This window comes from Streptomyces sp. NPDC051315 (assembly GCF_044455165.1).
Classification (GTDB): Bacteria; Actinomycetota; Actinomycetes; order Streptomycetales; family Streptomycetaceae; genus Streptomyces.
Genome location: NZ_JBITEN010000004.1, coordinates 55,035 through 284,735 on the forward strand (window position 1 = coordinate 55,035; position 229,701 = coordinate 284,735).

A 229,701-nucleotide genomic window follows, 5' to 3' on the forward strand; every position below is an offset into this window, starting at 1 on the left:
CCCGCCGACGGCGAGGTCCTCGCCTTCGAGGAGCAGATCGGCTCCCACGGCGGCCTCGGCGGCGCCCAGTCCAAGCCGTTCCTGCTGTCCCCGCTCGCCCTGTCCGCGCCCGTCGCCGACGGGGAGGACCTGACCGGCGCCGAGCACGTCCACCGCGTCCTGCGCCGCTGGCTGCGCGAGTCCGACGGGCCCCAGGTGCCGCTGGAGACGGCGTCGGAGGAGCGCGCCGCCTGAAAACCGGCTGCGCCGACGGATCCGTACGCCCACACTGTCCGTACCGGTCCCGCGCCCTCGTCGCGGTGCCCCGGCGCCGCGGCGACCGCGCGCGCCCTCTCCACCCCGCATCCCGCAAGGAGCCGCCGCGTTGCAGGCAGCCGTCACGGTCACCCCCGCCCGCATCCCCGAACTGCTGCTCGGTCTCGCCACCGTGCGGCCGGTGTTCCTCTGGGGCGCCCCCGGCATCGGAAAGTCCTCCCTGGTGCGGGACTTCGCAGAGTCCCTGGGCCTGGAGTGCGTGAGCCTGCTCGGCACCCAGCTCGCGCCCGAGGACCTCATCGGCGTGCCGCAGATCCGTGACGGGCGGTCGGTGTTCTGCCCGCCGGAGGCGATCGCCCGCGACGAGCCGTACTGCCTGTTCCTGGACGAGCTCAACGCGGCCACCCCGGACGTGCAGAAGGCGTTCTACTCGCTGATCCTCGACCGCCGGATCGGGAACTACGAGCTGCCCAAGGGCTCGATCGTCATCGGCGCAGGCAACCGCGCCACCGACAACGCCCTCGCCCGCCCCGTCGCCTCCGCGCTCGTCAACCGCCTCACCCACGTCCACCTGGAGGCCTCCGCCAAGGACTGGCTCACCTGGGCCGCCGCACACGGCATCCACCCGTGGGTCCTGGACCACGTCACCGACCGCCCCGACCACCTGTGGTCCAAGCCGCCCAAGACCGAGGAGCCGTTCTCCACGCCCCGCTCCTGGCACATGCTCTCCGACGCCCTGCACTCCTTCGGCCGTGACCTCGACGAGGACACCCTGAAGGTCCTCGCGCACGGCACGCTCACCCCCGCGCACGCCACCGCCTTCTGCGGCTACGTCAAGATCGTCCGCAGCCGGTACGGCATCGAGGCCGTCCTCAAGGGCGACGCGCCCTGGCCGCACCGCGTCGAGGACCGCGACCTGCTGTACTACCTCGCCGAGTCTTTCCGCGGCCGCCTCGTCAAGGAACTCCCCGCCGTCAAGGAGCACATGTCGGCCAACGGCCGGCAGACCGCCTACCGCGCCAAGTCGCTGCTCGTGCAGCTCGCCGAGATCTCCGTCGAGGTCGCCCAGACCGTCATCGCCTCCGACGCCGACGGCAACCCCGTCCTGCCCGCCTGGTTCCTGGTCGAGGCCGCCCGCGACATGCCCCGGCTGGTGGAGGCGCGACGGTGAGCCGTGGCCGCGGCAAGAAGAAGCGGGACCTGGCCGGGGAGGCGTTCGCGGAGGGCATGCGCCTGGTGCGCGCCAACCCGGCGCTGGCCGCCGTCGACTTCGACGTCTGCCGGCACGAGGACTGCACCCTCGCGCCCCGGGACGGCCTCCTCACCGTCCACTCCGACGGCACGGTGCACGCCCACCCGGACCGCCTCGCCGAGCCGGCCCGCTGGGCCTGGTCGCTCGCCCACGCAGCCCTCCACCTCGGCTTCGGGCACGTCCCGGCGGCCAAGGGCGACCGGGTCCAGCCCGACCGGTTCGACCTCGCCGCGCGCTGCACGGTCGTCAACCGGTTCCTGCTGACCTTCCCCGTCGGCCGCGCCCCGGACGAGCTGCCGCGGACCTACCCCGACGGCGACGAGGAGCAGCTCGCCGACCGCTGGCGGCGCACCGGCATCCCTCCCGTCCACGAGCACTGCGGCACGGCGGGGACCCAGCCCGACCAGGTGCTCGTCCCGTGGCACGGCTGGTACGCCACCCAGGCCCCGGACTGGCAGCTCGCCTTCGCCACCGCGCTCACCCGGACCGTGTCCGCCGCGATGGACATGGCGGGCGGCCGCCGCGACTCCCTCGACGGCGAGGCCCCCGACCGGCGCCCCTGGCAGAACGCGCTGAGCTGGTTCATCTCCTCGTATCCGCTGCTGGGCGGCATCGCGGCCGGCATCACCCTCGTCGCCGACGCCGAACTCGCCCGCGCGCACGGCATCCAGATCGCCGCCGTGAACGCGGAGGCGGGCGAGATCTACGTCAATCCGCTGCGGACGTTCGAGGACGAGGAGTGGCGCTTCATCCTCGCCCACGAGATGCTGCACGCCGCCCTGCGCCACGGCGACCGCTGCGGCACCCGCGACCCCTATCTCTTCAACGTCGCCTGCGACTACGTCATCAACGGCTGGCTGCGCGAGATGCAGGTCGGCACCATGCCCGAAGGGCTGCTGTACGACGCGGAGCTGACGGGCCTGTCCGGCGAGGAGGTCTACGACCGCATCGCGGGCGACCTGCGCCGGATGCGCCGCCTGTCCACCCCGCGCGGCAAGGGCACCGGCGACGTCCTCGGCGCCCCCCTCGGCCCGCCCGGCGACCACGTCGACCTCGACGGCTTCTACCGGCGCGGCCTCGCCCAGGGCCTGGACCTGCACCAGCGGCAGGAACGCGGCTTCCTCCCCGGCGGCCTCGTCGAGGAGATCCGCGCCCTCAGCCACCCACCCCTGCCGTGGGACGCCCGGCTCGCCCGCTGGTTCGACGAGTTCGTGCCCCGCCCGGAGCCGGTCCGGTCGTACGCCCGGCCCGCCCGCCGCCAGGCCTCCACGCCCGACATCCCGCGCGCGGGCCGCCTCTTCCCGCCCGAGGAGGTCGCCCGCTGCACCTTCGGCGTCGTCCTGGACACCTCCGGCTCCATGGACCGCACCCTCCTCGGCAAGGCACTCGGCGCGATCGCCTCCTACGCCGAGGCCCGCGACGTACCGGCCGCCCGGGTCGTCTTCTGCGACGCGGCCCCGCACGACGCGGGCTACCTCCCCGTCACCGAGATCGCCGGCCGGGTCCGCGTCCACGGGCGCGGCGGCACGGTCCTGCAGCCCGGTGTCGACCTGCTGCACCGCGCCGACGACTTCCCGCCCGGCGCGCCGGTCCTCGTCATCACCGACGGCTGGTGCGACACCCTGCGGATACGGCGCGAGCACGCGTACCTGATCCCGCAGGGCAGCCGGCTGCCGTTCACGCCGCGCGGGCCGGTCTTCCGGGTGCGATGAGGGCCCGGCGCCGCGGGCGACAGCGCCGACGCGCCCGGCGTCGTTGCCCCGTCCGCTGGGTACGGCGGGGTCCGGTGTGATCGGATGGGGCACAGGCACCCGGAAACGGGACCGCCCCCGCCGTATCAGCCAGTACTTGGAAAGGAATCGTCGTGGCCACCACGCGCTCCGCACACACCGTCTGGGAAGGCAACCTGCTCGAGGGCAACGGCGTCGTCAGCTTCGACTCCTCCGGTGCCATCGACCAGCAGCCCGTGACGTGGGCCTCCCGCTCCCAGGAGGCGAACGGCAGGACCAGCCCGGAGGAGCTGATCGCGGCCGCCCACTCCAGCTGCTTCTCGATGGCCTTCTCGCACGCCCTCGCCGGTGCCGGCACCCCGCCCACCAAACTCGTCGCCTCGGCCGACGTCACCTTCCAGCCGGGTGAGGGCATCACCGGCATCCACCTGACCGTGGAGGGCACCGTGCCCGGCCTCGACCACGACGCGTTCGTGGCCGCCGCCGAGGAGGCCAAGGCCAACTGCCCGGTCAGCCAGGCCCTGAAGGCCGTACCGATCACGCTGTCGGCGAAGCTCGCCTGAGCCGACACCCCACCACCCGCCGGGGGTGCGGGCCGTCCACCACGGACGGCTCGCACCCCCGTTCGGTTCGGGGCGGCCGGGCCGGGTATAACGGGCTGCGGTCCGGGCGACCGGACAGGCCGGGTGACGTCCCGGCGGCGGACAGGGACGACGACGGTGCCGCAAGCGGCCGGACACCGGACAGGGAGGTGAGCCCATGGGGCCGTACCCCGCCGTCTCCGCCCACCGCGGCGGCTCCGAACGACGCGGCGCCGCCACCCGCGAGGCGTACGAGGACGCACTCGCCTCCGGCGCCGAGTACGCCGAGTTCGACATCCGGCGGACCGCAGACGGCGTGCTCGTCGTCCACCACGACGCGCGCGCCTGCCGCACCGGACCACCGCTGTCCCGGATCGGCTACGCCGAGCTGTGCGCCCGCGCCGGATACGCCGTCCCGGTCGTCGAGGACGTCATGGCGCTGGTCGCCGGGAAGCTGGTCGGGCACCTCGACCTGAAGGAGACCGGCTACGAGCGCGAGCTGATCGACCGTGCGGTGGCGCTGCTCGGCCGGGACGGGTTCGTCGCGACCACCCTGGAGGACCGTTCCGTCGCCGCGATCACCCGGTCCTTCCCCGGGGTGCGGACCGCCCTGTCGCTGGGCCGCGACCGCGCCGAGATCGCGGCGGGCCGGCTGGTGGGGACCCGGGCGAGTGAGCTGTTCCCGCTACGGCGCCTGCGGGCCTGCGGCGCGCACGGCGTCGCCGTGCACCGGCGGCTGGCGCGCGCCGGCGTGCTGCGGGGGGCGGTCCGGCACCACCTGTTCACCATGGTGTGGACGGTCAACGACGACGCGGGGCTGCGCGCCTTCCTCGCCGACCGGCGCGTGGACGTGGTGATCACCGACCGGCCCCGGCGGGCGGTGGAGCTGCGCGGGGAGCCGCATCGAAAGCGTCCGGCGGGGCACCTGTCCTCCTGACCGGCGGAACCGTCCGCCGGGTGCCCGGCAGGGCTCACGGCCCTCCTCGGAGGGCGCGCGCACCCGAGAGCGCGCGGGGCGCACGGCCCACGACCGCGGGGGCGGCGCACGCCCCCATTGACAGAAGCCCGCTCAAGTTTTGTGCTGGAAGTCCGGAAGCGCGGGGCTCCCTGGCGGAAGGGGACAGCGATGGGACGCTCGGTCGGGATCGATCTCGGCACCACGAACTCGGTGGTGGCCGTCCTGGAGGGCGGCGAGCCCACGGTCATCGCCAACGCGGAGGGGGCCAGGACCACCCCGTCGGTCGTGGCCTTCGCCAAGAACGGCGAGGTGCTCGTCGGCGAGGTCGCCAAGCGGCAGGCCGTCACCAACGTCGACCGCACCGCACGCTCGGTCAAGCGCCACATGGGTGACGCGCACTGGCGCTTCCCCGAGCACGGCGATGTGGACGGCACCCGCTACCGCGCCCAGGAGCTGTCCGCCAGGGTCCTGCAGAAGCTGAAGCGGGACGCCGAGTCCTACCTCGGAGAGGACGTCACGGACGCGGTGATCACCGTGCCCGCCTACTTCGACGACGCCCAGCGGCAGGCCACCAAGGAGGCCGGGGAGATCGCCGGCCTGAAGGTGCTGCGGATCATCAACGAGCCCACCGCGGCCGCCCTCGCCTACGGCCTCGACCGCGGTGAGGAGCAGACCGTCCTCGTCTTCGACCTCGGCGGCGGCACCTTCGACGTGTCGCTGCTGGAGATCGGCGACGGCGTCATCGAGGTCAAGGCCACCAACGGCGACACCCACCTCGGCGGCGACGACTGGGACCAGCGGATCGTCGAACACCTGGTGAAGACGTTCAAGGGCCAGTACGGCATCGACCTGAGCAACGACAGGATGGCGCTGCAACGGCTGCGCGAAGGCGCCGAGAAGGCGAAGATCGAACTGTCCAGCTCGACCGAGACGACGATCAACCTCCCCTACATCACCGCCTCCGCCGAAGGCCCCCTGCACCTCGACGAGAAACTGACGCGCGCCCAGTTCCAGGAGCTGACGGCCGACCTGCTCGACCGCTGCAAGACGCCCTTCCACCAGGCCGTCAAGGACGCCAACATCAAACTCTCCGTGATCGACCACGTCATCCTCGTCGGCGGCTCGACCCGGATGCCCGCGGTGACGGACCTGGTGCGGGAGCTGACCGGCAAGGACCCGCACAAGGGCGTCAACCCCGACGAGGTGGTGGCCGTCGGCGCCGCCCTGCAGGCGGGTGTCCTCCGCGGCGACGTCAAGGACGTCCTGCTCCTCGACGTCACCCCGCTGTCCCTGGGCATCGAGACCAAGGGCGGCATCATGACGAAGCTCATCGAACGGAACACCACGATCCCCACCCGCCGTTCGGAGATCTTCACCACGGCCACCGACAACCAGCCCTCGGTCGGCATCCAGGTCTACCAGGGCGAACGTGAGATCGCCGCCTACAACAAGAAGCTCGGCGTCTTCGACCTCACCGGCCTTCCGCCGGCCCCGCGCGGCGTCCCGCAGATCGAGGTGGCCTTCGACATCGACGCCAACGGCATCATGCACGTCTCCGCCAAGGACCTGGCGACCGGCCGCGAACAGAAGATGACGGTGACCGGCGGCTCCGCCCTCCCCAAGGACGACATCGACCGCATGATGCGCGAGGCCGAGCAGTACGCGGAGGAGGACCGCACACGCCGGGAGGCCGCCGAGACCCGCAACCAGGCCGAACAACTCGTCTACCAGACCGAGAAGTTCCTCCGCGACGACGCGGGCGAGGGCGCGCGCGTGCCGGCCGACGTCAAGGGCGAGGTCGAGGCGGCGATCGCGGAACTGAAGACGCTCCTGGAGCAGAACGCCGACACCGGCGCCCTGCGGGCCGGCGTCGACAAACTCGCCACCGTCAGCCAGCGCATGGGTCAGGCCATGTACGCACAGGCCCAGCAGCAGACCCCGCCGGGGTCCGACGCGGCGGGCGGCGGCGCGGGTGGCGGTTCGGCCCGGAAGCAGGACGACGAGACGGTCGTCGACGCCGAGATCGTCGACGACGACCAGGACCAGGCCAAGGGCGCCTAGGCCGCTCCGGCGGGGCGGTCACCGGGTCGTCAGGGGCGCGCGTCGGTGCCTGCGGCCGGCACTGTGGCGCACACCGCGTTCAGGACCGCCGCATACGGCGTACCGCAGCCGGTGAGCCGCGCGCGGAGCCGCTCCAGGCCGTGGCGGTGATCGGTGAGCGGGCCGGTGTCGCCGGTGCGGGCCGCGAACTCCAGCACGGCCGGCAGGAAGTCGGGCGGCTCCTCACCGGTGACCTCCAGCCCGTACCGCCGGTAGAGGTCGCGGAAGCGGGCCGGGGGCGTGCCGGGCCGCCGGGGGTCCGTGTCCCGCCACCGGCTCAGGTACAGGCTGTGCCGGTTCTCCCCGTCGAAGACCCGCAGATAGTGAGCGGCCAGCTCCCGGGGCGGCGTCACGGCCGCGTGATCGGTGAACTCCCGCAGCTGCGGGGCGGCCTCGCGCAGCAGCGGTAGCCGGGCGTGGAAGTCGTCGTCCGGGTGGGTCAGGCAGAGCGCGGCCGCCTGGTACAGCACGGCGTCGGTGGGCATCAGACCTCCCTCGCGTCACCGGCGCCGACGCTGGTGACGACGCCGACAGCTGTGCCGGTGCCGGTGTCGGAGCCGGTTCCGGCGGACTCGGCGAGGTGCGCCGTGCCGGGCTCGGTGGGCGGTGTCCGTGGTGCGGTCACGTGCGCTCCCTTGCTCACCCCCGTGTCTCGAACCTAGGGGCGGGCGCGGGAGCGCACCCGTTCACAGCGCCCGTACGGGTCACCCCGCGCCGACGGGTCAGGGTTTGCGCGCGACCCCCGCGTACACCGGCACGATCCCCTCCGCCTGCAGCGCCACGTCCTGCGGCTCCGGCCGCCAGCCGGAGACCGGGATCACACCCGGGCCCAGCAGCTCCAGCCCCTCGAAGAAGCGGGAGAACTCCGCCAGCGAGCGCGGGTGGAACGGGGTGCCGCTCTGCCGGAAGTGGTGCGCCGCCTTCTCGATGGCCTCGGGGTTCAGGTCGGGGGTGACCTGCGACAGGATCAGGTGGCTGCCCGGCGCGAGCGCGGACACGTACCGCTTCAGCAGGCCGTACACGTCGTCGCCGGCCGGGTCCTCGCCCAGGTAGTGGGTGAGCGCCACCAGCGACAGGGCGACCGGCCGGTCGAGGTCCAGGGAGTCGGCCGCCCGGTCCAGCAGGCCGTCGACGTCACGGACGTCGGCGTGCACGTAGTGCGTGGAGCCCTCGGGCGAGCCGTGCAGCAGCGCCTCCGCGTGCCGCAGCACGATCGGGTCGTTGTCCGCGTACACGACCTTCGACTCCGGGGCGACGGTCTGCGCGACCTGGTGCAGGTTCGGCTCGGTGGGGATCCCGGTGCCGATGTCCAGGAACTGGCGCGTCCCGGCCTCGGCGACGGTGCGCACGGCCCGCTGCATGAACCGGCGGTTGGCGCGCGCTCCGCGCAGCACCGTGCCGTCCACGGCGAGGATCCGGCGGGCCAGCTCCTCGTCCACGGGGTAGTTGTCCTTGCCGCCCAGCCACCAGTCGTACACGCGGGCCGGATGAGGCCTGCTGGTGTCGATGCGGACGGATGCTGCGGACTCGGATCCGGTCATGCGGGTCTTCTCCCAGGGGTCGTGACGGCTGAGGCGGTGCGGTGACGGCTGGACTGGAGCGGTGTGGTGGGCTGGACCCAAGCGGTGGACCGGAGCGGTGCGGTGGCGGCCTGGGGCTGGTGTGTGGGGCGGGGCGCGGGGGTGACGCGGGATCCGGCGCGGCGGGGTCCGCTCAGCCGGCCCCGCGGATGTCCCGCAGGATCTCCCTCGTGCGCTGCGCCGACGCGGCGTGGGTCGTCATGTGGTCGAGGACCTCCAGATGCGCGGAGACCTCCTGGCGCGAGTCGAGGTACAGGGCGCCGGACAGGTACTCGGTGACGACCATGTCGGGCAGCTCGGGCTCACCGAACCGGAACAGGGAGAACGGCGCGTACGTCCCCGGGTGCGGACCGGTCGCGAACTCGGCGACCTGCAGGGTGATCCGGTCGCGGCCGGCGAGCTCCAGGAGACGGTCGAGCTGTTCGTACATCACCGTGGCGTCGACGCTGACGGGGCGGCGCAGCACCGTCTCGTCCATCACCACCCACAGGTGCGGCGGGTTCGGGCCGTCCAGCAGCCGCTGCCGGGCCATGCGCAGCGACACATGCCCCTCGATCGCCTCGGGGCTCGTCTGCCCGACCGTCCCGGCCTCCAGCACGGCCCGCGCGTACGCCTCGGTCTGCAACAGCCCCGGCACGAAGTGCGGTTCGTAGGAGCGGATCAGCCGCGCCGCGCCCTCCAGGCTCACGTACAGGCTGAACCACTCCGGCAGCACGTCGTGGAACCGCTGCCACCAGCCCGGCCGGTTCGCGTCCTCGGCGAGCGCGACGAACGCCGCGGTCTCCTCCTCGGATACCCCGTAGGTCTCCAGCAGCACCTGCACGTACGGGATCTTCAGCGCGACCTCGGCCGTCTCCATGCGCCGTACGGTCGCCGGGGCCACGCGCAGCGCGCGGGCCGCCTCCTCACGGCCGAGGCCGGCCGCCTCACGCAGGTCCTGCAACCGCCTGCCGAGTACCACCTGGCCCACCGTGGGCGCGGGCCGCCGCTCACTCACGCCACGTCTCCCCTGCGTGTCGAGGCACGCGGGTCAGTGTGTCATGTCCCGGCCCTGCTCTCACAGGGGCGACGGTGAGGTGATCGCCACGCGGGAGCACCGGGCGGGAGCCGCGACGGACCGGATCGGGCCCGCGGTGGGGACGAGACGGGACGAGACGGGAGGGGACGGAGGGCAGGGGAGGGGACGGGAAGAGACGGGAGGGGACGAGAGGAGACCGGGGGAGGGTGGGGCGCCGGTCAGGACGGCGGGTCGGGCATTACCTCATGGGTAATCGACCGGATCGGGCGCGGACGGGATCGTGGAGGCGGCGGGTTCCGGGCCGGCGCACTCCGGTCCGGGACCCGCCACCCCAGGCCGCGTCCCGACCTCCTCGGACCGGGCGCCTTCCTCGCGGTGTACGCCGCCGGCGTGGGCCCGCTCGCCTCCCGCGCCCGTCCGGCCGCGCTGCCCTGGACGGCCCGCCGCGACTGACGGGACTCGGACTGACGGCCCGCCGCGTCCGACGGAACCGCCGAGACTGACGGCCCACCGCGACTGAGGACCGACGGACCGCCGGACCGCTGCGACTGACGGCCCGCCGGACCGACGGCCGGCCCGCAGCGACCGACCCCACCTCGTTGACCTGACGTCACGTCAGCCACTGAGGGAGTGCAGGTACTTGACCGTCGCCGGGTCGGCCGGGAGCAGCGTCTCGATGGCCAGCTCGGCGACGGTCACGTCCATCGGCGTGTTGAACGTGGAGATCGACGAGATGAACGACAGCGTCCGCCCCTCGTGCTCGATCTGCATCGGCAGCGCGAAGTACGGCACGGGCTCCGCCGGTTCGGCCGCGGGCGCGTTCTCCGGCACCGGATAGGCGGCGACCTCGTCGTACAGCTCGCGCAGCGGAGTGGAGCGGTACAGGGCGATCTGCCGTTCCATCTGGGCGAGCAGGTGCCCCCGCCACTCCGGCAGGTTGCGGATCCGCGGCGCGAGGCCCTGCGGGTGGAGCGTCAGACGCATCGCGTTCACCGGCGGACCCAGCAGGAACTCCGGGACGCCGTCCAGCAGCATCATGATCCCGCGGTTGGCCGCCATGACGTCGTACATCGCGTCCACGACCAGCGCGGGGTACGGTTCGTACCCCTGGATCAGGCGCTCCATGCCCGCCCGCAGCGCGTCCAGCGCCGGGTCGTCCAGCGGGGTCTCGCGGTAGTGGGGAGCGTAACCGGCCGCCAGCAGCAGGGCGTTGCGCTCACGTACGGGGACCTCGAGGTGCTCGGCGAGCCGCAGCACCATCTCCTCGCTGGGCCGGGAGCGGCCGGTCTCGATGAAGCTGATGTGCCGGGCCGAGGAGTCCGCGCGCAGGGCCAGCTCCAGCTGGCTCACCCGCCGCCGTTCCCGCCATGCCCGCAGCAACGGGCCGACGCCCTGGGCGGAGGGGGCGGCGGGGGAGGAGGCGCGGGTGCCGGTCGCGACAGTCGTCATGCTGTCGACCGTAGCCTAGGAGCGGCGCGTGGCACGAGGACGGCTCCGTGGCGGTGCCGGCCCGGCCGGCGTGGCGCGCCGGCCGGCCGGGGACGCTCCGACCAGGGCCGCCTCGCCTCTCCTGTGGCAGTCTGGACGGGTACGCGACACCCAGGAGAGGAGCCGGTCCATGGCCGTCGAACCGCTGTCGCAGAAGGAGATCGAGGACCGGCTCGCCGAGCTGCCCGGCTGGTCCCTCGACGCCGGCCGCCTCACCCGTTCCTACCGGCTCGCCTCCCACTTCGCCGCGACCGCCCTGGTCGTCCATGTCGCACAGGTCCAGGAGGAGCTGAACCACCACTCCGACCTCACCCTCGGCCACCACACGGTGTCCCTCGCCGTGCGCACCCACAGCGCGGGCGGCGCCGTCACCGAACGCGACTTCGAGCTGGCCCGCCGGGTGGAGGACCTGGCCCCGGGCCACGGGGCACACTGACCCACGCGACGCACGGACCGGACGGACGGAAACGGGGGGACGCGCGTGCTGGACTACGACAAGGAAGCCGAACGCTACGACGCCTCACGCGGCGGCGAGCCACGCGCGGCCGCCGCCGCGGAGGCCGTCCTGGGGCTGATCCCCGGCCGGGCCCGCAGCCTGCTCGACGTCGCCTGCGGCACGGGCATCGTCACCCGCAGGCTCGCGGCCGGACGCGAGGGACTCCGGGTGACCGGCGTCGACCTGGCGTCCGCGATGGCCCGCCAGGCCGCCCTACGCCTGCCCGGTGCCATCGTCAGGGCCGACACCCGGCAACTGCCCTTCCCGGCGGGCCGGTTCGACGCCGTCAGCAGCGTGTGGCTGCTGCACCTCGCGGAGAGCGACGCGGACGTGCGGGGGATCGTCGCCGAGTGCGCCCGGGTCCTGCGGCCCGGCGGCGTCTACGTCACCACGGTCGACAAGGCCGCCGCGCACAACGTCGGCAGCGACATCGACGCCGTGCTCGCCTCCCGCCCTCCCCGGGCCGCCCGCGACGAGGCGGCGCTCGTGGAGTCGTACGCCGCCGCGTGCGGCCTCGTCCCCGCCGGACAGGCCCGCTTCCCCGGCCGGGGACAGGGCCGCAGTCCGCGCCGCACGATCGCCGACCTGCGGCGCGGCTGGTTCGTCACCCTGCCGCCGGGCGAGCCGCTCGCCGAGCGGTTCGCCGAACGGCTGGCCCGGCTGCCCGACCAGGACCGGCCCCGCCCCGACCCCTGGTTCACGCTCCGCGCGTTCCGGAAACCCGGGGTGCCGTCCGGGGACGCGTGAACCGCATCGTCCAGTTGGTCACCCAGGTGTCCCCGCCGTCCACCGAGAACGCCTGCTCCCAGCGGGCCGAGGACTGCGACACCTGCGACCACACGAAACGCACCCGCACGTCCTTGCCGTCATGGGTGTCGTCACCGTGGAACTCGCCCCGGCCGCCCACGAACGCGCCGGTGACGGGCGGGAACAACCGTCCCGTCGAGCTGGAGGACCAGTGCAGCGACCACTGGCCGGTCGACGGGTCGAACAGCCGCAGCGTCAGCCCCTTCGAGCCGAGGCGGGGGAGGTCGATCTCGTCGAGGTTCGCCGCGCCGTCGAACAGCGGCCGGCAGTGACTCGTACTCGTGAACTCCGGCTCCCAGGGGCTGTCCGGGTCGAGGAAGCCGGCCCGGCGACGGTGCGTGACGTGCCAGTCGCCGTGCAGGAAGTCGAAGTCGTGCGCGGTGCTCACGGGCGGTCTCCGGTGGTTCCTTCGGGCAGGGAATCGGTCACGTAGGCGTCCAGGTCGGGCACCCGCGGTGCGAGCAGGTGCCGCACCCACGCGTCCCGCTCGTGCAGGAGCGGCGGCAGCTCCCAGACGCAGCCGATCCACGGCTTGTCGTACGTGACGAAGTGGGCCGGGTCGCGGTCCGGGCAGCCCAGCGCCGGCTGGCCCGCCGCGGCGCCCCGGAAGTGCAGGACGTTGTCCCACACCCAGCTGTACGCGTTCAGGTAGGCGCCGTCGTCGCCGCCGCGGTGGAGCACCACGAACGTGGCCGGCGGGGTCCCGTCCGGCTCCGGCAGCAGCTCCGGCAGGATCGCGTACGCCGCCTTCTCCACCTCGGGCGCGATCCCGGCCGGGTCGGCGGTGACGTGGTAGCGCTTGATCCGCCGTCCCGCCACCTCGATCGGCGGCGGCACGGTCAGCAGTTTCTCCGAAAAGGCCATGACGCGACGCTAGGGCCGCTTCCCTGACATCCTGTGTCAGTGAAGTCCAGCCGACTGGTGTCGATCCTGCTGCTGCTCCAGACCCGGGGCCGGATGACCGCCGCTCAGCTCGCCGAGGAGCTGCAGGTGTCGGTGCGGACGGTGTACCGGGACGTGGAGGCGCTCGGCGCGGCGGGCGTCCCGCTCTACGGCGACGCGGGGCACGCGGGTGGCTACCGGCTCCTGGACGGCTACCGCACCCGGCTCACCGGCCTCACCGCCGACGAGGCCGAGGCCCTCTTCCTGGCGGGGGTCCCCGGCCCGGCCGCCCAACTGGGGCTCGGGCCGGTGCTGGCCGCCGCCCAGCTGAAGGTGCGGGCCGCCCTGCCGGCCGCGCTGCGGGCACACACCGACCGGATCAGCGGGCGCTTCCATCTGGACGCGCCGGGCTGGTACGCGGAGGTGGAGGAGGCGCCGTATCTGCCGACGGTCGCCGACGCGGTGTGGAACAACCGTGTGCTGAACGCCGTCTACCGTCGTTGGCGTACACCCACCGACGTGGAACGCCGACTCGAGCCGTACGGGCTCGTCCTCAAGGCCGGCCGCTGGTACGTCGTCGCCGGACCGGGCCCCCGCACCTTCCGCGTCGACCAGATCCTCCGCCTCACCCCCACCGGCGAGGGGTTCGACCGCCCGGCGGACTTCGACCTGGCCGCCTACTGGAGGGCGTACCAGCGCGACTTCCACGCGCGGCTGTACCGGGCTCAGGCGGTGGTACGGCTGGCGCCCGGCGTGACCCTCCCCAGGGCGACCAGGACCGACGCCGACACGTACGCGGACGCAGACGTGAACGCGGACGCAGACGTGAACGCCGACGGGGGCGCGGACGCGAACGCCGGCGGGGGCGCGGACGAGCACGGCTGGACGACGGTGACGGTCCCCATCGAGTCGATCGAACACGCCCACGCGGAGTTCCTGCGGCTCGGCGCGGACATCGAGGTGCTCGGCCCGCCGGAACTGCGGGCCCGCATCGCGCGGACCGCGGCCGAACTGGCGGACCGGTACGGCCCCGCCCCCGGCAACCTTCCCTCGCCGGGCGGCGACTGACGGGGTGCAACCCGTCCGTCCTCCCGGGAGGTACGTCTCGTGCAGCACCCGCACCCGCAGACACACCCGCATCCGCCCACGCACCGCAGACGCCGCAGGACCGCTCTCCTGGCCGCGGCGGCCGCCGTGTCCGCGCTGGTCGGGGCCGGTCTCACCACGCTCTCCACGGACACCGCCGCGGCGGCCACCGCCCGCCAGGTCGAGAAACTCGACCGGGGTGTCGTCAGCGTGCATACCGACAGCGGCAACCTGGTCAGCTGGCGCTGGCTCGGCACCGACCCGGGCGACGTCTCCTTCAACGTCTACCGGGCCGGTACGAAGGTCAACTCCACCCCGATCACCGGCAGCACGAACTTCTTCCACTCCGGCGCCCCCGCCCAGGCCGACTACACGGTCCGCGCGATCGTCGGCGGCGTCGAACAGGCCGACTCCGTCCACGCGGTCCAACTCCGCACCGGCTACAAGGACGTGCCCATCAGCCCACCGGCCGGCGGCACCACCCCCGACGGCGTGGCGTACACCTACGAGGCGAACGACGCCTCCGTCGGCGACCTCGACGGCGACGGCGCCCTGGACTTCGTCCTCAAGTGGCAGCCCACCAACGCCAAGGACAACTCGCAGTCCGGCTACACCGGCAACACGATCGTCGACGGCGTCAAGCTCGACGGCACCCGCCTGTGGCGCGTCGACCTGGGCCGCAACATCCGATCCGGCGCCCACTACACGCAGTTCCAGGTGTACGACTACGACGGCGACGGCAAGGCCGAGGTCGCCATGAAGACCTCCGACGGCACGGTCGACGGCACGGGCGCCGTGATCGGCAGTTCCTCCGCCGACCACCGCAACTCCAGCGGCTACGTCCTGTCCGGACCCGAGTACCTGACCATGTTCAACGGCCAGACCGGCAAGGCGATGCAGAGCGTCGACTACGTCCCGGCCCGCGGCACGGTCTCGTCGTGGGGCGACTCCTACGGAAACCGCGTCGACCGCTTCCTCGCGGGCACGGCCTACCTCGACGGCTCCCGCCCGTCGCTGATCATGGCGCGCGGCTACTACACCCGTACGGTGATCGCCGCCTGGGACTGGCGGAACGGGACCTTCACCCGCCGCTGGACCTTCGACACCAGCTCCTCCAGCAACGCGGGCAAGGGCTACGACGGCCAGGGCAACCACAGCCTGTCGATCGCGGACGTCGACGCCGACGGCAAGGACGAGATCGTGTACGGCGCGATGACCGTCGACGACAACGGCAACGGCCTGTGGACGACCAGGCTCGGCCACGGCGACGCGGGACACGTCGGGGACCTCAACCCGTCCCGCGCGGGCCTGGAGTACTTCAAGGTGTCCGAGGACTCCAGCAAGCCCGGCTCCTGGATGGCGGACGCCCGCACGGGCCAGGTCCTGTGGCAGACGGCGTCCGGCGCCGACAACGGCCGGGGCGTCGCCGCCGACGTCTACGCCGGCAGCGCGGGCGCCGAGGCCTGGTCCGCCGCCGACACCACCCTGCGCTCCGCGACCGGCGCCTCCCTGGGCCGGGAGCCGTCCAGCGTCAACTTCCTGTCCTGGTGGGACGCCGACCCCGTCCGTGAACTCCTCGACGGCACCCGCATCGACAAGTACGGCACCTCCGGTGACACCCGCCTGCTGACCGCCTCCGGCGTCCACTCCAACAACGGCACCAAGGCCACCCCGTCCCTGTCCGGTGACATCCTCGGCGACTGGCGCGAGGAGGTCGTCTGGCCGACGACGAACAACACGGCCCTGCGCGTCTACTCCACGCCGGTCGAGACGAGCACGAGGATCACCACCTTGCTGCACGACACGATGTACCGCACGGCCCTCGCGTGGCAGAACACCGCGTACAACCAGCCCCCGCACCCCAGCTTCTTCCTCGGCAACGGCATGCCGACGGCCCCCCGGCCGACGGTGTACACGCCGTGACCCGCGCGGACCCCGGCCGGGCCTGACAGAAGGAGGCGGCCTCCCGTTCCGAAGGGAGGCCGCCTCTTCCGTCACGCGCCCGCGGGCGTCAGGTCACCGTGCAGGTCCGGTCACCCAGCCTGAACGCCGTCGGTTTCGTGTTCGTGCCCGACCAACTGCCCGTGAAGCCGAAGCTCACCGCGGAGCCGGCCGCCACGTTGGCGTTCCAGCCGACGTTCTTCGCCGTCACCGCCGTACCCGACTGGGTGTGCTCGGCGTTCCAGGCCTGCGAGATCGTCTGGCCGTTCGGGAAGGTCCAGCCGAGGCTCCAGCCGGACCAGGCGCCGGTCCCCGTGTTGGCCAGCTTCACGTCCGCCTGGAAGCCGCCCGACCACTGGTTGGTGATCGTGTACGTCACCGCGCAGGCGCCCGTCGGGGTCGGTGCCGGATCCGTACCGCCGCCCCCGCCGTCGCCCCCGCCGGTGTCGGAGGTGTCGCCGTAGATCACGCCGCGGCCGTTGGTCGCGATGTAGACCCGGCCGTAGACCCTCGGGTCGCCCGTGATGGCCGCACCCGTCCAGCCCCACTGGTGGGCGTCGTCGTTGACGCGGGTCCAGGTCGCGCCCTTGTCCGTGGACCGGAAGATGCCGCGGACACCGGCGATCTTCGCGCTGGTGTAGAGCGTCTGGTACGAGGCGCCCGACGCCGCCTTGCCGAAGCCGATCGTGTCGGCCTCCTGCACGTTCGACAGCTTGGTGAACGTCGCGCCGCCGTCCGTCGAGTGCCACAGACCGTACGCCCCGTCGCTCGCCCCGCCCGCCAGCCACACGTCACCCCTGACGCCCGGCAACGCCTTGAAGCGCACGCTGTCACCGCTGGGCAGACCGGTCGCCGCGGACGCCGTGAACGTCGCGCCGCCGTCCGAACTGACGTAGAACCTGCCCGACTTGAAGCCGTAGAACGTCCTCGGGTCCACCCGGTCGGACTCCACGATCGCGCCGGCCGGGATACCGCTGGACGGCGCCCACGACGAGCCGAAACCGGTGGCGTAGTGCACTCCCGTGCCCGCCGGGCTCCACACGAAGCGGCTGCCGTCCGCGGCCGCGGCCACCGTGCCACCGCCGCTGACACCCGAGGGGTCGCTCCCCGCGAACCAGTTCGCGCCGTTGTCCGTCGAGAACGCCACATGCGGACCGGAGTCCAGGTTGCCGACCCGCACCACGGTGTTCGGCTGGGTCTCGGCGTAGTCCAGGCTGGTCGTCGACGTGAAGTTCGGCGAGGTGAACATCATCGACGGGACCTTCGTCAGATCCGTGTGCCGGAACCCGCCGATGTCACCGAGCGCGCTCAGCAGCGGCGCACCCGACGGGGGAGAGGCGAGGTCGTTGACGGCCGTCTCCTCCAGGCCCTGCACCATCGGCCTGATCGTGAACGGGGTGTCGGCGTCCCAGTTCGTGAGGTTCTCCGTGCCGTAGATCGTCGCGCCCGTCCCGTACATCATCCGGTCGGAGTCGAACGGGTCGATCTCCAGCGCCTCCGTCATCCAGCCCAGCTTCGGTGTCTGCTCGGGCGGCGACGGGTTCGCGCCCCAGGTCAGCCACGGCGACGACGACACGTCCATCGTGTACCGGTTCGCGCGGTTGGGATACGACGTGTAGTCCCACGCCTTCGTCCACGTGCCACCGCTGTCCGTGGAACGGAAGATCTGGGTGTCCGGCCACCAGGAACTGTACGCGGTGGCCATCACGGTCCCCGGCTTCTGCCGGTCGACCGTCAGTCCGCTGAAGCCGTAGTACGTGTCGGCCTCCGCCACGGGGCTGATGTCCGTCCAGGTGCCGGTCGCCGTCGCGTACCGCCACAGCCGGCCCTTGCCGCCGTCGTACGGGCCGCCCTTGTCGCTGTAGGCGAGGTACAGATGGCCGTTGACGGTGTCCAGTACGCCCTTGTGCGCCAGGTGTCCCGTCGGCTGCCCGGCCAGCCGCGACCAGGTCGCGCCCGCGTCCGTCGAGCGGTACACCGCGTTGTCCTGGTCCGCGACGCCGACGTAGATCGTCCTCGTCGCGCTGCCCGACGTGCCCGTCGACTCGTCGAAGGTGACCCAGACGATGCCCTGGTTGTCGGAGGCGTAGCCGCTCGTGTCGCTCGGATCCTGGACGTAGGTGCCGACGTTGGGGAAGTTCGTCACCTGCGACCAGGTCACCCCGGAGTCCGTCGACCGCCACAGGCCCTTCCCGCTGGGCGCGCCCAGGTACAGCACGCTGTTGCGGTTCGGGTCCACCGCCAGCCGCTCGCCCATGCCCCGGCCCGGCATGTTGCCGCCCAGTTTGAATGGCAGGTCCGTCTTCTGCCAGCTCGCCCCCCGGTCCGAGGAACGCAGCACGGCACCGTTGCCCGGGTCCCAGCTGTTGGTGTACGTCCCGACGGCCGCGAACACCTTGTCCGGGTCGACCGGGTCGGAGGCCAGGCTCACCACACCGGTGTGCCCCCAGTTCGCCCAGCCGACCGAGTCCAGCAGCGGCGTCCAGGTCTTGGTGGTCTGCTGCCAGCGGTAGGCACCGCCGATGTCGGTGCGCGCGTAGGCGAGGTTCTTCTCCTTGCGGTTGAAGACGATCCCGGGAACGAAGCCGCCGCCGTCGATCCGGGCGTTCTTCCAGGTGTACGACTCTGCCGCCGCCGTCGTCTGCGGGCCGGCGCCGGCCGCCAGTACGGGCGGGGTGCCCGCGAGCAGTCCGGCGGCCAGCGCCAGGACGGCCGTGAGGATGCGGGTTCTTCGCACGGTGGGGGTCCTTCCTCGCGAAGCCATGGGGAGGGATGTGCGGGGGGACGGGCACAGGACGCGTGGGGGGTGCGCGACGACCGGGCGGTCCCCTGTGCGGGTGGGGACCGCCCGGCGCGGTACGCGGAGCCTTAGCGGGGGCTTATTCGAGGAGCTCCGCGTACGAGCCCATGGCCAGGGCGATGTCCGCCTGGGCCCAGAACCGGTGGTACGTGAAGGACGGCGCGGCCCCGCCCGCGAGGTAGGCCTCGATCTTCGACCAGGCCGGGTCGTCCTCGTAGAAGGAACGGATCGACTCGAACGTCGACGACGAGTTGATCGCGTCGCCGTTCGGCATGGTGCCGGTCCAGCCGCTCGGGACGTAGAGCGCGTCGTCGAAACGGTTGTAGTCGGCGCGGGTCTCCGGGACGGCGATGCCCAGGCTGTCCTGGTGGTGGCTCCACATGCCGTCGAGGAGCGCCTTGGCCGTGGTCGCGGCCGCGGTGTCACCGGAGCGGTCGGCGTAGTACGTCAGGGTCTTGGCGTACGCGGCCGCCACACCGACGTCGTTGGTGTAGTCGGCGACGGTGACGTGAAGTCCCGTGTTGGCGCCGGGGCTCGACGGGTTCCAGGTGTCGGGCTGGCCCGACCACTGGAGCGTCGAGGGGAACCGGAAGGTGCCGTCCGGGTTGATGGTGGTGTGGGACAGCGCCCAGTCCACCCACTTGTCGAGGACGGCCTTCGCGGACGCGTTCCCCGTCTGCTGGTAGTACTCGGCCACCCTCTCCATCGACCACGCCTGGAAGCCGAACCACTGGTTGGACGGCGGGTCGTGGTAGACGGGCTGCTGGTCGTAGTACATGCCGTAGAACGTCGACTTCCCGGCTGGCGGGGTCGCGTAGCGGCCCGCCCAGCTGTTGGTCGCACCGCCCGCGATGGCGCCCTCGCTGGACTGCAGCCAGCGGTAGAACTCCACCTGCCGCTCGAGGGACTTGGCCCAGTCCGCCTGGCCGGTCGCCGACTTCGGCTTCAGCGGGGCGTAGTTGCTGAGCGCGTACGCGGCCAGGGGGTTCTGGTAGCCGCCGTGCGCGTGGCTGGAGCCGATGCGCCAGGCCCAGCCGGCGCTGGTGTCGGTGGCACCGCCCCAGGCGTAGTACCAGGAGAGCAGGTAGTGCGAGGAGTCCTTGCCGGTGCCCGCCGGGCAGGCGGAGGGACCGACGCAGTTGCCGACCTTCTTGAAGTACTTGTCGAACATGGCGTAGCGCAGGTAGTCGCCCATCTTCGCGGCCTTGCCGACCGTGGCGGAGACGTCGCCGCCCTTGCCCTGCTGCTTGGCCCAGATGTCCGCCCAGTACGCGGCCTGCACGGCCCGCGCGTCGGCGTCCGGCGCGTTGGTGAACTTCCACTGCTTGGCGTAGGAGGCGTCACCGGTGAACAGGTCCAGGTACCCGTTCCTGCCGCCGTACTTGAAGGCGTCGCAGGTCGGCTGCGGTACCGTCTCCCACACCGACTCCTGCGCGCCGCGCTGGAAGGTGTTGATGTACGACGGGCCGGTGTCCGACGGGCCGGCCTCGCACTTGCCGGGCGAGTTGCCGAAGCCGTAGACGTTGTCGACGTCCTGGAGCCAGTGCATGCCGTAGACGTCGTCCGTACCGTACGCGGTCTTCAGCTCACCGGCGATCGGGTCCGGTCCCACCGGCACCGCGGCGTCCAGCTTCGCCGGGTACTCGTTGGGCGTGTCCAGCTCCGGCGCGTACGTCGCCGGCTTGGACGCGTTGTAGAAGGAGTTCGTCGGCTGGTCGGCGTGGGTGGGGATCATGTACTTCTCCATGATCTCCCAGGCGCCGTTGAACTTGGTCCAGTCGCCCGTGACCTTGCCGTACATGGCCTGCAGCCAGAGAAGGTAGCTGTAGGCCTCCGACGTGGTCTCGTGGCCGTGGTCCGGGGCCTCGACGATCAGCGTCTCCACCGAGTGGTAGGGGATGCCCTCGGGGGAGAAGTAGCCGTTCGCCGGGTTGGTGATCTTGCCGTAGAGCTCCAGGAAGCGGGCGTCGTACTCCTTCGACGCGGCGATCTGGGTGACGGTGACGGAGGCCTTCGCGTGGCCGGTGGCCGTCGACTCGAAGGTGGCCGCGCCGGTGCCCGTGGCGTTGCCCGTGACGGTCACCTTCTGCGCGGTGCTCCAGTTCGACGGGGTGAAGGTGAGGGACGCGCCGCCGGTCACCGTCAGGCCCGTGTTCCCACTGGCGCGGGCGGTGGTGACGGTCACGTTGGCGGACGGCTGGGTCGACAGCTTCACCTCGTACGTGCCCGTCTTGCCCTGCTGCACGGCGAGCTGGTTGGTCGACACCACCACGGCCGGTCCCGAGGCGACCGTGATGCCGACCGGCGTGGACGACGCGGACGCGCCCAGGCTGTCGTACGCCTTCGCCACCAGGGAATGACTGCCCGCGGTCAGCCCGGAGGCCGACAGCGTGTAGGGGGCGCTGGTGTCCGTGCCGAGCAGGGTCGTGTCGTCGTAGAACTCGACCTTGGTGATGGTCGCGCTGTCGGCGGCCGCGGCACTCGCCGCGAGCGGCACCGCGTCTCCCTGCGTGTAGACGGCTCCTGGCACCGGGCTGGTCAGCACGGTGACGGGGGGCTGATGGGCGCCGACGCAGGGGGTGCCGTTGACGGAAAAGCCCGTGGGGGCCGCGTTGGCGCCGCTGTAGGTGAACTGCGCTCCCGTGCCGACCGCCGCGCCCGCGGCGATCGTCCCGTTGTAGGAGGCGTTTTTCACGGTGATCTGCTGACCGGACTGCGACCAGCTGCCGTTCCAGCCGTTCGTCAGCTTCTGGTTGCCCGCGTAGGAGTACGTCAGGGTCCAGCCGCTGATCGGGTCCGTACCGCGGTTGGTGAGGGTGAGGTCCGCGGTGAAGCCGGAGCCCCAGTCGTTGGTCTTGTAGTCGACACTGCACTGGAGCGCGGCCGCCTGGGCCGACGTCGTGCTCGTGCTCAGCAAGGCCACGGGGAGGGCGAGGGCCGCCACGACGGCGGTCCACAGCCGCCGCGCCGCGCGGCGTCTGCGTGAGGGATCCATGGTGCTGGTTCCTCCTTGCGGCTCGGAGATGTGGGGAGGAGCAACAAGCCTTGAACCAGTGGGAGCGCTCCCATAGTGAGGATGGGGGTGAGGGCGGTCAAGGTGCTTGAAGAGTCGAAAAGATTCGACGGCAGATGTTGAGGCAAAGTCAGTGACTCCCCTGTTCTTTGCCGACGCTTGGCGCTAGCTTCGTTGACACCAGTGGGAGCGATTCCATCAGTCGGCGCGTCCGTCTCGACGTGCCCGAGCTGCAAGGAGTCGCTCATGCGACACCCCCCGCACTCAGTACTTCCAGCGTCGCCGGCACGGTCGCCCTCGGGGCGGGCGCGGCCCTGCCCCTCGTGACGGCGCAAGGGAGCCACGTCCGCCCGCACGGTGAGGTCACACCGGGCTGGAACGCCACGTCGTCCCCCGTCCCGCACGACCGTTACCGCGGTGAACGAGAGTCACGACGGCGTCCACGGCACCGGCGCGAGCGTCAGCGCCGGGTTCCTCGCCACCCGGGCGGGGAGCAACGCCGTACCGACGACGTTCGAGCTCGACGGCACGACCTGCGACAGTGGCTGACCCCCAGGCCGACCGGCCCGGCGGGCCGTCCCGCCGCCCGGCACGGGCACGACGTCAACTCCCGCGCCGACGCGAGCCGCCGGAACTCCACGCTCGCCCCGGTCGCCGCCCAGCTCCCCTCTCCGACCACGCCGGGACCCCCACGGCGTACGACATCGGGCTGCGCGACCACCTGCGCGCCCTGAACGGATGTCCCCCACCGACCGGCACCGGCACCGACCGGCGCCCGCACCGACCGACACCCGTACACCAGAAGGAAAGCGCACCGACCGACACCCGCAGACGAGAAGGAAACCCGCACTCATGAGCCGTAGCAGAACAGCGATACTCGCCGCGCTGGCGCTGGTCGCCGGTGCCTCCGGGACGGCGCTCGCGGTCGTCCCCGGCGACGCCGGCATCGCCGCCGTGCCCTGCACCGTCGACTACAAGGTGCAGAACGACTGGGGCAGCGGCTTCACCGCCAACGTCACCGTCACCAACAACTCGGCCGCCAAGTCCAGCTGGGCGGTGAAGTGGACGTACGCCGGGAACCAGAAGGTCACCAGCGGCTGGAACGCGAAGGTCACCCAGTCCGGTACGGCCGTCACCGCGGCCAACGAGGGCTACAACGGGGCACTGGCGACCGGCGGTTCGGTCAGCTTCGGGTTCCAGGGCACCTACAGCGGCACCAACGCCGTCCCGGCCACGTTCACCCTCGACGGCGTGACCTGCAACGTCGACAGCGGCGGCCCCACCACCCCGGGCCCGACCGACCCCGGCACCCCCGGCAGCAGGGTCGACAACCCGTACGCCGGCGCCAAGGTGTACGTGAACCCCGAGTGGTCGGCGAAGGCCGCCGCCGAACCGGGTGGCAGCCGCATCTCCAACCAGCCCACCGGTGTCTGGCTGGACCGCATCGCCGCGATCAACGGCGTCAACGGCGGTATGGGCCTGCGCGCCCACCTCGACGAGGCGCTGCGCCAGAAGGGCTCCGGCGAACTCGTCGTCCAGCTGGTCATCTACAACCTGCCGGGACGAGACTGCTCGGCCCTCGCCTCCAACGGCGAGCTCGGCCCGACGGAGATCGACAAGTACAAGACGCAGTACATCGACCCGATCGCCGCGATCCTCGCCGACTCCAAGTACGCCGGGCTGCGGATCGTCACCACGATCGAGATCGACTCGCTGCCCAACCTCGTCACCAACACCGGCAGCCGGCCCACGGCCACCCCGCAGTGCGACGTGATGAAGGCCAACGGCAACTACCAGAAGGGCGTCGGCTACGCGCTGAACAAGCTCGGTGACGTGCCTAACGTCTACAACTACATCGACGCCGGGCACCACGGCTGGATCGGCTGGGACGACAACTTCGCCCCCTCCGCCAACCTGATGAAGGAGGCGGCCACCACCGAGGGCGCCACCGTCAACGACGTCCACGGTTTCATCACCAACACGGCCAACTACAGCGCCCTGAAGGAGAACAACTTCACCGTCAACGACTCGGTGGCCGGCAAGTCGGTCCGCGAGTCGAAGTGGGTGGACTGGAACCGCTACGTCGACGAGCTCTCCTTCGCCCAGGGCTTCCGCAACCAGCTGGTGACGGCGGGCTTCAACTCGGGCATCGGCATGCTGATCGACACCTCCCGCAACGGCTGGGGCGGCACCGCCCGGCCCGCCGGCCCGGGCGCCACGACCACCGTCGACACCTACGTCGACGGCGGCCGCTACGACCGCCGTATCCACATCGGCAACTGGTGCAACCAGTCCGGCGCGGGCCTCGGCGAGCGTCCGCAGGCGTCCCCGGCGGCCGGGATCGACGCGTACGTGTGGATGAAGCCGCCGGGTGAGTCCGACGGCGCCAGCAAGGAGATCGCGAACGACGAGGGCAAGGGCTTCGACCGGATGTGCGACCCGACGTACACCGGCAACCCGCGCAACGGCAACAACCTGTCGGGCGCCCTCCCCGACGCCCCGCTGTCCGGGCACTGGTTCTCCGCCCAGTTCCAGCAGCTGATGCGGAACGCCTACCCGCCGCTGTCCTGACCGGGTGAGACGCGGGCGGAGTTCCCACCGGGCACGTCCCGGTGGGAACTCCGCCCGCACCGCTTCCGGTGACGGCCGGGAGGGAGTGCGTGTCGGGGTGCGCGTTCCGCACCTCGTTTTTGCCGCATCGGCAACAGCGGTGGCCCCGGTCCGGTGCGTCGGCGCACCCTGTCGGCATCCCGGACGAGAGGCTGACCACCATGGCGCACCAGCAGCACGCACACCACGGCCACCAGGCCGGGGCTCACGGCCACCAGGCCGGGGCCCACGGCCGACAGAGCCACGGCCACGGACATGGCCACAGCCACGGCACCGACATCGACTGGGCCGAGATGGCCCCGCACCTGGAGGCCCAGGCCGAGCTGTTCACCCCCCTGTACGAGCGGGCCCTGTCCTGGCTGGGCAAGGAGGTGACCGAGCCGGGCCTGATCGTCGACGCGGGCAGCGGCCCGGGCGTCGTCTCCTGCCTGTTCGCCGAGGCGTTCCCCGGCGCCCGCGTCCTGGCCGTCGACGGCTCCGAACCGCTCCTGGAACGGGCCCGTGCCCGGGCCGCCCGCCTCGGGTACGGCGACCGCTTCGGCACGCTCGCCGGCGAACTGCCCGACATCCTCGATCAGTTGGACTACCCGGCCGACCTGCTGTGGGCAGGCCGCAGCCTGCACCACCTCGGCGACCAGCGGGCCGCGCTCGCCGCGTTCGGCGAGCGGCTGGCGCCCGGCGGCACGCTGGCGATCATGGAGGGCGGTCTGCCGCCCCGGTTCCTGCCGCGCGACCTGGGGCTCGGCCGCCCGGGCCTCGACGCGCGGCTCGACGCGCTGGAGGCCGAGTGGTTCGCCCGGATGCGGGCCGACCTGCCCGGATCCGTCCACGAGACCGAGGACTGGCCGGCGCTGCTGAACGCCGCCGGTCTGCGGCACACCCGCACCCGCAGCTTCCTGCTCGACCTGCCGGCCCCCGTCTCCGACCGGGCCCGCGCGTACGTCACCGCCTCCCTCTCCCGGCTGCGGGACGTGTTCGGCGACGCCCTCGACGCCGACGACCGCGCCGTGCTGGACCGGCTGCTCGACCCGCAGGACCCGGCGGGCGTGCAGCGCAGGCCGGACGTGTTCGTCCTGGCGGCCCACACCGTGCACACGGCCGTCAAGCCGGCCTAGGGTCCCCGGCCCGGCCTGTCCGGGCTTGACTTGGAGAGCGCTTCAAGTGGTGGACTCCGTGCCGTTCACGCAACGCGATGGGGGTACACCATGAGCAACTCTCCGGCCGCATCCGACGCATCCGAGGCACCCGCCGTGTCGGATGCGGCCCCGGCGCCGGTCGCACTGATCACCGGCGGCGGCAGCGGCATCGGCGCCGCCGTCGCACGGCGGCTGCTGGACGCCGGGTACCGGGTCACCGTCACCGGGCGCGGAGAGGAGCGGCTGCGCGCCTTCGCCGCGGAGCTCGGTGAGCCGGAGGAACTGTTGACGGTCGTCGGCAGTACGGCGGACTACGGCTGCGTACAGTCGGCGGTCGACCGTACGCTCCGGGCCCACGGTCGACTGGACGCCGTCGTCGCCAACGCCGGCACCGCCACCCACGACTCCGTGGCCGAGGGCGATCCGACCGGCTGGACCGACATGGTCCTGACGAACGTGCTGGGTCCCGCCTTCCTCATCCGCGCCTCCGTCGACGCCCTCAGGCGGACCCGGGGACGGATCGTGCTCGTCGGCAGCGTCGCCGGTTTCGTGCCCACGCCGGGCAACGTCTACGGGGCGACGAAGTGGGCGGTGACCGGGCTCGCGGAGAACACCCGCCGTCAGGTCACCGAGTGGGGCGTCGGGGTGACCCTGGTCGCGCCGGGCCGCGTCGAGACCCCGTTCTGGGACGGTTACGGCAGCCTGCCGCCCGGGCACCTGCTGACCGCCGACCAGATCGCCGACTCGGTGGTGTGGGCGATCCGGCAGCCCGAGGGCGTCGACGTCAACACGGTCGTCGTACGGCCCATCGGGCAGCCCAACTGACGCGTCGGGGGCGCCCCCGGACCGGGAGCGCCCCCGACGGGGAGCGGACGCTCAGCCCAGGTCGAACTCGGCCGGGTCCGGACCGATGCGCCGGTCCTCGTTCAGCGCGCTGATCGCGGCCAGGTCCTCGGTGTCCAGGCTGAAGTCGAACACCTCGATGTTCTCCTTGATCCGGGACGGCGTCACGGACTTCGGGATGACGACGTTGCCGAGCTGGAGGTGCCAGCGCAGCACGACCTGGGCCGGGGTGCGATCGTGCTTGCGGGCGATGGCGACGATCGCCGGAACCTCCAGCAGACCCTTGCCCTGGCCCAGCGGGGACCAGGCCTCGGTGGCGATGCCCTGCTCCGCGTGGAACTCCCGCGAGGCCTGCTGCTGCAGGTGCGGGTGGAGCTCGATCTGGTTGACCGCCGGGATGACCGACGTCTCGCCGATCAGCCGCTCCAGGTGCTCCGGGAGGAAGTTGGAGACGCCGATGGCGCGCGTACGACCGTCCGCGAGGAGCTTCTCGAACGCCTTGTAGGTGTCGACGTACGTGTCCCGGGCGGGCAGTGGCCAGTGGATGAGGTACAGGTCGACGTAGTCCAGGCCCAGCTTCTCGAGCGAGGTGTCGAACGCGCGCAGCGTCGAGTCGTACCCCTGGTCGCTGTTCCAGAGCTTGGTGGTGACGAAGATGTCCTCGCGGGGCACGCCGGCGGAGGCGATGGCCTTGCCGGTGCCCTCTTCGTTGCCGTAGATCGCCGCTGTGTCGATGCTGCGGTACCCGGCCTCCAGCGCGGTGGTGACCGCCTGCTCCGCCTCGTCGTCCGGCACCTGCCAGACGCCGAAGCCCAGCTGGGGCATCTCGACGCCGTTGTTGAGGGTGATCGGGGGAACCTTGCTGCTCACGAGCTCTTGATCCTTCGGTTGTCCGTCAAGTGTTCCTGCCATCGTCAACGATCACGAGGCGCAATGCATTCCTGACCCCCGCATTCCCAGCCGACGATCGTGTCACTCCTCAGGACGGCCCCCGCCCGCGGACTCGGTGACCTCACGTGCGGTACAGCGCGTCGACCTCGTCGGCGTAGGCGTTCTCGATGGCCCTGCGTTTCAGCTTCAGCGACGGGGTGAGCAGGCCGTGCTCCTCGGTGAAGGGCTGGGCGAGGATACGGAAGGTGCGGATCGACTCCGCCTGCGACACCAGCGTGTTCGCGGCGACCACGGCCCGGCGCACCTCCGCCTCCAGATCGGGATCGCGCACCAGTTCGGCCGGGGTCAGCCGCGGTTTCCGGCGCATCTGCAGCCAGTGGTCGACCGCCTCCTGGTCGAGGGTGACCAGCGCGGCGACGAACGGCCGGTCGTTGCCGACCACGATGCACTGGTTCACCAGCGGGTGGTCCCGCACGCGTTCCTCCAGCAGACCGGGCGAAACGCTCTTGCCGCCGGACGTGACGAGGATCTCCTTCTTGCGGCCGGTGATGGTGAGGTAGCCGTCCTCGTCGAGGGAGCCGAGGTCACCGGTGGCCAGCCAGCCGTCGTGCAGTGTCTCGTCGGTGGCCTTGGGGTTGTTGAGGTAGCCCTGGAAGACGTTGTCGCCGCGCAGCCAGATCTCGCCGTCGTCCGCGATGTGCACGGTCATGCCCGGGATGGCCTGGCCCACGGTGCCGTAGCGGGTGCGGCCGGGAGGGTTCGCGGTCGCGGCCGCCGTCGACTCCGTCAGGCCGTAGCCCTCGTAGATCTGCACCCCGGCGCCGGCGAAGAACAGGCCGAGCCTGCGGTCCATCGCGGAGCCTCCGGACATGGCGTGCCGCACCCGGCCGCCCATCGCGGCGCGCACCTTGGAGTAGACGAGCTTGTCGAACAGCTGGTGCTGCATGCGCAGTCCCGCCGAGGGACCGGGCCCGGTGCCCCAGGCCTTGGCCTCCACCGCCTCCGCGTAGTTCACGGCCACCTCGACGGCCTTCTCGAACGGCCCCGCCCTGCCCTCCCGCTCGGCCTTGCGGCGGGCGGCGTTGAAGACCTTCTCGAAGATGTACGGCACGGCCAGGAAGAACGTCGGCCGGAACGCGGCCAGGTCGGGCAGCAGGGCGGCCGCCTGCAGCTGGGGCTGGTGGCCGAAGCGGACCCTGCCGCGGATCGCGGCGATCTGCACCATCCGCCCGAAGACGTGCGCGAGCGGCAGGAACAGCAGCGTCGCCGCCTCGTCGCCCTTCTGGGAGTGGAAGACCGGTTCCCAGCGCTCGATGACGGTGTCCGCCTCGAACATGAAGTTGCCGTGCGAGATGAGGCAGCCCTTGGGCCGGCCGGTCGTACCGGAGGTGTAGATGATCGTGGCGACCGAGTCGGGCGTGACGGCCTCCCGGTGTCGGTGCACCACGTCGTCCTCGATGGAGGCGCCCGCGTCGTACAGCTCCTGCACGCACCCGGCGTCCAGCTGCCACAGACGCCGCAGCCGCGGGAGGCGGTCGATGACGGTGGCGATCGTCATCGCGTGGTCCTCGTGCTCCACGACGGCGGCCGTGACCTCCGCGTCGTACAGCATCCAGCAGCACTGTTCGGCCGAGGAGGTCGGGTAGACGGGCACCACCTGGGCGCCGATGGTCCACAGGGCGAAGTCGAAGAGGGTCCACTCGTAGCGGGTGCGGGACATGATCGCGACGCGGTCACCGAAGCGGACGCCCTGGGCGAGCAGGCCCTTGGCGAGGGCGAGGACCTCGTCGCGGAACTCGGCGGCCGTCACGTCCCGCCACTCGCCCTGCTCGTCCTTGCGCCCGAGGGCGACGTACCGGGGGTCGTCCCGGGCGTGCTGGAAGACGACGTCGGCCAGCCCGCCCACCGGCGGTGCCAACGCCAACGGAGGGTTGGTGAACTCGCGCAAACCCCGCACCCCGCTTCTCGTGGCCCCACAGCGCCGTGAAAGCTACCCCACGCCCGGACGGGGCGGGAGGGGGCCGGAAAGCGAGCGATGCTCTCGTCCGGGCTGGTCAGGGACGCAAAATGCGCGCACATGCGGAAGGGTCGGACAGGAAACTGACGGATGAGTAAGTTTCGGTGCCGTAATCTCCACCGAATCTGCGCGCTCCGCTCACGCGGCGCGGCCCCGCCCGCCCGGCCGGAGCTCCGGGCACCCGGGCGCCCCCCCGCGCGGGCGTCACGTTCCCCGATGCGGCGGGCCGGCCGCACGTCCGCGGCCTCCCTACGGACAGCGCCGCCGCCGCGCATTCCGTTACGGCGCCCCGTCACCTGTCGCCACCCATCAGGGCCCCCGCGCCGTACGGTCCGCAGCCCGCGTCCGGTACCGCCCGGCAGCGCGGTATCGCGGCCGCCGTCGCGGCGGTGCGGCGGCGCGGGGGCCGGCGGACCGACGTCGCGGCGGCGGGGCCGGCGGATCGGCTCACATGGCGGCGGCCGGGCCGTCGGGCCCGGCCGACGCGGTGGGGCGTGGGCGTGTCCCGCGGCGGTGCAGCCGGTCGCCTCCCGCCAGGATCGCCGCGGCCAGCGCGTCCGCCGCGCCCTGGGCGGACGTGCGGCGCCGGCCGTGCACGAGGACGAAGTCCACCCGGCCCAGCTCCGGCAGGCCCCACCGGTCGGGGACACGGACCAGACCGGGCGGGATCAGCCCGCGCGAGTGCGCCATCACGCCCAGGCCGGCCCGGGCCGCCGCGACCAGCCCGCTGAGGCTGCCGCTCGTGCACACGATCCGCCACGCCCGCCCCTGCCGCTCCAGCGCCTCCATGGCGAGGGCCCGGGTGATGCCGGGCGGCGGGTAGACGATGAGCGGGACCGGGCGCTCGGGGTCGGGGCGCAGCCGTTCCGCGCCGATCCACACCAGCTCGTCGTGCCAGACCAGCTCACCGCGTGGATCCTCCGGACGCCGCTTGGCCAGCACCAGGTCCAGCTTTCCGGACGCGAGCTGCTCGTGCAGTGTCCCGGACAGCTCCACCGTCAGCTCGAGATCGACCTCGGGGTGGTCGTGGCGGAAGCCCTCCAGGATCTCCGGCAGCCGGGTCAGCACGAAGTCCTCCGAGGCGCCGAACCGCAGCCGGCCGCGCAGCCGGGTGCCCGTGAAGAACGCCGCCGCCTGCTCATGGACCTCCAGGATGCGGCGCGCGAACCCGAGCATCGCCTCGCCGTCCTCCGTCAGCTCCACCGAGTGCGTGTCCCGGGAGAACAGCGTCCGCCCGGCCGCGTCCTCCAGACGCCGTACGTGCTGACTGACCGTGGACTGCCGCAGCCCGAGCCGCCGGGCGGCCTGGGTGAAACTGAGCGTCTGGGCCACCGCCAGGAAAGTGCGCAGGTGGGAGGGGTCGTACATACCGGCCACCGTACCCGGTTATCGCGGCCTGTGATGACAGTCAGAGCAGTATGACGGATTCCCGATCACGGGGACGAGGGGGACGATGGAGGGGGGCCCTGCGGGCCCGCGCACCGTGAACGAGACCGAGCGCACCCGAGCAGGTGACGCACCCGAAGAGCAAGTGGAGCACCGTGAAACGCCTGCGTTGGCCCGGCCGGCTGCCGATCGACCCCTACATCCTGCTGCTGCTCGGGACGGTGGGCCTCGCGGCACTCCTCCCGGCGCGCGGCGACGCCGCCGACGTGGCCTCCGGCGCCTCCACCGCCGCGATCGCCTTCCTCTTCTTCCTCTACGGCGCCCGCCTGTCCACCCGTGAGGCGCTGGACGGACTGAAGCACTGGCGGCTGCACGTCACCGTCCTCGCCTGCACCTTCGTGATCTTCCCGCTGCTCGGGCTGGCCGCCCGGGGCCTCGTCCCGGTGTTCCTCACCGAGCCGCTCTACCAGGGACTTCTGTTCCTCACCCTCGTCCCCTCCACCATCCAGTCCTCGATCACCTTCACCTCGATGGCCCGCGGCAACGTGCCCGCCGCCATCTGCGCCGGCTCCTTCTCCTCCCTCGTCGGCATCGTCGTCACCCCGCTGCTCGCGGCCACCCTCCTGGGCAGCACCGGCGGCGGGTTCTCCGCGGACTCCCTGGTCGAGATCGTGCTGCAGCTGCTCGTGCCGTTCGTCGCCGGGCAACTGCTGCGCCGCTGGATCGGCGGCTTCGTCACCCGCCACAAGAAGGCCCTCGGCTACGTCGACCGGGGCTCGATCCTCCTCGTCGTCTACACCGCGTTCAGCGAGGGCATGGTCCAGGGCATCTGGCACCAGGTCAGCCCCGCCCGGCTCGCCGGACTGCTGGTCGTGGAGGCCGTGCTGCTCGCCGTGATGCTCGCGCTGACCTGGTACGGAGCCAAGGCGCTGCGCTTCGACCGGGAGGACCGGATCGCCATCCAGTTCGCCGGCTCCAAGAAGTCCCTGGCCGCCGGCCTGCCGATGGCGAGCGTCCTGTTCGGCGCGCACGCCTCCCTGGCGGTGCTGCCGCTGATGCTCTTCCACCAGATGCAGCTCATGGTGTGCGCGGTCATCGCCAAGCGCCGCTCGCGCGACCCGCAAGCGGAGCCCGCCACCACGCCGGGGTCCGCCGCAGCGTCCCGAACCGCGGTCGACACGGGGCCCCGGTCGCGCTGAGCCCGGCGGCGCGGGGCCCGCCGGCCTCCGCCGAACGCGGCCGGTTCACGAAATGGTCGAGCCGGATTTCCGGTACGGACGGCTGGCGGGGGATAACGTTCCGTCATGACCGCACCCCTCGCGCTGGACCCGGCGCGCACCGCACTCGTCCTCATCGATCTGATGGACCGCATCGTCGCGCTGCCCCTGGAGCCCCGCAAGGGCGCCGAAGTGCTGACTGCCGCCGAGGAGCTGGCAGCCGCGTTCCGCGCGGCCGGGGCCCTCGTCGTGCTCGTCCGCGTCGAACGGCCCGGCGTCGCCGAGCAGCCGCCCGGCAGCGGTCTGGCCGACGGGCTGGCGCGCGACGGCGACGTCGAGATCGTCAAGCGGACCATCGGCGCTTTCCAAGGGACGGGCCTGGACGACCGCCTGCGCCGACACGGCGTGACCACCCTGGTGTTCGGCGGCATCGCCACCAACCTCGGCGTCGAGTCCACCGCCCGCGCCGCCGGGGACCTCGGCTACGACCTCGTCTTCGTCGAGGACGCGATGGCCGCGCTCACCGGCGCCGAGCACGAGGCGTCGGTGCGGCTCGACTTCCCCCGGCTGGGCACGGTCGTGCGGACCGACGAGGTGCGGTTCGTGGCAGGGCGAGCGGAGGGCTGAGACGGGGCCCCTGCGGCGCAGGGGGCGCTCCCCGCCGGTCGGGGCCCCGCCGCCGTGCCGCGGGCAGCCGCCTCAGCCCCGGGCGGTCGCGGTCCGCAGGGCGATGCGGTCCTCACCCGCGTACACGTTCATGGAACTGCCCCGCAAAAAGCCCACCAGGGTCAGTCCGGTCTCCGCGGCCAGGTCCACCGCCAGCGACGAGGGCGCCGAGACGGCCGCGAGCACCGGGATGCCCGCCATCACGGCCTTCTGCGCCAGCTCGAACGAGGCCCGGCCCGACACCAGCAGAATCGAGCGGGACAGGGGCAGCTCCCCGTTCTGCAGGGCCCGCCCGACCAGCTTGTCGACCGCGTTGTGCCGGCCGACGTCCTCCCGGACGTCCAGCAGTTCGCCGTCCTCGGAGAACAGGGCCGCCGCGTGCAGGCCCCCGGTCCGGTCGAAGACCCGCTGGGCCGCCCGCAGCCGGTCGGGGAGATCCGCGAGCAGCTCCGGTTCGACCCGCACCGGGGGAGTGTCGGCGATGGGCCAGCGGGCCGTCGTACGGACCGCGTCCAGGCTCGCCTTGCCGCACAGGCCGCAGGAGGACGTGGTGTAGACGTTCCGCTCGAGGGTGATGTCGGGGATCGTGACGCCGGGGGCGGTCTTCACGTCGACCACGTTGTAGGTGTTCGATCCGTCCGCTGTCGCCCCGGCGCAGTAGACGATGTTCAGCAGATCGGATGCGGCGGCCAGTACCCCCTCGCTGACCAGGAAGCCGGCGGCCAGCGCGAAGTCGTCACCGGGCGTGCGCATGGTGATGGCGAGCGGTCTGCCGTTGAGCCGGATCTCCAGCGGCTCCTCGGCCACGAGCGTGTCCGGCCGGCTGGAGACGACCCCGTCGCGTATGCGGAGCACCTTGCGTCGTTCGGTGACTCGTCCCATGTCGTGATCAGCCCCGGTTCTGTACGTGCTGGTAGCCGAAGCGGCCCTTGATGCAGAGGTTGCCGTGGGTCACCGGGTTGTCGTGCGGCGAGGTGACCTTCACGATCTCATTGTCCTGCACGTGGAGCGTGAGGGCGCAGCCCACACCGCAGTACGCGCACACCGTCGTCGTCCGTGTCTGCGCCGACTCGTCCCACGTGCCCGCCGCCCGCCGGTCGAACTCCGACCTGAACGACAGCGCCCCCGTCGGACACACCTCGATGCAGTTGCCGCAGTAGACGCACGCCGAGTCGGTCAGCGGGGCGTCGTGCTCGACGGCGATCCGGGCGTCGAAACCGCGTCCCACCACGGAGATCGCGAAGGTGTTCTGCCACTGGTCGCCACAGGCGTCGACGCACTTGTAGCACAGGACGCACTTGTCGTAGTCGCGGACGTACAGGTCGTTGTCGAGCCTGGGCCGCTCGTTCAGGCGGGCCGCGTCGGGGCCGAAGCGGTCCGGCTTCGCCTCGTACTCCTTGAGCCATTCCGCAACCAATGGTGTCGTGGAGAGATCGACCGAGGACGCCAGAAGCTCGAGGACGATCTTGCGGCTGTGCCGGACGCGTTCGGTGTCGGTACGCACCTCCATGCCGGGTTCCGCCCGGCGGGAGCAGGCCGGTACGAGTGTGCGTGAGCCCTCGACCTCCACGACGCAGACACGGCAGGCGTTCTTCGGGGTGAGCGTGTCCCCGTGGCACAGCGTCGGCACGTCCTTGCCCGCCGCCCGGCACGCGTCGAGTACGGTCGAGCCCTCCGGCGCGCGGACCGGCTCGCCGTCGAGGGTGAACTCCAGCAGCCGACGGGGGATTCCCAGCGGTGTCACGGTCATTCGTACGCCCCCAAGCGGTCGATGGCGGATTCCACGGCGTTCCACGCGGTCTGCCCCAGACCGCAGATCGAGGCGTCCCGCATCGCCCGCCCGACCTCCCTGAGCAGGGCGATGTCGTCGGCGGCGGCCGCGCCCGTCCGGTCCGTGATCCGGCGCAGCGCCTCCTCCTGGCGGACGGTTCCGACCCGGCACGGCACGCACTGGCCGCACGACTCGTCACGGAAGAACTCGGCGATGCGCAGCAGGAGCCGAGGCAGCGGAACGGTGTCGTCGAAGGCCATCACGACCCCCGAGCCGAGCGTCGTGCCGGCCGCCCGCGTGCCCTCGAAGGTGAGGGGGATGTCCGTCTCGTCGGGCCGTACGAAGCCACCGGCCGCCCCGCCGAGCAGCACCGCGCGCAGCCGGCCGCGCACCCCGGCCCGGGCGAGGAGCTCGCCCAGCGTCGTCCCGAACGGCAGCTCGTAGACACCGGGCCGCTCCACGCTGCCCGACACGCAGAACAGCTTCGGACCGGTGGACCCGCCCGTGCCGACCGCCGCGTACGCCGGCGCCCCCATGGTCAGGATCGGCAGCACGTTGACCAGCGTCTCCACGTTGTTCTCGACCGTCGGCCTGCCGAACAGGCCCTTCTCCACCGGGAACGGCGGCTTCGAGCGGGGCTCGCCCCGGTAGCCCTCGATGGAGTTGAACAGGGCCGTCTCCTCGCCGCAGATGTAGGCGCCCGCGCCCCGGCGGATCTCGATGTCGAAGGAGTAGCCCTGGCCGAGGATGTCGTCGCCGAGCAGACCACGGGCCCGCGCCCGGTCGACGGCGTGGTGCATGCGGTGCAGGGCCCGCGGGTACTCGCCGCGCAGATACAGGTAGCCCCGGTGCGCGCCGACCGCGTACGCGGCGATCGTCATCGCCTCGACCAGGGCGTACGGGTCGCCCTCCATCAGCACGCGGTCCTTGAAGGTGCCCGGCTCGGACTCGTCGGCGTTGCACACCAGATAGTGCGGACGGTCGGGCTGGGACGCCGTGGCCTGCCACTTGCGGCCGGTGGGGAAGGCGGCGCCGCCGCGCCCGAGCAGCCCGGAGTCGGTGACCTCGCGGATGACACCGGCGGGACCGAGCGCGAAGGCGCGGCGCAGCGCGGTGTAGCCGCCGTGGGCCCGGTAGTCGTCGAGGGACGCCGGGTCCACGACACCGACGCGGCGCAACAGGACGAGGCCGTCGTCGCCGGCCTGCGGGACCGCCGACACCGCGGGCGGTTCCTCCGGCGCGGAGTCCGGCGCGGTCGCGGCGAGCACGGCCTCGCGTACGGTCGCCGGCGCCGACACCGCCGTACGCACCGGGTCGCCCGCCCTGATCGCGAGGGCGGCCGGGGCGCGTTCGCACAGGCCCAGGCAGGGGCCGCGCTCGACGTGGACGCCGGGGCCGAGGCCGGCCTCGACGCCGGCGCACAGCTCCTGCGCGCCGGCGGCCGCGCACGCGAGGTCCGTGCACACGTGCAGGACGGTCGACGGGCGGGGCCTGACGGAGAACATCGCGTAGAAGGTGGCGACCCCGTAGGCCTCCGCCGGCGGCACGGTCAGGCGGCGGCACAGGTAGTCGAGGGCGCCCTCACTGATCCAGCCGACCCGGTCGTTGACGGCGTGCAGTCCCGGCAGCAGCAGGTCGCGCCGGTCTCGGGCCTCCCGTCCGCCACGCGCCCACCGCAGGTCCGCGTCGGTGCGGTCGGCGCCCTCCCAGGCGGACTGCGGGGGACCGAGCAGGGCGTCGACGGCCGCCCGTTCGTCGTCCGTCGGTTTGCTGTCGCCGAAGTGCAGGTCCACGACGTCACCTCACGTAGGTCGGGGCCGGGAGCTTCTCGATCCGGATCGCCGACGCCTTGAACTCCGCCGTCCCCGCGATCGGGCAGTTCGCCTCGATCGTCAGCTGGTTGGTGTCCACCTCGTCGGGAAAGTGCATGGTCATGAAGGCGAGCCCGGGCCGCAGCGCGGTGTCGACCCACACCGGGGCCACCACCGATCCGCGCCGGGACGTCACCCGCACCTCCTCGCCGACCGCCACTCCGTAGCGTTCGGCGTCCTCCGGACACAGCTCGATGTACTCGCCGCGCCGCAGCGGGGAGGCGTAACCGCCGCTCTGCACACCGGTGTTGTAGGAGTCGAGCCGCCGGCCGGTGGTCAGCCGGATCGGGTACTCCTCGTCCGTCAGGTCGACCGGCGGGTCGTGCTGCACGAGCCCGAACGGTGCCCGCCGGCCACGTCGTCCGGGGTCCGTCTCCCACAGTCGGCCGTGCAGGTAGGTGGTTTCGAGCCGGTCGGTGCTCGGGCACGGCCACTGGATGCCCTGGTGCTCCTCCAGGCGCCCGTACGTCATCCCGTAGTGGTCCGGCGACACCGACCGCAGCTCGTTCCAGACGGTCTCGGCGTCGGCGTACTTCCAGTCGTGGCCGAGACGGGCCGCGAGGTCGCACAGGATGTCGATGTCCTCGCGGGCCTCACCGGGCGGCGTCACCGCCCGGCGCACGCGCTGGACGCGCCGCTCACTGTTGGTGGTGGTGCCCTCGGTCTCCGCCCAGCCGGCGGTCGCGGGCAGCACGACGTCCGCCAACCGGGCCGTCTTCGTGAGGAAGATGTCCTGGACGACGAGGAAGTCCAGGGCCTTCAGGCGCCGTACGGCCTGCTCGCTGTCGGCCTCGGACTGCGCCGGGTTCTCCCCGATGCAGTAGACGGCCTTCAGCGTGCCGTCCTCCATCGCCTCGAACATCTCCGTGAGGTTCAGCCCGTAGTGAGGCTGGATCACGGTGTCCCAGGCCGACTCGAACTTCAGCCGTACGTCCGGGTCGAGGATGTCCTGGAAGCCGGGCAGGCGGTTGGGGATGGCGCCCATGTCGCCGCCGCCCTGGACGTTGTTCTGGCCGCGCAGGGGCTGCAGCCCCGAACCGTAACGGCCGACGTGCCCGGTGAGCAGGGAGAGGTTGATCAGCGCGCGGACGTTGTCGGTGCCGTTGTGGTGCTCGGTGATGCCGAGGGTCCAGCACAGCTGGGCGCGCTCGGCGCGGGCGTAGGCGTGTGCCAACTCCCTTATGGCCCGCGCCGGTACACCGGTCACCTTCTCGGCGAGCGACAGCGTCCACGGCTCGACGAGTGCCCGGTACTCCTCGAAGCCCGTGGTCGCCCGCTCGATGAACGTCTGGTTGGCGAGGCCCGCGTGGATGATCTCGCGGCCGATCGCGTGGGCCATCGGGATGTCGGTGCCGACGTTGAGGCCGAGCCAGCCCTCCGCCCACTCGGCGGTGGAGGTCCGCCGCGGGTCGACCGCGTACAGCCGACCCCCGTTCCGGATCCCCTTGAGCACGTGCTGGAAGAAGATCGGATGCGCGAAGCGGGCGTTGGACCCCCACATCACGATGACGTCCGTGTGCTCGATCTCCTCGTACGACGACGTCCCCCCGCCGGAGCCGAAGGCGGCCGACAGGCCGGCGACGCTGGGGGCGTGACAGGTGCGGTTGCAGGAGTCGACGTTGTTGGTGCCCATGACGACCCGGGCGAACTTCTGCGCCACGTAGTTCATCTCGTTCGTGGCGCGGGCGCAGGAGAACATGCCGAACGCGCCGCGCGCGGCGGCCAGGCCGCGCGCCGCGCGGTCCAGCGCCTCGTCCCAGCTCGCCTGCCGGAACGGCTCGTCGCGGGAGTCACGGACGAGCGGGTGGGTGAGCCGGGTGTAGGTCTTCGGCCCGCGTTTCCTCGTGCTCTTCATGCGGCGCTCCTCAGCGCGAGCAGGTCCGAGATGGCGTGCACGGTGCGCAGGGTGGGCACCTCCACGCCGGTGATCTCCGCCAGCTCGACGACCGCCGCGAGGAGGACGTCGAGTTCGAGCGGTTTTCCGCGCTCCAGGTCCTGGAGCGTGGAGGTGCGGTGGTCACCGACCCGCTCGGCGCCCGCGAGCCGGCGTTCGATGGAGACGCCCACCTCGCAGCCGAGGGCCTCGGCGACCGTGAGCGTCTCGCGCATCATCGTCTCGATGACCTGGCGGGTGCCGCCGTGCAGGCACATCTGCCGCATGGTGGCGCGGGCCAGCGCGCTGATCGGGTTGAAGGAGATGTTGCCGAGCAGCTTGAGCCAGATGTCGTTGCGCAGGTCGGGCTCCACCGGGCACTTCAGCCCGCCCGCCTTCATGGCCTCGCCGAACGCCAGACAGCGCGCCGAGACACTGCGGTCGGGCTCGCCGATCGAGAACCGGGTGCCTTCCAGGTGCCGTACGACTCCCGGCCCTTCGAGTTCCGTGGCCGCGTAGACGACACAGCCGACGGCCCGTTCGGGCGCGAGCACCGCACTGACCGCGCCGCCGGAGTCCACGCTCTCCACGCGGTGGCCGTCGTAGGGGCCGCCGTGCCGGTGGAAGTACCACCAGGGAATGCCGTTCTGGGCGGCGATCACCGCCGTGGTCCCGTGCAGAAGGGGCTCGATGAGCGGCCCGCACGCCGCGTACGAGTGGGCCTTCAGACCGAGGAAGACGTAGTCGACCGGGCCGATCTCGGCCGGGTCGTCGGTGGCGTGCGCGCGGGCGGTGAAGTCGCCGCGCGGACTGAGCACCCGCACCCCGTGCCGCCTCATGGCCGCGAGATGCGGTCCACGGGCGACGAGGTGCACGTCGGCGCCGGCGCGGTGGAGGGCGGCACCGACGTAGGCGCCGATCGCACCGGCGCCGAGGACTGCGACTTTCATGGTGAGGGAGCTCCGTTCGGTCGAGGGTACCGAGGAACTGCCGAACACTGTCGACTGAATATTGTCTACAGTATGGGTGTTGGGGCGACAAGGGGTCGCGCAGGACCCGGCGCAGCACCCCGCGTGGAACCACGTCGCCGATCCATGTCGGCCGCAGGACCGCCTAGCCGGGCCACGTCTGCCGCCGATCCGCCTCGCCGGGCCATGTCTGCCGTCGCCCGGGCCTTCCCCCTCCACCGCCCCGCGGATCACGCTCCACCGCCCCGCGGATCACGCTCCACCGCCTCCGCGGGGCCCCGCGTACTCCGCCGGCGGCACGATCGCCTGGGCGTCCGCTCCCTCACCCACCCACAGCCCGATCAGCAACGCGGCGGTCGCCTCCAGCAGGGCCGCCCGGTCGAGACCTCCGCCGTCGAACGGTGCGCAGCCGAGGTCGCGCACCAGGCGGCGTACGGTCTCCAGGGCCGCTGCGTCGTCACCGCAGAGCGGGACCGCCAGGGGGCGGCCGTCGAAGACGGGCGGGGTCAGACGCCACACGCTCTCGTGACAGAGGTTGAACGCCTTGACCACGCGCGCGCCGGGGGCGGCCGTGGCGATGCGTTCGGCGGCCGAAGGCCCGCCCCGCGTCTGGAGAACGAAGCCCGGCGCGACCGGGTTGGTGCAGTCGACCAGCGTCCGCCCCTCCAGGGCGCCGGCGAGCCCCGACGTCACGCTGACCGCCGCCGCGAACGGAACCGCCAGCAGCACCGCGTCCGTGCCGTGCCCGGCCGCCTCCCGCGCACTCCCCGCCCGGGCGCCGATACGTTCGGCGAGGGCGGCCGCACGGCCCGGGTCCCGTCCGCCCACCAGGACGTCGTGGCCGGCCCGCGCCCACTGCCCGCCCAAGGCGTCCGCCATGTTCCCGGCGCCGACGATCCCGATCCTCATCCCGATGCCCATCGTGTCCGCTCCCCGTGTGGTGGTCCTGTCCTCGGATACGGCACGACCTTAGGGAGCCGTTCGGGCACCATTCGGTAAGTGACCGCCGACCAGAGCCTTCTCGCCGACTGCCGCGCCCGGCTCGCCTTCGACCTGCTGGCCAACACGTGGAACGCCGTGGTGATCTGGGCCCTGCGCGACGGTCCGGAGCGCCCGGGCCGGCTGCGCGAGCGGATCGGAGGGATCAGTCCCAAGGTGCTGACCGAGACCCTGAGCCGGTTGCGCTTCAACGGGCTGGTGGAGCGCCGCGCCCACCCGGGGGCACCACCCCGCGTCGAGTACGGACTCACCGAGCTGGGGCGGAGTCTGCTGCCGCCGATCGAGGCGTTCGGAGCGTGGGCGTTCCGGCACGGTGACGAGGTCATGGCGGCCCAGGAGCGGGCGGAGTCGACCGACCACCGCCGGCCGTGACGGGGTGACCGCGGCGATCCCCCACGGTTCGCGGTCCTCGGCGACCACGTCCCAGCGCTCCGGCCGGGAGCGGTGCCCGGGCTTCGCCGGCGGCGCGCCGGTCCTCGTCAGGGCGTCCGGGGGAGCGGGCGTCCGTCCCCCGGAATGCCCAGCCCCGGTCGTGGCCACGCTTCGCAAACCGGCCGGTCCGACCGTTCGCCGCAGCCCGCATACCGCTCATCGCATACCGTCGACCGCCGCCTTCTCAACGCCCGTGTTCCTGCCTACCGTTCGGGACTCATGAGTCCCCCTGTCGCGCCCCCCGGCTGGAGTCGCTGGCTCGTCCCCCCGGCCGCCCTCTCGGTCCATCTCTCCATCGGGCAGGCCTACGCCTGGTCCGTCTTCAAACCGCCGCTCGAGTCCGCCCTCGGCCTCAGCGGCACGCAGAGCGCGCTGCCCTTCCAGCTCGCCATCGTCATGCTGGGCCTGTCCGCCGCGTTCGGCGGCACCCTCGTCGAGCGCAACGGGCCGCGTTGGGCGATGACCGTCGCCCTGGTCTGTTTCTCGTCCGGCTTCCTGATCTCCGCCCTCGGCGCCGCCACCGAGCGGTACTGGCTGATCGTCCTCGGCTACGGCTTCGTCGGCGGCATCGGCCTCGGCATCGGATACATCTCGCCCGTGTCCACCCTGATCAAGTGGTTCCCGGACCGGCCCGGCATGGCCACCGGCATCGCCATCATGGGCTTCGGCGGCGGCGCGCTCATCGCCTCCCCCTGGTCGGCGCGGATGCTGGAGTCGTTCGGTGCCGACCACTCCGGGATCGCCCTCACGTTCCTCGTCCACGGGATCTCGTACGCGGTCTTCATGACGCTGGGTGTCCTCCTGGTGCGGGTGCCGCGGGCCGCCGAGCCGGTCGCCGGCGGCGGGCCGAGCGCCGTGCGGGGGGTGCAGGTCTCGGCCCGCAGCGCGGTGCGCACCCCGCAGTTCTGGTGCCTGTGGGTCGTGCTCTGCATGAACGTCACCGCCGGCATCGGCATCCTGGAGAAGGCCGCCCCGATGATCACCGACTTCTTCTCCGACACCTCGACCCCCGTGTCCGTCACGGCGGCGGCGGGCTTCGTCGCCCTGCTGTCGGCGGCCAACATGGCGGGCCGCATCGGCTGGTCGTCGACCTCCGACCTGATCGGACGCAAGAACGTCTACCGCGTCTACCTGGGCGTCGGTGCCGTGATGTACGCGCTGATCGCCCTGGCCGGGGACTCCTCCACCCCCCTGTTCATCCTGTGCGCGCTGGTCATCCTGTCCTTCTACGGCGGCGGCTTCGCGACGATCCCCGCCTACCTCAAGGACCTGTTCGGGACCTACCAGGTCGGCGCGATCCACGGGCGGCTGCTCACCGCCTGGTCCACGGCGGGCGTCCTCGGACCGCTGATCGTGAACTGGATCGCCGACCGGCAGGAGGAGGCCGGCAGGCACGGCTCGTCCCTCTACACCCTCTCCCTGTTCATCATGATCGGCCTGCTCGCCGTCGGCTTCGTCGCCAACGAACTCGTCCGCCCCGTCCACACCCGCCACCACCACGTCCCCGTCCCGGAGGAGGCCGCCGATGCCGCACGACCCCAACCCCAGCAGCCCGAGTCCGCCTGACCGGCGGCCGCTCATCGCCTTCGCCTGGCTGTGGGTGGGAGCCCCGCTCGCGTACGGCCTCTACGAGCTCGTACGGAAGGCGACGCAGTTGTTCACCGGGTAGCCGGGGCGGCGGACGCGCGGCGTTTCGTCACCCGTCCGGGGGTGGACAGCGCGGGGGCCCGGGTTTTCGAGCTCCGAACAAAAGGGGCGCCCGGCTCGCGACGCCTGACGCGCACGCTCGCCGCGTTGCCGGAAGGCCCTGGTGGCTCCGCTACAAGGATCTTCCGGCGCCTTGCGATCGCACGCACCTGACGCCGCGAGCTGACCGGACTCCCCTTTTGTTCATACCACCCGCAGCTACCGGCCCTCGGATCACGGGCCGTGCGCTGGAGGCGCCGTGCGGCGCGGCGCTGCTGGTGCGGGGCTGTCGACCGACGCCCGCTGTGGTGCATCGCCGGCTGAGGCGCTGATCCCGGGCTCCGGGCCCTCACCCTCGGCTGTCTCGCCGGACTGCTCCGCCGTCGCTGTCGCTGTCCAGGCGGCGCAGTACAACAGCAGCCTGGCCATGAAGTTGATCCACAACACAACGGCGACCGGCACGGCGAACGCGCCGTACATGCTCTTCCCTGCGACACCCTGCAGATAGCCGGTCAGCAACCACTTGAGCAGTTCGAAGCCGACCGCACCGATCAGGCCGGCCACCACGACCGCGCGCCGGCCGGGATGCACCCGCGCCAGCCGGGTAAGCAGGTAGACCAGCAGCAAGAAATCGACGAGCAGGGCGATGGCCAGACCCGCGAAGAACAGCAGCGCCCGTCCCACCCCGCCCTCGATGCCGACCTTGTCGGCGGCCCAGCCAACCGCAATGTTCGCGAACACCGAACTGCCGATCGCGACGAGCCCGACCACGCCGAGACCGACCAGTACCCCGGTGTCCTTGATCTTCAGCAGGATTGGATTCCCCGGATCCTGCTCCTTCTCCCACACCGCGCGCAGACACCCGCGCAGGGCGCCGACCCAGTTGATCCCGATCACGAGCAGCAACACGCCCGCGATGAGCCCGACGGCTCCGGCGTTCGCGACGAGACCGTCCAGGTCCAGCAGGTCCGAAAGGCCCGGCGCCTGGTCGGCGATCTTGTCCTGGAGTCTCCCGAGCTGCTCCTCGCTCAGCAGCTTGGCACCGATCGCCGCGCCTACAGTGATCAGCGGAAAGAGCGCGACGAAACTCGTGAAGGTGATCGCGGCGGCGAGCCGCGCCCAGTGGACCGTGACCAGCCGCTCGAACGCCCGCCACACGTGCGTACGCCTCAGCCGTGCGACGCCAGGCAGCCTCGTCAGCCATTCCATGAAGAACACCCGCTCCCAGCGTACTCACGGCGAGAGCAGAGGGCATCCAGCAGCGAAGCCCCATCACATTCTGTAGCGAGGACGGCGGGGCGGGTGCGCTGCGCGTGAAGATGAGTGCGCATCCGGGGGTGAGGAATGCTTCGTGGATGTCGGCGCGTATCTCACAGCGGATCCGCAGGCGGTGGAACCAGCGCAGGTGGGCGCGCTCCACGACCCAGCGTTGGGTGCCCAGGCCGGAGCCGTGCTCGGTGCCGCGGCGGGCGATCAGTGGCTTCACGCCGAGGTCCCAGACGAGGCGGCGGTACGTGTCGTGGTCGTAGCCACGGTCGCCCAGCACCACGTCCGGGCGGCACCGGGGCCGGCCACGCTTGCCGCGCACGGGCGGCACCGCCTGGAGGAGTGGGATCAGCTGGGTGACTCGTTGCGGTTGCCGCCGGTCAGCGTCGCGGCAAGCGGGATGGCGGTGGCGTCGGTGATCAGGTGATGTGCGCTGCCCGTCCTGCCCGTCCTGCCCGCTCAACGGGGCTTCGTCCGGTCTTGGAGCCCCCTTCAACGCGCGGATAGGGAGCCGTCGACGGCCGCCCGGGAGAAGTCCAGGGCGTTCGCGCTGCGGAGCTCGGCGAGGAGGACCTCGTGCAGCCGGGGCCACACCCGGCCTCGGTCCACCCGGCCAAGCGGCGCCAGCACGTCATGCCCGATCCGAAGCCGAGCTCCTGCGGCAGGTGTTCCCAGGCGATCCCGGTGCGCAGCAGGATGCCCTGGAACACCAGCCGGTCCGGATGCCGCTTGCGTCCCGGATGCCGGGTCCGAGGCTCAACGTTGGGCAACAGCGGCTCGACCACCGCCCACAACTCGTCATCGACTTCCCACGGCTTCGGCCGAGCCACCCCACACCCCCAGATCACCAGTCCCGCAGTGATCCCCCCCGCAGATCATTTCGTCAGGAGTTCTTAGAGGGAAGCCGACAACCCCGGCGACCGATTCCTGTCGCTTCACGCGCCCTCGTACCCGTGAGTCACTGAACAGACTGGTGCATCCCGCTACCCACAAGGCACCGAGGGGATCACCCAATGAACGGCTCGCGCATCGTCGCCGTCGGCCATTACCAGCCCGCCAAGGTACTCACCAACGAGGACCTGGCGGGTGTGGTCGACACCAGCGACGAGTGGATCAGGAGCCGGGTGGGCATCCGCACGCGTCACATCGCCGGCCCCGACGAGCCCGTGGACGAACTGGCCGCGCACGCCGCCGCCAAGGCACTCGCGACGGCCGGGCTCACCCCCGCCGACATCGACCTGGTGCTGGTCGCGACCTCCACGGCCGTCGACCGCTCGCCCAACATGGCCGCCCGGGTCGCCGCCCGCCTCGGCATACCGCGGCCGGCCGCGATGGACGTCAACGTCGTGTGCGCCGGATTCACCCACGCCCTGGCCACCGCCGACCACACCGTGCGGGCCGGCGCCGCGAGCCGGGCACTGGTCATCGGGGCCGACAAGATGTCCGAGGTCACCGACTGGAGCGACCGCACCACCTGCGTCCTCGTCGGCGACGGAGCCGGCGCCGCCGTGGTCGAGACGAGCCCCGCCGGTGCCGAACCCGGCATCGCGCCCGTGCTGTGGGGATCCGTGCCCGAGATGGGGCACGCGGTGCGCATCGAGGGGCAGCCGGCCCGGTTCGCGCAGGAGGGGCAGAGCGTCTACCGCTGGGCCACCACCCAACTCCCGCCGCTCGCGCGACAGGCCTGCGAGCGGGCCGGACTCGCCCCCGCGGACCTCGCCGCCGTCGTCCTGCACCAGGCGAACCTGCGCATCATCGAACCCCTCGCGGAGAAGATCGGCGCCGTCAACGCCGTCGTCGCGCGTGATGTCATCGCGTCGGGGAACACGTCCGCGGCCAGCATCCCGCTCGCCTTCTCCAAGCTGGTGGAACAAGGCGCGATCTCCACCGGCGATCCGGTGCTGCTGTTCGGCTTCGGCGGCAACCTCTCGTACGCGGGGCAGGTCGTACGCTGCCCGTGAGGGGCGAGTGCGGTGCCCGTGAGGGAGTCGGCGCGCTGCCGGTGAGAGGCGAGCGGGGTGGCCGTGAGGAGGCCAGCGCGGTGGCAGTGAGGGGCCGAGTGCGGTGGACGGGCGGTCGGTGTGACGCGGTCCACTGCGCCCGGGACTGGCTACAGTGAGCCGTAGACTGTAGACGAAAGACAATCGATACTGGCTTTCCGGCTGCAGGCGCCCGGCCGCTGCCCAGGAGGGGGACGACCGATGTTGTCGACAGGACTGCCGCAGGGTGCGGTGCCCAAGCTCGAACGCCCCGGCCCGCTGCGCGAGCGCGTCTACGAGGCGCTGCTCGAACTCATCACCACCCGCGCGCTCCAGCCCGGCCAGCACCTCGTCGAGAGCGAACTCGCCGGCCACCTCGGCGTCTCCCGCCAGCCGGTGCGCGAGGCGCTGCAACGGCTGAACACCGAGGGCTGGGTCGACCTGCGGCCCGCCCAGGGCGCGTTCGTGCACGAGCCCACCGAGGAGGAGGCAGACCAACTCCTCACCGTCCGCACCCTGTTGGAGGCCGAGGCCGCCCGGCTCGCCGCCGCCCACGCGGACCAGGCCGGCGTCGAGGCCCTGAACGCCCTGCTGGCGCAGGGCATGCAGGCCGTCGCCTCCGACGACGTCGACGCCGCGGTCGCCCTCAACGCCCGCTTCCACGCCAAGATCATGGAGATCGCGGGCAACGCGGTCCTCGCCGAACTGGCGGCGCAGGTCGACCGCCGCGTGCGCTGGTACTACACGCCGGTCGCGCGACAGCGCGGACACCAGTCCTGGATCGAACACCGGGACCTCATCGCCGCGATCGTGGAAGGCGACGAGCAGCGCGCCACGCAGCTCATGCGTGAGCACACGGAGCACACGCGCCGCTCGTACCACGCGCGTCAGGGGGCGTAACGCCGCTCGGGTGTTCCTCCGAGGCGGCCGTCGCCAGGCGGAGGGTGGACCGCGGCTGTGTGCGGCCGCCGGTACACGTGCCACCCGGCCTTTCGCGCGTACCACGGGTTCCGCTGCCGACCGCCGTGGCTCCGGGCATCGGGGGCAGAGTTCGCATGCCGTCCGCCGTGGCCCCTGCGCGCGTCCGGGATGCGAGCTCCGGCACCCGGACCCGGCGCCCCCTCCCCACATCCCGCACCCGACCTCCGGCACCAGGCCCCCGGTCGCCCCGCGCCGGGGGCACGTCTTTGTCCTGTGAGTGGAGAAAGTTCACAGCAATTCGCGCATGACTTCTTCCCCGCCCCGGCATCCACTGCTACGTTCCCCTCGAAAGCCCGACAGCAGGCGGCCGATCGAGGCGGGGAGGGGTTCGTGAGACGCATGACGGCACGACCCGCGAACGCGCATCAGGCCCGGCTGCTCAAGCTGCTGCGTGACGGGGGCCCCAACTCCCGTGCCCAGTTGGGCGACCAGGTCGACCTGTCGCGGTCCAAGCTGGCCGTGGAGGTGGACCGGCTGCTGGAGACGGGGCTGGTGGTGGCCGACGGACTCGCCGCCTCACGCGGCGGCCGACGCTCCCACAACATCCGGCTCAACCCCCAACTGCGTTTCCTCGGCGTCGACATCGGCGCGACGTCGGTCGACGTCGCGGTCACCAACGCCGAACTGGAGACGCTCGGACACCTCAACCAGCCCCTCGACGTGCGCGAGGGACCGGTCGCGGTCTTCGAGCAAGTCCTGTCCATGGCGGCGAAGCTGAAGGCGACGGGACTCGCCGAGGGCTTCGACGGCGCCGGCATCGGCGTCCCCGGCCCGGTCCGCTTCCCCGAGGGCGTACCGGTCGCGCCGCCGATCATGCCGGGCTGGGACGGCTTCCCCGTGCGGGAGGCACTCAGCCAGGAACTCGGCTGCCCCGTCATGGTCGACAACGACGTGAACCTCATGGCGATGGGGGAGCAGCACGCGGGCGTCGCCCGCACCGTCGCCGACTTCCTCTGCGTCAAGATCGGCACCGGCATCGGCTGCGGCATCGTCGTCGGCGGCCAGGTCTACCGCGGGACGACCGGCAGCGCCGGTGACATCGGGCACATCCAGGCCGTACCCGACGGACGCCCGTGCGCCTGCGGCAACCGCGGGTGTCTGGAAGCCCACTTCAGCGGCGCGGCCCTGGCCCGTGACGCGGTGGAGGCGGCCCAGCAGGGCCTCTCTGCGGAGCTCGCGGCGCGGCTGGAGACGAACGGCGGCCTCACCGCCGCCGACGTCGCCGCCGCGGCCGCCGCGGGCGACGCCACCTCCCTCGACCTGATCCGCGAGGGCGGCACCCGCGTCGGCCAGGTCATCGCCGGACTCGTCTCGTTCTTCAACCCCGGCCTGGTGGTGATCGGCGGCGGGGTGACCGGCCTCGGCCACACCCTGCTCGCCGCCATCCGCACCCAGGTCTACCGCCAGTCACTTCCCCTGGCGACCGGCAACCTGCCCATCGTGCTCGGGGAGCTGGGCCCCACCGCCGGCGTGATCGGCGCGGCCCGCCTGATCAGCGACCATCTGTTCTCACCCGCGTGACGCCGCTCTCGTAGACCATCGAGCCCCGCACGCCCACCCGTACAGCGCCCTGCCCTGCCCTGCCCCGAGAACGCTCACCCACCCCGCGTTCCGCCCTGATCCGGCCCGCACGTCCGCCGAGGGGAACCCACATGGCACCAGAACCACCGCTGCTCAGCATGTCCGGCATCACCAAGTCGTTCCCCGGAGTCCGGGCCCTGGACGGCGTCGACCTCGACGTCCAGGCCGGCGAAGTGCACTGCCTGCTCGGCCAGAACGGCGCCGGGAAATCGACCCTCATCAAGGTCCTGGCCGGCGCCCACCAGCCCGACGGCGGCACGATCCGCTGGCGCGGCGAACCCGTCACCCTGCGTTCGCCGATCGCCGCCATGCGTCTCGGCATCGCCACCATCTACCAGGAACTCGACCTGGTGGAACACCTGTCGGTGGCCGAGAACGTCCACCTCGGCCACGAACCCACGGCCGCCGGCTTCGTCGTACGGGGAAGGGCCGCTCGCGCGTCGACAGCGGCTCTGCTGCGCCGACTCGGTCATCCGGAGATCGATCCCGCCCGGCTGGTCGGCGGGTTGTCGGCGGCGCAGCAGCAGATCGTCTCCATGGCGCGGGCGCTCTCGCACGACGTCCGGCTGATCGTGATGGACGAGCCGTCCGCCGCCCTCGACCCCGACGAGGTCGACAATCTCTTCCGCATCGTCGGCGACCTCACCGCCGACGGGGTCGCCGTCGTCCACATCTCCCACCGTCTGGAGGAGATCCGCCGCATCGGGGACCGGGTGACCGTGCTCAAGGACGGCCGGGCGGTGGCCGGCGGACTGCCCGCCAAGACGACACCGACCCGTGAGGTGGTCGCGCTGATGACGGGACGCAACGTCGAGTACGTCTTCCCCGAACGGCCGGCGCGGGAGGCGGCGGCCACCGGGACACCGCTGCTGGAGGTGCGGGGCCTCGCCCGCCACGGTGAGTTCGAGCCGCTCGACCTGACTCTGCGGCCGGGGGAGATCGTCGGCCTCGCGGGACTGGTCGGCTCGGGACGCTCCGAGATCCTGGAGACGATCTACGGCGCCCGCAAGCCGACGGCCGGTCAGATCCTGGTCGACGGTCGACCGCTGAAGGCCGGCAGCGTACGGGCGGCCGTCCGCGCCGGACTCGGCCTCGCCCCCGAGGAACGCAAGGCCCAGGCACTGCTGATGCTGGAGTCCGTCACCCGCAACGTCTCCGTCTCCTCCCTCTCCCGCTTCTCCCGCGCCGGCTGGATCGACCGCGGCGCCGAACGCGGCGCGGCCCGCGCCGCCACCCGTGAACTGTCGCTGCGGCCCGACAACCCCTCCGTGCCGGTGCGCACCCTGTCCGGCGGCAACCAGCAGAAGGCCGTCCTGGCCCGCTGGCTGCTGCGCGGCTGCCGCGTCCTGCTGCTCGACGAGCCCACCCGCGGTGTCGACGTCGGCGCCCGCGCCGAACTGTACGCCGTCGTGCGCCGACTGGCGGCCGAAGGCATCGCCGTGCTGCTGGTGTCCAGCGAGGTTCCCGAGGTGCTCGGGCTCGCCGACCGAGTCCTGGTGCTCCGCGAGGGCCGCGTCGTCCACACCGCGCCCGCCCGTGAGCTCGACGAACACCGCGTACTCGACCTCGTCATGGAAGGAAGCCCGGCGTCATGACGCAGCCCGTCTCCCCGCCGCGGGACAGCACCGACAAGGTGCCCCAGGTCCACCTCCCCGCCTGGCGCGGCCTCGTCGCCCGCGCCGACGTCCGCACCCTCTCCCTCCTCGGCGTGCTGGCCGCGCTGATCGTCATCGGCGGCATCACCAGGCCCGACGAGTTCCTGGACACCCGCAACCTCCAACTCGTCCTCACGCAGGGCTCGGTGATCGGTGTCGTCACCGTCGGCATGACCTTCGTCATCACCTCCGGCGGCATCGACCTGTCCGTCGGCGCGATCGTCGCGCTCGCCTCCGTGTGGGCGACCACCGTCGCCACCCAGGAATACGGTTTCGGCGGCATCCTCTTCACCGCCGTCCTCGTCGGCCTGGGCTGCGGCCTGGTCAACGGCCTGCTCATCGCGTACGGCGGGATGGTCCCGTTCATCGCGACCCTCGCCATGTTCGCCTCGGCCCGCGGACTCGCGCTGCAGATCACCGACGGCAAGACGCAGATCGTCACCGTCGAGGGCATCCTCGACCTCGGCGAGCGCGACGCGTACGTGCTCGGCGTGCCGCCCCTCGTGATGGTCTTCGCAGTCGTGACGATCATCGGCTGGCTGCTGCTGAACCGCACCACCTTCGGCCGGCGCACGGTCGCCGTCGGCGGCAACGCGGAGGCCGCCCGGCTCGCCGGCATCGACGTACGCCGGCAGCGGCTCTACCTCTACCTGCTGTCCGGACTGTGCTGCGGCATCGCCGCCTTCCTGCTGATCATCCTGTCCGGGTCGGGCCAGAACACCAACGGCAACCTCTACGAACTCGACGCCATCGCGGCCGCGATCATCGGCGGCACCCTGCTCAGCGGGGGCCGCGGCACCATCACCGGGTCCGTGCTCGGCGTACTGATCTTCACCACGATCACCAACATCTTCGCCCTGAACAACCTGCAGAGCGACGTCCAGCAGATCGCCAAGGGCGCGATCATCGTCGCCGCCGTGCTGGTCCAGCGCCGTACCGCGAGCACGACCTGAGGAAAGGGTTCACCGCCATGCCAGAGCCGACGTCTTATCCGAGCCGCTTCGCCAGCCGCAGAGGACTGCTCCTCGGGACCGCCGCCGTCTCGGCCGGTGCCCTCCTCACGGGTTGCACCAGCAACGACCCGAAGGACGAGGAGCCGGCCGCGAACGACCGGCCGGCCGCCGCCGACAAGCCCGGCAAGCAGGTCACCATCGGCTTCGCCGGACCCCAGGCCGACCACGGCTGGCTCAACGCCATCAACGACAACGCCAAGAACCGCGCGAAGAACTACTCCGACGTGACCCTGGAAATCACCGAGGGCTCGAACGACACCGCCCAGCAGATCGGCCAGATCGAGACCCTCATCAACAAGAAGGTCGACGTCCTCGTCGTGCTGCCCGCCGACGGCAAGGCACTCACCCAGGTCGGCCTGCAGGCGATGCGGGCCGGCATCCCGGTCATCAACCTCGACCGCATCTTCAACTCGCCTCAGGCGTACCGCTGTTGGGTCGGCGGCGACAACTACGGCATGGGTCTCAACGCCGGCCACTACATCGGCGAGAAACTCAAGGGGAAGTCCGACGCCCGCGTCATCGAACTGGCCGGCCTGGACAACCTGGAGCTCACCAAGCAACGCACCCAGGGCTTCGACGACGCCCTGAAGAACTACCCCAACATCAAGAAGGTGGCCCGTCAGGCCGCCGAGTTCACGGTCGAGTCCGGGCAGGCCAAGATGGCCCAGCTCCTCCAGGCGCAACCGAAGTTCGACGCGCTGTGGAACCACGACGACGACCAGGGCGTGGGCGCGCTGCGCGCCGTGGAGCAGGCGGGCCGGGACGACTTCCTGATGGTCGGCGGGGCCGGTGCCCTCTCCGCCTTCCAGGCGATCAAGCAGGACAACGGCGTCCTGAAGGCGACCGTCCTCTACCCGCCCACGATGGCCGCCTCCGCCATCGACCTCGCCCGAGCCCTCGGCCAGGGCAAGGGCGTCGGCGGACTCGCCGAATACGAGATCCCCGCGTCGATCACCCTCTACTCGGCGGTCGTCGACAAGGAGAACGTCGACCAGTACATGTCCACCGGCTTCCGGTGAGGCGGGCGGTCCGCCCGGGGGCGAGGGCCCTGCGGGGCGGCTTCCGGGTGCCGGGCGGGCGGGAGCGTTCCGGTCGGTGCGGACCGGGGCGGGCGCCGGCCGGGGGCAGCGGCTGCCGAGGGAGGTTGTCCGCCCCCGGCGGGGCGAGCGCACCCGGCTCCGGCGGCCCGCCCGACGGGCGCCCGCCCGGCCACGGCCGGGCCGCGCCGGCGAGCATCCGCAGCCGCTCGCCGCGCGGAGGCCGCCGGCCGTCCGCGAGGCACGGGGCACACAGCGGGGAGGGCACGGTGCCGTTCGGCTGGGTGCAGGCCGATGACTTCGGTTGTGGGTCCGTGCCGTCCGGCCGGGGGCAGGCCACCGGCTTCGGCCGCGGGTCCGTCCCGTCCCGCCGGGTGCACGCCGACGGCCCCGGGCCCGTCCCACCCAGCCGTCCGGCGCCACGCCCAGACCGCCGCCTTCACCTGAGGCGTCTTGCCCGGACCGTCGCCTTCACCTGAGGCGTCTCGCCCGAACCGCCCGCGCCACCCACCGCGCAGGCCCCACCCCCCACCGCGCCACGACGACGAGGAGGACACCTGCATGGAACAGCCGCAGCAGTCAGCGGGACCGGAGGCCGGCAAGCCACCGCTGCGCGTCGGCATGGTCGGCTACGCCTTCATGGGCGCGGCCCACTCCCAGGGCTGGCGCACCGCGGGCCGCGTCTTCGACCTGCCCCGCCGCCCCGTCCTCGCCGCCCTCTGCGGCCGTGACGCGGCCGCCGTGCGCGCGGCCGCCGACCGGCACGGCTGGGCGGCCACCGAGACCGACTGGCGGGCGCTGGTCGAACGGGACGACGTCGACCTCGTCGACATCTGCACACCCGGCGACAGCCACGCCGAGATCGCCCTCGCCGCGCTCGCGGCCGGCAAGCACGTCCTGTGCGAGAAGCCCCTCGCGAACACCGTCGAGGAGGCCGAGACCATGTCCCGCGCCGCCGAGGCCGCCTACGCGGAGGGCCGGTTGGCGATGGTCGGCTTCAACTACCGCCGGGTGCCCGCCACCGCCCTGGCCCGGTCGATGGTCGCCGAGGGCCGTCTCGGCACCCTGCGGCACGTGCGGGTGACGTACCTCCAGGACTGGCTGACGGATACGGACTTTCCGCTGACCTGGCGACTGCGTCGCGAGTCGGCCGGTTCCGGCGCGCTCGGCGACCTGGGCGCCCACATCGTCGACCTCGCACAGCACCTCGCGGGGGAGCGGCTCGCCGGCGTCTCCGCGCTCACCGAGACGTTCGTACGGCAGCGGCCGCTGCCCGGCGGGGCGACCAGCGGCCTCGCCGCGGGAGCCGGCGCCGGCACCGGCACGGTCACCGTCGACGACGCCGCCCTGTTCACCGGACGCTTCCCCTCCGGCGCCCTCGCCTCCTTCGAGGCGACCCGCTACGCCACCGGCCGCAAGAACGCCCTGCGCCTCGAACTCAACGGCGAGCGCGGCTCCCTGGCCTTCGACCTGGAGCGCCTCAACGAACTGTGGTTCCACGACGCCACCGAACCCGCCGCCCACGCCGGCTTCCGCCGCATCCTCGTCACCGAGCCCGACCACCCCTACCTGGACGCCTGGTGGCCGCCCGGTCACGGCCTCGGCTACGAGCACACCTTCGTCCACCAGGCCCGCGACCTCGTCCACGCCATCGCCGCCGGCCGCCGGCCCGAGCCCTCCTTCGCCGACGGGCTCCAGGTGCAGCGCGTCCTCGCCGCGGTGGAGGAGAGCGCCGAGAAGAACTCCGTCTACACCCCGATCGCCGACTGAGGAGGGCCCGCACCATGCCGCGCAGCTTCACACTCTTCACCGGCCAGTGGGCCGACCTGCCCCTGGAGGAGGTCTGCCGCCTCGCCCGCGACTTCGGCTACGACGGCCTCGAACTCGCCTGCTGGGGAGACCACTTCGAGGTCGACAAGGCCCTCGCCGACCCCGCCTACGTCAAGTCCCGCCACCAGCTCCTGGACAAGTACGGCCTGAAGTGCTGGGCCGTCTCCAACCACCTGGTGGGGCAGGCCGTCTGCGACGCCATCATCGACGAACGCCACCGGTCCATCCTGCCCGACCGCATCTGGGGCGACGGCGAACCGGAAGGCGTCCGCCGACGCGCCGCGGCCGAGATCGCCGACACCGCGCGCGCCGCGGCCGCCTTCGGCGTCGACACCGTCGTCGGCTTCACCGGCTCCGCCATCTGGCACCTGGTGGCGATGTTCCCGCCCGCCCCCGAGACGATGATCGAGCGCGGGTACACGGACTTCGCCGAGCGCTGGAACCCGATCCTCGACGTCTTCGACGCGGAGGGCGTGCGGTTCGCGCACGAGGTCCACCCCAGTGAGATCGCCTACGACTACTGGACGACCGTGCGCACCTTGGACGCGGTCGACCGCCGACCGGCTTTCGGCCTGAACTTCGACCCCAGCCACTTCGTCTGGCAGGACCTCGACCCGGTCGGCTTCCTCTGGGACTTCCGTGACCGCGTCTACCACGTGGACTGCAAGGAGGCCCGCAAACGCCTCGACGGCCGCAACGGCCGCCTCGGCTCCCACCTGCCCTGGGGCGACCCGCGCCGCGGCTGGGACTTCGTGTCCGCGGGCCACGGCGACGTCCCCTGGGAGGACGTCTTCCGCATGCTGCGTTCCATCGGCTACCAGGGCCCCGTCTCCGTGGAGTGGGAGGACGCCGGCATGGACCGGCTCCAGGGCGCCCCCGAAGCCCTCACCCGCCTCAAGGCCTACGACTTCGAGCCGCCGTCGGCCTCCTTCGACGCGGCGTTCGGCAACTGAGCACCACAGGACCTCTCCCCTCTCCCCTCGGCACTCCGGGATGACGGCGCATCCCGGCGTAAGCACCCGCCCGTACAACCGGCCCCATCCTGGAGGCACCCGTGCACGGGAACGACCCCACCGCCCGCACCGGCAGACACCTCACCCCCGGACGACGCCCCTCGCTGCGCAGAGCGATCGCCTTGCTGAGCGGAGCCCTGCTGGCCGGCGCGTCCCTCACCCTCACCGCACCCCAGGCCGGCGCAGCCGTCGCCGGCCAGGCGCCCGCGGCGGCCGCCGCCGCGGAGGACTTCCAGCAGGTCACCCTCGCGAAGGGCGAGGCCGAGGTCGGCGAGCCGATGTCGCTCGCCGTCCTCCCCGACCGCTCGGTCCTGCACACCTCCCGCGACGGCGAACTCCGCATCACCGACGCCGCCGGCAACACCCGCCTGGCGGGCCGGCTCGACGTCTACTCGCACGACGAGGAAGGCCTCCAGGGCATCGGTGTGGACCCGCAGTTCACCACCAACCGCTTCATCTACCTGTACTACGCGCCGCCGTTGAACACCCCCGCGGGCGACGCCCCGGAGACCGGAACGGCCGCCGACTTCGCACCCTTCGACGGTGTCAACCGCCTCTCCCGGTTCGTCCTGAGGGCCGACGGGACACTGGACACCGCGAGCGAGACCAAGATCCTCGACGTCCCCGCCTCCCGTGGCCTGTGCTGCCACGTCGGCGGCGACATCGACTTCGACGCGGCGGGCAACCTGTACCTGTCGACCGGTGACGACACCAACCCCTTCCAGTCGGACGGCTTCACGCCCATCGACGAACGGCCGAACCGCAACCCCGCCTTCGACGCCCGGCGCTCCTCCGGCAACACCAACGACCTGCGGGGCAAGATCCTGCGCATCAAGGTCAACGCCGACGGCTCGTACTCCATCCCCGACGGCAACCTCTTCGCACCCGGCACCGACAGGACGCGGCCCGAGATCTACGCGATGGGTTTCCGCAACCCGTTCCGCTTCAGCGTCGACCAGGAGACCGGAATCCTGTACGTCGGCGACTACGGCCCCGACGCCGGTGCCGCCGACCCGGCCCGCGGACCGGCCGGACAGGTCGAGTTCGCCCGGGTCACCGGGCCCGGCAACTTCGGGTGGCCGTTCTGCACGGGCGACAACGACCCGTATGTCGCATACGACTTCGCGACGGGTGTGTCCGGCGCGCCCTTCGACTGCGGCGCCCCGAAGAACACCTCACCGCACAACACCGGACTCACCGACCTGCCCCCGGCCCAGCCCGCCTGGATCCCGTACGACGGCGCCTCCCTGCCCGAGTTCGGTGACGGCTCCGAGTCCCCGATGGGCGGCCCGGTCTACCACTACGACCCCGCGCTCGACTCACCGGTGAAGTTCCCCGAGGCCTTCGACGGGGACTTCTTCGCCGGGGAGTTCGGCCGCCGCTGGATCAAGCGGATCACCAGCGACGCCGACGGCACGGTGCGGACGATCAGCGACGTACCGTGGACCGGCACCCAGATCATGGACATGGCCTTCGGCCCCGACGGCGCCCTCTACGTCCTCGACTACGGCGTCTCCTGGTTCGGTGGCGACGAGCACTCCGCCCTGTACCGCATCGAGAACGCCACCGACGGCCACTCGCCGGTCGCCCAGGCCGCGGCCGACCGCACCTCCGGCCAGGCGCCTCTGCGGGTGCGCTTCTCCTCCGCGGGCACGACCGACCAGGACGGCGACACCCTCACCTACCGCTGGGACTTCGGCGACGGCGCCACGTCCACCGCGGCGAACCCCACCCACCGCTACAAGAAGAACGGCACCTACACGGCGACCGTGACCGCGCAGGACCCGGGCGGCCGCACCGGCAGCGCGAGCGTGCAGATCGTGGTCGGCAACACCGCCCCCAAGGTGACGCTCGAACTCCCCAGGGACGGCCAGATGTTCGCCTTCGGCGACGCGATCCCGTTCAGGGTGCGCGTCACCGACCCCGAGGACCGGACCGTCGACTGCGCCAGGGTCAAGGTCACCTTCATCCTCGGCCACGACAGCCACGGCCACCCCGTGACCTCCGCGAACGGCTGCACCGGCACCATCCGGACCAGCGCCGACGGCGGCCACGACGACGACGCCAACATATTCGGCGTGTTCGACGCCGAGTACACCGACGGCGGAGGCGGCGGCCAGGCCGCGCTCACCTCCCACGACCAGAACCTCCTCCAGCCCCGCCACCGCCAGGCCGAGCACTTCGGTGACTCCTCCGGCGTCACCGTGACCCCGCGCGCGTCCGCGCACGGCGGCCGGACCGTCGGTGAGATCACCCACGGCGACTGGATCTCCTTCACGCCGTACGTCCTCGCCGATGCCGGGAAGATCACCGCGCGCGTCTCGTCAGCGGGCGCCGGCGGCACCCTCGAGGTCCGCGCCGGCTCACCGACGGGAACGCTGCTCGGCAAGGCGACCGTGCCGGTGACCGGAGGCTGGGACACCTTCCAGGACGTCGACGCGGGCCTCTCCCGCACCCCCAGGGGCACCACCACCCTCTACCTCGTCTTCAAGGGCAGCGGTTCCGGCGCCCTGTACGAAGTCGACGACTTCACCTTCACGACAGGCTGAGAGGAGGCTCTCGTGCGCTCAACCGGTCGACTGACCACAGCGGTCGTCGGAGCCGCCCTGCTGCTGGGCTGCCTCTCGGGGCCCGCCGCCTCGCAGTCCACGCCCACCGCGGACAAGCGGGTGCTGGTCTTCTCGAAGACGGCAGGCTTCCGGCACGACTCGATCCCCGACGGCATCGCGGCAGTGAGACAACTCGGCGCAACCAGCGGCTTCACGGTCGACGCCACGGAGGACGCGGGCGCGTTCACCCCGTCCAACCTGCGGCGCTACGACGCGGTCGTGTTCCTCTCGACGACCGGAGACGTCCTCGGCGACACCCAGCAGCGGGCCTTCGAGGACTACATCCGGCGCGGCGGAGGATACGTCGGCGTCCACGCGGCCGCCGACACCGAGTACGACTGGCCCTTCTACGGCGGCCTCGCCGGCGCCTACTTCCGGTCGCACCCGGCGATCCAGCCCGCGACGGTCGTCGTCGAGGACCGCGCCCACCCGGCGACCTCGGCGCTGGCGAGAACCTGGCAACGCACCGACGAGTGGTACGACTACCGCTCCAACCCCCGCGAGCGGGCCCACGTCCTCGCCTCCCTCGACGAGTCCTCGTACACCGGCGGAACCATGGACGGCGACCACCCGATCGCCTGGTGCCAGAACTACCGGGGCGGCCGCGCCTTCTACACCGGCGGCGGGCACACGAAGGAGTCGTACGCGGATCCCGTGTTCCGCGCACACCTGGTCGGCGGGATCCTGTACGCAGTCGGCGAGGTGCGGGCCGACTGCCGGCCGGAGGCCGGATACCGTCCACTCTTCGACGGCACCTCGCTGGAGGGCTGGAGACAGGCCGGTCCCGGGTCCTTCACCCTGGACGACGACGGCACCCTCACGTCCTCGGGAGGGATGGGCCTGCTCTGGTACGCCGCGTCGGGTTTCTCCTCGTATTCGGTGAAACTCGACTGGAGGATGTCCGGGGCCTCCGGTGACGACAACTCCGGGGTGTTCGTCGGTTTCCCGCCCTCCGACGACCCGTGGTCGGCGGTGCACCACGGCTACGAGGTCCAGATCGACGCCACCGACGTGCCCGAGAGGACGACCGGGTCCGTCTACGGCTTCCGGTCCGCCGACCTGAGGAAGCGCGACCGCGCGCTGAATCCGCCGGGGGAGTGGAACACGTACGAGATCCGGGTGGAGGGCGAACGCCTCCGCGTCTGGCTCAACGGTGTGAAGATCAACGACTTCACCAACACCGATCCGGTCCGGAGCCTGCGCGACGGACACCTCGGCCTGCAGAACCACGGAGCCGACGACCAGGTGTCCTTCCGCGACGTCCGGATCAAGGAACTGCCCGCCCGGGGCGACTGAACGGCGGCGGGCGGAGGACGCCGGACCTCCGCCCGCCGTCACCACGCCTCACCACCCCTCTCCGGCTCTCCCCGGTCCTTCCGGCTTTCGCGGTCCTTCCCCGCCGAGGTTCCCGCACGACAAGGAGGCTGCCCATGTCCGAGCCCCGCTCGCTCCCCCCTCGCGTCGGCGTCTGGCTGATCGGGGCCCGTGGCTCCGTCGCCACCACCGTCGTGGCGGGCTGCGCCGCCCTGACCGCGGGCCTGCACCCGCCGACCGGCCTGGTCACCGAGACCGCGGCGTTCGCCGGCAGTGGCCTGCCCGCCCTGCCGTCCCTGGTGTTCGGCGGCCACGACACGCTCGACTGCCCCCTGCCCAAACGTGCCGAGCAGCTCGCCGCCGGCGGGGTCCTCCCACCCGGTCTGCCCTCCGCCGTCGCGGCCGAACTCACCGCCGCCGACCGGGAGATCCGACCGGGCGGCCCCCTCCCCGGCGACACCCGCGACGACGATCAGCTGATCGGCGCCTTCACCAAGGACCTGCGCGACTTCGTACGACGCAACGGACTGGCCCGCGCGGTCGTGGTGAACGTCGCCTCCACGGAACCCGCGCCGCCGGGCCCCGCCCTCCCACCGAGCTCGCTGTACGCGGCGGCCGCCCTGCGGGCCGGCTGCCCCTACGTCAACTTCACCCCCTCCGCGGGCCTGCACCATCCCGCCCTCGCCCCGCTCGCCGCGTCGAGCGGTGTGCCGTACGCCGGCCGTGACGGCAAGACCGGCCAGACCCTCCTGCGTTCCGTCCTCGGCCCGATGTTCACCCAGCGGGCGCTCACCGTGCGGGCCTGGTCCGGCACCAACCTCCTGGGCGGTGGCGACGGGGCGGCCCTGGCCGACCCGGCGGCCGCGGCGGCCAAGAACGCCGGCAAGGAACGCGTCCTCGCCGACACCTTGGGCGCCACTCCCGAGGGCCAGGTCCACATCGACGACGTGCCCGCCCTCGGCGACTGGAAGACGGCCTGGGACCACATCGCCTTCGACGGTTTTCTCGGCACCCGCATGATCCTGCAGACCATCTGGCAGGGCTGCGACTCGGCCCTGGCGGCCCCGCTCGTCCTCGACCTGGTCCGTCTCCTCGCCCGCGCCCACGAGCGGGGCCTGACCGGCCCCCGCCCGGAACTCGCCTTCTTCTTCAAGGACCCCGTCGGCGACGCGCCGTCGTCCCTGGCGGAGCAGTACGCGGAACTGGAGCGGTTCGCCCGCCGGTTGAGCGGCGGAGCGCAGGGGTGAGCGGGGGAGAGGCGGTACGTCGGGCCGGCGGTCCGGACTCCGTCCGGACCGGGCCGTCCACCGGGCCGTCCACCGGGCCGTCCACCGGGCCACGCACCGCGCCGTCGCCGCCGCCCGACGGAGCCGAGCCCCCCGACGTGGGGCGCCGCCCCGGCACCCCTCCGCCCGGAGCCCGCGCAACCCGCGCCCACCACCTGCGCGCCTGGGCCGAACTCCTGCGCCTCCCCGCCCTCTGCACAGTCCCCGGAGACGCCCTCGCCGGCGCGGCCGCCCTGACCGCCCGCCCCAACCGCCGCACCCTGCTCGCCATCGCTTCCTCCCTCTGCCTGTACGAGGCCGGCATGGCCCTCAACGACTGGGCGGACCGCACGGAGGACGCCGCCGAACGCCCCCACCGCCCGCTCCCGTCCGGCCGCGTCCGGCCCACCGCCGCCTTCACCGCGGCCTGTGCCTTCACCGCCGCCGGGCTCGCCCTGGCCACCCGGGCGGGCCGCCCGGCCCTGGCGGTCGCCGCGCCTCTGGCCGCCACCGTCTGGTCGTACGACCTGGCGCTGAAGCACACACCCCTGGGCCCGGCGGCCATGGCCGCCGCCCGCGGCCTGGACCTCCTCCTGGGTGCCGCGGCCACCGACGGCCGCATCCGCCCGGCCCTCCCCTCGGCGGCACTGCTGAGCAGCCACACCCTCGCCGTCACGGCGGTCTCCCGCCACGAGACCCGCGACGGCACACCGGTGGCCCCCCTGGCGGCCCTGGCCACGACAGGCGCGCTGACGTGGCTGCTGACCCGCCGGCCACGTCACCGACCGCCCTACAGCCGGCCACCGCATGGGCTGCCACCGCAACAGGGGTCACCGGGCCGCCCAGACACCCACCTGCCGGCGCTGCTGACCACGGCACTCGCCACCACCTACGCCACGACCACCGTCCGCCCCTACCTCCACGCCGCCCTCAACCCGTCACCCCCTCTCACCCAGCGAGCCGTCGGCGCCGGCATCCGCGCCACGATCCCCCTCCAGGCCGCCCTCACCGCCCGGTCCACGGCCACCGCCTCCGCGCTGCTCACGGCCGCGCTGGCCCCACTGGCCCGGACACTCGCGAGGCGGGTGAGCGTCACATGAGGCCGCGGCTCCCCGAAGCCGGCGCCACCCCCCGCGCCCCGCGTTTCGGGTACGGCACCAACGGCCTCGCCGACCTCCGCCTCGACGACGCCCTCTCCCTGCTGGCCGACCTCGGCTACGACGGTGTCGGGCTGACCCTCGACCACATGCACCTCGACCCACTCGCACCGGACCTGGCCGCGCGTACCCGGCGTGTCGCGCACCGACTGGACGCGCTGGGGCTGGAGGTCACCGTGGAGACCGGCGCCCGCTACGTCCTCGATCCGCGTCGCAAGCACGGTCCCTCCCTCCTGGACGCGGACCCCGAGGACCGGGCCCGCCGGGTCGACCTGCTGATCCGCGCGGTGCGGGTGGCCGGCGACCTCGGTGCGCACGCCGTGCACTGCTTCAGCGGAACCCTCCCGCCCGGCACGGACCCGGACACCGCCTGGCAGCGCCTCGCCGCATCCCTCACCCCCGTCCTCGACGCCGCCGCCACCGCGGGCATCCCTCTCGCCGTCGAGCCGGAACCGGGCCACCTCCTCGCCACCCTCGCCGACTTCCACCACCTGCGTCTCCTCCTCGGTGACCCGCAGCCCCTCGGCCTCACCCTCGACATCGGCCACTGCCAGTGCCTCGAACCGCTCCCTCCCGCCGACTGCGTCCGTGCCGCAGCTCCCTGGCTGCGCCACGTCCAGATCGAGGACATGCGCCGCGGCGTCCACGAACACCTGCCGTTCGGAGACGGCGAGATCGACTTCCCGCCCGTCCTCGCCGCCCTGTCCGCCACCGGCTACCAGGGCCTGACGGTCGTCGAACTGCCCCGCCACTCCCACGCGGGACCTCACCACGCCGGCCTCTCCCTGCCGTTCCTCCGCCGCGCGGCGGCGACCGCACCACCCGGCGAGCCCTCCGCCACCCCAGAAGGGAGCACCCCATGACCCGCCCCCACGCCACGGCGGCGACCCCCGCCACGGCAGCCCAGGACACCACCCCCACCCCGCCACCGCCCGGCACCCCGCGCACCCGCCTCGAGACCGACCTCCCGCCCGCCGCCCGCACCTGGTTGCGCCAGGCGCTCGAGGAGGCCGCCGCACACCCCGGCATCCACGGCCCCCTCTCGGTGTGGGAGCTTCGCCTGGCCGAGGCCGGCCGCCGCTGCGGGAGCCGGTACGCCGATGCCGCCCGGGTGCTCATCCTCGACGCCGCCCGCGCCGACCCCGCGGCGCTCACCCGGGTGTACTTCCAGGGCACCGCCGACGAACGGCGCGCCGTCCTGAAGGCCCTGCCCCACCTCGTGCCCGGCCCGGACGCCCTGCCGCTCGTCGAGGACGCCCTGCGCACCAACGACACCCGGCTCCTCGCCGCCGCCGTCGGCCCCTACGCCGCCCGTCACCTCGACGCCCACGCCTGGCGCCACGCCGTCCTGAAGTGCCTCTTCATCGGTGTGCCCGTCGAGGAGGTGGCGGGCCTCGGGGACCGCGCCCGCGGTGACGCGGAACTCGCCCGCATGCTCGGCGACTACGCCGCCGAACGCACCGCCGCGGGCCGTCCCGTCCCCCCGGACCTGCACCGCGTCCTGGCCCTGACCGGCTCCCCCCACGCCAAGGAGTCCTGATGCGCATCCTCGACCCCCACATCCACATGACCTCCAGGACCACCGACGACTACGCGGCCCTGTACGAGGCCGGTGTCCGTGCCGTCGTCGAGCCCTCCTTCTGGCTCGGCCAGCCCCGCACGTCGCCCGCCACCTTCCTCGACTACTTCGACTCCCTCCTCGGCTGGGAACCCTTCCGTGCCGCCCAGTACGGCATCGCCCACCACTGCACCCTCGCCCTGAACCCCAAGGAGGCGAACGATCCTCGCTGCGTCCCGGTCCTGGACGAACTGCCCCGGTATCTCGTGAAGGACCGGGTCGTGGCCGTCGGTGAGATCGGCTACGACTCGATGACCCCCGCCGAGGACACCGCGTTCGCCGCCCAGCTGCAGCTGGCCGCGGAGCACGGGCTGCCCGCGCTCGTGCACACCCCGCACCGGGACAAGCTCGCCGGCCTGCGCCGCACCCTGGACGTCGTCCGGGAGTCGGCCCTGCCCGAGGAACGCGTCCTGGTCGACCACCTCAACGAGACCACGGTGAAGGAGGCCTGGGACAGCGGGTGCTGGCTGGGCTTCTCCCTGTATCCGGACACCAAGATGGACGAGCGCCGGATGGTCGGCATCCTGCGCGCCTACGGCCCGGAGCGGATCCTCGTGAACTCCGCCGCCGACTGGGGCAGGAGCGACCCCCTCACCACCCGCCGCGTCGGCGACCTGATGCTGGCGGAGGGCTTCACCGAGGACGACGTGGACCGTGTCCTGTGGCGCAACCCGGTCGCCTTCTACGGTCTCAGCGGCCGGCTGAACCTCGAGGTCACGGCGGCGCCCGGGACCACCCATGAGGGCAACTCCGTGCTGCGTGGCGGGGAGTGACCGATGCGTTTCCGCCACCCCGACGGAACGACCGTCCACCTCGCCTACTGCACCAATGTGCACCCCGCCGAGACCCTCGGCGGGGTCCTCGCCCAACTCCGCGACCACTGCGAACCCGTCCGGCGCCGACTGGGCCGCGACCGGCTCGGCATCGGGCTGTGGCTCGCCAGGGACGCCGCCCGCGCCCTCGACACCGACCCGTCCGCGCTGCGTGACCTGCGCACCGAACTCGACCGGCGCGGCCTCGAGGTGGTCACCCTCAACGGCTTCCCCTACGAGGGTTTCGGCGCCGAGCAGGTCAAGTACCGCGTGTACCGGCCGGACTGGGCCGACCGCGAACGCCTCGACCACACCACGGCACTCGCCCGTGTCCTCGCCGGACTCCTCCCCGACGACGTCACCGACGGGACCATCTCCACCCTCCCCCTCGGCTGGCGCACCACCTGGAACGCCGCACGCGCGGACACCGCCCACCGCGCCCTGCTCACCCTCGCCGAGCGGCTGGACGCGCTCGCGGACCTCACCGGCCGTTCGATCCGCGTCGGCCTGGAGCCGGAGCCGGGCTGCATCGTCGAGACCACCGGCGACGCCCTCGCCCCGCTCACCGCCGTCGGCCACCACCGCATCGGTGTCTGTGTCGACACCTGCCACCTCGCCACCTCCTTCGAGGACCCGCACACCGCCCTGGACGCGCTCACCGAGGCCCGCGTCCCCGTCGTCAAATCCCAGCTGTCGGCCGCCCTGCACGCCGAACACCCCCGTCTCCCCGCCGTCCGCGCGGCCCTCGCCGCCTTCGACGAACCCCGTTTCCTGCACCAGACCCGCACCGTCACCGCCACCGGCCCGCACGGCACCGACGACCTGGGCGAGGCCCTGACCGGCCACGCCCTGCCCGACACCGCGCCCTGGCGGTGCCACTTCCACGTCCCGCTGCACGCGGCCCCCGCCGCGCCCCTCACCTCCACGCTCGCCGTACTGAAAGCCACGCTGACCCGCCTCGTCGGCGGCCCGCGCCCGCTCACCCGCCACCTCGAAGTCGAGACCTACACCTGGCAGGCCCTGCCTCCCGCACTGCGGCCCCGGGGCCGCGGCCGGCTCGCCGACGGCATCGCCGCCGAACTGGCACTCGCCCGCGACCTGCTGACCGACCTCGGACTCAAGGAGCTGCCATGACCCCTCCCCGGCCCGAGACCACGGCGCCACCGGCCGGCCGCGGGGCCCCGGACCGTCCCGTCCCCCTGCTCGTCGTCGACGTGGTCGGCCTCACCCCCCGTCTCCTCGACCACATGCCGCACCTCGGGGCGCTCGCCCGGGCCGGCTCCCGGGCGCCGCTCGGCACGGTCCTGCCCGCCGTCACCTGCGCCGCCCAGTCGACCTTCCTCACCGGCACCCTCCCCTCCGAGCACGGCATCGTCGGCAACGGCTGGTACTTCCGTGAGCTCGGCGACGTCCTGCTGTGGCGGCAGCACAACGCCCTCGTGGCCGGGGACAAGCTGTGGGACGCCGCCCGCCGGGCGTACCCGGGCTACACGGTCGCCAACATCTGCTGGTGGTACGCCATGGGCGCCGACACCGACGTCACCGTCACCCCCCGTCCCGTCTACTACGCCGACGGCCGCAAGGAGCCCGACTGCTACACCCGGCCCCCGGCACTGCACGACGAACTCACCGAGCTGTTCGGCACGTTCCCGCTCTTCCACTTCTGGGGCCCGGGCGCGGACCTGGTCTCCAGCCGCTGGATCATCGACGCGACCCGCCACATCCTGCGCACCCGTCACCCCGACCTGGCCCTGTGCTACCTCCCCCACCTGGACTACGACCTCCAGCGCTTCGGCCCTGACGACCCGCGCTCCCTACGGGCGGCCGCCGACCTGGACGCGGTCCTGGCACCGCTTCTGGACGACGCCCGCGCCGAGGGCCGTACGGTCGTCGTGCTGTCCGAGTACGGCATCACCCGGGTGAACCGGCCCGTCGACATCAACCGCGCCCTGCGTCACGCCGGCCTCCTGGAGGTGCACACGCAGGACGGAATGGAGTACCTCGACCCGATGGCGTCCCGTGCCTTCGCGGTCGCCGACCACCAGATCGCCCACGTCTACGTGCGCCGCCCCGAGGACCTGGCCGCCACCCGCGCCGCGCTCGCCGCCCTGCCCGGTGTCGAGCAACTCCTCGACGACGAGGGCAAGAAGGCGCACCACCTCGACCATCCGCGCTCCGGCGAACTCGTCGCCGTGGCGGAGCCGGACGCCTGGTTCACGTACTACTACTGGCTCGACGACGCCCGCGCGCCCGACTTCGCCCGGCTGGTCGAGATCCACCGCAAACCCGGCTACGACCCGGTCGAGCTGTTCATGGATCCGCTCGACCCGTATGTGAAGGTCAAGGCGGTCACGGCCCTGGCCCGCAAGAAGCTCGGCATGCGCTACCGCATGGCGGTCGTGCCCCTGGATGCGTCAGCTCTTCGCGGCAGCCACGGCCGCCTTCCCACGAGCGACGACGACGGTCCACTCCTCATCTGCTCCACCCCCCGCTGCGTCGGTGACCGTGTCGCGGCCACCGACGTGAAACCACTCCTGCTCCACCTGGCCGGCCTGTCCTGACGGACCCGGCCGCGCCGCCCCTTCGGGCTGGCCGTACTGCCCGAACTGGCCGGCCTGTCCTGACTGGTCACAAGTGAAGCACTCACCACTGACAACGCCCTCCGACCCCGAGGAGTTCCAGGCATGAGCCGCATCTCCCAGCCCGACCCCGAACTCACCCACCGCCTCAGCAGACGAGGCATGCTCGGCGTGGCCGCCGGCGCCACCGCCGCCGCCCTGCTGGGCGCCGCGTCTCCCGCCACCGCGGCCGGCGCACCCATCACCGCACCCGCCAGCACCGGCCGTGGCCGTCCCGTCCTGCCCCCCGGCCGGCTCGGCATCCAGCTGTACAGCCTGCGCGACAAGGTCTCCACCCTCGGCTTCGCCCCCGTCTTCGCCGAGTTGGAGAGGTACGGCTACGACGAGGTCGAGTTCGCCGGATACGGTCAGGGCTCCGCGGGCCCGATCACCCTCGCCCAGTTGAAACGGCTGGCCCGCGACCACGGCCTGACCCCCATCGGCAGTCACGTCGGTTACCACTCCGACGACCCGAACGCGTACACCTTCGCCCAGAACCTCACCAAGGTCCTCGACGACGCCCAGGCCCTCGGCCTGAAGCACATCGGCACCGCCGCCGGCCCGTTCCGCTACGGCTCCACCGTCGACGCGTGGAAGCGTGCCGCCGAGGACTTCAACACCTACGGCGCGGCGGCCAGAGCACGCGGCATGAAGTTTTACCAGCACAACCACTCCGAGGAGTTCTCCTTCGCCTCCGACAACCCCAGGGTCCGCCTCTACGACGTGCTGCTCGCCGAGACCGACCCCGACCTGGTGTTCCTGGAGATGGACATCTTCTGGGCGTACGTGGGCCAGTTCCGCTTCTCCAAGCGGCCCGACGGGACGCCCGCGCCGTTCGAGCCGCTGGACTACGTGCTCAGGCAGCCGCACCGCTACCCGCTTTTCCACGTGAAGGACGGGGTCAGCGACCCGGCGAACCAGTTCGGCTACCGCATGGTCGACGTCGGCGACGGGGACATCGACTACCAGCGGTTCATCTCCGCCGTGACCCGGCTGCGCGGGCACCGCATGGCCCACCACTGGCAGGCCGAGCACGACAACCCGGCCGAGTCGTTCACGTTCGCGCGGCGGTCGAGTGAGCACCTGCACTCGCTGCGCGAGAAGTGCTGAGCACACACGCGCGTGAGGCGGCCCTCCCGGTACCAGGACCCGGGAGGGCCGCCTCATGAAGGGGTGACAGCGGTGTCATCCGGCCGACTGCGGCCGGGCGGCCGAGGCCCCGCCCCTGTCGTGCCCCGGCAGCGGCGCGATCCCCGCCGCCACCCTCGACACCCCGTCGGCCAGGGCGCGCGCCGTCGGCGGGTCGCGTGGACCGGGCCGGCGCCCCCGTCGCCACACCGAAGCCGAGGAGGGCGAGCCACACGGTGCCCAGGTGCGACCGGCAGGGACGCCTCGCGGCGTCGGGCTGTGCCGACGAGTTGCTCGGTGCGACGGGCTCAGCCGTCATGTCACGCCGTCTCCTCGCCGAGCGGCTGCGGGTTGGGTACGACACGCCGGGCCGTCGGCCTGCCCGGTGCCTTGAGGAAGAGGGCCAGTACCGCGGAGGCCAGCCCGATGCAGCCCGCTATGACGAACGCGCCCTCGTAGTCCCACGCGCCGACCACGACCGCGCCCATGCCGGAGCCCACCAGACCCGAGATCAGCTTCGAGCTGTAGACCATGCCGTAGTTGGAGGCGTTGTTGTTCTCGCCGAAGTAGTCCGCCGTCATGGCCGCGAACAGCGGGAAGATCGCGCCACCGCCGAAGCCGGACACCATGGAGCAGAACAGGAAGAACGGCATGCTGCCCATCTGTCCGGAGACCAGCACCCCGAACTGGGCGGTGCCCAGTACCAGACACACGATGATCAAGGTGTTGCGGCGGCCGAACTTGTCGGAGATCCAGCCGATCACCCCGCGCCCGGTGCCGTTGACGATCGCCTTCAGTGACATCGCCGTGGCGACGATCCCGCCCGCGAAGCCCATGTCCTTGCCGAACGGCACCTGGAAGGCGATGCCGAAGATGTTGATGCCGGCCGTGCACAGCAGACAGAACCACATCATCCACAGGACGGGGGTACGGGCGGCCTCCTTCGGGGTGTACTGCTTCACCGCCGGCGGGTTCTTCTCCAGCGCCCGGCGGATCTTGGGGTCGTCGGTCTGCCTGAGCGGGTCGACGTGCGCGGGCCACCAGTTCTTCGGCGGGTCCTTGAAGAACCAGCCGGCGAAGGCGACGACGGCGCAGCAGACCAGGCCGACCATCACCAGGACACCCTGGTAGTTGCTCAGGTCCATGTACGAGGTGAACAGGAACACGAAGGGCACCGAGCCGTAGGCGAAGCCGCCGTTGACCATGCCGGTCTTGCCGCCCTTGCGCTCCGGATACCACTTGCCGACCATGTTCACGCAGGTCGCGTAGACGAGGCCGGCGCCGATGCCGCTGAACATGCCGAAGCCGATGTAGGCCACGATCACGTGCGGCGCGAACGCCAGCGAGAGGTACCCGCAGATCGTGCCCAGCGCGCCGAGCATCATCGCGTACCGAGCGGGGAGCTTTCCGCTCTCCCGCAGCTGCCCGGCGGGGAAGGCGACGGCGGCCTGGAAGAAGACCCAGACGCCCATCAGCCAGAAGATGTGCCCGCTGTCCCACAGGTGGGCCTCGTGCAGGGTGTCCTCGGCCGACGTGAACGCGTACTCCGAGGAGCTGATGCCCAGCATGCCCATCCACGGGAAGAGCACCATGGTCCAGCGTGGCCGCCCCATGATGTCCCGGTCGGTCTCGCCGGTCCGGTACACGCGGCCGTTGCGGTCCGTCACCTCCCTGTAGGGGAGGGACGTCGAGAAGTCGGTGGTTGTCATGTGTGTCGCACCCCTTGCGTCGAAAGTTCTGGCCAGCGCCCCCTGTCCAATGCCTTTCGTGTGCGCACGGGTCCCGGGGCCGGCCGACGCGCACCGCCGGCCGGCCCCGTTCCGGGTCACCTCATGAACCGCCCCCCAACAAGCCCGCCGCGCGCGCCCAGCGGTACTTGGCGCCGAGTACGGCCACCGGCCTCTCGGTCGTGTACGGGTACGCGACGACACCCCGCTCGTAGAGGTACTGGCAGGCCTCCTCGACCTCCACGTCCCCCGCGAGCGACGCGACCACGGGCTTCTCGACGCCGCGCTCGCGGAACTCGGCCACCACGCGCGCGGTGAGCTCCGCGAAGACCATCGGAGGAGTGACGATGGTGTGCCAGTAGCCGAGGACCAGCGCGTGGATCCGCGGGTCCTCCAGACCGAGCCGGATCGTCGCCTCGTACGTCGACGGCGGCTCGCCCCCGGTGATGTCGACCGGGTTGCCCGCCGCCCCGAACGGCGGGATGAACTCCCGGAACGCCGCGTCGAGGTCCGGCGGGATCTCCATCAGCGTCAGCCCGTTGTCGGTCACCGCGTCCGACAGCAGCACCCCGCTGCCGCCCGCACCCGTGATGATCACGACGTTGTCGCCCCGGGGGGTGGGAAGCACCGGCAACGCGCGCGCGTACTCCAGCATGTCGTGCAGCCCGGGCGCCCGGATGACGCCGGCCTGGCGCAGGATGTCGTCGTACACGGCGTCGTCGCCCGCCAGCGCCCCGGTGTGCGAACCGGCGGCCTTGGCACCCGCGGCCGTACGCCCCGCCTTCAGCACGACGACGGGCTTCTTCGGTACGGTCTCGCGCGCCGCCTCGACGAAGGCGCGCCCGTCCTTGAGGTCCTCCAGGTGCATCGCGATGCACCGGGTGTTGGGGTCCTCGCCGAACCAGGTCAGCAGGTCGTCCTCGTCCAGGTCCGACTTGTTGCCGAGCCCCACGATCGCCGACACGCCCGTCCTCGTGGTCCGTGCGAAGCCCAGGATGGCCATCCCGATGCCACCGGACTGCGAGGTCAGCGCCACCGAGCCCTTGACGTCGTACGGCGTGCAGAACGTGGCGCACAGGTCCTGCCAGGTGGAGTAGTAGCCGTAGATGTTCGGCCCGAGCAGCCGGACGCCGTGCCGCTCGGCGATCTCCACGATCTCCGCCTGGAGTTCGTGCTCGCCGGTCTCCGCGAAGCCCGACGGGATGAGGACGGCGTTGGGGATCTTCTTGCGTCCCACCTCCTCCAGGGCCGAGGCCACGAACTTGGCGGGGATCGCGAAGACCGCCACATCCACCTCACCGGGAACGTCGGTGACACTCTTGTACGCCTTGCGGCCCAGAATGTCATCGGCGCGGGGGTTCACCGGATGGATGTCCCCGGCGAAGCCGCCGTCGACGAGGTTGCGCATCACCGAGTTGCCGATCTTGCCCTGCTCGTTGGAGGCACCGATCACGGCGACGGACGCCGGCTGCATCAGACGGCGCATCGAGGTGAGGATCTCCGCGCGCGTGTAGCGCCTGCGTCGCTTCACGGGCGTGTCGGACAGGATGACGCGGATGTCCGCGGCGACCGCGCCCCGCGCAGTGGCGATGACCGGGTTGAGGTCGACTTCGGCGATCTCCGGGAAGTCCGCGACCAGTTGGGACACCCGCCGGATCTGCTCGGCGACCGCCCACCGGTCCACGCCCTCCTGCCCGCGCACCCCGCGCAGGATCTCCGCCGACCGGATCGAGTCCAGCATGGACAGCGCCTCGTCGGCGTCCACGGGCGCCAGCCGGAAGGTGACGTCCTTGAGCACCTCCACCAGCACCCCGCCCAGCCCGAACGCCACCACCTTCCCGAAGGTCGGGTCGGTGACCGCGCCGACGATGACCTCCTGTCCCTTCGGCAGCAACTCCTGGATCTGCACGCCCTCGACGCGCGCCGCCGCGTCGTAGGCGCGCGCGTTGCCGACGATCGTGTGGAAGGCCGCCCGTACGTCCGCCGCACCCTCCACGTCGACGATCACCCCGCCCGCGTCGGTCTTGTGCAGGATGTCCGGCGAGACGATCTTCATCACGACGGGTCCGCCGAAACGTGCCGCGTACGCCACGGCCTCCTCGACGTCCCGCGCCAGCTCCTCACCCGGTACGGCGATCCCGTACGCGTCGGCGACCACCTTGCCCTCGGGCGCGGTCAGCGCCGTCCGCCCCTCGGCCCGCACGGCGTCGAGCAGCGCGCGCACCCGCAGTATCCGGTCCTCGGCCATCACGTCAGATCACCCCGTTCGACTTGAGCAGGCGCAGCTCCTCGTCCCCGAGGCCGAGTTCGCCGACGTAGACCTCTGCGTTGTGCTCGCCCAGCAGCGGTGACCCGGTGACCTCGACGGGGGAGTCGGAGAGCTTGAGCGGGCTGCCGACGGTCACGAACTCGCCGCGCTCCGGGTGCGGCACGCGCACCACCATCTGGTTGGCGATCAGCGACTCGTCCTCGATGATCTCCCTGGTGGACAGGATCGGCCCGCACGGGATGTTGTGGGCGTTGAGCCGCTCCAGCACCTCCCACTTGGGCAGGGTGGAGGACCACTCCTCGATCAGCTGGAACATCTTGTTCAGCTTGGGCAGACGGGCCTCCGGGGTCGCCCACTCGGGGTCGTCGGCCAGCTCGGGCCGGCCGATGAGCTCGCTGACCGGCCGCCAGCCGACGGGCTGCACGATGACGTACACGTAGTCGTTGGGGCCGCCCGGCGCGCACTTGACCGCCCAGCCGGGCTGGCCGCCGCCGGACGCGTTCCCGGACCGGGGAACCTCGTCGCCGAAGTCGTCGTTGGGATATTCGGCGAGCGGGCCGTGTGCCAGGCGCTGCTGGTCGCGCAGCTTCACCCGGCAGAGGTTGAGCACGGCGTGCTGCATGGCCACGTTGACCCGCTGACCGCGCCCGGTGGTCTCGCGCTGGAACAGCGCCGCGAGAATCCCCGCCACGGCGTGGACGCCCGTGCCCGAGTCCCCGATCTGGGCCCCCGTCGCCAGCGGCGGTCCGTCCTCGAAACCGGTGGTCGACATCGACCCGCCCATGGCCTGCGCGACGACCTCGTACGCCTTGAAGTTGGTGTACGGGCCGTCCCCGAACCCCTTGATGGAGGCGTACACGATCCGCGGATTGATCTCCTGGATGCGGTCCCAGGTGAAGCCCATCCGGTCGACCGCGCCCGGACCGAAGTTCTCGACCATGACGTCGGAGCGCCGGATCAGCTCGGTGAGGATCTCCTTGCCGCGCCCGGTCTTGGTGTTCAGGGTGATGCTCCGCTTGTTGCAGTTGAGCATCGTGAAGTAGAGGGAGTCGACGTCGGGGAGGTCACGCAGCTGCTTGCGCGTGATGTCACCGGACGGCGCCTCCAGCTTGACGACGTCCGCCCCGAGCCAGGCGAGCAGTTGGGTCGCCGACGGCCCGGACTGGACGTGCGTCATGTCCAGCACGCGGATGCCTTCGAGAGCCTTGGTCATGACAAGCGCTCCTCACTTGTACATGGTCTGGTTCATGGTTCCGGGGGCGTACGCGTCGGGGTCGACCCAGACGTTGATCAGCGAGGGCTTGCCGGACTCGCGGGCGCGCCGCAGCGCGGGGCCGATGTCGGCGGGGTCGCGCACCTCCTCGCCGTGACCGCCCAGCATCTGCGCGAACTTGTCGTACTGGACGTCCCCGAGGGTGTTGCCGACCCGCTCGCGCTCCTTGCCGTACTTGGCGGCCTGGCCGTAGCGGATCTGGTTCATGGAGGAGTTGTTGCCGACGATGCCGACGAAGGGGAGGTCGTAACGGACGAGCGTCTCGAAGTCCCAGCCGGTCAGGGAGAACGCGCCGTCGCCGAAGAGGGCGACGACCTCCTTGTCGGGGCGGGCCTGCTTGGCCGCGAGCACGAACGGGACGCCGACGCCGAGGGTGCCCAGCGGGCCCGGGTCCATCCAGTGGCCCGGCGACTTGGGCTGCACGACCTGCCCGGAGAAGGTGACGATGTCGCCGCCGTCGCCGATGTAGATCGAGTCCTCGGTGAGGAAGTCGTTGATCTCACTGACCAGGCGGTAGGGGTGGATGGGTGAGGCGTCCGACCGCAGGTGCGGCAGGCGCTTGTCCAGCGCGCCCTGTTCGGCGGCGCGCAGTTCGTCGAGCCACTCCTTGCGCCTGGACGCCCCGCCGTCGAGGCGCCCGGAGGCCGCCTCGGTCACCGACTTCAGCACCAGGCCGGCGTCGCCGACGATGCCGAGGTCGATGTCGCGGTTCTTGCCGACGGTGCGGTAGTCGAGGTCGATCTGGACGACGGTCGCGTCGGGCGACAGCCGCTTGCCGTAGCCCATGCGGAAGTCGAAGGGCGTGCCGACGATGACGATGACGTCGGCGTTGGTGAAGGCGTAGCGGCGGGAGAGCTGGAAGTGGTGCGGGTCGCCCGGGGGCAGGGTGCCGCGGCCGGCGCCGTTCATGTAGGCGGGGATGTTCAGCGTGCGGACCAGCTCGACAGCTGCCTCGGTACCGCGGGTCGTCCACACCTGGCTGCCCAGGAGGATCGCGGGTTTCTCGGCGTGCACGAGGAGATCGGCGAGCCTCTCGACCGCCTCGGGGTCGCCGGCCGAGCGGGTCGAGGCGCGGTAGGCGCCGGACCGGGGCACGCGCGCCTTCGCCGCCGGCACCTTGGCGTCGAGGACGTCGCGCGGGATCTCCAGGAAGGACGGCCCGGGCGCGCCGTGGTAGCACTCGCGGAACGCCATGGACACCATGTCCGCCGCGCGCGCCGTGTCCGGCACGGTCGCCGAGAACTTGGTGATCGGCGCCATCATGTCGACGTGCGGCAGGTCCTGCAGGGACCCCATCTTGTGCTGGGTGAGCGCCCCCTGGCCGCCGATCAGCAGCATCGGGGACTCCGCGCGGAAGGCGTTGGCGACACCGGTGACGGCGTCGGTGGTGCCGGGGCCGGCCGTGACGACCGCGCAGCCGGGCTTGCCGGTGATGCGCGCGTAGCCGTCGGCGGCGTGGGCGGCGACCTGCTCGTGGCGGACGTCGACGACTTCTATGCCCTCGTCGACGCAACCGTCGTAGATGTCGATGATGTGGCCGCCGCAGAGGGTGTAGATGCGGTCGACTCCCTCGGCCTTCAGCGCCTTGGCAACGAGATGACCACCGGAAATCACGTCCTGGGTGTCGTCGGGCATGGCGAAGTCCTGTCCCTTCGTAGGGGGTTGGAAGGCTTTCGCGGTACATTGCATACAGTCGACGAATACTGTATGAATCTCGTTATCCCGCATCCGGTGGGTGGTGTCCAGGGGGCGTGCGGCACTTTCAGTCATCGGAGTTCGGCCTCGCGATGACTTCGCAGACGGGAGCCGAGATGGACCTGTACGAACACCAGGCAAGGGAACTCTTCGAGGAACACGGCATCTTGGTGCCGAGGGCCGAGGTGACCGACTCGCCCAAGGAGGCGCGGGAGATCGCCCGTCGGCTCGGTGGCCGCGTCGTCGTCAAGGCGCAGGTCAAGACGGGTGGCCGCGGCAAGGCGGGCGGCGTCAAGCTCGCCGCCGACCCGGCCGCGGCCGAACTGACCGCACGCCAGATCCTCGGTATGGACATCAAGGGGCACACGGTCGGCACGGTGATGGTGGCCCAGCCCGTCGACATCGACAGCGAGTTCTACGTCTCCTACGTCCTGGACCGAGCGGCCGGCCGTTTCCTCGCGATCGCCTCCGCCGAGGGCGGCATGGACATCGAGGAGGTCGCCACCGGCCGACCGGATGCCGTCGCCCGCGTACCCATCTCCCCGGCCGAGGGCGTCACGTCGGCGAAGGCGGCCGAGATCGCCGCAGCCGCCGGCCTGCCGCCGCAGACCGTCGACACCCTGGTACGGCTCTGGCAGGTCCTGGTCCGCGAGGACGCCCTCCTCGTCGAGGTCAACCCGCTCGTCCGTACCCGGCAGGGGCACCTGGTCGCCCTCGACGGCAAGGTCACCCTCGACGACAACGCCTCCTTCCGGCAGGCGCGCTGGGGCGACGCCGCCACCGAGGACGGCGACCCGTTGGAGGCGGCGGCCGCGGCCAAGGGCCTTCACTACGTCAGGCTGGATGGCGAGGTCGGCGTCATCGGCAACGGCGCCGGCCTCGTCATGTCCACCCTCGACGTGGTCGCGGCCTGCGGAGCGCGCCCCGCCAACTTCCTCGACATCGGCGGGGGAGCCTCGGCCCAGATCATGGCCGACGGCCTGTCCGTCATCCTGTCCGACCCCGCCGTGAGGTCGGTCCTCGTCAACGTCTTCGGCGGCATCACCGCCTGCGACGCGGTCGCCGAGGGCATCGTGCGCGCCCTGGACACCGTACGGCTGACCAAGCCGCTCGTCGTCCGCCTCGACGGCAACAACGCGGCCCGCGGACGCGCGATCCTCGACCAGCACCGCCATCCGCTCGTCGAGCAGGCCACCACCATGGACGGCGCCGCCCGCCGTGCCGCCCGACTCGCCACCGCAGCCTGAGGAGACCGGACGCCATGGCCATTCACCTCACCAAGGAGAGCAAGGTCCTCGTCCAGGGCATGACCGGCGGCGAGGGCATGAAGCACACCCGGCGCATGCTCGCGGCCGGCACGAACGTCGTCGGCGGCGTCAACCCGCGCAAGGCGGGCCGCACCGTCGACTTCGACGACCGGGCCGTCCCGGTCTTCGGGTCGGTCGCCGACGGTATGCGGTCGACCGGCGCCGATGTCACCGTCGTCTTCGTCCCGCCCGCCTTCGCCAAGGCGGCCGTCACCGAGGCCGCCGACGCCGGCATCGGCCTGGCCGTCGTCATCACCGAGGGCATCCCCGTCCACGACTCCGTCGCCTTCACCGCGTACGCCACGGCATGCGGCACGCGCGTCGTCGGACCCAACTGCCCCGGCCTGATCAGCCCCGGCCAGTCCAACGCCGGGATCATCCCGGCCGACATCACCAAACCCGGCCGTATCGGCCTGGTCTCCAAGTCGGGGACCCTGACGTACCAGCTCATGTACGAGCTGCGGGACGTCGGCTTCTCGACCTGCGTCGGCATCGGCGGCGACCCGGTCGTGGGCACCACCCACATCGACTGCCTGGCCGCCTTCGAGGACGACCCCGACACCGACCTCGTCGTCCTCATCGGCGAGATCGGCGGCGACGCGGAGGAACGGGCCGCGGCCTACGTCCGCGACCACCTCACCAAGCCGGTCGTCGGTTACATCGCCGGCTTCACCGCGCCCGAGGGCAGGACCATGGGGCACGCGGGGGCGATCGTGTCCGGTTCCTCGGGGACCGCGCAGGCCAAGAAGGAGGCGCTGGAGGCGGCCGGGGTGCGGGTGGGGAGCACACCGACCGAGACGGCGCGGCTCGTGCTGGACCTGCTCGGAAGCGGGGCGTGAGGTCCGCACCGCCATGGTGCCCCCACCGGTGGGGGCACCGGTGGGGGCACGCGCTCTTCGCCGGTGCTCCCTACCCACACCAAGGGATGCCAGGCCGCCCCGGTCGCCCCGGCGGCCCGGGGAGCCCGGCCCGACCGCCTCGGCAACACTGCCCAGCCGATCCCGCACCCGTGCCCGGCCGAGCCCGCCGCATCCTTGCCCGACCGTTCCCGCAGCCTGCCCAAACTCCCGGAGCCGGAGCCGGAGCCGGAGCCGGAGCCAGAGCCGGAGCCACAGGGCCAGGGCGAGAGCGACAGGACCATGGCCGGAGCAGCCACACGGCCGCAGTCAGAGAACCACCACCACGACCACCGCCGCCGCCCGGCAACCGCGGCAGCCCCGTCCGACCGGACCCTCACAGCCATGTCCGACCGGCCCCTCACAGCATGACCTTGCAGCCATGACCGACCGCCCCCGACCGTGCACCGAGAGCGGAGCAACCCGATGGCCACCACCCTCACCCTCAAATCAGGCACCTCCTGGTCCGACGCCTGGCGCCGCTGTCTCGCCGCCGCACCCGAGGCCTTCCGTGACGACCGGGTCCTCAACCTCTGGAACGGCGCCTGGCACGCGGACGGCCGGGCCCTGCCCGCCACCAGCCCGGTCGACGGCAGCCCCGTCGCCGGCCCGCCCCGCCTGGACCGGGCCACCGCCCACCAGGCGGTCCGCGCCTCGCTCGACCAGCACCGCGCCTGGCGGCACGTCCCGCTGGACGAACGCCGCGCCCGCGTGGCGGCCACCCTCGACGCCCTCGCCGCACACCGCGAACTCCTCGCACTGCTGCTCGTCTGGGAGATCGGCAAGCCCTGGCGGTCGGCGCAGGCCGACGTCGACCGGGCCGTGGACGGCGTGCGCTGGTACGTCGACGGCATCGAGGAGATGGCCGCCGGGCGGTCCCCGCTGGACGGCCCGGTGTCCAACATCGCGAGCTGGAACTACCCGATGAGCGTGCTCGTTCACGCGGTACTGGTCCAGGCCCTCGCGGGCAACGCGGTCATCGCCAAGGCCCCGACCGACGGCGGCGTCGCCTGTCTGACCCTGGCCTGCGCGCTGGCCGCACGCGAGGGCGTCCCGGTCACCCTCGTCAGCGGCAGCGGGGGCGAGCTGTCGGAAGTGCTGGTGCGGGCGCCCGAGATCGGCTGCGTCTCCTTCGTCGGCGGCCGCGACACCGGAGCCGCGGTGGCCACGGCCGTCGCCGACCTCGGCAAACGGCACATCCTCGAACAGGAAGGACTCAACACCTGGGGCATCTGGCACTACTCCGACTGGGACACGCTCACGGCGGTCGTTCCCAAGCTCTTCGACTACGGCAAGCAGCGCTGCACGGCGTACCCGCGCTTCGTCGTCCAGCGTGAGCTGTTCGACGCGTTCCTCGCGGCGTACCTCCCGGCGGTGCGCACACTGACCGTCGGACACCCGCTCGCCGTCGAAAAGCGCGACGACCCCTACCCGCGGCTCGACTTCGGGCCGGTCATCAACGCGGCCAAGGCCAAGGAACTGCACGACCAGGTCGCCGAGGCCGTCGACCGGGGCGCCGTCCCGCTGTACCGGGGGAGCCTCGCGGACGCCCGCTTCCTGCCCGGCCAGGACACCTCGGCGTACGTCCAGCCGGTCACGCTGCTCAACCCGCCGCCGTCCTCCCCGCTGTACCACGCGGAACCGTTCGGCCCGGTCGACACCATCGTCCTCGTCGACACGGAGGCGGAGCTGCTCGCCGCCATGAACGCCTCCAACGGCGCGCTCGTCGCCACGCTCTCCACGGACGACCGCACCACCTACGACCGGCTGGCCCCCCAGATCCGCGCCTTCAAGGTCGGCCACGGCGCGCCCCGCTCCCGCGGTGACCGCGACGAGCTCTTCGGCGGCTTCGGCGCGTCGTGGCGCGGAGCGTTCGTCGGCGGCGAGCTGCTGGTACGGGCGGTCACCCGGGGACCGGCGGGGGAGAGGCTGCCGGGGAACTTCCGGGAATACCAGCTCATGCCCTGACCTTCCCGGGCCGGGGGCGCCGACAGAGGCGGCGCCCCGGCCCGCGTCCGGTGCGGCGCAAGGCCGGGGACGCCGCCCGCGCAGGAGCCGCACGCACATCAGTGGACGCCCCCGCGTGTCCTCTTGAACCAAGTGGCCCGCGGCCCGGTGACAGTGACCGTTCGGTCACTCGCCGTCGTCCGCCGTCGTCCGCCGTCGACCGGCCCGAAACCGCCCGTCGGCCGGCCCCGGCCGGCGGCCCGGCCAGCGGATACGCAGGTGAAAGGCACTCCGAAAGCTTGGTATTGTTGTCCATGTCGCCGCGGGGAACACCCCGCACAGCGGCAGACACCTGGTCCGGGTGGCGGAATGGCAGACGCGCTAGCTTGAGGTGCTAGTGCCCTTTATCGGGCGTGGGGGTTCAAGTCCCCCCTCGGACACTTATCACTCTCCGTGGCGAGCGGATGTCGCTCGGTGAGTGACCACGGCAGTCACACGACCCGTATCCGGGATTCCCGGATACGGGTTTTGTCGTTTCATTACCTCTCGTTTCCCTTCGGTTTCCGGAAAAGGTTCCGTACATCTCTATTACCTCCCCAATGGGGCGGAAGCGCGTTTATCGGTTGTCCCGGAGGCGGGCTGTCGCCCCGCTGTCGGCCTTCTGTCTGATGGGTCGTCAATGCCCGTCATAGGCCCCTATGTTGGCTGTCGGTGAGTGCATCGTGTGGTGATACGATCACCGCGCTTGTAGAGCGGGCGGATGGGTGCAAGACGACATCTCCGACTACGGGGACAGTCCGGGCGGTCACCCCGGTGCGGGCGGTCCGCCGGTCCACCCGCATTGACGGGAATTCAGCAACTGGCCGTCAGTCGCCTGAAGAGAGTCTTATGACTGATTACATACAGAACCCGGTACTCTGGGCTCTCCTCGTCGCCGTACTCGTCGCAGTCGCCACCATTGTTCGTCAGCGCAGGGCGACGCGGACGTTAAGGCAGGAGTTCGCAGATCTCCGGGATCGGCACGCCGAGCTGGAGAACGGGTACGCGAAATCCGTCGAGGCAGCTCAGGAAAGAGCCGAAGAGGCAACGAAAACGGTCCTCAAATCCGCCATGCGGACGCTTCAGGGCCTTGCCGCGGAGCAGCAGTTGATTGTCTCCCGGCTGCAGAACAAATACGGCGAGTCGGTCATCCTCCAGGATCTGCTGGAGATCGACCACACGAACTCCCAGTTCGGCCGCCGTGCCCAGTCCATCGCCGTGCTCTGCGACGGCTGGCTGGGTCGCCAGCGCGACGTGGCCTCGGTGTACGACGTGGTCCGCAGCGCGCAGGGAAGGATCCGCCATTTCCGGCGGGTGGAAATTCTCTCGCAGGTCGACTTCGGCATCACGAGCCGCGCCGTCGAACCGGTGGCGCTGGCTCTCGCGGAACTCCTCGACAACGCCACGAGCTATTCGAGCCCGGACACCGTCGTCGAAATCAACATTCGCACCGTGCCCAAGGGTATTTGCATCGTCGTCGACGACGCCGGTGTCGGTATGAACGACGAAGAGCGGGCCCGCGCGGAGAAACTTCTCTCCAGCGAACGCGTCTCCGGTGTCTCCGGACTCGGTAACCCCCCGCAGTTCGGCTTCGCGGTGATCGGCGTGCTCGCCGAACGCTTCGGCTTCGAGGTGTCCGTCGACTCGACGTCGCCCTACGGCGGTGTGCGGGCGGTCCTCCTCCTCCCGCACGACCTGCTCACCAGCGCGCCCGAACAGAAGGAGCCGGCCCCGGTCGTTCCCGCTGCCGCCACCCCCGCCCGCGGCGGCCCGGAACCCGCCCCGGTCCCGAGCACCACCACCGCCGACGGGCTGCCCAAGCGGCGCCGGAAGCGGCCGATGGCCATCGTGCCGGGCAGCGCGTCGAACGCCCCCGCCTCCGCCCGCTCGGGCGCGGAGCGGGCGTCGATCATGGGCGCCTTCCAGCGCGGCACCCAGTCCGGCCGGGCCACGCACACGGACCCCGCGGAACAGTCGAGCAGCACACGTGGCGCAAGCAGTGAAGGGCATGAGGTCTCGTGAACGACGATCTGTCATGGATGCTGGACAGCGCCCTGGAGATTCCCGGGGCCCTGCACGCCGTCCTGATCTCCGCCGACGGCCTGTTGATGGCCCGGACGCAGGACTTCGACAAGGACGACGCCGACCGCGTGGCCGCGGCGATGAGCGGCGTGCAGTCGCTCAGCCGCTCCCTCGCCTTCTTCTGCGAGGACGCGCAGCAGCGGTGGCGGCAGACGCTGGTCGAGTTCGACGGGGGCTGGGTCTTCCTGATATCCGCGGGTGAGGGCGCCTACCTCGGCGTGTCCGCCTCCCCGGACGTCGACATGGCGGACATCACCTTCCGGATGCAGCAGCTCGTCGGCCAGCTCGGCAAGGCCCTGACGACGCCGCCGCGCGAGAACCTCGGCGCACGGTCATGACCGGTTTCGACGAACTGGAGCCGCAGACACCGGAATTAGTGCGTCCGTACGTCATCACCAAAGGGCGCGGACTGCCCGACGAGGAGCAGCTCTCCCTCATCACGCTGGTCACGGCCGCCGCGGACCAACAGCAGCGGCCCACCCGGCTGTCCCCGGAGGAACAGAGCCTGCTCGACCTGTGCTCCGCCGGCTACCTCTCGGTCGCCGAGATCGCGGGGCACACCCAACTGCCCCTCGGCGTGGTGAAGATCCTCCTCGCCGCCCTCACCGAGGGCGGCTACCTCATCACCCGCCCACCCGTACAGCGGGCCCCGCTCGCCGACCGGGAGATCCTGGAGGAGGTGCTGAATGGTCTCAGGGCCAAGTTTGGATGAGCAGGCGTACGTCCGCGGCGGTGCGACGCAGACGGCCGTGAAGATCCTCGTCGTCGGTCACTTCGCGGTCGGCAAGACCACGTTCATCGGGGCGATCTCCGAGATCGAACCGCTGACCACCGAAGAGACGATGACGCGGGCCGCCGAGTCCATCGACGACCTCAAGGGCGTCCAGGGCAAGACCACCACCACGGTCGCCATGGACTTCGGCCGCCTGACCATCAGCGACCGCGTCGTGCTCTACCTGTTCGGAACGCCGGGCCAGCAGCGCTTCGTGCAGATGTGGGAGGACATGGCCCGCGGCGCGCTCGGCGCCCTGGTGCTCGTCGACCCCGAGCGACTCGCGGACTCCTTCGCCGTGATCGACCTGATCGAGCAGTACGGACTCGACTACGCCATCGCCGTCAACCACTTCGACGGCACCCCCCTGCGGGACGAGAGAGCCCTGCGCGAGGCGCTGGACCTGCTCGACGACACCCCCGTCGTCACCTGCGACGCGCGGGACGAGCAGTCGTCGGCCGAAGCGCTCATCACCCTCGTCCGCCACCTGCAGGACCGTGCCCACTAGGAGCAGACATGGACCACCCCACCGCTCCCGTGCCCCCGCCCGGGTGCCCGGCGCACAACTCCGGCGGCCGAGTGCCGCTGTACGGGCCGGAGTTCGCGGCCGACCCGCAGGCGTACTACACCTACATGCGCCACTACGGGCCGACCGCGCCCGTCGAACTCGCCCCCGGAGTCGAGGCGACCCTCGTCACCGACTACGCCACCGCGCTCCAGCTCCTTCAGGACTCCGGCTCGTTCCGCAAGGACGCGCGCCGCTGGCGCCACTTCAACGAGGGCAAGATCGCCCCCGACAGCCCGGTCGCACCCGTGCTGGCCTACCGCCCCAACTGCATGTTCAGCGACGGCGCCGAGCACCTGAGGCTGCGTCAGGCCGTCACCGACAGCATGGCCCGCGTCGACTCGAGCAAGCTGAGCCGGAGCACCGAACAGGTCTCCGACTACCTCATCTCCCAGTTCGGTTCCCGCGGTTCGGCCGACCTGCTCGGCGACTACGCCAAGCAGCTGCCGCTGTTCGTGTTCAACGAGCTCTTCGGCTGCCCCGCCGACATCGGCGACCGCGTCGTGTACGGCATCACCGGCATGTTCGACGGCGTCAACGCCGAGCGCGCGATGGGGGTGCTGTTCGGGGCCGTCGGCGAACTGGTGGCGCTCAAGCGGTCCCGGCCCGGCGAGGACGTCACCTCCTGGCTGATGCAGCACCAGTCCGCCCTCACCGACGAGGAGATGGTCCACCAGCTCGCCCTGCTGCTGGTGGGGGGCAACGAACCGCTGCGCAACCTCATCGGCAACACCCTGCACCGGCTCCTCACCCATGACGCGTACGCCCACCAGGGCGGTCTGATCGACGAGGCGATCGACGACACGTTGTGGGAGAACCCGCCCATGCAGAACCTCGCACCGCACTACCCGGCCTCCGACATGGAGTTCGCCGGGCAGCAGTTCCAGGCGGGCGACCTGGTGCTGGTCAGCTTCGCGGCCGCCAACACCGGTCCGGCGCTGACGGCCGCACGCCAGGCGGGCAGCAACCGCGCGCATCTCGCGTGGAGCGCGGGCCCGCACGCCTGCCCGTCCAAGGAGCCGGCCCGGCAGATCACGGTGACCGCCATCGAGAACCTGCTCAACAAGCTCCCCGACGTCGAACTGGCGGTACCGGAGGACAGCCTGACCTGGCGCCCCGGCCCCTTCAACCGGGGTCTCGCCGCCCTGCCCGCCCGTTTCACCCCCGTCACGACCGGGCGCCGGCCCGCCGCCCAGGCCCGCGCCGAGGAGTCCGCCCGTCCCGAGCCCGGCCAGCAGGCGGGGCGCAAGTCCGAACGCAGTGGCGTGTGGAGCCAGTTCCTCAACTGGCTGACGAGGTGATTCACACAACATCCGCCGACTTCCCACCGTTGTATGAAGTTTCAACCTCGGGGGTAGTGAGCCCTGCGGTAATCCGTGTTGCTCACGAGCCGAAGGAAGTGCCGTGGACCACATATCCACCGACCCGGACCTCATACAACAGCCCGTCGTCCTGAGCCTCCCGATACCCGCCTTCGCAGGCGGGTATCTTCTTGCCCGCTCCGGCCCGCGGCGGGAGGGCCGGTGACCGCCCGCCGGCCGGGCTCCGCGACGCCTCCCGGTCCCGACACCGTGGGCGGTCGTACGGCGCGCCAGTTGCTGCGGCTGTGCGAGGTCGCGGGCCTGGACACCGCGGACTCCGAGGCCTACGCGCTCACCCTGACCGAGATGCTGGGAGGGGTCGCCGAGCGGCCGCTGGACCTGCCGCCCGCCTGGCCGACGTTCCTCTCCGACGACCACACGCCGGTGGAGTTCTCGCTGGCCTTCGTGCCGGGCGGGGCGCCGACCCTGCGGGTGCTGCTGGAACCGGGGTGCGGCGCGGGCGGTCTGGCGCGCAACGGGCGCACCGGCCTGCGCGCCGTCCGGAAGGCGGCGCGGCGCTGGGGTGTCGCGACGGACCGGCTCGACGAGCTGGAGGACCTGTTCTTCCCGCCCTCGCCCAAGGGCCCGCTGGCGCTGTGGTGCGCGCTGGAACTCAGACCCGGCGGCGTGCCCAGGGTCAAGGTGTACCTGAACCCGGCGGCCTCCGGGCAGAATCGTGCCGCCGGAACCGTGGCCGAGGCGCTGCACCGGCTCGGCCACCGGGAGGCGTTCGCCGCGCTGCCGCCGGGCGACCGACACCTGTTCTTCGCCCTGGACCTGGGCGACTGGCAGGAACCCAGGGTGAAGGTCTACCTCGCGCACCACGACCTGTCGGCGGCGCAGGCGGGTGCCCTGTCCCGCATGGCGGGCGGGGCCCCACCCGCTCAGACCGAGGCCTTCTTCCGGATCGCGACCGGCGACGAGGCCCGAGGCCCGGACGACGCCGGACCGGTCCGCCGGCCCGTCCAGTCCTGCCACGCCTTCACCGAGACGGCGACCGGCCTGCCCAGCGGCTTCACCCTCTACGTCCCGGTCCGCGACCACGTCCGGCACGACGGTGAGGCCCTGGCCCGCGCCACGGCCCTGCTCGGACACCACGGCCTCGACCCCACCCCGCTGGTGCGGGCGCTGGACGCCGTCACCTCGCGCCGGCCCGAGGAGGGCGTGGGGCTCATCGCCTACCTGGCGCTCGCCCACCAGCAGGGTCGTCCGCCCCGAGTGACGACGTACATCTCCTCGGAGTCGTACGAGGTCCGCCCGCCCGTCGGCCTGGTGCCCGCCGAGGCCGCGACCGCGGGGTAACGGCGGGACAGCGGGACCTGTGCGGGGGGAGCCGTACGCCGATGTCGCCGAACCGCTCCCCTCGATCCACGGCGACGCCCCGCCGCACGCGCGCCCGGACCGGACCGTCCGGCCGGCGGCGCGACCGAGGGGCCGGCCACGGAGGGAGACCCCCCGCGTGTGCCGACCCCATGAGGACTCGCGCCGTGCCTCTGACGCCTGCTCAGTCCCCTTGCAGTTCCTGCAGATACGGCGCCACGTTCACCTGGATCGAGGCGCTCTCCGCCTGGCCGTACTGGCCCGCGATGCCGCTCAGGTACGTGGCGATCTCCTTGCGCATGACCTCGGGCTCCGGCAGCACCGACCGGCCGGTGACGATCCGGGCGATCCAGCGGGACTGCGCCTCCACGAGCCGGGTGATGGAGCCGTGCGGGCGCACCAGGCCGACGAAGTACAGGCCGGGGTGGCCAGGCGCGACGACCCGCTTGTACAGCTCGACGGAGCCCCGCGGTCCGATCGGGCAGTCCGGGGGCAGGAACGGGAAGGCCATGCGGTACCCGGTGCAGTAGACGATCGCGTCGGCCCGCGCTGACGAGCCGTCGGTGAAGACCACACGAGGGCCGTCGAGGAAGTCGATGGCGGGCTTCGGGGTGACCCCGCCGTGGCGGATGCGGCTGAGGATGTCGTCCGAGATGGTCACGGCCGAGGCGAAGATCGGGTGGTCCGGCTCGGGCAGTCCGTAGTCCGAGAGCTTGCCGCGGGCGACGAGCAGGGCCTGTTCGATGAAACGGCGTTGTTCGTCCAGGGACATGGCCGTCCACCACGGCGCCTCGGCGACCTCGTCGAGCGGCATGCCGAAGAGCTGCTTGGGCAGGACGTGCAGCCCCCGGCGCACGGACAGCAGGGTCTGCGCGGCGTACCGGGAGAGGTCCGCGGCGATGTCCACGGCGGAGGCGCCGAGCCCCACGACGACGACGTCCTGTCCGGTGTGGTCACTGCCGTCGCGGTAGTCGATGGCGTGCAGAATCGTTCCTGTGAACGTGTCGTGACCGGCGGGCGGCGTCGGCAGGGACGGCTCGGTGTTGTGCCCCGAGGCCACGATCACCTGGGCGAAACTCCGTGAGGTCCGCCCGCCGCGGGCGTCCACGGCGACGACCGTCCAGGAACCGTCGTCCTCCCGCCGCACCGATTCGACGGTCGTCTCGAGTTCGATGTGGTCCAGCACGTCGGCCCACTCGGCGAACGAGCGCAGGTAGGAGGCGACCTGGCTGTGCCGGGGGTAGACGGGGTACGAGGCAGGCATCGGGTGGTCGGCGTAACCGGTGAGTTGCTTCGTGGTGTTGAGGTGGAGCGACAGGTAGCCCGGCCCGCGCTCGCCGGCCTGCGGCCGACGCCAGATCCCGCCGACGTCGGACGCCTTCTCGAGGCAGACGAAGTCGACTCCCGCCGCCTTGAGGGCGTGCGCCGCCGCCAGTCCCGACAGGCCTGCACCGATCAGGCACACACTCACGGATTCCCCCACAGGAAAGACACGACTCTTGCGCACACGCGCAATGCCTGCCCATCCGGCACTCTCCTCACGCCAGCGACGAAGATCACAGAAGTCGCTCTTGTGCCGGGCAGCGGCCCGGTGTCCCTAGGGGTGCGCGGACGCCCACAACCCCCGGACATGCCCCAGGTGCCGGGTCATGACCTCCTGTACGGCCCGCTCGTCACGGGCCAGCAGGGCGTCCAGGAGTTCCAGGTGCTCCTCGGCGGAGGCCAGCAGACGGCCGGAGGCCGAGAGGGCGGTCAGACCGTAGAGGCGGGCGCGGCCGCGCAGGTCGCGGACCACCTCGACGAGGTGGGCGTTGCCGGCGAGGGCGAGCAGTCCGAGGTGGAAGCGGGTGTCGGCCTCGACGTAGGCGATGAGATCGCCCGCCACCGCCGCGGTGACGATCTCGCGGGCCGCGGGGCGCAGCGCCTCCAGTGACACCGGGTCGGCGGTCGTCGCCAGGGCGACCACCGTCGGGATCTCGATGAGCGCGCGGACCTGGGTGTACTCGTCGAGCTGCCGGTCGGAGACCTCGGTGACCCGGAACCCCTTGTTGGGGACCGCGTCGACCAGGCCCTCCTTCGCGAGATCCAGCATCGCCTCCCGCACCGGGGTCGCCGAGACGCCGAAGCGGGCGGCCAGGGTGGGCGCCGAGTACACCTCGCCCGGCCGCAGTTCACCCGCGATCAGCGCGGCCCGCAGCGCGTCGGCGACCCGTTCGCGGTAGCTGTTGCGGCGGCCGCCGAGCACGGGCAGAGCGGGTGCGGGCACGGCCGCGGCGGTCGAGGAGCTGCTGCGGGGGGCGGCCATGGAGGGTCTCCTTGGTGGGCGCTGTGCCATGTCACGTGTCATCAGTATCCACGGCTGTCTGCCATGGCCCGGCCCGGGAGCGGACGCGCGGACTCTGTATGCGATACGCGGCATGTCGTCGACCCGGGAACGGGGTCACAGCACGAATCCGGCCGGGAACGGGTCCGTCGGGTCCAGCAGGTACTGGGCCGTGCCGGTGATCCAGGCCCGGCCGGTGAAGCTGGGCAGGACCGCGGGTACGCCGGCGACATCCGTCGTGCCGAGCAGCCGGCCGGTGAAACGGGTGCCGATGAACGACTCGTTCACGAACTCGGTGTGCAGGGGCAGTTCACCCCGCGCGTGCAGTTGCGCCATGCGCGCGCTCGTCCCCGTACCGCAGGGGGAGCGGTCGAACCAGCCGGGGTGGATGACCATCGCGTGCCGGGAGTGGCGGGCGGTGGAACCGGGCGCGTACAGGTGGACGTGATGGCAGCCCCGGATGGACGGGTCCTCGGGATGGACGGGCTCCCCCTCGGCGTTGACGGCCGCCATCAGCGACAGCCCGGCCCGCAGGATGTCGTCCTTGCGAGCACGGTCGAAGGGCAGCCCGAACCGCTCCAGCGGCAGGACGGCGTAGAAGTTCCCGCCGTAGGCGAGGTCGTACGTCACCGTCCGGCCGTCGGGCAGGGTGATCGCGCGGTCCAGGGCGACCGCGAACGACGGGACGTTGTGCAGGGTCACCGCGGTGGCCGCGCCGTCGCGCACCGCCACCCGCGCGACCACCACGCCCGCCGGGGTGTCCAGGCGGATGGTCGTGACGGGTTCGACGACCTCGACCATGCCGGTCTCCACGAGCACCGTCGCCACGCCGATCGTGCCGTGCCCGCACATCGGCAGATAGCCGGAGACCTCGATGTAGACGACGCCCCAGTCGCAGTCCGGACGGGTGGGCGGCTGAAGGATCGCGCCGCTCATCGCGGAGTGGCCGCGCGGCTCGTTCATCAGCAACTGCCGGATGCCGTCCCGGTGGTCACGCAGGTGCAGCCGCCGCTCGTTCATGGTCGCGCCGGGGATGGTGCCGATCCCGCCGGTGATCACGCGGGTGGGCATGCCCTCGGTGTGCGAGTCGACGGCGTGCAGGACGAGTGTGCTGCGCATGGCTTCCCTTTCCCGCCGGTGGCGATGTGCGCGGCCGGCGTCACGCGAGGCCCGCGGCGAGCGCCTTCTCGGTGGCCGCGCGGACGGCCGCCTCCTGCTCCGGCAACAGCGGTACGCGCGGCGGCCGGCAGCGTCCGCCGTGCCGGCCGACGACGTCCATCGACAGTTTGATGGCCTGGACGAACTCCACCCGCGAGTCCCAGCGCAGCAGCGGGTGCAGCTGACGGTACAGGGGCAGCGCGGTGGTGAGGTCCCCGGCGACGGTGGCACGGTACAGCTCCACCGACGCCCGGGGCAGCGCGTTCGGGTAGCCGGCCACCCAGCCCTTCGCGCCGGCCACCGCCAGCTCCAGCAGGACGTCGTCGGCGCCGACCAGCAGGTCGAGGTCCGGGGCGAGTTCGGCGATCCGGTAGGCGCGGCGGACGTCACCGGAGAACTCCTTGACACCCTGCACGAGACCCTCGCCGTGCAGCAGGGCGAGCAGTTCGGGCACGAGGTCGACCTTGGTGTCGACCGGGTTGTTGTACGCCACGACCGGCAGCCCCGCCTGCGCGACCTCCGCGTAGTGCGCCACGACCGCGCGCTCGTCGGCGCGGTAGGCGTTGGGCGGCAGCAGCATCACCGCCCCGCATCCCGCCTCCCGCGCCTGCTCGGCCCAGCGGCGCGCCTCCGCCGCACCGTACGCGGCGACTCCGGGCATGACCCGCTCCCCGCCGATCGCGGCCACCGCGGTCTCGACGACCTTGGCGCGCTCCTCGGGCGTGAGCACCTGGTACTCGCCGAGCGAACCGTTGGGCACGACGCCGTCGCAGCCGTTCGCCACCAGCCAGGCGCAGTGCTCGGCGTAGCGGTCGTGGTCGACGCGGAGATCGTCGTCGAGGGGGAGGGCGGTGGCGACGAGGACGCCGTGCCAGGGGCGGGGATGGGGAGCGGTCATGGGGAGAGCCTCTCTTCCGGGGGTGGCGGGTGATCGAGGTGGTAGGTGATCGAGGTGGCGCGGGCGGTCCAGGTGGCGGGCGGTCGAGATGGGCGGTCCAGGTGGCGGGCGAATCCAGGTGGTGGGCGGCGTGGCGGGCCGTCCAGGTGGTGGGCCGTGCGGGAGGCGGGTCACCCTGGAGCAGGGTCACCCGGGGGCGTGTCGGTCATCGAGGTGGTGCCCTGCGGGGGGCGTCGGACAGAGGGGGTGGCACAGCGAGGGGCACACAGGGGTGGCGTGTGACATATCACTGGGGCTGCGGCGGCGGCTCGCCATGACATCGCCCTGGGTCGGGCGCCGCGGCCAGCACGCCCAGGGGCACGGGGCGGGCCAACAGCCGCCGTGCCGGGATGAGAGCGCACCCGGCGACCCCCGCGACACCGGGCTCGCACATCCGGCCCTGGCACCAGCCCATGCCCGCCCGGGTCAGCAGTTTCACGGTGCGCAGATCGCCCGCGCCCAGGCCGCCGACGGCCTCCCGGACGGCACCGGCGGTGACCTCCTCGCACCGGCACACGACCGTCGCGTCGGTCACCCGCTCGGCCCACCGCACAGGTGCCGCGTACACGCCGTCGAGTTCGGCGGAGAACGCCCGCAGCCGGGCACGGGACCGCGCGGCCGCGGCCCAGGTGCGCGGGTCGGGTGCGGTACCGCTCAGGCGGGCCGCGGCGGACCGTCCGGCGATGTGGCCCTCGGCCAGCGACAGGCCCGCGCCTCCGACCCCGGTGGTCTCGCCCGCGGCCCATACGCCGGGGACGTCGGTGCGCTGTTCGTCGTCGACGCGCACGCCGGGCCCGTCGAGGCGGCAGCCGAGCCCTTCGGCGAGATCGGTGTGCGGCAGCAGGCCGTGGCCGACGGCGAGGGCGTCGCAGGCCAGCCGCCGTTCGGTACCGGCCACCGCTCGGCCCTCGGTGTCGAGTGCGGCGACGGTCACCGACTCCAGACGCTCCCGGCCGTGGGCCTCCACGACCGCGTGACGCGCCATCACCCGCGTGCGGGAGAGCAGGAGCCGGGTGGCGTAGCCCGCGGCCTCGACGAGCTTGGCGGGTTCCGCGATCAAGGCGCGGGCACGGCGTACGGAGTCCCCCGGTCCTCCCGGCCGGCCCACGACGGCCCGCGGGTCGGCCGACTCGACGAGTGCCGTGACGCGGGCGCCCGCCGCCGCGAGTCCGGTGGCGACGGGCAGGAGCAGGGGACCCGTACCGGCCACGACGGCCGTGCGGCCCGGCAGGGCGAGGCCGCCCTTCAGCATGGCCTGCGCGCCGCCTGCGGTGACCACGCCCGGCAGGGTCCACCCGGGAAACGGCAGGACCCTCTCGTACCCGCCGGTCGCCAGGAGCACCCCGTCGGCGCGGACCGTCACGCCCCTCTCCTGCTCCGGGCCGAGCAGCGCGTGCACCGTGAACCCGGCCGGCTCGCGCTCCACGCACCACACATGGTGGTCGCTCAGGTGCGTGACGCGTCCGGCGGCGAGGTGGGCGTCCAGGCCTTCGCCCAGCCGCTGCCACGTACGCCACTGGTGGTGGAGGGCCTGGGGGCGCCGGGCACCGAGGCGGTGGGCGGGCCGGCGGTAGAACTGTCCTCCCGGCTCCGCGGCGGAGTCGACCACGACGACGTGAACGCCCCGCGCGGCGGCCGCCAGCGTGGCGGCGAGCCCCGCCGGACCGGCCCCGACCACCGCGAGCACCGGCCGCTCAGTCGTCATGGCCCGTTCCCTCCTGCGTACGGACGTCCGTGCCCGGCACGGCCGGGACCAGGCAGGCCCGCTGGTTGGGGCGGCCGTCGACGGTCACCAGGCAGTCGAAGCACACGCCGATCCCGCAGAACACACCGCGGGGCCGGCCGTCGTTGCGCGTGGTCCGCCAGGAGGTGACGCCCGCCGACCAGAGCGCGGCGGCGACCGTCTGGCCGGGCAGCGCCTCGATCTCCCGGCCGTCGAACGTGACGGCGAACGGGGGGCCGGGGCGGGCCCGGACCAGCTTCAGGGGGTTCACGGCGCGGCCTCCTCGGGGAAGCGGTCGGGGCGCAACGGCGCGAGGTCCAGGTCGGGGGTCTTCCCGGTCAGCGTCTGCGCGATCAGGTGCCCGGTGCCGGTCGCGAGACCGATGCCCGCGCCCTCGTGGCCGCAGGCGTGGAACAGGCCGGGCACCCGCGGGTCCGGGCCGACGGCTGGCAGGTGGTCCGGCAGGTAGGGGCGGAAGCCGAGGTAGGCCCGCACGGCCCGGACGTGCGCCAGGAACGGGAAGAGCCGGGTCGCCCCCGCCGCCAGCTCGCGGACCACCGGCAGGGAGAACGACCGGTCGAAGCCGACCCGTTCACGGCTCGCGCCGATCAGCACGGGCCCGGCCGCGGTCCCCTCGACGACCGGTGAGGTCTGCAGGGCGGCCGAGTCGCTGGCGACGTCGGCCACGTAGTCGGCCGCGTACACCTTGTGCCGCACGCGGCGCGGCAGCGGCTCGGTGACCAGGACGAAGCCGCGGCGGGGCAGGACGGGCAGGGTGACCCCGGCGAGCGCGGCGACCTCACCGCCCCAGGTGCCGGCCGCGTTCACCACGGCCGGCGCGAGGACGTCACCGCGGTCGGTGCGTACGCCGCGCACGGCACCGTCGGTCCCGCGCAGTACGCCGGTCACCGTGCGGCCGGTCGCCAGGCGCGCCCCGGACGCCCGCAGCAGGTGGGCGGCGGCCAGAGTGGGCATGACCTGGGCGTCCTGGGGATACAGGACGCCGCCCGCGAGGTCCGGCGCCGCATACGGTTCGGCGTCGCGCAGCCGGTCGGCGGCCACGTCGCACGTCTCCACCCCGGCCGCGCGCTGTCCCGCCGCCCGCGCGGTCAGGGCGGCCAGCGCCTCGGGCGTGCCGGCGACGACGAGGCCGCCCTTCGCCTCGTACTCGACCGCCCCGCCCAGCTCTCGCGCCAGCGCGCTCCACAACCGGGCGGACAGCAGGGCCAGTTCGAGTTCGGGGCCGGGCTCCTTGTCGGAGACGAGGAGGTTGCCCTCGCCCGCGCCCGTCGTGCCGCCGGCCACCGGCCCGCGGTCCACCACGACGACGTCCAGCCCGGCACGCGCCGCGTACAGCGCGCAGGCGGCACCCACCATGCCGGCGCCGACGACCACGACGTCACAGCTCGGTCGGTTGGTCACGCCAGTAATATGTCACATGGTGCTGGGGGAGGGAACAGGCCGAACGGCGGCGGCCGTTCGGCGGTTCAGCCCAGCCGCCCCGGCGAGGCCGTCGGGGTCCGCCCGGCCAGCACGTCCTTCAGCCGCTGGGTGCCTTGCTGCACGGCGGTCACGGTGCTGTCGTGGTCGGCTCCGGCGAGCCCGCCGTTGGTGACCGTGATCGCGTCGGTGCCGACGCGTACGGCGGCCACGTCCAGGGTGAGAGTCACCGGGGCGCCGTCCGTGGTGCCCTTCACCGTCACCGTCAGGCCCTGCCGGACGTCGCCCTCCTCGGGCAGTGAGGCCTCGACGACCTGCACGGTCCGCTGTCCGCCGCTGCCGCCGGTCACGGTGAACTGGTCACACGTCTCGGGCAGCGACTCCAGCCAGTCCAGCGACTTGTCCAGGTCGGCCCGCTCGTAGGCGGCGACCTGGTAGAGCAGCCGGGACTGGCCCTCCTGGAACCCGGTGAGCGCCGACGCCCCGGACGGGCGGCCCAGCAGGGTGTCGTCGTAGAGCGCGTCGAGCAGGCGCTGGCAGTCGGCGGCCCCGGTCTTGCCGGTGAGGAACGCGGCCGCGTCCACCTGCCCGATGAGCAGCGAGTCCTGCCAGGTCTCCGCGTTCTTCACCTGCGTCCAGTCGTCCTCCAGGTCCGCCTCCGTGATCAGCGCGGTCCGCGCGCGGTCCTCGGTCAGAGCCGGGGAGGCCGACGGGGAGGTCGGCGGGGTGACGGTCTGCCGGGCGAGCGGCCGTTCGGCGAAGAGCCGTTGGCCGAGCGGCTGCTGGGCGGCGGAGGCGGCGGCCGTGTCCGCGTCGGTCGCCGTACCGCCCTCCCCGCCGGAACAGGCTTGCGTGGCCAGCAGCGCCCCGGTGGCCAGCGCGGCGGCCAGGACACGGGCGGAGCGGACGGCATGGAGCGGGCGAGCCGCGGGGGGCGTGCTGGACGTACGGCCAGCGGTGGGCGTACGGGCAGCGGTGGGCGTACGGGGAGTGCTCGCCGTACCGGGCTCACGGGCCGCACGAGCCGTACGGGCCGTGCATGACCGGCGAGCCGTACGAGCAGCGGGTGCCTGGCGGGACGGGCGCGAGGTGGTCACGGATGCCTCCTGAAGGCGAGAGTGTTCCCCGGCGCGTGCGTGCCCCGGGCGGTTGCCCCCCTGCCCCTCCACCGCACCACCCGCCCGGGTGCGTGACCAGTGCACTGAGCCGGACGAGTGAACCCGCCGACGGACCGGCGATGGCCCGGAAGCCCGCCGCGGCCTCGAAAATGCGAGGTGACCGGGCCGGTCGCCGAGGCATCATGACGGTCCCGCCGCCCGCCCGCGGCGTCGGCAGATCACCACGGATCACCACCGGGGGCACCTGTGACCGTCCAGAACGTCCTGCTGTCCGGGATCGTCGGCTCGACCGCCTACGGGCTCGCGCACGAGGGGTCCGACGTGGACCGCCTCGGCCTGTTCGCGGCCCCCACCGAGGCGCTGCACGGCCTGCACCCGCCGAAGGAGTCCCACGTCAGTACGGCCCCCGACCGCACCCTGCACGAGGCCGCGAAGTGGTGCCGGCTCGCCCTCGGCGGCAACCCCACCGTGACGGAACTCGTCTGGCTCCCCGAGGACCTGTACGAGACACGGACCCCCCTGGGCGACGAGCTCGTCGGCATCCGTACGACGTTCCTCAGTGCCCGCCGGGTCCGTGACGCCTACCTCGGCTACGCCACCCAGCAGTTCAGAAAACTGCACAGCCGTGGCGACGGCTCCTTCTCCGCGGACACCCGCAAACGCACGGCCAAACACGCCCGTCACCTCAAACGGCTGTGCCGGCAGGGCTACGAGCTGTACACGACGGGCCGGTTGACCATCCGGGTCGAGGACCCGGAGAGCTACCACCGGTTCGGCGAGCAGGTGGCCGCGGACGCCGACGCCGCGCTGCCGCTGCTGCGCCGGTTCGAGGCGGCGTTCGAGGAGGCACGCAGTGTCCTGCCCGAACAGCCCGACGAGCGGGCCGCCGACGCGTGGCTGCGGCGGGTGCGCCGGCACTTCTACGGGGCGCGGGACGCCGAGGAGACGGCGGGCGCACTCGCCTGACCGCGGGAGCGGGGCGTGCCCGCCTGTTCCGCGGGGCGGGGCCCTCTCGCCTGTTCCGCAGGGGCCGGCGCCCGAAAAACCCCGTGCGGTGCCCGCCCTTTCCTCCCTACACTCACCACACGTCCTGCGCCGCCCACGACACGGGGGCAGCGCGTCACCGAGCCGAACGAGAGGAGCCCGCCATGCGTGACCACACTGCTGTCGCCGCTCCCCGTTCCCGCTACGAGGTGATCCTCGTGTCCTCGTCCGTCCGGTGTCCGCTGCGCGGCCGACACCGGATGACCTGACGAGCCCTCAGCGCCTCGGAACTCCGGGAACTCGAAACTCCGGGAACGCACTCCGGGAACTTGAAACTCCGTCAATCCGGAACCAAGACCCCCGGAACTCCGGAACTCCGGAACTCCGGAACTCCCAGAACCCCGGACGCCTCCTTCGGCGGTCCCCCGCGGCCATGACCTGTCCCGCCGTGAGGGAACCGTCGATGCGTCAACACCGCTCGTCGGAATCGCGCTGCCCGTTCTCGGAAACACCCTGAAAGGCCAAGGGCCGTGCGCAACAACCTCGACCGTCACCTCGCCGCCGTGCGCAACCTGGGCATCCTCGCCCACGTCGACGCGGGCAAGACCACCGTCACGGAGCGGATCCTGTATGCCACCGGGACCACGCACAAGCGCGGCGAGGTCCACGACGGGACGACCGTCACCGACTTCGACCCCCAGGAGCGCGACCGGGGCATCACCATCTTCGCCGCGGCCGTCAGCTGTACCTGGGACGGTCACCGCGTCAACCTGATCGACACCCCCGGTCACGTCGACTTCGCCGACGAGGTGGAGCGTTCCCTGCGGGTGCTCGACGGGGCGATCGCCGTCTTCGACGCCGTCGCGGGCGTGGAGCCGCAGAGCGAATCGGTGTGGCGGCAGGCCGACCGGCACGGCGTGCCGAGGATCGCGTTCGTCAACAAGATGGACCGGGCGGGCGCCGACCTCGACACGGCCGTGGCGTCGATCCGCGACCGGCTCCACCCGGCCCCGCTGGTGGTCCAGTTGCCCATCGGTGTGGAGGACGCCTTCACCGGCGTCGTCGACCTGCTGCGCATGCGGGCGCTGACCTGGGACGACGGAGACGGAACGGTCGCCGACGGGCCCGTGCCGGAGGAACTGCGGGACGAGGTGTTGCGCCGGCGCCGACTGCTGGAGGAGGCGGTGGCGGAACGCCATCCGGCCGCGCTGGAGGAGTTCTGCGACCGGGAGACGCTGTCGGCGGAGACCCTCACCACCGCCCTGCGCGACCTGACCCGCACCGGCGACGGTGTGGTCGTGCTGTGCGGCTCGGCCTACCGCAACCGTGGCATCGAGCCACTGCTCGACGCGGTGGTGGGCTGTCTGCCCTCGCCCCTGGACGTGCCGGCCGTACGCGGTGTGCCGGCGACGGTGTCCGGTGGGCAGGGGGCATCCGGTACGCGCCGTGCCGCCGGGGAAGAACGCCCCGCCGACCCCACCGCCCCCTTCGCCGCCCTCGCGTTCAAGGTCGGCGCCACCCCGACCGGCCGGCTCACCTACCTGAGGGTGTACTCCGGAACGATCGAGAAGGGAGACACGGTGTGGGACGCGACCGCGGGGCGTACCGAGCGGATCGGGCGGATCCTGCGCGTCCAGGCCGACCGGCACGCGCCGTTGGAGCGGGCGGTCGCCGGGGACATCGTGGCCGTGGTGGGGCTGAAGTCGGCCCGTGCGGGCTCGACCCTGTGCGCGCCGGACGCCCCGCTCGTCCTCGAGCCGCCCGGTGTCGCCGACCCGGTCGTCTCGGTGGCGGTCGAACCGCGCCGTGGTGCCGACGCCGAACGGCTGGTCTCCGCACTCGCCCGGCTGGCCGAGGAGGACCCGTCGCTGACGGTCCGCACCGACCCCGAGACCGGGCAGACGGTGCTGTCGGGCATGGGCGAACTGCACCTGGAGGTCGCGGTGGAGAAGATCCGCCGCGGCCTCGGGCTGGAGGTCAACGTGGGGCGGCCGCGTGTCACCTACCGTGAGACGGTCGGCCGTGGGGTGTCCGGACTGGTCTTCCGGCACGTCAAACAGGACGGTGGGGCCGGGCAGTTCGCACATGTCGTGCTCGACGTGGAGCCGTTGGAGGACGGGTTCGACTTCCGGTCGGCCGTCGTCGGCGGGCGGGTACCGCAGGAGTACGTCCGCGCCGTCGAGGCGGGCTGCCGGGACGCCCTCGCCGAGGGTCCTCTCGGCGGGCACACGGTCACCGGGCTGCGCGTCACCCTGACCGACGGGGCGACGCATGTGAAGGACTCCTCCGAGACGGCGTTCCGGACGGCGGGCCGGCTGGGGCTGCGGGAGGCCCTGCGCCGCTGCGCGATGGTGCTGCTGGAGCCGATCGTCGAGGTCACGGTCACCGTGCCCGAGGACGCCGTCGGCGGGGTCCTCGGTGACCTCGCCGCCCGGCGTGGCCGGGTCACCGGATCGGTGGTGCGCGGCGGCGCGGCGGTGGTGACCGCCACCGTGCCGTTGGCGGAGCTGTTCGGCTACGCCACCCGGCTGCGCAGCCGCTCCCAGGGCCGGGGCACGTTCACCGCCCGGCCCACGGGGTACGCGCCGGCGCCGACGGCGGTGACGACGCCGTAGCCGCCGACCCGGTGAGGCGTCCTCGCCGGCTCGCACCGCGAACGCATGGCGTCCGCGGTGCGAGCCGGCGGCGCGACCGCCGCCGCGACCGCCCGGCACGGCCCTGTTCTCCCGAAGCTGCCACGAAGTGACAGGTAGCTCTCCGTAGCGGATCTGAGTCTGCTTGTCAGGGTTTTGGATCTTCTGGGCTGATCGAGCGCCGTGCTCAGCGAGGTTGGTCCGGTCATGACGACCGGAAGGAGCCTGGGGTGCGGCAGGAGTGGGAGCCGGAGGACCGGACCGGGTCCCAGGAGGTGTCCATGCTCGCCCTGCACCTGCTTCGGTCGGAACCGAGCGCCACCCTCGCCCGCCCCGATGCGTTTCGGGTGGTGCCGTCCGGGTGGTCAGTTGTCGTGTTCGGGGGCGGGCATGTCGCCTCCCGTGGCCCGTCGTTCAGTCCGGTGTCTCGCCCGAGTCTGCGGGCTGGGAGTCGTTAGCCGACGCGGACCGCTCGATGCCGTCGTCGGTCACGGCCCAGCTGGCCAGCAGGTTCAGGGCGTCCTGCGAGGGCGAGTGGGGCTCGGCGATGTAGGTGAGGAGGAACTGGCTGGGCCCGTCAGGGAGCGGGAAGGTTTCGAAGGGCAGGTCGAGGTCGCCGACGACCGGGTGGTGGAGGAGCTTCACGCCGGTGGTGTGCATCCGGACGTTGTGGGCCGCCCAGCGGCGACGGAATTCCGCGCTGCGGGTGGACAACTCGCCGATCAGGTCCGTCAGCCGTCGGTCGTAGAGATCGCGGCCGGCCTCGGCACGCAGCATGGCGACCGTGTCGTTGGCGACTTCGTCCCAGTGGCGGAAGAACTCGGTCGCGTGCGGGCTGAGAAAGACAAAACGGGCATTGTTCGGCGGCCGTACCGGGTCGGCGTAGACGGGGGAGAACAGGGCGCGCCCGAGGCGGTTGGCGGCCAGGATGTCCCCGCGTCCGCTGAGGATGAACGCGGGTGTGCCTCTCATCGAGTCGAGGACGCGCTGCACCGTGGGCCGGACACGCTTCTGGGCCGGGCGGCGGCGTGGCGGACGGGTCGTGCCGGCGCCACGCAGGAGGTCGAGCAGGTGGACGCGTTCGGCCTCGTCGAGCTGCAGGGCTTGTGCGATGCCCTCGATGACGCTGTCGGAGACGCCGGTGGCATTGCCGCGCTCCAGCCGGGTGTAGTACTCGCTGGAGATGCCCGCGAGGAGGGCCACCTCCTCGCGGCGCAGCCCGGTGACCCGTCGGCGCTCTCCGCCGTACACGGGCAGCCCAGCCTGCTCGGGGGTGACCCTGGCCCGCCGCGTGCCCAGGAATTCCCGGATCTCCGCACGGAAATCATCACGGATGTCGCGGCTTGTGCCGTTGGGGTCGTTTCTGCCTGCCATGCGCTTCACTCTACGAGCGCATCCGCCGGGTTGGGGGTCCCTGTCAGTGACCCCCTCATCAGGGACTCCCACCCTCGCGTGACAGCCGGTTCTGTTGGTGGTGCACCGCCCACGGCGGTGTGAACCGTCCGGACAGACGGCGCTCGTGCCGTCGGTCCCAGCCCCCTCTGTGGCGCCGTCTGCGCTGCATGCATCACCCCCGCACACCGCGGGTGCCGGAGCACGGCGCCTGAAAGGAGATCCTCCATGAGCAAGGTCATTCTCGTCACCGGTGCCGGACGCGGTCTGGGCACGGACATCGCCCGCGAGGCCCTCGCCGTCGGCCACCAGGTCGTCGCCACCGGCCGCCGCCCCGAAGAGGTCGAGAAGACCCTGGGCGGGCCGCAGGACAATCTGCTGGTCACCAGGCTCGATGTCACCAGCCTGGAGGACGCCGAGGCCGCCGCGCAGGCAGCTGTCGACCGCTTCGGCCGCATCGACGTCCTGATCAACAACGCCGGGAACCTCTTCACCGGCTACTTCGAGGAGATCTCGCCCGTGCAGATGCGCAAGCAGTTCGAGACCAACCTCTTCGGCCCGATGAACGTCACCCGCGCCGTCCTGCCGATCATGCGCGGGCAGCGCGCTGGCCACGTCATCACCATCACCTCGACCGCCGGGCTGGTCGGTATGGAGTTCACCTCCGCCTACGCCGCCTCCAAGTTCGCGGAAGAGGGCTGGATGGAGTCTCTGCGCTACGACGTCGAGCCGTACAACATCCAGACCACGATCGTGGAGCCCGGCTACTTCCGCACCGAACTACTCGTGGACGGCTCCACCACCTGGCCCGAGCTGTCCATCGATGACTACGCCCCGCGCACCGCACCCCGGATCGAGGGCATGAAGGGCATGAACGGCAAGCAGCCCGGCGACCCCGCCAAGCTCGCCCGCGCCCTGCTCACCATCGCCCAGCAGGAGAAGCCGCTGCTGCGTTTCGTCGCCGGTGCGGACGCCATCGAGGCCGCCGAGGCCAAGGCCAAGGAGCTCCTCGCCCAGGCCGAGGCATCCCGCGAACTGGGCGGCGCCCTGGCCTACGACGACGCCCACGCCTGAGCACCACGCCCCGCACCCCGGCCAGGACGGAGCAGTGCGCCGGGTGCGCGTTTCGACAGCACGGAGAGAGTCAACATGCCCCTCAAAGGCGAGTACGAGCCGAGCAAGGCGCAGTTTGCACGGGACCAGGTGGAGCTGTACGAGAGCTCCGGCGGTACGCAGGGAACGACGCTGAGTGTCCTGGTCGCACGGGAGGAAGACGAGAGGCTCCGGGACCTGCCCGTCGTCATCCTGACCACCCTGGGCGCGAAGAGCGGCAAAATCCGCAAGATCCCGGTCATGCGGGTGGAGAACGAGGGCGTCTACGCCGTGGTCGCCTCCATGGCAGGAGCCCCCAAACATCCGGTCTGGTACCACAACGCGGTGGCCGACCCTCGGGTCGAGCTTCAGGACGGCCCGGTGCGTCAGGACATGCTGGCCCGCGAGGTGACCGGGGACGAGAAGGCCCTGTGGTGGGCCCGAGCCGTCGAAGCGTTCCCCGACTACGCCGAGTACCAGAAGAACACGGACCGTGAGATCCCCGTCCTCGTTCTGGAGCCGGCGGCCCACGAGCACTGACCCGGCGCAGCCGGTTCAGCCCGCGGATCCGCCGCGGCCTGGCCCTGGCAACACCAGGGTCGGACCACCCCACCTGACAGCGGCCAGCTCCAATCCCCCACGGTCGGCCGCCCGGCCGCCGGGACACATCACGGACGACCGCGGCATCGATGTCCTCGGCAGTCTGACCGGTGACGACACCCACACCTAAGCACCATGCCCGGCCGAGGCGGCCGCCGGATGCACCTACGGCGCTGACCCGCCACCCGGGCAACGGCGCCCGCGCCGGCAGCGCGCGGATCACCCCAGCACGGTTTGCCAACGGGCGGCGCCCCCTACTCACGACCACCGACCGGCCTGACGGCCGTCACGACAAGGAGTACCTGATGAAGCACGTATCACTGGGCGGGATCGATGTCTCCCGCATCGGCCTGGGAGCCATGACCATGGCCGGCACCTACACCACGGGCGGAGGGCTCGACGACGCCGAGTCGATCCGCACCATCCACCGGGCCCTGGACCTCGGGGTCACCCACATCGACACCGCCGAGATCTACGGCCCCTTCCACAGCGAGGAAATCGTCGGCAAGGCCATCAAGGGCCGCCGCGACGACGTCGTCGTGGCGACGAAGTTCGGCCTCGTCTCCCACGCCGGCGACGGCCCCGGCGTCGTCGACAGCAGCGCCGGCAACGTGAAAACCGCGGTCGAAGGCTCGCTCAAGCGGCTCGGCACCGACCACATCGACCTCTACTACCAGCACCGCGTCGACCCGAACACGCCCATCGAGGAGACCGTCGGCGCGCTGGCCGAGCTGGTCACCGAAGGCAAGGTGCGCCACATCGGCCTCTCGGAAGCCGGTCCCGAGACGATCCGCCGGGCGCACGCCGTGCATCCCGTGTCGGCGCTGCAGACCGAATACTCCCTCTGGACCCGCGACGTCGAGGCCGAAATCCTGCCGCTGCTGCGCGAGCTCGGCATCGGGTTCGTGCCCTACTCGCCGCTCGGGCACGGCCTGCTGACCGGGCGGATCCGCACCGTCGACGACTTCGCCGACGACGACTGGCGCAAGACCAACCCGCGCTTCATCGGCGAGAACTTCCAGCGCAACCTGCGCATCGTCGACGAAGTACAGGCCATCGGAGCCGAGATCGGCGCCACCCCGGCCCAGACCGCGCTGGCCTGGCTGCTGACCCGCGGCGACGACATCGCCCCCATCCCCGGAACCCGCCGAGTCGCACGCGTCGAAGAGAACACCGCCGCCGACGGCATCGAACTCAGCGCCGCTCAGCTGGACCGCCTGAACAACCTCACACCGGCCGCGGGCGAACGCCACAACGAGGCGAACATGGCCACCATCGACCGGTGATCCGGGCTCGACACCGCGGCCCGCAAGAGCAAGCACGGCGGCCGGCCCCCGGTCATCACCGACGACACGTTCCACACCGTGCTCCTGCGCCGCGCAGGCGGCGGGTCCGTCGAGCAGATCCAGCCCGACCTGATCATCCCCACCGGCAAGCGCAAGGGACAGAACCCCTCGGTGGCCGGCATCTACCGGGCGCTCGCCGAGCACGCCAAGCGCGAGGCGTACCCCGAAGCCGTCGAGCAGGCTCACGCTGACTTCGCCGCCCTCACCGGCCCCGAAGTTCCTGAACCTCGCACGGAAACCGCGGCCCTGATGACACGCTGAGTGACTTGTCACTTCGTGGCAGCTTCGGGAGAACAGGGCCGGCACAGGAAGCCGTCGCCTCGGATACGACCCCCGAGACCGCCGGCACAGGAAGCAGTCGTCCCGGAGACGCCCCCCGAGAGTGACGGTGTCACCGAGACGACCTCGGAACGTGACAGCGCCACCGGGACGACCCCGGGCAGCGGCGGTGTCGCGGAGCCGGCGTCGGGAGTGACGGCGTCAGGGACGGGGGCGGCCGATCCCTGCGCACCGTCCGAGCCGCGGCCGCGGGCGCCGTCGTGATGTCACTCGCCCTGGCCGTGACGGCCTGGGGCGGCGGTTCGCCGACGGACGGCGGGCACCGGCCCCGGCCCGAGGCCGGTGCCGCCCCGTCCGTGCGGGACGTGCCCCGTCCGTGCGGGACGCGCCCGGTCAGTGCCCGTGGGACTCCGGACGCCACACCCGGAAGCCGCTGATCCGGAAGTGGCTCCAGGTGGTCCGGAAGGCGAAGTGCCCGGCCGTGTACGGCTGCGGGTCCCGGTGGTCGAAGACCAGGCGGCCGTTGTTCCACCAGCGCACGGTGGAGCCGTCGGAGACGATCCGAACGTGGTTCGGCTCGTTGGGGACGAGCAGCGGCTCGGTGTAGTCGTACACCAGCGGGCGCACGCCCGCCTCGCCGACGTACCGGCGCAGCCGGGTGGTGGTGTTGGTGTTGGCGCCGTAGCCGACGTAGTACGTCCGCAGGTGGTCGTACTCGGCCAGGGCGCCGCCGCGGCTGGTGGCGAAGAGGTCATGGGGCGAGCGGGTGTCGGTGGCGTTCCAGAAGTTGTTGAGGTCCGAGACGCGGTCGTTGGCACCGCCCTCGGCGACCGGCGTGGCGGTGTACTCCAGGACGTACGGCCCTTCCAGGCGCTGCCTGAACCAGACGGTCGCCCCGCTCGGCACGTCGATCTCCAGGATGCCGCGGGAGGCGGTGACGGTGCCGCCGTCCTGGAGTTCGACGGCCCATCGGCGCAGTCCGTGGCGGAAGTCGTCGCGGGCGATCAGACGTGCGCGGCCGCGGTGGGCGGGGGACGCCTGCGCGGCGCCGACCGGGGCGAGGGCGGCCAGGGCGGCGCCCGCCGCGAGGGCTGCGAAGGCTCTACGCGTGGTGGTCACGGGACACGGCTCCTCCGGGTGTGGTGAGGGTGGGCCTGGGGACACGGCGGGTCTCCGTGCCGAGGTAGTAGTCGGTGTAGGTGGACTGGAGGTAGCCGCGCACGGTCCAGCCGAGGCGGTAGGCCGGGTTGTGCGCGAGGGTGTAGAGGCGGGTCGAGGTGGGCTCGGTGGTGGTGTACAGGCGCAGGGCCGTGTGGTCGGTGGTCTCGGCGAGGATCTCCTCGCGCCAGTCGCCGATCAGGTCCCCGTGGAACGGGGTCGCGTTGCGGGCGCCGGAGACGACACCGGACGGGTCGAAGACCGTGGTGCCGGTCGCGGTCGCCGGGTCCCACTTGTCGACGTGCGTGAAGTCGAGGAGTTCGGCGGCCTTGTCGCCGTCCCACCAGATGCGGAAGTTGACGCTGGGGGTGGTCGTGGCGACCCTCCCGTCGCGGACGTTGAACACGCCGGCGCCGGGCCGGGTGACGTCGGCGGTGGAGGTCCAGTACTCGTAGCCGGGGTGCCCGGGGTCGATGTCGGCGGCGTTGCCGCGGCCGACGTCCAGGTCGGCGTCGCTCACCGGGTTCGCCGGGTGCGCGCCGGTCGCGAGCCGCTCGCCGGTGGCGGCGTCGTAGTAGTACCAGGGGAAGTTCGACACGATGCCCAGTTCGGACTGCTGGATGGCGAAGCCCTCCAGGCCGGGGCGGGCGGGGTCGAGGTCGGCGATGTCGAAGCGGTCGCCGTGTCCGGCGCCGGCAACGACGTAGCGCAGGGTGCCGTCGTCGTCGACGACGTAGTTGCCGTCGGCGATCTCGTCCCGGCCGTCGCCGTCGAGGTCGACGGTGCGGATCTGGTGGAAGCTGGTCGCGCCGCTGTCGGCGGGCACCACGTACTTCCAGCGGCGGGTGAGGCCGGTGCCGTCGAAGTCCCAGGTCTGGAAGAGGACGCGGAACGCGCCGCGCCTGGCGCCGACGCGGGTGACCAGCTTGGTGACCAGGCTGGGGTGTTCGCCGTCGAGGTAGGCGATGCCGAAGTGGCCGCCGGAGGGGCCGTCGGCGGTGAAGTCGTCGGGCACCGGCTGCCGGGTGCGTTCGGCACCGGTCGCCCCGTCGACGACGGAGACGAACTGGTCGGCGGGCGACGGGGCGTCGACCTGGGAGCCGTCGGCGAAGGTGGTGCCGTCGGCGGTGTGCAGCAGCACCTCGGCGCGGCCGTCGCCGTCGAGGTCGTACACGGTGACGTTGTCGTCGTTGCGGTAGCCGCCGATGGCCGTCGAACCGCTGACGGCGGCGGGCGCCGGGTCGTTGGCGCCGTTGCCCGGCGCCTGGGCGAGCGAGCCCGGCCCGAGGTCGACGCGCCACAGCCGTTCACCGGTGAGCGTGTACGCCTCCAGCAGGTCGGTGCCGGAGCGGTCGGTGGACAGCCGGCTGACGACCAGTTCGTACCGTCCGTCGCCGTCGAGGTCGCCCGGCCAGGCGTGCTGGACGGTGTAGCCGTCGGCGGCCGCGAGCGGGATCTCGGCGTGGCCGTCGGGGAGTTCGAGCGCGGCGCGGCCCGCCCGGCGCTCCTGGCCGTCGACGACGGCCCGGACGGTGTAGGTGCCCTCGCCCCGGGTGTCGTCCTGGTAGGTCGTCGAGCGGGTGACCGGCGTGCGGTTCAGCCGGCGTCCGTTCTTGTACACGTTGAAGGCGATGTCGTCGCCCTCGCGGGCGTACTCCGTGCCGAGCAGCCGCCAGCTGAGGAAGGTCCCCTTGCCGGAGGGGACGGCGACCAGGCCCCGGTCGAGGTCCTCCACCACCCGGCGGGGCGTCGCCGCCGCGGTTGCGGCATCGGCGGCGGGCGCGGCGAGCAGGCCCGCCAGCAGGGCGGCGGCGACGGTCGCGCCGGTTCTTCGGTGGTGCGCCACGTGCACGGTCGGTGCTCCTTCGTGAGGGGCGGAGGTCGGCTCCGGGAGGGGGAGACGTGTGGGGACGGACGGCGTGGGCCCGCGGTGAAGATCACCTGGGTTCAGCCTGCCGCACCCTGCGCCCTCCCGATCGTTCTGCCACAAGAGCGCAATGAAACGATCACAAACGAACGGAAGGGGACGCCTGGTCGTCATGTGGCGCGGCCCGCCCGACAGCGCGCCACCGCCGCACCCCGCCCGGGCGTGAACAGCTCGTGACAGCCCTCCGCCTGCTCCGCCCAGGGGTATCCGCCCGTCGACCCTGCCTCTAACCTGACGCGATGCGCGCGGTGACAGGACTCAGGGAGGTGGCGGAGCGGGCCGGGGTGTCCATGCGGACCGTCTCCAACGTGGTCCGGGGCACCGGGCGTTTCTCGGAGGCGACGCGGGAGCGGGTGCAGCGCGCGGTCGAGGAGCTGGGCTACCGGCCCAACACGGCCGCCCGGCGCCTGCGCACCGGCCGCAGCGGGGTGCTGCTGCTGGCCGTGCCCGAACTCACCATGCCCTACTGGGCGGAACTGACCGGGCACCTGCTGAGGGAGGCGGCGGCCCACGGCTGCACGCTGCTCGTGGAGGTGACCGGCGGCCGCCCGGAGACGGAGCTGGACATCGCGCTCGGCCGCACGGACCCGCTCGTCGACGGGGTCATCCTCAGCCCGCTCGCGCTCGACGACCGGGCCGCCGCCCGCGCCCCGGACCCCACACCGCTGGTACTGCTCGGCGAACGCGTCCACGATCTGCCCTGCCCGCACGTCACCGTCGACAACACCGGCGCGGCCCGCGAGGCGACCGCCCATCTGCTGGCCCGCGGACGGCGCCGGATCGCGGTGGTCGGCCGGCAGACCGCGCCGCACGCGGCCACGTCGGCCACCCGGCTGGCCGGTCACCGCCAGGCCCTCGAGGCGGCGGGCCTCGCCTACGACGAGACGCTCGCCCCGCCCGTCGCCGCCTACCACCGGGCCGACGGCGTCGCCGCCGCGCACGCGCTGCTCGACCTGCCCGAGCCGCCCGACGCGGTGTTCTGCTTCGCCGACACGCTGGCGGAGGGAGTGCTGCACGCGGCGCGCGCACGCGGTCTTTCGGTGCCCGGCGACCTCGCGGTCGTCGGCTTCGACGACATCGAGGCCGCCCGCTACACCGCGCCGCCGCTGACCACCGTGGCCCCGGACAAACGGGAGCTGGCCCGCCTCGCGGTGACCGCCCTGCTGCGGACCGTCGACGGCGCCCGCGCGACCCAGCCGCGGGTACTGCCGGCGGGGCACCGGCTGGTGGTACGGGAGAGCGGCTGACGTCGTACCTGCCGTGGAGGTCGCTTGCCGACCCCGGTGGTGCCCGCCGTCCCCCCGTGGTGCTCACCGGTACGCGGCAACGCCCGCCGTACCGGTGCTGCCGAGCCGGGCCCGGTACCGGTGCCGCCGGGCCTACCCCCGTACCGCCCCCGTCGTCAGGCCCGCCACGAAGTGACGCTGCAGCAGGACGTAGACGACGACCACCGGGGCCGAGGCGATGACGACGCCCGCGAACAGCAGGGGGTACTGCGTGAGGAACTCGCCCTGGAAGTCGAGCAGCGCCAGAGGCAGGGTGCGGTGCTCCTGGGAGCGGATGAACAGCAGGGGATAGAGCAGGTCGTTCCAGTCCATCACGAACAGGAAGATGCCGGTGGTGGCGAGGGCCGGCCGGGTCAGCGGCAGCGCGATCGAGCGGAACGCCCGCAGCGGCGAGGCCCCGTCCAGCTCGGCTGCCTCGTACAGCTCCTCGGGGATGGTGCGCAGGAAGCCCCCCAGGATGAACACGGCCGTCGGCAGGGTCGTCACCGCGTCGACGAGGGCCAGGCCGAGCAGACTGTCGGTCAGCCCGAGGCGGTCGAAGAGGACGTACTGCGGGACGATCGCCGCCTGCGCGGGCACCGCCAGCCCGGCGACGAGGACGCCGAAGACGGCCCAGCCCACCCGACCCGGCACACGGGCGCAGAAGAACGCGGCCAGGCTCGCCACCACCAGGGTCAGCGTCACCGCACCCGCCGTGACGACGGCGCTGTTGGCGAACGCGGCGCCGAGACCGCCCTCCTCCACCGCACGCCGGTAGTTGTCCAGAGTCGGCGACGACGGCGGGGCCAGCGGCGCGTCGAACAGCTGCGGCAGCGTCTTGAACGTGCCGAACACCACCACCAGCAGCGGCAAGACGACGACGGCGGCGCCCGCCAGCAGCGCGACCGGGCGTACGGTCCTGGTCATCGGGTCGCCCCTCCCGTCGCCCGCCGCTGCACCCAGGTGAGCAGTGCGATGAGCGCCATGAACACCACCGACTGGGCGGCCGCGTAGCCGAACTGGTTGTTGGAGAACGTCGTGTAGATGCGGGTGGAGAGAATGTCGAGCGCGGGGCCGGGCGGATTGCCCGACAGACCGAGGACGAGGTCGAACGCCTTGAACGACTGGACGGTGGTGTACGCGACGACGATCGCGGTGGCCGGGGCGACGAGCGGCCAGGTCACGTAACGGAACCGGGCCAGCCGGCCGGCGCCGTCCAGCTCCGCCGCCTCGTACAGCTCCTTCGGTATCGCCTGGAGCCCGGCGATGAAGACGACCATCATCTGGCCCGCGTGGAACCACACCTGCGTCAGCGCCAGCCAGAACACGGCCGTGTCCGGGTCGCCGAGGTAGACCGACTGGAAGGAGGCAAGTCCGAGCGCGCGCAGCGCCGAGTTGAGCAGGCCGCCGTCGGGGTCGTAGACGAACCGCCACACGAACGCGACCGACACCGACGACAGGACCGTGGGCAGGAAGAAGACGGCCCTGAGCAGCGTCGAGGCGCGGGTGGTGCGGACCAGCCAGAGGGCCAGCAGCAGGGCCAGGGCGGTCTGCGCGACGACGACGGTGAGGGTGAGCTCGAGGTTGTTCTCGGCCGCGTTGCGGAACATGTCGTCACCGGCGGCGAGTTCGGTGAAGTTGCGCAGGCCGACGTCGTGGTAGCCGGCGCTGTAGCCGTCCCAGTCGGTCAGCGCGTACTGCACGCCCTGGACGACCGGGTAGGCGAAGAAGAACAGGTAGAGGGCAAGGGCGGGCACCGGGAACAGCCACAGCGCCCGCGCCGTGCGCCGCCGCCTACGACCGCTTCTGGTCGATGACACGCTGCGCCTCCTCGGCGGCCCGCTCCGGCTTCTTGCCGCCGACGACCGCCACGGTCGCGTTCTCGACGGCCGTGCGGATGTCGAGGTCGAGGAACTGGAAGCGCGGCGCGAGCAGCGTCTTCCGGGTCAGCCAGGGGGCGACCGCCCTCAGGTCGGCGTTGGTGTACTCGACGCCCTCGACGGTGACGTGCTGACCGGTGCCGTTGGCGTAGGCGCCGGCGTTCTCGGGGTCGCTGAGGAACTCCAGGAAGGCGTAGGCGGCGGGCTGCACCGTGGAGGCGCTGTTGACGCCGAGGATGAAGGTGGTGTTGAAGACGCCCTCGTACTTCGCCTTCCCGGCGGCGGTGGTGATGGGGGCGACGAGGTCGAAGGGGAACGTCGCGCCGAGCGCGCGCACGCCCGCCATCTGGAAGGATCCCGTGGCCAGCAGACCGGCCCTGCCCTCGGCGAACAGCCGGGTGACGGCGTCGGTGCTGGATCCGGTGGCACGCTCCTGGAGGTAGGGGCGCAGAGCGGCGTACTGCTCCAGCGTGCCGAGGAACCAGTCGTCGGTGACCTTCAGGGTGCCGGACTCGATCCGGGCGAACGCGTCGTCGCTCGGCGCGTTGTTCATCACCATCACGTTCAGCAGCTGACCGGCGTTGGCGGAGTCGCCCCCCGGCCAGGCGAGCGGGGTGTAGCCCTTGGCCTTCAGGTCGTCCAGCAGCTGCAGGAAGCCGTCCCAGTCCTTGGGCGCCGCGGTGTGGCCGGCCTTGTCGAGGGCGTCGGTGTTGGCGAGCGGCATGTTGAAGACGAGCTGGTAGGGCAGACCGTACTGCTTGCCGTCCTGTGCGCCGGGGCCCATGAGGAGTCGCTGGTACGCGTCGACGACGTCGGTGCCGGTCAGCGGCGCGTACACCCCCGCCTTGACGATCTGCTGGAACTGGGCTCCCCGGAACGCGGTGAACACGTCACCCGTCCTGGAGCCCTGGATGCGGCGCAGGGCGGTGGACTGGTAGTCGGCGGACGGGGCGATGTCCTGCTCGACGCCCGCGTCCGGGTACTTCTTCACGAACGCCTTGACCAGGCCGGCGAGCACCGCCTTGTCCTCGGCCCGCCAGTGCGCGAAGGAGACGGTGCCCTTCACGGCGCCGGACGTGGCGAGGCCGGAGGGGGAGGCGCCGCTCGCGGTGCCGGAGGAGCCGCCGCCGGGCCCGGCGCAGGCGGCGAGGCCCAGGCCGAGGCCCGCGGCGCCGAACAGCCGGAGGGCGGACCTTCTGTCGAGAAAACGAGTCATGGTGGAGTCCTGTCCGCTGCAAGGGGTTGGGTGAAGGAAGGTCAGAACGAGCTAGGCGGGAGCAAGTCGGCGGTTCAGCAGCGGCCGGACGCACTCGCCGAACCGGATCGCCTCCTCCAGGTGTGGTTGACCGGAGAGGATGAAGTGCTCGATGCCGAGCGCGGCGTACTCCTCGATCCGCTCGGCGACCTGCTCGTGGCTGCCGACGAGCGCGGTGCCCGCGCCGGGACGGACCAGCCCGAAGCCGGCCCACAGGTTGGGGTGGATCTCCAGCCGGTCGGTGCGCCCGCCGCTCAGCGCGGCCATCGCGCGCTGCCCCTCCGACTCCGAGCTGCTGAAGCGCTCGTGGGCGGCCCGGATCGCGACCGGGTCCAGGGCGTCGAGGATGCGGTCGGCCTCCGCCCACGCCTCGGCCGCGGTGTCCCGGCTGATGACGTGCAGCCGGATGCCGTAGGACAGCTCACGGCCCTGTGCGGCGGCCAGTTCACGCACCCGGCCGATCTTCCGCGCGACGGCCGCCGGGGGCTCGCCCCAGGTGAGGTACGTGTCGGCGTACCGGGCGGCGACCGGCAGGGCGGCCGGGGAGGAGCCGCCGAAGAAGACCGGCGGCCGGGCCAGCGGCGGCCTGCGCAGACGCCCGCCCGCGACCCGGTAGTGGTCGCCCTCGAAGTCGTACGCCTCCCCGCGCCAGGCGGTGTGCAGCAGGCGCAGGAACTCGCCGGTGCGGGCGTAGCGCTCGTCGTGGGCGAGGAAGTCGCCGTAGGAGCGCTGCTCGTCGGCGTCGGAGCCGGTGACGACGTTGAGCAGCAGGCGCCCGCCGGACAGCCGCTGGTAGGTGGCGGTCATCTGGGCGGCGAGCGGGGGCGCGATGACGCCGGGGCGGAAGGCGACCAGGAACTTCAGCCGGCTGGTCTGCGGGATCAGCGCGGCCGTGGTCAGCCAGGAGTCCTCACAGTCGCTGCCGGTCGGGGTCAGCACCGCCTCGAACCCGGCTGACTCGGCGGCCCGGGCCACCTGGGCGAGGTAGTCGAGGGTGGGCGGACGGGAGGTGGTGCGGGACTGGAGGGAGTCGCGGGCGGTCACGCCCACCACGTCACGGTCGTCGCCCGTGGTGGGCAGGAACCAGTGCAGGCGCACGGTCATGAGATCTCCAAGGGGGTTCCGGTGTCCCGGAGGTGGGGCGCGGGGCGGAGGGGGGAAGTGAGCGAAGCGGGTCACCCCGGCGGTCACGGCGGTCACGGGCGGCCGACGGCCGGAGAGGTCCGGGCGAGGTCCGGGCGGTCCGGGCGAGGGCCGGACGACGGGTGCGGATGCAACGTTGAACCAGGCCGTTGGACCACGCCGGCCACGCCGGGAGTGCGTGAGACGAGGAAGGCGAACCCTTGACGGGCGGGGGCCCTGAGGGGCGTGCGCTGCCCTGCCGGGCGCGGGGCGCCGGCGGGCGTGCGCTGCCCTGCCGGGCACGCGGAATCAGCTACAGAGCGCCGTGGCTACCCTGAGCAGGTCGATGTGCGCGCGCTTGACGAGCTCGACGCCGGATTCCATGGGCCGGGACTATACACACCGCAGGTGAGGGGCGAGACGCCGGTTCCACGGAGTGGACAACCGGGCTGGTTCGGGCGGAGGTTGGGAGGTGACGGGAGTGTTTCCTCGTGTTGCGGGCGTAAGCGCATGCCGGTCGGGGGCCACTCCACGGCGCGCGTGGGCCATGGGTCGGCGCGGCCGCCGTTCGGATCCGGCCACCACCAGTACGTGATCCTTGACCTGGCCCCCGACGGCGCGTACCTGGCTGGACGACTTCGTCGTCGGCGACCACCGGTCGGCGACAGGGGCCCCGCCCGCTCTTTGTCCCTCACGGGAAGTCCGGTATTGAAGTGGCTCCGCTGATGAGGGGGGCTTCGTCGGCCGTGTCGCGCCGAACCGGTGGCCGGAGGGCGCAGAAACACCAGGGGGGTACATGACGCATCCGTGCGGTCTCGGTGAGCGGTCGCTGTCCGCCGGGCAGCCGTCCTCTGTCACGGAGGGCGCGCCGTGCCGGTGAACCTTCCCGACCGCATCGGCCCCTACCGGCCGACCCGGCACCTCGGGACCGGTGGCATGGGCAGGGTCTACTACGCGACCGAGCCCGACGGCGGCCGTCCCCTCGCCGTCAAGGTCCTGCACCAGGACTTCGCCGCGGACGCCGCGCACCGAGCCCGCTTCCGCCGCGAGACCACGATGCTCCGCAAGGTCACGGGCCCCTATCTCGTCCCGCTGGTCGACGCCGACCCCGACGCTCCGCTGCCGTGGCTGGCGACCGCCTACGTCCACGGCAACACCCTCCACCAGCACGTCCGGGACAGCGGACCCATGGACCCGGACCATGTGCTGACGTTCGCGGCGGCCGTCGCCCACGCGCTGGCCTGCATCCACGACGCCGGGGTCGCCCACCGTGACCTGAAACCGACGAACGTGCTCCTCGCGGCCGACGGCCCCCGCGTCGTGGACTTCGGCATCGCCCACCACCTGGACGCCACCGCGATCACGGCGACCTCGGTGACGACAGGTACCCCGGGCTGGATGGCACCGGAGCAGCTCACCGACGGCCTCACCCTTCCGGCCGGCGACATCTTCGCCTGGGGGCTGCTCGTCGCCTACGCCGCGTCCGCAGCCCACCCGTTCGGCACCCCCACCGGGATCACGCACCGCATCGTCAGTGCCGAGCCCTCGCTCGCGGGCGTGCCCGACGTGCTGCTGCCCCTGGTCCGTGACGCCCTGCACAAGGCGCCCGGGCAACGCCCGAGCGCGGCGGAACTCGCCGAACGGACCGCCGCGGTGTACGGGCCGACGGGCACCGCCGTCTTCCCGACCGTGTCCTACACACGCACCCTCGACAGGGGTTCCGGGCACGACGCGGGGGTCGACGCCGACCTCACCGTGCGCCTGGACCGCGCGCGGTGGAACGTTCCCCAGCCCGCGGAGCATCCCGCCGACGAGGACCCCGGAGTCGAGCAGCCCGCCCAGGAGGAACCCGCCCACGAGCAGCCCGCCACCGAGGAACCCGCCACCGAGAAGCCCTTTGCCGGGCAGCCCCTTCGTCCGGAGGTGACCGGCGGAGACTCCGCGTCACCGGCAGCGGAGCAGCGGGCACGTCGAGTTCCCCCGCCTCCCTCCTCACCACCCGCTTCCCCGCCTTCTCCCGCCGCGGGGGCTTCTCCCGTCAGGCGTCGTACGCGCCGCCGGGTCGCCGCCTACACGCTGGCCGCCGCCGCGGTCCTGGGTGCCGCCGCCGGCGGAATGGCGGCCGGCATCACGGCCGGTGACGAGGAGACAGAAGCCGTCGGCCGGGACACCGCCGCCAGTACGCCGGCCGCGCCGGAGCGGACGGCGCCGAGCGCGGACGCGAACACCGCGCCTCCCTCCGGGGACGAGTCGCCGGAGGCGGAAGCGGCCGCCGTCGAACAGGAGCCGGAACCGGTGGCCGTCTTCGGCGGCCTGCGCGTCACCGTTCCCGCCGGCTCGAAGCTGGAGTTCCAGTCGAGCGACGCGAGCACGGACTCCGCGGCCACCTGGGAGACACCCCAGGAACCGACCGTCGCGACCAGCGTCGACTTCGCCCTGCGGGGGGACCCCGGCACCGGCGTACGGATCCTGTACTCGCCGACCCTGACCCCCGACCAGATCCGTGAAGGTCAGTTGGACTCCGGCGCCATGTGGTCCACCGAGAGCGAGGACGGCATGAGTTCCACGGACGAGTCGGTGATCTCCGTGAAGGACCGGCCCCTGAGCGACATCGGCGGCAGGAAGGCCATGAGCTGGACCCTCGGCACCGACGTGCTCCCCGACTACGACGGCTCGCGCAAGAACAGCCACCGCGTGTGGTGGCTGCCCTACAGCAGGTACCTCCTCTACACCTACGGAAAGCATGACCAGAGCACCGACGCGGCAGTGGACGACCTGATCGACGGGATCGGCTTCGAGGCCACGAAGATGCCGCGCGACTGCGCGGACGCCGTCGTGGCCCTGGACAAGGCCGCCGCGAGCGGTGAGCCGGCGGACGACCACGGCGCCCATGCCAACTGCCTGGACGCCGCGCTGTACGGCGCCGAGCAACTGGACCCGGGGACGGTGGACACCGAGAGCGAGGCCGCCTGCGTCGCCCTGGCCGAGTCCTACAGCGGGTACGGAGCCGACCTCACCTACGACGAGGCCAAGGCGTACAAGGAACTGCGCCCGTGGTGCGACCTCCCCGGAGCGGTCAGCGAGCCGCGCCTGCCGTACCCCTGGGGGCTCTGACGCCGGTCGCCGGGCGGGTCAGTTGGCCAGGGCCACTCGCTCGACGTGGGCGACCTTGACCGAGGCGATGTCGGACAGTTCGTGGTCGCCGTCGAGCTCGGCGTACTCGTCGAACTCGCCGGTGTCGGCGTCGGACTTGCCCGGGGCGAGGTGGGTGGCGCTGACGAACGCCTGCCCGACGAAGTCGCCGTCCTCGTCGAAGCCGTTGACGATCACGGCGTAGTTGGCGGGCTCGTCGCCCTCGTTGGTGATCTTGTAGACGAACTCGTAGGCGGTGGTGGCGTCGCAGTCGTTGTAGCTGAACTCGTCGGTGTCGTCGCACTCCTCGCCGTCGTCGAGCAGGCTGTTCTCGCTCTCCGTGAGCTTGCCGCCCGAGACCTCGACGTGGGTCATCGGGTCGTCGCCGTCCGCCAGGGCCCACCAGGTGACGCCTGCGCCGGCGAGCAGGACCGCGACGACGCCGGTGGCGATGAGGGCGCGCCCGCGGGGCCGGCGCGGCGGAACGGCCGCCGGCGGGAGCGGGGGAGCGGTGGGTGGCGCGGTGGGGGGCGGGGGCTGCGTGGCGGTGGCCGGGACCGGGGCCGGCGCCGGGGCAGCGGGTGCCGTCTGCGGTGTGTCGGGCGTGTTCTCGTTCTCGGTCATGTGGCGGCTCCTTGTTTCGGTGGACGGCCTGTGCCCTGGGCGGGCGGCGGTGAGCGGTCGGAGTCGGTGGCGGTCAGGCGGAGGGGGTGTCCTGGCCCCGCGCGCGTCGTGGGGCGTTCATGCGCAGGCCGGTTCCGGCCAGCAACAGCAACGCGGCGAGGACGGAGGTGACGCAGGCGGCCACGAAGACGTCGGACTTCTCGTCCGCGAACATGCCGCCGGCGGTCAGCGCGAGGAACACTCCGACGGCCTGCGGGCCGGTCCCGGAGGGCATCGGGCTCGGCGTCCGCCGGTTCCTGCGGGGGATCCACAGACGCAGAAGCTCCGCGGTGGCCGCGAGGGCCAGGAGCCGGGAGGCGATCATCAGCGCCGGGGGCGCCGTGTTGTCGCCCAGCTCGCCCACGCCGACGACGGTCGTCAGGGTGAAGTAGAGGATCGGCACCAGCCAGCCGAGGCTCGCGCGGACACCGGGAGCGGGAGGGGGAGTGTGAGCTGGAGCAGGCGCGGGGGCCGAAGGTGAGCTGGTCTTGGTGAGGTCGACCGGCCTGCGGGGAGAGGGGACGGCGGGCAGCGCGGGGACCGGGCGCAGTGCGCGGGACTGGGCGCGGCGGACGCGGCGGCCCACATCCCCGTACCGGTCGATGTGGGCGGAGAGTTCCGCCTGGAGGGTGAGGAGTTGTTCCGCCATGGCGTCGAACTCGGCCCGGCGTTCGGCGGCGACGCGGGCTGCTTCGCGTTCGGTGGCGGTGAGGCGCCCGAGGGCCTCGGTGTGGACGCGTACGGCTTCGGTGCGGGCGGCTTCCGCCGTGCGCGGTGCGTCGGACAACTCGGCGCGCAGCCGGGTGCGCTCGGATTCGATGATCTCGGCGATGCGGTGCCGTTCGTCCGGGGGGAGTTCGCGCGGGGCGCGGGCTTCGGCGCGGGCGACGGCCGCGCGGCGCCACTCCATCAGAGGACGGCCCCGGTGTTGGCCGATGCCGTTGATGTGGACCTTGCCGCCGTGGGTGCGGTGGATGTAGAGGACTTCGCCGCCCTTGCCGTTCGGCGCCCTGCCCCAGCTGACCCGTTTGAAGTCGGCGGCCGTGCTGATGCCCTGCGCCTTGAGGGCACGGACCAGGCCGCTGCCGATGCCGTTCACCTCGCTCGCGGTGAGGCGGGTGCCGGTCAGCGTGCGCTCGACGGACTCCCGGCGCAGGACGGCGAGGGCCTGCCTCTCCTGGCTCTGGCGTTTGCCGTCGAGGCCGTTGAGCCGGCGGGTGAGGGAGCGCTCCTGGCGGGCCTGCTTCTCGTGGACGCGTTGCAGGGCCTTGCCGTGGGCGGCTTCAGCCCGGTTGCGGTCGCGCGCCTCGCGGTTCAGACGACGGCGGGCGGCCGTCTCGAAGGCGCGGCGCCTGTCGAGGAGGTGGTGGAGGGCGCGGATCGCCTCTATGAGACGGCGGCGCTCGGCGCGTGTCTCGGCCGGGGAGGGCGCAACGGTGGTGATGCCGTCCCGCTGCGGGGTGGTGCTGTCGATCAACTGGGTCTCACTCGGAGGGCGGGGTGCCCGGGATTCCCACCCGGGCATGTGCACGTACAGGCGGACAGCCCAGATGTGGGAAAGGTTGCACGAACGTGTGAGGGAATCGTGTTCTCGTGAGTCGCCCGCCGCCGGGATGCCTCGCACGGTGCGCGTTCGCGGCGCCGTAGCGGTCGGTCGTGGAGGGGGGCGTCGACCGTTCGCTCGGTTCCCGTCGAGCGGTTTCTCCGCTCCGCCGCTACCTACGGCACCAGGGATCGCAGGGCGGTTGTCGTGGCGGTTCCGCCGAGAGTGATGGCGGAGGACGCGGGCCTGTTCTCCGAGGAGGAGCTGGTGGCGGGCAGGGGCGGGGCACTTTCCGTGGCGGGACGACGCCGGGGGGTTCGTGGCGGTGCCGGCCGCTTTCCTCGGAGGGCCCTCCTAAACGCCGGTGAGCGCGGTGCTGTCCTCCACGAACAGTTTCAGCGCGCCCTGGTGCTCCTCCGCCCGGGCCGTGGCCGTCCCACCGAGCTCCTCGACCCGCTGGACGGTGCGGTCGAAGAACCCGCGGAGGCCGGGCTCCAGGGTGCTGAGGCACAGCTCCTCGTAATAGACGCGGACGACCCGCTGGTCGGAGCGCAGCGTGACGGTGAACTCCTTGTCCCGGGTACGGTGCGCCAGTTCCTCACGGGCTCCCGGCTCCCAGGGCGCCCAGTGACCGATGAGGGCGAGAATCAGGTCCGGCCGGACCGTCCGGGCGCAGGCGACGGCCATCGTCTGGAGCTCTTCCCACCAGGGCAGCATCAGGCGGGGTCCGTCGACCGCGTACCTGGTGCCGTCGGCTGCGCGCGCATGGAGGCCGACGTCCTCGCCGTCGTCCACGTCGTCCGGGTGGAGCGGCTCGAGATCGACGAAGGCGTGGCAGCCGAGCGGGTGGTCCGTGAGCGCCGCCAGGCTGCGGAGTGCTCCGCCGAGGGACACCAGGTTCCGGTCGTACATGTAGCCGAGGTGTCGCTCGATGTCCGTGCCGCCGTGTGCGGGAGGCGCGGCCACGCTGATGGCGTGGGGGTTGTACGCGTTGTCGGGACGGGGGACGAGCTGAACGGTGACGTGCAGTCTGCGTCCACCCCCGGAAGGGCCCGGCGGCGTCAGACGTCCTGTCCGCCGTCCGGCTTCAGCTTGAGCTTCCGCTTCGGACAGTTCGCGCTGGACGAAGGCGCTGAAGGGGGCCAGGGTGTCGTCCCACAGGCCGACCCCCACGGCGAACTTCGCCTTCCCCGCCGGGATCATGAGCATTCCCGACGCGGGGTCGCGGGTGATGAACTGCGGTGTTCCGTCCACGGGGTCCGAACCTCTCCGGCAGAGCGGTTCGAGTGGGGCGCACCGCGTTTCCTGATCATCGGCGAGCAGAATACCCAGCGGTGCGCGCGGCGGACCCGCGCTGCCCGGCCGTCCGGCGCAGGAGCGGGCGTCCACGGAGGGCGACCAGGAGCACTCGGGCCGACCACGCAGGGTTCGCCGTGCCGGATCAGCAGTCCCGCAACTCCGCCGACTGGTTCAGCACCTGCGCCCGCGTGGACGTGAACCGCCCATGCCTCTCCCCGCCCCGCGCCTCCGGCCGGAAGGCCGCCACCCGGTGGCAGTTCTGGAAGGCCAGGGTCACGCCGAAGTGGCGTTCCAGGCTGCCGCGGATCGCGTCGCTGGCGAGGGCGCGCAGGAGCTGGCCACGCTCCCGCTCGGACGGGGGAGGGGTCTGGTTGTCGGTGAACTCGGCCGTGCCGTCGTGGAGTCCGGCGGCGAGGGAGGCGATGAGGTCGTAGGCGTAGGGGAGGGACGTGCGGACGGTGTCCACGAAGTCCTCCTCGCGGATGTCACCGGCTTCGGCCTGGGCGAGGAGCTTCGGGGAGACGTCGAGAGACATGGGCGTCCTGTTCCTGTGCGGGGGAGAGCGAGGGGAGGAGTGGGGCAAGCGGGGGCGTCAGGTCAGTGCCGCCGGTCCCGGTACGAAGTCCGGGTCGACCTGGGACGCCAGGTCCTGACCCGTCGCCGCGTCCGCCCACGCGCGGGCGTTGCGCAGATGGAACTCGACGGCGTGGCGGTGCAGGGTCGGCCAGTCCTTCTCCCGGGCGTCGACGGCCGCACGCAGGACGGACAGGGCGTGGCGGTTGGTGTCCTCCAGGTCGCCCCGGGGGCTGCCGCGTTCGGCGGAGCGGACCCAGGGGGAGTGGACGAGGTGGGTGAGGAGGTCGTCGCCCACCTGCTCCTTGAGGAAGAGGAGGTCGTCCTCGCCGGTCACCTTGTTGCCGACCACGGCGAGCGGGATGCCGAACTCGCGGGCGTGGTCGCGGTACTGGCGGTAGACGGAGACGCCCTTGCGGGTGGGTTCGGCCACCAGGAACGTCATGTCGAAGCGGGTGAACAGGCCGGAGGCGAAGGCGTCCGCGCCCGCCGTCATGTCGACCACGACGTACTCGCCGGGGCCGTCCACCAGATGGCTCAGGTACAGCTCCACCGCGCCGAGCTTGGAGTGGTAGCAGGCCACGCCGAGGTCGCTCTCGTCGAACTCGCCCGTCACCATCAGGGGCACGCCGCCCACCCGCCGGACGTGGCGGGTGTGCAGGTCGTCGTCGCCGAGGAGGCGCAGCAGCCGTGAGCCGCGGCCGGGCGGGGTCGTCTTGACCATCGCCGCGGCGGAGGGGACGCGCGGGTTGGTGCCGCGCAGGAGGTCCTTGATGTCGGTGAGGTGCTCGGCCAGGGGAGGGGCCGTGAAGCGGGCCGTGCCCGCCGGGTCCAGCGCCTCGGCCAGGTGCTGGTTGATGTCACCGTCGACGGCGAGCACCGGGGCGCCGGAGCGGGCCAGTTCGCGGGCGAACAGGGCCGACAGGGTGGTCTTGCCGCTGCCCCCCTTCCCGACGAAGGCGATGCGCATCAGCCCACGACCTTTTTGAAAATGAATGTCATGTGGCTAGGTTTAGGGGTGGCGTGCGGGCCCTGTCAAATCCCGTGGCGCCGTCCCGCTGTGGCGTCCGGGTGATCAAGCTCCCGGCTTAATGCATATGATGTGCAAGTGCGTGACTACTGCGTGAGGCCCGCGGGCCCCGACGACCTCGACGGCGCCCGAGCCGTCATGCTCGACACCGTCTACCGCGACTTCGGCACCGGTTACGTGCCCCGCTGGCACGGCGACATCGTCGATCCGGCCGCCGCCTACCTGGTCCCCGACCGCCACACCCTGCTGGTGGCGGTCGACGCCGGGGGCGAGATCGTCGGCACGGGCGCCCTCGACTCGCGCGGCCCCCTCCACCCGCCCAACCCGCGCCCGGTCGCCGAGCGCTATCCGTCCGGCGAGACCGCGCAGTTGCGCCGGGTCTACGTCCGCCCGGAACACCGCCGGCGGGGCCTCGCCCGGCGGCTGGTCGCCGAACTGCTCGCGTTCGCGGCCGCGGACGGCGGCTACCGCGCCGTCTACCTGCACACCGACCCCACCGTGGCGGGCGCCGAGGACTTCTGGCGGTCGCTCGGCACCGTCGTCCACGACGAACGCGCGGACCCCGGCGGCGGCCACGGCGTCGTGCACTTCGACATCCCCCTCGACGCCCTGCTCCCCGCCGCCGTCTCCCCCCACCCCACAGACCGGTGACCCCCATGCGCTTCCCCCGCGGACCGCGGCTGCTCGCCGCCCTCCTGGCCACCCCGCTGCTCGCCGGCTGCTTCGCCTCCGGCGGTGGCGACGGCGCCGCGACCGGCGCCCGGGACGGCTCCCGGTTGCGGGTCGCCCTCGCCTTCCCGCCCGCCGAGAACCTCTCCCCGTACGGCGCCGACGCCACGATCCTCAGCCGTCTCGGCGTCACCGAGGGACTGACCGCCCTCGACGCCAACGGCGCCGCCGCCCCCGCGCTCGCCGCCTCCTGGCGCCGTGAGGACGACCGCACCTGGCTGTTCACCCTGCGCGAGGCCGAGTTCCAGGACGGCACGGAGGTCACCCCGGCCGCCGTCGCCGCCGCCCTCACCCACGCCACCGAGGCCCGCCCCGCCCCCGCCGCCCTCTCCGGCGTCACCCTCACCGCCGAGGCCGCGGGCGACACCGGCGTGCGCGTCACCACCGGCGCCCCCGACCCCGTCCTGCCCCTGCGCCTGTCCAGCCCGAGCCTCGCCGTCCTCTCCCCGAAGGCGTACGACGACAAGGGCGCCGCCGACCCGGTCGGCACCGCCACCGGCCCCTTCGAGCTCACCCGGGTCAACGGCACCACCAGCGCCGACCTGGACCGCTTCGACGACTACTGGGGCGGTCGCGCCCAGGCCTCCGGCATCGACGCCCGCTTCATCGCCGACGGCACCGCCCGCGCCAACGCCCTGCGCACCGGCGAGGCCGACCTCGCCGAGGCGATCCCCGTCGCCCAGGCCGCCGGCCTCGACGCGGACACCCGCCGCGAGACCGCCACCACCCGCACCACCAGCCTGCTCCTCAACGCCCGGTCGGGCGTCTTCGAGGACGCGTCACTGCGCGCCGCCGCCCGCGCCGCCGTCGACACCTCCGCCCTCGCGAAGGGCGTCTACGAAGGGCACGCGGACGCCGGCGCCGGCATCTACGGGCCCGCCGTGACCTGGGCCGAGGGCAAGCGCGTCCGGCCCGCCGGCCGCGCGCGGGCGGGCCGGCCCGCCGGTGCCTCCCTCACCCTCGCCACCTACGACAACCGGCCCGAACTCCCCGAGGTCGCCCAGGTGGTGAAGCAGCAGCTGGAGAAGGCCGGGTTCACCGTGCGGCTGGAGGTGCGCGAGTACTCGCGGCTGGAGAGCGACGCGCTCGCCGGCTCCTTCGACGCCTTCGTCCTCGCCCGCAACACCCTCGTCGACACCGGTGACCCCGTAGCCGTCCTCGCGAGCGACTACACCTGCGACGGCGGCTACAACATCGCCCAGCTGTGCGACACGACCGTCGACCGGGCCGTGGCCAAGGCCGAGGGCACCGCCGACCCGGGCGAGCGGCAGGACGCCGCCATGGCCGCCGAGGCCGCGATCCTCGGCACCGACGCCGTCGTCCCGCTGGTCCACCAGCGCGTCGTCACCGGCGTCGCCGGCGCGGTCCGCGGCGCGCTCCTCGACCCGTACGAGCGCACCCTCGTCGGCACCGGGACGCGGCGCTGACCCATGGCGAGCAGGGTGAGCGCCTCCATGGCGAGCAGGGCGGGCGCGCTGCTGTGGCGTGCCGGGCTGGCCGCGCTGCTGGTGTGCGGCATCGGGCTGCTGCCCTGGCTCTCGCACACCGACCCGGCGCTCACGATCCTCAGGACACGGTCCGCCGACCGTGACCCGACCCCCGAGGTGCTCGCCGACATCCGCGCCCAACTCGGCCTCGAGGACGGGCCGGTGCGTCTGCTCGGCCAGTGGCTCGCCGGGCTGCCGCGCGGGGACGCCGGGCGGTCCTGGATCTCCGGCGCCGAGGTCACGCCCGCCGTGCTCCAGGCCCTCGGTGTGTCCCTGCTGCTGATGGCGGTGGCGCTCGTCGTCGCCGTGTGCACGGCCGCGGCCGTGTGCGCCCGCACCCTGTACCTCGGCGCGCACCGGCGCCTCGCCGGCCGGCCCGCCGGCGGCTCCGGCTCCGCCGTGCTCGCGGCGCTGCCCGAGTTCCTCACCGCGTCCGTCCTCGCCACCGTCGTCGGCGTCCAACTCGGCTGGCTGCCCGCGCTCGGCTGGTACGGCCCGCAGTGGACCGTGCTGCCCGCGCTCGCCCTGGGCCTGCCCGCGGGCGCGGTGCTCGGGCGGCTCCTCGACGACCAGTTGCCCGGCGCGTTCGCCGAGCCGTGGGCGCTGGCCGCCGCCGCCCGGGGGCTGCCCGGCCGCGCCGTCGCCCGCCAGGCCCTGCGGCGCTGTGTGCCCGGACTGCTGCCCAACCTCGGGCTGTTCGTCGTCGGACTCACCGGCGGCTCCGTCGCCGTGGAGCAGATCTTCGACATCCCCGGCCTCGGCCGCACCACCCTCCAGGCGGCGATCGCCCAGGACCTGCCGGTCCTCCAGGCCGGCACCCTCGTCCTCGTCGTCCTCGCCGCCGTCACCACGGCTGTCGCCCGCCTCGCCGCCGGCCGGCTCATCGGGCCCGCCCTGCGCGACGGCGCCCTGCACGCCCCGCACCGGCCGACGCCACCCGTCCGCAGGCTCCTGCCTCTTGCGTACGGTCTTCTGCTGGCGGGCGTCATCGTGCTCGGCCTGCCCCGCGACCCGCTCGCCCTCGACACCGGCGTCCGCCTCCAAGCCCCGTCCGCCGCCCATCCGTTCGGCACCGACGCGCTCGGCCGGGACATGCTCGCCCGGGTCGCCCACGGCGCCCTCGACACCCTCCTGCTCGCCCTCACCATCAGCGCGATCGCCCTGGTCACCGGAGTGCTGCTCGGCTGTCTGCCCGCGCTGTCCGGGCCGCTCGTCGACACCGTGAACGCCGTCCCGCCCGTCCTCGCCGCCCTCCTCGTCACCGCCGTCCGGGGCAGCGGCACCGCCACTCCCGTGCTCGCCGTGGCCGTCGTGGCCTGGGCGCCGCTCGCCGCGCACACCTCCGCGCTGCTGCGGCAGGAACGCGCCACCGTCCACCTCACCGCCACCCGCGCCCTCGGCGCCGGTCCCTGGTACCTGCTGAGGAGCGAACTCCTGCCCGCCGTCCTCCCGCCCGTCCTCGGCCACGCCCTCCTGCGGCTGCCCGGTGTCGCCCTCGCCCTCGCCTCCCTCGGCTTCCTCGGCCTGGGCGCCCAGCCGCCCTCCCCCGAGTGGGGCCTGCTGCTCGCCGAGAACCAGCCCTACGCCGAACGCGCCCCCTGGGCCGTCCTCGCCCCCGCCACCGTCCTCGCCCTGCTCGGCGCGCTCGCGGTGACCGCGGCGAGCGCGGCGCGGCGCGGACCCTCCCGGCAAAAGGCCGCAGGAGTGCTGCCCCGGCCACGGCGCCGTACGGCGGACCGGACCGTCGAACAGGCCGCGCGGGACACCGGACGGGCGGGTGCCCGGTGACCGCGCTCGCCCCGCCCCCGGGCCGGTGGCGAGCCAGCCGTCTCCCGGCGCTCCTGCGGCTGCTGATCCTCACCCAGCTCGCCTTCAACCTGGGCTTCTTCGCCGTACTGCCCTTCCTCGCCGAGCATCTCGGCGGGACGGTCGGCCTGGCCGGGTGGACGGTCGGCTTCGTGCTGGGCCTGCGGACCTTCAGCCAGCAGGGGCTGTTCGTGGTGGGCGGGGCACTGGCCGACCGGTACGGCGTCCGGCCCGTCGTCCTCACCGGATGCGCGCTGCGCGTCGCCGGGTTCGCCTGGCTCGGCCACGCCGAGCAGGTGGGGTCGGTGGTCGGGGCGGTGCTGCTGATCGGGTTCGCGGCCGCGCTGTTCTCCCCGGCCGTCGAGTCCGAGGTGGCCCGGCAGGCCGTCGCGTGGGAAGAGGCGGGCGGCGGTCCGCGCACCCGGGTGCTGGCCTGGTTCACGGTCGCCGGGCAGGCCGGGGCGTTCGTCGGCCCGCTGCTCGGCGCGCTGCTGCTGTCGGTCGACTTCCGCGTGGTCTGCCTGGCCGGGGCCGGCGTCTTCGTCCTCGTCCTCGCCGGCCACGCGTGGCTGCTGCCGCAGCACATCCCCGGCCGCACCCGCGTCCACGTCAGAGGCGGCCTGGGCCCGCTGCTGCGCAACCGCCGTTTCCTCGCCCTGTGCTGCGCGTACGGCGCCTACCTGCTCGCCTACAACCAGCTGTATCTCGCCCTGCCCGCCGAGGTGGAGCGCGCGGCCGGCTCCCAGGCGCCGCTGGCCTGGCTGTTCGCGCTGTCCTCCCTGCTGGTGGTGACCGCGCAGCTGCCGGTCACCCGGTGGGTGGGGGAGCGGCTCACCCCGCGCCGTTCGACGGCCGCCGGGCTGGCGGTGATCGCCGCCGGGTTCGCGGTCGTGGCCGGCGCCCTGCCCGCCCGCCCGACCGGTACGGCGGGACTGCTGCCCGCGGCCGGGTTCGTCGTGCTGCTGACCCTCGGCCAGATGCTCGTCGCGCCCGCCGCCCGCGCCTGGGTGCCCGACCTGGCCGAGACCGGCCGGCTCGGCCTCTACACCGGCGCGCTGTCCTCCGTCTCCGGGCTGATCGTGCTGGCCGGCAGCGCCGCCACCGGCACCCTCCTCGACACGGACCTGCCCCCGGCCGTGCCCTGGCTGCTGCTGGCCGCCGTACCCGCCGCCGCGATCGCCCTGCTGCCGCGGAGGGGCTGAACGGGGGAGCGGCGCCGTATGGTGGCGTGGCGGAACACGGCGAAGGGCCCGGACCGTGCGCACGGTCCGGGCCCTTCGCCGTCGGGTCAGCGGCCCGCCAACTCCAGGGCCGGCCGGGCCGGGACCGTGGCCGGGACCCGCGAGGTGCGCCACAGCCACCGGACGTCCCGGCCGAAGGACCACACCAGCAGGCCCAGGGCCAGCAGCGCCACACCGAAGCTGGCCGCGTGCGGGAGCAGGCCGGCGCCCGCCAGCAGCAGGCAGATGCCCTGGAGCGCGGCGACCGTCTTTCGGGCGGTGCTCGGCGGCAGCGGCGCGTTCAGCCACGGGGCGACGCGGGCCGCGGCGACGAAGGCGTACCGCATGAGGCCGATCAGCAGGACCCACGGGCCCAGCGCCATCGACACGTACACGCTGAGCACCAGGATCAGGAACGCGTCGACCTCCATGTCGAAGCGCGCGCCCAGCGCCGTCGAGGTGCCGGTGCGGCGGGCGACCTTGCCGTCGACGCCGTCGAGCAGCAGCGCCACCGCCGTCAGGCCGACCAGCACGGAGACGGGGGGCGCGCTCTCGAAGGAGTCCGCGACCAGCGCGGTCACCCCGCCCACCAGGGTGGCGCGGCCGAGGGTGACCCGGTTGGCCGGGCCGAAGGAGCGCAGCCGGGAGCGGTGCAGTGCCCGGGAGAGCACCGCCCACAGGGCGACGGCGAAGACGAGTCCGGTCACCCAGCCCGCCGGCCCCATGCCGATCGCCGTGCCGAGCAGGGCCAGCACCAGGATCTGCACGCCCGCTCCCACAGCGGTCTCCTGCTGGACCAGCCTCGCGTCGTAAGTGTTGTTCAGGGCCACCGCACGTCCTCCGGCCAGATGACAGAGTCGATCAACGCCGCGTACTGTGCGCGGCCTGTGCACACCTCGGTACGTGAGCCAGTTCCCGATCGTTCAGGAGGAGGCCGATGAACCGCGCCGCACGTGCGTTCTGGATCGGTTCGCCCGGTCACGGCGAGATCCGCGACGTCACCCTGCCGGACCCGGCCGACGACGAGGTCGTCGTCCGCTCGCTGTACTCCGGTGTCAGCCGCGGCACCGAGACCCTCGTCTTCCGCGGCCAGGTCCCCGTCAGCCAGCACACGGCGATGCGGGCGCCGTTCCAGGAGGGCGACTTCCCGGCGCCCGTGAAGTACGGCTACCTCAACGTCGGGCTGGTGGAGGAGGGACCCAACGCGCTGGTCGGCCGTACGGTGTTCTCGCTCTTCCCGCACCAGACCCGCTTCGTCGTTCCGGCGAGCGCGGTGACGGTCGTCCCCGACACGGTGCCCGCCGAACGGGCCGTGCTCGCCGGCACCGTCGAGACCGCCGTGAACGCGCTGTGGGACGCGGCGCCCCTGGTCGGCGACCGGATCGCGGTGGTCGGCGGCGGCATGGTCGGCTGCTCGGTGGCCGCGCTGCTGGCCCGCTTCCCGGGCGTGCGCGTCCAGTTGGTCGACGCCGACCCGGCGCGGGCGAAGGTCGCCGAGGCGCTCGGTGTCGGCTTCGCGACCCCCGAGGAGGCCCAGGGCGGCTGCGACCTCGTCGTGCACGCCAGCGCCACCGAACAGGGCCTCGCCCGCGGCCTGGAACTCCTCACCGCCGAGGGCACGGTCCTCGAACTGAGCTGGTACGGCGACCGGAAGGTCTCCCTCCCGCTCGGCGAGGCCTTCCACTCCCGGCGCCTGGCCATCCGCAGCAGCCAGGTCGGCACCGTCTCCCCGGCCCGCGCCCACCGCACCTACGCCGACCGGCTCGCCCTCGCCCTCGACCTCCTCGCCGACCCTGCGCTCGACGCCCTCATCACCGGGGAGAGCGCGTTCGAGGAGCTGCCGGAGGTGATGCCGGGGCTCGCCTCCGGGGAGATCCCCGCGCTCTGTCACCGCGTCCGGTACCCGGCCGCGACCCGCGAACCGGTCACTGTTCCGGCAGCGGAGCGCCTGACCTGAGAAAAGAGTGAGAACCGGCTGAACGCGGGGAAGCGAAGAGCCGTACTACACGGCATCCCCCGGCGGCAGATGGCCGGGGGACCAGACGCGCCGCACCTGGAGGGTCGTCCGTTGTTCAGTGTCACCGTCCGCGATCACATCATGATCGCCCACAGCTTCCGCGGCGAGGTCTTCGGACCCGCGCAGCGCCTGCACGGAGCGACGTTCCTGGTGGACGCCACGTTTCGCCGCGAGCAGCTGGACGACGACAACATCGTCGTCGACATCGGACTGGCCACCCAGGAACTCGGTGCCGTGGTCAGCGAGCTGAACTACAGGAACCTCGACAACGAGCCCGACTTCGCCGGCGTCAACACCTCCACCGAGTTCCTCGCCAAGGTGATCGCCGACCGGCTCGCCGAGCGGATCCACCGGGGCGCGCTCGGCGAGGGCGCCCGGGGTATCGCCGGCATCTCCGTCACCCTGCACGAGTCGCACGTCGCCTGGGCGAGTTACGAGCGTGCCCTGTGACCGACGTGACCCTGGAGAAGGCCGTGCAGCAGGCCCCGCTCGCCTACGTGCCCGCACCGGCCGCGGCGCCCGCGCAGGCCGTCGCGCCCGCGCAGACAGCGGTTCCCACGATCGGCGGGATCATCCCCATGTCCCTGCGCACCGTGCACTTCGTCATGCCGGGCGGTGTCGACGACCCGGCCAACCCCAGCGGCGGCAACGCCTACGACCGGCGCGTCTGCCTAGACCTGCCCGGCTTCGGCTGGCAGGTCCACAAGCACCTCGTCACCGGCGAGTGGCCCCGCCCCGAGGCGGACGCCCGCGCCGAACTCGCCCGAACCCTGCGCGAGTTCCCCGACGGCACGGTGGTGCTCATGGACGGACTCGTCGCCTGCGGTGTCCCGGAGACCGTCGTCCCCGAGGCGCAGCGCCTGCGGCTCGCCGTCCTCGTGCACCTCCCGCTCGGCGACGAGAGAGGCCTCGCCCCCGAGGTGGCGGCCGAACTCGACGCCCGGGAACGCGAGGTGCTGCGCGCCGTCCCCGCGGTGATCGCCACCAGCGACTGGGCGGTCCGCCGCCTCGTCTCCCACCACGGCCTGGCCCCCGAGAAGGTGCATGTCGCCGCCCCCGGCGCCGACATCGCCCCCCTGGCCTCCGGCACCGACGGAGTCTCCCGCCTGCTGTGCGTGGCCTCCGTCACCCCGCGCAAGGGCCAGCACCGGCTGGTGGAGGCGCTGGCCGCGGTCACCGACCTGCCGTGGAGCTGCGTGTGCGTGGGCGGCCTCTCCCAGGACCCCGAGTACGTCACCCATCTGCGGGACCTCATCGGCAAGTACGGCCTCGAGGACCGGCTGGAGCTGGCGGGCCCCAAGACCGGCGCCGAACTCGACGCCGCCTACGCCACCGCCGACCTGATGGTCCTCACCTCCTACGCCGAGACGTACGGCATGGCGGTCACCGAGGCGCTCGCCCGCGGCATCCCCGTCCTCGCCACGGACGTCGGCGGTCTGCCCGAGGCGGTCGGCCGCGCCCCGGACGGCGGTGTCCCCGGCATCCTCGTCCCGCCGGAGGACCCCGCCGCCCTCGCGGTCGAACTGCGCGGCTGGTTCGGCGAGGCCGACGTACGACGCCGTCTGAAGGCCGCCGCACGCGGCCGCCGGGCGGCCCTGAACGGCTGGGCGTCCACCGCCCAGAGGCTCGCCGGCGTCCTGGGCCGGCTTCCCGGAGAACCCCGGAGGGCGGCATGAGGAAGACGACGACGATCCCGGCGGACGGGGCACACCGCGTGGGGCACATACCGGCTCAACCCGGCCCCCGGGAGGCCTCCTTGAACGCGGACACGGATGCCGAGACGGACACGGACCCGGACATGGACCCGGACACGCCGGGCGTCATCGCCGGCGCCGGGCCCGTGACCCGCCCCGGCGAGCGGCCCACCGTACGCCTGCGCGACGACGACGCCACGCCGGACGAACCGCCCCGCTACGCCCCCGAGTGGCTGCAGCTGCGCGAGCCCGCCGACGCCGCGGCGCGGGCGGTGGACCTGCTGGACCCGTTGCGGATCCGGCTCGCCAACCTGCCCGGCCGCTCCGGCGGGCTGGCCGTGCACGACCTGGGCTGCGGCACCGGCTCGATGGGGCGCTGGCTCGCGCCCCGCCTGGACGGCGCCCAGCACTGGATCCTGCACGACCGCGACCCGTACCTGCTGCACTTCGCTGCCGTCGGCTCGCCACGGGCCGCCGCCGACGGCAGCCGGGTCACCGTCGAGACCCGGCGCGGCGACGTCGCCCGGCTGACCCCGGACGCCCTGGTCGGCGCCTCGCTGGTCACCGCCTCGGCGCTGCTCGACGTCCTCACCCGCGAGGAGATCGAGACGCTCGCCGCGGCCTGCGCGGGCGCCGGCTGCCCGGCCCTGCTGACCCTCTCGGTGGCCGGGCGGGTCGACCTGACCCCGCACGACCCGCTGGACGAGGAGATCGCCGCGGCCTTCAACGAGCACCAGCGGCGCGGCGGCCTCCTCGGCCCCGACGCGGTGACCGTCGCCTGCGAGGCGTTCGCCGCCCACGGCGCCACGGTCAAGGTGCACCCGAGCCCCTGGCGGCTGGGCCCCGACGAGGCCGCCCTGACCGAGCAGTGGCTGCGCGGCTGGGTCGGCGCGGCCGTCGAGCAGCGCCCCGAACTCGCCGCCCGCGCCGAGAAGTACCTCGCGGCCCGGCTCGCCGCCTGCGCGGCCGGCGAACTGCGCGTCACCGTCCACCACAACGACCTGCTGGCCCTGGCCCGGCCGACGGGGGGCGCCTGATGAGCGCGGACGGGGTGGGCGCGCGGGCCTCGGCCGACAGCGCCGGGCCGGCCTCCGTCAGCGTCACCCGGCGGGTCGTCCGTGCGGGGCGCGCGGCGCCGTCGGCGGTGCGCGCCGAGGGCGCGGGACCGGCCGTACGGCGCCGGCGGACCGGTGCGCCGGCGCGGCGCGCGACGACCAAGGCGACCGCCGTGGCCCGCATCCGCCCGGCCCGTTCCGTCGCGGCCCCGGGCGGGGCGCCGACTGGTGCGGCCCCGGTGGCCGCCGGCCCCGACTCGGGCGGGGCCGGCGGTGCTCCGGCGCCGGATTCGGGCCGTGCGGGTGCGGGTGGGGCGGCGGTGGGTGCCGTCAGCGGCGGGGCCGGTGCCACGCCGGGACCGGGCCGCGCGGGTCCGGCCGTCCCGGCGGACAGCACTGGATCCCGCACGACACGGACGGGCGTCACCGTCACCACGCCCCCCGCCGACGCCACCGTCGCCCCGTCCACGGGCCGGACGCGTGTCCTGCGCGCCGTGCGCACCCACGGCGGCACCGTCGCCGGAGCCGCCGTCCTCGCCGTCCTGTTGTGGCGGATGGGCACCGGCGTCTTCCTGGACGGGCTGCGCCGGATCGACGCCCCCACGCTGCTGGTGGCGCTCGGGATCGGCGCGGTCACCACCGTGTGCAGCGCGTGGCGGTGGGCGCTGGTCGCGCGCGGCCTGCGCATCCGGCTGCCGCTCGGCGAGGCCGTCGCCGACTACTACCGTTCGCTGTTCCTGAACGCGGCCCTGCCCGGCGGCATCCTCGGCGACGTGCACCGCGCGGTGCGGCACGGGCAGAGCGCCGGTGACGTCGGCCGCGGCGTACGGGCCGTGGTGCTGGAACGCACCGCGGGCCAGCTCGTGCTGGCCGTCGCCGGAGTGACGGTGCTGCTGATCCTGCCGTCCCCGGTCCTGGCGGACGTACGGCACTTCGCGCCCCTCGTCGCCCTGGGCGCGGTGGGCGCGCTCGCCGTCGTCCTCGCCGTCCGGATGAACGCCCCGGCCGGGCGCCGGAGCGGGCGGGTGCGGGCGACGCTGACCGAGGCGCGCGAGGGGCTGCTGTCCCGGCGCGGCGGGCCCGGCGTCGCCGTGTCGTCCGTGGTCGTCCTGGCCGGGCACCTCGCGACGTTCGTCGTCGCCGCCCGGGCCGTCGGTTCCGCCGCCTCAGTCGTCACGCTGCTGCCGCTCGCGCTCTTGGCCCTGCTCGCGATGAGCCTGCCGCTGAACGTCGGCGGCTGGGGCCCCCGGGAGGGCGTCACCGCCTGGGCGTTCGGCGCGGCCGGCCTCGGCGCGCACACCGGGCTGGCGGTCGCCGTCGTGTACGGGGTGCTGGCCTTCGTGGCGGCGCTGCCGGGCGCCGTCGTCCTCGTCGCGCGCTGGTACGCGGGGCTGCGGGCGAGGACGACGCCCGCAGCGGCGGCGTACGAGGCCGCCCCCGGCGTCGTACCGTACGCCGACGGCGGCCACACGGCCGACGGGCACTACCCGCGCTCGTCCTCCGTGCCCCGCGCCCCGGCACGGCCCGCGCTCGCGGCCGGCGCCGTCAATATCGAGAAATACGCTCCGAAGGAATCCACCAGGCTCGCCAGGAGTTCCTTCCCCTTTTCCGCGGACCCCAGGGAAGGACGGCCGATGACGCCCGAATCGGTATAGGCGGACATTCCCAGAGTGAGCAGATGGCGACGGTCGTCCGCGGTGAAATCGGCGGACTCATAACCGGGCCGGACGACTTCGGGACGGGTGTGCAGCAGGATCGAGGTCTCGATTTCCCCGGCGTGCATGTCGGTGAGCAGCGAGGTCGACACCCCGGACCGCTCCCGGGCCGTCTCCCAGTCCTCCGGGGCCGGGAAGAGCGCCATCCGCTCGCCGCGGGCGGACGACTCCTGGACCGCGTTGCCCAGGACGTAGTTCCCGCCGTGCCCGTTGACCAGTACCAGGGCCTCGACGCCCGAGCGGCGCAGTGACGCCGCGATGTCCCGTACCACCGAGTGAAGGGTCACGGAGGAGATGCTGACGGTCCCCGGCCAGGCCGCGTGCTCGTGCGAGCAGGCGATGGTCACCGGCGGGAGGAGGTGCACCGGGTACGCTGCGGCGATCTCGTGCGCGATGGCGCACGCGACGAGCGTGTCGGTGGCCAACGGCAGGTACGGGCCGTGCTGTTCGAAGCTCCCGACGGGGAGGACCGCCACCTGCGTCGAGAGGTCCGCTCCGCGCGTCCGTACGTCCTCGGTGGTGTCCGTCGGCAGCAGCCCGTACGCCGCCGCCCGTATTCCCGAACCACTCATCTTTTCCCGGCCTTTCGTCTCTGCTTAGGAACCAGATCATGACAGAAAAAATCGGCCTGCTCGGTAAGAAGTCCCCGCAGCGCACCGGTGTGGAACGCGTGGTGAATGCGCCGCTTCCCACCGTGTACGGGAAATTCCAGGCGGTCGGCTACCTCGACCACGACCGCGGTGACGAGCAAGTGGCCCTGGTCTACGGCGAGATCGGCAGTGAGGACGTGCTGACGCGGCTGCACTCGGAGTGCCTGACCGGTGACGCGTTCGGCTCCCAGCACTGCGAGTGCGGCGACCAACTGGCGTCCGCGCTGCGGGCCGTGGTCGCCGAGGGGCGTGGCATCGTCGTCTACCTGCGCGGGCACGAGGGACGCGGGATCGGTCTGCTGGCGAAGCTGCGGGCGATGGCCCTGCAGGCGGAGGGCCTGGACACCGTCGAGGCGAACCTCGCGCTGGGCCTGCCGGTGGACGCCCGCGACTACGGCGTGGCCGCCGAGATCCTGAAGGACCTGGGCGTGCGCTCGGTCCGCCTGATGTCGAACAACCCGCGCAAGCGCGAGGCGCTCGTGGACAACGGCGTCCAGGTCGCCGAGCAGGTGCCGCTGCTGATACCGCCGTGCGAGAACAACATCACCTACCTGCGCACCAAGCGCGAGCGGCTGGACCACCACCTGCCCCACCTGGACGCGGTGGCGCACTGGTCCTGAACCCGCTCCCCGCTGTCTCATGGTGACCACCGGCGCACCGGGGACAGCGACGGCGCACGACAGCCTCGGCCTCCGCGTCCGGGCCGGGGCCGCCCGCCGAAAGGAGCCGCCCGCGTGAACACGCACGCATCGGTCGTCGTCATCGGCGGCGGCGTGATGGGCACGAGCATCGCCTACCACCTGGCCGCCGCCGGCGTCCCCGACGTCCTCCTGATCGAGCGGGACGAACTCGGCGCCGGCTCGACCTCGAAGGCCGCCGGCGGAGTGCGGGCCCAGTTCTCCGACGAGGTGAACATCCGGCTGGGGGCGCGCAGTCTGGAGGCGTTCGCCCGGTTCGGGCAGGAGATCGGCACCGACATCGGGCTGCACCGCGTCGGCTACCTGTTCCTGCTGTCCGCCCCGCAGGACGTCGCCTCCTTCGAGGCGAGCGTGCGGCTGCAGAACGCCCTGGGCGTGCCCAGCCGTTTGATCGACCCGGCCGAGGCCCGCCGGCTCTCGCCGCTGATCAGCACCGACGGGCTGCTGGCGGCCGCGTTCTCGCCCGACGACGGGCACTGCACCCCCGAGGCCGTCGTCCACGGCTACGCGGCCGCCGCCCGCCGCCACGGGGCGCGCATCCTGCGGCACACCGAGGTCACCGGCATCGACACGCGCGGTTCCACCATCACCGGGGTGACGACCACCCTCGGCCGCGTCACCACCGACACGGTGGTCTGCGCGGCGGGCGCCTGGTCCCGGGCGGTCGGCGCGATGGCCGGTGTGGACCTGCCGGTACGGCCGCTGCGCCGCCAGATCGCGGTCACCGAACCGCTCCCCGGCGGTCCGCCGCCCGCGCTGCCGATGACGATCGACTTCTCCACCAGCCTCTACTTCCACGCCGAGGGCCCCGGCCTCCTCGTCGGCATGTCCGACCCCGACGAGCGGCCCGGCTTCGCCACCGACACCCACGACCGGTGGATCCCCCGCCTGGCCGCGGCGATGGAGCGGCGCGCCCCCGCCCTGCTCGACCTGCGCCGCACGGGCGGCTGGGCAGGCCTGTACGAGGTGACCCCGGACCACAACGCCCTGATCGGCGAGGCGACTTCGGTGTCCCGTTTCCTGTATGCGACCGGCTTCTCGGGCCACGGCTTCCTGCAGGGCCCGGCCGTCGGCGAGGTCGTCCGCGACCTCTGCCTCGGCCGCGTACCCTTCGTGGACGTCACCCCCCTCGGCGCCGGCCGGTTCGCCGCCGACGCCCCGCGTCCGGAGGTCAACCGCGTATGACCGAACTGCACCTGTGGCTGCGCCACGAGGTCCGTTCCACCGAGCGCCGCACCCCGATCGTGCCCGACGACGCCGGACGGCTCGTGGCGGCCGGAGTGGACCTGACCGTCGAGGAGTCCCCGCAGCGGATCTTCGCGGCGCGGGAGTACGAGGCGGCCGGCGCGCGGATCGTCCCCCCGGGCTCCTGGGCGTCGGCGCCGCGCGACGCCGTGATTCTCGGCCTGAAGGAACTCCCCGACCGTCCGGCCGAGCTGATCCACCGGCATGTCTTCTTCGGACACGCCTACAAGCGGCAGCCGGGCGCGACCGGTCTGCTGGCCCGGTTCGCGGCCGGGCGCGGGGCCCTGCTGGACCTGGAGTACCTGGTGGACGACCAGGGACGCCGGCTCGCCGCGTTCGGCTTCTGGGCGGGCTACCTGGGCGCCGCCCTGGCCGTGCTCCAGCACCGGGGCCGGCTGACCGCGCCCCTGCGCCCGACCGACAAGGACGCACTGGACGAGGCCCTGCGCGCGGCCCCCGGCGACGAGGACTTCACCGCCCTCGTCGTCGGCGCCCTCGGCCGCAGCGGCCGGGGCGCCCGGACCGCGTTCGCCACGGCCGGCGTCGAGCCCACCTGCTGGGACCTGGCGGAGACCCGTGACCTGGACCGCCGCGCCCTGCTCGACCACGACGTGATGGTCAACGCGGTCCTGGCCACGAGCCCCGTCCCGCCGTTCCTGCGGGAGGAGGACCTCGACGACCCCGCCCGCCGGCTGCGCACCCTCTCCGACGTCACCTGCGACGTCGGCTCCCCCCTCAACGTCCTGCCGGTCTACGACCGCACGACCGAGTGGAGCGATCCGGTACGGCGGCTGCGCAAGGAACCCCCGCTCGACCTGATCGCCATCGACAACCTGCCGTCCCTGCTGCCCCGCGAGTCCAGCGCCGACTTCTCGGCGGCCCTGACGCCCCAGCTGCTCGACCTCGGGGTCGGCGGGCCGTGGGGGCGCTGCCTGGACCGCTTCCACCAGGCGTGCCGGGAGCTCGGGGTGACGGAAGGGGAGTCCGGCCGTGCCTGAGCGGGTCGACGCGAGCGGAACCGTTCACTGGATCGGCGCCGGCCTGTCCACCGGCAGCGGGCTGGCCGCGCTGTGCGAGCACGCCGGGCGGGTGCGGCTGTGGCACCGCACCGAGGAGCGGGCCGCCGAGGCCCTCGGCCGGCTGGGCCTGACCGGACGCGCCGAGCCGCGCCCGTACACCCTCGACGCGCTCACGGCGGAACTGGCGCCCGGTGACGTCGTGGTGTCGATGCTGCCCGCACCCGAGCACGCCCCGCTGCTGGCGGCGTGCGTGGACCGGCGCGCCCACTTCGCGTGCTCCAGCTACGTCTCGGACGCGGTGCTGCGGCAGGTGCCCGCGGCCCTCGACGCGGGCGTCGTCGTGCTGACCGAGGCAGGGCTCGACCCGGGGGTCGACCACCTCTTCGCGCACGGCCTCGTGGCGCGTGCCCGGGTGGCGATCGGCGACGGCACGCCCGCCTCGTACCGCTTCACGTCCTACTGCGGCGGCGTGCCGGCCGTTCCCAACGACTTCCGGTACCGCTTCAGCTGGGCTCCGCTCGGTGTCCTCAACGCCCTGCGCTCGCCCGCCCGTTACGTCGAGGGCGGCACCGAGAGGACCGCCGAGCGGCCGTGGGAGGCCACCCGCGCCCACCTCGTCGACGGCGAGGCCTTCGAGGCCTACCCCAACCGCGACAGCGTCCCGTTCGTGCAGCAGTACGGGCTGCCGACGGCCTGGCGGCCGCGGACCTTCGTGCGCGGCACGCTCCGCCTGGGCGGATGGCGGCGGGCCTGGGCACCGGTGTTCGAGGAGCTGAAGGCCGGCGACGACGAGCGGATCGCCGCCCTCGCCCGGGAACTGGCCGAGGCCCACCCCACCACGGACGCGGACCGGGACCGGGTGGTGCTCGCCGTGTCGCTGACGGTGAACGCCCGCAGCGGCGCGTCCTGGTCGGGCGGTTACCTGCTGGACCTGGTGGGCGACGAGGAGGAGAGCGCGATGGCCCGCTGTGTCTCCCGGCCCCTCGCGCTCGGCGTCCGGCACGTCCTCGACGGCTCCCTGCCGGCGGGCCTGAGCCGTGCCGCCGAGACGGACGAGCGGTCGCGGGAGTGGCTGGGTGAACTCGCCGTGGACGGCGTCCCCTTCACCCTGCGCGTCGACGGGGACGGGGACGGCGGACGGGACGGGGACGGACCGGTCGGCCGGTAGGGGTCCGGCCGGTGCGCGGCGCGGGCGGCCCGGTCAGTCCGTGACCGCCTCGTGGATCAGGCGCTTGAGGTCGGCGTACAGCTTCAGCGACTTCCTCGGCCTCACCTGCGTCAGGAACTGCACCGTCAGGTCGCGGCCCGGGTCGACCCAGAACGTCGTCGTCGCCACCCCGCTCCAGCCGTAGGTGCCGAGCCCGGAGGGTGCCTGGGTGCGCTCGGGGTCGATCACCACCGAGACGCCGAGACCGAAGCCGACGCCGTCGTTGCCGGGTTCGTCGTGCGCGGGGAGGCTGCCGACGGTGCGCAGGTCGGCGCCGCCGGGCAGGTGGTTGCGGGTCATCAGGTCCACCGTCTCGGGCCGGAGCAGGCGGATGCCGTCGAGTTCGCCGCGGCGGCGCAGCAGCTCCATGAAACGGTGGATGTCGTACGCGGTCGCCACCATGCCGCCGCTGCCCGACAGGAAGCGGGGGCGGCCGAACAGCGGCAGCCCGGGGATCGGCTCCAGACGGCCGTCGTCGGTGTCGCCGTACAGCTCGGCCAGCCGGCCCGCCTGTTCGCCGGTGACCTGGAAGCCGGCGTCGGGCATGCCGAGCGGGCGGAAGATCCGCTCGGCGAGGAACTCGTCGAGGTCCCGGCCGGAGACGACCTCGATGATCCGGCCGAGCACGTTGGTGGCCACCGAGTAGTTCCACTGCGTGCCCGGTTCGAACTGCAGGGGCAGCCGCGCGTACGCCTCGACGGTCTCGGCCAGGTTCGAGCCCGGCAGCACCGCCGATTCCAGGCCGGCCTCGCGGTAGAGGGCGTCCACCGGGTGGCAGTGGTAGAAGGCGAAGGTCAGGCCCGCGGTGTGCGTCATCAGGTGCCGCACCAGGATCGGCTGGCCGACCGGGCGGGTGGTCATGGCGGAGCCGGAGCCGGAGACGTGGACCCGCTGGTCGGCGAAGGCGGGGAGGTGGTCGGCGACGGGGTCGTCGAGGGAGAGCCGGCCCTCCTCCACCAGCATCAGCGCGGCGACCGAGGTGACCGGCTTGGTCATCGAGTAGATCCGCCACAGCGTGTCCGGCTCCACGGGGAGCCCGGCGGCGACGTCCCGGTGCCCGTGCGTGGCGAGGTGCGCGACGCGGCCGCCGCGGGCGACGGACAGGAGGAAGCCGGGCAGGCGCCCCTCGTCGACGTAGTGGGCGACGTGCTGGTCGAGGCGGTCCAGCGCCTTCGCGTCCAGACCGACCTCGCGCGGGTCGGCCTCTTGTCGCAGCTGTGCCATCGCTCTCCTCCGGTGCGCTCGTGCGAGGTGTGCTCCGGCGTGCCCCGCCGGAACACAGCTCAGTTTTCATGGTCCCGTAGGGACGGCGGGAAAGGACCCCCTTCGGCGCCCTGACCGGTGTGCTCTGTACCGCTGTGCTCTGTACCGCGTCGACCGGCGGCGACTGTCGCGGGGCGGCTCGCCGAGGGAGCCGCGGGGGCGGGCCGCGACCGGCCCGGCAGCGCCCGGCAGATCGGTACCGCCGCCGCGGCCGCCACGGCGAGCACGACGAGCGGGGACCGGGTGCCCGTCTGTCCCATGAGCACGGTCGCCGCCGCCACACCGAGCGCCGGCCCGACGTTCATCGCCGTCTGCTGCAGGCCGCCCGCCACCCCGGCGGCCCGGGCGGGCGCCCGTCGTACGACGACATGGGTGGCCGCGACCATCACCGTGCCGAAGCCGGCGCCCAGCAGCGCGAAACCGAGGCAGAAGGCGGTGGCGCCGGAGGCGCGCGCCAGGACGAGCAGGCCGGTGGCGAGGACGGCGGTCGCCCCGGCGACCGTGGGGCGGGCGCCGGCCCGGCGCAGCAGGACGGCGGACGCGGGCGCCGCCGCGATCAGCAGCACGGCCAGCGGCAGGCTGAGCAGGGCGGTGCGCACAGGGGTGAGACCCAGGTCGTCCTGGAGGACGTAGACACAGGCGAAGAGCCCGCCGTTGAGGGCCGCCGAGGCGATGACCAGCAGGGTGAGGGCCGCGCCCACGGCCGGCGAGCCGACGACGTCCGGGGGCAGCAGCGGGGAGGGCGTGCGCCGCTCGTGCCGCACGAAGGCGGTCCCGGCGACGACGGCCGTCGCGGCCACCGCGGCGCCGGCCACATCCGTCACGCCGAACGGGGTGACCAGGGTGTGCACCAGACACGCCAGCGCCACCGCGAGCAGCAGCGCGCCGGGCACGTCCAGCGCCACGAGGGCCGTCGGCCGCTCCCCCGGCTCCCGCCCCGTCCGCTTCTCCCGCCCCGGCTCCTCCCGCTTCTCCCGCTTCTCCGGGGTGACGAGGGCGAGCGCGCCGAACAACAGCGCGGGCGCGATGGTCAGCAGGAACACGGCCCGCCATCCGAACCCGGTCGCCAGCGCCCCGCCGACCACCGGTCCGGCGGCGGCCGCCACCCCGATCGCCGCCGTCCGCACCGCGACCGGCCGCCGCAGCCCTTCCGGCGGGTACGCCACCCGCAGCATGCCGAGCGTCGCCGGCTGCAACAGCGCCCCGAACACGCCCTGGACGACCCTCAGCGCGATCACCCAGCCCACGCCGGGCGCCAGGGCGATGCCCGCCGAGGCGGCCGAGAAGCCGAGCATGCCGACGGCGAACGTGCGCCGGTGCCCGTACCGGTCGCCGAGCCGCCCGGCGAACACCAACAGCCCCGCCACGGCGACCAGATACCCGGTGCTGGTCCACTGAACCTGGGCGAAGGAGGCGTGCAGGTCGCGCTGGAGGGTGGGCTGGGCCACGGTCAGGACGGTGCCGTCGAGGGCGACGACCACGGCACCGGCCACGCTGCTCGCCAGGGTCAGGGCGCGGTTCACCGGCCCGGCTCCGGCCCCAGGTGCGCGTCGAGCGCCGTCCGCAGCAGGGGTACGAAGTCGTCCTCGCCGGTGGCCAGTTGCAGACTTCCCCAGCGCCACAGCTGGGCGATGCCGTGCAGGTTCGCCCACAGCGCGCCCGCGACCGCGCGGGCGTCGGCGTCCGGGCGGACCCGCCCGACCAGCTCCACCAGCACACCGAACAGCGGCAGGCTGGTCTCCCGCAGCCGCAGGTGTCCGCTCTCCAGCAGGTCGTGACGGAACATCAGCTCGTACATGGCGGGGTTGTCCAGCGCGAACCGCAGGTAGGCGTGCCCCAGTCCGGTCAGCTGCGCGCGCGGTGGAGCGGTGCCGTCGCCGAGGGCCGTCGTCACCCGTCCGGCGAGGTCGGTGAAGCCCCTGCGGGCGATGGCCGACAGCAGCTCCAGGTGGGTGGGGAAGTAGCGGCGGGGCGCCCCGTGCGAGACACCCGCCCGCCGGGCGATCTCCCGCAGCGTCAGCGCCCCGAGGCCCTCCCGGGCCAGCAGCTCCACGCCCACGTCCACGAGCCGGAGCCGCAGGTCCGGTTCCGGCTTCTCCGCATCACTCATAGACAGTGTCTACCAGTTGTGCGTAGACACTGTCTACGGAGGGCGGGGGAGCGGTTTCCCCGCAGGGGAATGCGGACGGCTCGCTTGCCGGTTGTGCCGTACATGACTCAGGACACGACGCAGCGCCACGCCCTGCTCGCCCTGCTCTCCGAGGGCCGCGGCGGGGTCCTCGTCACCCTCAAGCGCGACGGCCGCCCCCAGCTGTCGAACGTCAGCCACCACTACGACCCGGACGAGGGCGTCATCCGGATCTCCGTCACGGACGACCGCGCCAAGACGCGCAACCTGCGCCGGGATCCGCGGGCCTCGTACCACGTGTCCAACCCCGACCGCCGCGCCTACACGGTCGTCGAGGGCACCGCCGAGCTCTCGCCGGTCGCCGGGCACCCCTACGACGAGACCGTCGAGGAACTCGTCCGCCTGTACCGCGACGTCCAGGGCGAGCACCCGGACTGGGACGACTACCGCGCCGCCATGGTCCGCGACCGGCGTCTGGTGGTGCGCCTGAGAGTGGAGCGGGCGTACGGCATTCCCAGGGGGACCGAGGAGGGCTAGCGCCGCAACGGTGCTGGTTCCAGCGCCAGGATGTCTCCACACCGTCGCGGGTCTTTCCCCCGCGCGTCCACTCCTGGGCCGTGAGCCCGGAGGCCGCGCCCTCGGCGGTCAGTGGGGTGAGGCCACCGAAGCCCTTCCGGCATTGCGGTCACCGCGGCCACGAGGCCTGCGGTGCCGACGGTTTTCAACGCGGCCGGTCCGAGCCGTCGGGCCTGGGCGATGTCGGTGCGCCTGCCGGGCCGGACCGGGCCGCGGAGCGCCCCGCCCCCCTCGGCGTCCGTAGCGCTCGACGCGCCAGACCGGCCACGGTTTCGACCCGCCGCGCTCGGTTCCTGCACCACACCGTCGACGAGCGGTACACGGCCGCGGCCTGTCCCGGCGGGTTGTGGTGCGGCAGCAACCGCTGGGGGTCCACCGCGTGGCCTCGCGCGGCCAGTTGCTCCCACAGTCGGGCGGCGGAGGAGACGGACACGGGCACGGGCCCGAACTTCGCCACGAGGACGGCACCCACCCCGAGACCGAGACCGAGGCCCACGAATCTGCGCACGGGACGGTGCCCGGACCGACTGCTGTTTCTTGCCATGGCCGCACGCTACGGCCGCTCAGGAGCCACCGTCATGCGCGCCCGTACTCAACATCCCGTAGGTACCTGAGCCGGGGGCGCGCCCGCGGCTCCCCAGCCCCCCCCGGCCGTCACCTCGCGACCCCCGCCGGGGCCGGCGGCGTCGAGCTCGGCGTGAGTGTCGCCTGTCCGACCCCTGTCTCCGGCCGCGCGTCACCTCACGGTCGGCTCGCCGCAGGGTGCCGCAGTCGCCACCGCCGCCTCCTGCCTCTCTCCGCACCACACCCAGGACAGCGAGGACGACATGGCCCGCTTCCGGTACCGCCAGGCCCTCACCCCGAACCGCCCCACCGGACGCGACCTCCGCCTGCGCATCGACACCGAACCCCCGCCTCTCTCAACGGCAGTTGTTCCACCTCCGTGCGGTGGTCGCCGCCATGGCCGCGATCGCCCCGCCACGGCCCGGCGGACACGACCCAGCGCGCGTCGGCGCACCGCCGGGTCGGCGTCCGGCCCGGCCTGAGTTCGCGCCCGGCACCTGAGTTCCGCCCTGCACCTGAGTTCCCGCCCGGCACACGGGCTCCCCGCTCTCGGCCCGAGCCTTCCGCTCTCGGCCCGAGCCCTCCGCCTGGCCGGAACCGGAGCTTCCTGCCTGACCCCAGGTCCACCCCGAGCCCCCTGAGCCCCCGGAGCCGTGAAAGCGTCCGGGGGCTCGGAGGGGGAAGTGGGCCGGTCGGCGGGCTCAGGCCGTCACCGTCTCCGGCTCGGCCGCCTCCCGGCGCGTGCGCTCGCCGAGTTCCTCCGTCGGCACCTTCGCGGTCTCCCGCGCCGACAGGGCCGCGATCACCGGCGGGACGCACAGCGCCGCCGTGAACAGGGCCACCGCCGCCCAGTCGTCGCCGTCCGGGCCGGCGATCTGCGCGGCGAAGGTGACCGCGAAGCCGGCCACGGCGAAGCCGATCTGGGTGCCGATCGCCATGCCGGACAGCCGGACCCGGGTGGAGAACATCTCGCCGTAGAAGGAGGGCCAGACGCCGTTCGCGGCGCTGTAGACGACACCGAAGGCCACGACGCCGAGGACCAGGGTGAGGGGGTAGGAGCCGGTGGAGATCGCCCACAGGTAGAGGAACATCGCCGCCGCGCTGCCGGCCGCGCCGATCAGGAACACCGGGCGGCGGCCGATGCGGTCGGACAGCGTGGCCCACAGGGGGATCGCCGCCAGCGCGACCAGGTTGGCCAGCGCGGCCACCCACAGCATGGAGGAGCGGCTCATCCCGACCGAGTCACCGGTGGCGTACGCCAGCGCCCACACCGTGAAGATCGTGGAGACCGAGGCGACGAGCGCGCCCGCGATCACCCGCAGCACGTCCGCCCAGTGTTCGCGCATCAGCACCGCCAGCGGCAGCTTGACGACACCCTCGCGGGTGGCCTGCTGGGCGAAGGCCGGCGTCTCGTCGAGCTTGCGGCGGATGACGTAGCCGACGACGGCGACCGCGATGCTGAGCCAGAACGGCACCCGCCAGCCCCACGACAGCAGCTGCTCCTCGGGCAGGGCCGCGATGGGGATGAAGACCAGCGTGGCCAGGAGCTGACCGCCCTGCGTGCCGCTGAGCGTGAAACTGGTGAAGAAGCCGCGCCGGTGCGGCGGTGCGTGCTCCAGCGTCATCGAGTTGGCGCTGGCCTGCTCACCGGCCGCGGAGATGCCCTGCAGCACCCGGCAGAGCACCAGCAGCACCGGGGCGAGCGTGCCGACCTGGTCGCGGGTCGGCAGACAGCCGATGAGGAACGTCGACACGCCCATGAGGATGAGCGTGAACACCATGATCTTCTTGCGGCCCACCCGGTCCCCGAAGTGACCGAGGAAGAGCGCGCCGATCGGGCGGGCCGCGTACGCGACACCGAAGGTGGCCAGCGACAGCAGGGTCGCGGTGGCCGGGTCGGACTCGTCGAAGAAGACCTCCGGGAAGATCAGCGCCGCCGCGCTGCCGTAGATGAAGAAGTCGTAGTACTCCAGGGCGCTGCCGATCCAGGCGGCGGTCGCGGCTTTCCTGGGCTGACCGGGCGGGGCGGCGTCGTGGGGTGCTGCGGGGACGGACACGGCGTGCTCCTTCGGGGGGACTCCAACGTACGCGGAGTGAGAGGGACGGCGAGGGAGGGGGGGAGGGGCCGGATCCCGGGGGTGGTGGGGCGGCGCAGCCGGGTGCTACCCGACTCAATTAACGCACTGGATAGTTAATAGCGGTTGGGTAGGGATGTTGCGCCCGTGTTTCGCCGGTGTCAAGGGGTCCAGCGCGGAAGTCCCGGGGGCGGCCTCAGCCGTCCGTCCGCTCCGCCGTCAGGTAGGCGATCACCATGTCGCCGAGCATGGTGCGGTAGTGCTCGCGTTGCGCCGGGTCGACCAGGTCCCGCCCGAACAGGGCGCCGAAGGTGTGCCGGTTGGCGACCCGGAAGAAGCAGAACGAGCTGATCATCGCGTGCAGGTCGACGGCGTCGACGTCGGCCGTGAACAGGCCGGACTCCTGTCCGGCGGCCAGGATGCGGCGGATCACGTCGAGGGCGGGGGAGCCGATCCTGCCGAGCTTCTCGGAGGCGGCGATGTGCTCGGCCTCGTGGATGTTCTCGATGCTGACCAGCCGGATGAAGTCCGGGTGCTGCTCGTGGTGGTCGAAGGTCAGCTCCGCCAGCCGGCGGATGGCCGCGACCGGGTCGAGGTGCTCGACGTCGAGCCGCTGCTCGGCCTCGCGGATCACGCCGTACGCGCGCTCCAGGACGGCGGTGAACAGCTGCTCCTTGCCGCCGAAGTAGTAGTAGATCATCCGCTTCGTGGTGCGGGTGCGGGCGGCGATGTCGTCGACGCGGGCGCCGGCGTAACCGACCCGGGCGAACTCCTGGGTGGCCACGTCGAGGATCTCGGCCTGGGTGCGGGCGGCGTCACGGATCCGCCCGCCGGGTCGTGCCGGTTCGTCGACGCTGGTCATCGGGTTCCTTCGGGCGTAGGGCGCTTGTCACTCGCGTGCCGCGATTCTAGAAGCCGATCACCTCCCGTGGGGCGGGAGGGCTTTCCCCGGGGCCGGACGGGATGTTATGAGTAACTCACTAGTTCGTACATTAGCTGCCCAGGAGGTCCGCGTGACCAAGGACTCGTATCTCGTCGGGCTGATCGGCTCCGGCATCGGACCGTCGCTCAGTCCGGCCCTGCACGAGCGGGAGGCGGACCGCCAGGGGCTGCGCTACCTGTACCGGCTGATCGACATCGACGACCTGGGTGTGCCTCCGGAGGCGGTGGGCGACCTGGTGCGGGCCGCCCGCGACCTCGGCTTCGACGGGCTGAACGTCACGCACCCGTGCAAGCAGCTCGTCATCCCCCACCTCGACGCCCTCGCGCCGCAGGCTCAGGCGCTCGGCGCGGTCAACACCGTGGTCTTCGAGGACGGCCGGGCGGTCGGCCACAACACGGACGTCACCGGCTTCGCCGCCTCCTTCGCGCGCGGACTGCCCGACGCCCCGCTGGAGCGGGTGGTGCAGCTCGGCGCGGGCGGCGCGGGCGCGGCCGTCGCGTTCGCCACGCTCACCCTGGGCGCCGGGCGCGTGACCGTGGTGGACGCGCTGCCCGAGCGGGCCGCCGCCCTCGCCGACTCCCTGAACCGGCACTTCGGCGCGGGGCGGGCCGCCGCCGGCACCCCGGACAGCCTCGCCGGTCTGCTCGCCCGCGCCGAGGGCATCGGCGGCGTCGTGCACGCCACGCCCACCGGCATGGCCGCCCACCCGGGCCTGCCGTTCCCCGCCGAGCTGCTGAGTCCCGGGCTGTGGGTGGCCGAGGTCGTCTACCGGCCGCTGGAGACCGAGCTGCTGCGCACCGCCCGAGCCGCCGGCTGCGCCACCCTGGACGGCGGCGGCATGGCCGTCTTCCAGGCCGTGGACGCCTTCCGCCTGTTCACCGGCCGGGAACCCGACAGCGCGCGGATGCTCGAGGACATCGCCGAGCTGGCCGGCGCGGTCCCGGCCCCGAAGTAATCCCGCGGTCACCGCCGCGCGACCCGAGCCGCAGGGCCTCGCGGTCTCCGCCGCGCGCCCCCCGGCCCCGGAGAGGTCCCGGGAAGGGGCGGCCCCGGAGCACCAGCCCCGGAGCAGCCGTCCGGGAAGGCGGGTGTCGAAGAAGCAGCCGCCGGAGAAGCGGCCCCTTAGGAAGCAGCGCCACGGAAGCGGCCCCGAAGAGGGCCTGCGACGAGCAGCACGGCCAGAAGCAGGAGAAGAGGTACCCAGGTGCGTACGTCCATCGCCACCGTCTCCCTGAGCGGTTCCCTCACGGAGAAGCTCACCGCCGCGGCCCGGGCAGGCTTCGACGGCGTCGAGATCTTCGAGAACGACCTCCTCGCCAGCCCCCTCACCCCGGAGGAGATCCGCGCCCGCTGCGAGGATCTCGGCCTGCGGATCGAGCTGTACCAGCCGATGCGGGACATGGAGGCGGTGCCCGCCGAGGAGTTCGCCCGCAACCTGCGCCGCGCCCGCGCCAAGTTCGCGCTGATGAACCGGCTCGGCGCCGACCTGGTCCTGGTCTGCTCCAGCGTCTCCCCGCTCGCCGAGGACGACGACGCGCTCGCCGCCCAGCACCTGCACGACCTCGCCGAGCTCGCCCAGGACTTCGGGATCCGCGTCGCCTACGAGGCACTCGCCTGGGGACGGCACGTCAGCACCTACGACCACGCCTGGCACATCGTCGAGACCGCCGGCCACCCGGCGCTCGGCACCTGCCTGGACAGTTTCCACATCCTCTCCCGGGGCTGCGACCCGAAGGGCATCGAGGACATCCCCGGAGACAAGATCTTCTTCCTCCAGCTCGCCGACGCCCCGCTGCCCGCCATGGACGTCCTGCAGTGGTCCCGGCACCACCGCCGCTTCCCCGGACAGGGCGGCTTCGACGTCGCGGGCCTGCTGCGGCACGTGCTGCTCGCCGGCTACGACGGCCCGCTCTCCCTGGAGGTCTTCAACGACGTCTTCCGGCAGGCGGAGGCCGGCCCGACCGCCGTGGACGCCCGCCGCTCCCTGCTGCTGCTCCAGGAGGAGGCCGGCCTGGACGTCCTGCCCGCGCCGGTCGTTCCCACCGGGGTCGCCTTCGCCGAGCTGGTCACCCCGGACGCCGAGCCCGTCTCCGCGCTGCTGGGCTCCCTCGGTTTCGCCCGCACCGCCCGCCACCGCGGCAAGCCCGTCGAGCTGTGGGAACAGGGCGAGGCGCGGGTCCTGGTCAACACCGGGCCGGCCGCCCACCCCCACTCTCGGCTCCGCTCGCGCGGGGGGACCCCCGTCGACGGCACCTGCCTGGCCGCGGTGGGTCTGGAGTCGCCCGACCCGGCCGGCGCCGCCCGCCGCGCCGAGGCCCTGCTGGCCCCCGTGCTGCCGCGCCGCCGCGCCGCCGGGGACGCGCCCCTCGACGCGGTGGCCGCGCCCGACGGCACGGAACTCTTCCTGTGCGCGACCCGCCGCCCCCCACTGCCCGACTGGCGGGCCGACTTCGAGGACGTCGCGCACCCGCCCGCCGATCGCGCGGCCACCCGTATCGACCACCTCTCCCTCACCCAGCCCTGGCACCACTTCGACGAGGCCGTCCTCTTCCACCGCGGCGTCCTCGGCCTCGACGCCCAGGAGAGCGTCGACGTCGCCGACCCCTACGGCCTGCTCCGCAGCCGCGCCGTCACCAGCGCCGACGGCGGCGTCCGCTTCCCCCTCACCGTCGGCGCGGCACCCGCCGACGACACCGCCCATGCCCGGCACATCGCCCTGGCCACCGACGACGTGGTCGCGGCGGCCCGCCGCTTCACCGAGGCCGGCGGCCGGCTGCTGCCGATCCCCGGGAACTACTACGACGACCTCGCGGCCCGGCACACCTTCGCCGAGGGCGAGCTGGAGACCTACCGCGAGCTCGGCATCCTCTACGACCGCGACGCGCACGGCGTCTTCCGGCACTGCTACACCCGCACCGTCGGCCGCGTCTTCTTCGAACTCGTCCAGCGCGACGGCGGCTACCGGGGATACGGCGCCGCCAACGCGCCGGTGCGGCTGGCGGCTCAGCACGCCGCCAGGTGAGTCACTGCCGGCTGACGGTCCGCGTCACGCCCGCGACGACCGTGGTCGCCAGGATCCAGCCGGTGACGACGAGGACGTACGACAGCGTCTGGTAGCCGCCGGACGGGGCGAACGCGGACTCCTGCCCGAAGGAGATGACGGGCAGCAGCAGGTCGAGCGTGTAGAAGACCGGGTCGAAGTCGGGTGCCTCGGACGCCTTCAGGGGGCGGGGGTGGTGCCCGGCGAAGACGGCCGAGCCGACCACGAGCAGCGACAGCAGCCAGACGGCGGCGCGCAGCGGCCGGAAGCCGTAGCCGACGGCCGCGTCCTGGAGGTGGCCCCACAGCCGGCCGTACCAGGGAAGGGTGGACCGGCGGCGGCGCTGCTTGGCGAGTTGCACGAGCCGGGCGGCCTGGTCGTCACCGATCCGCCGGTACGCGGCGGTGAGCTGCTCGTAGGCGTGCGGGTCGAAGCCCTCGCCGTCGCGTTCCAGCATCGGCAGCCGGCGCTCGGCGGGCTCGTGCGGGGTGAGGAAGGTGTAGGTGAGGTCGATCAGACGCACCTCGTCGGGCAGCATCTCCGGCTCGAGGTCGAGCTGGTTGATCTCGGCGCGCCGCAGGTTGAGCCGGCCCTCGACCCGGTCGCCCCCGCGCAGCCAGAACTCGCCGATCACGCTGCTGCTGGCGCGCAGCGCGGTGTCGCCGGGGTGGGACAGGGTCGCCCGCAGCAGATCCACCCGGCCGGGTATCCGGGCGCCGCGCAGGTCGATCCGGCCCCGGGCGCGCAGCCGCCGGCCGAGGAGGTTGGCGCCGACGTCGAGGGATTCCGCGTCCAGGACGTGCGCGCCGGGGTTGCTGAGCTCGGCGTCCTCCAGGTCGAGGGAGCCGGCGACGGTGGCGCCGTCGAGCCGGACCAGGCCCCGGGCGCGCAGGCCGCGGGCGCACACGTCGTCGTCGACGGTGATCTGGTTGAGCTGGAGCACCGGTCGCCCGGGTGTCCCGCCGGTGAGGTCGGCCTCGTCCAGGAAGAGGGCGCCGGCGATCTGGGCGCCGTCGAGGCGCACCGGCCCGCCGAAGCGGCAGCGCGTCAGCCGCAGGCTGCCGTCGAGGCGCGCCCGGGTCACCGACAGGCCGGGCATCTCGGAGTCGCGCAGGCTGACGTAGCGCAGGTGGGCGCCGATGAGGTCGGGGGCGTCCTCGAAGCGGCAGTGGGTCAGGTGGATGACGCTGCCGACCGTCGCGTAGCGCAGGTCCAGCGGGCCGGTGACGTGCGCGCCCCTGACCTTGAGGGCGGCTGTCTCACCGGGTTCGGCGGGGCCGTTGAGGAGCAGGGTCCGCACCACCGCGGCGCGCAGGGTGTTGTCCTGGTCCCGGCCGCCGGCCCCCGCGCGGAAGTCCACTTCGGTGCCGGTGGCGAAGGCCCGCCAGACGCGCTGTTCGGCCGGTGTCAGATCGTTGATCTCCATCAGCCGCGACTCTGGCGGGCCCCCTGTGCGGTGTCAACCGGCTATGCCCGCACGTTCCATTCGGCGACGACCGGCCGTCCGTGCTCCGTCGACAGCCGGCTGACCGTCCCCGTGGCCAGCTGGAACAACCGCCCCTCGGCGGGCGCCAGTCCGAGCCGACGGGCGGTCAGGACCCGCAGGAAGTGGGCGTGGGCGACGAGCACGACGTCACCGTCGCCGTCCCCGAGGGCCGCGTCCACGCGGGCCAGCACCCGGTCGGCGCGCCGGCCGACCTCCGCGGGTGACTCGCCGGGGTGGCCGTCGGGGCCGGGCGGCACGCCGTCGGTCCACAGGTCCCAGGCGGGCCGCAAGCGGTGTATCTCGACGGTGGTGACGCCCTCGTAGGCCCCGTAGTCCCACTCGTGCAGATCGGGGTCGGGCACGGCCCCGGTGACGCCCGCGAGTTCGGCGGTGCGGACCGCGCGGGACAGCGGGCTGGTCAGGGCCAGCGAGAAGGTCCGGCCGGAGAGGAGCGGAGCGAGGGACTTGGCCTGTTCCTCGCCGTGCTCGGTGAGGGGCAGGTCGGTGAAGCTGGTGTGCTGTCCCGACAGGCTCCACTCCGTCTCCCCGTGACGGACCAGCAGAAGGTCCCCCACGGCCGGACTACGCCTTCTTCGCCGACTCGACGGCGTGGCCGCCGAACTGGTTGCGCAGCGCCGCGATCATCTTCATCTGCGGCGAGTCCTCCTGACGGGAGGCGAACCGCGCGAACAGGGACGCGGTGATCGCCGGCAGCGGTACCGCGTTGTCGATGGCGGCCTCCACGGTCCAGCGGCCCTCGCCGGAGTCCTGCGCGTAGCCGCGCAGCTTGTCGAGGTGCTCGTCCTCGTCGAGGGCGTTGACGGCGAGGTCGAGCAGCCAGGAGCGGATCACGGTCCCCTCCTGCCAGGAGCGGAACACCTCGCGCACGTCGGTGACCGAGTCGACCTTCTCCAGCAGCTCCCAGCCCTCGGCGTAGGCCTGCATCATGGCGTACTCGATGCCGTTGTGGACCATCTTCGAGAAGTGCCCGGCGCCTACCTTGCCGGCGTGGACGTAGCCGTACGGGCCCTCCGGCTTGAGCGCGTCGAGGATCGGCCGGAGGCGGTCGACGTGCTCCTTGTCGCCGCCGACCATCAGGGCGTAGCCGTTCTCCAGGCCCCACACGCCGCCGGAGACGCCCGCGTCGACGAAGCCGATGCCCTTGGCGCCGAGCTCCGCCGCGTGCTTCTCGTCGTCCGTCCAGCGGGAGTTGCCGCCGTCGACGACGGTGTCGCCGGCCTGGAGCAGGCCGCCGAGTTCGTCGATGACGGACTGGGTGGGGGCACCGGCCGGGACCATCACCCAGACGGTGCGCGGCGCGTCGAGCCGCTCGACGAGTTCGGCGAGGCCGCCCACGTCGGAGAGGTCGGGGTTGCGGTCGTAGCCGATGACGGTGTGGCCCGCGCGGCGGATCCGCTCGCGCATGTTGCCACCCATCTTGCCGAGACCGATCAGACCGAGCTGCATGTCAGTGCACTTCCTTGAGTTCGCGGTAGGCGGCCACGAGGGCGGCGGTGGAGGGGTCGAGGCCGGGCACGTGCGCGCCCTCGGTCAGGGCGGGTTCGACGCGCTTGGCGAGGACCTTGCCGAGCTCCACGCCCCACTGGTCGAAGGAGTCGATGTCCCAGACGGCGCCCTGGACGAACACCTTGTGCTCGTAGAGGGCGATGAGCTGCCCGAGGACCGACGGGGTCAGCTCGCGGGCGAGGATCGTGGTGGTGGGGTGGTTGCCCCGGAAGGTGCGGTGCGCGACCTGTTCCTCGGGCACCCCCTCCGCGCGGACCTCGTCCGCCGTCTTGCCGAAGGCGAGCGCCTGCCCCTGCGCGAACAGGTTGGCCATCAACAGGTCGTGCTGTGCCTTGAGTTCGTCGCCCAGCTCGTCGACGGGACGGGCGAAGCCGATCAGGTCGGCCGGGATCAGCTTCGTGCCCTGATGGATCAACTGGTAGTAGGCGTGCTGCCCGTTGGTGCCGGGCGTGCCCCACACCACCGGCCCGGTCTGCCACGCGACGGGCCGGCCCTCGCGGTCCACCGACTTGCCGTTGGACTCCATGTCGAGCTGCTGGAGGTAGGCGGTGAACTTCGACAGGTAGTGCGAGTACGGCAGCACGGCGTGCGACTGGGCGTCGAAGAAGTTGCCGTACCAGATGCCCAGCAGGCCGAGGATGAGCGGGGCGTTGGCCTCGGGGGGCGCGGTGCGGAAGTGGTCGTCGACGATCCTGAACCCGTCGAGCATCTCGCGGAACCGCCGCGGACCGATCGCGATCATCAGGGACAGGCCGATGGCCGAGTCGTAGGAGTAGCGGCCGCCGACCCAGTCCCAGAACTCGAACATGTTGTCAGGGTCGATGCCGAACTCGGTGACCTTCCCGGCGTTCGTCGACAGCGCGACGAAGTGCCGTGCGACGGCCTTGTCGTCCCCTCCCAGACCCTTCAGCAGCCAGGAGCGGGCCGACGTGGCGTTGGTGATCGTCTCGATCGTGGTGAAGGTCTTCGACGCGACGACGAACAGCGTCTCGGCGGGGTCGAGGTCCCGTACGGCCTCGTGGAGGTCGGCGCCGTCGACGTTCGACACGAACCGGAACGTCAACTCGCGTGCGGTGTACGCCCGCAGCGCCTCGTACGCCATCGCCGGGCCCAGGTCGGAACCGCCGATGCCGATGTTGACGACGTTGCGGATACGACGGCCGGTGTACCCGGTCCACTCGCCGGAGCGCACCCGGTCGGCGAAGTCGGTCATCCGGTCGAGGACGGCGTGGACCTGCGGCACGACGTTCTCGCCGTCGACCTCGATCACCGCGTCCGCCGGAGCGCGCAGCGCGGTGTGCAGCACCGCCCGCCGCTCCGTGATGTTGATCCTCTCGCCGCGGAACATGGCGTCGCGCAGCCCGAACACGTCGGTGGCCGCGGCGAGTTCGCGCAGCAGGGCGAGCGTCTCGTCGGTGACCAGGTGCTTGGAGTAGTCGATGCGCAGGTCGCCGACGCGCGCGACGTACCGCTCCGCGCGCCCGGGGTCCGCCGCGAACAGCTCGCGCAGGTGCGCGTGCCACTGGGCGCGGTGGTCCTCCAGGGCGGCCCACTCGGGCCGCCGGGTCAGCAGGGGGGACTCAGACATGAGAGGCGGTCTCCTTGGTGCCCTCGCCCCGCAGGGCGACGGCGTACATCTCGTCCGCGTCGAGGCGCCGCAGCTCCTCGGCGATGAGTTCGGAGGTGGCGCGCACCTTCAGCGCGAGGGTGCGCGACGGCTGGCCCGGCAGGGTCAGCGTGGCCAGCGGGCCCTCGGGGCGGTCGATGACGATCTCGCCGCTCCCGGTGCCCAGGCGCACGGCCGTGACGACGGGGCCGGCGGTGACGACCCGTTCGACGGGCACCTTCAGCCGGGCCTCCAGCCAGCGCGCGAGCAGCTCGGCGCTGGGGTTCTCGGCCTCGCTCTCGACGGCCGCCGACGTGATCGGCACCCGCGCCTGGTCCAGGGCGGCCGCCAGCATCGAACGCCACGGCGTCAGCCGGGTCCACGCCAGGTCGGTGTCGCCGGGCGCGTACGACCGCACCCGAGCCTCGAGCGCCTCCAGCGGCCGCTCGACGGCGTACATGTCGGTGATCCGGCGCTGGGCGAGCGCGCCCAGCGGGTCCTTGGCCGGGTTCGGGGGCGCGTCCACCGGCCACCACACGACGACCGGCGCGTCCGGCAGCAGCAGCGGCAGCACGACGGAGTCGGCGTGGTCGGACACCTCGCCGTACGTCCGCAGCACCACCGTCTCGCCCGTGCCGGCGTCGGCGCCCACCCTCACCTCGGCGTCCAGGTGGGAGTTGGTGCGGTCGCGCGGGGTGCGGGCGTGCCGCTTGATGACGACCAGGGTGCGCGAGGGGTGCTCGTGCGAGGCCTGCTCGGCCGCCTTGATCGAGTCGTAGGCGTTCTCCTCGTCCGTGACGATGACCATCGTCAGGACCATGCCCACGGCCGGTGTGCCGATGGCGCGGCGGCCCCGCACCAGCGCCTTGTTGATCTTGCTTGCCGTGGTGTCGGTCAGGTCGATCTTCATGGCCTGCGCCAGCTCCGTCCGTCTCGTGCGAGCATCTCGTCGGCTTCCTCGGGTCCCCAGCTCCCCGACGCGTACGTGGCCGGCCTGCCGTGCGTGGCCCAGTACTCCTCGATCGGGTCGAGGATCCGCCAGGACTCCTCCACCTCCTGGTGGCGCGGGAAGAGGTTGGCGTCGCCGAGCAGCACGTCCAGGATGAGGCGTTCGTACGCCTCCGGGCTGGACTCCGTGAAGGACTCGCCGTACGCGAAGTCCATCGTCACGTCCCGGATCTCCATGGAGGTGCCCGGCACCTTGGAGCCGAAGCGGACGGTGATGCCCTCGTCGGGCTGGACGCGGATGACGATGGCGTTCTGGCCGAGTTCCTCGGTGGCCGTGGAGTCGAACGGGGAGTGGGGCGCCCGCTGGAAGACGACCGCGATCTCGGTGACCCGGCGGCCGAGGCGCTTGCCGGTGCGCAGGTAGAAGGGAACGCCCGCCCAGCGGCGGTTGTCGACGTTCAGCCGGACGGCCGCGTAGGTGTCCGTCGTGGACGCCGGGTCGATGCCGTCCTCCTCGAGGTAGCCGCGCACCTTCTCGCCGCCCTGCCAGGCGCCGGCGTACTGGGCCCGCACGGTGTGCTTGCCCAGGTCCTCCGGCAGCTTCACGGCCCTGAGGACCTTCAGCTTCTCGGTGAGCAGCGAGGCCGCGTCGAAGGCGGCGGGCTCCTCCATCGCGGTGAGCGCCATCAGCTGCAGCAGGTGGTTCTGGATGACGTCCCGCGCCGAGCCGATGCCGTCGTAGTAGCCGGCGCGCCCGCCGATGCCGATGTCCTCGGCCATCGTGATCTGGATGTGGTCGACGTACGAACGGTTCCAGATCGGCTCGAACATCTGGTTGGCGAAGCGCAGCGCCAGGATGTTCTGGACGGTCTCCTTGCCGAGGTAGTGGTCGATGCGGAACACCTGGTCCGGCTCGAACACGTCGTGCACGACCGTGTTCAGCTCCTGGGCGCTGGCCAGGTCGTGCCCGAACGGCTTCTCGATCACCGCCCGCCGCCACGAGCCCTCCGGGGCGTTCGCCAGGCCGTGCTTCTTCAGCTGCTCGACGACCTTCGGGAAGAACTTCGGCGGTACGGAGAGGTAGAAGGCGAAGTTGCCGCCGGTGCCGCGGGAGGAGTTCAGCTCCTCGACGGCGTCGCGCAGCTGCTTGAACGCCGCGTCGTCGTCGAAGTCGCCGGGGATGAACCGCATGCCCTCGGCGAGCTGCTGCCAGACCTCCTCGCGGAACGGGGTCCGCGCGTGCTCGCGCACCGCGTCGTGGACGACCTGCGCGAAGTCCTGGTCCTCCCAGTCGCGGCGGGCGAAGCCGACGAGCGAGAAGCCCGGCGGCAGCAGCCCGCGGTTGGCGAGGTCGTAGACGGCCGGCATCAGCTTCTTGCGGGACAGGTCGCCGGTCACGCCGAAGATGACGAGCCCGGAGGGACCGGCGATGCGCGGCAGCCGCCGGTCGCGGGCGTCCCGGAGCGGGTTGCTCCACACGGGGGTGTTCATTCCGCGTCAACTCCCTTGCTGTTCAGCGACTTGGTGACCGCGTCCAGGAGGTCCTGCCAGGCCGCCTCGAACTTGGCGACGCCCTCGTCCTCCAGCCGGGTGACGACCTCGTCGTAGGAGATGCCGAGCGCCTCCACGGCGGCGAGGTCGGCGCGGGCCTGGGCGTAGCCTCCGGTCACCGTGTTCCCGGTGATCACGCCGTGGTCGGCGACGGCGTCGAGGGTGGCCTGCGGCATGGTGTTGACCGTGCCGGGGGCGACCAGCTCGTCGACGTACAGCGTGTCCTTGTACGCGGGGTCCTTCACCCCGGTCGACGCCCACAGCGGACGCTGCTTGTTGGCCCGGGCACCGCCGAGGGCGGTCCAGCGGTCACCGGCGAAGACCTCCTCGTACGCCGCGTAGGCGAGCCGGGCGTTGGCGAGCGCCGCCCGCCCCTTCAGGGCGAGGGCCTCGTCCGTGCCGAGGACCGTCAGCCGCTTGTCGATCTCGGCGTCGACGCGGGAGACGAAGAAGGAGGCGACGGAGTGGATCGTCGACAGGTCCAGGCCCGCCGCCTGCGCCTTCTCCAGGCCGGCGAGGTAGGCGTCCATGACCTCGCGGTAGCGCTCCAGCGAGAAGATCAGCGTGACGTTGACGCTGATGCCGAGGCCGATGACCTCGGTGATCGCCGGGAGACCTGCCTTCGTCGCCGGAATCTTGATCATGACGTTGGGGCGGTCCACCAGCCAGGCGAGCTGTCTGGCCTCGGCGATCGTGGCCGCCGTGTCATGGGCGAGCCGGGGGTCGACCTCGATGGAGACCCGGCCGTCGCGGCCGCCGGTGGCGGTGTACACGGGGCGCAGGACATCGGCGGCGTCCCGCACGTCGGCGGTCGTCATCATCCGTACGGCCTCGTCGACCGTCACGCCCCGCACGGCCAGGTCGGCGAGCTGCTCCTCGTAGCCCTCGCCGGAGCCGATGGCGGCCTGGAAGATGGACGGGTTGGTGGTGACGCCGACGACGTGCCGCGTCGCGACGAGTTCGGCGAGGTTGCCGGACGTGATCCGGGTGCGCGACAGGTCGTCCAGCCAGATCGACACGCCTTCGTCGGACAGGCGCTGGAGTGCTCCCGCGGTGGCGGTTGCTTCGGTCACTGTGATCATCTTCTTTCTGGCGATCGGATCAACCACGCGCGGCAGCCAGCGATTCCCGGGCTGCGGCGGCGACGTTCTCGGGGGTGAAGCCGTACTCGGCGAAGAGGGTGCCGGCGTCGGCGGAGGCGCCGAAGTGCTCGAGGGAGACGATGCGTCCTGCGTCACCCGTGAACCGGTACCACGTCAGGCCGATGCCCGCCTCGACCGCAACGCGGGCCTTCACCGACGGCGGAAGCACGCTGTCGCGGTAGGCGCGCGGCTGCTCCTCGAACCACTCCACGGACGGCATCGACACCACCCGCGTGCCGATCCCCTCGGCCTCCAGCAGCTCGCGCGCGGCGACGGCCAGCTGCACCTCGGAGCCGGTGGCGATGAGGACGACGTCCACCGTGGCCGTCGAGGACTCCTGGAGCACGTAACCGCCGCGTGCCGCGTCCGGGTTGGGGGCGTAGGCCGGGACGCCCTGCCGGGTGAGGGCCAGGCCGTGCGGGGCCGGACGGGTGGCGTGCCGCTTGAGGATCTCCGCCCAGGCGATCGCGGTCTCGTTGGCGTCGGCGGGGCGGACCACGTTCAGGCCGGGGATGGCGCGCAGCGAGGCCAGGTGCTCGACCGGCTGGTGGGTCGGGCCGTCCTCGCCGAGGCCGATGGAGTCGTGCGTCCACACGTACGTCACCGGCAGCTGCATCAGCGCCGACATGCGGACGGCGTTGCGCATGTAGTCGGAGAAGACCAGGAAGGTGCCGCCGTAGATGCGGGTGTTGCCGTGCAGGGCGATGCCGTTCATCTCCGCGGCCATCGAGAACTCGCGGATGCCGAAGTGGACGGTGCGGCCGTACGGGTTCGCCTCCGGCAGCGGGTTGCCCTCGGGGAGGAACGACGACGTCTTGTCGATAGTGGTGTTGTTGGAGCCGGCCAGGTCGGCGGAGCCGCCCCACAGCTCGGGGATGACCGCGCCAAGGGCCTGCAGCACCTTGCCGGAGGCGGCGCGGGTGGCGACGGACTTGCCCGGTTCGAACACCGGCAGCGCGTCCTCCCAGCCCTCGGGCAGCTGACCGGCGACGACCCGGTCGAACAGCTCGGCCCGCTCGGGGTTCGCGCCGCGCCAGGTGGCGACCTGCTTGTCCCAGGCGGCGTGGGCCTCGGCGCCCCGGTCCAGGGCGGCGCGGGTGTGGGCGAGGACGTCGGCGGCCACCTCGAAGGACTTCTCCGGGTCGAAGCCGAGGACGCGCTTGGTGGCGGCGACCTCGTCCGCGCCGAGCGCGGAGCCGTGCGAGGCCTCGGTGTCGCGCGCGTTGGGGGCGGGCCAGGCGATGATCGTGCGCAGGGCGATGATCGAGGGCCGCCCGGTCTCGGCCCGCGCCGCCGTCAGGGCCGCGTACAGGGCGTGGACGTCGATGTCGCCGTCCTCGGTCGGGGCGATGCGCTGGGTGTGCCAGCCGTAGGCCTCGTACCGCTTCAGCACGTCCTCGGAGAACGCCGTGGCGGTGTCGCCCTCGATGGAGATGTGGTTGTCGTCGTAGAGCAGGACGAGGTTGCCGAGCCGCTGGTGGCCGGCGAGGGACGAGGCCTCGGCGGAGACACCCTCCTGGAGGTCTCCGTCGGAGACGATCGCCCAGACCGTGTGGTCGAACGGGGAGGCGCCCTCGGGGGCCTCCGGGTCGAACAGGCCGCGCTCGTAACGGGCGGCCATCGCCATGCCGACGGCGTTGGCGACGCCCTGGCCGAGCGGCCCGGTGGTGGTCTCGACGCCGGCGGTGTGCCCGTACTCGGGGTGGCCGGGCGTCTTCGACCCGTGCGTGCGGAACGCCTTCAGGTCGTCCAGCTCCAGCTCGTAGCCGGCGAGGAAGAGCTGTGTGTAGAGGGTCAGCGAGGTGTGCCCGGGGGAGAGGACGAAGCGGTCACGCCCGGTCCACTCGGGGTCCGCGGGATCGTGCCGCATCACCTTCTGAAAGAGCGTGTACGCGGCGGGCGCGAGGCTCATGGCGGTGCCGGGGTGGCCGTTCCCCACCTTCTGCACGGCATCCGCGGCCAGAAGGCGCGCGGTGTCGACGGCACGCCGGTCGAGTTCGGTCCATGCGAAGCTGTCCGGTGTCTGCGTGCTCATCTTCAAGAAGTCCTCGATACGAGCGAAGTGGCTGGTCTGACGCGTTCAAAAGTAAAAGTCTGACTTTTTCGCGGGAAGGTCTGCGTGTGTCAGGCTGTGGTGAAAGTGGGACACCCCGGCGGACGCGGGGGCGCGAACGAGGCGGCACAGGGCGGACATGGCGGACACAACGGTCCAGGACGGCGACGGGATCAGAACCTTCCCCTTCCCGGTCGGCCTCAGCGTCGCCGGCGTCGGCATGCACGTCGGCCCCGTCGGCGCCGCACGCGACTGGCACGCCGCGGACGCACCCCTGGACCGGGTGCACCGGATCGACTTCCACGTCGTACTGCTCTTCACCGACGGCCCCGTCCGTCACATGGTCGACTTCGCCGAGTACGAGGCCACGGCCGGCGACGTCCTGTGGATCCGCCCGGGCCAGGTCCACCGCTTCTCGAAGTCGAGCGAGTACCGCGGAACCGTCCTGACCATGCAACCCGGCTTCCTGCCCCGCGCCACCGTCGAGGCCACCGGCCTGTACCGCTACGACCTCGCGCCCCTGCTCCACCCCGACGACGCCCAGTTGGCCGGCCTGCGCGCGGCTCTCGCCCACCTGCAACGGGAGTACGAGGACACCACGACCCTCCCCCTCGCCCTGCACACCTCGGTGCTGCGGCACTCCCTGACCGCGTTCCTGCTGCGCCTGGCCCACCTCGCGGCCAGCTCCGCGGAGGCCCGCCGCCAGGCCGACACCACCTTCACCCTCTTCCGGGACGCCGTGGAGCGGGACTTCGCCACCAACCACAGCGTCAGCGCCTACGCCGACGCGCTCGGCTACTCCCGCCGCACCCTCGTGCGCGCGGTCCGCGCCGCGACCGGCGAGACACCCAAGGGGTTCATCGACAAGCGGGTCGTCCTGGAGGCCAAACGACTGCTGGCCCACACCGACCTGCCGATCGGCCGGGTCGGCGCGGCCGTGGGGTTCCCCGACCCGGCGAACTTCTCCAAGTTCTTCCACCAGCACACGGACACGACACCGGCGGCGTTCCGCGCGGAACTGCGCTGAACGCCGCCGGACGTGCCGTGCCGCTCGGCCGACGCTCCTGTCAGCGGCCGAAGTTGAACCAGTTCACGTTCACGAAGTCCGACGGCTGACCGCTGCTGAAGGTCAGGTAGACGTCGTGGGTGCCGGTGACCGGGGTGATGTTCGCCGGGATCGTCCGCCACGACTGCCAGCCGCCCGTGTTGCCCACCGCGAAACTCCCGACCGGCGCGTTGCTCCGGCTGTCCAGGCGCACCTCGACCAGGCCGCTGACGCCGCTCGCCGCGCCGCTCGCGACCCGGCCGACGAACTGGGTGGCCGCCGTCGAGCCGAAGTTCACGCCCCGGAAGAGCGCCCAGTCCCCGTTGGCCAGCGAGCCGATGTTCTGGCCGCCGCCGGTGTCGGTGGTGGTCTCGGTGCTCACGCCGGACTGGCCGTCGTGGGACTCGGCCTGGATGGCGGCGTAGGCGTCACGGTTGCCGGACGGGGGAGGCGTGGTACCGCCCCCACCGCCCGCCGCCTGGAGCACCTGCACGTAGTCCACGACCATGGGAACGCCCGAGCGGGTGTCCGCGTCCAGGCCACCACCGAAGGCGTCGGGGAAGCCGCCGCCCATCGCCACGTTCAGGATGATGAAGAAGCCGTGGTTGGTGGCGTTGTTCCAGGTCGTCGCGTCGACCATGGTGGAGGTGACGGTGTGGTAGTTGACGCCGTCGACGTAGAAGCGAATCGCCTCGGGGCTCACCGAGCGGTCCCACTCCATGGCGTAGGTGTGGAAGCCGGACTGACACGTGGTGTTGGGACAGGCGGTGGAGTTGCCGATGCCGCTGGTCTCGTTGCACGGGCCGCCGGGGTTGGTGCCGCAGTGCATGGTGGACCAGACCCGGTTCAGGCCCTGGACGTTCTCCATGATGTCCAGCTCGCCCACGGCCGGCCAGTTGTGGTAGTTGCCGCGGTAGGGGGCGCCGAGCATCCAGAACGCCGGCCAGTAGCCCTCGGCCGCCGTGCCGGTGACGTTGGGCATCTGCAGACGCGCCTCGACGCGCAGCTTGCCGCCGGACGGGGGCTGGAAGTCGGTGCGGTTGGTCTCGATACGGCCCGAGGTCCAGCGGCCGGCGGAGTCGCGCAGCGGGGTGATGCGCAGGTTGCCGTTGCCGTCGAGGGAGACGTTGTTCGTGCTGTTCGTCATCGTCTCGACCTCGCCGGTGCCCCAGTTGGCGGGGCCGCCCGGGTACGAGGTGCCCGTGGCGTACTGCCAGTGGGAGGTGTTGACGCCGGTGCCCGCGGCGCCGTTGAAGTCGTCGAGGAAGACCTGTGTCCAGCCCGAGGGGGGCGTGGGCGCGGAGGCGCTCGCGGACGGGGAGACGACCGTGGCGGCGGCCGCCGCGAGGCCGAGTGTGCCGACGACGGCGACGAGCGCCCGCCTCAGGGGGCGCCGCCGTCTGCGGGGAGTGCCGGAGGTTTCACTCATGGGGTGTGCCTCTCGGGTACGGAGTGGGGTGTGTGCGGGTGCCTTCGAGAGCGCTCTCGGCTGATGTGAGAGCGCTCTCAAAGTGGGCCCAATGTGCTCTCGGCCCCTCCGGTCGTCAAGAGGTGAAACAGTGAAAGTCCTTCTGAGGTAGGTGAGTTCACTCCATGAATGGCGCGAATCGGCTAAAGCGCGCTGCCGGCCTTCCATTCCGCCCAGGACAGGTTCCAGCCGTTGAGGCCGTTGGCCGCGTCGACGGTCCGCTCGCCGGAGTTCCGCACGATCACCACGTCGCCGAGCATCGAGTCGGCGTAGAACCGGTGGCCCGCCACGGAGGTGTCGCCCGCGCCCTTCGCGTCGCGCAGGCCGACGCAGCCGTGGCTGGTGTTCTCGGTGCCGAACACCGAGGGCGACGCCCAGTAGTTGCCGTGGATGAACGTGCCGGAGGTGGTCAGACGCTGGGCGTGCGGGACGTCGGAGATGTCGTACTCGTCGCCGAGACCGACCGTGGAGGACTCCATCCGGGTCTGCCGCAACCGCTCGCTGATCACCATGATCCCGGACCAGGTGGTGTGGTCGGCGTCGCCGCCGGTGACGGGGTAGGTGGCGAGGGTCGCGCCGTCCCGCCGCACCACCATCTCCTTCGCGGCCAGGTCGACGGTGCTGATCTGCTCGCGGCCGATGTGGAAGGTGACGTCCTTCGACTGTACGCCGTGGACACCCTCCGATCCCTCGACGTCCTTCAGCCGCAGGCCGAGGGTGATCGTCGTGCCGGCCGCCCAGTACGTCTCCGGACGGAAGTCCAGCCGGGTGTCGCTGAACCAGTGGCCGACGATCTCGACCGCCGGATCGGCGGTCACCGTGATCGCCCGCTCCACGGCAGCCTTGTCGGACACGGCGTGGGTGAAGTTGACCGAGACCGGCATGCCGACGCCCGACGTCGAGCCCGCCTCGGGTGTGCAGCGGCCGACGAAGGTCTCCCCGGGCGCCTTGGTAGTGAAGGTCGACGTCTGCGTCCCGGAGCCGTTCGCCTGCGCGGTGACCGTGTACTTCGTGCCCGAGTACGGGCTCCGGGCCGACGTCCACCGGGTGCGGGCGTCGTCGAAGGAGCCCTCCAGCGTGGAACCGTCGTTGCCGGTCACCGTCACGGACGCGAGGGTGCCGTCCGTCACGGTGACCTCGACCGGGCTGGTGAAGTCGGCCTTCTTCGTACCGTCGGCGGGGGAGACGGAGACAACCGGTTCCCCCGCGGGCGAGACCTGCGGGGCCGCCGTGTCCGTCCCCTCCGACGCGTGGGCCGACTCCGTACCGCACCCGGTCAGCGCGACGGCCGGCACGGCTGCGAGCACGGCCAGCACGCCACGCCGGGACCACCTCCCCGACTGCTGCTCGGACCGGTTCGAAATGTGCGAGACGCCCACGGCACGCCTTCCTGAGATGTCCACCTTTGCCGGTGCATCCTGCGACTCCTACCTGGGGCGACTCTGTGAATCAGCGGTTAGGAGCCTGAGATTTCCATGAGGATGCGCCGGGGGCGGGGATGAGGTGGAGGGGGCGAGGCGGCCGCTCGCGGACTCACCGGTGTACCCCCCCCGTCCCGCGCCTGCGCCGCGACGGAGGGCTCGTCGACCCCGGCCGACGGGCCCGGCGGGGGCCGCACCCCGAACCACCCGGCCGACGGTCCCGGCCGGGGTGACGCGGACCCGGCCGACGGTCCCGGCCGGGGTATTGCGGCCTCGATCTCCGCCGGGAGGACGTGTCAGACGCTCGTCGTCGCCGGCGGACGCGCCGCGGGCTCCTCCTCCCGCAGTCCGAACCGCTCGTGCGCCCGTCGCAGCGGAGCCGGGGCCCACCACGCCCGCCGGCCCAGCAGGGCCATTGTCGCGGGGACGAGGAGCATGCGGACGACGGTGGCGTCGACGAGGACCGCGAGGGTGAGACCGAGGCCGATCTGGAGGATGGGGGAGAAACCCCCGGTCATGAACGCGCCGAAGACGACGGCGAGCAGCAGGGCCGCGCACGTCACCACCCGGCCGGAGCGCCGCAGGCCGGTGACCACGGCCTCCTCGTCGTCGCCGGTCAGCTGCCGGGCCTCACGCATCCGCGCCAGGATGAACAGCTCGTAGTCCATGGCGAGGCCGAAGGCGATCGCGATGATCAGCGGCGGGGCGGTGAGGCTGAGCGAGCCCAGGCCCTCCGTGCCGAGCAGGCCGGCGAGGTGGCCGTCCTGGAACACCCACACCACCGCGCCCAGCGCGGCGCCCAGGCTGAGCAGCGTGGTCGCGATGGTCCGCAGCGGCAGCAGCACCGAGCCGGTGAAGGCGAACAGCAGGGCGAAGACGCCGGCCAGCACGGTCAGGGCGGCCCACGGCGCCCGGTCGGCGAGCATCGCGCGGAAGTCGACCAGGCGGGCCGCGGGCCCGGTGACCTGCACGGGCTCGTCACCGCGCAGGTCCCGTACGCGTTCCACCAGGGCGGTGGCGGCCTCGCCGTCGACGCTGCCGGCCGGCGGCAGCTCCACCACCGTCGTGCCGTCCGGCAGGGCGCGGGAAGCGGCGCGCGGGGACAGGGCGCGGATCCGGTCGGTGGTCGCCGAGTCCGTGCCCGGCTTCAGGACGACCGTCACGGGGGGGACGCCGGTGCCCGGCGGGAAGTGCGCGTCGACCGTGTCGTACAGCTGCCGCGCCTCGGTGTCCGACGGGAGCTGCTGGGCGTCCCCGAGGTTGATCCGCATGCCGGCGACGGGCAGCGCCAGCACCAGCAGCGCCGGGACGACCGCCGCGAGCACGGCGACCCGGTGGCGGGCGGAGAAACGGGCCAGTCGGGCGAAGACGCGGCCCTCCTCGCCCGCGGGGCGGACCTTCGCCGGGGCGATCCTCCCGCCGAACCGGGCGAGCAGCGCGGGCAGCAGCGTGACCGCCGCCAGCATGTCGACGACGACCACGGCGGCCACGGCCAGGCCCATGCTGCGCAGGAACGTGCTGGGGAACACCAGCAGCCCCGTCAGACTGACCGCCACGGTCAGCCCGGAGAACAGCACGGTCCGGCCGGCCGCGGCGACCGTGCGGTGCACGGCCTCGACGACGTCCCCGGTGTGCCGGCGCTCCTCACGGAAGCGGACCAGCATCAACAGGGCGTAGTCCACCGCGAGTCCGAGGCCCAGCATCGTCGTCACCTGGATCGCGTGGACCGAGATGTCGGTGACCTCGCTGAACACGAACAGCGCCAGGAACGCGCCCGCGATCCCGCTCACCGCCACGACCAGCGGCAACGCGGCCGCACGCAGCCCGCCGAACACCACGAGCAGCAGGGCGAGTACGACCGGCAGCGAGACCAACTCCGCGTTGCGCACGTCCTCCTGGGCCCGCTCGCCGATCTGCGTGCCGAGCAACGGCCCGCCGCTGACGTGCACGTCCGGCGCGTCGATCTGCTGGATGCGGGTCGCCGCCGCGTCGACCGCCTCCTGCTCGGCCTCGTCGTCGAGACCGCCGTCGAGGGTGACGGGGATGATCAGCGCCCGCCCGTCCTCGGCGGTCAGCCCGCGCGTCGCGTACGGATCGGGTACGGCGGCGATCCCGGCGATCGTACGGACCTCGGCGACGGCCCGCTCGACCTGGGCGCGCAGGCCGGGGTCGGCCACGGCGACGCCCTCGACGACCGCGGTGACCGACTCCCCGTCGGGGTCGACGCGGTCGAGGTACTGCGCGGCCGCCTCCGACTCCGTGCCCGGCACCTCGGGGACGTTGTCCGACAGGCGCCCGAAGACGCCCGTGCCCAGGCCGAAGCCGAGCAGCAGGAAGAGAACCCAGAGCAGGATGACGGTGAGCGGGCGGCGGGTGGCCGCCCGGGCGAGTGAGGACAGCACGGTCCCTCCCGGCGGGGCATCGGTCGACATGCCCCAAGCCTCGTGCGGGAGAAGTGCCCGGCGGATCGCCGGAGGGAGCGGTTTCCCCGCCTCCGTCGCACGGGGGAGACGGGGCGCGGCTCACTCGCGCGGGGGAGGAGACACGCGGGCCCGCCCCGAGGCGCCGGCCGCCCTGCGGGGCGACCCCGTTCGCGGAGCTGGACCGCTGGGGCGGGCCCGTCCGGCTACCAGTTGGGCGCCACGTCGGATCCGAACCCCCCACCGGCCGGGCGCTTTTCGAAGTGGAGATGGGGGCCGGTGGCATTCCCGGTGGAGCCGACCTCTCCGATCTTCTGGCCGGCCTTGACCGAACCCCCGTTCACGGTCCGCTCGGAGAGATGGCAGTACCAGTAGTCGTATCCGCCGGAGCGCAGCACGAGGAAACTGCCGAAACTCGGGTCGCGTCCGCTGCGGGCTATGGAACCGCTGCGCACCGCGACACAGGGCTTGCCTTGCGGAGCGGCGTAGTCCACGCCGGTGTGATAGCCCAGGGACCAGTGCGGCCCCCTCTTGCGGTGAGGGGTCGTGACCCCGTGTCCCGGGACGGGAGACGTGACGTGGGCACCGGCGGCTCTGGGCGCCGGGACGCGGAGCCGGTCCCATGTGGTCTTGCCGGGAATGCCGTTGGCGTCAGCTCCCCTGAACCCGAGTTTGCGCTGCCAGGCGGCGTACGACTGCTGATCGGCTTCGGTCCACTCGGGACCGGGACCTGTCCGGTACTTTCCGCACCCTTCCGCCACCAGGCGCCTGCCCATCGCGGCGATCACGGGGCTGCGTCGTCCCCTGCGGAAGAATGCCGTTCCTGGGAACGGAGCCAGCGCGGGCATGACCCTCGCTCCTTCCGGTGAGGCGCCGGGTCACGATGAGGGTTCGCCTGGTGAACACTGCGCGACGTCACCGTACCGGCGCCAGATGTACTTGACTGCTGCCCCGCACTGTCTGCCACGGTCCGCGGGGACACTCGTTCCGACTGCGGTGAGCGCGGTCCGAGCGGCCTGGACATCACGGCCGTGCGGGCCGAACCGCACGGAGGAGAGAGCCACCATCGTGCCTCCTCGACCCAACGGAGGCTGGTTGAGGAGCGCGCCTGCGTGCCGGCGCAAAAGCAGCGCCGCTGCCTGGAAGTGGCGCTGTCTTCCCGGACCGTGCGCCGCTCACCGTCACAGTCGCCCCCTGTTTCCACCATGCGCCCGACGGGAGTCGCACGCAAACGCGGCCCTGCGAGGACCTCACACCGCCCGGCTGCGACGGGGGAGTGCCCTACGCGAGGGGATAGTCGTAGCGGACGAAGCCGTTGAACCTCGCCAGCCTGTCGTACAGGGCGCGGGCGGTGGCGTTGCCCTCCTGGGTGGTCCAGTAGAGGCGGGCGACGCCGTGCTCGCGGGCCACCCCGGCCACGTGCTCGATCAGCGCCCGCGCCACGCCCCGGCCGCGCGCCGCCTCGTCGACGTACAGATCCTGCAGATAGCAGCTGTCCGCCATCCAGCCCGTGGCGTGGAACAGGTAGTGGGCGATCCCGACCAGTTCGCCGTCCGCCCGCGCGCCGACGGCCCGCACCTCCGCCCCGTCCCGCAGCCGCCGCCACATCTCCTCGTAGCCCTCGTCGGGCACCTCGGTGCGGTAGAACGTCTTGTAGCCGCGCGCCAGTACCTCCCAGGCGGCGCGGTCGTCCGGACCCAGCGAACCGGTCTCGATCATGGTCGCTCCTTCTCGCCGGGAGAGCCCGGCGTCACCAGCCCCGTCTCGTACGCGCAGATCACCGCCTGCACCCGGTCGCGCAGACCCAGCTTGCCCAGCACGTTGCTGACGTGGGTCTTCACGGTGTGCTCGCTGACGAAGAGCGTCGTGGCGATCTCGGCGTTGGACAGACCGCGGGCCAGCATCCGCAGGGTCTCCACCTCGCGGGCGGTGAGGACGTCGAGGCGCTGCGGGGTGACCTCGGCGGCGGCCTCCTCGTGGCGTCGGCGCACGATGTCCGCGACCAGCCGGCGCGTCACCGCGGGCGCGAGCAGTGAGTCGCCGGCCGCGACCACCCGGACGGCGTGCACCAGGTCGTCGCGCCGTACGTCCTTCAGCAGGAAGCCGCTGGCGCCGGCGTACAGCGCCTCGTACACGTACTCGTCGAGGTCGAACGTGGTCAGCATGACCACCTTGCAGCTCGACCCGGCGCAGATCCGCCGGGCCGCCTCCAGCCCGTCCACCACCGGCATACGGATGTCGAGGAGCGCCACGTCGGGCGTGTGCCGCTCCACCGCGGCCACCGCCTGCTCCCCGTCACCGGCCTCGGCGACCACCTCGATGTCCGGCTGCGCCTGGAGGATCATGCTGAAGCCGCTGCGCACCAGCTCCTGGTCGTCGGCGACCACCACGCGGACGCTCATCCCAGCGCCGCCTGCCGTCCGTCGGCGGCCGGCAGCCGTACGACGACCCGGAAGCCGCCGTCCGGCCCGCGCCCGGCCTCGGCCACGCCCCCGCAGGAGCCGGCCCGCTCGCGGATGCCGATCAGCCCGTGCCCGCCGTCCGCACCGGCCGCGGGACCCCGCCCGTCGTCCGTCACCGTCACCGTCAACGCGTCCTCCGTCCAGTCGAGTTCGACGACCGCTGAGGAAGCGTACGCGTGCTTGACGGTGTTGGTGAGGGCCTCCTGCACCACGCGGTAGGCGGCGACCTCGGTGTCCGGCGCCAGCGGGCGCGGCTCGCCCCGGGCGCGCAACTCCGTGCGCAGGCCGGCGGATTCACCGACCTGGCGGACCAGTTCGGCGAGCGCGGCCACCTGCGGCTGCGGCAGCCGCCGGGCGGCACCCACGCCCGGCTCCTCCTTCAGGACGCCGAGGATCCGCCGCAACTGGGTCATCGCGTCCCGTCCGGTCGTCGCGATCGCGTCGAACGCGGCCTCCGCACGCGCCGGATCACTGCGCACGACGACCGGACCGGCCTCCGCCTGCACCACCATCAGGCTCACGGCGTGCGCCAGGATGTCGTGCATGTCGCGCGCGATCCGGGCCCGTTCCTGCGCCCGGGCCCGTTCGGTGCCGGCGGTCCGCTCCCGTTCCAGCCTGCGGGCCCGGTCCTCCAGTTCGGCGGCGTAGGCGCGCTGGACCCGGGCCAGCACGCCGAGCGCGTACGCGCAGACCACGCTGAGCAACTGGAAGGCGTACTCGTAGGGGTCGGTGCCCTCCTTGTGGTGCATGGTGACCGACACGCCGGTCAGCCAGCCCACCAGCATGAGCCGGCGCTGCCCCGGCGTGGACAGGGCGGCCGTCGCGTGGAGGACGACCAGGCCGCCGTACATGATGTCCGGCGGCGGGGCGTGGTGGATGCCCTGCGCCGTGGTGGCCACCGACACCGCGCACGCGGTCGTGAACGGTGCCCGCCGACGCCAGATCAGCGGGACGGCGGTGGCGGCGCCGAGCAGCCAGCCCTGCGGGCTGAGCCGTTCGCCGCCCTCGTCGGGGAAGATCCACTGCAGGGAGGTGGCGAACAGCACCAGCGCGGCGAGCGCGGCGTCCACGGCGTACGGGTTCGCGGTGCGCAACCGGGCCACGGCGGACGCGAACCAGGGCCGGGCCGGCCGGTGAGGTGCGGGGCGGGGTGTTCCCCGTCGCGTCCGGGCGGCGGAGGGGGAGGCGGCGGGGGCGGGCGGCCGGGTGGGTGACGGCATGAGCGGCTCCTCGGGGCAAGGGCCGTCCCAGTATCGCGAGGCGTCCACGGCCGGGTCCTCACCGGTGAGAGGGATATGTCCCAGTGGTCGGTCCGGTTTCCGGCCGGTGCTCAGTCCGGCTGCCAGCCCAGCGCCCGGGAGATCCCCCGCGCCGCGAGCCGCACCGCCGGCACCAGCACCGGGACCTGGGCGTCCACGTGGGGCACCACGACCGACACGGCCGCGACGACCGCACCACCCGGCCCGCGCACCGGAGCGGCCACCGACAGGGCGTCCTCGGTGACCTGACGGCTGCTCACCGCCACTCCGCAGCGCCGCACGTCGGCCAGCACCCTGCGCAACCGCGCCGGGTCGGTGATCGTGTGGTCGGTGTAGGAGCACAACGGCGCCGCGCAGTAAGCCTCCTGGAACTCGGTGCCGCCGTATGCCAGCAGGGCGAGGCCGACACCGGTGACGTGCAGCGGCCAGCGGGCGCCGACCCGGATGCGTACGCCGACCGCCGAATGCCCGGAGAGCCACTCGGTGTAGACGACGTCGCGGCCGTCCCGCACCGCCAACTGCACGTTCTCGTGCGTGGCTTCGTACAGGTCCTCCAGGTAGGGCAGCGCGGCCTGGCGCAGGGCCAGTCCGCGTGGGGCGAGTGCCGCGACCTCCCACAGCCGCAGCCCCACGTGGTACGCGCCGGACCCGTCCCGTTCCAGGGCGCCCCACTCGGTGAGGGCGGCCACCAGCCGGTGCGCGGTGGTCAGGGTGAGCCCGGCCCGCCGGCTGATGTCGGTGAGCGTCAGCGACGGGTGGGCGTGGTCGAAGGCGGCGAGCACGGACAGCAGCCGGTCGGGCGCGGAGCGGGTGGTCATGGCAGGCGGTTCCTCGACGTCACTGTCCCTCCTCACGCGGGGTCAGGTGAGGCCGTCCTCCGCGATCCGCAGCAGCAGGGCGTGCAGCGTCTCGCGTTCGGCCGGGTCGAGCGGGGCCACCAGGTCGTTCGTCACCCGCAGGCCCGCCGCGTCGGTGCCCCGCAGGAAGGCGCGGCCGTCCTCGGTGAGGACGACGATCCGGCTGCGGCGGTCGTCGGGGGACGGGCGGCGCTCGGCGAAGCCCAGCTTCTCCAGGTCGTCGACCAGGCCGACGATCGCGCTCGGGTCGTAGCCGAGCCGCGCGCTCAGCTCGCGCTGGAGCGCGCCCTCGGCGGTGGCCAGGAACCGCAGCACCGCGTAGTGGCGCAGGCGCAGCCCCGACTCCTGCAGGAACGTGTTGAACAGCTGCCCCGAGCGCAGGCCCAGGCGGTAGAGCAGGTAGCCCGTGTCCGCGTGCAGCCCGCGCATCCACGGCTCGTCCGCGTCGATCGGGGTGGCGTTCACGGCATGGTGCTGGCGGGCGATGGCGGGCTCCCTGGTGTCGGCCCCGCGAGGGGGCGGTCGGTTTACCGGTTCCAGCATGACCCACCGGCCGGTGGGCAACAACTATTGACGACAACAATTATTGCTCTTAGCTTCGATCTAGCAGCCGCGTCGCGGCCGCACCGCAGTCCGCACCGCAGCCGCACCACAGGCGTCTCGCGACGGCGCGCCGTCACGCGTCCCCCGGGCCGCGACCGGCGCGCGCCCCGCGAGGTCGCCCGACGCGACCCGCGAGGCCGCACCCGCGCCGTCCGGCGAACCCGGTGCGTCTCAGGGCGGCCGCACCCCGCATGTCTCGAGCAGCACCACCCGTGTCACCGTGTGAAGGGACTCACCCGTGCCCAGCATCGATCTCTCCGGCAAGGTCGCCGTCGTCACCGGCAGCGGCCGGGGCCTCGGCCTGGCCTACGCGCAGGCCCTGGCCGCGCACGGCGCGTCCGTCGTCGTCAACGACGTCGACGAGGCCGTGGCCGAGCAGGCCGTGAAGACCATCACCGAGGCCGGCGGCAAGGCCGTCGCCGAGGTGGTCCCGGTCGGCCCGACCGAAGCCGCGGAACGCCTGGTGAACCGCGCGGTCGAGGAGTTCGGCCGGCTCGACGTCCTGGTCACCAACGCGGGCATCCTGCGCGACAAGGTGCTGTGGAAGATGACCGACGACGACTTCGACGCGGTGATCACCACCCACCTCAAGGGCACCTTCACCTGCGCCCGCGCCGCCGCCGTGCGGATGCGCGAACAGGGGGAGGGCGGCACGCTGATCCTGGTCGGCTCCCCGGCCGGCCAGCGCGGCAACTTCGGCCAGACGAACTACGCCGCCGCCAAGGCCGGCATCGCCGCCATGGCCCGCACCTGGTCCATGGAGCTCGGCCGCGCGAACATCACCGTCAACGCGATCGTGCCCGTCGCCGCGACCGCGATGACCGAGACCATCCCCGCCTTCGCCCCGTACGTCGAGGCCATGCGGAACGGCGAGCCGCTGCCCGACTTCCTGCGCAAGGGCGAGGGCTTCGGCACGCCCGAGGACTGCGCGGCCCTGGTCCCGTTCCTCGCCTCCGAGGCCGCCCGCGGCATCACGGGGCAGGCCATCGGCATCGGCGGGGACAAGGTGGCACTCTGGTCGCATCCACAGGAGATCCGCGCGGCCTACGCCGACGGCGGCTGGACCCCCGACACCCTGGCCGCCGCCTTCCCCACCTCGGTCGGCGCCGAACCCCAGACGGTCGGCATCCCGGCGCCCGAGTTCCCGGAGGCGTGATGGAGCGCTCGATGAACGTCGAGGAACTGGTCGCGATCGACGTCCACACCCACGCGGAGGTGTCCGCCAAGGGACACGCCTCCCTGGACGACGACCTGCACGACGCCTCCTCCGCCTACTTCAAGGTCGAGGGCAAGCGCAAGCCGACCCTGGAGGAGACCGCGGCCCACTACCGCGAGCGGAACATGGCGGCCGTGATCTTCACGGTGGACGCCGAGTCCGCGACCGGCACGGCTCCCGTCCCCAACGAGGAGGTCGCCGAGGCGGCCGCCGCCAACGCGGACGTCCTCATCCCCTTCGCCTCCATCGACCCCTTCCGCGGGAAGGCGGGCGTGAAGCAGGCCCGCCGCCTGGTCGAGGAGTACGGGGTGAAGGGCTTCAAGTTCCACCCCAGCATCCAGGGCTTCTTCCCCAACGACCGCGCGGTCGCCTACGACCTCTACGAGGTGATCGAGGAGACCGGCACCATCGCCCTGTTCCACACGGGCCAGACCGGCATCGGCGCCGGCGTGCCCGGTGGGGGCGGCATCCGGCTGAAGTACTCCAACCCGCTGCACGTGGACGACGTCGCGGCCGACTTCCCCCACCTGAAGATCATCCTGGCGCACCCGTCCTTCCCCTGGCAGGACGAGGCCCTCGCCGTCGCCACGCACAAGCCGGGCGTGCACATCGACCTGTCCGGCTGGTCACCGAAGTACTTCCCGCCGCAGCTCGTGCAGTACGCCAACACGCTGCTGAAGGACAAGGTCCTCTTCGGCTCCGACTTCCCCGTCCTCACCCCCGACCGCTGGCTCGCCGACTTCGACAAGCTGACGATCAAGGACGAGGTGAAGCCGAAGATCCTCAAGGAGAACGCCGCCCGCCTGCTCGGGCTCACCACACCGTAAAGGGGCACCCATGTGCTCTCCCATGGGCGACGACGGACAGGGGCAGACAGATGCGCAATGAGGGACTGGGGTCCTGGCCCGCACGCCGGGCCCGCAAGACCCCGCACCGCACCGCCCTGGTCCACGGTGGGCGGTCCACCGACTACCGCACACTGCACACACGGACCACGCGACTGGCGCACGCCCTGCGCGCCCGCGGCGTCCGCCGCGGCGACCGCATCGCCTATCTCGGTCCCAACCACCCCTCCTACCTGGAGACCCTGTTCGCCGCCGGCATCCTCGGCGCGGTCTTCGTCCCGCTCAACACCCGCCTCGCCGGCCCCGAGATCGCCTACCAGCTCGCCGACTCCGGCGCCAAGGTCCTGGTCTACGGCCCCTCGCACGCCGGCCTGGTCGCCGGTCTGCCAGGCAGCACCGACGTGCGGACGTACGTCGAGGTCGGTGCCGAGTACGAGGAAGCGCTCTCAGCGGCGGGGGACGAGCCGATCGACGAACCGGTCGGCGCCGACGACACCTGCATCATCATGTACACCTCGGGCACGACCGGCCGGCCCAAGGGCGCCATGCTCACCCACGGCAACCTCATCTGGAACGCGGTCAACGTCCTCGTCGACACCGACCTGATCGCCGACGAACGCGCCCTGGTCTGCGCCCCGTTGTTCCACACGGCGGGTCTGAACATGCTGACGCTGCCGGTGCTGCTGAAGGGCGGCACCTGCGTCCTGGTCGAGGCCTTCGATCCGGAGGCCACCTTCGACCTGGTCGAACGGCACCGCATCACCTTCATGTTCGGGGTGCCGACGATGTTCGACCAGATCGCCCGCCACCCGCGCTGGCCGGAGGCCGACCTGTCCTCCCTGCGCATCCTCACCTGCGGCGGCTCCCCCGTCCCCACCCCGCTGATCGCGGCGTACCAGGAACGCGGCCTCACCTTCCTACAGGGCTACGGCATGACCGAGGCCGCCCCCGGGACCCTGTTCCTGGACGCCGAACACGCCACCGGCAAGGCCGGCTCCGCCGGCGTGCCGCACTTCTTCAGCGACGTCCGGGTCGTGGGTCCGGACCTGGCACCGGTCGGGCCCGGGGAGACCGGCGAGGTGGTCGTACGCGGCCCGCACGTCATGCCGGGCTACTGGGGGCTGCCCGAGGAGACGGCCGCCTCCTTCGCCGACGGCTGGTTCCGCAGCGGGGACGCGGCCCGGGTCGACGAAGACGGTTACGTGTACATCGTCGACCGTATGAAGGACATGATCATCTCCGGTGGGGAGAACGTCTACCCCGCCGAGATCGAGGACCTGCTGCTCGCCCACCCCGACATCGTCGAGTGCGCGGTCATCGGCGTGCCCGACGACAAGTGGGGCGAGGTGCCGCGCGCGGTCGTCGTACCCCGCGAGGGCGCTGCGCTGGATCCCGACGAGGTGCTGGCCACCCTGGCCGGGCAGCTGGCCAAGTACAAGATCCCCAAGTCGGTGGTCATCGCGGACGAACTGCCGCGCACCGCCTCCGGAAAACTGCTCAAAGCCCGGGTGCGCCAGCGCTTCGGTACCAACTCCTAGCCAAGGAACGTCATATGAGCATCACGGTGAACGGCCTCGACGAGCTGAAGAAGCTGGCCGGAAGCGATCTCGGCGCCAGTGAGTGGATCGAGGTCACCCAGGAGCGCATCGACACCTTCGCCGACGCGACCGGGGACCACCAGTGGATCCACGTCGACCCCGAGCGGGCCGAGCACGGTCCCTTCGGTGCCCCCATCGCCCACGGCTATCTCACGCTGTCCCTGTTCATTCCGCTGTTCACGGAGCTGCTGGACGTCCAGGGCGTCACCACGAAGGTCAACTACGGGCTGAACAAGGTGCGTTTCCCCTCCCCGGTGAAGGTCGGTTCCCGGATCCGCCTGGTCGGCCGGCTCGCCGAGGTCGAGGAGGTGCCGGGCGGGGTGCAGATCACCGTCGACGGCACGATCGAGATCGAGGGCGGGGCCAAGCCGGCGGCGGTGCTGCAGAGCCTGTCGCGGTTCTACGCGTGAGGTGACGTCCGCGGCCCTGTAAGAGCTCCGAACAACAGGGGAGTCCGATCGCACGCACCAGGCGTCGCGAGCCGGGCGCCCCTTTTGTTCGGAGCTCCAAGGGCTGATGCGGTGGGGAACCCCGCGACCGTCGTGGCTCGTCGCGCGGTTCCCCGCGCCCCTTCGGGGCGCGCTTCAGCGGACGACGTCCACCAGGACGGGTTCGCGTGGAAGCAGATGTCTCACCTGACAGCCCTGCGGCCCACCGACCGGACCCTGCTGGTGATGTCTGCTTCTTCGAGGTCCTGGCCCACCTTCCGTGAGCGACCTGAAAGTCCCGCTACGGGCGGCGGTCGCCTGTCGACCGACCGGCATCGACACCGCGCAGGGAGAGAAGGATCAGCAGCGCGAAGGCCATGAACGCGGCACCCGTGCGGGCGTAGTTGAACGCCTCCCAGCGAGCCAGGATCCCGGCGTGATCCGCGGGCGCCGAGGTGGCCGCCCACTGCTTGATGCGGCCGTTGATCGGGACGTTGCCCAGACGGGTGATCAGGAAGGATGCCAGTGAGAGGAGCCCCGCACCTGCGGCCAGCCGCCGTGAGGCGCCACGCGTCATCGCGGCAAGCACGAGGGCGCTGAGCGTCGACACGCCCATGGCACCTTGCATGGTGATGCCGTTCATCTGCATCAACTGGGCGTGGAAGGACAGCCTCATGTCGAGCGGTACGGCGTTGAAGGTGGGGACGAGGTTGGCCGCTCCGTAGCCGAATGCGCCGGAGAGGGCGCCGGTGGACAGCAGGGCGAGGCCCTGGACGAGTCGGACGCGCAGGCGGATCACTTCCTCGTGCCGGCTTCGGTGACGGCTCGCGTGAGCTGCTCGGCTCGTCGCAACAAGCCGTCAGGGGTGAACTCCGCGAACATGTGGACTCGTGTGGACATCGCTCCGCCCTTGCGCATCCGGGCGTGGATCGTGAAGCGCGTCGCGATGCGGTCTCCGTCCGCGAGGGCCTCGTGCACCTCGAACCGGAACGCGCGCAGGTTCTTGCGCACCGGGCGGAGGTGAGCGACGAGGTGGTCCCAGTCGAGGGGGATGCCGTCGGCGACTTGAACGACGTCGCGGGTGCAGTACCTGGACATCACGTCAGAGGCGTCTTCCGAGCCATGGACCACGGCGTTGGTGAAGCTCGTGAAGAAGTCGGCGATGAACTGCTCGGGAGGCTTCGTGCGCAGCGGTTTCACCATGCTCCTCGCCATGCGTGCGGGGCTACCCCCCGGTGACGATCTCTTACATGCCTGTAAGATATAGTGGACTCTTAGTTCTGACAAGGGTGTAAGACTTGACTGCTTTCGAGACCCCGGGCGACTCGCCGCGGGTTCGGCCCCGTCGTCGCGCCGACGCGGAGCGCAGCAGGGCCGCGGTGCTGGACGCCGCGGTCCGCCTGCTGGCCGAGCGACCCGATGCCGGTATGGCCGCCATCGCGGCCGCGGCCGACGTCACCCGCCAGACCGTGTACGCGCACTTCGGCAGCCGTGACGCGCTGCTGGACGCTGTCGCCGGCCGGATCACGGACCAAGCCATGGCCGCGATGGACGAGGCGGAAGACAAGAGTGGTTCCGCCCTGGACGCGCTGCTGCGGCTGCAGGACATCGGCTGGCGGCTGTTCGAACGCAATCCGGTGCTCCTCCGGCTCGGGGGTACGGGCGCCGGCTCCGACGCCGACCGGGCCCGGCATGAGCCCGTCGCGGCCCGGCTCACCCGGCTGATCGAGAAGGGGCAGGCGTCGGGCGAGTTCGACCCCGCACCGCCGGCCACCTGGCTGGTGGCCGCGGTCACCGCTCTCGGCCACGCGGCAGGCGACGAAGTCAGGGCGGACCGCATGTCAGTGGAAGAGGCGGCAACATGGCTACGGGCCGGTACGCTCGCCCTCCTGACGGTCAGGCCGAGGAACTCGCAGTCGTAGGCGGCTCCGTCCGCCCGGAGAGCGCGCAGGGTGTGGGGCGGCCGGACCCGAAGGCGACCACAGCGTCGATCGGCTGGCGGGGGTTCTCGGCGCGGACCGCGAAAATCTCCTCATGCTCCAGCGTGGCACCGTGGGGGCGTGCCCGACGTCGGAGTTCTCGTCGGACACCATCCCGTGCCGAGAGCCCTTCCGGGTGGCGGAGGGGCCTGTTCGGGGACGCGTTCCCCCGGGCGGGGCGACCGCCCGGGCCGTCCCGGCGGCCGACCGGTGTCACGGCGGTGAGACCCCCGGCTCCTCCGTCTCGTCGGCGACCACCACGTCCAGTCCCTACACGTCCAGTCCGTACACGTCCAGTCCGTACACAGCCACGACGAAGTGCGCGTTCTCCCAGCAGACCCGGGCCCCGGCCGGTGCGGTCTGGACTGCCGATTTCGAGCAGAAGTGAGCAGGAGCCTGATCGAAGGCTACGAGTAGTGTTCACGACGTGCTGGCAGAACGACGACAGCAACGCATCCTGAGCGCGCTGCGCTCCGGCGGCCCCGCGTCCGTGACCGACCTCTCGGAGCAACTGGGCGGCGTGAGTCCCGCCACCGTCCGGCGGGACCTGGTCCGACTCGAGGAGGGCCCGCTCACGCGGATCCACGGCGGCGCCGTCGAGGAGGGCGACCAGCCCTTCGCCGAGGTCACCGAGGTGCGCGTGCCGGAGAAGGACGCCATGGCGGCGCACGCGGCGGCGATGATCGCGGACGGACAGTCGGCGCTGCTCGACGTCGGTACCACCAGGCCGGCGCCGCCCGTCCGCCCAGGGCACGGCGGACGCGCTGGCCCCCACCGGCTCGCCCGCCGGCTCCACGGCCGCCGCCTCACCGCGATCACCGGCAACCTGGTGGTCCACGAGGACGTCGCCGGCGACGGGAGCATCGACCGGGTGCCGCTCGGCGGCATGGCCCGCCGCGAGAACCGCTCCCTGATCGGCTTCCTCACCGAGGACACCCCGCGCCGGCTGCACGCCGACTGGCTCTTCCTCGGCACCAGCGCGGTGCGGCCCGGCGGGCAGGTGCCGGACACGACGGTCGCCGAGGTGCCGGTCGAGCGCGCCATGATCAAGGCGAGCGACAAGGTCGTCCTGCCGGCGGACAGGGCGAGGTTCCCGGGTACGGACAGGGTGAGGGTCTGGGGTCCCGAGGACCTGGGCGTGGTGGTGACCGACGCGCCGGTGTACGCGGCGACCCGCGCCCGCCCGGAGGAGGCGGGCGTCGACGTGGTCCTGGCAGGAGAGGTGCAAGCGTGAAACTGACGATTCTGGGCGGCGGCGGGTTCCGGGTGCCGCTCGTGTACGGCGCGCTCCTGACGGACCGCGCCGAGGGGCGGGTCACCGACGTCGTCCTGCACGATCTGGACGCCGGTCGACTGCACGCGGTCTCCCGTGTGCTGGCCGAACAGGCGGCCGACGTGCCCGACGCCCCCCGGGTGACCACCACCACCGACCTCGACGAGGCCCTGCGCGGCGCCGACTTCGTCTTCTCCGCGATCCGCGTCGGCGGCCTCCAGGGCCGCGCCGACGACGAACGGGTGGCTCTCGCGGAGGGGGTCCTCGGCCAGGAGACGGTCGGCGCGGGCGGCATCGCCTACGGCCTGCGGACGGTCCCGGTCGCCGTCGACATCGCGCGACGCGTCGCCCGCCTCGCCCCCGACGCCTGGGTCATCAACTTCACCAACCCGGCCGGCCTCGTCACCGAGGCCATGTCCCGCCACCTCGGCGACCGTGTCATCGGCATCTGCGACTCGCCGGTCGGCCTCGGCCGCCGTATCGCCCGCGTGCTGGGCGCGGACCCGCGCGAGGCCTTCATCGACTACGTAGGCCTCAACCACCTCGGCTGGGTGCGCGGTCTGCGCGTGGCCGGCCGCGACGAACTGCCGCGGCTGCTCGCCGACCCCGACCTGCTCGGCTCCTTCGAGGAGGGCAAGCTCTTCGGCGTCGACTGGCTGCGCTCGCTCGGCGCGATCCCCAACGAGTACCTGCACTACTACTACTTCAACCGCGAGGCCGTCCGTGCCTACCAGCAGGCCGAGAAGACCCGCGGCGCCTTCCTGCGCGACCAGCAGGCCCGCTTCTACGAGGAGATGCGCGACCCCGGCGCGGCGGCGCTGACCGCCTGGGACCGCACCCGTGCCGAGCGTGAGGCCACCTACATGGCGGAGAACCGGGAGACGGCCGGCGCCGGCGAACGCGACGCCGACGACCTCTCCGGCGGCTACGAGAAGGTGGCCCTGGCCCTGATGCGGGCCATCGCCCGCGACGAACGCACGACCCTGATCCTGAACGTCCGCAACAAGGGCACGCTCGCGGTGCTCGACACCGAGGCGGTCATCGAGGTGCCCTGCCTGGTCGACGCCAACGGCGCGCACCCGGTGGCCGTGGCCCCGCTCCCCGGCCACGCCACCGGCCTGGTCTGCTCGGTGAAGGCGGTCGAGCGGGAGGTGCTGGCCGCCGCCGCGTCCGGCTCGCGGGCCACCGCCGTGAAGGCTTTCGCGCTGCACCCGCTGGTCGACTCGGTCAACATCGCCCGGCGACTGGTCGAGGGCTACACCGCCGTGCATCCTGGCCTCGGCTACCTTGTGTAAGCGCTTTCCCTCCGCTTCCTCCCTGGAGACCCCTCATGCACGACGAACGCCGCCGGATCGAGGAGCGCGTCGAGCGCGCCCACACCCAGCGCATCCAGCCCGCGATCTACGCGGCCACCGTTCCCTTCGAGGTCGAGGCATGGCAGGCGCCGGGGGAGCCGGTCTCCTTCGAGGAGGCCGCGGCCGCGCGGTACGAGCCCTTCGCGATGGACACCCCGTGGGGTCCGCCCTGGGGCACCACCTGGTTCCGGATGCGCGGCCGGGTGCCCGCCGAGTGGGCCGGGAAGCGGGTGGAGGCGGTCATCGACCTCGGCTTCGTCGGCGGCTGGCCGGGCAACCAGGCCGAGGCACTGGTCCACCTGCCCGACGGCCGGCCGCTGAAGGCGGTCAACCCGCTCAACCAGTACGTGCCGATCGGCAATCCGGCGAGCGGCGGGGAGCAGATCGACTACCTGGTCGAGGCGGCCTCGAACCCCGACATCCTCGCCGACGGCTTCGCCGCGCCGACCCCGCTCGGCGACGTACGGACGGCAGGCGACCGTCCCCTGTACACCTTCCGTCGCGCCGACATCGCCGTCCTCGACGAGGAGGTCTGGCACCTCGACCTGGACCTTCAGGTCCTGCGCGGGCTCATGGTCCACCTCGGTGAGCACGAACCGCGCCGCCACGAGATCCTGCACGCCCTGGACCGGGCCATGGACGCCCTCGACCTGGACGACGTCTCCGGCAGCGCCCCCGCCGTCCGCGAGGTCCTCGCCCCCGTCCTGGCCAAGCCCGCCCACGCCAGCGCCCACACCATCTCCGGCGTCGGGCACGCCCACATCGACTCCGCCTGGCTGTGGCCCATCCGCGAGACCAAGCGCAAGACGTCCCGCACCTTCTCCAACGTCACCTCGCTCGCCGACGAGTACGACGACTTCATCTTCGCCTGCTCCCAGGCCCAGCAGTACGCATGGGTGCGCGACCACTACCCGCACGTGTGGGCGCGCATCCAGGAGTCGGTGAAGAGGGGCCAGTGGGCGCCGGTCGGCGGCATGTGGGTCGAGGCCGACGGCAACCTGCCCGGCGGCGAGGCCATCGCCCGCCAGCTCGTCCACGGCAAGCGGTTCTTCATCGAGCACTTCGGCATCGAGACCAAGGGCGTCTGGCTGCCGGACTCCTTCGGCTACACCGCCGCCTACCCGCAGCTCGCCAAGCTCGCCGGAAACGAGTGGTTCCTCACCCAGAAGATCTCCTGGAACCAGACGAACAAGTTCCCCCACCACACCTTCTGGTGGGAGGGCATCGACGGCACCCGCATCTTCACCCACTTCCCGCCGGTCGACACCTACAACGCCCGCTTCAGCGGGGAGGAGATGGACCGCGCGGTGCGCAACTACTCCGAGAAGGGTGCCGGTACGCGCTCCCTCGCGCCCTTCGGCTGGGGCGACGGCGGCGGCGGCCCCACCCGCGAGATCATGGAACGCGCGCGCCGGCTCGCCGACCTGGAGGGCTCGCCCAAGGTCGTCGTCGAACACCCCGACGACTTCTTCGCCAAGGCCCGCGAGGAGTACCCGGACGCCCCGGTCTGGAACGGCGAGCTGTACCTGGAGCTGCACCGCGCCACCTACACCTCGCAGGCCCGCACCAAGCAGGGCAACCGGCGCAGCGAGCACCTGCTGCGCGAGGCCGAGCTGTGGGCGACGACGGCGGCCCTGCACGCGCCGGGCTACGCCTACCCGTACGAGACGCTGGACCGCCTGTGGAAGACGGTGCTGCTCCACCAGTTCCACGACATCCTGCCGGGATCGTCGATCGCCTGGGTGCACCGTGAGGCGGAGGACGAATACGCGCGCGTCGCACGGGAGTTGGAGGCGCTGACGGCCGAGGCGGTCACCGCCCTGGGCGACGGCGGACCGCGGGTGTTCAACACGAGCCCGTACGACCGTGCCGAGGTGGTCCGTACGGCCGAGGGCGCACCGGTGTACGTGGCGGTGCCCGCGAACGGCAACGCGCCCCTCACCGACGCCGAGCCGCCGCAGCCGGTCACGGTCGGCGCGACACCGGCCGGCCGCGTCCTCGACAACGGCCTGGTGCGGGTACAGGTGGCGGACGACGGCACACTGTCGTCCGTACACGACCTGCGGGCCGACCGCGAAGTCCTCGCCGGCCGCGGCAACCTGCTGCGCCTGCACACCGACCTCCCGAACCACTGGGACGCCTGGGACATCGACAAGCACTACAGGAACCGCTCCACGGACCTGCTGGAAGCGGACTCGGTGACCGTCGTCGAGGAGGACCCCCTCGTCGGCGCGATCCGCGTCATCCGCACCTTCGGCAAGGGCTCGACCATCACCCAGACGATCACGGTCCGCGCGGGCAGCCCCCGTATCGACATCGAGACCGACATCGACTGGCACGAGACGGAGAAGATCCTCAAGGCGGCCTTCCCGGTGGACGTCCGCGCCCCGCACTCCTCCGCCGAGATCCAGTTCGGCCACGTCCAGCGCCCCACCCACACCAACACCAGCTGGGAGGCGGCCCGCTTCGAGGTCTCCGGCCACCGCTGGGTGCACGTCGGCGAACCCGGGTACGGCGTCGCCGTCATCAACGACTCGACGTACGGCCACGACGTCTCCCGCACGGTCCGTGAGGACGGCGGCACCACCACCACGGTCCGCCTCAGCCTGGTCCGCGCCCCGCGCATCCCGGACCCCGAGGCCGACCAGGGCCGCCACCGCTTCACCTACGCGCTCCTGCCCGGCGCGAGCATCGCGGACGCGGTCGCCGAGGGCTACTCCCTCAACCTCCCGCTGCGCGTGGCGGAGGCGGCGGGCGCGCCCGCGCCGGTGGTCTCCGTGGCCGGCGAGGGTGTCACCGTGGAGGCGGTGAAGCTCGCCGACGACGCGTCGGGCGATGTGGTGGTGCGGCTCTACGAGTGCCGCGGCGGCCGCGCCCGGGGCGTGCTGCGCACCGGGTTCCCGCTCGCCGGCGCCCAGGTCACCGACCTGCTGGAGCGGCCGCTGGACGACACGGACGTCGACCTCGACGGTGACGGCGCGGTCCTCGTCGCGCTGCGCCCCTTCCAGGTCCTCACCCTGCGCCTGAAGCGCGCCGAGGCGGGCTGACCGTGCCCGTGCGCCCCTGGTTCACCGACGCCAAGTAGGGGATCTTCGGCCCAACGTGCACCCACGCCGTCGACGGCGTCCAGGCGTCCCGGTCGTTCTGCGACGACAGCGTCCCCCACGACCGGTACCCGTCGCAGCTCGACCGCTTCACGGCGCCCCGCTACGACCCCCGCGTGGGCGGCGCCGGTCGCCCGCGCGGGCAGGGGTACGCCGTCCTCACCAGCCGCCACCACGACGGCGTCGCCGGGCTCCCGGCCGGGACCCACCGCGGGCCCGGCACGCTCTCCGCCGCCCCCCGGCTCCCGCCCGCCGCAACCGCCGCGGACGGCACGCTTCGGGCCGGCCGGTCGCTCCCCGTGACAGCGGCCGACCGACCCGATCCCCCGTTCCCCCGGGGATCCCCCGTCGATCCCCGTTTCCCCCCGTTGGTTCCCTGGTGCGGACACCGCTCCCACGGAGGTCCCCCGTGATCCCCCGTAGATCCCCCGGTCTCCTCCGTGGGCCTTCGGTGTTACACCCTTAAGAGCACGCACCCCGGCCCCTGATACACCCCGTACGAAAAAAAATCCCCCGGATTCTGCTCCGGGGGAGTCTTCCTGCCGACAGGCTCGGACGGGCAGTGGCAGCCGGGCCCTACAGCGGCAACGCCTCGGCCGCCGTGGCCGTCGCCGAAGCCCCGGACGGGGCTTCGACGGAGTCGGCCTGGGCGGGTACCGCCGGCAGCAGCGTCTCCGTCTCCTCGAGCCGCTGCGGCGGAAGCGACACCGGCCGCAGCGGACGCGGTCCCGACACCACGGTGTAGTCCTGTCCCAGGAACGGCGGCACGATCTCCCCGGGGTCCTCCCCGAGCGCCAACTGCACGGCGGCCCAGGGGGCGTTAATCCCGCAGAGGGACAGCTGGTGCAGTCCGCCGGCCGGACGCGTGTTGACGTCCATCAGGACCGGCTGCTCGCCGAACATCCGGAACTGGATGTTGGACAGGTAGTGCAGCCCGAAGCCCTCGGCGATCCGACGGGCCGGCTCCAGCCACTGCTCCTGGAGACTGAAGCCCCGGCGCCGGCCATTCTTGGTGCGGGCGACGGCGAGGCGGACCCGGTTGTCGGGACCGGTGAGGCAGTCCACCGACACCTCGGGCTGCTCCAGGCGCGGCATCACCATCCAGTCCACCGGCTCGTCGGCCTGCTTCAGCGCCTCCACGACCAGGTCGAGCTGGACGTACGGGCTGGGGAAGCCGTTGAGGTGCGTGAGGGAGATGGGAGCGCGTGTGATCACCCGGAAGCCGACCCCGCCCGCGCCGGACGCGGGCTTGAAGCACGCCTTGTGGCCGCCGGCCTCCAACTCCTCGACAGCGGCGAGGAGTTCGTCGGCCGTCCGGACCCGCCACCACGGCGGCACGGGCACGCCGATCGCCTGGACGGCCTCGTAGGCGATCACCTTGTCCTGGAAGACGGCGACGGCCTCGGGCGTCGGCGCCAGCAGCGCCGTCCCCACCGCCTCGAAGTCGGCGCGGTGTGCCACGATCGCCGCCTGGTGCAGCCGGGGCACGAACACGTCGATGCCGCGGCGCGCGCACTGGTCGAGCGCGTACTCCACGTACGCGGCCGGGGACAGGCCCTCCGGTTCCAGGTCGGCGGTGTCGGCGGCGGCGAGGACGGGCGAGTCGGCGTCCCCGTGGGTGGCGTGGATCTCGACGGCCCGATCGCTCGGATTTCGGCGGAGCTGATCCATGAAGAACACGTTCTCCGCGTACGTGCGGTTGAGCCAGACGCGTACGCGAGAGACCATGCGGGCCGCCTTTCACGGTTCGCGGGCAGGGCGGAGCAGGCCCGTGCCCGGGCAGGGTGGATGGAGGGACACCAAAGCGCCCCGTGCGACAGGGCGTTCAAAGCGGAGGTGTTGGGGCGATCATACGGCTTCCGGGGGGTGCCGCGTGCAACGCGCGCGTTACGGATTCTTCGATCATGTTCACCTCGGTCGCGGGTCGGGTAAAGGGTGGGGGCGCCACGTGGGGACGTTCTTGTCCCGCGCGCGTGAATGTGTTGTCGTGGTGCCCGTCGGTGTGCCCGTCGGAGGGCGCGCGGGGCCGAGCGGGAGCGGGGGAGCGGACGTGACGTCGACGGCCGGTGGTGCCGGACAGCTGCTGGCCATCAGCGATCTGCACATCGGGTATCCCGAGAACCGTGCCCTGGTCGAGCGCATGGCCCCGGAGTCCGACGACGACTGGCTGCTGGTGGCCGGTGACGTCTCGGAGAGCGTGGCCGACATCGGCTGGACGCTGAAGACCCTCGCGAGCCGTTTCCGCAAGGTCGTCTGGGCGCCCGGCAACCACGAACTGTGGACCCACCCCAAGGACACCGTCACCCTCAGGGGGGTCGCCCGGTACGAGCACCTCGTCGAGATGTGCCGCGAACTGGGCGTGGTCACCCCCGAGGACCCGTACCCGGTGTGGGAGGGCCCCGGCGGCCCGGTGGCGGTCGCCCCGTTGTTCCTGTTGTACGACTACTCCTTCCTGCCGACGGGCTGCACCACCAAGGAGGAGGGTCTGGCGTACGCGCACGGGACCGGGGTCGTGTGCAACGACGAGTACCTGCTCCACCCCGACCCCTATCCGACCCGAGAGGACTGGTGCCGGGCGCGGGTCGCCGAGACGGAGCGCCGGCTCGCCGCCCTCCCGGAGGACCTGCCGACGGTCCTCGTCAACCACTACCCGCTGGACCGGCACCCCACGGACGTCCTGTGGTACCCCGAGTTCGCCATGTGGTGCGGCACCCGGCTGACCGCGGACTGGCACCGCCGGTTCCGCGTCGCGGCCATGGTCTACGGCCACCTGCACATCCCTCGGACCACCTGGCACGAGGGGGTCCGCTTCGAGGAGGTGTCGGTGGGCTACCCCCGCGAATGGCGCAAACGCCCGCAGCCGCCGGGCCGACTGCGCCGCATCCTGCCGACGGAGGACACCACCACGTGATCGAGGAACTGCTGCCGGAGACGGTCGTCACCGTGGAGGCCTACGGCGAGGAGGGCGTCCGCGAGTTCGGGGACGGGCCGCTGTACCCGGAGGAGGAGGCGCTCGTGGCACGGGCCGTCGCCAAACGTCGCCGCGAGTTCACCCTCGTACGCTGCTGCGCGCGGCGCGCCATGGAGAAGCTGGGCGTGGCCCCGCAGGCCGTGCTGCCCGGCGAGCGGGGCGCCCCGCAGTGGCCGGCCGGCCTGACCGGCAGCATGACCCACTGCGACGGCTACGGCGCGGCGGCCCTGGTGCGCGCCACCGACCTGGCCTCCCTCGGCATCGACGCCGAGCCCCACCAGCCGTTGCCCGACGGCGTGCTGTCCGCCATCGCCCTGCCGGCCGAGGCGGAACGTCTGCGCGCTCTGGCCGCGCACCGGCCCGGGGTGCACTGGGACCGGCTGCTGTTCAGCGCCAAGGAGTCCGTCTACAAGGCGTGGTTTCCTCTCACCCGTAAGTGGCTGGACTTCAGCGAGGCCGACATCGACGTCGACGCCGGACTCGAGGACGAGACGCAGGGCACCTTCCGCGCCCGGCTCCTCGTCCCCGGCCCGGCGGTCGGCAGCCGCCGGATCGATCACTTCGACGGCCGCTGGACCGTGGAGCGCGGCCTGGTGGCCACAGCGATCACGGTCGCCCGGGCCTGACCCGGACACGCCCCACGGGGCGCTGCCGTCGGGGTGGGCCCGCCCGGACTCCCACTCCGGGCCCGCCCGGACTGCCGCCGCGGGGCGGCCCCGCGCCATCGCGTCCGGCTGTCAGACCGTCGGGTCGTCGGGTCGTCGGGCCATACGGTGCACGTGGCGTAGGCGGCGGACGAGGCCCACGCGGCGCATGCGGCCCGTGGCGCCGACCCCCGTCCTCACTCCCTCCTCCCTCAGCTCTCCGGGCACCAGCTGTGCAGCAGGCGGAAGAACTCCTCCTCGTTCCCCGTCAGACCCGCTGCCGCCAGAGCCTGTTCCGCCTCGGCCAGGACGGCGGGTGGGACCATGGGCGGCTGCCGGTCGTGCGGCGGGCCGGAGCCGTCGTCACCGAAGGCGGCGCGGACGGTGTGCAGCAGTCGCAGATAGGCCTGGACGGCGGTGCGCTCCCGGTCGGTCAGTACGGCAGTGGGCATCGGTCGGCTCTCCCCGCGTCGGCGTCGTCTCCCACGCGCCCTGACGGCGCGTACGCCACCATGTGGCGGCGCACCCCCCAGCTTGCCGTCCACCACTGACAATCCGGTCTCGCCCAGCGTCGGTTCGCCCGCTTAGCGGAGGCGAAACCTCATCGAAATCCCCTGGGGAAAACGGCCTCTACGCTGGTGTGAAGGGCTTTCGGGGGACGGCCGACGCCAGGGTGACGGGAGCAGGGTGCCGGGACACAGGGTGACGGGAGACGAGCGGGTGGCCGACGTCCCGCGGCGCCGCCCGGCGCGCGCCCCGCGGCCGCGCCGGGTGGACGACGGTGAACCGCACGTGCGCCACCGCGTGGTGCACGGCTACCGGCGCGCCTTCCGCATGGCGGGGAACGGGCCGGTGCTCGTCCTCATCCACGGCATCGGGGACTCCTCCGCCACCTGGGCCGAACTGATCCCCGACCTGGCCCGCACCCACACCGTCATCGCCCCCGACCTCCTCGGCCACGGCGCCTCCGACAAGCCGCGCGCCGACTACTCGGTGGCCGCGTACGCCAACGGCCTGCGCGATCTGCTCAGCACGCTCGGCATCGAGTCGGCGACCCTGGTGGGTCACTCGCTCGGCGGGGGCGTGGCCATGCAGTTCGCCTACCAGTTCCCCGAACGCACCGAGCGGCTCGTCCTCGTCAGCGCCGGCGGCGTGGGCCGCGAGGTCAACCCCGCCCTGCGGCTGGTGTCGCTGCCCGGCGCCCACCTCGCGCTGTCCGCGCTGCGGCTGCCCGGGATGCGTCTGCAACTGGGTCTCGCCGTGCGCCTGTTGAAGCTGCTGGACACCGATCTGGGCCAGGACGCCCCGGACCTGCTCACCCTCGTCGACGCCCTCCCGGACGACACCTCGCGCGATGTCTTCATCCGCACCCTGCGCGCGGTGGTCGACTGGCGCGGCCAGGTCGTGACCATGCTGGACCGCTGCTATCTGACCGCCGGCATGCCGACCATGCTGCTGTGGGGCGACCGCGACAGCGTGGTGCCGGTCCGGCACGCGTACCGGGCGCACGAGGCGATGCCGGGCAGCCGGCTGGAGATCTTCGAGGGCGCCGGCCACTTCCCGTTCCACACCGACCCCGCCCGTTTCCGCGCCCTGGTCGAGGAGTTCACCCGTACCACCCTCCCGGCCGACTGGAGCCGCGACCGCTGGCGCGCCCTGCTGCGCGAGGGCCGTCCCGGCGGGCGCTCGGAGCGGCCGGAGAGCGGAAGGGAGTTCCGGGAGGCCGGTGAGCGCAGTGCGACCTGAGGACCCGGGGTCGAACCCACCTGATCACGCAGCTTGATCACGCAGCTTGGTCGCGCGCTCTGATCACGCAGCTTGGTCGCGCACCCTGATCACGCACCCTCGGCACGCACGCGAGCGTGCCGGCGCTCAGGCCCCGCCCCGGTCCCGCCGGCCCAGATAGCCCAGCGAGGCCTCGATCCGGCCCGCCAGGTGGTCCCGCTGACCGCGCCCCCGGGCCGACGAACCCGCCAGCCACGCCCGGCACTTGCTGGCGAGTAACAGGCCGAAGCGCTCGGCGTCCCGCTCGTCGGCCTGGTCGAAGCGGGTGCGTGCCGCGACCTTGTGGACCGTCGCCTGAAGGTCCGCGCCGTCCTGCAGCAAACGGGCCGCGACGGCGGCGCCCTCGACGTGGTGGCTGCAGTGGCCCGCCTTCATGTGCCACAGCTCGTGGCCGAGGATCACCAACTGGTGGTCGGGGGCGGTGCGTTCCTCGATGACGACGAGGTCCTGGTCGGCCATGTCGAGCCACAGCCCGCTCGCGGTGCCGGGCGGGAAGGCGGCCGTACGGAAGTGGACGGGGCGGCCGCGGCGTCGGCTCATGCCGTCGCACAGGGCGGTGTACAGGTCGGCCGGAGCGGCGGGGGCCGGGAGGGTCAGCTCCGCGACCAGTTCGTCGCACAGGCGGCGCATGTCCTTGGCGATGCCCACAGTTCTCCCCCGGATCACGACTCGGGCCGCTTCACGCTCTCCAGGAGCATGTCCAGCCACTCGGCGACCTTGTCGCGGTGCTGGTCGGTGGGCAGCTGCGCGGCCCGCCAGGCGATTCCGCGCACGCCGTGGTCCTGCAGCAGCCGCTCCAGCGGGTCCTCGGCGGCCGCGGCCGCCTCCCGGGCGGCGAGCTTCTGCAGCAGTTCCTGCTCGATGTGCTGCAGGGCGCCCGCGAGGGCCTCGGGGTCCTCGGCGGTGAGGAAGCCGGCGTGGACGCGGAAGAACCGCTGGAGGGCGTCGCAGTGCTCCATCGTGGGCCGGCGGTCGCCGTTGATGAGGGCGCCCGCCTGCTGCCGTGACATGCCGGCGCCGTCGGCGATCTCCTGCTGGGTGTACCTGCGCCCGTTGGGCTTGAGCCGGGTGCGGCGCAGCAGGTCCAGGCGTTGCAGGAAGCGGGCCTGCACATCCGGCTCGCCGGCGGGCCGGCCGCTCAGCAGTGACTTGACCACGGGCTCCGGGACGCCGGAGGCGACGGACAGCCGTCCGGTGTCGAAGACCTCCGCGTGCGGCACGCCGAGCCGGTCGGCGAGCGCGGTGACACGGGCGACGACGGCCGACAGCAGCACCGTCGCCGTGGCGCCCGGAACCTCGAAGCCATCCGTCACCGACAGGTCTCCTACGTCTCTCACGACCCTCTCACAGGCGCACGGGATCGCCGTGAACTGACCGGAGAGTAGCGGGTCCTTCGAACTCACATCCAGGTCTCGCCACAACTGTGGCCAATTTCAGCCGTCAACGAGCGTGGAATGCCACGATAGTTGACATGCCGCGCGTCGGGGCAGCAGGATCGGGGCGCCGCGTGAAGGCCGCAGAGGCAAGAGGGGTGACCTCCCGATGGCATATCAGGCAGGTGGGCAGCGGTCGGTGCCGCGGCCCGTCCCCGAGCGTCCCGAGGCCCAGGCCTACCTCCAGGACTACGCCGTGTACCTGGAGGCCGTCCCCTTCCCGTCCGTCGTCCTCGACCACCGCTGGGACGTCGTCCTGGCCAACACCGCTTTCCGGACACTTTTCCGGGAGGTGGGCCCGCATCCGACGGCCCTGCCGGGCGACAACTTCCTGCGGTTCGTCCTCTTCCACCCGGACGCCGGGTCGGTCCTCGGCGACCACGAGGCCAGCTGGTGCCTGCCGATGCTGGCCCGTTTCGCGGCGACGCTGGAACGGCACGGCCACGACCACGGGCTGCAGGCGATCCGCCGTGAGATCGCCCAGGACCCGCTGATGGAGGCCGCCTACCGGCAGGGCCTGCCGCACTGGATCCGCGCGGTCGGCGAGGAGGCCGTCGAGCACGACGGAGCCGTCCGCCCGCTGGTCCATCCGGACCCGCGCTGGGGCGCCACGACGTGCCGGATCGTCGGCGAGACACCGAGGACGCTGCAGGACATGGGATACACACGGCTGACGATGGTGCTGCGCGAGGCCCCCGCGCCCGCGCCCCGCAGGGCCCGGCGGCCCCGCCGCGCCGCGGGACACCTCAGCGTGGTGCCCGCCCCCGAGGCCTGACCCCGGGCACCGTCGGCGTTCAGGTCGCCGGCGGCGCCCGGGGCGGCCGGGGCACTCACGTCACCGCGGGCGGCGTGTCCGCCGGGGCGGCCGTCTTGCGGAGTGTGGCGCGCTTCGCCGCCTGGATCTGCTCGTACACGTGGGTCCGCAGCTCGGCGAAGCGCGGGGCGACCCGGGTGTGCAACTGGTCGCGGTCCGGCGGCAGATCGACCTTCAGCTGCTCCTGGACGACGGTGGGCGAGGCGGACAGGACGACGACCCGCTCACCGAGGTAGACGGCCTCGTCGATGTCGTGGGTGACGAACAGGATCGTGATGCCCCGCTCCCGCCACAGGCCCCGCACGAGGTCCTCCAGGTCGGCGCGGGTCTGCGCGTCGACGGCCGCGAACGGCTCGTCCATCAGCAGCACGCGGGGCTCGTAGGCGAGCGCCCGCGCGATCGCCACCCGCTGCTGCATCCCGCCCGACAGCTGCCAGGGGTACGCGGAGGAGGCGTCGGCGAGCCCCACCGACTCCAGCGCGTCGGCGACCAGCTCCCGGCGCCGTGCCTTGCCCAGTCCCTTCTGTTTCAGCGGCAGTTCGACGTTCTGGCCGACCCGCATCCACGGGAAGAGGCTGCGCCCGTACTCCTGGAACACGAAGGCCATCCCGGGCGGCGGGCCGGTCACCTTCCGCCCCTCCAGCCGGACCTCACCGGCCGTCGGCGCGAGCAGGCCGCCGACGCACTTCAACAGGGTCGTCTTGCCGCAGCCCGACGGGCCGACGAGACAGACCAGTTCGCCGGCGTCGACGGTGAAGGTGAGGTCGCGTACCGCCTCCACCCGCCGTCCGGAACCCTCGTAGACCTTCTTCAGGCCGCGTACGTCGAGCATGCCCTGCCCTTTCGAACCGTTCGAGGACGTCACCGGGACCGCCGGGCGGCGGTGCGCAGACCGTGGTACCAGCCGAGCACGCGCCGCTCGACCAGCTGGAAGAGGACCGACAGGACGAAGCCGAGCAGGCCGAGCACCAGGATCCCGGTCCACATGCCGGGGATGGCGAAGCCGCGCTGGAACTGCACGATGGTGAAGCCGAGTCCGTTGCTGGCGGCGAACATCTCGCTGATGACCATCAGGATGATCCCGATGGACAGGGCCTGCCGCAGGCCCGCGAAGATCTGCGGGCTCGCCGAACGCAGCACGAGGTCCCTGATTCGCGCGACGCCCGTGATGCCGTACGAGCGGGCCGCCTCCGCCATCACCGGGTCCACCGCCCGTACCCCCTCGACGGTGTTGAGCAGCACCGGCCACACGCAGCCGACCGCGATCACCACGACCTTCATCGTGTCGCCGATGCCCGCGAACAGCATGATGACCGGCACCAGGACGGGCGGCGGCACCGCCCGCAGGAACTCCAGGACCGGCTCGCACACCGCCCGCACCCGGCGGTAGGAGCCGATGACCGTGCCCAGCGCGATCCCGGCGACGGCCGCCAGTGTGCAGCCGCCCGCCAGCCGCAGCACGCTCGGCACGACGTCCGATCGCAGCCGCTCACCCGTCCACACGTCCGGGAAGGTCTCCAGGATCGTCCGCAGGGGCGGCCAGTACACGTCGGTGCTGTTCGCGGAGCCCACCCACCAGAGCGCGACCAGCACGGCCGGCAGGGCGGCCACCAGCACCAGCCGGAGCAGCAGATACCTCACACCGCCACCTCCCCGCGCACCGACTGGTGCCAGGCCAGCGCCCGCCGTTCCACCGTCCGCGCGCCGACGTTGATCAACAGGCCGAGCAGTCCGGCGACGACGATCAGCGCGTACATCTCGGGCACCGCCTGCGAGGTCTGCGCGACCGCGATGCGCGCGCCCAGACCCGGGGCGCCGATGACGAGTTCGGCGGTGACGGCGAGGATCAGCGCGACCGCCGCCGCGAGCCGCACGCCGGTCATGACGTACGGCAGGGCGGTCGGCCACAGGACGTGCCGGACGCGCGCCCAGGGGCCGAGTCCGTAGGAGCGGGCCGTCTCCTCCGCGACCGGGTCGACGTCCTGGACGCCGTACAGGACCTGGATGAGGACCTGCCAGAAGGAGGCGTAGACGACCAGCAGGAGCACCGAGCGCAGTCCGGCGCCGTACAGCAGGACGGCCAGGGGGATCAGGGCGACCGAGGGGATGGGGCGCAGGAACTCGATCGTCGACGCCGTCGCCTCGCGCAGGTACGGGACGACGGAGATCACCACCCCGGCCACGACGCCCGCGACGGCCGCGATCGCCAGGCCCAGCGCCCAGCCGGTGAGGGTGTCGCCGAGGGCCGTCCAGAAAGCTCGGTCGGCCAGTTCGTCGCCGAGTGCCCCGGCGATACGGCTCGTCGGCGGGAAGTAGGCCTCCTTGACCAGACCGAGTCGCGGCACCGCCTCGCCCAGGGCGAGGAAGGCCGCGAGCCCGGCCGCGCCGAGCGCGAGGTTGACGCCCCTCACGGCAGCAGCTTGTCCAGGTCGGGGTCGGACGTGAACAGTCCGTCCTCGGCGCCGAGCTTCTCCAGCGCCTCGATGGAGGAACGGTTGGCCTCGGCCGGCCACTTGGGCAGCGTCACCTGCTCCAGCACCGAGGCCGGGATCTTGGTGTACGTGGTGACGATCTGCCGGACCTCGTCCGGGTGCGCGTCGGCGTAGGCGAGCGACTCGGCCGTGGCCTGCTGGAACTTCTTCACCACGTCCGGGTTCCGCCGCGCGTACTGCGTGGAGGTGAAGTACATCGCGACGGTGAGGTCCGGGGCGACGTCGACCAGGGGGGAGGCGATCTCCACGCCGCCCTGGCCCTTGACGGTGGCGAGGGCGGGCTCGACGACCATCGCGGCGTCGATCTGCCCGCCGTCGAGGGCGGCCGGCATCTGGTCGAAGGGCAGTTCGACGAACTTCACCTTGTCGGGGTCGCCGCCCGCCTCGCGCACCGAGGCGCGCACCGCGGTCTCGTTGATGTTCTTCAAGGTGTTGATGGCGACCTTCCTGCCCTCCAGGTCCTTCGCGGACTTGAGGGGGCTGCCCTTCTTCACGGTGATCGCCCCGAAGTCCTCGCCCTGCACGCCGGTCGAGGCGATGCCGTTCGCAACGGCCTGTACGGGAACGCTGTTGGACTGGGCGACCATGAGGGAGGTCATGTTGCTGAAGCCGAACTGGAACTGGCCGCTGACGACACCCGGCACGATCGCCGCGCCGCCCTGCGCGGTCGTGATCGACAGCTTCAGGCCCTGCTTGTCGTAGAAGCCCTTCTGGACCCCGAGGTAGACGGGCGCGACGTCGACGATGGGAATCAGGCCGAGCTCGACGGTGGTGGTGCCGCCGGACGACGTGTCCTTGCCCGACGAGCCGGAGCCGTCGGACGAGCCACAGGCCGCCGTGGCGAGCAGGAAGGTGCCGGCCGCGAGACCGGCGAGCAGACGACGCATGGCTCCTCCTGTGCAGACAAAGGTGTTCCGACAGGCTGTGCGCACACCGCACAGTAGTGCTCAACTGGCGTGCAGGGAACGGAGAACCACGCGTTCGACGGGGTCAATGGGTTTGGCTGACGAGATTGTTGACAGTTTGGGGGTGGTGATGTCCACCGCAGGGGCCCGGGCACCGCATTTCGTGAGGTCCTTCGAGCGGGGCCTCGCGGTCATCCGCTCCTTCGACGCCGAACACCCCGCGCGCACCCTCAGCGAGGTCGCCCGCGCCTGCGGCCTGACCCGCGCGGCGGCCCGCCGGCTGCTGCTCACCCTCGCCGACCTCGGCTACGTCCACTGCGACGGCCGCCTCTTCCGGCTCACCCCGCGCGTCCTGGAACTCGGCTACGCCTACCTCGCCGGCCTGACGTTGCCCGAGCTGGCGCAGCCGCACCTGGAGCGGCTCGTCGCCGAGGTGGGGGAGTCGTCGTCGCTGTGCGTCCTCGACGGCGACGACATCGTGTACGTCGCCCGGGTGCCGACCCGGCGCATCATGTCGGCCACGATCACCGTGGGCACCCGGTTCCCGGCCCACGTCACCTCCGTCGGCCGGGTGATGCTCGCCGATCTGCCCGAGGAGGACCTCGACGCCCGGCTCGCCCGCGCGCGGCCGCGGCCCCTGACCGCGCGCACCCTCGTCACCCCGGAGGCCCTGCGGGCGGAACTCGCCCGCGTGCGGCGGCAGGGGTACGCCCTCGTCGACCAGGAGCTGGAGGAGGGGCTGCGCTCGGTGGGCGCCCCGGTGCGGGACCGGGACGGCACGGTGGTGGCCGGCGTGAACATCGCCGTCCACGCCGGCCGCACCTCACCGGCCGCCGTCCGCCGAGATCTGCTGCCGCACCTGCTCGCGGCCGTGACGCGGATCGAGGCTGACCTGCGGGTCACCCACCCGGCGGGGCTCACAGATCCAGGACGAGGCGCCTGCCCCGGCACCGTGACACACAGATCATCATCGTCTCCCCGGCCTGACGCTCCTGAGGCGTGAGGACGCAGTCCCGGTGGTCCGGCGTGCCCTCCAGCACGTCCGTCTCGCACGTGCCGCACGTCCCCTCGGCGCAGGAGAACAGCACCTCCACCCCGGCGGCCCGGACGGTGTCCAGCACGGAGACGCCCGGCGCGACGGTCAGCGTCCGGCCGCTCCGCGCCAGCTCGACCTCGAACTCCGCGTCCTGGCCCGCCGGTCCCTCCCTCGGTTCGAACCGCTCGACGTGCAGCGCCCCGGAAGGGCAGCGCGCCTCCACCGCGTCGAGCAGCGGGCCCGGACCGCAGCAGTAGACGAGGGTGCCCTCCGGCAGGCCGTCGAGGACCGGGCCGAGGTCGAGCAGCCCGGTCTCGTCCTGGGGAGCGACGGTCACCCGGTCTCCGTACGCGGCCAGTTCCTCGGTGAACGCCATGGAGCCGCGGCTGCGGCCGCCGTAGAGGAGGCTCCACTCGGCGCCCGCCGCCTCGGCCGCCGCCAGCATCGGCAGCAGCGGGGTGATGCCGATGCCGCCCGCGACGAAGCGGTAGCGGGGCGCGGGGAGCAGGGCGAAGTGGTTGCGCGGACCGCGCACCCGTACCGTGTCGCCCTGCTCCAACCGTCCGTGCACGTGGGCCGATCCGCCCCGGCCGTCGGGCTCGCGCAGCACCGCGATCCGCCAGGTGCCGCGGTCGGCCGGGTCGCCGCACAGCGAGTACTGCCGCTCCAGCCCGGGGGCGAGGAGGACGTCGACGTGGGCGCCCGGTTCCCAGGCCGGGAGCGGCTCGCCCCGCGGGTGGCGCAGGGTGAGGGCGAGCACGCCGTCGGCCGCGAACTCCTTGCGCTCCACGACGAGTTCGGCTTCGTAGACGGTCATGAGCTGCTTCCTCGCGGTTCGTGTTCTCGCGGCTCGTGGCCTTGTGGCAAGTGGGCTTGTGGTTCGTGGTCGTGTGGTTCGTGTCCGGGCGGCCGGTGTCCTCGCGGGTGGGCGAGCATCCACTCCCACATCTCGACGGGGTCCTGCGAGGTGTGCTCGCGGCCGCAGTGACAGGTCCCGTGCAGGGTGTCCGTCCCCGGCAGCCAGTCGATGCGGTAGACCTCTCCGGTCGGCGCGGTCACCGGACCTTCTCCACGGGCTTCTCGCCCTGCTCGACGAGGCGGGCGAGGATACGGCGGGCGGCCAGACCGCCGGTGTCGATGTTGATGCTCAGCTCCTGGTAGCCGGTGCGCTCGGTGCCGAGCGTCCGCTGCAGCAGGTTGAGCGCGTCGACGTCCTGCATGACGACGGTGTGGTTGTTGCCGCGCAGGAACTCGGTGACCTCCTCGTCGTCCGTCGCCCAGTCCCGCGAGACCATCCAGAAGTCGTACACCTTGCCGTCGGACGACGGGGTGATCGCGTACGTGATCTCGGTGTGGAAGCCGTGCGGGTCGCTGCCGTCGGCCTCGGGCAGGACGCCCACCGGCGCGATCCGGCTGTGCAGGAGGTACAGGCAGGGCGCGTGGTACTCGATGTCCTGCCAGCGCGTGATCCGGCCCTCGATGCCGGTCGAGCGGGCGTAGAACGGCGGGCACTCGGCGTCGTCCATGTGGCGGCTCACCCGCACGATGCCGGCGCCCTCGTCCGCCTCGGTGGTGATCGGCGTCTCCGCGACCTCCGGGGTGCCGATGTAACCGCCGTGCAGGTACGTCTCGTGGGAGAGGTCGAGGAGGTTGTCGACGAGCAGCCCGTAGTCGGCGTCGATGGGCTCCATGCCGCGGACGGTGGTCCAGCCGGGGGAGTCGAGGTGGCGGGCGCGCGGAATCGTCTGCGGGTCGGCGAGCGCCGGGTCGCCGATCCACACCCACACCAGGGAGTCCTGCTCGACGACCGGGTAGGAGGCGACCCGGGCGGTGCGCGGGACGCGTTTCTGCCCCGGCACGTACACGCACGTGCCGGTCGTGTCGTACGTGAAGCCGTGGTAGCCGCACACGATCCGGTCGCCGTCGAGACGGCTCTCGGAGAGCGGGAACCGGCGGTGCACACAGCGGTCGTGCAGCGCGACGGGAGTCCCCTCCTGCGTCCGGTGGAGGACGAGCGGCTCACCGAGGATCGTCCGGCCGAGCAGCTCCTCGCGCCCGACCTCGTGACGGTAGGCGGCGACGTACCACTGGTTCCTGGCGAAGGCGGTCATGTGAGGCATGGCGTTCCCGTCCCTGTCGGCGGGGCGCCGTCGCCCCGCGTTCCGTGGTGGGCAACAGCGTCGTGACGCGTGCGGGGGCTCGGCAAGGCGGCTTCTGCCAGGCGGAAGAACTTCCGTGAAAGGGCTGGTCAGGGGATCGGTTCGGTCTTCCGGTGGTCGCCGATGCGGACGGCACAGTGGTGCTGTCGCGCCGTTCACGGCCCGAGGTGACCGTGGACGCCTGCGGCGGACGCGACCGCTCGCCACGCGGTGGAGTCGTAGGCGGTGGTGGTGACTTCTCCGGGGATGTGCACCTTCGCGCTCCGCTTCGACCTCGCCCGCCCCGGAGGGTTCTCCAAGCGCTCGATCGCTCCCCGTCCCGTCGCCCCGTCCGAGACCGGGGACCGCCTCGACCCCGAGCTGGTGCGGACGGCGCGGTGCTGATCCTCGGCGCCGTCCTCGCGCAGCTCGACACGACGATCGTCAACGTCGGTGTGGGCTCCATGGCCGACGGGCTGAAGGCGTCGCTGACCGCCATCCAGTGGGTCAGCACGGGACACCTGCCGGCCGTCGCCCTCGTGGCGCCCCTGTCCGGCTGGCTCGTCGACCGGTTGGGCGGCAAGCGGACGTGGCTGCTGTCGGTGGCCCTCTTCGCCGTGGCGTCCGCGCTGTGCCGGGCGGCCTGGCCGCCCGGCTCCCTGATCGCCTTCCGCGTCCTGCAAGGCCTGGCCGGAGGGCTCATGCAGCCCATCGCGCAGGCCGTCATCGCCCGGCTCGCCTGTGCACCATGACCGGCGGTGAGCGCGGCGACGTGCTCAACCCCCGCCTCGACCGGCCCGAGGTGTGGGCCGAACTCCCCGAGCTCCGCCGCCGCGAGATGGCCCGTGCCCGCGAGATCCTCGGCGTCGACCAGCGGTTCCTCGGGTTCACCGACTCCGGGCTGCCCAAGGACGGCGAGGCGCTCCCCGAGGGGTGTTTCGCCCTCCAGCCCCTGGAGACCGCCGCCCATCCGCTGGGGGAGGCCATGCGCGCCTTCCGGCCGCACGTCGTCGTCACCTGCGACGAGAACGGCGGCTATCCCCACCCCGACCACATCAAGACCAACCAGGTGACGGTGGAGGCCTTCGAGGCCGCCGGCGACCCCGGCCGTTGTCCCGGTACGGGCGAGGCCTGGCAGCCGCAGAAGCTGTACTACACCTGCGCGTTCGACAAGGAGTACTTCGAAGCTATCGACGCGGCCATGAGCGGGGCCGGACTCGAGTCGCCGGCTCGCGCCGTCCTGGACAACTGGCCCGACGCCTGGCCGACCTGGGAGGCGACCATCCGCGCTGAGTGCGCCGAGTACTTCCCCGTCCGCCGTGCGGCGCTCCTCGCCCACCAGACGCAGGTCGACCCGGACGGCCCCGAACTGTCCTGCCCGCTGGAGTTGGAGGCCGGGGCCTGGCCCACGGAGGACTACCACCTCGTCACCTCGCGCGTCCCCTCCGCGCTGCCCGAGCAAGACCTCTTCGCGGGGGTGTCCGCCGACGGCGGCTGACCGTCGACCCAGGCTCCGGGCGGGCTCGATCCGCCCCCGCGACGCCGGCCGCACGGAACACGACGGAAGGAGATCAACGGGAGCAGAAGCGCGCCATGGAGACCGAGGCGCTGCGAGCCCCCGAGGCCGGCGCCCCGGCCCGCCACGCTGCTGCGCGTCGGCATGCCGCACGGCCCCGGCGGCCGCAAGCCCGCCGAGTGGTGGTTCGCCAAGCCGAAGGGTTCGGCATGCCGTAGGGGTGGAGGCCCACCATGACCTCGGTCGGCCCCGGCATGCCCACGATCTCGGAGGTGACGGCGAGGACCTCGTCGACGGCTTCGGCCATCCGCCTGGCGGTCGGGACCTCGGAGTCGCCGATGTCCAGGAAGCGGCGGCCCCCTGAAGCCCGCGGCGAGTCGCGCCGCCTCGGCGATGTTGCGGATGTGCGCCGGGTGGAACCGTGCGCTCGACGGCCGCCCGGTGCGGCTGCTCGCGCACGGCGGCGCCACCAGCCCGGGCCCGGCCCGGGCATGGCGTGGCAGCGTACCGAGGCGATCGGTGTCGACTTCGCGGGCCTGCCGGAACGCCAGGCCTCTTCCATGCCCGCAGCATGCCGCTGCCCGCGTCACCGGGCGGCGACGTCGTCGGCCTCGTCAACGCAGGTCACAGCCTCATCGACCCGCACAAGCGCGGTCGGAAAGGGCGCCGGCCGCGACCGGACCGATCGGGCGACCCCGTGTCCCGATCAGTGACCGACTACGACCGCCCCGGGTCGAACGCCCAGGATCCGGGCACCGATGAAGGGACAAGCACACGCGCCTCCGGGCGGACAGGCCCGACACCAGGACGTCACCTACGGGAGAGGAAGACGATGGTCGCACCGGAACCGCAACCGCAACCCCAACGCATCGGTGTCCCCGCAGAGTCCACCGCGGGGGAGACCAGGGTGGCGGCGACACCGGCCACCGTGGGCCGGCTCGTCGCGCTGGGATACCACGTGGTCGTCGAACCGGGAGCGGGGGAGGCGTCCCGCTTCTCCGACGCGGCCTACGAGGAGGCGGGCGCCCGGCTCGGCGACCCCTGGTCGGCCGAGATCGTGCTGAAGGTCGACGCTCCGTCGAGCGAGGAGATGGGCCGGCTGCGTGACGGGGCGACGCTGGTCGCGCTCATCGGACCCGCGCTCCGTCCGGAACTCGTCGAGGAACTGGCGCGGCGGCCGATCACCGTGCTCGCCATGGACGCCGTCCCGCGCATCTCGCGCGCCCAGTCCCTGGACGTCCTCAGTTCGATGGCGAACATCGCCGGCTACCGGGCCGTGGTCGAGGCCGCGCACGCCTTCGGCCGCTTCTTCACCGGCCAGGTGACCGCCGCGGGCAAGGTCCCGCCCGCCAAGGTGCTGGTGGCCGGGGCCGGGGTGGCCGGACTCGCGGCGATCGGCGCGGCCCGCAGCCTCGGCGCCGTGGTCCGTGCCACCGACCCCCGGCCCGAGGTCGCCGAGCAAGTGCGCTCGCTGGGCGGGGAGTTCCTGACGGTGCTGCCCGACCGGGCCGGACAGGAGGTCAGCGCCGACGGGTACGCCAAGGCCACCTCGGACGACTACAACCGGCTTGCCGCGCGGCTCTACGCCGAGCAGGCCGCCGACGTCGACATCATCATCACCACCGCGCTCGTCCCGGGCCGGCCGGCGCCGAAGCTGATCACCGCCGGGGACGTCGCGCGCATGAAGCCCGGCAGCGTGATCGTCGACATGGCCGCGGCCCAGGGCGGCAACGTCGAGGGGACGGTCGCCGGGAAGGCGGTCGTCACCGACAACGACGTGACGATCATCGGCTACACCGACCTGCCCGGCAGGCTCCCGGCCCAGGCGTCGCAACTGTACGGCACCAACCTCGTCAACCTGATGAAACTGCTCACCCCCGGCCGGGACGGCCGGCTCGTCCTCGACTTCGACGACGTGGTGCAGCGGTCGATGACCGTGGTCCGCGACGGCGAGAGGACCTGGCCGCCGCCACCGGTGCGGGTGTCCGCCGCGCCCGCCCCCGCCCCCGCCGGAGCCCCGCGACCCGGCGCGTCCCCCGGCGTACCGGCGAAGCGCCCCCGCTCCGCCTACGCCCTGGTCGGCGCCGGAGCGCTCGCGCTCTTCCTGGTGACCGCCCTCTCCCCGCCGCAACTCATCGGCCACCTCACCGTCTTCGTGCTGGCGATCGTCATCGGCTTCTACGTCATCGGCCAGGTGCACCACGCGCTGCACACCCCGCTGATGTCGGTCACCAACGCGATCTCCGGGATCGTCGTGGTCGGCGCGCTGCTGCAGATCGGGCACGGCGACAGCGCGGTCACCGTGCTGTCGTTCGCCGCGATCCTGCTGGCGAGCATCAACATCTTCGGCGGATTCGCCGTCACCCGCCGCATGCTCGGCATGTTCTCGAAGGGCTGATCAGGGATGACCACCGTCACGGCCGCGGAGGCCGCCCACCTCGTCGCCGCACTGCTGTTCATCCTCAGCCTCGCCGGACTCTCGCAGCACCGGACCTCCCGCGCGGGAGTCGTCTGGGGCATCGCGGGCATGGCCGTCGCGCTGGCCGCCACCGTCGGTCTCGCCTCCCGGAGCATCACCGTCGGTGCTCTCGCGCTGATCGCCGTCGCCACGGCGGTCGGCGGGGGCATCGGACTGTGGCGGGCCCGGGTGGTCGAGATGACCGGCATGCCGGAACTGATCGCCCTCCTGCACAGCTTCGTCGGCCTCGCCGCCGCGTTCGTCGGCTGGAACGGTTACCTCGACGCCGAAGCCGGGGGCCACGCCGGGCAGGAGCTCACCGGCTCGCTGCTGCGCATCCACCACGCCGAGGTCTTCATCGGCGTGTTCATCGGCGCCGTCACCTTCACCGGTTCGGTCGTCGCCTATCTGAAGCTGGCGGCGCGCATCGAGTCCCGTCCGCTCCTGCTCCCCGGCAGACACGCCCTCAACCTCGGCGCGCTCGCCGCGTTCGCCGTCCTCACCGTGGCGTTCGTCGCGCGCCCGCACATCGGACTGCTCATCGCGGTCACCGTGGTGGCCCTCGCCCTCGGCGCGCACCTGGTCGCCTCCATCGGCGGCGGTGACATGCCGGTGGTCGTCTCCATGCTCAACAGCTACTCCGGCTGGGCCGCGGCCGCCTCGGGCTTCCTGCTCGCCAACAACCTGCTGATCGTCACCGGCGCGCTGGTCGGCTCCTCCGGCGCCTACCTGTCGTACATCATGTGCAAGGCGATGAACCGCTCCTTCGTCTCGGTGATCGCGGGCGGCTTCGGGGCCCCGGCGGCGACGGGCGGCGGCGGCGACCACGGGGAGCACCGGGAGATCAGCGCCGAGGACACCGCGGAACTGCTGCGCGACGCCTCTTCGGTGATCATCACGCCGGGCTACGGCATGGCGGTCGCCCAGGCCCAGTACCCGGTCGCGGAGCTGGCGCGCAAGCTGCGCGAGCGGGGCGTCGAGGTGCGCTTCGGCATCCACCCGGTCGCCGGCCGGCTGCCCGGCCACATGAACGTGCTGCTCGCCGAGGCCGGAGTGCCGTACGACATCGTCCTGGAGATGGACGAGATCAACAACGACTTCGCCGCCACCTCGGTCGTCCTGGTCATCGGCGCCAACGACACCGTCAACCCGGCCGCCGCCGAGGACCCGGCCAGTCCCATCGCCGGGATGCCGGTGCTGCACGTGTGGGAGGCGGCCGAGGTCGTCGTCTTCAAGCGCTCCCTGGCCACCGGGTACGCGGGGGTGCAGAATCCGCTGTTCTTCCGGGAGAACAGCCGGATGCTCTTCGGCGACGCCAAACAGCGGGTCGAGGACATCCTCCGCGGCCTCGACGCCACCGATGCGCCCGCCCCGGCCATGGCCGGCACGACCCGCTGAACCGGCCCGCCCCCGTCCGGGCGGGGACCGGCCACGGTGAACGACCGGTCCCCGCCCGCGGCAGTCGATGAGGATTGCCCCCCGCCGCGGCGGTCTCCGACACCCCCGCGGCCGCTTCGGCGCCGCGCCGGGGGAGGTGCCGAGCGAGATGTCGTTCACCGCGGCAGGGCGGAGCACGGGCGCCGCGCCGCCGTCGTGCGCCCTCACCCCGCTCAGCAGGGCCTGCGCCACACCCCAAGCTCCGGCTTCTTCAGCATCGACGACAGCCGCAGCCGGCGCGCCTCGGGGCAGAAGCCGGCCGTCGGTTCCGCGTACTCCACGTGGAAGACCGCCTTGCCGGCCTCGATGAACGGAGTGAGCCGCTCGCACTCGTCGTACTGGGCGCACTCCTCGTTGACCGCGAAGTCGAAGTCGGCCAGGAGCTGAGGGATCTGCGGGAGGTCGTTCTTCAGTCCCACCGACAGTCCGCGCTCGTGGGCGATGGCGGCGATCATGCGGTTGTAGCGGAGCTGGTCGCCGGCGGTGAGCGGGAAGCCGGTGTCGTTGCCGTAGCCCTCCACCAGGTCGGGCTCGACCGCGTCGAAGCCCTTGTCGCGGCACATGTCGAAGCGCCGTTCCATGATCGTCCGCAGGACGGTGATCCGCCGGATGTCCAGCCAGCGCTCACCCGCCCAGCCGTTGGGCCGGCCGAGCACCGAGCGGGGGAAGGCGTCTTTGTCGGGCCGGAAGTCCTCCCAGGCGCCGACGTTGACGTAGCAGATGACCTTGCGGCCGTCGCGGTGCAGACGGGCGACGTCCGCCGCCGAGTTCTCGAAGCCGTCGATGTCGTAGACGGGCACGTCGGCCGACGGGTCGACGGGGCCGTCGAGCTGCCACTGCCAGGCCAGACCGGGGCGCGGCTGCCAGCGGGCCTCGCCCGTCCCCAGCGCGGGGCCGTCCCCGCCCCGCGTGCCGGAACAGCCGCTCAGCGTCCAGGCCACCAGCGCGGCCAGGACCGCCAGGTACGCCACTGTCCTGCTTCTCATCGCCCCGTTCACCGCTCCGTCCCGTTCAGCGCGGGTGTCAACGCGGCCCACGGGTTGGGCGGCTCGCCCGTCACCGGCCCGCAGACCGCCGCGCCGCGCTCGTGCGCGGTGCGCACGGCGAGCGGCACGAGCGCCTGCGGAACACCGTAGACCAGGTGGCACAGCCGCTCGGGCGGGAGGCGGGCGGTCCACGCCGGCCGGCTGAACGCCGAGACGTACGTGGACCAGTGGCCCTCGAAGGTGACGGTCAGGTCGGCGAGACGGGCGTACCCGGGAGCCGGGTGCACCCCCGGGTTCAGCACGACCGTCCCCGCACCGAGCCGGCGCACCGCCCGCACCAGCCGGCGGCAGTCGGACAGTCCGTCCGGTGTCGCCGTCACCCGGTCGAGGAAGCAGCCGTCGGCCGCGTACCACTCCCGGTGCCGGCGGACGTCCTCGGCGACCTCGGCCCGGCCCCGCACGCCGTAGTCGGTGTCGACGTAGCCCAGCAACCGGGCGCCGGCCGCGCGCAGCGCCGCGGCGGCCGCGGTGAACGCCGGGTCGGGGCTCTCGCCCGGCCCGCTCGCCGGGTTCAGGACGACCCCGTAGGTGCCGGCGGCGGCCGTGATCAGACGGTGCCAGGCGCCCGGGTCCTCGGCCGGGTGGACGTACAGCGGGACGAGCAGGCTCAACGGTCGCCTTCCCACAGGGCGGCCAGCGCGTCGTCGAGGGTGTGCGCGGGCCGCCATCCGAGGGCCGCCTCGGCGGCGGTGATGTCGGAGCACTGCCACGACACCTCCGCCGAACGCGACGAGCCCGCTGATCCGGTCGGCCCGGTCGGCCCGGTGGGTCCCGTGACCCCGGACGGCCCGGTGGCCTCCTCCTCGATCCGCCCCGGGAAGCCCGCCCGCCGGATCAGCCCGTGGACCAGCTCACGCACCGGGACGGCCCGGCCCCCGCCGATGTTGAGGACCGGCGGCAGCCGGCCCGGGACGGTGACCGCGAGGACCGCCGCCCGCGCCACGTCGCGTACGTCGACGAAGTCGCGGTACGCGGACAGGTCGCCGAGCCGCAGCACCGCGTCCGGGTCCGGCCCGGCCGCGCGCAGCAGCCCCGCGAGCCTGCCGGGCAGACCGGACGGCGGCGCCCCCGGCCCCACCGGGTTGCCCACCCGCAGCACCACCGCGTCCAGGCCGGACGCGGTCACCGCGACCGTGCCCGCGAGCTTGGTGGCGCCGTACGGGCCGGCCGGGCGGGTGGCCGCCGACTCCGTGACCGGGACGCCGGGGACGCCGGGACCGTACTCGGCGGCCGAGCCCAGGTGGACCAGGCGGGCCGCGGGCGCCGCCTCGCGCAGCGCCGCGCACAGCACGGCGGGGCCGCGGGCGTTGACCTCCGCGAGGGTCACGGCGTCACCGCCGGTCGCCCCCGCGCAGTTGACCACGGTGTCGGGCGCCGCCGCCGCCAGCGCCTTCGCCAGCCGCTCGGGGCGCACGGTGGCGAGGTCGACGGGGAGGTCGGCGGCGGGCGAGCGGCCGCCGCCGAGGACGGTCGCGCCCGGCAGGGCACGCAGCCGCTCGACGACGTGCCGGCCCAGATAGCCGGTGTGACCCAGGACGAGAATGCGCATGCGGTGCTCAGGCTCCCTTGAGCAGAAGCGACTTGCGGGTGGTGAACTCGGCGTTGGCCCGGTCGTAGTCGTCCGGGCGGCCGATGTCCAGCCAGTAGCCGTCGAACTCGTAGGCGTGCGGCGGTCGCTGCGCCCCCAGCAGATCCAGCACCAGCTCGTCGAAGCCCAGCGGCAGTCCGGGCGTGTACCCCTCCAGCGTCGTCCGGGACAGACCGTAGACGCCCATCGAGACGCGGTAGTCCATGCTCGGCTTCTCGGTGAACGCGACGACCTTGCTGTCGGAGGTGGTCAGCACCCCGAAGTCGATGTGCACCGTGCGGGCGTACGTGGCGATGGTCAGCGGCGCGTCCGAGTCCCGGTGCCGGCGCAGCACGTCGGCGTAGTCGAGGTCGGTGAGGACGTCGCCGTTCATCACCAGGAACGTTTCCGGCAGCCGGTCGCGCAGGTTCAGCAGCGGGCCCATGGTGCCCAGCGGGCTGTCCTCGGTGGCGTAGTCGACGGCCAGGCCCCACTGGGAGCCGTCGCCGACGTAGGCGCGGATGATCTCGCCGAGGTGGCCGATGGCGATGGTGCAGCTGGTGAAACCGGCCGTGGCGAGCTGGCGCAGCACGATCTCCAGGATGGCGTGCTGGTCGCCGATGGGGACGAGCGGTTTGGGCAGCGCGGTGGTGTAGGGCCGCAGCCGGACGCCCTTGCCTCCCGCCAGGATCACTGCGTGCATGGGGCTCCTCCTTCGTGGATGTGCTTCGGACGTGCGTGCCGGACGGGTGTCAGATGTTGTAGATGCCGGTCTTGTAGCGGGCCAGGTTGGCCGGGTCGCGGAAGAACTCCACGGTGTGCGCGAGCCCTTCCTCCAGCGTGTGCGCGGGCTGCCAGCCGGTGGCGGCGGCCAGCCGGCTCGCGTCCGCCACCAGCCGCATCACCTCGGAGGTCGCGGGCCGGATCCGGGCGGTGTCCTCGCGCACGTCCAGGGCGGTGTCCATCACCTTGCCGATGAGCGCGACGAGGTCCCCGACCGAGATCTCGCCGCCCGTCCCGGCGTTGAAGGTGCGCCCGACGACCTGCTCCGCCGGCGCGGTGCCCACCGCGAGGAACGCCTGCGCGGTGTCCTCGACGTAGGTGAAGTCGCGGGTCGGGCGCAGGTCGCCCAGGGTGATCGTGCGTTCCCCGGCGGCCACCTGGCCGATGACGGTCGGGATCACCGCCCGCATCGACTGGCGCGGTCCGAAGGTGTTGAACGGCCTCAGCGTGACCACCGGGGTGCCGAAGCTCGCGTGGTAGCTGTCGGCCAGCCGGTCCCCGCCCGCCTTCGACGCCGCGTACGGCGACTGCGTGTTGATGGGGTGGTCCTCGGTGATCGGCACGGTCCGCGCGGTGCCGTACGTCTCACTCGTGGACGTGTGCACCAGCCGGGGGATGCCGAGGGCGCGCACGGCCTCCAGCACGTTCAGGGTCCCGGTGACGTTGGTGTCCACGTAGCTGTGCGGGGCCTGGTAGGAGTACGGGATCGCGATCAGCGCGGCCAGGTGGTAGGCGACGTCGGCGCCCTCGAGGAGGCCGCGGACCGAGCCGGGGTCGCGGACGTCGCCGAGGACGATCTCGACCTGGTCCAGGACGTCCGGGCGCAGGGTCTCCAGCCAGCCGTACGAGGAGAAGGAGTTGTACTGGGCCATGGCCCTCACGCGGTGTCCGGAGGCGACCAGGGCCTCGGTGAGGTGGGAGCCGATGAAACCCTCGGCTCCGGTGACGGCGGCGAGCGGTGCGGAGGTCAACTCGGGGATCCTTCCGATGGATGGTCGAGGGTGGAGGACGGGACGGGGAGCGGGGTCGGTGGTGGGCGCGGGCGCGGTCATGCCCTGGGTCAGGCGTGGGCGGCCGGCCGGCCGAGCAGCCGTAGCGCGCACGCCGTCAGGGACAGCGCGGCCGCGCCGCAGCACAGCGGCAGTGCCGCCGGGCCCGGTGGCAGGTGCAGGAGGGTGACCGCCCCGGCGCCGGCCGCCGCCGCGAGACAGACCGCGGCCGACGGCCAGGCCGCCCCGAACGCCTGGAGCAGCAGCGCGGTCCACAGCGCGGCCGCGAGCGGCAGCAGGACGGCCGGTTCGGCGCCGGTGAGCAGGGCGGCGGGCAGCAGCGGCAGGAGGTAGGCGGCCAGGCAGAGGCCGAGCACGCCCGCCGAGCGCAGCAGGAACCCCGCGGGGGTGGCGGTGGCGCGCAGCGCGGCGACCGACAGCCCCCGGTAGCGGTACAGCAGCCACTCCGCCGGCCCCATGCTCACCGTCAGCACGAGCACCGCGTACGGCTCCCGCCGTCCCTCCAGCAGCACCAGCACGCCCGCGGCCAGCCCGAACAGGCCGTACGGCAGGGACGGCAGCAGCGGCGGACGCGTGGCGCCGGGGACGGCGGGGGCGGCGAGGGCGGCGCGCAGGGCGTGGGCGGTGACGGCGAGGACCGCGAGCAGCGCCAGCAGCACGAGCCCCGCCCGCGGCCACGGGCCCGGCTCTGCCCACGGCAGCACCACGGCACCGGCGACCAGCGGGGTGAGCGCGGCCAGCAGCAGACGTTCGCGGCCCAGGACCAGCAGCACGCCCGCCGCCGCCAGGTACACCGACTGCGCGGCCGCCACCAGCGTCACCGCGCCGCCCCCGGCGGGCAGCGCGGCGGCCGCCGTGGCCACCACGGCCCCCACGGGCGTGCCGGCCAGCAGGGTGCGGCCCGCCTCGCGCGGCCCGGTCGCCCGGCGCAGATGGGCGCGGTGACCGAGCGCCTGCCCCCAGGCCCAGGACACCAGCCCCGCCACGACGAGGACGGCGGTGTGGCGGCCGGCGTCCCACAGCGGCGCGGTGAGCAGGTAGGCGAGGCCCGGCAGGGCGAACAGCGCGCCCCGCAGCAGACAGCGCACGGTGTCCGGGCGCCACGGGTCGGCCGCCGGCGCCGGCTCGGGGAACGTCCGGGGCACCCGTTCGTACAGCGCGGACGCGAGCGAGAACAGGTTCGGGTGGCCGTACCGCTCCTTGATCACGGAGGCGGACAGGCCCTCCGCCTCCAGCAGTGCGGCCACCTCGTAGGGGTGGACGGCGGGGCCCACGCGGTCGGCGAGGTCGGCGGCGAGGGCGCTGACCGCCTCCTCGTCCGGGCCGTGCCGCGGCAGCCGGACGGCGAGCGTGGTGTCGTCGACGGCCCAGCGCGGGCGGCGCCGCGCCGGGCGGGGGACGGCCAGCCGGAGCGCCAGCGTGTCCTGTTCGGCGCCGCCGGGTTCGAGGGACAGCGGCCCGCTCATCCGGCGAGGCTCCCCGTGACCGTCGGGGCGGGTGCCCCGACAGGGACCGGCATCACCGTCGACTCCTGGCGGACCAGGGGGAGTTCCTCGTAGATGGACCGGAAGGTGTCGACGGTCTGCCGCAGGGTGAACTGCTCGATCACCCTGAGCCGGGCCGCCTCGCCCATCGCCCGGCGCCGCGCCGGGTCGCCCAGGAGTTCCAGCGCCGCCGCGGCCATCGCGGCCGGATCACGCGGCGGCACGACCAGCCCGGAGTCGCCGACGGCCTCCCGCACCCCGCCCACGTCGGTGGAGACGGTCGCCCGGCCGCACGACATGGCCTCGATCAGCGTGAACGGGAAGCCCTCGCTGATGCTGGAGAGCATCACGACGGTGCCGGCCGCGTAGGCGTCCTTGATGTCGTCGACGCGGCCCTCGAAGGTGACGGCGTCCGCGTGCCCCAGCTCGGCGGCCAGCGCCTCGCACCGCTCCCGGTAGGCCTCCCCGCCGCGCGGTGTCCCGCCGAACAGCCGCAGCCGTACGTCGGGGAGCCGGTCCCGCACGAGGGAGAAGGCCCGGACGAGGGTCTCCAGGTCCTTGATGGGGTCGACCCGGCCCGCCCAGCTGAGGGTGAGGGCCTCCGGCTCCGGTCCGGCCGGCGGGAACGCGGCGGGGTCCACACCGTTGTAGACCGTGCGGATCGACTCCGGGTCGGCACCGCCCTGTTCCTCCCAGAGCCGGTTGTAGCGGTTGCCCGGGGTGATCAGCGCCGCCCGGCGGTACGTTTCTTCGGCCAGCAGCCGGAAGAAGCCCAGCACGACCGCCTTCACCGGCCAGCGGTACGGGGCGGTGCGGTAGCCCAGGTAGCGCTCCCGCAGGTAGACACCGTGCTCGGTCAACAGCAGCGGCACGCCGTGCCGTTCGAGGGCGGCGAGGCCCGGCAGGACCGCGACACCCCCGCTGACCGCGTGGGCGACCCCGTGCTCCGGGGCGGGCGCGGCCAGTGGGCGCAGCGCGTGCTCCAGCAGGGAGGTCGCGGTCAGCGCGTCGTGCACGGTCGGCCGGGCCTCGCGCACGGCGAGCCCCGGCCGGTTCCAGACGGCGGTCAGCAGGGCGAGGGCCCGGTCGCCGCGCAGGAAGGCGCTCAGGGCGCCGTCCGCCGCCGCCCGCGCCAGCACGTACAGGGCGGGCGCGAACCCGTCCTCGGCGCACGGGTCGAGCAGCGCGGTCAGGAACTCCTCGTAGGCGGCGGCGAGCCGGTGGTGCGCACGGCCCCGGGGCGGGCGGCCCTGCGGCGGGTCGCCCCACATCGGGACGGACAGCACCCGCGAGACGTGCGCGGGCAGCTCCCACACGAGGGGTTCGCGTCCGGTGCCGGTGACCGCGACGACGTCGAAGTCGATGTCGGGCATGCCGCGCACGAGCTGGTCGCACCAGACGCTCACGCCGCCGTGACTGTGCGGATAGGTGCCTTCGGTGAGCAGGGTGACGCGCGTTGCGCCGGGGCGTCGCGCGGCGTGGGGAACGTGCATCGATGTGCTCCACGGGCGAGGTGTGGGGTGGTTCGGGTGCGGGATGGTGCGAGCCGTGCTGCGGCACCCGGCGGGGCGGCCCTGGGGAGAACCGTTTCGCCGGTGGTGGCCCCGGCCGCGGGTGCGGCGGCCGGGGCCCGCGCCCGGTCAGTCGTGCGCGGCGGACGCCGGCAGCGTGAAGGCGAGCGGGGTGCCCGTGGCGGGCGTCCATCCGGACACCGCGCCCGCGTACGCCTCGCCGAAGGCGGTACCGGCCAGGGTGGTCCCGGTGGGCACGGTCGCGGTGACCGCGACCCCTTCCGGGGCCTCGACGGTCACGGTGTCACCGACGCGGTAGGCGGTCACGCCGCCGTCGCGCAGGGCGGCCCGCCAGGCGGCGCGGCGCTGCAGCTCGACGCCGATGTCCTTCATCCGCAGGTTCACCACCGGGGTGTCCTCGGCGAACAGGGCCGCGTAGCCGTCGAGGACGCCGCTGAGCACCGGGTAGGCGATCCGGTCCTCCGCCAGGTTCGACTGGTGGATGAAGTGGGGCTTCGGGTCGTTGGCGAGGACGTGTCCGAGGGCGATCCGCGTCTCCAGCGGCACGATGTGCCCGGTGTAGCCGGTGGCCGTGTCCAGCGGCGCCGCGAGACACGTGGTGGTGGCCGGGTTGTCCTCGCAGATGCCGCTGCCGCCCTGCGCGCGGCTGGTGTAGATCCAGTTGTACTCGTCGACCTGCTCGGCGGCCCGCCCCGCGTTGTAGAAGACGTTCATCGGGTGGCGCGGGACGGTCGTGGCGGGGCCGACCCGGCGCTGGGCGCCTTCGCGGGAGTTGTCCGAGCCGAGCCAGGCGATGTCGTTGTCGTCGAGGGCGAGGGCCAGGTTGGGGTTGTCCTCGGGCTGCTGCGGCAGCACCTTCATGCCGGAGTGCTCGCCGGTGACCAACTCGCCGTCGTCCAGTGGGAGTCCGGCCGCCAGGCCCCAGGCGCGGTTGGTGGCGATCTCGTCGGAGATCTCGTTGCGGCTCATCCACTGAGTGGAGCCGGCGGCGTCGGTGGCGCACCGCCACGGCACCACCGTGGTGTCCTGCACACAGCCCAGGAAGGCGTGCGTGTAGGTGTGGTTGATCCAGCGGAACGCGTCGCGGTCCGCGACCAGCTTGTCGGCGAGTTCGTCGGCGCCGCCGTTGTCCTCGCGGTGGTCGACGCTGCTGGCGCCGTTGTAGGCGAAGTCGAGGGTGAAGTTCTCGCTGTCCTGCCAGGAGACGGCGTGGTCGACGTCGGCGGGCGTCATCCGGATCGGGTCGGGCGTGACGTTCGGGTCGGTGCAGTCGACGTCACCGGGCGTGCAGTTGAGCGTGGTGTTCCAGCGGTCGTCGGCGGCGAAGACGTCGTCGACGTGCACGGCGAAGTAGTTGCGCGAGGCGCCCAGGTGCACGCCGCCCGTCATCCACTCCACGATGCCGCGGGCCAGCAGCCGGAACTGCTGCTGGTGCTGGTTGTAGACGAAGGTGACGACGAGCTCGCGCCGCCCGTCGTGCCGGTACTCGCCCACCAGCGAGCCCCGGTTGGTGCTCCCGGGGATCGGGGCGTCCACGTACGACGTGAAGTCGGCGCCCGCCGCGGGCGCCGACAGGTAGGCGTAGCTCTCGCCCACGGTCGGGTCGTTGTCCTCGAACGGCACCGCCCCGTCGAGGTAGCCGAAGGGGCCCTCCTTCCCGGCGGCGGTCACCGACGCCCGCACCCCGTCGACGCTGCCGGAGTAGCCGCCGTACACCGGGTACTGCAGACCCGCTTCCGGACGCGCGTAGGTGTAGGCGTCGACCTGGGGCACGGCGTACGTCCGCTCGTAGGCCGCGAGCGCCGCCATCTCGGCGGAGCCGGCCGGGAACGGGTCGTCGTCGGGCAGCACCACGGCCTGGAACCTCGCGCGGGGCCGGCCGTCCACCGTGTCCGCGAGGAACCCGGCGTCGATCACGGGCCGCCCCGCCTGCGTGAGGTCGACCTCGGTGTACGGCATGCCCGCCGCGTCGAGTTCGGCGGCGATCGCGGCGGTGGACGGGCCGCCGTCGCTGACCACCAGCACCCGCAAATCGACGCGGGGGGCGATGGTGTCGGCGTGGGCCGCGCCGGCCGGCAGGCCCAGAGCGGCGATGAGCGCGCCCACCGTCAGCACGGCGGTGCGTAAGGTCCGCTTCATGCGGTGAAGTCCCCTCCCCGGGCAGGGGTGAGCACGGCTCCGCGGAGCGGACGCACCCCCTTGCGCGACGCCGGCGTCCCCCTCAGAAGCCAGTCGGTCGCGCATCCGTCGCGTCACATGGTGATGTCTGTGTGTAGCTTTCGCGGTCATGTTGCGAAACATGACGGAAAAGTGCAGGTGTCCAACCGGTCGCCAGTGGAACCGAAATGAGCATGCGGTCGTCCGCCGGTGCGTCGGGGACCCGGGGGGCACGCGTGCTCGGCGTGCTGGTCCGGGCCGTGCGCGGCACGCCGGCGGACGACCGGGTCCGCCGGATGCGGTGCCAGTGGTCCACACCGGGGGGTGTGCCTGCTCGCAGGCCTGTTTCGGTCACCCCGGCCGCCACCGGCCCGCACCCGGGCGACCTGTCAGGCGCAGAGCACGCGGGTCTCGGGCGTGTACACCGGACCACCGCTGATGCTCGTGCGGTCGCTGAACTCGACGTAGAAGTACGAGTAGAAGCCGATGTTGCCGTTGCAGCCGGAGTCGGCGGCGACCTGGAGCGTCAGGGTGACGGTGCGGCTCTGGCCGGGCGGGACGGTGGCGCCGTAGTTGGCGCCGAGATCGGCGGGCCCGGTCCCGGAGCAGGGCGTCGGGCCGGCGGCCGTGGCCAGGGCGCAGCCGGTGAAGGTGTACTTCAGGTCGGGCCGCTGGGTGGTCAGCCAGGTCGGGTCGATCGTCTGGTACACGAACCAGATGTCGTAGGTCTTGTGGTTGGTGACCGTCATCGACAGGTTCACCGTGCCGCCGGGCGTGGTGGTGGCGCTGTCGGTGGTGAACGTCAGCTCGGCCGGCGCGGGGTCCGCGCTCGCCGTCGGGGCCAGGCCGAACACGGCGAGGACGAGGGCGAGGACGGCGCCGAGGCCGAGACGTCTCATGAGTGGTGATCGCATGGGGCGGGAGGCTAGGCAGGCGGCGAGGCCACCGTCTGCCCCACGGGCCGCGGCCGGGACGCGGATCGGCCGGAAGTGCGCGACACGTGAAGAAGGCGGAGGAGTGGTGTTCCCGCACGGTATCGGGGATGCGGGAGGGGGTGGCCGGTGGCGGGGAGCGTCGGCGCCATTGGCCTGTACCGGATCTGGCGGGCCGCACCCCGGACCCGGACGGTCCCGCGCCTTCTCGGCCATCCGCCGGTTTCCGGCCCGGCCTCCGCGGCTGCCGCTGCCCGGCGGGGCCCCGCCCCGCCCCCGCGACCCCGCCCCCGCGACCCCGCCGCCGCTTCCCGGCGCCCCGCCCCGGTGCCCTCTCGGCGGATCCCCGGCCCGTCCCGCACCCCCCGTACCGTCGCCCTTCACATCGGCGCCATCCGGCCCTTCCTCGGCGTTCCGTGCCCCTGGAACACTCCTTGCGCGCGCAGTCCGTCACCCAGCGGCCCGGCCGTCGAACCCCCTCGCACGAGAGGTCCCTCACCCATGCCCGAAGTCAACCGGCGCAGATTCCTCCAGATCGCGGGCGCCACCACGGCCTTCAGCGCGCTGTCGAGCAGCATCGAGCGCGCCGCCGCCCTGCCCGCCAACCACCGCACCGGGTCGATCGAGGACGTCGAGCACATCGTCGTCCTGATGCAGGAGAACCGTTCCTTCGACCACTACTTCGGCAAGCTGAGGGGAGTGCGCGGCTTCGGCGACCCGCATCCCGTCACGCTCCCGAGCGGAAAGTCGGTGTGGCACCAGTCGGACGGCACCAAGGAGGTGCTGCCCTTCCGGCCGACCGCCGACGACCTCGGCATGCAGTTCCTGGAAGGCCTGCCGCACAGCTGGCCCGACGGCCAGGCCGCCTACAACGGCGGCAGGTACGACCGGTGGGTGCCGTCGAAGGGCACCACGACCATGGCGTACCTCACCCGGGAGGACATCCCCTTCCACTACGCCCTCGCCGACACGTTCACCATCTGCGACGCCTACCACTGCTCCTTCATCGGCTCCACCGACCCCAACCGCTACTACATGTGGTCGGGTCACACGGGCAACGACGGCAGGGGCGGCGGCCCCGTCCTCGGCAACGACGAGCTCGGCTACGACTGGACGACCTACCCCGAGCGACTGGAGGAGGCCGGCATCTCCTGGAAGATCTACCAGGACGTCGGCGACGGCCTCGACGCGCAGGGCTCCTGGGGCTGGATCGAGGACGCCTACCGGGGCAACTACGGCGACAACTCCCTGCTGTACTTCAACGCCTACCGCGACGCGCGGCCCGGCGACCCGCTCCACGACAAGGCCCGCACCGGCACCGACGTCGGGAACGGCGACGGCTACTTCGACCGGCTGCGCGCGGACGTCCGGGCCGGCGAGCTGCCGCAGATCTCCTGGATCACCGCCCCCGAGGCCTTCTCCGAGCACTCCAACTGGCCCTCCAACTACGGCGCCTGGTACATCGCCCAGGTCCTCGACGCGCTCACCTCCGACCCGGCGGTGTGGGCGAAGACGGCCCTGTTCATCACGTACGACGAGAACGACGGCTTCTTCGACCACCTGGTGCCGCCGCTGCCGCCGGCCTCCGGCGACCGGGGCCGGTCCACGGTCGACGTCACCGCGGACCTCTTCCCGGGCAGCGACACCCATGTCGCCGGCGCCTACGGGCTGGGCCCGCGCGTGCCGATGCTGGTCGTCTCGCCCTGGAGCAAGGGCGGTTACGTCTGCTCCGAGACGTTCGACCACACCTCGATCATCCGGTTCATGGAGCGCCGCTTCGGGGTGCGCGAGCCGAACATCTCACCCTGGCGGCGCGCCGTCTGCGGCGACCTGACCGCGGCCTTCGACTTCGCCCGCACGGACACCCGGCCGGTCGCGCTGCCCGACACCGACGGCTACGAGCCGCCGGACCGCGAGCGCCACCCCGACTACCGGCCGACCCCGCCCGCCGAGGGCGCCCTGCCCCGGCAGGAGCGCGGCCTGCGGCCCACCCGCCCGCTCACGTACGCGCCCGCCGTGGACGGTTCGGCCGACGCGTCCGCCGGGACGTTCACGCTCACCTTCGCCTCCGGGCCCAGGGCGGGCGCCGCGTTCCTCGTCACCTCCGGCAACCGTGCCGACGGACCGTGGACGTACACCACCGGGGCCGGCAGGAAGATCTCCGACACCTGGGACTCGGCGTACTCCGACGGCGCGTACGACCTGACGGTGCACGGTCCGAACGGCTTCCTGCGGGTCTTCAGGGGACCCGGGAGGAAGGCCGGGTGCGAGGTGGTCGCCCGGCACGTCGGCGACGGCCTGGAGCTGACCTTCACCAACCGCGGGCCGGGCACCGCCGAGCTGAAGGTGGCGGACGGGTACGGCGGCCGCACGAGGACCGTCGAGGTACGCGTCGGCGCCGTCCTTCGGCGCACCGTCGACCTCCGCGCGAGCCGGCGCTGGTACGACCTCACGGTCACCTCCGCCGCCGACCCGTCCTTCCTGCGGCGGTTCGCCGGGCACGTGGAGAACGGGCGTCCCGGCGTCAGCGACCCGGCCATCGCGACGGAGTGAGCCGCCGGGTTTGAGGGCGATGCGCGGGTAAAGGGACGGTGAACACCGCCTCGTGGGGGCTGGTCAGGTCCTGGTGGGCTCGGGGTAGTGTGCCCCGGTGACCACGCATTCGAACACACCTGCAGGTTGGTATCCGGATCCGCACGGAGCCGTCCGGACCCTCCGGTACTGGGACGGCTCCCAGTGGACCGAGCACACCCACGCCGACCAGCAGGCACAGCCCCAGGCGCAGGTGCCGGCGCAGCCCCAGGCCCAGCCCGCGGCCCAGGTGCCGGCGCAGCCCGCCGGGACCGACCCGCGCGTCCAGCGCCAGGTGCAGCAGCAGGCAGGGGTCGCGCCGGGCGGCCCCGGCGGCGGCAGCCTGTTCAGCGAACCGGTGCTGGTGGTGAACCAGAAGGCCAAGCTGATCGAGCTGACCAACGAGTACAAGGTCATGGACCAGCAGGGCAACCAGCTCGGCTCGGTCGTCCAGGTGGGGCAGAGCGCGCTGCGCAAGGTCCTGCGCTTCGTGGCCAGCATCGACCAGTTCCTGACGCACCGGCTGGAGATCCGTGACGCCTACGGGCAGCCGGTGCTGCTGCTGACCCGGCCGCGCAAGATATTCAAGTCGCGGGTGATCGTCACCCGCCCCGACGGGCAGCCGGTCGGTGAGATCGTCCAGCAGAACGTCTTCGGGAAGATCAACTTCGCGATCAACGCCAACGGGCAGCAGGTCGGCGCCATCAAGGCGGAGAACTGGCGGGCCTGGAACTTCGCGATCGTCGACCACGCGGACAACGAGGTCGCCCGGATCACCAAGACCTGGGAAGGCCTCGCCAAGACGCTGTTCACGACCGCGGACAACTACGTCCTGCAGATCCACTACCAGCTGCCCGAGCCGCTGCTGAGCCTGGTCGTCGCCACGGCGCTGACCGTGGACACGGCGCTCAAGCAGGACTCGCGCGGCCTCGGCTGACCCGGCCGGGCGGTCCTACAGCGGTGTGAGGTGCCCCGGCCCGGTCGTCGGCCGGGGCAGCAGCGCGGGTTCGGCTGAGGCCGCACCCGGCTCCAGCGCCAGCACCGCCGCCACGGGATGCTCCTCGTCCTCGACGGCCGGTACCGGCTCCGGCGTCGCCCGGGACAGCACGACCACCCCCCACCCGGCGAGGCCCGCCCCCGCCAGCGCCGGCAGTACGCCCGCCGCCCCGCCCTGGAGCCGTTCGCCCAGCAGCGCGAGGCCGATCACCGCGGCGGCCACCGGGTTCGCCAGCGTCACCACCGCGAGCGGGGCGCCGAGGCCGCCCCGGTAGGCGGTCTGCGACAGCAGCAGCCCGGCCGCGGCGAACGCGGCCACCAGCAGCGCCACCCCGATCACCTGCACGCCGGGCAGCGGACCCGACCGGTCCGTCGCGGCCACCGTCACGGACTGGGTGAGCGCCGAGGCGACACCGGAGGCGACTCCGGACGCGGTCGCGTGCCGCAGCCCGGGCCGGGCGCCGGGCCGCGCGAGGAGACCGATCAGCGCGGTCGTGGTCCCCGCCACCGCGAGCGCCGCGGGCACGCTCAGCACCCGCTCCGGTGCCGGCCCGGCCGCCGTGACCAGGATCGCGGCCAGCCCCAGCAGCGTGAACGCGGTGCCGCGCCACTCGGCGGCGCGGACCCGCCGCCCCGCCGCCCGCGCGCCCATCGGCACCGCCGCGACCAGGGTGAGCGCGCCGAGCGGCTGGACGACGGTGAGAGGGCCGTACGTGAGGGCCATCACGTGCAGCAGCGCGGCGCCGCCGTTCAGTCCCACGGAGGCCCACCACGCGCCGCTGCCCAGCAGCCGCAGCAGACCGGTGCCCGCGGCACGGGAGGCGAGCCGCTCCTGGGCGACGGCGGCGGCCGCGTAGGCGACGGCCGAGAGCAGTGAGAGGACGACGGCGACGAGGGTGGCGTTCATCGGCCCGCCCCCACGAGCACCTGCTCCGGTGCCCGCTCCTCGGCCGCGAGGAGCCGCCGCGCCCCGCCTCCGGCCGTGGTCGTCGTGCGCCGCGGCGCGTGGACCGCCGCGAGCGCGAGCCCGAGCAGGGCGCTCGCCACGAGCGCGTCGAGCCAGTAGTGGTTCGCCGTCCCGACGATGACCAGCAGCGTGACCAGCGGATGCAGCAGCCACAGCCACCGCCACCGGGAGCGGGTCGCGGCGATCAGGCCGACCGCGACCATCAGCGCCCAGCCGAAGTGCAGCGAGGGCATCGCCGCGAACTGGTTCGACAGCTGGTCGGTCTGCGGCGGCCCGTACACCGACGGCCCGTACACCCGCGCGGTGTCGATCAGCCCCGTCGCCGCGAGCATGCGCGGCGGGGCGAGCGGGAACAGCAGGTGGAGTACGAGGGCGGCGGCGGTGACGGCGGCCAGGACCCGGCGGGCCCAGACGTAGTGCGCCGGACGCCGCAGGTACAGCCAGACGAGGAAGGCGGCCGTGGCGGGGAAGTGGACGGTCGCGTAGTAGGTGTTCGCGACGCGGACGAGGGTGTCTGCGTGCAGCAGCAGGGACTGCACCGCGCCCTCGCCGGGGAGACGGAGCCACCGTTCGGCGTCCCACACGCGGTGCGCGTCGCGGAAGGCCTCGGCGGTGTGGCCCGTGGCGAGCTGCCGGCCGAGCTTGTAGACGAGGAAGAGCCCTGCGACGAGCAGGAGCTCCCGGACTATGGGCGGCCGTACCGGCGTGGCCGGCTCCGCTTCTGCAGGCTCGGTGCGGGCATTCATCCCCCGGCCCCTTCGCTGGACGGTGGTGCGGGTGCGGTGCGGCGTGGGCCCAGGGCTCCTGTGCACACCATCGATACGGTGTCGTACCGATACGTCAGTGTACCGATACGCTTCAGTACCGGTACACTGACGTATCGATTGATGTGGGCCACACTGGAGACAGGCCACCGGCGGGGAGCCGTCGGACAGCGGGACCGGCCGACCCGACCGACAGCAACGAGGAGAGGGAAGCGATGACGTCGCAGGCCGCGGACGGACCGGAGCCGGTCACCGCCTCGCGCCGCTCCAAGCTCACGCCCGAGCGTGAGCAGGAGTTCTTCGACGCCGTCCTCGAACAGATCCGTGAGTGCGGGTACGAAGCCGTCACCATGGAGGGGGTCGCCACCAGCACCCGGTGCAGCAAGTCCACGCTGTACCGGCAGTGGAGGACCAAGCCGCAGTTCGTGGTGGCCGCCCTGCGCTCCCGCCGCCGCTCCCGCCTGGACGGCATCGACACCGGGACGCTCGCCGGCGACCTGCGCGAGGCCGCACGGGCCGCGGCCCGCTGGTCCACCACCGACACCAAACTGCTGCAGGCCCTCGGCCACGCCGTCACCCAGGACGAGGAACTCGCCCGGGCGCTGCGCGAGGCGCTCGTCGACCCGGAGATCGCCGCCCTGCGGGAGATCCTGCGGCGCGGCGTCGAACGCGGCGAGATCCCCGCCGGTCACCCGGCGCTGGAGTACATCCCGGCCCAGATGTTCGGCGTCGTCCGCGCCCGCCCCGTGGTGGACGGCACGTACGCCGACGAGGACTACCTGCTGCGCTTCGTGGAGGCCGCCGTGCTGCCGGCCCTCGGCCTCACCTAGGACCCAGGCCGCCGTCCGCGGGATGACCGGACGGTGACCTGCTCGCGCCGCACCGTGGGGACGGGGGCGGCGCGCACCCCCCGGCCGGGTGGGGTTCCCCTTGAGCGGAGGGGCGCCCCACCCGGCCGGCCGGTACCCGGGGCGGACCGGGCGTCAGACGTCCTGTCCGCTGCCGCCGCCCGTGGACACCTTGATGCCCTTGGTGATCGTGTCGATGACCGAGACGCTCTGGTCGGCGTCGACCCCGAACCGCAGCACCACCAGCCGTTCGGTGTCCGCGGGCGCCGGGAACACCAGCGACTCGACGTAGCCGTCGGCGCCCTTGCTGGTGACCGCCTTCCAGCGCACCAGGTAGCCCTTCTGCCCGGCCACGGTGACCGCCTTCGAGGCGAGTACCTGGTGGGAGGTGATCTCGCCGTACGTGGCGCCGCCGTACGACTCCTCGGCATTGGCCTCGATGTCCGCCTTCGCGACCTCCTCGGCGGTGTCCCCCTTGGTGCCCAGGGCCTCGGCCGGAGCCGAGTACACACCCCCCTTGGTGCAGGTCTTCGACGTGTCGCCGGGGCACTCGTAGGAGGAGTCGGAGGTGATCTGCGCGCCCACGCTCAGCTCCTGCCCGGTCCAGCCGTCCGGGATGGGGATGCTGATCCCGTTGAGCGCGTCGGTCACCGCGCCGCTCTTGATCTTCGGCGGCTCGGACTCGTCCGGCGCGGGCGAGGACCCGCCGGACCCGCCCGACCCGCCGGAGTCGCCGAACGGCCCGCCCTGTCCGCCGGAGCCGCCCGGACCGTCCTGGCCGCCCGGCCCCTGCGCGGTTTCGGCACCGTCGGAGCCGCCGTCGCCCTTGGTCAGCGCGTACACGCCGACCCCGATGCTGGCGAGGACCGCCACGGCCGCCGCGACCGCGATACCGGTGCGCAGCCCGCGCCGCCCACCGCCCGGGCCCGCCGGAGCCGAGGGATACGCCGGATACGCCGGATGGGCCGGATACGCCCCGGTGGCCGGCTGCTGCGCCGGCGGACCCCATGCGGCGGCCGAGCCCGCGGCGCGGGTCTGGTCCGTCCACGCCTTGCCGTCCCACCAGCGCTCGGTGGCGGGACCGTCACTTGTCTGCCCGGGGTCGGGGTACCACCCGGGAGGAGTCACCTGCGTCATGCCCCCACCGTATGAGGCGTCGGTGAAAGTCCGATGAGAGGGATGGCCGCCCGTGCGGCCGCCGGCCCGGCACACCCTGCCCGTCCGGCCGGAAACCGACGTCAATTCGCTGCGGGTCCACCGCCGTTGACGTCCCCGGGCCTCTTGCGCACGCCCGTAGGGCCGTCCCGGCACATCCCCGTCACCCGGTGGAGCAACACCTCGGCGGACCGGCCCCGTTCGGCCTCGCGGAGGACTACGCTCGAGAACTGTACGTCGTTCGGGCGACTTGGGGAGGTAGCGGGATGACGGAGGTACGGCCGGCGGCGGCCGCCTCGGCTTCCCTGTGGGAGCGCGACGAGGAAGTCGCCGCCGTCGAGCGGGCGGTGGAGACGCTCTGCGCCGACCGCTCCTCCTCGGGACGTGTGCACGTGCTGCGCGGCGAGGCGGGACTCGGCAAGACCGCCCTGCTGGCCGAGACTCGCCGCATCGCCGAGGCCCGGGGCTGCACGGTGTGGTCGGCCCGCGGCGGCGAGACCCTCAGATCCGTCCCCTTCAACGTGGTACGGCAGTTGCTGCAGCCCGCGCTGCTGTCCCTGCACCCCGAGGAGGCCCGCGAGTACCTCGGCGACTGGTACGACATCGCCGGCCCCGCCCTCGGCATAGCGGACCCGGTCGAGCGGCAGGCCGACCCGCAGGGCGTGTGCGACGGCCTGGTCGCCGCGGTGACCAGGCTGGCCCGGCGGGACTGGCCGCTCGTCCTGCTGGTGGACGACGCGCACTGGGCCGACCAGGAGACCCTGCGCTGGCTCGCCGCCTTCGTCGAACGCCTCGACGACCTCTCCGTCCTGGTCGTCGTGGCCCGCAGGCCCGGCGAGGTCAGGGGAGACAGCGCCCGCTACCTCGACGCCGTCGCCGCCGTCGCCGGACAGTCCGTCACCAGCCTGAGCGCCCTCACCCCGGACGCGGTCGCCGGCCTCACCCGCGCCACCGTGGGCGCACACGCCGACGACCCGTTCTGCCGCGAGGTCTGGGCCGTCACCGGCGGCAACCCCTACGACACCGTCGAACTCCTCGCCAAGGTGAGGGACAGCGAGCTCGAGCCGAGCGAGTCCTCGGCCCCCGAACTGCGTCCCCTCAACCGCGCGGCCCGCGGTGGCGGGCTCGTCGACCGGCTGGAGGAACTGGGCGTCGACGCCACCCGGTTCGCCATGGCGGCCGCCATCCTCGGCGCCGACATCTCCGTCGACGAGGCCGCCCGGCTCGCCGGCATGACCCACGACGACGCGGAGCGCTGCGCCGACCTGCTGCGCAACGCCCGCATCCTCACCGACCCCGACCCCGCGGTGGGCCCCGTCGCCGACGGCGGCGGACTGGAGTTCGTCCACCCGCTGATCGCCACCGCCGTCTACAACTCCATCCCCGAGGGCCTGCGCCGGGCCATGCACGGCATCGCCGCGAAGGTCGTCCTGGACGCCGGCCGGGGCGTCGCGGCCGCCTCCCGCCACCTCCTCCAGGTCCACCCGGACGACGACGAGGAACTCGTCGAGCAGCTGCGCGGGGCGGCCCGGGAACACCTCGCCGTCGGCGCCCCCGACGCGGCCCGCCGCTGCCTGGAGCGCGCCCTGGAGGAACCGCCCGGTCCCGACACCCACGCGCACGTCCTCTACGAACTCGGCTGCGCCACCCTCCTCACCGCGCCCGCCCGGACCATCGCCCACCTGCGGGAGGCGCTCGCCGTACCCGGCCTCACCGGCGACCTGCGCGTCGACGCCGTCTACCGCCTCTCGCAGGCCCTCCTGCACAACGACCAGCTGGAGGACGCCGTCCGCACGGTCGAGGCGGAGGCCGCCCGGCAGCCGCCGGGACCGGCGCGGATGCGGCTGCAGGCCGTGCAGTTCATGTGGGAGGGCATCCACGCCGGGGAGACCACCTCACCGGGCCGCTCGGAGAAGCTCGCCGCGCTCGCCTCGACCTGCACCGGCCGGGACAACGCCGAGCGCGCCCTGCTCGTCCTGCGCGGCTTCGACGCCATGACCCACGGCGAGAACGCCGAGATCGTCGTCGAACTGTGCGACCGCGCCCTCGTCAACGGCCGTCTCGCCCCCGGTCTCGGCTGGACCGACACCGAGTGGGGCATCGAACTGCCCATGATGCTGGCCAGCGCGTACGCCTACACCGACCGGCTCGACCGCGCCGAGTCCCTCTTCAACGAGGCCCTGCACGCCTACGAGTCCTCCGGCTGGAGCGGCGGCCACCTCGCCCTGGCCCACGCCTACGTCGGTCTCGGCCACCGCCGCCGGGGCCGGCTGAGGGAGGCGGAGAAGTCCCTGCGGGAATCCCTGCGCCTCGCCGAGCGCGTCGGCCGCGGACTGCCCCTGTACTGGTCCGCGACCTGCAACCTCGTCGACACGCTGCTCGCCCGCGGCCATGTCACGGAGGCCTGGCGGATCGCCGAGCAGTACGGCTTCGCCCCGCCCTACCCGTCCACGATCGTGCTGCCCGACCTGCGGTCGGTGCGCGGCCGCCTGCTGCTCGCCGTCGGCCGCGTCCAGGACGGCGTCAACGAACTGGAGGAGGCCGAGAAAGCGGCCGCCGCCCGTGGTCACCTCAACCCGGTGATGGTGCCCTGGGCGGTCGACCTCGCCCGGGCCCTCGCCACCGAGGACCCGGGACGCGCGGCCCGGCTCGCCTCCGACGTCCGCCGCCAGGCCGAGCGCTTCGGCACCGACACGGCCATCGGCGAGGCCCTGCGCTGCGCCGCCGCCCTGGAGACCGGACAGCGCGCGGTCCGGCTCACCGCCCAGGCGGTCACCTTCCTGGAGTCCTCGCCCTGCCAGTACGAACACGCGGCGGCCATCATCGAGCACGGCATCGCCGCCCGCTCGGCGGCCGAACTCAACCGCGGCCTGACACTGGCGCGTTCCTGCGGCGCGGACGGCCTGGTCACCGAGGCCCGGTGGGCCCTGGACGGACTCGGAGCACCCCAGATGGGCCTGGTGCCGGGGCAGGTAAGGGGCCAGGAGTAGCCCCGGCCGACGAGGACGGGCGCCCCCGCACCCGCCCACGGTGACGCCGGCGGATGTGCCGCCTGCCCTGCCCCGCCCCGCTGCTGCCGGGCGGGCGCACACCCGCACCCGCCGGCGGTGGTGGCGGTGGGCGCACCGCGTGCCTGCGGGCGGTGGTGGGGACGTGAACGCGGGTCAGGAGCCCAGGAGTTCGTCCGTGAGGCGTGCCAACCGTGCCCGCACCCCGGCGTCGTACGTCGCCTCGTGCGCCCGGGACGGGCGCGTGCCGTCGAAGAAACCGCCCGTGCCCATGTCCCGCGTGGCGAGGGCCAGGACGGCGGGCGCGCCGTCGGCGACCGTGCTCCAGGGGGTCACCCCGCCCTCGCGGACCATGGCCGTGTCCATGAAGGTCGCCGGGTGCACCACGTTCACCGAGACCCCGGTGCCCGCCAGCTCCTCGGCGAGGGCGAAGGTGTGGGCGGCGAGCGCGAACTTGCCGCGGCAGTAGGCGGCGAAACCGTCGTAGCCGCGCGTGAAGTCCGGGTCGTCGACGTCGACCGGTTCCTGGCCGAGCGAGCCGACGTTGACGATCCGCGCGGGCGCGTTCGCCCGGAGCACCGGCAGCAGCGCGCGGGTCAGGGCGACCGGCGCCAGGTAGTTCACCGCCAGCCGCAGTTCGTGCCCGTCGGCGCTCAGCTCACGGCCCGCGCCGGGCGAACCGGAACCCACCCCCGCGTTGTTGACGAGCACGTCGAGCCCGGGGTGGGCCTCGGCGACCCGCGCTCCCAGCTCGCGCACCCGCGCGAGGTGGGCCAGGTCGGCGACGAACCCCTCGGCCTCGCCCTCGGCGCGCAGCTCGTCGACGAGCCGCCGGGTACGGCCCGGGTCGCGGCCGTGGGCGAGGACGAGGTGCCCGGAGCGGACGAGTCCGAAGGCGACGTACCGGCCGAGGCCGGAGGTGGCGCCGGTGATCAGGATGGTCGACATGCCCCCACCGTAGGCACGCGCGGGGGAACCCGCATGATCCTTCCGGGGCCACGACCGGCGGAGCTACCCTCGGCCGGCCTCGTCCTCCTCGGCCAGCACCCGCTGGGCCGTCGCGAACGCCGAGTTGGCCGCCGGGACTCCGCAGTACACGGCCGTCTGGAGCAGGACGGCGCCGATCTCCTCCGGGGACAGCCCGTTGCGCCGGGCCGCCCGTACGTGCATGGCCAGCTCGTCGTAGTGACCGTGCGCGACCAGCGCGGTCAGCGTGATCATGCTGCGCTCGCGGCGGCTGAGGGTCGGGTCGGTCCAGATCTCGCCCCAGGCGTAGCGCGAGATGAAGTCCTGGAAGCGGGCGGTGAAGGGGGTCTGCCGCGCCTGCGCCCGGTCCACGTGCGCGTCACCGAGCACCTGGCGTCGTACCTCCATGCCCCGCTTGGCGCCCGTGCCGAAGTGGGTTCGCAGGGCGGTCAGCACGGCCTCCGGGCACTGCGCGGGAGCCAGGTGCGAGGCGCCGGGGATCTCGACCAACGCGGCGCCCGGCACCGCGTCCGCGATCTCCCGCAGATGCGCGGGCGGCGTCGCCGGATCCTCGCGGCCGGCGACCAGCACAGTGGGCACGGCGATCTCGGGCAGCCGCTCCCGCAGGTCGAACGCGGCGAGCGCGTCGCAGCAGGCGGCGTACGCCTCGGGGTCGGCGTCGCGGTGGTCGGCGACCAGCTCCGGCACGGTGAAACCGGGCGTGAACCAGCGGGCGTCGGCGCTCTCCGCCAGCCCGGCCAGCCCCTCGCGCCGCACCAGCGCGGCCCGCTCCTCCCACGGCTTCGCCCCGTTGAAGTGGGCCGACGAGCAGATCACCGCGAGCGACGACACCCGCTCGGGGTGGCGCAGCGCCAGGTGGAGCCCGACCGCCCCGCCCAGGGACACCCCGGCGTAGGCGAACCGCTCCAGGCCGAGGGCGTCGGCGAGGTCCAGCACCAGGCCGGCCAGATCGCCGACGGTGGCGCCGGGGCCGATCAGGTCGGCGGCGGAGCCCCCGTGCCCGGGCAGGTCCCAGCGGACGACCCGGTGCGTGATCGACAGCTCGGGCGCGACCTTGTCCCACAGGGCGTACGAGGTGCCCAGGGAGGGGCCGAGCAGCAGCGGGGGAGCGGAAGCGGGTCCCTCGGCGCGGTGGTTGAGGAGTTTCTCGGTCAACGTCGCTCCAACGCACGGTCGGTGAGGGCTCCGGCGGAGCCGGTGTAACGGGCGGGGTCGGTGAGGTCGCCGAGGTCGACGTCCTTCACCTCGGGTTCCTCGGCGAGGAGTTCGGCGAGAGGGCGGTCCTCGGCGTAGGTGCGCGGTGCCAGCCGCGTCAGGAGCTCCTTGGCGCGGGCGCGGCCGAGCACGGCCGACAGCTCGGCGGACAGCCGCTCGGAGACGATCAGCCCGTGGGTGAGACCGAGGTGCGCGCGCATGGCGTCCGGGTGCACGCGCAGCCCCTCCGCCAGTTCGGCGGCGTCCCGCGCCGCCCCGCCGGCCAGCCGCAGCAGGTCCCGCAGCGGCTCCCACTCGGCGTGCCAGGCCCCGGCCGGCCGTTCGTCCTCGGCCGCCAGCGACCCGTACAGCGTGGCCGCGAGCTGCGGGGCGCGCCGGGCGGCGGCCGCGATGAGCGTGGAGCGGACCGGGTTCGCCTTGTGCGGCATGGCCGAGGAACCGCCCCCGCTGCCCTCCGCGACCTCGGCGGTCTCGGTCCGGGCGAGGGCGAGGACGTCGACCGCGAGCTTTCCCAGCGCGCCGGCCGTGAAGGCCAGGCATCCGGCGAGGTCGGCGATCGGCGTCCGCAGCGTGTGCCACGGCAACCGGGGCTCGCGCAGGCCGAGTTCACGGGCGTAGGCGGCGGGCAGCGCGGTCGCGTCCTCGGCGCCGTACGCCGTGAAGGCCGCCAGGGTGCCCGCCGCGCCGCCGAGCTGGGCGGGCAGGCCGTCGCGCACGGCCGTCACCCGGTCCCGGGCGTCCAGCACCAGCGACCGCCATCCGGCCGCCTTCAGTCCGAAGGTCGTCGGTACGGCGTGCTGGGTGAGCGTGCGCCCCGGCATCGGCGTGTCCCGGTGCTCGGCGGCGAGCCGCGCCAGCGCGCGGCCGGTGCGGTCGAGGTCGGCCAGGACCAGGTCCAGGGTGCGGACCGCGACCAGCATGGTCGCCGTGTCCATGATGTCCTGGCTGGTCGCGCCCCGGTGGACGTACGGCCCGTACTCCCCGCCGACCGCCTCGGTGAGGTCCGCGACCAGCGGGATCACCGGGTTGCCGCCGCCCCGGGCGCGTTCGGCGAGCGACCGCGCGTCGAAGGCGCCGGCGGCGGCCGCCGTGACCGCCGCCCCGGCGCCCTCCGGGGCCAGCCCCAGGCCCTCCTGGGCGCGGGTCAGCGCGGCCTCCGCCTCCAGCAGCGCCCGCAGGAAGGCGCCGTCGCCGGTCGCGGTGGCCGCGGGGGAGCCGGTCCACCCGGGGGCGAGCAGACCGGCGTCGGACGGCATGTCGGATGGCACAGGTGTCACTGGAACTCCAGGAAGACCGTCTCGCCCTCACCCTGAAGGCGGATGTCGAAACGGTAGGTGCCCAGCTCGCCCTCGGCCGCGATCAGCGTGGCGCGGCGCGCCTCGTCGAGCCGGGACAGCAGCGGGTCCGCGGCGAGCGCGGCCGTGTCCTCCGGCAGGTAGATCCGGGTGAACAGGTGCATGAGCAGCCCGCGCGCGAAGACGCACACGCTGAGGTAGGGGGCGCTCTGCCCGCGCGCGCCGGGCCGCAGGGTGCGCGCGGCCCAGTGGCCGTTGGCGTCCGTCTGGATCCGGCCCCAGCCGGTGAACTCCACCCCGTTGCGGCCGAGGAAGCCGCCGCTGGCCGGATCGCGCCGCATGGAGCCGTCGACCTGTGGCAGGCGGCCGTCCGGATCCGGACCCCACAGCTCCACGAACGCGTCCGGCAGCGGGTTGCCCTCGCCGTCGTACACGTAGCCCTGCAGGGCGATGGTGTCCGGGTGGCCGGCCGGGGCGATGTCACCGCCGCCGGGGAACGGCAGGGCGTGGCCGTAGAAGGGGCCGACCGTGTGCGACGGCGTGGGCAGCACGGTCTCCGGACGGCTCGGGTCGATCTTCGTCATGGCAGGTCAGCGTCCCTCTTCGATCCAGGTGGCGTTCGGCCCGTCGAGCACGATGTCCCAGTGGTAGCCCATGGAGAACTCCGGCACCGACAGGCTGTGGTCGTACGTCGCCACCAGCCGCTGCCGGGCGGCGTCGTCCGTCACCGACTGGATGATCGGGTCGTACGGGAACAGCGGGTCGCTCGGGAAGTACATCTGCGTCACGAGCCGCTGGGTGAACGCCGTGCCGAAGAGCGAGAAGTGGATGTGGGCCGGCCGCCAGGCATTGACGTGCTGGCGCCACGGGTACGGTCCCGGCTGGACGGTGGTGAAGTGGTAGTGGCCGTCGTCGTCGGTGAGCGTGCGGCCGACGCCGGTGAAGTTCGGGTCCAGCGGCGCGTCGTGCTGCTCCCGCTGATGGGCGTACCGGCCCGCCGAGTTGGCCTGCCAGATCTCGATCAGCTGGCCGCGGACCGGGCGGCCGTGGCGGTCGAGCAGGCGGCCGGAGACGGTGATGCGCTCGCCGATCGGCTCGCCGTGGTGCTGCCGGGTGAGGTCGTTGTCGATCTCGGTGATGTCGCGCTCGCCGAAGGCGGGGGAGGACAGCTCCACCAGCTCCGGGTCCTTGCTCACGTCGATCGCGATCGGCGGCTGCTTCGGGTGGCGCAGCACCGAGGAGCGGTAGGGGGCGTAGTCGCGGCGCGGGTGGTGCTCCACGGGGGCGCCGTCGGCGACCCGCTTCTCGTACGCGGCGTGCTCGGCCGCGATCTCGAGGTCGATGTCGTGTTGCGTGAGGGTCATGAGCTTTCCTGGGGGTTCCGGACGGTCTCGTCGAGTCGGGCGCGGTGTCGCGCGCCTCGAGGGGCGCGGGGAACCGCGCGACCAGCCGTGGACGGTCCGCAGTGGGCGGACGGCATGGCCGGCGGAGCGCTCAGCGTTCGAGAACGAGGGCGAGGCCCTGGCCCACGCCGATGCAGAGGGTGGCGACGCCGGTGCCGCCGCCCCGGCGGGCGAGCTGGTGGGCGACCGTACCGGCGAGGCGGGCACCGGAGGCGCCGAGCGGGTGACCGAGGGCGATCGCTCCGCCCTGCGGGTTGAGGATCGCGGGGTCGAACTCGGGCCACTCGGCCACGCAGCCCAGCACCTGGGCGGCGAAGGCCTCGTTCAGCTCCAGCACCGACAGGTCGCCGAATCCCTTGCCCGCCTTGGCGAGGGCGCGGTTGACCGCCTCGACGGGGGCGAGCCCGAAGTAGTGCGGGTCGGTCGCCGACACCCCGGTGGCGGACACCCGGGCGAGCGGTTCGCGGCCGGTGGCCCTCAGGCCCTCCTCGTCGACCAGCAGCAGGGCCGCCGCGCCGTCGTTGAGGGGCGAGGCGTTCCCGGCCGTCACCGTGCCGTTCTCCGTGCGGAAGGACGGCTTCAGCCTGGCCATCGCCTCCAGCGAGGCATCGGGCCGAACGCTCTCGTCGGCGGCGAGGACCACCGGGTCGCCCTTGCGCCGCGGGACCGGCACCGGCGCGAGCTCCACGTCGAACAGGCCCTCCGCCTGTGCCTCGGCCGCCTTGCGGTGGGAGGCGAGCGCGAACTCGTCCTGCTGCTCGCGGCTGATCTTGTGCTTCTCCGCGATGAGTTCGGCGGACTCGCCGAGCGGGACGGTCCACTGCGGTTCCATCCGCGGGTTCACCATCCGCCAGCCCAGCGTGGTCGAGTACAGCTCCGCGTGTCCCGCCGGGAACGGCTTGTCGCTCTTGGGCAGGACGTAGGGCGCGCGGGTCATCGACTCGACACCGCCGGCCACGGCGATGGAGGCGTCCCCGACCGCGATGGCCCGGGCGGCCTGGATCACGGCCTCGAGGCCCGACGCGCACAGCCGGTTCACGGTCACGCCCGGCACGGAGGTCGGCAGGCCCGCCAGGAGCGCGGCCATCCGGCCGACGTTGCGGTTCTCCTCGCCGGCGCCGTTGGCGTTGCCCACGTACACGTCCTCGATCCGGGACGGGTCCAGCTCCGGTGCCCGGGCGAGGAGTTCACGGATGGCGTGGGCTGCCAGGTCGTCCGGGCGCACGCTCGCCAGAGCGCCGTTGTACCGGCCGATCGGCGTGCGCACGGCGTCGACGATGTAGACGTCCTTCACTTCGGCTCCCTCACTTCGGCTCGTCCGCGACGATCAGCTTGGCGTCGGTCTTGGCGGTGATCTCGTCGACACTCACACCGGGCGCGGTCTCGACGAGGACCAGGCCGTCGGCGGTGACGTCGAGGACGCCGAGGTCGGTGATGATCCGGTTCACACAGCCCCTGCCGGTGAGCGGCAGCGCGCACTCGGCGAGGATCTTGGGGCTGCCGTCCTTGGCGGTGTGCGTCATGACGACGATGACCGTACGGGCGCCGTGGACCAGGTCCATCGCCCCGCCGATCCCGGTGATCATCTTGCCGGGGATGGCCCAGTTGGCCAGGTCGCCCGTCTCGGACACCTGCATCGCGCCGAGTACGGCGACGTCGATGTGCCCGCCCCGGATCATCGAGAACGACAGGGAGGAGTCGAAGAAGGAGGCGCCCGGCAGGACCGTCACGGTCTCCTTGCCGGCGTTGATCAGATCCGGGTCGACCTGGTCCTCGGTGGGGTAGGGGCCGGTGCCGAGGATGCCGTTCTCCGACTCGAGGATCACCTCGACGCCCGGCGGCAGGTAGTTCGGGATCAGGGTCGGCAGACCGATGCCGAGGTTGACGTACTGACCGTCCCGGAGCTCGCGCGCGGCCCGCGCGGCCATCTCTTCCCGTGTCCAGGCCATGACTAGCTCACCGTTCCTCGTGCCGCGGGCGCGGACGTCGTGCGCCGTTCGATCTGCTTGTCGGCGGCCTGCTCCGGGGTGAGCGCCACCACCCGCTGGACGAAGATCCCCGGCAGGTGCACGGCGTCCGGATCGATCTCGCCGGGCTCCACCAGCTCCTCCACCTCGGCGATGGTCACCCGGCCCGCCATGGCGGCCAGCGGGTTGAAGTTGCGGGAGGACTTGTTGAAGACCAGGTTGCCGTGGCGGTCGCCCTTCGCCGCCCTGACCAGCGCGAAGTCGGTGCGGATACCCCGCTCCAGCACGTACTCGGTGCCGTCGAACTCGCGCACCTCCTTCGGCGGGGAGGCCAGCGCGACACCGCCGGAGCCGTCGTAGCGCCACGGCAGCCCGCCCTCGGCGACCTGCGTGCCGACCCCGGCCGGCGTGTAGAAGGCGGGGATGCCGGCGCCGCCGGCCCGCAGCCGCTCGGCCAGCGTGCCCTGCGGGATCATCTCGACCTCCAGCTCGCCGGCCAGGTACTGGCGGGCGAACTCCTTGTTGGCCCCGATGTAGGAGCCGGTCACCCGGGCGATCCGGCCCGCGGCCAGCAGCACGGCCAGCCCCGACTCCATGGCCCCGCAGTTGTTGGAGACCACGCTCAGGCCGTCGACCCCGCGCTCGTACAGCGCCTGGATCAGTACGTTCGGCACACCGCTCAGCCCGAAGCCGCCCACCGCGAGCGACGCGCCGTCCGGCACATCGGCCACAGCCCCAAGGGCCGTGGCGACCACCTTGTCCATCCGTGAAGCCCCATCCCGTACGAGCGCCCGTCGTGGCCCCGAGGCCAGCAATTAATCAGGGCACTGATTATTTCAGCGAGGTGTCTTCACGCTGCCACCGGGAGGCCCGGTCGTCAAGGTTTCAGTGAAAGACGAGGTCAGATCCTATGGGTGAGGCGGAGACAGTCGTCACGTCTCCGGGTATTGTTCAGTGCACCAACGAATATGACCTAGGGGGAGTACGCATGGCCGCGGTGGACCTCACCACCCACCCCGGGCACCTGGCCCGGCGGTTGCAGCAGGCGCACCACCTGCTGTGGAACACGATGGTCTCCGAGGAGATCACCTCACCGCAGTTCGCGGTCCTGAACGCGCTCGTCGCCGAGCCCGGCCTCGACCAGCGCACGGTGGGGGAGCGGGTGGGGCTCGACCGCTCCACCATCGCCGAGGTGATCAGCCGGCTGGGCCGGCGCGGCCTGCTCGACAAGGTCCGCGACCCGCAGGACGGCCGCCGCTTCCTGCTGCGCCTGACGGACGAGGGGCTGCGCACCCACCGCAAGCTCTCCGTGCGCACGGCCCGGATGAACCAGGTCTTCCTGGCCCCGCTCTCCGCCGAGGAGCAGGCCGTGTTCTTCGACCTCATCCGGCGGGTCGCGGACGCGGCCGAGGGGCTGCGCAACCCGGCGGAACCCGTCGCCACCCCCTCCTGACTCCCTCCCCCTGGCCCTCCCCCTGGCTCTCCCTCCTGCCCGTCCCCGGCGCCCTGCTGCCCGTTCCCGGCGTCCCGCAGGTCTCCCTCACGCCTTCACGAACACCACCCACACCTGGCCCTCGGCGAAGGCGACGCGTCGGCCGTCCCGGGTGGTGAACTCGGTGCCGTCGGCGGCCCCGGCCCGCTTCCAGGTCACGTCGTGGGCGCGTCCGTCGCGCAGCACCTGTGCCCTGCCCGAGCCCACCGTCTCGGTGTACGGGGTGTTGTTGCCGAGGAAGTCGCGGAAGGCCGACGGCCGCACCCTGACGTACTGGACGACCACCGTCGCCGGCGCCACCGGTCCCGCGTCGGTCGTCACGGTCGCCCGGCCGTCCGTCGACACCAGCCAGCGCTGCCGCTCCCCGGACCAGGTGAAGGTGAAGCGGACCGCCGGGTAGCGCACGGTCAGCGAGGCCTGTGCCGTGCCTGAGGCGGGCGCGGCGCCGTAGTGGAAGCCGGTGGTCAACGCGGCCGCCCCCGGAGCGGAGGGCAGGAGCCGGCCGGGGCGCAGATAGAGGTTGTGGGGTGCGGGCCTGTCCCAGCCGCGGTAGTAGGCGCCCTGGGCCTCGCCGGGCGTGACCGTCTCCAGCGGCGCCCGGTCGATCAGCGGCAGCAGCTTGCCCTGCGCCCCGGAGAAGGCCAGCATCGGCCGGTCGAACTGGCGCAGCAGCTCCAGATCCGACTCGCGGGCGCTGCGCACCGGCCCGACGGCCTTCGGCAGCTTCGTCGCGTACACCGCCATGAGCCGGCTCAGACCGCCCTCGACCTCCTCGACGTAGACGACGTCCGCGGCGTTCAGGCCGGTGTGCGGCCGGGCGGCGGGGGCGTTGTCGATCTTCACAGCGAGGACCGGTCGGGTGGTGGACGGAGTGACACCGCTGCTGCGGGCCGGCCCGCGGTCCGTGGCGCGTCCGTCGTCGGCCGGTCCGCCTGCCGGGGCACAGCCCGCCGCCAGACAGGCCACGACGGTCGCGAGGGCCGTGGCCAGGACGGTGGACGGAGTGCGTCTGCGGCGGGCCCTCCGGCGGGTCCGGCAGCGGGTTCCGCGGCCCGCTGTGCGCAGCGTGGTCGCCGGTGCCGTGCGCGTCGTTGTCAGGTCCATCGTCGCCACCCCGTTCTGTGCCTTGATTGTGCGCTTATCGGTTCGTTGGTGGCCATAGCTGACTGATGTTGATCGTTCGCACCACTGGCCCCGATCGGCCTGGTGCGGGCCGTTCAGGGCCGGTTCGGGTGGTGCGCGCGGTTCGGGACCGGGCCGTCGGGGGTACCCGGGCGGGACCCAGGACCAGGCCCCCCGACACGGCGGGACCCCCGGACATCGGTGGAGGGAGCACGGCACGATGAAGGCAGTGACCTGGCAGGGGAAGCGGGACGTACGGGTGGAGACCGTGCCCGACCCGACGATCCAGGAACCGACGGACGCCGTCATCCGCGTCACGTCCTCCGGACTGTGCGGATCCGACCTGCATCTCTACGAGGTGCTCACCCCGTTCATGACCCCGGGCGACATCCTCGGCCACGAACCGATGGGCATCGTCGAGGAGGTCGGCCCCGGCGTGCCCGACCTGAAGGCCGGCGACCGGGTCGTGGTGCCGTTCCAGATCGCCTGCGGCGCCTGCTGGATGTGCCTGAACGCCCTGCCCACGCAGTGCGAGACCACCCAGGTCCACGGCGAGGGCATGGGTGCCGCCCTGTTCGGCTACACCCGCCTGTACGGCGCGGTGCCCGGCGGCCAGGCCGAGTACCTGCGCGTCCCGCAG

The 229,701-nt window shown here is 72.8% G+C and carries 196 protein-coding genes, 1 tRNA gene and 4 pseudogenes (2 of these 201 running past the window's edge); 97 read left to right on the top strand and 104 right to left on the bottom strand.

All coding sequences use genetic code 11. The features are described from left to right. The 6 genes from ACIBBD_RS09450 to dnaK form a co-directional block, all read left to right on the top strand. Positions 1-234, top strand: partial view of a phage holin family protein gene (locus ACIBBD_RS09450; RefSeq protein ID WP_399418736.1) — the 3' end only. 1,869 nt of this gene lie to the left of the window's left edge; 234 of the gene's 2,103 nt are visible here — the last part of the coding sequence; its start codon lies off the left edge, out of view; it ends in the stop codon at positions 232-234. A gap of 130 nt (positions 235-364) precedes the next feature. Further along, a complete protein-coding gene (locus ACIBBD_RS09455; protein WP_399418737.1) occupies positions 365-1,426 on the top strand; it encodes an ATP-binding protein in 1,062 nt (353 codons plus the stop codon). A 56-nt stretch (positions 1,427-1,482) separates the two neighbouring features. Continuing rightward, a complete protein-coding gene (locus ACIBBD_RS09460) occupies positions 1,483-3,219 on the top strand; it encodes a hypothetical protein (protein WP_399419090.1) in 1,737 nt (578 codons plus the stop codon). A gap of 152 nt (positions 3,220-3,371) precedes the next feature. Next, positions 3,372-3,800 (top strand): OsmC family protein, encoded by a 429-nt coding sequence (locus ACIBBD_RS09465; protein WP_399418738.1) that lies wholly within the window; start codon positions 3,372-3,374, stop codon positions 3,798-3,800. A 196-nt stretch (positions 3,801-3,996) separates the two neighbouring features. Next, a complete protein-coding gene (locus ACIBBD_RS09470; protein WP_399418739.1) occupies positions 3,997-4,755 on the top strand; it encodes a glycerophosphodiester phosphodiesterase family protein in 759 nt (252 codons plus the stop codon). Between the two features lie 189 nt (positions 4,756-4,944). Further along, a complete protein-coding gene (gene dnaK, locus ACIBBD_RS09475; protein ID WP_399418740.1) occupies positions 4,945-6,837 on the top strand; it encodes a molecular chaperone DnaK in 1,893 nt (630 codons plus the stop codon). A gap of 29 nt (positions 6,838-6,866) precedes the next feature. Here dnaK and ACIBBD_RS09480 read toward each other — a convergent pair whose 3' ends face one another. The 5 genes from ACIBBD_RS09480 to ACIBBD_RS09500 form a co-directional block, all read right to left on the bottom strand. Next, positions 6,867-7,361: a nitrate reductase molybdenum cofactor assembly chaperone gene (locus tag ACIBBD_RS09480; protein WP_399418741.1), complete on the bottom strand. Its 495-nt coding sequence runs from the start codon at positions 7,359-7,361 to the stop codon at positions 6,867-6,869. Further along, the gene (locus tag ACIBBD_RS09485) at positions 7,361-7,501 is read right to left on the bottom strand and encodes a hypothetical protein (protein WP_399418742.1); all 141 of its coding nucleotides are present in this window, start codon (positions 7,499-7,501) and stop codon (positions 7,361-7,363) included. The genes ACIBBD_RS09480 and ACIBBD_RS09485 overlap by 1 nt, the downstream gene beginning before the upstream one ends. A 97-nt stretch (positions 7,502-7,598) precedes the next feature. Further along, positions 7,599-8,417, bottom strand: a complete 819-nt coding sequence (locus tag ACIBBD_RS09490; RefSeq protein WP_399418743.1) for an SAM-dependent methyltransferase — start codon at positions 8,415-8,417, stop codon at positions 7,599-7,601. 172 nt (positions 8,418-8,589) lie between these two features. Beyond that, complete coding sequence (locus ACIBBD_RS09495) at positions 8,590-9,453, bottom strand: helix-turn-helix domain-containing protein (RefSeq protein ID WP_399418745.1); 864 nt, start codon at positions 9,451-9,453, stop codon at positions 8,590-8,592. 636 nt (positions 9,454-10,089) lie between these two features. Then, positions 10,090-10,923 (bottom strand): helix-turn-helix domain-containing protein, encoded by an 834-nt coding sequence (locus ACIBBD_RS09500; RefSeq protein WP_399418746.1) that lies wholly within the window; start codon positions 10,921-10,923, stop codon positions 10,090-10,092. 169 nt (positions 10,924-11,092) lie between these two features. Between ACIBBD_RS09500 and ACIBBD_RS09505 the strand changes: the two genes are divergently transcribed. Both ACIBBD_RS09505 and ACIBBD_RS09510 read left to right on the top strand, forming a co-directional pair. Continuing rightward, the gene (locus ACIBBD_RS09505; protein ID WP_399418747.1) at positions 11,093-11,398 is read left to right on the top strand and encodes a 4a-hydroxytetrahydrobiopterin dehydratase; all 306 of its coding nucleotides are present in this window, start codon (positions 11,093-11,095) and stop codon (positions 11,396-11,398) included. A 45-nt stretch (positions 11,399-11,443) separates the two neighbouring features. Then, positions 11,444-12,205, top strand: coding sequence for a class I SAM-dependent methyltransferase (locus tag ACIBBD_RS09510; RefSeq protein ID WP_399418748.1), 762 nt, complete (start codon positions 11,444-11,446; stop codon positions 12,203-12,205). Here ACIBBD_RS09510 and ACIBBD_RS09515 read toward each other — a convergent pair. Beyond that, positions 12,156-12,653, bottom strand: coding sequence for a hypothetical protein (locus ACIBBD_RS09515; RefSeq protein ID WP_399418749.1), 498 nt, complete (start codon positions 12,651-12,653; stop codon positions 12,156-12,158). The two genes, ACIBBD_RS09510 and ACIBBD_RS09515, sit on opposite strands and share 50 nt — an antisense overlap. After that, the gene (locus ACIBBD_RS09520) at positions 12,650-13,129 is read right to left on the bottom strand and encodes a hypothetical protein (RefSeq protein ID WP_399418750.1); all 480 of its coding nucleotides are present in this window, start codon (positions 13,127-13,129) and stop codon (positions 12,650-12,652) included. The genes ACIBBD_RS09515 and ACIBBD_RS09520 overlap by 4 nt, the downstream gene beginning before the upstream one ends. Positions 13,130-13,168: 39 nt before the next feature. Between ACIBBD_RS09520 and ACIBBD_RS09525 the strand changes: the two genes are divergently transcribed. Beyond that, complete coding sequence (locus ACIBBD_RS09525) at positions 13,169-14,215, top strand: helix-turn-helix transcriptional regulator (RefSeq protein ID WP_399418751.1); 1,047 nt, start codon at positions 13,169-13,171, stop codon at positions 14,213-14,215. Positions 14,216-14,254: 39 nt separating this feature from the next. Continuing rightward, positions 14,255-16,156: a rhamnogalacturonan lyase gene (locus ACIBBD_RS09530; RefSeq protein WP_399418752.1), complete on the top strand. Its 1,902-nt coding sequence runs from the start codon at positions 14,255-14,257 to the stop codon at positions 16,154-16,156. A gap of 88 nt (positions 16,157-16,244) precedes the next feature. Here the strand turns inward: ACIBBD_RS09530 and ACIBBD_RS09535 are convergent, their stop codons facing one another. Further along, positions 16,245-18,911: a cellulose binding domain-containing protein gene (locus ACIBBD_RS09535; protein WP_399418753.1), complete on the bottom strand. Its 2,667-nt coding sequence runs from the start codon at positions 18,909-18,911 to the stop codon at positions 16,245-16,247. A 142-nt stretch (positions 18,912-19,053) separates the two neighbouring features. Then, positions 19,054-21,969: a glycoside hydrolase family 48 protein gene (locus ACIBBD_RS09540; protein ID WP_399418754.1), complete on the bottom strand. Its 2,916-nt coding sequence runs from the start codon at positions 21,967-21,969 to the stop codon at positions 19,054-19,056. 435 nt (positions 21,970-22,404) lie between these two features. Here ACIBBD_RS09540 and ACIBBD_RS09545 point away from each other — a divergent pair, with 435 nt between their 5' ends. From ACIBBD_RS09545 to ACIBBD_RS09560, 4 genes are all read left to right on the top strand, one after another. Continuing rightward, positions 22,405-22,536, top strand: coding sequence for a hypothetical protein (locus ACIBBD_RS09545; RefSeq protein WP_399418755.1), 132 nt, complete (start codon positions 22,405-22,407; stop codon positions 22,534-22,536). 303 nt (positions 22,537-22,839) lie between these two features. Beyond that, positions 22,840-24,558, top strand: a complete 1,719-nt coding sequence (locus ACIBBD_RS09550) for a glycoside hydrolase family 6 protein (RefSeq protein ID WP_399418756.1) — start codon at positions 22,840-22,842, stop codon at positions 24,556-24,558. A 200-nt stretch (positions 24,559-24,758) separates the two neighbouring features. Continuing rightward, complete coding sequence (locus tag ACIBBD_RS09555) at positions 24,759-25,712, top strand: class I SAM-dependent methyltransferase (protein ID WP_399418757.1); 954 nt, start codon at positions 24,759-24,761, stop codon at positions 25,710-25,712. Positions 25,713-25,802: 90 nt separating this feature from the next. After that, entirely contained in the window at positions 25,803-26,558 is a 756-nt protein-coding gene (locus ACIBBD_RS09560; RefSeq protein WP_399418758.1) for an SDR family oxidoreductase, read from the top strand. Between the two features lie 51 nt (positions 26,559-26,609). On the opposite strand, the gene ACIBBD_RS09565 is transcribed toward ACIBBD_RS09560, so the two are convergent. The 3 genes from ACIBBD_RS09565 to ACIBBD_RS09575 form a co-directional block, all read right to left on the bottom strand. Continuing rightward, positions 26,610-27,446, bottom strand: a complete 837-nt coding sequence (locus ACIBBD_RS09565) for an aldo/keto reductase (RefSeq protein WP_399418759.1) — start codon at positions 27,444-27,446, stop codon at positions 26,610-26,612. A 142-nt stretch (positions 27,447-27,588) separates the two neighbouring features. Further along, positions 27,589-29,415, bottom strand: coding sequence for an AMP-dependent synthetase/ligase (locus tag ACIBBD_RS09570; protein ID WP_399418760.1), 1,827 nt, complete (start codon positions 29,413-29,415; stop codon positions 27,589-27,591). Positions 29,416-29,931: 516 nt separating this feature from the next. Then, complete coding sequence (locus ACIBBD_RS09575; RefSeq protein ID WP_399418761.1) at positions 29,932-30,852, bottom strand: LysR substrate-binding domain-containing protein; 921 nt, start codon at positions 30,850-30,852, stop codon at positions 29,932-29,934. A 173-nt stretch (positions 30,853-31,025) separates the two neighbouring features. On the opposite strand from ACIBBD_RS09575, the gene ACIBBD_RS09580 reads away from it, so the two are divergent. Continuing rightward, complete coding sequence (locus ACIBBD_RS09580) at positions 31,026-32,069, top strand: bile acid:sodium symporter family protein (RefSeq protein ID WP_399418762.1); 1,044 nt, start codon at positions 31,026-31,028, stop codon at positions 32,067-32,069. A gap of 105 nt (positions 32,070-32,174) precedes the next feature. Further along, on the top strand, positions 32,175-32,714 hold the full coding sequence (locus tag ACIBBD_RS09585; protein ID WP_399418763.1) for an isochorismatase family protein: 540 nt from the start codon (positions 32,175-32,177) through the stop codon (positions 32,712-32,714). Positions 32,715-32,786: 72 nt separating this feature from the next. On the opposite strand, the gene fdhD is transcribed toward ACIBBD_RS09585, so the two are convergent. The 6 genes from fdhD to ACIBBD_RS09615 are packed head-to-tail and all read right to left on the bottom strand — an operon-like array spanning position 32,787 to position 40,145. Next, the gene (fdhD, locus tag ACIBBD_RS09590) at positions 32,787-33,635 is read right to left on the bottom strand and encodes a formate dehydrogenase accessory sulfurtransferase FdhD (protein ID WP_399418764.1); all 849 of its coding nucleotides are present in this window, start codon (positions 33,633-33,635) and stop codon (positions 32,787-32,789) included. A 7-nt stretch (positions 33,636-33,642) separates the two neighbouring features. Next, positions 33,643-34,503 carry a 2Fe-2S iron-sulfur cluster-binding protein gene (locus ACIBBD_RS09595; protein ID WP_399418765.1) on the bottom strand — a complete coding sequence of 287 codons (861 nt, stop codon included), beginning with the start codon at positions 34,501-34,503 and terminating at the stop codon, positions 33,643-33,645. Beyond that, on the bottom strand, positions 34,500-36,317 hold the full coding sequence (locus ACIBBD_RS09600) for an NADH-ubiquinone oxidoreductase-F iron-sulfur binding region domain-containing protein (RefSeq protein WP_399418766.1): 1,818 nt from the start codon (positions 36,315-36,317) through the stop codon (positions 34,500-34,502). The genes ACIBBD_RS09595 and ACIBBD_RS09600 overlap by 4 nt, the downstream gene beginning before the upstream one ends. Positions 36,318-36,321: 4 nt before the next feature. Beyond that, positions 36,322-38,250 carry a molybdopterin oxidoreductase family protein gene (locus ACIBBD_RS09605; protein WP_399418767.1) on the bottom strand — a complete coding sequence of 643 codons (1,929 nt, stop codon included), beginning with the start codon at positions 38,248-38,250 and terminating at the stop codon, positions 36,322-36,324. Next, positions 38,247-39,470: a 2-dehydropantoate 2-reductase gene (locus tag ACIBBD_RS09610; protein ID WP_399418768.1), complete on the bottom strand. Its 1,224-nt coding sequence runs from the start codon at positions 39,468-39,470 to the stop codon at positions 38,247-38,249. Before ACIBBD_RS09610 ends, ACIBBD_RS09605 begins: the two co-directional genes overlap by 4 nt. An 18-nt stretch (positions 39,471-39,488) precedes the next feature. Further along, positions 39,489-40,145: an NADPH-dependent F420 reductase gene (locus tag ACIBBD_RS09615; RefSeq protein WP_399419091.1), complete on the bottom strand. Its 657-nt coding sequence runs from the start codon at positions 40,143-40,145 to the stop codon at positions 39,489-39,491. A 90-nt stretch (positions 40,146-40,235) separates the two neighbouring features. Between ACIBBD_RS09615 and ACIBBD_RS09620 the strand changes: the two genes are divergently transcribed. The 3 genes from ACIBBD_RS09620 (at position 40,236) to ACIBBD_RS09630 (ending at position 42,336) form a co-directional block, all read left to right on the top strand. Continuing rightward, entirely contained in the window at positions 40,236-40,607 is a 372-nt protein-coding gene (locus ACIBBD_RS09620) for a winged helix-turn-helix transcriptional regulator (protein ID WP_399418769.1), read from the top strand. Positions 40,608-40,886: 279 nt separating this feature from the next. After that, complete coding sequence (locus tag ACIBBD_RS09625) at positions 40,887-42,233, top strand: OFA family MFS transporter (protein WP_399418770.1); 1,347 nt, start codon at positions 40,887-40,889, stop codon at positions 42,231-42,233. Continuing rightward, positions 42,193-42,336 carry a hypothetical protein gene (locus tag ACIBBD_RS09630; protein WP_399418771.1) on the top strand — a complete coding sequence of 48 codons (144 nt, stop codon included), beginning with the start codon at positions 42,193-42,195 and terminating at the stop codon, positions 42,334-42,336. The genes ACIBBD_RS09625 and ACIBBD_RS09630 overlap by 41 nt, the downstream gene beginning before the upstream one ends. A gap of 251 nt (positions 42,337-42,587) precedes the next feature. Here ACIBBD_RS09630 and ACIBBD_RS09635 read toward each other — a convergent pair whose 3' ends face one another. Then, a complete protein-coding gene (locus tag ACIBBD_RS09635; protein WP_399419092.1) occupies positions 42,588-43,562 on the bottom strand; it encodes a YihY/virulence factor BrkB family protein in 975 nt (324 codons plus the stop codon). 109 nt (positions 43,563-43,671) lie between these two features. Beyond that, positions 43,672-44,449, bottom strand: a pseudogene (locus ACIBBD_RS09640) (IS5 family transposase); the annotation flags it as partial. A gap of 183 nt (positions 44,450-44,632) precedes the next feature. Here ACIBBD_RS09640 and ACIBBD_RS09645 point away from each other — a divergent pair. The 18 genes from ACIBBD_RS09645 to ACIBBD_RS09730 all read left to right on the top strand — a co-directional run bounded on the left by ACIBBD_RS09645 (position 44,633) and on the right by ACIBBD_RS09730 (position 67,211). Beyond that, the gene (locus tag ACIBBD_RS09645; RefSeq protein ID WP_399418772.1) at positions 44,633-45,580 is read left to right on the top strand and encodes a beta-ketoacyl-ACP synthase III; all 948 of its coding nucleotides are present in this window, start codon (positions 44,633-44,635) and stop codon (positions 45,578-45,580) included. Positions 45,581-45,820: 240 nt separating this feature from the next. Then, positions 45,821-46,498, top strand: a complete 678-nt coding sequence (locus tag ACIBBD_RS09650; RefSeq protein ID WP_399418773.1) for a GntR family transcriptional regulator — start codon at positions 45,821-45,823, stop codon at positions 46,496-46,498. Positions 46,499-46,918: 420 nt separating this feature from the next. Continuing rightward, positions 46,919-48,100 carry an ROK family protein gene (locus ACIBBD_RS09655; protein ID WP_399418774.1) on the top strand — a complete coding sequence of 394 codons (1,182 nt, stop codon included), beginning with the start codon at positions 46,919-46,921 and terminating at the stop codon, positions 48,098-48,100. 131 nt (positions 48,101-48,231) lie between these two features. Beyond that, entirely contained in the window at positions 48,232-49,755 is a 1,524-nt protein-coding gene (locus ACIBBD_RS09660) for a sugar ABC transporter ATP-binding protein (protein WP_399418775.1), read from the top strand. Beyond that, positions 49,752-50,768, top strand: coding sequence for an ABC transporter permease (locus ACIBBD_RS09665; RefSeq protein WP_399418776.1), 1,017 nt, complete (start codon positions 49,752-49,754; stop codon positions 50,766-50,768). The genes ACIBBD_RS09660 and ACIBBD_RS09665 overlap by 4 nt, the downstream gene beginning before the upstream one ends. A 17-nt stretch (positions 50,769-50,785) precedes the next feature. Next, on the top strand, positions 50,786-51,847 hold the full coding sequence (locus tag ACIBBD_RS09670; protein WP_399418777.1) for a substrate-binding domain-containing protein: 1,062 nt from the start codon (positions 50,786-50,788) through the stop codon (positions 51,845-51,847). A gap of 579 nt (positions 51,848-52,426) precedes the next feature. Then, positions 52,427-53,635 (top strand): Gfo/Idh/MocA family protein, encoded by a 1,209-nt coding sequence (locus ACIBBD_RS09675; RefSeq protein WP_399418778.1) that lies wholly within the window; start codon positions 52,427-52,429, stop codon positions 53,633-53,635. Between the two features lie 14 nt (positions 53,636-53,649). Further along, on the top strand, positions 53,650-54,648 hold the full coding sequence (locus ACIBBD_RS09680) for a sugar phosphate isomerase/epimerase family protein (protein WP_399418780.1): 999 nt from the start codon (positions 53,650-53,652) through the stop codon (positions 54,646-54,648). 101 nt (positions 54,649-54,749) lie between these two features. Then, positions 54,750-57,257, top strand: a complete 2,508-nt coding sequence (locus tag ACIBBD_RS09685; RefSeq protein ID WP_399418781.1) for a PQQ-dependent sugar dehydrogenase — start codon at positions 54,750-54,752, stop codon at positions 57,255-57,257. A gap of 12 nt (positions 57,258-57,269) precedes the next feature. Further along, complete coding sequence (locus ACIBBD_RS09690; protein WP_399418782.1) at positions 57,270-58,613, top strand: ThuA domain-containing protein; 1,344 nt, start codon at positions 57,270-57,272, stop codon at positions 58,611-58,613. A 134-nt stretch (positions 58,614-58,747) separates the two neighbouring features. Next, positions 58,748-59,878 carry an inositol-3-phosphate synthase gene (locus ACIBBD_RS09695; protein WP_399418783.1) on the top strand — a complete coding sequence of 377 codons (1,131 nt, stop codon included), beginning with the start codon at positions 58,748-58,750 and terminating at the stop codon, positions 59,876-59,878. Between the two features lie 137 nt (positions 59,879-60,015). Continuing rightward, a complete protein-coding gene (locus ACIBBD_RS09700; protein WP_399418784.1) occupies positions 60,016-60,996 on the top strand; it encodes an SCO3242 family prenyltransferase in 981 nt (326 codons plus the stop codon). Next, positions 60,993-61,916, top strand: a complete 924-nt coding sequence (locus ACIBBD_RS09705; protein WP_399418785.1) for a sugar phosphate isomerase/epimerase family protein — start codon at positions 60,993-60,995, stop codon at positions 61,914-61,916. The genes ACIBBD_RS09700 and ACIBBD_RS09705 overlap by 4 nt, the downstream gene beginning before the upstream one ends. Further along, complete coding sequence (locus tag ACIBBD_RS09710; protein WP_399418786.1) at positions 61,913-62,593, top strand: EboA domain-containing protein; 681 nt, start codon at positions 61,913-61,915, stop codon at positions 62,591-62,593. The genes ACIBBD_RS09705 and ACIBBD_RS09710 overlap by 4 nt, the downstream gene beginning before the upstream one ends. Beyond that, the gene (locus tag ACIBBD_RS09715) at positions 62,593-63,444 is read left to right on the top strand and encodes a TatD family hydrolase (protein ID WP_399418787.1); all 852 of its coding nucleotides are present in this window, start codon (positions 62,593-62,595) and stop codon (positions 63,442-63,444) included. Before ACIBBD_RS09710 ends, ACIBBD_RS09715 begins: the two co-directional genes overlap by 1 nt. Before the next feature lie 3 nt (positions 63,445-63,447). After that, positions 63,448-64,617, top strand: a complete 1,170-nt coding sequence (gene eboE, locus ACIBBD_RS09720; RefSeq protein ID WP_399418788.1) for a metabolite traffic protein EboE — start codon at positions 63,448-63,450, stop codon at positions 64,615-64,617. Further along, positions 64,614-66,044 (top strand): nucleotide pyrophosphatase/phosphodiesterase family protein, encoded by a 1,431-nt coding sequence (locus tag ACIBBD_RS09725; RefSeq protein ID WP_399418789.1) that lies wholly within the window; start codon positions 64,614-64,616, stop codon positions 66,042-66,044. Before eboE ends, ACIBBD_RS09725 begins: the two co-directional genes overlap by 4 nt. A 123-nt stretch (positions 66,045-66,167) precedes the next feature. Then, on the top strand, positions 66,168-67,211 hold the full coding sequence (locus ACIBBD_RS09730; protein ID WP_399418790.1) for a sugar phosphate isomerase/epimerase family protein: 1,044 nt from the start codon (positions 66,168-66,170) through the stop codon (positions 67,209-67,211). Positions 67,212-67,549: 338 nt separating this feature from the next. Here the strand turns inward: ACIBBD_RS09730 and ACIBBD_RS09735 are convergent, their stop codons facing one another. The 4 genes from ACIBBD_RS09735 to ACIBBD_RS09750 form a co-directional block, all read right to left on the bottom strand. Beyond that, positions 67,550-68,938 carry an OFA family MFS transporter gene (locus ACIBBD_RS09735; RefSeq protein WP_399418791.1) on the bottom strand — a complete coding sequence of 463 codons (1,389 nt, stop codon included), beginning with the start codon at positions 68,936-68,938 and terminating at the stop codon, positions 67,550-67,552. 121 nt (positions 68,939-69,059) lie between these two features. Beyond that, the gene (locus ACIBBD_RS09740; RefSeq protein WP_399419093.1) at positions 69,060-71,204 is read right to left on the bottom strand and encodes an acetate--CoA ligase family protein; all 2,145 of its coding nucleotides are present in this window, start codon (positions 71,202-71,204) and stop codon (positions 69,060-69,062) included. A 4-nt stretch (positions 71,205-71,208) separates the two neighbouring features. Continuing rightward, complete coding sequence (gene frc, locus ACIBBD_RS09745) at positions 71,209-72,438, bottom strand: formyl-CoA transferase (RefSeq protein WP_399418792.1); 1,230 nt, start codon at positions 72,436-72,438, stop codon at positions 71,209-71,211. Between the two features lie 12 nt (positions 72,439-72,450). Continuing rightward, positions 72,451-74,133: a thiamine pyrophosphate-binding protein gene (locus tag ACIBBD_RS09750; RefSeq protein ID WP_399418793.1), complete on the bottom strand. Its 1,683-nt coding sequence runs from the start codon at positions 74,131-74,133 to the stop codon at positions 72,451-72,453. A 176-nt stretch (positions 74,134-74,309) separates the two neighbouring features. Here ACIBBD_RS09750 and sucC point away from each other — a divergent pair, with 176 nt between their 5' ends. The 10 genes from sucC to ACIBBD_RS09800 all read left to right on the top strand — a co-directional run bounded on the left by sucC (position 74,310) and on the right by ACIBBD_RS09800 (position 84,464). Next, the gene (gene sucC, locus ACIBBD_RS09755; RefSeq protein WP_399419094.1) at positions 74,310-75,440 is read left to right on the top strand and encodes an ADP-forming succinate--CoA ligase subunit beta; all 1,131 of its coding nucleotides are present in this window, start codon (positions 74,310-74,312) and stop codon (positions 75,438-75,440) included. 14 nt (positions 75,441-75,454) lie between these two features. Then, positions 75,455-76,339 (top strand): succinate--CoA ligase subunit alpha, encoded by an 885-nt coding sequence (sucD, locus tag ACIBBD_RS09760; RefSeq protein ID WP_399418794.1) that lies wholly within the window; start codon positions 75,455-75,457, stop codon positions 76,337-76,339. 483 nt (positions 76,340-76,822) lie between these two features. Further along, positions 76,823-78,364 (top strand): aldehyde dehydrogenase family protein, encoded by a 1,542-nt coding sequence (locus tag ACIBBD_RS09765; RefSeq protein ID WP_399418795.1) that lies wholly within the window; start codon positions 76,823-76,825, stop codon positions 78,362-78,364. Between the two features lie 334 nt (positions 78,365-78,698). Further along, a tRNA-Leu gene (locus ACIBBD_RS09770) sits at positions 78,699-78,783 on the top strand. A gap of 448 nt (positions 78,784-79,231) precedes the next feature. Beyond that, positions 79,232-80,404, top strand: coding sequence for an ATP-binding protein (locus ACIBBD_RS09775; protein ID WP_399418796.1), 1,173 nt, complete (start codon positions 79,232-79,234; stop codon positions 80,402-80,404). Continuing rightward, the gene (locus ACIBBD_RS09780; protein ID WP_399418797.1) at positions 80,401-80,802 is read left to right on the top strand and encodes a roadblock/LC7 domain-containing protein; all 402 of its coding nucleotides are present in this window, start codon (positions 80,401-80,403) and stop codon (positions 80,800-80,802) included. Before ACIBBD_RS09775 ends, ACIBBD_RS09780 begins: the two co-directional genes overlap by 4 nt. Beyond that, the gene (locus ACIBBD_RS09785) at positions 80,799-81,176 is read left to right on the top strand and encodes a DUF742 domain-containing protein (RefSeq protein ID WP_399418798.1); all 378 of its coding nucleotides are present in this window, start codon (positions 80,799-80,801) and stop codon (positions 81,174-81,176) included. The genes ACIBBD_RS09780 and ACIBBD_RS09785 overlap by 4 nt, the downstream gene beginning before the upstream one ends. Then, positions 81,151-81,744 (top strand): GTP-binding protein, encoded by a 594-nt coding sequence (locus ACIBBD_RS09790; protein WP_399418799.1) that lies wholly within the window; start codon positions 81,151-81,153, stop codon positions 81,742-81,744. Before ACIBBD_RS09785 ends, ACIBBD_RS09790 begins: the two co-directional genes overlap by 26 nt. Positions 81,745-81,752: 8 nt before the next feature. Then, on the top strand, positions 81,753-83,102 hold the full coding sequence (locus ACIBBD_RS09795) for a cytochrome P450 (protein WP_399418800.1): 1,350 nt from the start codon (positions 81,753-81,755) through the stop codon (positions 83,100-83,102). A gap of 222 nt (positions 83,103-83,324) precedes the next feature. After that, entirely contained in the window at positions 83,325-84,464 is a 1,140-nt protein-coding gene (locus ACIBBD_RS09800; RefSeq protein ID WP_399418801.1) for a tryptophan dimethylallyltransferase family protein, read from the top strand. Between the two features lie 202 nt (positions 84,465-84,666). On the opposite strand, the gene ACIBBD_RS09805 is transcribed toward ACIBBD_RS09800, so the two are convergent. The 8 genes from ACIBBD_RS09805 to ACIBBD_RS09840 form a co-directional block, all read right to left on the bottom strand. Next, positions 84,667-85,953 carry a flavin-containing monooxygenase gene (locus ACIBBD_RS09805; RefSeq protein WP_399418802.1) on the bottom strand — a complete coding sequence of 429 codons (1,287 nt, stop codon included), beginning with the start codon at positions 85,951-85,953 and terminating at the stop codon, positions 84,667-84,669. A 126-nt stretch (positions 85,954-86,079) separates the two neighbouring features. Further along, the gene (locus tag ACIBBD_RS09810; RefSeq protein ID WP_399418803.1) at positions 86,080-86,787 is read right to left on the bottom strand and encodes a GntR family transcriptional regulator; all 708 of its coding nucleotides are present in this window, start codon (positions 86,785-86,787) and stop codon (positions 86,080-86,082) included. Positions 86,788-86,922: 135 nt separating this feature from the next. Further along, positions 86,923-87,924, bottom strand: coding sequence for a proline racemase family protein (locus ACIBBD_RS09815; RefSeq protein WP_399418804.1), 1,002 nt, complete (start codon positions 87,922-87,924; stop codon positions 86,923-86,925). 40 nt (positions 87,925-87,964) lie between these two features. Then, the gene (locus ACIBBD_RS09820; protein ID WP_399418805.1) at positions 87,965-88,861 is read right to left on the bottom strand and encodes a dihydrodipicolinate synthase family protein; all 897 of its coding nucleotides are present in this window, start codon (positions 88,859-88,861) and stop codon (positions 87,965-87,967) included. A 286-nt stretch (positions 88,862-89,147) separates the two neighbouring features. Further along, positions 89,148-90,605: an FAD-dependent oxidoreductase gene (locus tag ACIBBD_RS09825; protein ID WP_399418806.1), complete on the bottom strand. Its 1,458-nt coding sequence runs from the start codon at positions 90,603-90,605 to the stop codon at positions 89,148-89,150. Then, positions 90,595-90,894 carry a (2Fe-2S)-binding protein gene (locus tag ACIBBD_RS09830; RefSeq protein WP_399418807.1) on the bottom strand — a complete coding sequence of 100 codons (300 nt, stop codon included), beginning with the start codon at positions 90,892-90,894 and terminating at the stop codon, positions 90,595-90,597. The genes ACIBBD_RS09825 and ACIBBD_RS09830 overlap by 11 nt, the downstream gene beginning before the upstream one ends. Next, positions 90,891-92,045, bottom strand: a complete 1,155-nt coding sequence (locus tag ACIBBD_RS09835; protein ID WP_399418808.1) for an NAD(P)/FAD-dependent oxidoreductase — start codon at positions 92,043-92,045, stop codon at positions 90,891-90,893. Before ACIBBD_RS09835 ends, ACIBBD_RS09830 begins: the two co-directional genes overlap by 4 nt. A gap of 65 nt (positions 92,046-92,110) precedes the next feature. After that, the gene (locus ACIBBD_RS09840; protein WP_399419095.1) at positions 92,111-92,953 is read right to left on the bottom strand and encodes a hypothetical protein; all 843 of its coding nucleotides are present in this window, start codon (positions 92,951-92,953) and stop codon (positions 92,111-92,113) included. A 474-nt stretch (positions 92,954-93,427) separates the two neighbouring features. Here ACIBBD_RS09840 and ACIBBD_RS09845 point away from each other — a divergent pair, with 474 nt between their 5' ends. Further along, positions 93,428-94,147 (top strand): DNA polymerase beta superfamily protein, encoded by a 720-nt coding sequence (locus ACIBBD_RS09845; RefSeq protein ID WP_399418809.1) that lies wholly within the window; start codon positions 93,428-93,430, stop codon positions 94,145-94,147. A gap of 548 nt (positions 94,148-94,695) precedes the next feature. Continuing rightward, positions 94,696-96,780, top strand: a complete 2,085-nt coding sequence (gene fusA, locus ACIBBD_RS09850; protein WP_399418810.1) for an elongation factor G — start codon at positions 94,696-94,698, stop codon at positions 96,778-96,780. Positions 96,781-97,212: 432 nt separating this feature from the next. Here the strand turns inward: fusA and ACIBBD_RS09855 are convergent, their stop codons facing one another. Next, positions 97,213-98,172 (bottom strand): helix-turn-helix domain-containing protein, encoded by a 960-nt coding sequence (locus ACIBBD_RS09855; protein ID WP_399418811.1) that lies wholly within the window; start codon positions 98,170-98,172, stop codon positions 97,213-97,215. A 246-nt stretch (positions 98,173-98,418) separates the two neighbouring features. Here ACIBBD_RS09855 and ACIBBD_RS09860 point away from each other — a divergent pair, with 246 nt between their 5' ends. The 4 genes from ACIBBD_RS09860 to ACIBBD_RS09875 all read left to right on the top strand — a co-directional run bounded on the left by ACIBBD_RS09860 (position 98,419) and on the right by ACIBBD_RS09875 (position 101,489). Continuing rightward, complete coding sequence (locus tag ACIBBD_RS09860) at positions 98,419-99,264, top strand: SDR family oxidoreductase (RefSeq protein WP_399418812.1); 846 nt, start codon at positions 98,419-98,421, stop codon at positions 99,262-99,264. Positions 99,265-99,339: 75 nt separating this feature from the next. Then, positions 99,340-99,822 (top strand): nitroreductase family deazaflavin-dependent oxidoreductase, encoded by a 483-nt coding sequence (locus ACIBBD_RS09865; protein WP_399418813.1) that lies wholly within the window; start codon positions 99,340-99,342, stop codon positions 99,820-99,822. A 365-nt stretch (positions 99,823-100,187) separates the two neighbouring features. Next, on the top strand, positions 100,188-101,168 hold the full coding sequence (locus ACIBBD_RS09870) for an aldo/keto reductase (RefSeq protein WP_399418814.1): 981 nt from the start codon (positions 100,188-100,190) through the stop codon (positions 101,166-101,168). 78 nt (positions 101,169-101,246) lie between these two features. Continuing rightward, positions 101,247-101,489 carry a hypothetical protein gene (locus ACIBBD_RS09875; protein WP_399418815.1) on the top strand — a complete coding sequence of 81 codons (243 nt, stop codon included), beginning with the start codon at positions 101,247-101,249 and terminating at the stop codon, positions 101,487-101,489. Positions 101,490-101,900: 411 nt separating this feature from the next. Here ACIBBD_RS09875 and ACIBBD_RS09880 read toward each other — a convergent pair whose 3' ends face one another. Together ACIBBD_RS09880 and ACIBBD_RS09885 are read right to left on the bottom strand one after the other, a co-directional pair. After that, positions 101,901-102,626, bottom strand: a complete 726-nt coding sequence (locus ACIBBD_RS09880) for a DUF6250 domain-containing protein (protein WP_399418816.1) — start codon at positions 102,624-102,626, stop codon at positions 101,901-101,903. Further along, on the bottom strand, positions 102,610-104,517 hold the full coding sequence (locus tag ACIBBD_RS09885) for a hypothetical protein (protein ID WP_399418817.1): 1,908 nt from the start codon (positions 104,515-104,517) through the stop codon (positions 102,610-102,612). The genes ACIBBD_RS09880 and ACIBBD_RS09885 overlap by 17 nt, the downstream gene beginning before the upstream one ends. 314 nt (positions 104,518-104,831) lie before the next feature. On the opposite strand from ACIBBD_RS09885, the gene ACIBBD_RS09890 reads away from it, so the two are divergent. Then, positions 104,832-105,839 (top strand): LacI family DNA-binding transcriptional regulator, encoded by a 1,008-nt coding sequence (locus ACIBBD_RS09890; RefSeq protein WP_399418818.1) that lies wholly within the window; start codon positions 104,832-104,834, stop codon positions 105,837-105,839. A gap of 132 nt (positions 105,840-105,971) precedes the next feature. On the opposite strand, the gene ACIBBD_RS09895 is transcribed toward ACIBBD_RS09890, so the two are convergent. The 5 genes from ACIBBD_RS09895 to ACIBBD_RS09915 form a co-directional block, all read right to left on the bottom strand. Further along, entirely contained in the window at positions 105,972-106,784 is an 813-nt protein-coding gene (locus ACIBBD_RS09895) for a carbohydrate ABC transporter permease (protein ID WP_399418819.1), read from the bottom strand. Continuing rightward, positions 106,781-107,677, bottom strand: coding sequence for a carbohydrate ABC transporter permease (locus tag ACIBBD_RS09900; RefSeq protein WP_399418820.1), 897 nt, complete (start codon positions 107,675-107,677; stop codon positions 106,781-106,783). Before ACIBBD_RS09900 ends, ACIBBD_RS09895 begins: the two co-directional genes overlap by 4 nt. Next, a complete protein-coding gene (locus tag ACIBBD_RS09905) occupies positions 107,652-108,953 on the bottom strand; it encodes an ABC transporter substrate-binding protein (protein ID WP_399418821.1) in 1,302 nt (433 codons plus the stop codon). The genes ACIBBD_RS09900 and ACIBBD_RS09905 overlap by 26 nt, the downstream gene beginning before the upstream one ends. A gap of 51 nt (positions 108,954-109,004) precedes the next feature. Then, complete coding sequence (locus tag ACIBBD_RS09910; RefSeq protein ID WP_399418822.1) at positions 109,005-110,096, bottom strand: LLM class flavin-dependent oxidoreductase; 1,092 nt, start codon at positions 110,094-110,096, stop codon at positions 109,005-109,007. Positions 110,097-110,423: 327 nt separating this feature from the next. Further along, positions 110,424-110,498, bottom strand: coding sequence for a putative leader peptide (locus tag ACIBBD_RS09915; protein ID WP_350328511.1), 75 nt, complete (start codon positions 110,496-110,498; stop codon positions 110,424-110,426). 486 nt (positions 110,499-110,984) lie between these two features. Between ACIBBD_RS09915 and ACIBBD_RS09920 the strand changes: the two genes are divergently transcribed. Then, positions 110,985-113,228, top strand: coding sequence for a serine/threonine protein kinase (locus ACIBBD_RS09920; protein ID WP_399418823.1), 2,244 nt, complete (start codon positions 110,985-110,987; stop codon positions 113,226-113,228). Between the two features lie 18 nt (positions 113,229-113,246). On the opposite strand, the gene ACIBBD_RS09925 is transcribed toward ACIBBD_RS09920, so the two are convergent. From ACIBBD_RS09925 to ACIBBD_RS09945, 5 genes are all read right to left on the bottom strand, one after another. After that, a complete protein-coding gene (locus ACIBBD_RS09925; RefSeq protein ID WP_399418824.1) occupies positions 113,247-113,870 on the bottom strand; it encodes a hypothetical protein in 624 nt (207 codons plus the stop codon). A 73-nt stretch (positions 113,871-113,943) separates the two neighbouring features. Continuing rightward, complete coding sequence (locus ACIBBD_RS09930) at positions 113,944-115,386, bottom strand: hypothetical protein (RefSeq protein WP_399418825.1); 1,443 nt, start codon at positions 115,384-115,386, stop codon at positions 113,944-113,946. 420 nt (positions 115,387-115,806) lie between these two features. Continuing rightward, positions 115,807-116,706, bottom strand: a complete 900-nt coding sequence (locus tag ACIBBD_RS09935) for a hypothetical protein (RefSeq protein ID WP_399418826.1) — start codon at positions 116,704-116,706, stop codon at positions 115,807-115,809. 187 nt (positions 116,707-116,893) lie between these two features. Next, on the bottom strand, positions 116,894-117,286 hold the full coding sequence (locus ACIBBD_RS09940; protein WP_399418827.1) for an SCO5389 family protein: 393 nt from the start codon (positions 117,284-117,286) through the stop codon (positions 116,894-116,896). A gap of 57 nt (positions 117,287-117,343) precedes the next feature. Next, positions 117,344-118,294, bottom strand: a complete 951-nt coding sequence (locus tag ACIBBD_RS09945; protein ID WP_399418828.1) for an ATP-binding protein — start codon at positions 118,292-118,294, stop codon at positions 117,344-117,346. A gap of 138 nt (positions 118,295-118,432) precedes the next feature. On the opposite strand from ACIBBD_RS09945, the gene ACIBBD_RS09950 reads away from it, so the two are divergent. From ACIBBD_RS09950 to ACIBBD_RS09965, 4 genes are read left to right on the top strand one after another with little or no spacing between them, the layout of a single operon-like run. Then, the gene (locus tag ACIBBD_RS09950) at positions 118,433-119,005 is read left to right on the top strand and encodes a GNAT family N-acetyltransferase (RefSeq protein ID WP_399418829.1); all 573 of its coding nucleotides are present in this window, start codon (positions 118,433-118,435) and stop codon (positions 119,003-119,005) included. A 5-nt stretch (positions 119,006-119,010) separates the two neighbouring features. Next, positions 119,011-120,510 carry an ABC transporter substrate-binding protein gene (locus ACIBBD_RS09955; RefSeq protein WP_399418830.1) on the top strand — a complete coding sequence of 500 codons (1,500 nt, stop codon included), beginning with the start codon at positions 119,011-119,013 and terminating at the stop codon, positions 120,508-120,510. A gap of 27 nt (positions 120,511-120,537) precedes the next feature. Next, positions 120,538-122,358 carry an ABC transporter permease subunit gene (locus tag ACIBBD_RS09960; RefSeq protein WP_399418831.1) on the top strand — a complete coding sequence of 607 codons (1,821 nt, stop codon included), beginning with the start codon at positions 120,538-120,540 and terminating at the stop codon, positions 122,356-122,358. Beyond that, positions 122,355-123,578 (top strand): MDR family MFS transporter, encoded by a 1,224-nt coding sequence (locus ACIBBD_RS09965; RefSeq protein WP_399418832.1) that lies wholly within the window; start codon positions 122,355-122,357, stop codon positions 123,576-123,578. Before ACIBBD_RS09960 ends, ACIBBD_RS09965 begins: the two co-directional genes overlap by 4 nt. An 86-nt stretch (positions 123,579-123,664) precedes the next feature. Here the strand turns inward: ACIBBD_RS09965 and ACIBBD_RS09970 are convergent, their stop codons facing one another. Beyond that, positions 123,665-124,426, bottom strand: a complete 762-nt coding sequence (locus ACIBBD_RS09970) for a CDP-alcohol phosphatidyltransferase family protein (protein WP_399418833.1) — start codon at positions 124,424-124,426, stop codon at positions 123,665-123,667. 107 nt (positions 124,427-124,533) lie between these two features. On the opposite strand from ACIBBD_RS09970, the gene ACIBBD_RS09975 reads away from it, so the two are divergent. From ACIBBD_RS09975 to ACIBBD_RS09995, 5 genes are all read left to right on the top strand, one after another. Next, positions 124,534-125,553, top strand: a complete 1,020-nt coding sequence (locus tag ACIBBD_RS09975) for a zinc-binding alcohol dehydrogenase (protein WP_399418834.1) — start codon at positions 124,534-124,536, stop codon at positions 125,551-125,553. A 111-nt stretch (positions 125,554-125,664) separates the two neighbouring features. Continuing rightward, positions 125,665-126,063 carry a 6-pyruvoyl trahydropterin synthase family protein gene (locus tag ACIBBD_RS09980; protein WP_399418835.1) on the top strand — a complete coding sequence of 133 codons (399 nt, stop codon included), beginning with the start codon at positions 125,665-125,667 and terminating at the stop codon, positions 126,061-126,063. After that, the gene (locus tag ACIBBD_RS09985) at positions 126,060-127,289 is read left to right on the top strand and encodes a glycosyltransferase family 4 protein (RefSeq protein ID WP_399418836.1); all 1,230 of its coding nucleotides are present in this window, start codon (positions 126,060-126,062) and stop codon (positions 127,287-127,289) included. Before ACIBBD_RS09980 ends, ACIBBD_RS09985 begins: the two co-directional genes overlap by 4 nt. Further along, complete coding sequence (locus ACIBBD_RS09990) at positions 127,286-128,344, top strand: class I SAM-dependent methyltransferase (protein ID WP_399418837.1); 1,059 nt, start codon at positions 127,286-127,288, stop codon at positions 128,342-128,344. Before ACIBBD_RS09985 ends, ACIBBD_RS09990 begins: the two co-directional genes overlap by 4 nt. A 338-nt stretch (positions 128,345-128,682) precedes the next feature. After that, entirely contained in the window at positions 128,683-130,017 is a 1,335-nt protein-coding gene (locus ACIBBD_RS09995; RefSeq protein ID WP_399419096.1) for a lysylphosphatidylglycerol synthase transmembrane domain-containing protein, read from the top strand. On the opposite strand, the pseudogene ACIBBD_RS10000 reads toward ACIBBD_RS09995, so the two are convergent. After that, positions 129,990-130,649 (bottom strand): annotated as a pseudogene (locus ACIBBD_RS10000) (creatininase family protein); the annotation flags it as partial. The gene ACIBBD_RS09995 and the pseudogene ACIBBD_RS10000 overlap by 28 nt on opposite strands. Before the next feature lie 38 nt (positions 130,650-130,687). Between ACIBBD_RS10000 and ribA the strand changes: the two are divergent. The 4 genes from ribA to ACIBBD_RS10020 all read left to right on the top strand — a co-directional run bounded on the left by ribA (position 130,688) and on the right by ACIBBD_RS10020 (position 134,857). Next, complete coding sequence (gene ribA, locus ACIBBD_RS10005; RefSeq protein ID WP_399418838.1) at positions 130,688-131,347, top strand: GTP cyclohydrolase II; 660 nt, start codon at positions 130,688-130,690, stop codon at positions 131,345-131,347. A 114-nt stretch (positions 131,348-131,461) separates the two neighbouring features. Beyond that, the gene (locus ACIBBD_RS10010) at positions 131,462-132,610 is read left to right on the top strand and encodes an NAD(P)/FAD-dependent oxidoreductase (protein ID WP_399418839.1); all 1,149 of its coding nucleotides are present in this window, start codon (positions 131,462-131,464) and stop codon (positions 132,608-132,610) included. Next, positions 132,607-133,668: a saccharopine dehydrogenase gene (locus ACIBBD_RS10015; protein ID WP_399418840.1), complete on the top strand. Its 1,062-nt coding sequence runs from the start codon at positions 132,607-132,609 to the stop codon at positions 133,666-133,668. The genes ACIBBD_RS10010 and ACIBBD_RS10015 overlap by 4 nt, the downstream gene beginning before the upstream one ends. Further along, on the top strand, positions 133,661-134,857 hold the full coding sequence (locus ACIBBD_RS10020) for a saccharopine dehydrogenase family protein (RefSeq protein WP_399418841.1): 1,197 nt from the start codon (positions 133,661-133,663) through the stop codon (positions 134,855-134,857). The genes ACIBBD_RS10015 and ACIBBD_RS10020 overlap by 8 nt, the downstream gene beginning before the upstream one ends. A 33-nt stretch (positions 134,858-134,890) precedes the next feature. On the opposite strand, the gene ACIBBD_RS10025 is transcribed toward ACIBBD_RS10020, so the two are convergent. Genes ACIBBD_RS10025 through ACIBBD_RS10035 form a run of 3 tightly spaced genes read right to left on the bottom strand, consistent with a single transcriptional unit; the run spans position 134,891 to position 138,269 of the window. Continuing rightward, positions 134,891-136,120: a serine hydrolase domain-containing protein gene (locus ACIBBD_RS10025; protein ID WP_399418842.1), complete on the bottom strand. Its 1,230-nt coding sequence runs from the start codon at positions 136,118-136,120 to the stop codon at positions 134,891-134,893. Between the two features lie 59 nt (positions 136,121-136,179). Next, a complete protein-coding gene (locus tag ACIBBD_RS10030; protein ID WP_399418843.1) occupies positions 136,180-137,682 on the bottom strand; it encodes an MFS transporter in 1,503 nt (500 codons plus the stop codon). Then, entirely contained in the window at positions 137,679-138,269 is a 591-nt protein-coding gene (locus ACIBBD_RS10035) for a TetR/AcrR family transcriptional regulator (RefSeq protein WP_399418844.1), read from the bottom strand. The genes ACIBBD_RS10030 and ACIBBD_RS10035 overlap by 4 nt, the downstream gene beginning before the upstream one ends. Before the next feature lie 102 nt (positions 138,270-138,371). Between ACIBBD_RS10035 and ACIBBD_RS10040 the strand changes: the two genes are divergently transcribed. Continuing rightward, entirely contained in the window at positions 138,372-138,824 is a 453-nt protein-coding gene (locus ACIBBD_RS10040) for a PPOX class F420-dependent oxidoreductase (protein WP_399418845.1), read from the top strand. A 1,304-nt stretch (positions 138,825-140,128) separates the two neighbouring features. Here ACIBBD_RS10040 and ACIBBD_RS10045 read toward each other — a convergent pair. Beyond that, positions 140,129-141,484, bottom strand: a complete 1,356-nt coding sequence (locus ACIBBD_RS10045; RefSeq protein ID WP_399418846.1) for an MFS transporter — start codon at positions 141,482-141,484, stop codon at positions 140,129-140,131. A gap of 214 nt (positions 141,485-141,698) precedes the next feature. After that, complete coding sequence (locus ACIBBD_RS10050) at positions 141,699-142,364, bottom strand: TetR family transcriptional regulator (protein WP_399418847.1); 666 nt, start codon at positions 142,362-142,364, stop codon at positions 141,699-141,701. A gap of 151 nt (positions 142,365-142,515) precedes the next feature. Between ACIBBD_RS10050 and ACIBBD_RS10055 the strand changes: the two genes are divergently transcribed. Next, positions 142,516-143,400: a shikimate dehydrogenase gene (locus ACIBBD_RS10055; protein WP_399418848.1), complete on the top strand. Its 885-nt coding sequence runs from the start codon at positions 142,516-142,518 to the stop codon at positions 143,398-143,400. A 249-nt stretch (positions 143,401-143,649) separates the two neighbouring features. Next, positions 143,650-145,467: a bifunctional sugar phosphate isomerase/epimerase/4-hydroxyphenylpyruvate dioxygenase family protein gene (locus ACIBBD_RS10060; protein WP_399418849.1), complete on the top strand. Its 1,818-nt coding sequence runs from the start codon at positions 143,650-143,652 to the stop codon at positions 145,465-145,467. Between the two features lies 1 nt (position 145,468). Here ACIBBD_RS10060 and ACIBBD_RS10065 read toward each other — a convergent pair whose 3' ends face one another. The 8 genes from ACIBBD_RS10065 to tkt are packed head-to-tail and all read right to left on the bottom strand — an operon-like array spanning position 145,469 to position 155,780. Then, complete coding sequence (locus ACIBBD_RS10065) at positions 145,469-146,911, bottom strand: membrane-associated oxidoreductase (RefSeq protein ID WP_399418850.1); 1,443 nt, start codon at positions 146,909-146,911, stop codon at positions 145,469-145,471. A gap of 41 nt (positions 146,912-146,952) precedes the next feature. Then, the gene (locus tag ACIBBD_RS10070; protein WP_399418851.1) at positions 146,953-147,546 is read right to left on the bottom strand and encodes a histidine phosphatase family protein; all 594 of its coding nucleotides are present in this window, start codon (positions 147,544-147,546) and stop codon (positions 146,953-146,955) included. A gap of 7 nt (positions 147,547-147,553) precedes the next feature. Continuing rightward, a complete protein-coding gene (gnd, locus tag ACIBBD_RS10075) occupies positions 147,554-148,438 on the bottom strand; it encodes a phosphogluconate dehydrogenase (NAD(+)-dependent, decarboxylating) (protein WP_399418852.1) in 885 nt (294 codons plus the stop codon). 1 nt (position 148,439) lies between these two features. Beyond that, complete coding sequence (gene pgi / locus ACIBBD_RS10080; RefSeq protein ID WP_399418853.1) at positions 148,440-150,086, bottom strand: glucose-6-phosphate isomerase; 1,647 nt, start codon at positions 150,084-150,086, stop codon at positions 148,440-148,442. Continuing rightward, the gene (gene opcA / locus ACIBBD_RS10085) at positions 150,079-151,014 is read right to left on the bottom strand and encodes a glucose-6-phosphate dehydrogenase assembly protein OpcA (RefSeq protein ID WP_399418854.1); all 936 of its coding nucleotides are present in this window, start codon (positions 151,012-151,014) and stop codon (positions 150,079-150,081) included. The genes pgi and opcA overlap by 8 nt, the downstream gene beginning before the upstream one ends. Continuing rightward, positions 151,011-152,543, bottom strand: coding sequence for a glucose-6-phosphate dehydrogenase (gene zwf / locus ACIBBD_RS10090; protein WP_399418855.1), 1,533 nt, complete (start codon positions 152,541-152,543; stop codon positions 151,011-151,013). Before zwf ends, opcA begins: the two co-directional genes overlap by 4 nt. Beyond that, positions 152,540-153,685 carry a transaldolase gene (gene tal, locus ACIBBD_RS10095; protein WP_399418856.1) on the bottom strand — a complete coding sequence of 382 codons (1,146 nt, stop codon included), beginning with the start codon at positions 153,683-153,685 and terminating at the stop codon, positions 152,540-152,542. The genes zwf and tal overlap by 4 nt, the downstream gene beginning before the upstream one ends. 19 nt (positions 153,686-153,704) lie before the next feature. Then, on the bottom strand, positions 153,705-155,780 hold the full coding sequence (gene tkt, locus ACIBBD_RS10100) for a transketolase (protein ID WP_399418857.1): 2,076 nt from the start codon (positions 155,778-155,780) through the stop codon (positions 153,705-153,707). A gap of 157 nt (positions 155,781-155,937) precedes the next feature. On the opposite strand from tkt, the gene ACIBBD_RS10105 reads away from it, so the two are divergent. After that, positions 155,938-156,825, top strand: coding sequence for a helix-turn-helix domain-containing protein (locus ACIBBD_RS10105; RefSeq protein WP_399418858.1), 888 nt, complete (start codon positions 155,938-155,940; stop codon positions 156,823-156,825). Positions 156,826-156,865: 40 nt separating this feature from the next. Here the strand turns inward: ACIBBD_RS10105 and ACIBBD_RS10110 are convergent, their stop codons facing one another. The 10 genes and pseudogenes from ACIBBD_RS10110 to ACIBBD_RS10155 all read right to left on the bottom strand — a co-directional run bounded on the left by ACIBBD_RS10110 (position 156,866) and on the right by ACIBBD_RS10155 (position 167,159). Further along, positions 156,866-158,272: a glycoside hydrolase family 16 protein gene (locus ACIBBD_RS10110; protein WP_399418859.1), complete on the bottom strand. Its 1,407-nt coding sequence runs from the start codon at positions 158,270-158,272 to the stop codon at positions 156,866-156,868. 182 nt (positions 158,273-158,454) lie between these two features. After that, entirely contained in the window at positions 158,455-159,690 is a 1,236-nt protein-coding gene (locus ACIBBD_RS10115; RefSeq protein WP_399418860.1) for an Ig-like domain-containing protein, read from the bottom strand. Positions 159,691-160,028: 338 nt separating this feature from the next. After that, positions 160,029-162,134 (bottom strand): MMPL family transporter, encoded by a 2,106-nt coding sequence (locus ACIBBD_RS10120; RefSeq protein WP_399419097.1) that lies wholly within the window; start codon positions 162,132-162,134, stop codon positions 160,029-160,031. Between the two features lie 224 nt (positions 162,135-162,358). Further along, entirely contained in the window at positions 162,359-162,646 is a 288-nt protein-coding gene (locus ACIBBD_RS10125) for a M23 family metallopeptidase (protein ID WP_399419098.1), read from the bottom strand. Positions 162,647-162,754: 108 nt separating this feature from the next. Then, positions 162,755-162,991 (bottom strand): annotated as a pseudogene (locus ACIBBD_RS10130) (peptidoglycan-binding protein); the annotation flags it as partial. Between the two features lie 442 nt (positions 162,992-163,433). Then, on the bottom strand, positions 163,434-163,871 hold the full coding sequence (locus ACIBBD_RS10135; protein ID WP_399418861.1) for a GNAT family N-acetyltransferase: 438 nt from the start codon (positions 163,869-163,871) through the stop codon (positions 163,434-163,436). Then, the gene (locus tag ACIBBD_RS10140; RefSeq protein ID WP_399418862.1) at positions 163,868-164,554 is read right to left on the bottom strand and encodes a response regulator; all 687 of its coding nucleotides are present in this window, start codon (positions 164,552-164,554) and stop codon (positions 163,868-163,870) included. The genes ACIBBD_RS10135 and ACIBBD_RS10140 overlap by 4 nt, the downstream gene beginning before the upstream one ends. Further along, a complete protein-coding gene (locus tag ACIBBD_RS10145; protein ID WP_399418863.1) occupies positions 164,551-165,834 on the bottom strand; it encodes a sensor histidine kinase in 1,284 nt (427 codons plus the stop codon). The genes ACIBBD_RS10140 and ACIBBD_RS10145 overlap by 4 nt, the downstream gene beginning before the upstream one ends. Positions 165,835-165,944: 110 nt before the next feature. Continuing rightward, positions 165,945-166,691, bottom strand: coding sequence for an IclR family transcriptional regulator (locus ACIBBD_RS10150; RefSeq protein ID WP_399418864.1), 747 nt, complete (start codon positions 166,689-166,691; stop codon positions 165,945-165,947). Positions 166,692-166,733: 42 nt separating this feature from the next. Then, positions 166,734-167,159 carry a MarR family winged helix-turn-helix transcriptional regulator gene (locus ACIBBD_RS10155; RefSeq protein ID WP_399419099.1) on the bottom strand — a complete coding sequence of 142 codons (426 nt, stop codon included), beginning with the start codon at positions 167,157-167,159 and terminating at the stop codon, positions 166,734-166,736. Between the two features lie 412 nt (positions 167,160-167,571). Between ACIBBD_RS10155 and ACIBBD_RS10160 the strand changes: the two genes are divergently transcribed. Genes ACIBBD_RS10160 through ACIBBD_RS10175 form a run of 4 tightly spaced genes read left to right on the top strand, consistent with a single transcriptional unit; the run spans position 167,572 to position 171,402 of the window. Next, positions 167,572-168,489: an SDR family NAD(P)-dependent oxidoreductase gene (locus tag ACIBBD_RS10160; RefSeq protein WP_399418865.1), complete on the top strand. Its 918-nt coding sequence runs from the start codon at positions 167,572-167,574 to the stop codon at positions 168,487-168,489. Between the two features lie 11 nt (positions 168,490-168,500). Further along, positions 168,501-169,376, top strand: a complete 876-nt coding sequence (locus tag ACIBBD_RS10165) for an amidohydrolase family protein (RefSeq protein ID WP_399418866.1) — start codon at positions 168,501-168,503, stop codon at positions 169,374-169,376. A 50-nt stretch (positions 169,377-169,426) separates the two neighbouring features. After that, the gene (locus tag ACIBBD_RS10170; protein ID WP_399418867.1) at positions 169,427-170,932 is read left to right on the top strand and encodes a long-chain fatty acid--CoA ligase; all 1,506 of its coding nucleotides are present in this window, start codon (positions 169,427-169,429) and stop codon (positions 170,930-170,932) included. Positions 170,933-170,946: 14 nt separating this feature from the next. Next, the gene (locus ACIBBD_RS10175) at positions 170,947-171,402 is read left to right on the top strand and encodes a MaoC family dehydratase (RefSeq protein ID WP_399418868.1); all 456 of its coding nucleotides are present in this window, start codon (positions 170,947-170,949) and stop codon (positions 171,400-171,402) included. 319 nt (positions 171,403-171,721) lie between these two features. Here ACIBBD_RS10175 and ACIBBD_RS10180 read toward each other — a convergent pair whose 3' ends face one another. Further along, on the bottom strand, positions 171,722-172,219 hold the full coding sequence (locus tag ACIBBD_RS10180) for an anthrone oxygenase family protein (protein WP_399418869.1): 498 nt from the start codon (positions 172,217-172,219) through the stop codon (positions 171,722-171,724). After that, positions 172,216-172,635: a nuclear transport factor 2 family protein gene (locus ACIBBD_RS10185; RefSeq protein ID WP_399418870.1), complete on the bottom strand. Its 420-nt coding sequence runs from the start codon at positions 172,633-172,635 to the stop codon at positions 172,216-172,218. Before ACIBBD_RS10185 ends, ACIBBD_RS10180 begins: the two co-directional genes overlap by 4 nt. Before the next feature lie 83 nt (positions 172,636-172,718). Here ACIBBD_RS10185 and ACIBBD_RS10190 point away from each other — a divergent pair, with 83 nt between their 5' ends. From ACIBBD_RS10190 to ACIBBD_RS10210, 5 genes and pseudogenes are all read left to right on the top strand, one after another. After that, positions 172,719-173,342, top strand: a complete 624-nt coding sequence (locus tag ACIBBD_RS10190; protein WP_399418871.1) for a TetR/AcrR family transcriptional regulator — start codon at positions 172,719-172,721, stop codon at positions 173,340-173,342. A 484-nt stretch (positions 173,343-173,826) separates the two neighbouring features. After that, positions 173,827-174,633, top strand: coding sequence for a DeoR/GlpR family DNA-binding transcription regulator (locus tag ACIBBD_RS10195; RefSeq protein WP_399418872.1), 807 nt, complete (start codon positions 173,827-173,829; stop codon positions 174,631-174,633). Then, a complete protein-coding gene (locus ACIBBD_RS10200; RefSeq protein ID WP_399418873.1) occupies positions 174,630-175,967 on the top strand; it encodes a 6-phospho-beta-glucosidase in 1,338 nt (445 codons plus the stop codon). Before ACIBBD_RS10195 ends, ACIBBD_RS10200 begins: the two co-directional genes overlap by 4 nt. A gap of 35 nt (positions 175,968-176,002) precedes the next feature. After that, the gene (locus ACIBBD_RS10205; protein ID WP_399418874.1) at positions 176,003-179,074 is read left to right on the top strand and encodes an alpha-mannosidase; all 3,072 of its coding nucleotides are present in this window, start codon (positions 176,003-176,005) and stop codon (positions 179,072-179,074) included. A 41-nt stretch (positions 179,075-179,115) separates the two neighbouring features. Then, positions 179,116-179,319 (top strand): annotated as a pseudogene (locus ACIBBD_RS10210) (hypothetical protein); the annotation flags it as partial. 388 nt (positions 179,320-179,707) lie between these two features. Here ACIBBD_RS10210 and ACIBBD_RS10215 read toward each other — a convergent pair. Then, the gene (locus ACIBBD_RS10215; RefSeq protein ID WP_399418875.1) at positions 179,708-180,859 is read right to left on the bottom strand and encodes an ATP-grasp domain-containing protein; all 1,152 of its coding nucleotides are present in this window, start codon (positions 180,857-180,859) and stop codon (positions 179,708-179,710) included. A 322-nt stretch (positions 180,860-181,181) separates the two neighbouring features. Between ACIBBD_RS10215 and ACIBBD_RS10220 the strand changes: the two genes are divergently transcribed. Both ACIBBD_RS10220 and ACIBBD_RS10225 read left to right on the top strand, forming a co-directional pair. After that, positions 181,182-182,042: a metallophosphoesterase family protein gene (locus tag ACIBBD_RS10220; protein WP_399418876.1), complete on the top strand. Its 861-nt coding sequence runs from the start codon at positions 181,182-181,184 to the stop codon at positions 182,040-182,042. Then, entirely contained in the window at positions 182,039-182,728 is a 690-nt protein-coding gene (locus ACIBBD_RS10225) for a 4'-phosphopantetheinyl transferase (RefSeq protein WP_399418877.1), read from the top strand. The genes ACIBBD_RS10220 and ACIBBD_RS10225 overlap by 4 nt, the downstream gene beginning before the upstream one ends. 230 nt (positions 182,729-182,958) lie before the next feature. Here the strand turns inward: ACIBBD_RS10225 and ACIBBD_RS10230 are convergent, their stop codons facing one another. Further along, positions 182,959-183,198: a hypothetical protein gene (locus ACIBBD_RS10230; RefSeq protein ID WP_399418878.1), complete on the bottom strand. Its 240-nt coding sequence runs from the start codon at positions 183,196-183,198 to the stop codon at positions 182,959-182,961. Positions 183,199-183,466: 268 nt separating this feature from the next. Between ACIBBD_RS10230 and ACIBBD_RS10235 the strand changes: the two genes are divergently transcribed. Next, positions 183,467-184,492 carry an alpha/beta fold hydrolase gene (locus ACIBBD_RS10235; RefSeq protein WP_399419100.1) on the top strand — a complete coding sequence of 342 codons (1,026 nt, stop codon included), beginning with the start codon at positions 183,467-183,469 and terminating at the stop codon, positions 184,490-184,492. Positions 184,493-184,618: 126 nt separating this feature from the next. Here the strand turns inward: ACIBBD_RS10235 and ACIBBD_RS10240 are convergent, their stop codons facing one another. Both ACIBBD_RS10240 and ACIBBD_RS10245 read right to left on the bottom strand, forming a co-directional pair. Then, positions 184,619-185,161 (bottom strand): toxin-antitoxin system, toxin component, encoded by a 543-nt coding sequence (locus ACIBBD_RS10240; protein WP_399419101.1) that lies wholly within the window; start codon positions 185,159-185,161, stop codon positions 184,619-184,621. Positions 185,162-185,193: 32 nt separating this feature from the next. Beyond that, positions 185,194-185,844: a helix-turn-helix domain-containing protein gene (locus tag ACIBBD_RS10245; RefSeq protein WP_399418879.1), complete on the bottom strand. Its 651-nt coding sequence runs from the start codon at positions 185,842-185,844 to the stop codon at positions 185,194-185,196. A 229-nt stretch (positions 185,845-186,073) separates the two neighbouring features. On the opposite strand from ACIBBD_RS10245, the gene ACIBBD_RS10250 reads away from it, so the two are divergent. Next, on the top strand, positions 186,074-186,739 hold the full coding sequence (locus ACIBBD_RS10250; RefSeq protein WP_399418880.1) for a hypothetical protein: 666 nt from the start codon (positions 186,074-186,076) through the stop codon (positions 186,737-186,739). Between the two features lie 55 nt (positions 186,740-186,794). Here ACIBBD_RS10250 and ACIBBD_RS10255 read toward each other — a convergent pair whose 3' ends face one another. From ACIBBD_RS10255 to ACIBBD_RS10270, 4 genes are read right to left on the bottom strand one after another with little or no spacing between them, the layout of a single operon-like run. After that, positions 186,795-187,610 carry an ABC transporter ATP-binding protein gene (locus tag ACIBBD_RS10255; RefSeq protein ID WP_399418881.1) on the bottom strand — a complete coding sequence of 272 codons (816 nt, stop codon included), beginning with the start codon at positions 187,608-187,610 and terminating at the stop codon, positions 186,795-186,797. Between the two features lie 29 nt (positions 187,611-187,639). Beyond that, positions 187,640-188,419 (bottom strand): ABC transporter permease, encoded by a 780-nt coding sequence (locus ACIBBD_RS10260; RefSeq protein ID WP_399418882.1) that lies wholly within the window; start codon positions 188,417-188,419, stop codon positions 187,640-187,642. Continuing rightward, a complete protein-coding gene (locus ACIBBD_RS10265) occupies positions 188,416-189,189 on the bottom strand; it encodes an ABC transporter permease (RefSeq protein ID WP_399418883.1) in 774 nt (257 codons plus the stop codon). Before ACIBBD_RS10265 ends, ACIBBD_RS10260 begins: the two co-directional genes overlap by 4 nt. Then, positions 189,186-190,157 carry an ABC transporter substrate-binding protein gene (locus tag ACIBBD_RS10270; RefSeq protein WP_399418884.1) on the bottom strand — a complete coding sequence of 324 codons (972 nt, stop codon included), beginning with the start codon at positions 190,155-190,157 and terminating at the stop codon, positions 189,186-189,188. The genes ACIBBD_RS10265 and ACIBBD_RS10270 overlap by 4 nt, the downstream gene beginning before the upstream one ends. Before the next feature lie 148 nt (positions 190,158-190,305). On the opposite strand from ACIBBD_RS10270, the gene ACIBBD_RS10275 reads away from it, so the two are divergent. Continuing rightward, entirely contained in the window at positions 190,306-191,178 is an 873-nt protein-coding gene (locus tag ACIBBD_RS10275) for an IclR family transcriptional regulator C-terminal domain-containing protein (protein WP_399418885.1), read from the top strand. Here the strand turns inward: ACIBBD_RS10275 and ACIBBD_RS10280 are convergent. Genes ACIBBD_RS10280 through ACIBBD_RS10290 form a run of 3 tightly spaced genes read right to left on the bottom strand, consistent with a single transcriptional unit; the run spans position 191,093 to position 193,331 of the window. After that, positions 191,093-192,028 (bottom strand): PDR/VanB family oxidoreductase, encoded by a 936-nt coding sequence (locus ACIBBD_RS10280; RefSeq protein WP_399418886.1) that lies wholly within the window; start codon positions 192,026-192,028, stop codon positions 191,093-191,095. The two genes, ACIBBD_RS10275 and ACIBBD_RS10280, sit on opposite strands and share 86 nt — an antisense overlap. Beyond that, positions 192,025-192,270 carry a hypothetical protein gene (locus tag ACIBBD_RS10285; RefSeq protein WP_399418887.1) on the bottom strand — a complete coding sequence of 82 codons (246 nt, stop codon included), beginning with the start codon at positions 192,268-192,270 and terminating at the stop codon, positions 192,025-192,027. The genes ACIBBD_RS10280 and ACIBBD_RS10285 overlap by 4 nt, the downstream gene beginning before the upstream one ends. Then, positions 192,267-193,331 (bottom strand): Rieske 2Fe-2S domain-containing protein, encoded by a 1,065-nt coding sequence (locus ACIBBD_RS10290; protein WP_399418888.1) that lies wholly within the window; start codon positions 193,329-193,331, stop codon positions 192,267-192,269. Before ACIBBD_RS10290 ends, ACIBBD_RS10285 begins: the two co-directional genes overlap by 4 nt. A gap of 264 nt (positions 193,332-193,595) precedes the next feature. Here ACIBBD_RS10290 and ACIBBD_RS10295 point away from each other — a divergent pair, with 264 nt between their 5' ends. The 5 genes from ACIBBD_RS10295 (at position 193,596) to pntB (ending at position 198,721) form a co-directional block, all read left to right on the top strand. Further along, positions 193,596-193,754 carry a hypothetical protein gene (locus tag ACIBBD_RS10295; protein WP_399418889.1) on the top strand — a complete coding sequence of 53 codons (159 nt, stop codon included), beginning with the start codon at positions 193,596-193,598 and terminating at the stop codon, positions 193,752-193,754. Next, positions 193,748-194,101 carry an MFS transporter gene (locus ACIBBD_RS10300; RefSeq protein WP_399418890.1) on the top strand — a complete coding sequence of 118 codons (354 nt, stop codon included), beginning with the start codon at positions 193,748-193,750 and terminating at the stop codon, positions 194,099-194,101. Before ACIBBD_RS10295 ends, ACIBBD_RS10300 begins: the two co-directional genes overlap by 7 nt. Beyond that, positions 194,098-194,847, top strand: a complete 750-nt coding sequence (gene mca, locus ACIBBD_RS10305) for a mycothiol conjugate amidase Mca (protein ID WP_399418891.1) — start codon at positions 194,098-194,100, stop codon at positions 194,845-194,847. The genes ACIBBD_RS10300 and mca overlap by 4 nt, the downstream gene beginning before the upstream one ends. Positions 194,848-195,697: 850 nt before the next feature. Further along, a complete protein-coding gene (locus ACIBBD_RS10310) occupies positions 195,698-197,263 on the top strand; it encodes a Re/Si-specific NAD(P)(+) transhydrogenase subunit alpha (RefSeq protein WP_399418892.1) in 1,566 nt (521 codons plus the stop codon). Between the two features lie 6 nt (positions 197,264-197,269). Beyond that, complete coding sequence (gene pntB / locus ACIBBD_RS10315) at positions 197,270-198,721, top strand: Re/Si-specific NAD(P)(+) transhydrogenase subunit beta (RefSeq protein ID WP_399418893.1); 1,452 nt, start codon at positions 197,270-197,272, stop codon at positions 198,719-198,721. 212 nt (positions 198,722-198,933) lie between these two features. On the opposite strand, the gene ACIBBD_RS10320 is transcribed toward pntB, so the two are convergent. The 9 genes from ACIBBD_RS10320 to ACIBBD_RS10360 form a co-directional block, all read right to left on the bottom strand. Then, positions 198,934-199,746, bottom strand: a complete 813-nt coding sequence (locus ACIBBD_RS10320; RefSeq protein WP_399418894.1) for an endo alpha-1,4 polygalactosaminidase — start codon at positions 199,744-199,746, stop codon at positions 198,934-198,936. An 8-nt stretch (positions 199,747-199,754) separates the two neighbouring features. Continuing rightward, the gene (locus tag ACIBBD_RS10325) at positions 199,755-200,417 is read right to left on the bottom strand and encodes a spherulation-specific family 4 protein (RefSeq protein ID WP_399418895.1); all 663 of its coding nucleotides are present in this window, start codon (positions 200,415-200,417) and stop codon (positions 199,755-199,757) included. Beyond that, complete coding sequence (locus ACIBBD_RS10330; protein ID WP_399418896.1) at positions 200,414-201,355, bottom strand: NAD-dependent epimerase/dehydratase family protein; 942 nt, start codon at positions 201,353-201,355, stop codon at positions 200,414-200,416. The genes ACIBBD_RS10325 and ACIBBD_RS10330 overlap by 4 nt, the downstream gene beginning before the upstream one ends. 7 nt (positions 201,356-201,362) lie before the next feature. After that, positions 201,363-202,076 (bottom strand): NDP-sugar synthase, encoded by a 714-nt coding sequence (locus ACIBBD_RS10335; RefSeq protein ID WP_399418897.1) that lies wholly within the window; start codon positions 202,074-202,076, stop codon positions 201,363-201,365. 49 nt (positions 202,077-202,125) lie between these two features. Further along, entirely contained in the window at positions 202,126-203,127 is a 1,002-nt protein-coding gene (locus ACIBBD_RS10340; protein WP_399418898.1) for a GDP-mannose 4,6-dehydratase, read from the bottom strand. Between the two features lie 89 nt (positions 203,128-203,216). Further along, positions 203,217-204,632: a hypothetical protein gene (locus tag ACIBBD_RS10345; protein ID WP_399418899.1), complete on the bottom strand. Its 1,416-nt coding sequence runs from the start codon at positions 204,630-204,632 to the stop codon at positions 203,217-203,219. After that, a complete protein-coding gene (gene pelF, locus ACIBBD_RS10350; protein WP_399418900.1) occupies positions 204,629-206,143 on the bottom strand; it encodes a GT4 family glycosyltransferase PelF in 1,515 nt (504 codons plus the stop codon). The genes ACIBBD_RS10345 and pelF overlap by 4 nt, the downstream gene beginning before the upstream one ends. Before the next feature lie 147 nt (positions 206,144-206,290). Continuing rightward, positions 206,291-208,321: a hypothetical protein gene (locus tag ACIBBD_RS10355; protein ID WP_399418901.1), complete on the bottom strand. Its 2,031-nt coding sequence runs from the start codon at positions 208,319-208,321 to the stop codon at positions 206,291-206,293. 407 nt (positions 208,322-208,728) lie between these two features. After that, the gene (locus tag ACIBBD_RS10360) at positions 208,729-209,253 is read right to left on the bottom strand and encodes a hypothetical protein (RefSeq protein ID WP_399418902.1); all 525 of its coding nucleotides are present in this window, start codon (positions 209,251-209,253) and stop codon (positions 208,729-208,731) included. A 519-nt stretch (positions 209,254-209,772) separates the two neighbouring features. Here ACIBBD_RS10360 and ACIBBD_RS10365 point away from each other — a divergent pair. Together ACIBBD_RS10365 and ACIBBD_RS10370 are read left to right on the top strand one after the other, a co-directional pair. Then, a complete protein-coding gene (locus ACIBBD_RS10365; protein WP_399418903.1) occupies positions 209,773-211,824 on the top strand; it encodes a phosphocholine-specific phospholipase C in 2,052 nt (683 codons plus the stop codon). A gap of 97 nt (positions 211,825-211,921) precedes the next feature. Next, the gene (locus ACIBBD_RS10370) at positions 211,922-212,779 is read left to right on the top strand and encodes a phospholipid scramblase-related protein (RefSeq protein WP_399418904.1); all 858 of its coding nucleotides are present in this window, start codon (positions 211,922-211,924) and stop codon (positions 212,777-212,779) included. 15 nt (positions 212,780-212,794) lie between these two features. On the opposite strand, the gene ACIBBD_RS10375 is transcribed toward ACIBBD_RS10370, so the two are convergent. Next, complete coding sequence (locus tag ACIBBD_RS10375; RefSeq protein ID WP_399418905.1) at positions 212,795-213,745, bottom strand: hypothetical protein; 951 nt, start codon at positions 213,743-213,745, stop codon at positions 212,795-212,797. Next, positions 213,742-214,551, bottom strand: coding sequence for a phosphatase PAP2 family protein (locus ACIBBD_RS10380; protein ID WP_399418906.1), 810 nt, complete (start codon positions 214,549-214,551; stop codon positions 213,742-213,744). Before ACIBBD_RS10380 ends, ACIBBD_RS10375 begins: the two co-directional genes overlap by 4 nt. A 233-nt stretch (positions 214,552-214,784) precedes the next feature. Between ACIBBD_RS10380 and ACIBBD_RS10385 the strand changes: the two genes are divergently transcribed. Then, positions 214,785-215,399 carry a TetR/AcrR family transcriptional regulator C-terminal ligand-binding domain-containing protein gene (locus ACIBBD_RS10385; RefSeq protein WP_399418907.1) on the top strand — a complete coding sequence of 205 codons (615 nt, stop codon included), beginning with the start codon at positions 214,785-214,787 and terminating at the stop codon, positions 215,397-215,399. A 153-nt stretch (positions 215,400-215,552) separates the two neighbouring features. Here ACIBBD_RS10385 and ACIBBD_RS10390 read toward each other — a convergent pair whose 3' ends face one another. Further along, complete coding sequence (locus ACIBBD_RS10390) at positions 215,553-216,554, bottom strand: DUF2510 domain-containing protein (RefSeq protein ID WP_399418908.1); 1,002 nt, start codon at positions 216,552-216,554, stop codon at positions 215,553-215,555. 284 nt (positions 216,555-216,838) lie between these two features. Between ACIBBD_RS10390 and ACIBBD_RS10395 the strand changes: the two genes are divergently transcribed. Then, on the top strand, positions 216,839-219,562 hold the full coding sequence (locus ACIBBD_RS10395) for an ATP-binding protein (RefSeq protein ID WP_399418909.1): 2,724 nt from the start codon (positions 216,839-216,841) through the stop codon (positions 219,560-219,562). Between the two features lie 174 nt (positions 219,563-219,736). Here the strand turns inward: ACIBBD_RS10395 and ACIBBD_RS10400 are convergent, their stop codons facing one another. The 8 genes from ACIBBD_RS10400 to ACIBBD_RS10435 form a co-directional block, all read right to left on the bottom strand. Then, positions 219,737-220,528, bottom strand: coding sequence for an SDR family NAD(P)-dependent oxidoreductase (locus ACIBBD_RS10400; RefSeq protein ID WP_399418910.1), 792 nt, complete (start codon positions 220,526-220,528; stop codon positions 219,737-219,739). Positions 220,529-220,591: 63 nt separating this feature from the next. Beyond that, a complete protein-coding gene (pcaD, locus tag ACIBBD_RS10405; protein WP_399418911.1) occupies positions 220,592-221,722 on the bottom strand; it encodes a 3-oxoadipate enol-lactonase in 1,131 nt (376 codons plus the stop codon). After that, positions 221,719-223,038 (bottom strand): 3-carboxy-cis,cis-muconate cycloisomerase, encoded by a 1,320-nt coding sequence (pcaB, locus tag ACIBBD_RS10410; protein WP_399419102.1) that lies wholly within the window; start codon positions 223,036-223,038, stop codon positions 221,719-221,721. Before pcaB ends, pcaD begins: the two co-directional genes overlap by 4 nt. Positions 223,039-223,055: 17 nt before the next feature. After that, complete coding sequence (gene pcaG / locus ACIBBD_RS10415) at positions 223,056-223,661, bottom strand: protocatechuate 3,4-dioxygenase subunit alpha (RefSeq protein WP_399418912.1); 606 nt, start codon at positions 223,659-223,661, stop codon at positions 223,056-223,058. Between the two features lie 6 nt (positions 223,662-223,667). After that, a complete protein-coding gene (gene pcaH / locus ACIBBD_RS10420; RefSeq protein WP_399418913.1) occupies positions 223,668-224,441 on the bottom strand; it encodes a protocatechuate 3,4-dioxygenase subunit beta in 774 nt (257 codons plus the stop codon). Between the two features lie 130 nt (positions 224,442-224,571). Then, positions 224,572-225,774, bottom strand: coding sequence for a thiolase family protein (locus tag ACIBBD_RS10425; protein WP_399418914.1), 1,203 nt, complete (start codon positions 225,772-225,774; stop codon positions 224,572-224,574). 10 nt (positions 225,775-225,784) lie between these two features. Continuing rightward, positions 225,785-226,429 carry a 3-oxoacid CoA-transferase subunit B gene (locus ACIBBD_RS10430; protein ID WP_399418915.1) on the bottom strand — a complete coding sequence of 215 codons (645 nt, stop codon included), beginning with the start codon at positions 226,427-226,429 and terminating at the stop codon, positions 225,785-225,787. A 2-nt stretch (positions 226,430-226,431) separates the two neighbouring features. Then, positions 226,432-227,211 (bottom strand): CoA transferase subunit A, encoded by a 780-nt coding sequence (locus ACIBBD_RS10435; protein ID WP_399418916.1) that lies wholly within the window; start codon positions 227,209-227,211, stop codon positions 226,432-226,434. Between the two features lie 224 nt (positions 227,212-227,435). Between ACIBBD_RS10435 and ACIBBD_RS10440 the strand changes: the two genes are divergently transcribed. Then, positions 227,436-227,900: a MarR family winged helix-turn-helix transcriptional regulator gene (locus tag ACIBBD_RS10440; protein ID WP_399418917.1), complete on the top strand. Its 465-nt coding sequence runs from the start codon at positions 227,436-227,438 to the stop codon at positions 227,898-227,900. 87 nt (positions 227,901-227,987) lie between these two features. Here ACIBBD_RS10440 and ACIBBD_RS10445 read toward each other — a convergent pair whose 3' ends face one another. Continuing rightward, positions 227,988-229,043, bottom strand: a complete 1,056-nt coding sequence (locus ACIBBD_RS10445; RefSeq protein ID WP_399418918.1) for a DUF3048 domain-containing protein — start codon at positions 229,041-229,043, stop codon at positions 227,988-227,990. A gap of 238 nt (positions 229,044-229,281) precedes the next feature. Here ACIBBD_RS10445 and ACIBBD_RS10450 point away from each other — a divergent pair, with 238 nt between their 5' ends. After that, positions 229,282-229,701: the start of a zinc-dependent alcohol dehydrogenase gene (locus ACIBBD_RS10450; RefSeq protein WP_399418919.1), read on the top strand. Its footprint extends 771 nt past the window's final position; 420 of the gene's 1,191 nt are visible here — the first part of the coding sequence; its start codon is at positions 229,282-229,284; its stop codon lies off the right edge, out of view.

What these genes read in the sequence shown, in the direction of transcription:
- ACIBBD_RS10140 (WP_399418862.1), bottom strand. Translation starts at nt 164,554, where the DNA reads ATGAGCGTCCGCGTGGTGGTCGCCGACGACCAGGAGCTGGTGCGCAGC.
- ACIBBD_RS09695 (WP_399418783.1), top strand. Translation starts at nt 58,748, where the DNA reads ATGTCCGAGCCCCGCTCGCTCCCCCCTCGCGTCGGCGTCTGGCTGATC.
- ACIBBD_RS09460 (WP_399419090.1), top strand. Translation starts at nt 1,483, where the DNA reads ATGCGCCTGGTGCGCGCCAACCCGGCGCTGGCCGCCGTCGACTTCGAC.
- ACIBBD_RS09890 (WP_399418818.1), top strand. Translation starts at nt 104,832, where the DNA reads ATGCGCGCGGTGACAGGACTCAGGGAGGTGGCGGAGCGGGCCGGGGTG.
- fdhD (WP_399418764.1), bottom strand. Translation starts at nt 33,635, where the DNA reads ATGGGACGAGTCACCGAACGACGCAAGGTGCTCCGCATACGCGACGGG.
- ACIBBD_RS09855 (WP_399418811.1), bottom strand. Translation starts at nt 98,172, where the DNA reads ATGGCAGGCAGAAACGACCCCAACGGCACAAGCCGCGACATCCGTGAT.
- ACIBBD_RS09810 (WP_399418803.1), bottom strand. Translation starts at nt 86,787, where the DNA reads ATGGCCGCCCCCCGCAGCAGCTCCTCGACCGCCGCGGCCGTGCCCGCA.
- ACIBBD_RS09615 (WP_399419091.1), bottom strand. Translation starts at nt 40,145, where the DNA reads ATGAGGATCGGGATCGTCGGCGCCGGGAACATGGCGGACGCCTTGGGC.
- ACIBBD_RS10400 (WP_399418910.1), bottom strand. Translation starts at nt 220,528, where the DNA reads ATGTCGACCATCCTGATCACCGGCGCCACCTCCGGCCTCGGCCGGTAC.
- ACIBBD_RS10395 (WP_399418909.1), top strand. Translation starts at nt 216,839, where the DNA reads ATGACGGAGGTACGGCCGGCGGCGGCCGCCTCGGCTTCCCTGTGGGAG.
- ACIBBD_RS09870 (WP_399418814.1), top strand. Translation starts at nt 100,188, where the DNA reads ATGAAGCACGTATCACTGGGCGGGATCGATGTCTCCCGCATCGGCCTG.
- ACIBBD_RS10145 (WP_399418863.1), bottom strand. Translation starts at nt 165,834, where the DNA reads ATGCCGTCACCCACCCGGCCGCCCGCCCCCGCCGCCTCCCCCTCCGCC.
- ACIBBD_RS10205 (WP_399418874.1), top strand. Translation starts at nt 176,003, where the DNA reads ATGCACGACGAACGCCGCCGGATCGAGGAGCGCGTCGAGCGCGCCCAC.
- ACIBBD_RS10105 (WP_399418858.1), top strand. Translation starts at nt 155,938, where the DNA reads ATGGCGGACACAACGGTCCAGGACGGCGACGGGATCAGAACCTTCCCC.
- pcaG (WP_399418912.1), bottom strand. Translation starts at nt 223,661, where the DNA reads ATGACGAAGATCGACCCGAGCCGTCCGGAGACCGTGCTGCCCACGCCG.
- ACIBBD_RS09625 (WP_399418770.1), top strand. Translation starts at nt 40,887, where the DNA reads ATGAGTCCCCCTGTCGCGCCCCCCGGCTGGAGTCGCTGGCTCGTCCCC.
- ACIBBD_RS09705 (WP_399418785.1), top strand. Translation starts at nt 60,993, where the DNA reads ATGAGGCCGCGGCTCCCCGAAGCCGGCGCCACCCCCCGCGCCCCGCGT.
- ACIBBD_RS10375 (WP_399418905.1), bottom strand. Translation starts at nt 213,745, where the DNA reads ATGAACGCCACCCTCGTCGCCGTCGTCCTCTCACTGCTCTCGGCCGTC.
- ACIBBD_RS09585 (WP_399418763.1), top strand. Translation starts at nt 32,175, where the DNA reads ATGACCGCACCCCTCGCGCTGGACCCGGCGCGCACCGCACTCGTCCTC.
- ACIBBD_RS09790 (WP_399418799.1), top strand. Translation starts at nt 81,151, where the DNA reads ATGGTCTCAGGGCCAAGTTTGGATGAGCAGGCGTACGTCCGCGGCGGT.
- ACIBBD_RS09490 (WP_399418743.1), bottom strand. Translation starts at nt 8,417, where the DNA reads ATGACCGGATCCGAGTCCGCAGCATCCGTCCGCATCGACACCAGCAGG.
- ACIBBD_RS10025 (WP_399418842.1), bottom strand. Translation starts at nt 136,120, where the DNA reads ATGGCACAGCTGCGACAAGAGGCCGACCCGCGCGAGGTCGGTCTGGAC.
- ACIBBD_RS10335 (WP_399418897.1), bottom strand. Translation starts at nt 202,076, where the DNA reads ATGCACGCAGTGATCCTGGCGGGAGGCAAGGGCGTCCGGCTGCGGCCC.
- ACIBBD_RS09710 (WP_399418786.1), top strand. Translation starts at nt 61,913, where the DNA reads ATGACCCGCCCCCACGCCACGGCGGCGACCCCCGCCACGGCAGCCCAG.
- ACIBBD_RS09860 (WP_399418812.1), top strand. Translation starts at nt 98,419, where the DNA reads ATGAGCAAGGTCATTCTCGTCACCGGTGCCGGACGCGGTCTGGGCACG.
- ACIBBD_RS09500 (WP_399418746.1), bottom strand. Translation starts at nt 10,923, where the DNA reads ATGACGACTGTCGCGACCGGCACCCGCGCCTCCTCCCCCGCCGCCCCC.
- pcaB (WP_399419102.1), bottom strand. Translation starts at nt 223,038, where the DNA reads ATGCCGTCCGACGCCGGTCTGCTCGCCCCCGGGTGGACCGGCTCCCCC.
- zwf (WP_399418855.1), bottom strand. Translation starts at nt 152,543, where the DNA reads ATGAACACCCCCGTGTGGAGCAACCCGCTCCGGGACGCCCGCGACCGG.
- ACIBBD_RS10185 (WP_399418870.1), bottom strand. Translation starts at nt 172,635, where the DNA reads ATGGCGAGGAGCATGGTGAAACCGCTGCGCACGAAGCCTCCCGAGCAG.
- ACIBBD_RS09560 (WP_399418758.1), top strand. Translation starts at nt 25,803, where the DNA reads ATGAGCAACTCTCCGGCCGCATCCGACGCATCCGAGGCACCCGCCGTG.
- ACIBBD_RS09645 (WP_399418772.1), top strand. Translation starts at nt 44,633, where the DNA reads ATGAACGGCTCGCGCATCGTCGCCGTCGGCCATTACCAGCCCGCCAAG.
- ACIBBD_RS09715 (WP_399418787.1), top strand. Translation starts at nt 62,593, where the DNA reads ATGCGCATCCTCGACCCCCACATCCACATGACCTCCAGGACCACCGAC.
- ACIBBD_RS10365 (WP_399418903.1), top strand. Translation starts at nt 209,773, where the DNA reads ATGCCCGAAGTCAACCGGCGCAGATTCCTCCAGATCGCGGGCGCCACC.
- ACIBBD_RS10380 (WP_399418906.1), bottom strand. Translation starts at nt 214,551, where the DNA reads ATGAATGCCCGCACCGAGCCTGCAGAAGCGGAGCCGGCCACGCCGGTA.
- ACIBBD_RS09910 (WP_399418822.1), bottom strand. Translation starts at nt 110,096, where the DNA reads ATGACCGTGCGCCTGCACTGGTTCCTGCCCACCACGGGCGACGACCGT.
- ACIBBD_RS10255 (WP_399418881.1), bottom strand. Translation starts at nt 187,610, where the DNA reads ATGCTCGACGTACGCGGCCTGAAGAAGGTCTACGAGGGTTCCGGACGG.
- sucC (WP_399419094.1), top strand. Translation starts at nt 74,310, where the DNA reads ATGGACCTGTACGAACACCAGGCAAGGGAACTCTTCGAGGAACACGGC.
- pgi (WP_399418853.1), bottom strand. Translation starts at nt 150,086, where the DNA reads ATGTCTGAGTCCCCCCTGCTGACCCGGCGGCCCGAGTGGGCCGCCCTG.
- ACIBBD_RS09765 (WP_399418795.1), top strand. Translation starts at nt 76,823, where the DNA reads ATGGCCACCACCCTCACCCTCAAATCAGGCACCTCCTGGTCCGACGCC.
- ACIBBD_RS10110 (WP_399418859.1), bottom strand. Translation starts at nt 158,272, where the DNA reads ATGAGTGAAACCTCCGGCACTCCCCGCAGACGGCGGCGCCCCCTGAGG.
- ACIBBD_RS09940 (WP_399418827.1), bottom strand. Translation starts at nt 117,286, where the DNA reads ATGTCTCTCGACGTCTCCCCGAAGCTCCTCGCCCAGGCCGAAGCCGGT.
- ACIBBD_RS10150 (WP_399418864.1), bottom strand. Translation starts at nt 166,691, where the DNA reads ATGACCACCCGCTCCGCGCCCGACCGGCTGCTGTCCGTGCTCGCCGCC.
- ACIBBD_RS10175 (WP_399418868.1), top strand. Translation starts at nt 170,947, where the DNA reads ATGAGCATCACGGTGAACGGCCTCGACGAGCTGAAGAAGCTGGCCGGA.
- ACIBBD_RS09540 (WP_399418754.1), bottom strand. Translation starts at nt 21,969, where the DNA reads ATGGATCCCTCACGCAGACGCCGCGCGGCGCGGCGGCTGTGGACCGCC.
- ACIBBD_RS10270 (WP_399418884.1), bottom strand. Translation starts at nt 190,157, where the DNA reads ATGCGTCGTCTGCTCGCCGGTCTCGCGGCCGGCACCTTCCTGCTCGCC.
- ACIBBD_RS09895 (WP_399418819.1), bottom strand. Translation starts at nt 106,784, where the DNA reads ATGACCAGGACCGTACGCCCGGTCGCGCTGCTGGCGGGCGCCGCCGTC.
- ACIBBD_RS09725 (WP_399418789.1), top strand. Translation starts at nt 64,614, where the DNA reads ATGACCCCTCCCCGGCCCGAGACCACGGCGCCACCGGCCGGCCGCGGG.
- ACIBBD_RS10275 (WP_399418885.1), top strand. Translation starts at nt 190,306, where the DNA reads ATGTCCACCGCAGGGGCCCGGGCACCGCATTTCGTGAGGTCCTTCGAG.
- sucD (WP_399418794.1), top strand. Translation starts at nt 75,455, where the DNA reads ATGGCCATTCACCTCACCAAGGAGAGCAAGGTCCTCGTCCAGGGCATG.
- ACIBBD_RS10230 (WP_399418878.1), bottom strand. Translation starts at nt 183,198, where the DNA reads ATGCCCACTGCCGTACTGACCGACCGGGAGCGCACCGCCGTCCAGGCC.
- ACIBBD_RS09605 (WP_399418767.1), bottom strand. Translation starts at nt 38,250, where the DNA reads ATGAAGAGCACGAGGAAACGCGGGCCGAAGACCTACACCCGGCTCACC.
- ACIBBD_RS09795 (WP_399418800.1), top strand. Translation starts at nt 81,753, where the DNA reads ATGGACCACCCCACCGCTCCCGTGCCCCCGCCCGGGTGCCCGGCGCAC.
- ACIBBD_RS09505 (WP_399418747.1), top strand. Translation starts at nt 11,093, where the DNA reads ATGGCCGTCGAACCGCTGTCGCAGAAGGAGATCGAGGACCGGCTCGCC.
- tkt (WP_399418857.1), bottom strand. Translation starts at nt 155,780, where the DNA reads ATGAGCACGCAGACACCGGACAGCTTCGCATGGACCGAACTCGACCGG.
- ACIBBD_RS10445 (WP_399418918.1), bottom strand. Translation starts at nt 229,043, where the DNA reads ATGGACCTGACAACGACGCGCACGGCACCGGCGACCACGCTGCGCACA.
- ACIBBD_RS10035 (WP_399418844.1), bottom strand. Translation starts at nt 138,269, where the DNA reads ATGAGTGATGCGGAGAAGCCGGAACCGGACCTGCGGCTCCGGCTCGTG.
- ACIBBD_RS10135 (WP_399418861.1), bottom strand. Translation starts at nt 163,871, where the DNA reads ATGATCGAGACCGGTTCGCTGGGTCCGGACGACCGCGCCGCCTGGGAG.
- ACIBBD_RS10390 (WP_399418908.1), bottom strand. Translation starts at nt 216,554, where the DNA reads ATGACGCAGGTGACTCCTCCCGGGTGGTACCCCGACCCCGGGCAGACA.
- pntB (WP_399418893.1), top strand. Translation starts at nt 197,270, where the DNA reads ATGACCACCGTCACGGCCGCGGAGGCCGCCCACCTCGTCGCCGCACTG.
- ACIBBD_RS10240 (WP_399419101.1), bottom strand. Translation starts at nt 185,161, where the DNA reads ATGCGCCGCCTGTGCGACGAACTGGTCGCGGAGCTGACCCTCCCGGCC.
- ACIBBD_RS09735 (WP_399418791.1), bottom strand. Translation starts at nt 68,938, where the DNA reads ATGACAACCACCGACTTCTCGACGTCCCTCCCCTACAGGGAGGTGACG.
- ACIBBD_RS09575 (WP_399418761.1), bottom strand. Translation starts at nt 30,852, where the DNA reads ATGTACGACCCCTCCCACCTGCGCACTTTCCTGGCGGTGGCCCAGACG.
- ACIBBD_RS09815 (WP_399418804.1), bottom strand. Translation starts at nt 87,924, where the DNA reads ATGCGCAGCACACTCGTCCTGCACGCCGTCGACTCGCACACCGAGGGC.
- ACIBBD_RS10280 (WP_399418886.1), bottom strand. Translation starts at nt 192,028, where the DNA reads ATGACCGTCTACGAAGCCGAACTCGTCGTGGAGCGCAAGGAGTTCGCG.
- ACIBBD_RS10250 (WP_399418880.1), top strand. Translation starts at nt 186,074, where the DNA reads ATGGCATATCAGGCAGGTGGGCAGCGGTCGGTGCCGCGGCCCGTCCCC.
- ACIBBD_RS09635 (WP_399419092.1), bottom strand. Translation starts at nt 43,562, where the DNA reads ATGGAATGGCTGACGAGGCTGCCTGGCGTCGCACGGCTGAGGCGTACG.
- ACIBBD_RS09865 (WP_399418813.1), top strand. Translation starts at nt 99,340, where the DNA reads ATGCCCCTCAAAGGCGAGTACGAGCCGAGCAAGGCGCAGTTTGCACGG.
- ACIBBD_RS09975 (WP_399418834.1), top strand. Translation starts at nt 124,534, where the DNA reads ATGAACCGCGCCGCACGTGCGTTCTGGATCGGTTCGCCCGGTCACGGC.
- ACIBBD_RS09675 (WP_399418778.1), top strand. Translation starts at nt 52,427, where the DNA reads ATGGAACAGCCGCAGCAGTCAGCGGGACCGGAGGCCGGCAAGCCACCG.
- pelF (WP_399418900.1), bottom strand. Translation starts at nt 206,143, where the DNA reads ATGCACGTTCCCCACGCCGCGCGACGCCCCGGCGCAACGCGCGTCACC.
- ACIBBD_RS09660 (WP_399418775.1), top strand. Translation starts at nt 48,232, where the DNA reads ATGGCACCAGAACCACCGCTGCTCAGCATGTCCGGCATCACCAAGTCG.
- ACIBBD_RS09595 (WP_399418765.1), bottom strand. Translation starts at nt 34,503, where the DNA reads ATGACCGTGACACCGCTGGGAATCCCCCGTCGGCTGCTGGAGTTCACC.
- tal (WP_399418856.1), bottom strand. Translation starts at nt 153,685, where the DNA reads ATGATCACAGTGACCGAAGCAACCGCCACCGCGGGAGCACTCCAGCGC.
- ACIBBD_RS09555 (WP_399418757.1), top strand. Translation starts at nt 24,759, where the DNA reads ATGGCGCACCAGCAGCACGCACACCACGGCCACCAGGCCGGGGCTCAC.
- ACIBBD_RS10360 (WP_399418902.1), bottom strand. Translation starts at nt 209,253, where the DNA reads ATGCGATCACCACTCATGAGACGTCTCGGCCTCGGCGCCGTCCTCGCC.
- ACIBBD_RS10320 (WP_399418894.1), bottom strand. Translation starts at nt 199,746, where the DNA reads ATGAGAAGCAGGACAGTGGCGTACCTGGCGGTCCTGGCCGCGCTGGTG.
- ACIBBD_RS09680 (WP_399418780.1), top strand. Translation starts at nt 53,650, where the DNA reads ATGCCGCGCAGCTTCACACTCTTCACCGGCCAGTGGGCCGACCTGCCC.
- ACIBBD_RS09630 (WP_399418771.1), top strand. Translation starts at nt 42,193, where the DNA reads ATGCCGCACGACCCCAACCCCAGCAGCCCGAGTCCGCCTGACCGGCGG.
- ACIBBD_RS10155 (WP_399419099.1), bottom strand. Translation starts at nt 167,159, where the DNA reads ATGCGCGGGCTGCACGCGGACACGGGCTACCTGCTCTACCGCCTGGGC.
- ACIBBD_RS10430 (WP_399418915.1), bottom strand. Translation starts at nt 226,429, where the DNA reads ATGGCCTGGACACGGGAAGAGATGGCCGCGCGGGCCGCGCGCGAGCTC.
- ACIBBD_RS10050 (WP_399418847.1), bottom strand. Translation starts at nt 142,364, where the DNA reads ATGACCAGCGTCGACGAACCGGCACGACCCGGCGGGCGGATCCGTGAC.
- ACIBBD_RS09960 (WP_399418831.1), top strand. Translation starts at nt 120,538, where the DNA reads ATGGCGAGCAGGGCGGGCGCGCTGCTGTGGCGTGCCGGGCTGGCCGCG.
- eboE (WP_399418788.1), top strand. Translation starts at nt 63,448, where the DNA reads ATGCGTTTCCGCCACCCCGACGGAACGACCGTCCACCTCGCCTACTGC.
- ACIBBD_RS09990 (WP_399418837.1), top strand. Translation starts at nt 127,286, where the DNA reads ATGAGGAAGACGACGACGATCCCGGCGGACGGGGCACACCGCGTGGGG.
- ACIBBD_RS10170 (WP_399418867.1), top strand. Translation starts at nt 169,427, where the DNA reads ATGCGCAATGAGGGACTGGGGTCCTGGCCCGCACGCCGGGCCCGCAAG.
- ACIBBD_RS09905 (WP_399418821.1), bottom strand. Translation starts at nt 108,953, where the DNA reads ATGACTCGTTTTCTCGACAGAAGGTCCGCCCTCCGGCTGTTCGGCGCC.
- ACIBBD_RS10310 (WP_399418892.1), top strand. Translation starts at nt 195,698, where the DNA reads ATGGTCGCACCGGAACCGCAACCGCAACCCCAACGCATCGGTGTCCCC.
- ACIBBD_RS09740 (WP_399419093.1), bottom strand. Translation starts at nt 71,204, where the DNA reads ATGGCCGAGGACCGGATACTGCGGGTGCGCGCGCTGCTCGACGCCGTG.
- ACIBBD_RS09650 (WP_399418773.1), top strand. Translation starts at nt 45,821, where the DNA reads ATGTTGTCGACAGGACTGCCGCAGGGTGCGGTGCCCAAGCTCGAACGC.
- ACIBBD_RS09785 (WP_399418798.1), top strand. Translation starts at nt 80,799, where the DNA reads ATGACCGGTTTCGACGAACTGGAGCCGCAGACACCGGAATTAGTGCGT.
- ACIBBD_RS10435 (WP_399418916.1), bottom strand. Translation starts at nt 227,211, where the DNA reads ATGGACAAGGTGGTCGCCACGGCCCTTGGGGCTGTGGCCGATGTGCCG.
- ACIBBD_RS09550 (WP_399418756.1), top strand. Translation starts at nt 22,840, where the DNA reads ATGAGCCGTAGCAGAACAGCGATACTCGCCGCGCTGGCGCTGGTCGCC.
- pcaH (WP_399418913.1), bottom strand. Translation starts at nt 224,441, where the DNA reads ATGACCCTCACGCAACACGACATCGACCTCGAGATCGCGGCCGAGCAC.
- dnaK (WP_399418740.1), top strand. Translation starts at nt 4,945, where the DNA reads ATGGGACGCTCGGTCGGGATCGATCTCGGCACCACGAACTCGGTGGTG.
- opcA (WP_399418854.1), bottom strand. Translation starts at nt 151,014, where the DNA reads ATGAAGATCGACCTGACCGACACCACGGCAAGCAAGATCAACAAGGCG.
- ACIBBD_RS09945 (WP_399418828.1), bottom strand. Translation starts at nt 118,294, where the DNA reads ATGCGCATCGCCTTCGTCGGGAAGGGGGGCAGCGGCAAGACCACCCTG.
- ACIBBD_RS10330 (WP_399418896.1), bottom strand. Translation starts at nt 201,355, where the DNA reads ATGCGCATTCTCGTCCTGGGTCACACCGGCTATCTGGGCCGGCACGTC.
- ACIBBD_RS10215 (WP_399418875.1), bottom strand. Translation starts at nt 180,859, where the DNA reads ATGGTCTCTCGCGTACGCGTCTGGCTCAACCGCACGTACGCGGAGAAC.
- ACIBBD_RS09955 (WP_399418830.1), top strand. Translation starts at nt 119,011, where the DNA reads ATGCGCTTCCCCCGCGGACCGCGGCTGCTCGCCGCCCTCCTGGCCACC.
- ACIBBD_RS09520 (WP_399418750.1), bottom strand. Translation starts at nt 13,129, where the DNA reads ATGGCCTTTTCGGAGAAACTGCTGACCGTGCCGCCGCCGATCGAGGTG.
- ribA (WP_399418838.1), top strand. Translation starts at nt 130,688, where the DNA reads ATGACAGAAAAAATCGGCCTGCTCGGTAAGAAGTCCCCGCAGCGCACC.
- ACIBBD_RS10065 (WP_399418850.1), bottom strand. Translation starts at nt 146,911, where the DNA reads ATGGAGATCAACGATCTGACACCGGCCGAACAGCGCGTCTGGCGGGCC.
- ACIBBD_RS09925 (WP_399418824.1), bottom strand. Translation starts at nt 113,870, where the DNA reads ATGACCGAGAACGAGAACACGCCCGACACACCGCAGACGGCACCCGCT.
- ACIBBD_RS10165 (WP_399418866.1), top strand. Translation starts at nt 168,501, where the DNA reads ATGAACGTCGAGGAACTGGTCGCGATCGACGTCCACACCCACGCGGAG.
- frc (WP_399418792.1), bottom strand. Translation starts at nt 72,438, where the DNA reads ATGACCAAGGCTCTCGAAGGCATCCGCGTGCTGGACATGACGCACGTC.
- ACIBBD_RS10385 (WP_399418907.1), top strand. Translation starts at nt 214,785, where the DNA reads ATGACGTCGCAGGCCGCGGACGGACCGGAGCCGGTCACCGCCTCGCGC.
- ACIBBD_RS10015 (WP_399418840.1), top strand. Translation starts at nt 132,607, where the DNA reads ATGACCGAACTGCACCTGTGGCTGCGCCACGAGGTCCGTTCCACCGAG.
- ACIBBD_RS09820 (WP_399418805.1), bottom strand. Translation starts at nt 88,861, where the DNA reads ATGACCGCTCCCCATCCCCGCCCCTGGCACGGCGTCCTCGTCGCCACC.
- ACIBBD_RS09665 (WP_399418776.1), top strand. Translation starts at nt 49,752, where the DNA reads ATGACGCAGCCCGTCTCCCCGCCGCGGGACAGCACCGACAAGGTGCCC.
- ACIBBD_RS09670 (WP_399418777.1), top strand. Translation starts at nt 50,786, where the DNA reads ATGCCAGAGCCGACGTCTTATCCGAGCCGCTTCGCCAGCCGCAGAGGA.
- ACIBBD_RS09470 (WP_399418739.1), top strand. Translation starts at nt 3,997, where the DNA reads ATGGGGCCGTACCCCGCCGTCTCCGCCCACCGCGGCGGCTCCGAACGA.
- ACIBBD_RS09655 (WP_399418774.1), top strand. Translation starts at nt 46,919, where the DNA reads ATGACGGCACGACCCGCGAACGCGCATCAGGCCCGGCTGCTCAAGCTG.
- gnd (WP_399418852.1), bottom strand. Translation starts at nt 148,438, where the DNA reads ATGCAGCTCGGTCTGATCGGTCTCGGCAAGATGGGTGGCAACATGCGC.
- ACIBBD_RS10345 (WP_399418899.1), bottom strand. Translation starts at nt 204,632, where the DNA reads ATGAGCGGGCCGCTGTCCCTCGAACCCGGCGGCGCCGAACAGGACACG.
- ACIBBD_RS09775 (WP_399418796.1), top strand. Translation starts at nt 79,232, where the DNA reads ATGACTGATTACATACAGAACCCGGTACTCTGGGCTCTCCTCGTCGCC.
- mca (WP_399418891.1), top strand. Translation starts at nt 194,098, where the DNA reads ATGACCGGCGGTGAGCGCGGCGACGTGCTCAACCCCCGCCTCGACCGG.
- ACIBBD_RS09750 (WP_399418793.1), bottom strand. Translation starts at nt 74,133, where the DNA reads ATGCCCGACGACACCCAGGACGTGATTTCCGGTGGTCATCTCGTTGCC.
- ACIBBD_RS09730 (WP_399418790.1), top strand. Translation starts at nt 66,168, where the DNA reads ATGAGCCGCATCTCCCAGCCCGACCCCGAACTCACCCACCGCCTCAGC.
- ACIBBD_RS10355 (WP_399418901.1), bottom strand. Translation starts at nt 208,321, where the DNA reads ATGAAGCGGACCTTACGCACCGCCGTGCTGACGGTGGGCGCGCTCATC.
- ACIBBD_RS10290 (WP_399418888.1), bottom strand. Translation starts at nt 193,331, where the DNA reads ATGCCTCACATGACCGCCTTCGCCAGGAACCAGTGGTACGTCGCCGCC.
- ACIBBD_RS09825 (WP_399418806.1), bottom strand. Translation starts at nt 90,605, where the DNA reads ATGACGACTGAGCGGCCGGTGCTCGCGGTGGTCGGGGCCGGTCCGGCG.
- ACIBBD_RS10040 (WP_399418845.1), top strand. Translation starts at nt 138,372, where the DNA reads ATGACTCAGGACACGACGCAGCGCCACGCCCTGCTCGCCCTGCTCTCC.
- ACIBBD_RS09480 (WP_399418741.1), bottom strand. Translation starts at nt 7,361, where the DNA reads ATGCCCACCGACGCCGTGCTGTACCAGGCGGCCGCGCTCTGCCTGACC.
- ACIBBD_RS10440 (WP_399418917.1), top strand. Translation starts at nt 227,436, where the DNA reads ATGGCCGCGGTGGACCTCACCACCCACCCCGGGCACCTGGCCCGGCGG.